Genomic DNA, 230,686 nt, shown 5'->3' with positions numbered 1-230,686 from the left:
CGTATTAAAAAAATAAAAAAATATGTAGATCACATGGCAGTTTTATTTCCTTTCGAAGAAAGATTATATCAACGAGAAAATATTTCCGTCAGTTTAGTTGGACATCCGTTAATCGACATTACAATACCAACTTTGCCGCGTGAAAAAGTGTATCAAAAATTCGATTTATCAACAGAAAAGCCCATTACTGGCTTATTTCCCGGAAGTCGTTCTCAGGAGATTGCCCGCTTGTTGCCCATTATAACTTCTGCTACGCGCCTTATTAAAGAGCGCCTCCCTAATGCTCAATTTGTGTTGCCACTGGCACCTAATTTGTCTTTTCAAGATGTTCGAAATTATTTATTTCCAGACGTTAAAATTATTGAGGACAATACTTATAATGTACTTTCTGTATGTGATGCCGCTATTGCTGTTTCTGGCACAGTTACATTAGAAATTGCTTTACATCAAATTCCTTTTGTTATTCTCTACAAAGTGAGCCCTCTGACCTATTGGTTAGGGAAACGGCTTATTCAAGTCCCATTTATTGGGCTCTCTAATTTAGTGGCTGAAGAACCCATTACACCTGAATTTATTCAGCATCAAGCCACTCCTCAGGCTATTGCTAACGAAATTTGTCGCTTATTAGAAGATCACTCTTATCGACAGACTTGTCTAAATAAGTTAAAACGGCTTCGAGCTAAGCTAGGGGATAGTGGAGCCTCCCTCAAAACGGCACAGATCGCCCTAAAACTAATAACTTCTTAATTTATTTAATTTTTTTATTTTAAAAATTTGATCATTTTTTTGAACAACCATATTAATTATGGTATTAGGTAGAAGATTGATAATTATTAGAATTAGGGAAGAGTTATGAAAACGATACTGATATTAGTTCTAACAGTAATGTTAGTAAGTGTCTTTTCTTGTAAAAAAGCAAATGATCGCACACAAACACAAGGGAGTACAAGAGTTCTACAGACACCACAGTAAAGGGATAAAGGGTTCAATGACAATGCTTATAACCGTTTTATCGTCATACATGGAGCTTAGTATGCAAATGAAGATTTATAAAAATATGGAAGGGCCCGGTCGTAGTTTGGGCTTGCCTGCCCTGCCGTTCCTATTTTTCTTACTAAACCAATTATCGATATTATGAAAGACAATACGTTGTTAGTAATTTATTATTCTAATAATAACTTATAATAACTTAATAACTGGTTTTTAAAATCAAAATTTTTCCATTGTAAAATAATTTTTCTAACCAATCTTCAGAAAATAACCAAGCTTCAGAAAACAATAATGAAATGATAATGTAAACTAAGCCTATAAATCAAAAGGAATTACGCGGCGATATTATTTACGCCGATCTTAATAATGAGGCCACTCAAAGTATATAAATATATATTTAATTTTCTAATTTCTTGTTTGTAGGTTTTTCTATCTACTATTTCTGGCCTTCGCAACCGATCCGTCCAGCGTTATTCATTCCGTTCCCTTTACAAAAGCCCAACGTTAAAGCCCAACGTTATTTAATACACAGTTTGAGGCCATGCATCATTATCAAGCTCTTTCTTTCTATCAGGCGAAATTAATAATAAGCTTCCCTTCTTTCATACAATCTGGACAATTTCTAATAGATTATGTACCTGTTGGCCACGTAAGATATTTTTTATTCTATAGTTTTATTTAGTCTCATCATAATCCTAGTTGCTAGATTGGCCTCTGGGTGGCATTTCTTAATTGGTATTTTAGCATGAGGTTACCTAAAGGAGTCCTAAAAAGAACTGAAAAAATCAGATTAAGCAAGATTATCCGTGTGTTGAAAGTTGCTCATTATTTTTATAACGTGCAAATCCACGAGTGGAGCTATTAATCATCAACAACAATTGATTAATCTCTGGTGTTTCCATGGCTAATTTTTCAAGCTCAATTCGGATATCTTCTAATTTAATATTAGTACGGTAAATTAGCCGATATGCCAATTTCAATGACTGCATCGTCTTAGAATTAAAACCATGGCGCCGCAACCCGACTAAATTCAACGCTGTGGGAATACCGGGATTTCCAGTAACAAGCATGTAAGGCAAAATATCTTGATAAACCTTTGCCGCACGCCCTAGAAAACAATAAGCACCAATCCGACAAAACTGGTGAACCCCCGAAAAAGCACCTAAATTTGCATGATCGCCTACTTCAACATGCCCCGCAATTGAAGCAGTATTAGCAAAAATAACATGACTTCCTACTCGACAGTCATGGGCCACATGAGAATAGGCCATCAAATAATTATTATGACCAATAGAGGTCACACCATGGCCTTCGTAGGTACCGCGATTAATAGTCACAAATTCACGAATGATGTTCCTATTTCCAATCTCTAGCCGAGTTTCTTGACCTTTATACCCGATGTGTTGAGGATCAGAACCAATAGAGGCATACGGATAAATTTTATTATTTTTTCCTATCGCGGTATTTTTTCCAATCATGACATGAGCGTCGATTTGGGTATCATCCCCAATTACGGCATTTTTACCAATGAAAGTCCAGGGACCGATAGTTACATCGGAACCAATTTTTGCGCTAGGGTGAATAAGTACTCGTTCGTCAATCACTTTTTTTGTCTCTTATTGTCATAAATTCGGCTTTACAGGCAAGCTGTCCTTCAACCTTTGCCTCTCCCTCAAATTTCCACAAACGTCTAGATTTAAGTACTTTAACTTCTAAAATTAATTGGTCACCCGGTTCGACGACGCGCTTAAATCGTGCATTATCCACACCAGCGAAAAAATAAATATCCTCGTGGTATTCAGGTAAATCAAGGGATTTAACAATTAAAATCCCCGCTGCTTGTGCTAAAGACTCAATAATCAAAACGCCTGGCATTACCGGACGAACAGGAAAATGTCCCATAAAAAAAGGTTCATTGGCCGTGATATTTTTAATTGCCACTAAGGACTTGTGTTTTTCCATGGCTATCACCCGGTCAACCAACAAAAAGGGATATCGATGGGGGATATATTTTTTAATCTCGCTGGTTTCCATCACGCTCATCGCACAACCTCTCTAATCGTTTTAATCTTTTTGCGAGTTCGTCGAGTTGCCAAAACCTAATGACACTTTTGTGCCATTCACGACTAGGTTGCATTCCTGTCCCCGACGAATACACCCCTGGCTTGGTAATTGATTTTTGGATCATGCCCATACCCGTAATAACGACGTTGTCACAAATATCGATATGACCATTAAGACCTGCACCCGCACCAATCATGCAATGGCGTCCAATAGTGGTGCTTCCAGCGACACCAGCACAGCCAGCAATCGCTGTATGATCGCCTATGCGAACGTTATGGCCAATCATAATTAAATTATCCAATTTAACGCCATTTCCGATTACCGTATCTTCAAGTGCTCCTCGATCAATTGTGGTATTAGCTCCAATTTCTACATCGTCTCCAATGACCACTCGTCCCACTTGAGGAATCTTAATCCATCGACGTTGTTCATCTTGAGCTAAACCAAATCCATCTGCACCAATAACCACACCACTGTGAAGAATATTTCGATCACCCACAATGGTGTGATGGTATAAAGTTACCCGATTATACAAACAACAATCTGCGCCCAGTTGACTGCCGCGGCCAATACTCGTTCCTGCTCCGATAATGGTTCGAGAACCAATCACTACTTCATCTTCTATAACAACATAAGACCCAACGTGTACGGTGGGATCGATTTGACAATTCTTTCCGATAACAGCAGTGGGATGAATACCTGGCTTTGGTCTCACTTCAGGTAGTAATAAAGCTAATAATTTGATAAATCCTAGCTTAGGGTCCGGCATAATAAGGGCGTTTATAGGACAGTTTTTTGCTAACTTTTTATCTAATAATAATGCCGAAGCTTTTGTTTGTGTTAAATATTTTTGATACTTACGATCTGCAAGGAAACTTATTTCTCCGGGCTGAGCGTTCACAATTGAAGCGATATTATGAATTTTGCAATCGCCATGGCCCTTCACCGTGGCACCGATGGCGTTTGCTAATTCGTTGAGTGTATAAGTTAATTTCAAATTTGATCACAAAATTAAAGGCTATTTCAATTCGGAAATCACGTCTGAAGTGATATCTTTACTATCTCTCGCATAGAGTACGGTGTCCTTTGGTAAAACCAAATCTACTTTCTCTTTTTCAGAAATAGCTTTTACAGCGCCTGAAATTTTTGTCATAAATTCACCCATGGCTTTATTCTGTGCATTATATAATCCTTGCTGAAATTCGACTTGTGCTTGTTGAAGTTCCTTTTGTTTTTCATCAATTTTATTTTTTAGATATTGCTTTTCTTTTTCACTCATCACTGCTTCATTGCGTTGAAATTTTTTAGTATCCTCTTGCAAGGATTTACCTAAATTAATAATTCTTTCACGTTGTGGTGAAAATTCTTTTTCAAGCCGGGTATTAATGTTCTTAACCTGCAGTGATGCTTGAAAAATTTGCCGCATATCTACCGTCCCCACAGTTTGCCCAATAGAAGCCACTGCCCAACTCATTGCCACCGATAAATAGGTAGCCGCAAATAAGCGTTTCATCATGACCTTCTCCTTAAAGTAAGGTAGTACCCATTATAGTTCAGCTTCTTATGTAAACCAAGCTCCAGTCAACTCTTCTTCCCCTTACAAGCTCACCCCAAAAGAAAATTGAAATGCTTGGAAATTATCCCCTGCTCGACGATTCAGCGGGAAGGCTAAAGTGAAATCGATTGGCGCAAAAGGCGTGTACCATTCTGCAAAAAGACCCAACGAGGGGCGTAAATTTTTAAGAGAAAATTTATCGTCTTGGATGATCTGTGGCCGGATATTCGCCTCAGGATCAGAAGCACCACCCCGTGCTGGAATTGCGATATCTCCTGGAAATCGAGGTACTTGAAAAACATTTCCTGCATCAAACACAATAGCAGTACGAACCTTTTGACTAAATTGCGGCAAAATTAAATGCACTCCAAAAATAGTTTCTAAATTACCACCAATAGCGCTAAAATCACTACCGAGTGGATAACGATTCTTTGGACCTAATGAATTTGGAGCGAAAGCAGGAACAGAGCCAATTCCTCCGGCAAAAAAGTTTTTGAAAAAGGGCAACCGATCATGACCGAATTTGTCTCCATAACCGAGGGTTACTAATAAATTTAAAATAAACCCATGGCCCAATGGTTGATAATATTTTGCTGCGTACGTTGCTAAATAACAATCTAAACTGGATTTAAAAAGAGGAACACCTACTTCCAAGCTTAATCCCGTATAAGGACCTTTAGTTGGAAAAATTGTGCGATCAAGCCCATTATAAACCCACCCTGCTGTCAATTTAACTTGGTTATAGTTGGCACTGATATTTTGCACCTCGTTAGTGGTGTCCCAAAAAGCCAGTACACTCGGTGCAGCGTTAGCGATATCGACATGACTGATAGTGATATCTTTCAACCCGTAACCAAACATAATTGAATTACGTTCCGAAACAGGATAGCCGTAGGTGACATCGGCTCCATAACCATCTTCTAAATAAGAGGCAAGGTTAAATTTTGCATCCGGTTTAATACGAGAATAATAAATTGAGAAGCCTCGCTGCAAGCCCCATGTCGTGTAATAAGGATTGTTATAATTGATGGAATAATTTTGTTGGTATTGACTATTTTGAAATCCAATCGAGACATACTTCCCCGTTCCCATAAAATTGGGTTCTGATATACTAGCACCATACAAAAACCCATAGACATCTGAATAACCACCTTGAATGCTGGCTCTCCCTACTGAAACTTCTTTCACGTGATAATATAAATCCACTTGGTCACGAGAGTTGGGTATCGGTTGCGGTGTGTAAGTAACGTCAGACAAATAACCCAGTAATTCTAAGCGTCGTTTGGATTCTTCAATTTTTGATAAAGAGTATGTGCTTCCTTCATATTGACGCATTTCTCGACGCAATACTTCTTGATCCGTGCGTTGATTGCCGAGGAAATTAATCCGACGTACATAAACCCGTTCACCAGGCACTATGGTGAAATTTATATGGACCAAATGTTGTTGATCATCAATTGTTGGAATGATTGTCACTCTCGCGAATACATAGCCCCGATCTGCTAGGAAATTACCAATTTTTGTGTTGGTATCAATTATGGCTTGGCGAGAAAATACATCACCGGGTTTTAATGTAATTAATCTATAAAGTCGCTCTTTAAAACCGTAAGTCTCACCACTTATCTCATAACCCTTAATTCGGTATACCGGTCCTTCATTGACGTAAACCGTGATATAAACACTTTGTTTATCTCGCGACCATCGAACGTCGTGGGAAACAACTAGAAAACGCAAATAACCATGATTTAAATAAAATGTAATAAGTCTTTCTAAATCCTTTTCTAATTTAATTTGTGAATAACGATCGGCGTGGCTAATACATGTAAATAAACCAGAAGTTGTTAATTTAAACTGGCTGCGTAAAGTGCGCGCACTAAATGCGCGATTTCCAACAAATTGAATGGAGAGGACTTTCGCAATCCCGTCCTCATTAATATTGATATAGAGCGCTACGCGATTGCGAGACTCTCTAATGACGTTAGTCGATATATGGGCTGCGTGGTATCCCATCGCACCATATTGCTGTTCCAACCCCTGCTCGATTTCCTTTAATTTAGTAGGATCGAAGGTCTGTCCCTCCATAATTCCCAATTTGTTCAAAATGGGCCGCAATTTTTTGCTAGTAATAGCTTTATTACCGCTAAGACGAATCAAACTTATTGTAGGGCGTTCTTTTACGGTAATAATAAGAGCCTCCCCACGGCGGCTCAGTTGAACATTGTCAAAAAATCCCGTTTCATAAAGTGCTTCAATAATGACTTGGCCACGCTGGGAAAAATATTCTTGCCCTTCATGGATCGGAAGATAACTGCGAACTGTGCTTTTCGAAATCCCTTGCAAGCCTTGGATTTGAATAGAACGGATAACAAAAGCATAGACTGATAAACTAAAAGGAAGATAGAAAACAATTATTGGAATCGTGAATAAGAAGCGTTTATGAATTCTCATGATAATAAGGCACCTTTTCCTAATTATTCCTTATCCTTGATTATATCTGTCAACAATTCGCTATATTTGACTGCGTCACAAATCCTTCGTGCTAAAAAGACCAAATAAAGGGAAACATTATAACACCTGATTTACGATTATCCATAGTCGAGAAATAAACACTAATGGTTTTTGCGAGTATCACTTACAAACTTTTATCCCCTAGATTGAATTCTGTGCTTAACGATAACCAATCTTGCTTTAACCAGTCTTGCTTCTAATTTCTTTCTTTAGGGAAAAAGTTCTTTAGGGGAAAAAGTAGGTTAGAAGAAAGAGCGGGGAATATTCATCGAAAAATCAAGAAACCAGGTACAATAGAAGTACGTGAAAAAATCTAGGAAAGACAACGGATGGCGCCGATGGACCCTTTAGAAATCTCTGGCTATCTACTAAAGCCTTTGACTCCCAACAACCCTGTCCTCATCAAACTCACTCTTCTCACGACCGCCGATCACAAGCCCAATGAAGGATTTTCCCAGTACGATCAGTACAGAATTCTTAAGTGCTGAAGTGCTCGAGATGCGATTTAAATACACCTTCTCAGAATTTCTTTGAATTTCTGCTTCTTATATTTAAAACCATTGACACTCTTTCTTGATGATTGGCAATGGACTTTTCCGTTACTGCTATTCAATTGTTCTCAAAGACAATACCCGGTCAGTTCGTTCGTTGAACTTAATTTAAAACCTCTAACACTTCAGAATCTACAACATTGGCTCAGTGATAGTTTCTATCGATCGGTCGATGATGTGGAAGAATTAGCGATAATCTGCCAAGAGAAAACAGAAGGAAATCCTTTTTATTTTATTCAATTCGTAACTACGCTTTGTGAGAAAGAGCTCATTTAGCAAATCTGCTAATTGTGCAAGCGATTTTTAAAACCCGGTGATAGGCGGGGCGAGAGTCGATAGGTCCAATTGAAGGATTATGTTTTGAAAAATTTTTTCATCTTCCTTCAACAGTTGAAAATGCTCGGCGAGCTCACTAATTTGAGTTAACCTTGCATTCGACTTACTACTCCGTTGAAGTTTCCACGCTTGAGCCACGCATACACACTGGGCAAGGACGGAAAGACTCGGCTCACATTCACTTCAGAGAAGAGGAAAATAACGAGAAGAGGAAAATAACCATTCCGGTGGCAACGGTGGGATTTCCACATGCAAATCAATGCCATCTAACAAGGGAAGTGAAAGACGCGATTGGTACTTCTGTACTTGCTGGCTGGTACACCGACCTCGTCCTTTCGGATCTCCGAAGTAGCCACAAGGACAGGGGGTTCATTGCCGCTACTAATTGAAAGTTAGATCGAGAAAATTCGAGTAGAGTTAAATTGGTGTGGAGCGCGGAAGGGTCGCTGCCACCAACACCTAAAATCAAAACCCTTTTTGTTCAAAGAATAAACCGTAGCAATTTCCAGATCCTCCATCCACGGTCAAACTGAACTTTGCGCCTCTTCTTGCCAAGTAAGAAGAGGGGGACAAACCTGATTTTCTTTTCGTAAATGCGCACAAACGTCAAGTAAGTGATGGGCAATGAAAATTTTACCTGCGGCACTTAACGACACTTCATCGGCATTCATGTTGGAATTATCGGCAGCTATTTTTTTACAAGCTGAAGTTTTTTTTACAAGCTGAAGTAATTATTAAACTTCGGCCAACTTTTACCGTGGAGATAGCAAAAGACAAGCCCCGCGAATAGTACGAAGTTCGCCGGATAAAACCAATTCGCCTGAAAATTCGTAAAAATTCATAATCATTTAACTGATCTTGAGGGATTTGATTGGAAGCGGCTAAAATTCTCAATGCGATGGCTAAGTCAAATCTCCCACCCTCTCTAGGTAGATCCGCAGGCACAAGGTTTACGGCAATCCGCTGAATGGAAAAAATTCTAATCGGCTATTGATAATTGCACTACGAACGCGATGGCGGCTTTCTTTGACAGCCGTTTCCTGGGGTATAATCCGGAAATGGAAAATCTCGGCATTCCATTTAGATAAGTGAACTTGGACAGTCACCGGAGGAGCATCAACGCCGGTGCTAGCTCGGGCTATGCACTATGGCAAAAGACAAATACTATCTTTGGTGTCTTTCCAGCTTGTTTAGCTTTTCTTCAAGAGCCTGTAATTTTGCCCGGGTCCGAGTTAACACCTTCATTTGTATATCAAATTCTTCCCGAGTTACCAAATCAAGTTTACTAAACGATTGTTGTAAAATGCTTTTAAGATTTCTCTCTAAATCTTTAGGCAAGTTTTTAACTCCAGGCGGTATCGATCCTAAGAGATAGGTAACGATATCATTAATGTTTTTTGGATCAAACATAAGCGATTCCTTTTTATTTTAATACTATATCATCCCATTAAAATCTCGTGAGTGCCCCCACAGAATAATCTGGATTACTATGATCGAAATATAATGGAGTAAATTTACTTAGCTTACTCACTAGTAACTCCCAATTAAGTTATACTCCGTTTCTATAATTATCTATGCCATACTCCAAGCAGGTAAAACTCCTATCGTTCACCTTCAACGTATTGGTAAAGCTTTCTCCTGCGAACTTTATGAACTTTATGGTAAATGCGAATTCTTAAATCCCGGTGGGTGGTCCGTCAAAGACCGTATCGGTATTGCAATGATTGAACAACCTGAAAAATAAGGAAAAATTAAACCGAATACCTTAATTGAACCGACGTCCGACAATACCGGAATTGGTATCGCACTGGCCGGAATCGTGAAAGGTTATAAAGTTATAATTACGATACCAGAAAAAATGAGCCACGAAAAGCAAATCGCTTTAGAAGTCTTAGGGGCTAAAATATATCGCGCACGGCCCACAGAAGCGGCTTTTGATAATTCTGAAAGTCATATTTCACTGGCCAAACGATTAAACCAAGAAATTCCTCATTCTTTTATTAATGAATATTAGAATAATATTAGAATAAATGATAAAGATTCTTTCTTAATCGCCCGACGCTTAATTCGTGAAGAAGGATTGCTAGTTGTCGGGTTCTTCAGGCTCTACCATATGGGCCGGCCCTTCAAGTGGCGCAACGTTTCAAAGAAGGCAATCGTTGCCTGGTTCTTTTACCCGATTTCATCTGTAATTATTTAACTAAATTTTTTAATGATACCTGGATGAAAGCACAAGGATTTTTGTAGTCAAAAATTATCTCTATTAATAAAATAATAAAAATCCGATATTGCTACGCGGGTTATTCATGCTGGTCAAAAGCCCCATCCTACTACCGGCAACGGTAATGATGTCCGTCTATCTGACTGACATCGACTTATGCCCAAAAACGTTTTCTTGCCTTCATAAAAATGAGTTAACTTTAGGAGGGCTAACCTAATTCAAGCGTAGTCAATCCACAGATCTGCTGCATCGGCAACTTTGTCGGCATTTGTAAATACATTCGAACTGTTTCAAAAACGAAATTCATATTATGGCGCTTTACCAACGCCATGGCATCCAAATTTAATTCAGTTATATCCAAATAAATATCCTGGCCAATGGCGTAATTGGCTAAATAATTAAATAAAGATTCCGCAATTATTTCTTCATTTGCAAATAAAAACCCTATTTTATATCCTTGCTGGCAACGCTGAATAACATCCCTAACCCTTCAATAGATTATCGCTTACATAACACAGCTAGTCCATCCGCTTAATTAATCTAAGCTAACAAAAATGTGGGACGCATTATCGGAAAATGCAAGCTATCATAATGAAATACCTGTGCAAAGGCAGGCGAGTTAAAAAAATAGTTTTTTGCGGGCTTAAAATTTTTTAATTTTTTCACCCATACCATTGAAATCGCAGATTACGATGCGGATATTTAAATCCGTTCTTAGCGTGTAGGCTACCTGCATTTCCACCACTCTGTCCAATCCAGCATTGCGCGAACCAACATAATCTAATCTCTGTTTAGTCATGGCTAAACCGCAACCGCAATCACGAAATTTCTTTTTAACAATTAACAACTTAAAAAGCAAAATTTTCGTCATAAATAACACTAGAAGTCACCGCTACTGGTTCGTCATTACACTTTCCAATAAATAATCTTTCTGGATTAGCTCTATAAAAAATCTCCGCATCGTGAATTTTCTGGGATTCCAGCCCTCAGCCATTAGCCCACTCAGTAGCAATGTAAGCTTCAGAAGACATCATGGGACAAATCTGAAAATTATTTTTCATACGGATGTTGCTCACACCAATATTTTGCAATTTCATGACGGGTAGTAACCCAAATATCTTTAAACGAAGCCAAATAATATAAAAATTTCCTAATCGCTTGTACTCGACTCGGGTCAGCCTGAAATGCAAGCATGTAAGGCAACTGTCATCAATTTTGGTTTTTTTTTCGTTCTTGATATAAATAATGAAAAGTGTTTTTTAAGTAACATATGTAGTTTTTTATTAACTAGCAACCAAAAAAACTAGCAACCAAAAAGGCAAATCGTCACTATAACTCTGTCAGAATCATATAAAAGTACTTTTTCAACAGTAACTCTCGTGTTGTATGCGCTCTCCATCTCTCCACGTATACCAACCATTTACTTTCTCTGTCCCGTTAAATTTTCGATAATTTGAATCGTATTATGAATGTGTGTTTGTTCGGTCAATTTATCGACTTGATTGTAATCAATCCAGCGGTAACCACCATGTCCCGCAAATCTCATGACCTTCAGCAGAAAAAGCTTTTATAACATCTGGATTGTTTTACAGGCCATTCCAACAAGCCCACAGAATAACGGGAATTTTATAATCATTGAACAAACGAAATAATCGCCAAATCCCACAGCGAGACCCGTATTCGAAAATTGATTTGCTGAAAGGATGCCGATCCGCCTTTCAAATTTCCAAGTTGTCAATTTTAAGTTGTCAATTTTTCAGACTGAGGATCACTATTGAGGATATTTAATTCAGCTCTTTCTTCACAATTGATAATAAAATTAATGGCCATTCGCACCTGATTAGGCCAATGCGCGCTGGGCGGTTTTTCCCGTAGCCAATATAATTTAAGTGTGGATAGGTCATTGCTCCCTTCGAGCTCTTCGGAATATAGCATGGCTCTGAAAGAATGTTCAAATTGGCAGCCTCACTGTTAAGCTAAGACTCTCCCCGCACTCCAATAAAATCAGTGCAATTTTCTTAAAATTTTATTACCATGACCACTTCACATGACCACTTCATTTGAATTAGGGATTTTAGCATGACGCACACAACCTTATTTACTTCAGAATCTGTCTCGGAAGGTCATCCAGACAAAATAGCCGACCAAATTTCTGACGCTGTTTTAGATGCACTCATTGGTCAAGATCCCCGTTCTCGCGTAGCCTGTGAAGCCGTAGTGAAATCCGGCATGGTTTTTGTCGCAGGAGAAATCACTACCAGTGCTTGGGCTGATATAGAACAAATTGCTCGTAATACCGTCTTACAGATCGGTTACAATGACCCTCATATTGGTTTCGATGGAGAGACTTGCGCCGTGCTTTCGGCCATTGGCAAACAATCACCCGATATCGTAATGGGTGTTGATGGACGCAAAGACCAAGAATTAGGGGCTGGTGATCAAGGTTTAATGTTTGGATATGCTTCGAGAGAAACCGAAGTACTTATGCCTGCCCCAATTACCTATGCTCATCGCCTCGTTCGTCGACAAGCAGAGTTGCGTAAAGAAGGTATTTTTTCCTGGTTACGTCCGGATGCTAAATCGCAAGTTACGCTCCGTTACGAAAATGGCCTTCCTGTAGCAGTAGATTGCATTGTGCTTTCCACGCAACACAGTCCGCATATTCTTCAAAAAGATTTACGAGAAGCTGTCATTGAGGAAATCATTAAACCTGTTATTCCTCGGGCTTGGATTACAAAAGAAACTCGATTTTTAGTAAATCCCACTGGACGCTTCGTTATTGGTGGACCGCTTGGTGATTGTGGATTAACGGGACGAAAAATCATTGTTGACACCTATGGAGGAATGGCTCGTCACGGGGGGGCTGTTTTTCAGGAAAAGATCCTTCTAAAGTAGACCGTTCGGCTGCTTATGCCGCTCGTTACGTTGCTAAGAACGTAGTAGCTGCCGGAGTGGCGGATCGCTGTGAAATCCAAGTTTCTTATGCCATAGGTATTGCTGAGCCTACTTCAATTAACGTTGAAACCTTCGGAACCGCCAAGATTGATGAGGCGCGTATTCAACAACTAATTATGGAATTTTTTGATCTTCGTCCGGGACGAATTATCGAAGATCTTCGATTGCTCCGACCTATATACAAAGCTACTGCTACCTATGGCCATTTTGGTCGGGAAGAGCCAGAATTTACGTGGGAGCGAACTGATAAAGCGGAAGTACTTCGCGAGACTGCGGGTTTACTTTCAACCTCCACCCCATATCCTTAAAATAAAATAGCGAAATATCGAGTATTAAAAATGGAAATGACAATGAATCAAGATTTTCGAATTGCTGACAGTAAATTGGCAGATTGGGGTCGAAAGGAAATCGACATTGCTGAAACGGAAATGCCTGGATTGATGGCCTTACGCCAAAAATATAAAAAGAGTCAGCCATTGAAAGGCGCTCGCATTTCGGGCTGTATCCATATGACGATCCAAACAGCTGTTTTAATCGAAACTTTAATTGAGCTTGGTGCTGAAGTTCGATGGTCTTCCTGCAATATTTTTTCCACCCAAGATCATGCAGCTGCCGCGATTGCAGAAAGAGGTATTCCGGTTTTTGCTTGGAAGGGAGAAACTGAGGAAGAATACTGGGAATGCATCGCTTCTACTTTGGAAGGTCCTAACGGCTGGCAGCCTAATATGCTATTGGATGATGGTGGAGACTTAACCGCTTATGTTCTGGAAAGAAATCCGAAATTAGGGGAAGATATTCGCGGCGTATCCGAAGAAACGACCATCGGAGCTCATCGTCTTTATAGAATGCTAAAAGATGGAACTTTAAGATTCTCCGCTATCAATGTAAACGATTCAGTAACGAAATCAAAATTTGACAACCTTTATGGATGTCGCGAATCGCTCATCGATTCTATTAAGCGGGCAACGGATGTGATGATTGCAGGAAAACGTGTCGTCGTCTGCGGATATGGGGATGTAGGTAAAGGTTGTGCACAGTCCCTTCGTGCCTACGGCGCTACGGTATATATTACCGAAATTGACCCTATTTGCGCTCTACAGGCCTCCATGGAAGGTTATCGAGTTATAACCATGGAAAAAATAGCTCCGATCGCTGATATTTTTGTTACTGCAACAGGCAATACTGACATTATCACCCACGAACACATGACTCAAATGAAAAATCAGACCATTGTTTGCAATATTGGCCATTTTGATAAAGAAATTGACGTCGATTCTTTAAAAAAATACCAATGGGTCAACATTAAACCCCAAGTCGATCAAGTTATTTTCCCTAATGGAAAACGACTGACGGTTCTGGCAAAAGGCCGTTTAGTTAATCTTGGCTGTGCGACAGGCCACCCCAGCTTTGTTATGTCGACTTCCTTCACCAATCAAGTATTGGCGCAGATAGAATTATGGCAATATCCAGAAAAATATCCCCTTGGCGTATACGTATTACCTAAATACCTGGATGAAGAAGTGGCACGTCTTCATTTACAACAAGTGGGCGCCAAATTAACGGAATTAACGGAGAAACAAGCCACCTATATCGGAGTTGATCGCAAAGGACCGTTTAAGTTGGATCACTATCGATATTAATCTCGCATCGTTTCTACACAACAACACAAATTAAAACAATTATTTTCACAAATTAGCGATTAATAGTCTCTCCTTACAGTATTTATACAGTAATCGAAAAAATCATGCGAGAGGTGAAAAAATTTTTTACCCTACCAATTGGAGCTTGTTTTGTTATGATCCCATGGCTAATGAACTCTTCTTTTTTTATCCAATAGGACTGGAATAAAAACCTCATTTGAGAAATACGGCTAAAAAGAGGGAAGGCATTGCTGGGGTACTCGTGGCAAAGACAAGAAAACCTCTCTTTATTCAAGACTGTCAAAATGATCCGCGTTTCATACAAACAACAAAACTCGCTCGCTTATTGCGGTCCATATTAAATACAAAGATATGTTTATTTGGTGTATTGGAATTGGTTAATTTAGAAAAAATTCTTCTTCTAGTGAAGAATAATCAGCCGACTACTATACCCCCCGGAAAGGATAGCAGCCAGGGGACTAGCATAGGGCTATCATTTTGGTGTGAAGGCAGCGTTGTAACAGAAACCCCGTCGATTAAGCTCGTCCTCAGGATATTCTTTCAACTCTTTGTCTTCAAAGGGAATAATTTACTCTTTGTAAGAAGACAGTAAAAAAGGCGTAGCATGGAAAGGAATTCATTATTTTAAAATGAATTTCGTGAAAGACCGCTAAACTTGTAGCACGATTATTTTGGTATTGTTCGCGAATTATGGAAACTTCTCACCCAATGGGGCACACCCAGTCACATTATGGCTTAGATTACTATTACCTAGTTTTTTCATTAACTTTCTCTCGCTTGCATTTCCCTTAATTTTCATTCAAGTCTATGATCGAATTATTCCTCATCATTCGACCTTCACACTCGCATTTTTGATCATCTGCCGAATCACTGCCATTGTCATGCTCCTTTTTTGTATTGCAGAGTATTTCTGTTAATTGGATTAGTATACGTTTTGAATATTTCACCAATCATGATATTTTCCATCGCCTTTTTGAATTGTAAGCTCAACAAATTTTAAAAAGAAGGCAAGCGGACATTATTTAAAAGATATTTTTTGAGATTCTTTATATTATTCTTTATATTAAATATTATTAGCTCAATCAAGTATTAACAACTTTATTCGTTTACCTTTTATGCTTTTATTTTTTGGACTGATTAGCTATATTAGCGGCTATTTAACCTTCATTACAATAGCAATGATTGCATTTTTATTTTTTACTTCAGGGCACTTAAAGGATTTAGAAACTCATTTTGAAATTAAAAATACCGAAGATAGTGGGCTCTGGAGTTTTTTAACTAACATTTTCTCAGGCGCTAAAACATTAAAATCCATGGTGTCAGAATCTCTGATATTACGGCGATACGAACAACTTCTTAATAAAATTTAAAAGAAAGTCGATCAATTCATAAAGCTTCCACTTGAATTCAAGCAACCGCACACTCCATCCAATATGGCACATCAAGACTGGTCATTTTAGTTGGCGGTGGAATACTTTTGGAAGGCAATTTAAGTCTAGGTGCTCTAGCAGCCACTGTTTTATTGACCGAACGAGCCATCCAACCGGTTTAACGAATATTAGTTTTATCGCAACAATATCAATCAATTCTAGTGGCGAAGAAATCAATAGAATCTTTGCAATCATTCCCATCAGAAAAATTGAAAGAAATCTCTGATTCTCAGCTGTTAGAAATAAAAGGAGATATCTTTTTAAAGATATTCCCTTTCAATATGAAAAAGATAAATAAATTTTAAAAAATATTAATTTTCATCTGGCACCAGGTGAAATCATGGACATCACTGGATCGAATTTTATTGGCAAAACGGCATTACTTGAACTCATTCAAGAACTTTATAAACCAACCAAAAGTAAAATTCTCATCGACGGGAGAAATATAAAGAATTATAATAAAATAAAATTAAGAGAAAAAATTGCCTTCTTACCAGATCAAGGGAAACCATTTCATGGAACGATTCTAGAAAGTATTACATTATTCCGCTGCGAAAAAATAGAAGAGGCTAGAAAATTATCTGACCATTTCGGGTTATTTGAGCTTATTTGACCCCTCCCGGAAGGCTTCGAAGCTATCGTAGGGGAGGCAGATTTAGCGAAGTTTCATCTCAAGGCATTATCCAATTCATTTCCACAATCCGCGCACTAATTGAAAAACCCAAAATTATCTTATCTAACGAAGCCAATGCCTAATTGGGCTATCTCACTAATAAACTTTTTCTAAAAATTCTTAAAGAAATGGAAAAAACCTACTCTATAATTATAATTTCTCATCGATCATCTGTATTAAAATTAGCCTGTCGACAATACGAAATAATTAATGGTCAACCTCAATTTAAAACAATAGATTCCAATAAAAAATTATAAAATCAGTCGAGAATCTCTATAAAAATTATTTCAAAGAATTTAATCCCCTTTTATTCTACTTTATTACTTTTCTAAAAGCTTTGCATTTCGAAGGAAATATTTGAAATATCGTCTAAGCATTTCCTTATTTTTTTGCACGTCTTGAACTTAATAATTTTCTTTAAATAATGGAAATGTTTGGTTTTAGATACAAAGAATTTCAAACTTCCTTACCCAATTTAAATTAATAATTTCTTCCTTGTCTATTTATCACTTCAGATCAAATTCTCCATATTTTATTAAAAAATGAAGATAACTACTATGTTACTTTTTCAGAGAAAAACGGATAGAAGATAATCCTCCTTTTACCAAAAAATAGACTATTTTTATTTTCGTCATCTTACGAAGTAAAAATATGAAATCGAACAACGATAACAACTTACTTCTTGGCTATTTGATTTTATTAAAAGATTTAAATTAAAATTAACAAAATTACTTATCATTAGCTCGTCAAGCAGAATTTTGACCTTAGCCATCTCACTTTATATCCTGGTTGTCTATAATCGCATAGTTCGTGCTTTATCTACCCAAATGCTATCGGGCTTTGATGGAGGTATTCTCATTCATTGCTCTTTTTGGAATTATATTGAAAAGGCTTCGAGTTAGTCTTTTAACCTATATTAGCAAACAATTAGATGTAACCATAGGAAGAGAAATATTAGAAAAAATTTTATTTTTACCACTTTCCTATTTTGAAAAAAATTTGATTGATTCTCAGATTGCGCAAGTTAAAGATTATGATTCCTTACGAAATATAATTACAGGAAAATTGATAAATATTATTTTTGATATACCTGTTGCTATTTTATTCTCAATAATCATGGGATTTCTAGCTGAAATACTCGATTTAATTCTAATCATTATCGTAATACTGTTTTTATTATTTACTCTATTGTTTTATAAATCGATTGCTCAATATATTAAGATGATCTTATATTAATTTAGAAAAAATAATTTCCTGCTCGAATCAGTAGAAAAATAAATGTTCTAAAACATACCAACACGAATTCCATTTGGGAAATTTGTTATCAAAATACATTATCAGAGATAGTGTTTTTAGCTTATCGATTAGAAATTTTTTTCGTGACATAATTACTGCACTATCGGAATTTACTGTGTTCACGTCTGGATTCTTAGTTATCAGTTTTGGTATAATAAAATTTTTCTCTGACATCCTAATAATAGGTGTATTAATTACAGTAATGATATTAACTTAGAAAATTTTAGATCGTTTTCTTACTACATTTATCTCTATTACTCGAATTACAAAAAACGGTTTAGCATCAATCAGTTTTCCGTACTCATTAAAATACCTAATGAAACTCAACTTTATCATTGAGAACCTTTGATTAGGAATATTCTTGGCCAGATTCGTTTCTCTAATATCACTTTCCGTTATTTATCTCAAGCAAAAACAGCCATTTTTAATCTCTCTTTCAACTTTCCTGAGCGAACAATCACCCCGCCGTTACAGGCCCTTCTAGATCCGGCAAATCAAGCTTGATAGAATTGATATTGGTCTCTATGGGCCCTAAGCAGGAATATTTAAATCGACAGTAAGAATGTAATCCAACCTAATTTATTAGAACTCCGGCAACAAATCTTCTACATTGCAGAAGACAATAAATTCTTTTGTGGCATAATAAAATAGAATCTACGTTTAGAAAATCCCCCTTAGCTACAGATAGTAAAATTCGCAGTGTACTAGAAATAGTAAATTTCACTAAAGAAATAAATGCCATACCTTACAGGTTGAAAACAATAATCCGTGATAAATACCAAAATATTATTAGTTCCAGCGTGCAAAATTGACTTTCCCTAACACGAGCATTATTGTAAAATTGAGTTATTCTTCTTTTAGACTAATCCAGTGCCACACCTGATAAGCGAAATGATAAAATATTTATGATACTCCTGAAAAAATATTATCGGAAGAAGACAATTACCCTAGTAACAGATAGCCCCTCCCATATGCAGCTGACAGATTAGATTATTATTCTTGAAAAAGATAAAATTTTCCCGAGTAGAAAATCTTCGGAAATTGTTCCGAAAATAATGATGGAAGTGAAATAAAGGAACTGCAACTGTGATATTTACCTAAAAAACTTAGATTGAATCCATTCAATTACGATAATTAACTTTTTCACTCGTTACTATCATCTGTAGATTTCTTGTAGCTCTTCTTATTTGGACATTATTTGTATAACTTTAAGAATTATCTTTGAAAGTAGGAAAAATCACCTCTGTGGATCGAATTAGTGTTGTTGAACACCTTGAAAGGTGGTATTTTTTCAAACTATTATTCGACGAAGGCGCTCAGGTAAATGAAGGTCAACCTTCTGAAAAAATCAACGAAAGGCTAGCAAAATTAGAATTGTAACAATTAGAAGTGAAACAGTTCAATTTATTAGCTGATATAGATCGTGAAAAATCTTTTATTGAAGGAAAGAAATACCAGTTAATATTACCAAAAACTTCAGTACATAAAAATGAAACTTATATTTCAATTGATGAAATATAAAAAAGACAACATCAAAATTATCAAATGCAATCTTAAGCATTAAATCCGCAAGAGGCTGTTATCGTACAACAGATTTTGCAACAAGAAAAAGAACTTTTAAAATTTAGTGCAGAGCTAAAAACGGCTAAGAAAAAACTTGCCCTTTATCAACAATAAGTTGACATATTTAAGCATTTGATAGAATCCGGTTATATATCTAAAGCAGATCTCATTCGTGCCAAAATGGCTTTGCATTCTGTGTCTGGGACTGCTTCGCAGCTTACTAAAGAAATTTCAGTAAACCAAAAATCCTTAAAAGAAGCAGAAAATCGTTTGATTCAATTAACTCAGACTGAAAAACACGACTCAGATAATCGTTTAGAAAAATTTTAAAAAGAGTTATTTACGACCTAATTCGAGATACAAAGAGTAAAATACCGCTTTAATAATACTGTTATCTGATCACAGATTACTGGAATAATCGTAAATGTTAAAATCATCGAGGTCAAATACTAGCTTCTGTAGGTTTTGCGATGAATATTGTGCCTGTCAACGCTACTTTACAAGCTGAAATTCGTATTCGCCCTTCAGATATAGAGTTTATTATCGTTAATAATCTTACTTTCGTTAAAGTAACTACCTATTATTTTACTAAATTTTAAGGAATTCAATGAACTTTAAGTCATTTATCTTTTACGGTTTTTTCTTTACGAAAACCACACTCTCTATTTAGGCTGGGTTTCTTTAAATCAGAATTATATAGGATTAGAATCAAATAAAATTTTTTCCTGCATAATTTTTAAAGCTGATATCATCACTGGGGAAAATTCTTTGTTGACCTATATTTTAAAACCAGTTAAAATTTTGCCTCCCGATATTTTTATAACAAATAACAATAATAAATTGATGGTAAAAGAAATTCTGGAAATCTAGCTTATTCAGACTTAGACAAAAATCAATTTCATCTCGCAATTTCATCTCGTTTGTCAATCTCAATACGATTTGATTAGTCAAAAAATTAGAGAAATGGAAATGCTTTTAAGATAGCACCATCCTGAACTCGGTGAATTACTTCCAGAAGCATTTATATCAATCGCCAAACGATCTGGTCTAATCACTTCCATTGGAGAGTGGGTCATTCGTGAAGCCTGTCGTCAATATCAAGAATGGCAAGCATTAATTTCGATGAAAGATTTCAATTAGCTATTAATATTTTACCTACTCAATTAACGAAAAAGCTTGCGACCACTGTAATCGATATTGTTAACGACACAAATATATTTCCTAGCATCCTTGAATTTGATATTATAGAAAATTCATTAATAACTCATTTAGAAAAATATAAGACGTGCTAACAGAATTAAAAAAGCGTGAATTTTCTATATCGTTTAATGATTTTGGTACTGTCCATTCATAATTAGTTTATCTAAAAAATTTACTTATCATCAACATTAAAATTGAAAAATTATTTATAAATGAAATACTAACTAATCATTGCGATACTATTATCATAAAATTTATCATCTATTTGGCTAACCTTCCCTCCACATTTTTCAAAAATAGCAAAATGATTTGAAAAGAAAGAACAAATTGAATTTTTAAAAGAGAATGGTTATCATTTTATTCAAGTCAATTATTTTTCTAAACCACTAAAATCTGATGCGATATTTAAATTATTAGTAGAGAATTTAAAAAATTAATTTTTATTCATTAGTCTCATTAACTTCACTCGTGTTTTTTATCTACTAAATAGGCAGCCTAAATTCGTATTTTATATTAAAAAATTAAGGCGAAATGGTCTTTTTTTCAATTTACAATTCGCCCCACAAAATCCTAAATGGGAAATAATTGTTTTCATAGGTTCGCTTTGATTCAAAGTATAAAATGTAGTCCTGGAACCCAATAATTGATTAAATCTTCACAAAGTCTAGTAACTACTTTATCCCGTATCTTTGAAGTGCTTCTTTGTCATTCTTATAAGTTTCTAACTGCTTATAAATCTATCGGGATATTTCTGTTCATAAATTTTAGAAAATCTCATTAATCTTTTAAAATCACTAATTGGCATAATTCCTAGAATAATCGGAGCATTTATATTTTAGTTTCTGACAACTTTCTACAAAATAAAAATAGGCGTCACAACTATAGAAATATTGAGTAATCACCATATTAGCTCCAGCTGCAATTTTTTCTGAAAATTTTTAAGCGCATTCATTACATTTTCTGATTCAGGATACAATCCTGGATAAATAGCTACCTCAATACAGAAATAGTCGTCCATTAAGTTTGCAAATGTATGCCACGATTTCATTGACATGCTTAAAATCTTCACGGATTAATGTCGCTCCTTCAAACAAATCACCTCATAACACTACCAACTGTTTAATGCCTAATTTTTTATAATGATATAGTAGTTCTCTAACAACAGTTTTAGAGAGTCCAACACAAATTAAATGAGGGATAATATCAATAACTTCTTCAAATAAAGCTTTAACGACATTCTTTGTTTTATCTTAGCTTCCTCTATCCACACCAAATGTCAACAAAAAATAATCCAGCGCAAAAATCCGATCAAGTCTTCCATGGCCATGTTTACCAAATTTTATCGAATCTCTACACCACATTAGGAGGAAACAGCTCAAAACTTACAGAGAAATGTCGAACTTTCATACTATTATATCTACTTGCTTCCCCTTATTTACTGACTGAAAGCAACTCCCCCGAGGATAAAGAATCTTTTTCTGTAGTAAAAGGCTCTCGCAAGTGAATGGCTGCTTGGACCAATATTGATGAAGTACTTTCTTAATTTCCTCCCAACCCCCGCGTTTTCAATCCACAATTTGGATTAATCCATAAGCGTTCTATAGTAATGTATTGAAGCGTACGAGTTATCAAATCTTTAATTTCAGCAATGCGTATACTACGCGGAGAGTGAATATCATAAATACCTGGCCCAATATCGTTAGGATAAGCAAATTTTTCAAACGATTTTACTTTCTATTTGGGATCGAGAACTTTCAATAGTAATAATATCTGTATACAAGTCTGATATCGCTTCAATAATATCATTGAATTCACCGTAACACATGTAAGTATAAATGTAAGTATATCTGTGTTTAGTCTTTTACACCACATGAGGCTAGCCGAAAATATTTTACTGCCCAATTAAAATAGTCCTGCCAATCTGCTTTTCGTAACGGCAAGCATTCCTAAAAAGCAGACTTATCAATTTGAATGAAATTGATACTTACGCACCCGCACCTACGGCCTTTAAATCGTGTACTTCATCACGCAAAGCTAAAGCAATTTGTTTGGCTGTCTGTGAACGTGGGTTGACATCACGAACGAATGACCAAGCAAGAATGATAAGAGGGCTGTCAGTATACCTTTAACGGGTTTAGTGGTGAAGTTGACTGGAAATATTCAATCCAATGCACAGTCATGAGACGATCACGATTAACATCACCATATATAATCGAGGGTTTAACACAACACGAACCGTAACTCTGAATACAACCATTGGAAGTAATGCTATTCCTTCCAAAAATTCTCCGAAATATTCCACCATGTCATTCCGTTCTGCTTTACCATGCACTAGCATATCTAATCCTAAGTCAACCTGGACACCGATTACTTCAACAATATGTTGACGAATATTTTCTTCGTAGGTCACTTCATCTAAAATCCCTTGCTTATAATTTCGTCGCAAACAACGAACCGCTGGGGTTTTTAAAAACGAACCAATGGTAATACTAGGAAATAAAGGCAAGTTTAGATACTTTTTTTGTACTTCTTTACGTATAGCGTACTCGTTTTGACGCCGCATCCATCGTTCATTAATAGTAGTTAATCGTTTTTGTACATTTGCATTGTGAATTCGCCCAGAAGTTTTTCGAGATAAAATGAACTGATTATTTTCCGATAGCGCAATACAGCAATAGCAATACTTTCTCGACTTTCCTACAAACCACGCGCGCTAATAACGTTACTTCTTCAACCTTTTGTTTGGCAAATGATCATCATGATCTCAATTCAATACCCAATTTATTTTCCTGATCCAAATCAATGGATACATGTAATAACGAACAAGAAGACGCCATCCATAATCTGTTACCTAAAGAAATTTAAGCTTTCTCTAAAAAAATTACTCTAAAAAAATTAATGAACGATGTAAATTGTTACGCCAAAAATATTACGCCCATCCACAATGCCTAGCGACAATACTTTTTCTTTTTGAAATTGAGTCAACAGAGAATTAAACTGCTCTGGTGCTCGACAGCAATCGATATGCAAACCATCTATTGGTAACTGGAAGACGATGGATAAATTACCTTCGAAGAAACCAAAATAAGTAGCCAATAAACTTTTAAAATTAGAAAAATCGATCTTTTGATAGCTTTGCAATGGGTAAATCTAAAATTAGAATTAGTTCGTCAATTTGAACTCATTCCACTCCTAGATAAGCTAATTGATTAAAAATTTCATTGTAAACGGGAATCAATTTTTCCATTAAGGATAATTTATCAAAAGGTTTCCCTTTTACTTTCCCTAACCACAAAAATGATAGAGGACCTAAAATAACAGGCTTTGCTCGGTAACCTTTTTCCAGAGCCAATTTTGTATATTCGAATAATTCTTTCGTCTGAAAATTCTAAGGTTTGATCCACGGTAAATTCAGGAACAATATAGTAATAATTCGTATCAAACTACTTAGTCATTTCACAAGCCGATGTTTTAATCCCATTAGGGGCTTGCTTGACCCCGAGCCGTGCAAAACATTGTGTCAAAATTGGATTTAAATTTAATTCCCGAAAACTTGAAGGAATTGCTCAACCATTAACGCGGTATCCAAAACATGGTCATACCAACAAAATCACCTACAGAGATAAAATCAAGACCGGCACTCATTTGAATCTTCACAATGAGAAGGCTGTAATTGAAAGGCTTGTTGATGCAATTGCTTTTATGAAATTTCTCCTCGCTAACAAGCTTCTATGGTTTTTTTCATCTCACGTTTATAATTCTAATGAAACGAAAACTTAAATTATGTTCGTAAACCACGTAGTATCTCCTTATATCATTGATATAAAGATTACCGTAATGATTGCGCAAGCAATTTGGCAGGAACTCAATAATGGTTCAACCGCTTTAGCTATTTAGTGCCCGCAAGCTGATGATCAAATCGGCATTTCAGTTATGTTAACGACTTTTTAGAAAACGTCAAGAATTTTGCTCTTAAATCCAACTTATTTCACTTTTCAAAGAAATTCTATGCACAGAAATTTTATCCATTTAGCGCCTTGTTAAGTAGGTTAAAAATAATTCTGCCGGGTTACTTCCTTTACAAGGCGTAATGTTTCGTCCGCAATATCATTAACCTGATCGGTACCATTCTGCAAAATCTTATATACGTGCGTATGATTCGTTTCGTATTCAGCACGACGTCTCTGCAGAGGCGCCAAAAATTCTAATAATACGTCTACTAAGCGCTTTTTACATTCTACATCACCAATTTTACCTTCACGATAATGCTGCTTCGCTTGTTCTACCCATTTTTTGTCAGGGTTAAAGATGTCGTGAAAAATCCATAGGGGATTATTTTCAACCGTTCCTGGATCCGTCATACGTAAACGATTTGGATCCGTATACATATTCATAATTTTTTTCGCACAACATCCGGCGGATCACTTAAAAAAATGGCGTTATTTAGCGATTTACTCATTTTCAATAATTGGCCATTTTTGCTAGGCCCCCCAGTTCCAACTAATCGCCGGACACGCCCAACCTTAGCTTCCGGTATTGGAAATAAACCACCGGCCTTTAAATAATCTTTATCTTCACTATGCGGGTCTACTCCGCAATACAATTCATTAAAACGCCTCGCCACCTCACGAGTTAATTCTAGGTGGGGAACTTGATCTTCACCTACAGGGACGATTTTAGAACGAACCGACAAAATATCAGCTACTTGCATAACCGGATATAATAAAAACCCCATCGAATAATTGTCCCCCAATTCTTTATCTCGAATTTCATTTTTAATAGTGGGATTTCGCATTAAACGGGGAAACGGAATGAGCATACTAAAAAAAGCCGTTAACTCCAAAATAGCTGGGACATCCGATTCAATAAAGATTATACTTTTTTCGGGATTAATACCCACCGCTAAATAATCGAGAGCGATGTCTAATGTACTTTGGCGAATCTCCTCAGGTTTTTCAACCCGAGTAGTAAACGCATGAGTATTGGCGAGCAAAAAATAACATTCATATTCATCCTGGAGGGAAACCCGATCTTCAACTGAACCTACCCAGTGTCCCAGGTGGAGACGCCCTGTTGGCGTATCGCCACTGAGCAATCGCGGTTTCTGTTCAAATTTAGGCATGGAGCCATATCATCGCTAGTTCATAGGCTTCTGTCAACCTCGGCACAGTTCGGGTACAATAGCCGACATGGAAAATTTGGCTCTTTTACAATCATTAAATCCTCGACAAAAAGAGGTAGTTACCTCCTTATCTCCCTACGTACGTGTTCTAGCCGGCGCAGGCAGTGGTAAAACGCGTGTATTAACTCATCGCATTGCTTGGCTTATCCAACAACAGGGTGTGTCTCCTTATAGCATCCTAGCAGTGACTTTTACGAACAAAGCCGCGTACGAAATGCGAGGACGAATTGAAGTGATTCTGGGTATTCCCATTACGGCAATGTGGGTGGGGACCTTTCATGGTTTGGCTCATCGTTTACTCCGAGCACATTGGAAAGAAGCCGATCTACCCCAATCGTTTCAGATTCTTGATTCCGACGATCAATACCGTTTAATTCGTCGTGTTCAACGAAGCCTCAATTTAGAAGAAACTCAATGGCTCCCTAAACAAACCCAATGGTTTATCAATAAGCAAAAGGAAGAAGGTCGGCGACCTCATCAAGTGGCTAATAGCGATGACAGCTATTTCACAGAAGTTCTAGTCAAACTATATAAAGCCTACGAAGAAGTTTGTCGCCGAAGTGGGCTCGTTGATTTCTCGGAATTATTATTGCGCTCGCTTGAATTACTCCGCGATGTGCCATCGATTCGCCATCACTATCAACAACGCTTTCATCACATTTTAGTGGACGAGTTTCAAGATACCAACACTATCCAATACGCCTGGCTGTGTGCTTTGATGGGGAACAATACGGGAATGATGGCGGTGGGAGACGACGATCAATCTATTTATAGTTGGCGCGGCGCGAAGATAGAAAACATTCATCGTTTCTCTCGGGATTTTACTGATGTTCAAACGATTCGTTTAGAACAAAATTACCGATCAACACAAACCATACTCCACGCTGCCAATGCCGTTATTGAAAATAATAAGAACCGTCTCGGAAAAAAATTATGGACCGCGAGCAATACAGGCGAGCGAATTAATCTATACACGGCTTTCAATGAACGTGATGAAGCTTTTTACATCATCTCATGCATTGAATCGTGGATACAACAAGAACGAAAATACAGCGATATCGCAATTCTTTATCGTTCTAACGCTCAATCTCGTTTATTAGAAGAACATCTTATCGATCGACAAATCCCCTATCGCATTTATGGGGGCCTAAAGTTCTTCGAACGGACAGAAATTAAAGATGCACTTGCCTATTTGCGCTTATTAGCCAACCGCCACGATGATGCTGCTTTTGAGCGCGTTATCAATACCCCCACCCGTGGTATTGGTAATACCACACTGATAACGTTGCGTGCTGCCGCTCGTGACCAAGGCATTTTTTTATGGCAAGCTGCAATGCATTTAATTAATAATCAGGGTTTGAGTGCTCGTGCCCTTAATGCCTTACAACAATTTTTAAATTTAATCGAAGCACTCAGTGCGCAAACAAAAAACCTTTCTTTAGCTGAACAAACGGAAAAAATGCTAAATCAAAGTGGTTTGCTTGCTCTCTATAAAAAAGATAAAAGCGAAAAAGGACTTTCCCGCGTCGAAAATTTAGAAGAATTAGTCAGCGCCACCTCGCAATTTATCCCAGAACTGATGACGGACGAAACTATTTTATTATCACCCCTAGATGCTTTTCTTTCTCACGTCGCTTTAGAAATTGGTGAAGAGCAAGCAAGTTCACACAGTGATTCCGTAAATTTGATGACTTTACACTCTGCTAAAGGACTAGAATTTCCTTTAGTTATTATAAGTGGATTAGAAGAAAACTTGTTTCCTCATCACATGTCTACAGATAGTGAAAATGGATTAGAAGAAGAGCGGCGATTATGTTATGTGGGAATGACTCGTGCTAAAGAAAAATTAATTTTAACTTACGCCGAATATCGACATTTACACGGCCTAGAAAAATTTAATCAGCCTTCACGATTTTTGAATGAAATTCCACCAGCATTAATCAATGCGGTCCGATCCACACTTAAAATATCTCGACCAGTTTCTATTACCTCTACGCAACGACCTCAAGCGAGTGAGACCGAATTTTATGTAGGACAGCGTGTTAATCATCCAAAATTTGGTAGTGGTATCATTATTAATTACGAATGCCAAGGTGAACACACTTGTCTACAAGTCAAATTTGACAACCATGGAGAAAAATGGCTGGTATCCAGTTATGCGAAATTGGAAGCATTGTCATAAATACTTCCTGGGTATTAGTGCCTAGGATATAACCATCCCTTGTCGCCATTAATGCTAATCGGAGCGATTTTAAGCTTCTTAAAATCTACTCCAGCCTTAACGAAGCGTAGTCCAACACTTTGCAGTAGGAGTCGTTTTCGCTGCAGTTGCTGTAGAATTACCCTGTATTAATTTATCACGAAATCCGCTGGATTATCGCCCTTGGATTTTCTGCAGGCGTTGCTGTGATGCTTTTCACAAAATGGCTTGTCCATAAACTTTCTGTATTTATCCAAGCTTTAAAAAACTACCCTTATCGCTCATCATTTTTGTAGTAATCGATATTTTTATTGATGGTATCTTAGTAGGGGTTTGCTTTTGGAAAGTCAAAGTAGCGGAATTACTATGGCCTTAGGATTGCTCTAGAAACTCTTTTTCTCAGTATGGAAACTACTTTATAAACATAGCCAAAAGTACATGGCCAAAAGTAAATGTTAAAAAACTGAGTGGTATTATTGTTATTTTTCTCATTTCGCTTTGTATTTTATTGGGGACCTTGTTGGACTTTGGTGTCGTTTCTGCTTTATTTTACAGTATTCAAATAGCAATTATTTATTTTGAAGTTCCTGCCTTACTTTACCTGATAGACGAAGAATTATTAATAGAAACTTTATAAGGTGCCAGAGAAACACACCTTGCAACAATTACTTTTTTGGTAGGATTTTTAATCGTATTATTTCCCCATTAATATTTTTTCTGTTGGAAAGAATTTTAGCACTCGCTTTTCACGCTTAAAAAGAATTAGAAATTTTCAAGAATTTTATTCCATAAATAACTGTAGGGACTCTCTGAAAAAGTGGTAACCACTTGGAATATCATTACTAAATGCGGTTGTTTTTATTAATCGATTTTGGCTGAGATAATGAAAGTCGACCATCTTGGTGCCCACAACCATCAAGGTAAAGTTTTGTTACGTCGGCAAATAAAATTTCAAAAATTGTTTATGCTTCTGACAATAAAACCGCTCTAAGTGAAGTAGAGGAGGACAATCAGAGAAATGTTTCAAGAATGTTATTAATTATTTCTTGCGGAAATTTAAATGTGGCATATTCTCAATGATCGCTAACGATCACGCTATTATGATAGATCAATTAATACAAAAGGAATACTATATTTAAGTAAAGGAATACTATATTTAAGTGAAAAATAAATTTCAGAAATGAGAGGTTTTAACGGGATTAATTTAACATATTTTGGAGGAATCTCCAATGGAAAATTGAGACGCCTAATTTCTTCGTATATCTTTATCTCAAATACCGGCGGTAATATTGCCGTGACCAAATTCGATAACGTTCGCACCATAATCATCACTGTCTTTCGTTCCAATTATAAGATGCTCTTGCTCCATTACATAACACATTCGTTCCAAGCAATTTTTTATGTCTTTTGCTTTAGTCATTTTATATGCTTTTGAAAAATCGTTATAAAGTTCTCCTGCACAATCCGTATCAAAAAATCAATAATTAAAAGGTATTTGGAATGTATTTAGTAAATTTTTTAATGTTTCTCGAAGGCAGTATTTACTTCTAGCATAGAAAAGCTCGAATTTAACGTCTGTCCAATATTAAGGAATCTATGAAATGGAGCATCCTTCTGATCAATGATCGTATCTTTTTGATAAAGGGCTTGATTATTTTTAAATAAAGCAGTAAGTATTTTTAGCGCACTTTTTAGTTGAATTGTAGGAATCGTAAAGAGCTACTAGATAGCCATTTTTTACAGCTTCTTTGATAACATTTCGATGCAGAATCCCTAGCGAACGATCATTAAACCTAAGCCGCCGCGTGATAAAGGCCGATAGATTGCAATTGTGACAACGTCCAAAAAAACTCTATTTCTCCATTCAGAAACTTTATTAATTGCACTGATAAAAATTAGTTGAATTAGATTTTTATTAAATTCAATTTGCTCCGCTTGTTGTTAACCGATTTTTTCCTTTCTTTAATAGGGAAGCAGCTTCAGAATTTAACCATACGGAAACGAATCTAGATCTCTTATAAAGAGATTCATTTTTTACTAAATGCATCATCAATTGTTCAAACTCATATTTATCTCAATTAGAAATCCAAGGTTGATCTGCTAATGTCTGCAAAACAATATTCTGATATTTAGTTTTTCCTAAATATACAAGATATTTGACGATATTTGCAGACGGAGCATGCAATTCTTCTAAAAGAATACTTTATAATTTCTTCCAATATAATTTCTTCCAATTCACGTTCGAAGCCCCAATGAGCTCACCCCTCCATAAATAAACATAGGAGCTCCATAGAGCTTTTGGATGTTTGGAGCTACTTCCTCTTTCTAAGCTAGGGTAACAAACTGATTATGTCATTTTTTATTGGCGAGATAAGTTTTTTCAATAGAAACAATAGTCGGCTTTGCAATAAAAATACGATAAGAAAAATGTTGATTGATATTCAAAGTATTAATTTTTTGAAAAAAAGACTAATAAATTATTCCCCGACTTATTAAACCAATATTGGTTGTCATAAATATTGTCAACAATAAAAGTAGCTAAAAAATCTAAATACAGCGCGCCTAGAAATTGTATGGATAATCCAGAAGTGGCCTCTCGGTTTTATTCTGAACACCCCCCATATTGTTTGTTAAATAATTCACACAGGTCGGATTAGTCACGGATATCCGCTTTTTCCTATCCCATAATGGGTAAAAACCAGAGTTTTTGCTTCTCCTCCTACAATACAATAGAAAAGATAATGACAGCCATATTTTTGGCAGTAAAATCTACCAAAAGACTCTCATCAGTCCACAAAGACAAACAAATATTTAGATCACCTCTCTGGAAGCTTATTTTCTTATCGGTTTTTAGCAGGTGCTGTACGAGTGTCGAATCAGCAGGTTGACCTTCGGAAATTATAGTGTTGTTATAACGAATACTCAGGCTCTGAGGCGAAACATAAACACAATATTTATTGTCTTATCATAGAGCTATTTCTTTATAGGAAAGATAATTTTTAACAAAAAAGATAGTTTTATTCATTGACATGAGCCCTTCTTTATAATCAATATTGAAAAGTAATAAATTTATTGCTTCTCAAACTATCAAACTATATTAATATTTAATAAAAAATAGAAAAATGGTATAAGCTATTTTTAAACGGTTTATTGATAAGCGATTGGCTGCTTAACTCCCAGAGGCAAAAAAATTACGATAGTAGGTAGAACGCAGATAAAAGCCAGAATATTCACAAACCCCAGCGAATAAGGGGCCGCCCCCGCAACAGTGGGTTCCTATCCCACTGATAATAACTCCGATGTCCCTATACAATTGGTCCTATACAATTAATAAAAATACTAGTAGTTGATCCAAACGCGATGGATTTTTTTAAAGGATAATTATAAAACTTACAAAGAGACACACTAAAAGTTCCCCCACCCATTTCTAACAAAACTAAAAATCTATCGATTAATATTCCTGCTATACGCATTCCCACAACCCCTGAGGTTAGCCCAACTTTGCATCACTTTTTTCTTTTTTTCAAAAAAAAATATAGAAAGACAGCATATAAACAAATAGAAAAAAATTTTTAAATACGTATTGGGAATAAATTTCATTATGGAAACTCCCATAATAGCTCCCACAATCACAAAAGGCACCCATTGTTTCAATAATGGAAAATAAAAGTTACCCATTTTGTACTGATGCTGCGCAGCGAGAAAAGCATTGGGAACGACCAAAGCGAGAGAAGTTCCGACCGCAGTATGCATAACAGCTCTATGGGCCACATAGAAAAAGGGTGAAATTGTTAATAATACAGGAACTAGAACAACTACCACCCCATCAACACCAAATAAACTACCTAAAAAACTGCCTACGGGGCTTCTACTATTAATAAGATTAATGCGAAATAAAAGTCTTTCTATTCTATGCCAGTCGGCATTCTAATTTTCCTTTATTAATTGCGAGAACGACAATAAGTTTCTCGTAAACAAAGAGCAGCACCTAGAGCGATTAAAAATCCGATAGGTAAAATCAACATAGCCCAGTGAAAATCTGAAGCCACGTAAACACCCATTGAATGATGAAAATAAATCGTATGTAAATCCATGAGACGGCCAAATAAGGGTTGGAAGATCGCCTGTCCACCCATAGTAGTAATACTAACAACGCTGACTGACATAGCTGTTATTACGGATATACTGTTTTCAGCGACTGTAGGATATCCGATAATTTGACTACTAGTGGTTAAACCCATTGCCAAAAATAGTATAAGCAAAGAAAAGAATGATAAATGGGGTATTTCTATAATTGCTAACACTAAGGCTAACGATAAAACAGCACCTACTAACATCGGCAATCTTCGTAAACGAATTTTATCAGATAAAAACCCTACTAGAGGTCCACCCACGACAGTTCCCATAAATAACATACTCGTAATATAGGTAGCCTCAATTTTGGGAACGTGATGCGCATCACTTAAATATAATATGCCCCAAATTCCTCCCAACAAGCATAAAGGCAAATTCATTAAACAAGTATATACTCCACCTAGCCAATTTTGTAATTTTAAAAAAGCTAACCCCATACTCTTCCAATAACCAATATCATTAATTTGCTGACGTTCCACACGATGATGTTCGAGATAATAATGAGGGAAATCCTTCACAACACTCGCAATAATCAAAAAAATTAAGCAGCCAAAAGCCGCATCTATTAATAAAACCTTTCGCCAATTTAATGCCTCTGCTAATAAGGTAAGAGGTGTTTGCGCTGCCATTCCTCCTAGCATTGCCATAGTCACAATGACGCCTGTAACCAGAGCCAATCGTGTGGAAGAAAACCAACGTGTAGCTAAGCGTATGACACTTAAAAAGCAAAACGCACTTCCAATACCCATCAAAAAGCGAAAAATGCAAGCGGAAAATAATGAAGTGGTTAGCGCAAAAGCGGTAATGCCTAAAATACAAACGCTGAGTGAGAACAAAATTATTTTCCGGGTGGAATATCGGTCGAGTAACATGCCTGCTGGAAAAAGGAAAATAACATTTGAGATAAAATAAAAAGAAGATAATTGCCCTAATTGAGTTGCTTGGATATGGAAAGCCCGCATTAGTGGAAGGCTAATTGCATCAAACATATTCATCTGAATAAATTCATAAAAGAAAAAAAGAGATGCCGACAAACATACCACCCAAGCTTGCCAAAGATTGGTATGTGGAACTGACTCTGATAGCTTAAGAGAATTATCAAAATTAATTAGAGATTCTTTCATCTTTGTATTTGTCTTTCTTTATAAGAGATGCAATAGGTTTCCCTAGATAAATACGCCATGACTAATCCTAATATAAAAGCCAGCAGCATAATCGCCAGCGCGAATTGGTAATCGCTGGATAAAAATAAAAGCACATGGTTAACAATCTGATGTGGCCCATTGCCATTCCATTTAGTCGTGCAAATAGATGTTGCGTAACCCCCCACATAATCAAGACGGAAGCCCATGCCCTCCGCAGTGCCAGTTAGAGCCAAGGGATTACTTTCAGCGATCAAAGGATAACTAACAATCTGTGTACTAGTAATAAATCCGAGTCCCAAAAAAATAATTAATAAGGCTAGCAATGATAAATTCGGTAAATACATCAATAATAAAATTAGAAGTAACGCAATAACAGCGCCCACCATCATAGGTGTTCGCCGACATTTGATTCTATCTGACAACCATCCCACTACTGGAGCACCAAAATAATAGTGCCTCTAAACAGCATAGAGGTTACAAAAAAAGCATCAACTCGCGTGTCCAACCCTCGAATTTGAACTAAATTAAAGGCTTCCACACATAGCACCTAGCAAAAAATCGGCAAATTCATTAACGAAGTATACAGACCACCTAACCAATTTTAGCTGTTTTTTACAGTTCGCCACAATACTCCGCGCCAAAAACCTAGGCCGTGCAAATGCATTTGATACTCTCGAAAAAGACTGTCCTAACCCCCGAGGGAAATCTTTCATTAATAAGACAATCAACAAGAGCATAACGTCGATGAGTAGGGTCATTCGCCACCCCAGGGCATCCGTCAGCAAGGTAAAAAAGGGGGGTTGTGCAACCATTCCTCCGATCATAGCCAGAGTCACGATCAAGCCGATAACTAAAGCCATCTGACGAGGCTCGAACCATCGGAAGCTAAGCAAACATTGCTTAATAAGCAGAAAGGATCCCGCAATTCCGGTAACAAAACGACATGGGTCACCTGCCAAATCGATGTGGAAACTGCGAAGCCAAACGTACAAACTATGCTAGCTGCCATAGCTAAAATGATTACTTTTCGCGTCGATACTCGATTGAATAGAGCATCCCAGCAGGAAACAGAAAAACGAACATTGGCATAAAAATAATTTGCTGATAGATGGCCTAAACAGGTAGCCCTAATATGAAAATCACGCATTAAATCAGGACCTAACACATTAAACATATTAAGCTGCACGCATTCGAAGAAGAAAAAGAGTGAAGCAGTGAAATAAACATCCCAAGGCTGCACGGGATAATCGTAAGTAATGCTTTTTGAATTCATCATCGACACAGTCAATGCCGGTTCCACCATAAAGTGCTCTCCGACTAAATTAAGAGAGCATTATATAGAAAAAGTATTTAGAAGAATAGCTGTGAAGAACTGTAAAAATATGTGGCAACTATTTCGTATTACTTGATCCCTTTCCTCTGTTGAGGTACAGTTAATCTCTAGATATTGAGAAAGAATGCTGTGACCCCCCGAGCGAAAATTAAAGCAAGCAGGCGGGGGTCCCCTACCAAGAAGCAAAAAACTCAACTCAGAATTGAGTCCAAAATGATTCCTCGTCCTAAATACCAAGATCCTGATTACCAAGGCAGTGATAAACTTCTCAACAAAGTAGCTATCTATATATCACTGGAGGTGATGGACTGGAGGTGATAGCGGCATCGGCCGCTCCCGTTGCCGTCGCTTTTGATATTGAAGGTGCGGATATAGTAATTACACCTACCTCAATGAACATAAGGATTCCGCTGCCACTCAGAAAGCAGTTGAATCAAAAGGACGAAAATGCCTTCTTTTGTCCGGAAATATAGCTGACCCTGCTTTTTGCCAATTAGTGGTAAAAGATACCACTTAAAAGTTTAAAAAAATTGATATCTTGGTGAATAATTCAGCCAATCCAAGAATTTGCTAGCAGCGTTCCCACAACAGGTCGGGCAGTGGGAACCCAAGGAGGTTGCTGTTACATTTTTTTGGTCTCAGCTGATTCTATCTCTATATATGTCCGGTCAAGTCTTACATCCCCAATTGGGAAGTTATCGTTAACGGATAACTGTAACTAAATGAGAGACAATTTAAGGAGGTCTTTATGAATCAGGAAAAAAGAGAAGGTTATATTAAAACTTATTGGGATTGTCGCCATATATGCCAAAATATTATACAACCATTGTATTCAGGAAGGTGGTAAGCACACTGAACCAAGCCAAAGCCACCTACGTATGATGATGGACTGTATTCAAATCTGTCAAACAAGTGCTGACTTTATGACGTGCAATTCTAAATTTTAAAAATCCATCTGCCAAACTTGCGCCGAATTTTGTGAAGCTTGTGCCCAATCCTGCGAAACTATCGGGGATGATAAAATGAAGAAATGTGCACAGGCTTGTCGCGATTGCGCTTTCTTGGGAACTTTAACTCCCTTTTTTACGCACTTTCGACAAGTAGATGGTGATTGCTTGTTTTCGACTTTTTACTTTTTCGTGTTTAGGACTACTATGAGCCTTTCCCCGTTTGTAACGAGGCATTTCTTTTTTAACTTCTTTTTGTAAAGTCCTTTATGTAGTTATTTATACTTCAATTATAGTAGACCAGAAAATTTTCAGCTGAGGCAATTATAGAGGCTTGTCCTAACCAAAAAAGCGTTCATTACCGCCAATTTCGACTGCTTTCCCTCTCAACGAACAGTATTCCCTTCATCATCAATACGTAAATTCATTTGTAGCCTTGCGACCACAGACAGTAGCAAATAGTTTTTATTTCGATTAAAAGATCTGCCCATACCAGAAGATAAAGGCTGCCCTTAAAGGATTCGCCTTGAAAATCGGCGCGAATCCCATAAGCTAAAATGGGAACATTTAATTCATCGGCCACTAAAGCTAATTCTTTCAACTGTAATTTTTTTAAAAATTGAGCTTCATCGACTAAAATACAACGAATATTTGGATTTGTTTTTAATTTAGCAGAAATAATTGCAAATAAGTTCCTCTCTGTCTGAAATGTGTAAACTTCGGCCTTTAAACCAACTCACGTACTGATTTTACTTTCTCCATCACGATTACCCAATCGCAGGAAGAAATAAGAGCGTGCGCTTAGATCTCTTTCGATAGGTTGTCTGTCCGTACCCGTTGTATAATATTCTTTATAGAATTGAACTAATGGATTGGTTCGCTCCAACTTTTCCATTCCGTTAATTAATAAACAGTGCGTACACTGAAGTTGGTATTTTTCGTTAAAACTATATAAAATTTGCCAATGTTGATCGGCAGAAGAAATATTTTTATTAATAGGCAAATTTTTATTAATAGGCAAATAATAAGTATGAAAATTAACTACATAAAACTGCTGACATCGTATTGAAAATACTTTAAATACAAAATTATTGCCAAATCTCGGACTTATTGCAGGAATGTAGCTATCAAAAATTTCTTTAAAATTTCTTCATTTAAATTATTTCTTACTAGAGAAAACCCGTCCATATGAAGATGAGATCTGAAGATGCCATTAATCACGGAACTATATTCAGATATAAAAGAGAGAAATTGTCGTAGATCATCAGGTTGACATAAAGACGTTGTCTTTCCCGAATTCAACGTTTTATAAACACCAATTCCAAAGGGAATATGAAAATACCAACCAAACCCGGATGATGTTGGAGAACTGCTTGGGAAAGTATTTGTTGCAGCCATTTTAACTCCTCCTGAGCGGGGCAGCCGCAACACCGGGGGCTCTGAGCTAAGCTTTTGCCGAAAAAAACACGGAACTTAATACTAAAATTCTATTATTTAGGAGATCCGGGGCGTAATTTTATAATAACCCGTATAGGGAAGGGTTTGAAAAGAAAACTCGCCTGATCCACGCCGCGCGCTCATCAAAAAAATCGACTAGAGGTTAGCCATATCACTATAAAAATCTCCTTCCGATTCGGAATAATAGTCTTCCCCATAAGAATTATTATTACCTATAGCAAAATAAATGGGCATTTTTTGAAAGGTAGTGTGGAACTCATTTGTTAAAAACTGCGTCGTTTTCTGCACAAAAAATTGATATCCTTTAAAGGAGGAATCCCCTGAATAGGGTGTATATTTCTCTTTGTAATCATGCGCCAGATAGTCGCTTATCAGGAGAGCACAAAAGAAGGCTAATTTTGTGCTCCTAGGATTTTCTATCCATTGAGTATCGACTTTAAAAGAGGTTAATCTGTATCTTGATCTGTATCTTGGACCATAGGTAGATAACGTTTTAGCTCATATTGTTCAAAAATGACAGTCCATTGATCTACAGGGGCTGTTTTTAAATTAATAATGAAAGGAAAAATACTCTTTTTGCTTTCACATGTATCAAATGGATCAAAATGAATATCTGTTATACTAAAAAATTAGCTATCTTCGAGGAAAATAGATGGGAGAAGAGGAGTTAAAAACTAACAAGAGTATAATCGTAAAAATCTCACGAGGACAGCATAAATAAAACCCCGAGGAACTTCAATGTTTTCTCATTTTTTAGGAGTTCCCGCTTCAATCCTGGAGCATATAGATTTATAATACATAAACAAAAATTAAACTGAGTATTTTGTCGTGAAATTACTATCTGCTATCCTTTATATCGTTGGTTTTTCTGTCTTTTCCCAAATAGTGCTGGCTTCCCCATCAAATAGTAGTCCCGCAAATAGTAGTAGTAGTCCCGCAAATAGTAGTCCCGCAAACCCAGAATTCCGAACACCTACCAATGGATTGCCCTCTGGTTATCTCAGTTGCCCCAAAATAAGCGATCTTCAAAAAGATTCTCCGAAAATGGTTTGGTTTGCGAAAAACGGTTGGCTAAGTTATGCGGCTTCCTTTGCCACTCATATAGATAAATTTTTATGGACCCAATGGCAGGAGGTAAACCTACGAAATATCACTTGCCTTTATGCTTATGCTTCTAACGAAAAAATGACATTCCCCATCACCTTGGAATACAATCTGCTTGTATATCAACCTACTGGCAGGAAGTGGAGTAAAAATTTAGGTGGTTACGCCAATTGTAAGGCATCTAATCAATACCAATGTATTTTCAAACCTCAAGCTCAACTAAAAGTCGGCGATGTTTATCAACAAGCCAGCCAGCCAATTAAAGAACAGCGCTACTCAAGAAGAAATGGGGTTTTAAGAATAAGGATGATTTAGCAAATGCGGCGTTTCTTTAATTTTCCGTTAGGAGCTTTTCTTATTTTTCTCTATATCATTCCTTCTTTTATCTTAGGAGTACTTGCGCTTATTTTTGGTCTTCTAGCTCGACTCATGCCGATTAAATCTTGGTATCGGGCGGTAATGAAAATTGCTTTATTCTTTCCTACTCTCTGGGCCATTAATTCTAGTAAATTTCTAAGTGTGCGCCGTCATCGCTGGAAAATTGAAGGCGAAGGCAATCTTTCTCCTAATAAATGGTATCTCTTAATTAGCAATCATCAAACCTGGCTTGATATATTAGTGCTTGGACGCGCATTCGGTCATAAAATTTCCGTCATTAAATTTTTTATGAAACGAAAGCTGCTATGGAGCTTGCCTATACTCGGTCTGAGTTGCTGGTCTTTAGGTTATCCTTTCGTTCGCCGGTATTCCCCCCAGGCAATTCGCAAACAACCAGAATTGAAAGGACAAGATATCGAAACCACAAAAAAAGCATGTGAAAAATTTAAAGAATTCCCAACCACAGTAATGAATTTTGTAGAAGGTACTCGTTTTACAATTGCTAAGCAGCAACGCCAATCTTCTCCTTATATGCATTTGTTAAAGCCGAAATCGGGTGGGATTGCGATTGTTATAAAAGAATTGCAAAAGGAATTGAGTGGAATTTTAAATGTGACCATCCATTATTCTCAACCACTCACCTTATGGAAATATTTTCGCGGTGACCATTCTACTATTACCGTTCATTATGAATTGTTACCTTTAGCTGCTGATCTTATCGGTGATTATTATGAAGATCGTGATTTTCGTCGTTATTTCCAGCAATGGCTAAATTTGCTTTGGGAACGCAAAGATTTATTGTTAGATAAACTAAGTCGTACAAACGATTGATGATCAGTAGAAGAAAAATCACCATTACCAGCCGGAAAAGTCCATTGGCACTGCGGCAAGCAGAAATTGTAAAACAACAACTTCAAAAAAATAATCTTAGCATTCATTTCACTATCATCGGGTGGAACCACGGAAGACGACCCCCCTAACAAAAGGTCATTAGCCCAAAGTGGCGGGAAAGATCTCTTCGTTAAAGGAAGATACCCAAATTCATGACTTATTGAAACCCCTCGATGATAAAAAACACGGAAATTTGTAATTTCAGAACAAGCTGTTAACTACAAACTCGGCGGCGATTGCTTCACCCCCATTGCAGCGTATGGAATCTTTCAATAACGAAGATTTTTCTCTCTCTGCTATGATAGGAAATCCATAGGGTTCTTTGGTTCTCTATACTAACGGTTAAGGGCACAAATCCGAAGAGGCGCAAACTCTTTGCAGTCTGCTCAAGAACTCTTAAAGCAAGGCGCTAATTCGATATTGACGGAATTAAAACAAAAATGTTGAGCAACTTAAAAATCTGTGTCTCAGTAATTGGGCTAACTTTCGAATCGTTTTTATTGCAACTCGAGAAAGCTCAAAATCTGACTGATTTTATAGAGCTTCGTGTGGACTTCATTCAAGATATAAATCCAGAAATGTTAGATGTTATTGCTACACACACCAATAAAAAATCTATCCTATGCTGCCGCGCTAAAAAGGATGGCGGAAAATTTGAAGGCACCTTGGAAGAGCAAAATAAAATTCTACAAGTGGGAAATAATCTCGGATTTAATTATTTGGACATTGATCTTTACCTTGCAAATAAAATTACTATTCAAAACAAAAAAGCTAAATTTATTCTCTCTTATCATAATTTCAAAAAACTCCGGAGTTCAAAGAACTCAAAACTATCGCAGCGCATATGTGGGATTTTAAGCCCGATGTTCTAAAATTTGCAGTTATGACGAATAGCCAAACTGATGTTAAAACTTTATTTCAATTACTACTCAATAAAAAAGAAAACGAAAATATGATTGTTCTTGGCATGGGCGATCAGGGAAAAACGACCCGATTATTGTCACCACTATTAGGGGGTATTTAACCTTCGCCTCTCTGGAAGAAGCAAAATCAGCACCAGGACAAATTACTTATGAAGCAATGGAAAATTTCTACTATAAGTTCCAAGAAACTTTAGATCACTAATACTATTCCGCTCCCATTAATCTAATTATATAATACAAAACACTTTATTCGCGCGAGGAATTTACCATGTACAAGTTCACTTTCTATGTTCCTGAAGAACACTTAGACGAGGTTAAAAATGCTTTATTTGCAAAAGGGGCCGGGCGAGTCGGCGATTACGATTGCTGTGCATGGCAGACCTTAGGAGTGGGACAATATCGTCCTCTAAAAGGCAGTCACCCCTATGTAGGCAGCCAGGACCAGATTGAAACTTTTAAAGAATATTTAGTAGAGATGGTTTGCGAAGATGGGCATTTACATGCTGTAATCGAAGAATTAATGCGCGTCCACCCTTACGAAACACCTGCTTATGCAGCATGGAAAATAGAGCTTTATGCGAAACAATCGATTAAAAGATAAGACTATAGTCATTACTCGTCCCAAAGATCAAGAGAAAAAAACTGAAAAATGACATCGAAAAAATAGGTGGGAAAGTCATTTTATTTCCTACGCTGATTATAAAACCGCTAAAGGTAGACCCAAAACAATCCAGAAAATCTTTTTTCCAGCGACTTTATGTTATTTTTAAGCGCTAACGCTGTAAGATATGCTCCCAATCTAAGCTTTCAAAAGCCAATCAAAAAATAATAGTAGCTATTGGGGCCGGGAATAGCTAACGCATTGCGTCAACGAGGAATTTCCGTAAATGCGCTTCCGAAGAAATATAGTAGCGAAGGCCTTCTGGAATTATATCTATTCTAATATCTATTCTAAAAGATATTCACGGAAAAACTATAACTTTCTTTTGTGGAAAAAACCTCGACCTTAAAACACCCGACTTTATTTAAAGGATAAATTAAGAGAACGTGAAGCAAAGACGTTTCTAATTTTTTGCTACCGACAGAAAAGCCTTTATGTAGGTCCCCAAATAATCGAAACTTTAACTAAGATATCCATTCATGCTATGGTATCTATGAGTGTGGAAAGTCTGCAGCACTTAAAGGTTTTATTTTCTTCACACTGGAAATGGCTACAAAGCATTCCATTACTGGTCATCAGTGAACGGATGTGTGATATTGCCATTTCTTATAGCTTTAATTACGTAATGATGGCAGGGGAATCCTACGGAAACAGCCATTATCGAAACATTGCAAAAACAGATACCTTAATTTAAGGTAATTCAAATTACTTTTTCAATAAGGAAAAGCTGTGCCTGAGACGTCTACTTCAAACGACTTGCCTAAAAAGCTGAAACCGCGCCCTCCACGGAACACTGGTTTATTGCTCAGTATAACTGCGCTTATTTTGGCTTTGGCATGTATTGGCTCAAATATCGCTATTTGGCGCCACCTCAGCACCCATCAATTTGAACGTGAACTAGCTGAACTGAGAATCAATTTGCAACAATCACAAGCACGAATGCAAGCAACACTTAACGCTAATCAGGCAGACATTGCTCAACTTTCTCAAAAATTTACTAAGGCTACTTCTGAAAAAAATATTGCTGAAGCCTCTTACTTAATCCGTTTAGCCAATATGCACTTGGTGGTCGAAAAGGATTTTGCGGTCGCTCTTCAATTACTGAAAATGGCACGACAACAATTAGAATCCTCCTCCCAAGAGAGCCTCGTTCTATTAAAGGAGGCAATCGATCAAGATATTACCAATCTTTCTGCCAGTGCGCTCACTAAAGTAACGAAGCTCTCTGACCAATTAGATCAATTAAAAATCGACATAGGTAATTTATCACCGCTTCCCTCTAAGGAATTCTCTGAAATAACATCGGCGAAAACTGAACCTACCCCAGAAGAAAAAAATTGGTGGGAAAAACTCAAATATAATCTGGGTGGCTTAAAGAAACTCTTTGTCATTCGGCGAATCGATTATCCTACTTTACCTTTATTGGAACCTCAGCAAACTTTATTTTTAAAAGAAAACATCCAATTAAAATTAACTCAAGCCCAATGGGCCCTAATCAATCGAAATTATTCGCTCTATCAAAAAAGTTTGAGTACCGCCATTCAATGGTTGGCTGAGTATGACTCTAATCAAACCGAAACAGCTGCGCTTATTAAGAGAATACAAACTTTAGCTGCAGTTGATATTGAACCTACTCTTCCCTCTTTAAAGTCCTTACAGGCACTTGCTAATACTTCAGTTTCGGATAAAAAAACATGAAATTTTTAATTTTATTATTCCTTCTTCTTTTATTGTCGCTTTGGCTAGGGCTGGAAATGGCTCAAGATACCGGATACGTATTAATCATTTACCATCATTGGAGTATTGAGACAACCTTGTGGGTAGCTCTCATTTCTTTGATTGTTCTCTTTCTTTTTCTTTATTTTATATTTCGCCTACTCAGGCGCGCCATCCATCTTTCAAAGAATATGCAACGATGGCGGAAAATGCGGCTTTATCGACGCGGACGTCATCTCACTAATACTGGCTTGTTTGAGCTTGCCAAAGGACGCTGGCAGCGCGCCGAACAGACTTTGACAAAGTCGGCCAAAATGATTCGAAGTCCTCTTATTAATTATTTGTCCGCGGCTCAGGCCGCCAATGCCCAGCAGGCTTATGAACGTCGAGATAATTATCTACGCTTGGCTCATGCGACTACTAAGGGGTCTGCTATTGCTGTGGGTCTTACTCAAGCACAATTACAAATTTGTAACCACCAGTGGGAACAAGCACTTGCTACCTTGCAGCATTTAGATCAAAAAGACTCTCATCATGAATATACATTAAAATTATTAAAACAAGTCTATTTAAAACTTCAAGATTGGCAAAATTTGCGCCTTTTATTTCCCGGTTTACGAAAATTTAAAGTGGAACCTCCGGAGACTTTATCTGCTTTAGAAAAAGAAACTTATATTAATTTGCTCGCTGAAGCTTACCAAAAAGGTAAGCAGCCTTTAATTAAGGCCTGGGAGTCGTTGCCTCGTCATTTTCAACAAGACGTTGATTTAATTGAACCTTATACACGCTATTTAATAACTCTTAATGAAGCAGATAGGGCTATTCCATTAATTGAACACACACTCAAAAAAATGGAATCCAGCTCTGGTTACGACTTATGGTTTAGCGCGCCCTATTAAAGAATTTAAACAATTACCAACGGCTGAATTATGGCTTAAAAAATATCCGAAGGAACCAGAATTATTTCTTTGCTTAGGAAGATTAAGCCTCCGAGAAAAACTCTTAGGCAAAGCTCGTTATTATCTTAAAAGCAGTATTAAATTAGCACCTACACCAGCCGCTTACCAAGAATTAGGGAGAATTTACGAGGCACAAGGCCAAAAAAATACTGCTTTAGATTGTTATCGAAAAGCATTAGCCTTTGGAAATATCTAGAAATTAATTATGAATTCATTTCGCTTTTTCAGTATAGTTATCTTTTTGTGTGTCGGCTGGGTTCTCCCACCCCTGTGCAAATTCCAAAATTTATTGGAAATATTTAACTGCAGATATTGAATACACAGCTGTTAATCCTTCCTATTCTCAGTCTATGGAAAAATATATGCTTTTAAAATTGATTTAACTTGCTATATTTTTCAAATAATAACAGCAAAGGATTTAAAACAAACTGCTCTTTTTGCCAATCAACGGGACACAACCTCATAAAGTTTTTATTACCATAAATGGTGGATTCTTTACGCCTACTTTACACAACCCCCCTTGAACTAAAAATTAATAATCGAGCCCAGATTGTCAGTCCGCAAAATTATTTTCCTTCTCCACAAATTAATTTTGCTATTCAGGCTGGTCCCTCGACTAATTATTAACGGTTAGATCCCAAAACTTCGAGAGCGATTAGTTCAACGAACTTCACTTTACATTATAAAAATTGGGAAAAGTAATTATCGCTATTACTAATCTTAATTTATTATTAACGCCCACCCAATTAGCCCATCTTGTTAAAAAATTGAATTGCTACAATGCTCTCAATTTAGATGGAGGGACTTCTTCTCAATTATTTGCTCGAATCAATAATTTTTCACTAAACGTACCAAGCTTCGACCAGTAGCCGATCTTATTCTAGTGAGCCAGTAAATTATTCTCGCTTAAAAACAACCAAATAATTGATATTTCACGCCGAGAATGACGTAGCAGACAGATATTTTAGAGATAAAATTAGCTTGTATGGTTTTCCCCAAAACAGTGCTTTCACACGTTTTTTACAGTTTGGCCGGAACGGTAAATGCTTTCTTTAACCTGAGGACAAATTAAAAGCAATCTTTCAGGTTGGGCTAAAACCCTTTCAGTGATCAGTAAGGAAAAAAGTCATATCTTTTTCTTCATAGTTTCGAATATAGCACAGATTGCTTCATAAATTACAGTATTTCTTTCTAAGACTCTTTTGATGATACTTCCTCTTTTTTGAAGAGGGGGGATGTCGTGATAATTATAAATAAACGTACCTTTTAATCTGGGGAGGGATTCTTTCTATTTGATTACTGTGGCATTTTCTAATCCAATTCTTAATAGAGAAATCCGAGCGATAAACAATTTCTTTGTATAATACTTCTTTTGTATTACAAAGTGTAAAAGCGGTAGAAGTTAGGGGGCGTAGTGTCGATACCGGACAACAAGTCGCAGTTTCCCAACAGGACGCTACAGAATTTTATTTTTCCACACCCAATAACTCAATTAAATGATCATCTTTGTATTATATGTTCTTTCTCATTAGCAGCTACCCCTCCTATCATCAGAATCGTTTTACAAGCTTGGGGGAAGCAAAAATTTTCTTCCATCAATCACCACCAGTAAAAGAGAATGAAGGCAAATAAGTAGAAAAAATACCCTAAAATAGACTTCCCTAGACTTCCCGGAGTGCGAATTATAAAATTTTTGCTCACTCTGCTTTTGAACTACTTTGCAACCAACTACAAACCTAGAGGAGGAGAGTTGCTAAAAGAAGTATTAGCCTTTCATTGAGTCAAAGAAATCATTATTTGTTTTTGTTAGCTTTAAGCGATCAATTAAAAATTCGCTTGCTGCCACTTCGTCCATAGGCTGTAAAATTTTACGAAGAATCCAAACTTTTTGTAAAACATCCTGCTTCATCATCAATTCTTCACGCCGCGTACCCGATCGATTGATATTAATAGCGGGAAATATTCGTTTCTCAGCAATTCGACGATCCAAATGAATTTCCATATTACCCGTGCCTTTAAATTCCTCATAAATCACATCATCCATTTTAGACCCAGTCTCGATTAAAGCAGTTGCAATAATCGTCAAACTACCACCCTCTTCGATGTTACGTGCAGCTCCAAAGAAGCGTTTTGGACGTTGAAGCGCATTCGCATCCACACCTCCCGTTAAAACTTTCCCTGAGGCTGGAATTACAGTGTTGTAAGCTCGTGCTAATCGAGTCATAGAATCAAGCAAAATTACTACGTCTTTTTTGTGCTCAACGAGTCGCTTTGCTTTTTCAATAACCATTTCTGCTACTTGGACGTGACGGACGGCAGGCTCGTCAAAGGTGCTGGCCACCACTTCTCCTTTTACAGAGCGATCCATTTCCGTGACTTCTTCCGGCCGCTCATCAATTAACAGCACAATTACTACACACTCGGGGTGATTACTGGTAATCGAATGGGCAATATTTTGTAGCATTATCGTTTTACCAGCTTTAGGCGGTGATACGATTAAACCTCGTTGGCCTTTTCCAATAGGCGCTACCAAATCAATAATTCGAGCGGTAATATCTTCCGTACTGCCATTTCCCATTTCCATTTGGATTTGTTCATCTGGAAAAAGTGCCGTTAGGTTTTCAAAAAGAATTTTGCCCTTAGAAGCTTCGGGTTTCTCTAAATTAATTTCATTAACTTGTAATAAGGCAAAGTAGCGTTCTCCCTCTTTAGGAGGACGAATTTTGCCTGAAATAGTATCACCAGTACGTAAATTAAACCTTCGGATCTGGCTGGGAGAAACGTAAATATCATCAGGACCAGCTAAGTAAGAACTGTCAGCGGAACGTAAAAATCCAAAACCGTCTTGGAGAATTTCCAAAACTCCATCGCCAAAGATGTCTTCCCCCTTTTTAGCATGGGATTTTAAAACCGCAAAAATAATGTCTTGCTTTCGGGAGCGTGAAACGTACTCCAAATTCATTTCTTGGGCAATTTCCATTAACTCTGGAACTGATTTCTGTTTAAGCTCAGTTAAGTTCATAACTTATGATAAAACCTCTTCGTTGTTTAAATAAATCGATTTAGGACTTGCCCGTTATTTCGAACAAGCATCCTCTTCCAAAGGTGCATCCCGATTGGTATTCATAGTTAGTAATTAAACCTAAAAGCGATGGGATTATAACCGGTAGGCCACCGTGATATGGGGATTCTAGTGACTTATCATGAAGAATGCAAGTTCTCGTCCAAAAAGGCGACTAACTGCGATTTGCTCAATGCACCTACCTTAGTAGAAATCACATCCCCTTCACGAAAGATCAAAAGACTGGGTATTCCTCTTATTCCATATTTAGCCGGCGTCTCCGTATTATCATCTACATTCATCTTGAACACTTTAACACGACCAGAATATTCTTTGGCTATTTCATCTACGATCGGACTAATCATTTTACAAGGTTGACACCATTCAGCCCAGAAATCTACCAGTACCGGCTTGTCTGCTTTAAGGACGTCTTTGTCAAAATTATCATCCGATGTGGAATGTACATATTCGCTCATAAATTATACCCCCTTGACAACATCGTAATAGAATCCAAGTGCTGGAGCAACTATTTCCTATAACGCCCACCGAGTTCCTATTTCTATTAGAAGGATATTAGGATTAAAAACAATTATTGAAATTAATTGCAACAAAACCAATAAGAAAAGATGCGAAACATCAAATCCAGCCACTATTGGAATAAGTCGATGTACCGAACGCATTAAAGGCTCCATAATTAAAGATATTATTTCTGCAACCGAACTGCGCTGTAAAGAAGGTAACCAACTCATGATTACTCGGATGATTATGGCGTAAAAATATAGAGTCATAAATTTGTTACCCAACGAACCAATTGCTATCAAAAATAATCCTAGACAATGAGGTATTATCTAAAACCGCAATCCAAGTATAAGCAAGGGCCTGGATAGGCCCAAAAACTGTCAGCAGTAGAACGGTAGCGAAATCAAATCTTCTGAAACCAGGAATAATACGATGCAAAGGGCGAACAAAAATATTATTAAGCAAATTACCAATTGCGAAACAGAGTTATAACAGCTAGCGCCCATTTTTTGTATGTTCAAACGAACCATAACCATATCAAACGAAGCATGAGGATAAGTATTAAGTATTAGGATAGATATAAAGTAAAGATCAAAAATAAGACCTATTAAAGATATACCAGCATTTGTAAATACAATCACATCTCTGCTAAGGGTGTGAATATTTTTCTAGATATCCAAATTTTCATCCCTGTTAGTGTTCCTATATAGACGTCTAATTATTATAGACGTCTATTAGTAGGTTTCCCTAATACATGAGAAGTTGACTATTTCAACTAACTAGAGCATCCAAAATATTCAGCTCTTAACTCAAAAGGGTAATCTGCTAACGGCTGGCCTGCCTGTCGAGACTGCGCAGTTAAACTAAAAAATCCTTGTCTCCCTGTGAACAAATTTACTATAGGCACGAGATCTCTGCGGAGCAGAAGTTCAATAGGAGATCGGTCTCGCCGCGTTTTGCCTTCGTAAAAATCTTTCATCCTGTAATCGCATTACGACAACTTCCTCTAACCACGATTCAACGTCAGGAAGATGATATCGAATAGGTTTGCTATCTACTTCAAACTATCATCCCCCCTGTCGATTTTTAGATCTTTCGGGGGCTAGCTCTATCCCATAGAGGATGAATATTTTAACAAATAGAGCTTCTACCTACCTGGGTAGAATTAGAATTAATCACAGTTGATAAATCTCTCTCTTTAAGACGGAGGAGTTTATTTTTGTCTAGAGAAAATTTCCCACATTTTTTCAAAATATGTTCTATCAAAAAAAGCTGAATTCGGATCAGTTTAAATTTATTCCCAGATTGCAGCGATAGGGTCTTCAATACAGTCATTATCCAATTATAAGCTTCTTCTATATCGATGAAAGGAACTAAGTCTTCCGCTTTAATAAATGATCTCAGCTCTTTTCCAAAAAAATCGCTATATTTATAGTAATTAACTCATTTATTCTTCTTGGTGTCTTTCTCACTTTCTAACTCCAGCTTGCTAAAAATTAATGATTGAATGTCGTCGCTTGTCCAATTTCTCTTAAATTCCTTAAATAAGAAGATTATAAAAATACTTGAAGAATTTCTGAAGATCCTTCAATAATTCTAATGAAGGTTAGTTAGTCCAGATACGATCAATACTACCTTCCTGACGATAGATTAGCCAGTTCACCTGCTCCATAATCATTCTCATGAAAAATTCAAGCACGACCGACCCTTCACCTCACAATTTAATAGACTTGCCGAAACTGTCCCCTCTCTTCCTTTATTCCTAGAATATCAAATAAGAGTAATAAAATATATTGAATTAGGATAGGGGCAATTACGTAACTTATCGAGCGCCTTCATCAAAGTTCAAAAGCCCACCACTTTTTTTAAATACCTGTAGAAAATCCGCCAGTAACTTTCTATAATATTTGAATATTTGTAAACATAGAGATTTAGCTTGTTGGTTAAAATCAAATAATCCACTGCGATTTTTAAATCGACTTCTCTAATTCAACGGAGAATTCTTTAGCACGCTGAACAGCCGCCTTCAATACGTTAGTAAATAATTCGGGCAAATTGCCCGATTTTAATACTTTAATCGCTTGTTCCGTTATGCCACCTGGCGATGTAACAAATCGACGCAATTCGACCACATCTTGTTCCGCTTCCAACGACATCCGCGCAGCACCCCATACCGTTTGAGCCGTCAGTAATTGAACCGTTTCTTTTGGTAGTCCTAAAACCTCTCCTGCTTTCTGTAAAGCTTCCATCACGAAAAAAATATAAGCGGGACCAGAACCAGAAAGAGCGGCTACCTTATCAATTTGATCTTCCAAAGATAACCAAACCACAAGCCCAACGGCGCGAAGAATGGATTCCGCCAAATTTCTTTGCTCCTTAGTCGCCTTCTCATTAGCAAATAAGGCTGTTGCACCAGTTCCCACGGAAGCCGGAGTGTTCGGCATGGCTCTTACAATGACTGACTCGCTTTGTAGCCATTGCTGAAGCAATTTAACCGGGACACCAACAGCTATAGAGATAATAAGAGGATGAAACGTATTAATGATGTCTTTCAATTCTTCACATACTCCTTTAACCTCATTAGGTTTCACAGCCAGGATGATAACATCCGCATTCGTTGCGCCCTCGCAGTTATTCTGGGTCGTGCGAACTTTGCATTTTTCTCGAAAAAAGTGAGCTTATCGGAAGTAGGGTTCGTGACACAAATACGATTAGGATCATATCCATTAGCAATCAGGCCGACCACAATATTGCACGCCATATTACCACCACCAACAAAAGTAATGTTAGCTATGCTCATGCGTCAATCTCCCACATAATTGCTTTTTAAAAACTAAATTGTGCTTTGATCTCGCGGACCAAAAATACCGGTACCTATTCGTACCATCGTGCTTCCCGCCGCGATAGCTGCCTGAAAATCATGGGTCATCCCCATCGATAACGTATCCAATAAAAAACCTTCTTCTATTAATTGTTGTTGAGCATTTTTTATTTTTTCAAAATCGTGTTTTTGCGCCTTAAAATCTTTTTTAAAAGCTGGAATTGTCATTAATCCGCGCAATCGCAACCGCTTAAATTGATTTATTTCAACAACGAATTTTGGCAAATCAACAAGACTGATTCCGCTTTTATTTTTCTCCTCACTGATATTGATCTGAATACAAATGTTTAAGGGAGATTGTTCCGAGATTCGATATTGGTTCAACTGCTCCGCAATTTTTAATCGCGAAATGCTGTGCACCCACTCAAAATGAGTCGCGATAAGACGCGTTTTGTTAACTTGAATAGCTCCAATAAAATGCCATTCCAAATAAGGATTCTGTAAAGCGGCCATTTTAGTAAGGGCTTCCTTCACATAATTCTCCCCAAACCGAGTTTGTCCCCCAGCAATTGCTGCCTTCAATTTATCGATATCTTGTGATTTGCTAACAGCTAATAGAATAATGGAATGAGGTTTCCGCCCATATTTTTTTCTGTTTCATGAATTTTCTGCTCAATATTTCTAATATTTGTTGCTATGGACATTTTTCTATAGCAAATTTAAAAAGAAATTATTCAATTACCGGGCCTGCTTTTTTAATAGCATCTGTTACCTGAAACTTTACGAAGTTTTCTTGAAATTTTTCTATCAACGTGAGGGCTTTAATATCGTACGCTCTAACATCTGTCCAAGCCTGGCGAGGATTTAAGACTTTATCCTCTACACCGGTAGCCGATTTAGGAATTGCCAAATTAAATCCTTTCAAATTTTCTGTAGGTTGATTTCTCAATTTCCGAGTAAGTATAGCATCAATGATGTTGCGGGTTGTAGGAATGGAAAACCGCATACCTCCTTCTCCATAAGCACCGCCTGTCCAACCCGTATTGACGAGATAGACTTGACATTGTGTTTCTTCAATTCGCTTCATGAGCAATTCTGCATATACCGTGGGAGGACGAGGGAAAAATGGCGCTCCAAAACAAGCGCTGAAGGTGGGCGTAACACCTTTGACACTTCCCACTTCTGTGCTGCCTACTAAGGCGGTATAACCACTCAAAAAATAATAAGCAGCCTGCTCTTTCGTGAGCAAAGCAACGGGAGGTAATACGCCGTACAGATCACACGTCAAAAAAATGACTGCATCTGGGGGTCTTCCACGATTGTCCTTGACACGCAAGGCAATATGTTCTCTGGGATAAGCAGCACGGGTATTCTGGGTTAAGCTCGCGTCCCTATAATCGGGTTGACCATCCGCTTGTAAAACCACATTTTCGATAATGGCACCATGATGAATGGCTTCCCAGATCATGGGCTCACGTTCTGAAGATAAATCTATACACTTGGCGTAGCAACCCCCTTCAAAATTAAAAACTCGTGTACGGCTCCACCCATGTTCATCGTCACCAATCAAAAATCGATTAGGGTCTGCAGACAATGTTGTTTTGCCAGTCCCCGATAAGCCAAAAAATAAGGCAACATCGCCCGATTTACCAGCATTTGCAGCACAATGCATAGGTAAGACGTCGTGAGGAGGCAAGAGATAATTCAATACCGTAAACATTGCCTTTTTCATCTCCCCTGCATAAGCCATGCCTACCAAAAGAACACGATGTTGCGAGAGATTAATTATGACAGCACCGTCACTATTTACTTTATCCCGTTCAGGATCCGTTTTTAACCCGGGCACACTTAAAATAATCCACTCAGGATTCCCTTTGGGATAATTGCCATCAGGTCGAATAAAAAGGTCACAAGCAAACAAATTATGCCAGGCCAATTCAGTAATTACTTGTACCGGAAGAAAATAATTCTCATCTGCCCCCACTTGCAAGTGAGACACATACATAGGGCACTTGGAAAGATAGACATTTGCTCGATTCCACAACTGATCGAATACAGCTTGCACGATAGGTTGATTAACATTCCCCCATTGAACTTGATCAGCCGTTTCAGCATCTTTGACAATAAATCGATCTTTAGGAGAACGTCCTGTCCGCTTACCGGTTGTAACAGCCAAAGCACCTGTCGAGCTCAATTTACCCTCACCCTTTTTAAGGGCATGCTGAATGAGTTCATCACCGGAAAGATCGGTGTAAACAATTCGTGAAGCGATTTGGTTCATATGCTTTCCCTCAGCCATGCTAAAATGAAATCATTATGGCAAATTATTGATGTATTGAAAAGGGAGTTGCGGCCTAGGAAATATCGCCGCATACTTGCGCTGGTATGTTAAAAACAAATTTTTTATCAAATTATTTTTTAGTGGCCATGCCCCAATTAAATGATTTTAATTTCACCCAATCTGTTGTGTATATTTCTGAATATGACGATAAAGGAGCGCTAGGAATAATTATTAACAAGCCTCTGCAACAAGTGACTTTGAGTAACGTGCTAGAACATTTGAATATTAAACTCACGGTCTCCAATATTGGGGAACTTCCTGTCTTAATGGGAGGACCAATCAGCCAAGAAAATGGTTTTATTATTTATGAAAACCAGGATAAAAACAAAAAAGTCCAACTTTCTGTATCTGCTTCTAAAGAGAAGCTAGAAGATATTGCTAATAATAAAGGTCCTGATAATTTTCTAGTTGCATTAGGTTACGCTGGTTGGGAAGCCGGTCAGTTAGAACAAGAAATTTCTCGCAATGATTGGCTTATTGTGCCCTATAATCGAATTATTTTGTTTGAAACGCCTTTAAAACAGCGATGGCAAAAAGCAGCATCTCTAATTGGCATTGATATCAACCGGCTTTCTGATCAAGTAGGTCATGCTTAAGAATGGATATACCTCGTACCCCAATAGGTATGAACGCCGTTAAATTTTCCCATTTTACAGCATTGGGATTTGATTTTGGTCTGAAGAGTATTGGTATAGCAGTAGGTCAAGCATTAACACAATCAGCAAATCCGGTCGCTATTTTAAAAGCTGAAAATGGCGTTCCGGATTGGGAAAAAGTAAAAGAACTTATTGAAATATGGAAGGTTGATGTCCTTGTCGTTGGAATTCCTTACAACATGGATGGCTCAGAACAGCCTCTTACTCATACTGCGCGTAAATTTGCAAACAAATTGAAATTAAAATTGGGCCTTCCGGTTTACACTGTAGATGAACGTCTCACCACTATTGAAGCCAAAAGATTGTGGTTTAACCAGAAGTTTCAAAAAAATGTTAAGCTTCCTCAACGATTTGATGGTTATGCCGCCAAGCTCATATTGGAGCAGTGGTTACAAGAAAAAGTAGGTCGAATCGACAATGGTTAAGAAAGATTTTCCTTATCACCTACTGGGTATGCAATCGCTCACCCGTAATGAAATTGATCTGATTTTGCAACGAGCGAACGATTTTCTTGGTAATGTCAAAGAAAATCGAGTGTTTGACATATTAAAGGGGCAAGTGGTTGCTAATTTATTTTTTGAAACCAGTACCCGTACGCGTAATTCTTTTGAAATTGCAGCAAAACGATTAGGAGCTATCGTCTTAAGTCCTGATCTTAAAGTCTCTGCTTTAAATAAAGGCGAATCGCTCTTAGACATGGCTCGAAATTTACAGGCTATGGGAACGCGTTTTTTTGTTATTCGTCATACTGAAAACAATCAGCCAAGGATGTTAGCAGAACATTTAGAACAGGGTATCGTTATTAATGCTGGTGATGGGAATCATCAACATCCCACGCAAGGACTCATCGATTTAATGACCATCCAACAACACAAACCCGATTGGACAAAATTATGCGTCACCATTATTGGTGATATTTATCATTCTCGAGTAGCAAACTCCTTAGTGTATGGATTATTAATAATGGGAGTTCCTGAAATTCGAATCACGGGTCCTTCCCAATTACTACCAGAAACGGTTAAGAATCCCCGAATTAAAAAATTTCCTGAATTGGAAGCAAGCTTAATTAATAGCGATGTGGTTATTACTCTTCGTCTGCAGAAAGAACGGCATAGCAATCTCATGGAATTAAATACTTTCCGTCAGCTATTTGGTTTGTCAGCCGAAAAATTTGCACTAGCGAAATCTGACGCAATTGTTATGCATCCAGGTCCTATCAATCGAGAAATTGAAATGACTTCCGAAGTGGCTGATGGAAAGCAATCGGTCATTCTGCAACAAGTACAAAATGGAGTGGCTATTCGCATGGCGGTCTTAGAGTTACTATTTCTTGCCACCCAAGATCGAACCTAACACACCATCAATAATTTGTGACGACCTACTTGACTGCCCAAAGTTCTTGCCGTGGACTTCAATAAGGTTTCTGCAAAACTTTGACACTGGGGGGCCGGATAGGTTTCACAGGCGGGAGGGGAAACCTCAACCTGTTGTGTTTGTGTCTCCTGTTTTTATTCGATTCTTTTCGAATGACTTCATAGGCTGATTCGCGATCAATTTTTTTGATCATAGACCCCTTTCAAAAGAGGGCTCGCTATAAATGCGAAACGTTCTTGATCGGTCAACGTTCCCACTCGGGAACTGGGGAACCAGAATCTTTACTTTCTCAACCATTTCCGGCGTTCCTGATTTATCCAAGAAAGAAACTAATGGCCTTTCTGACGGCTAATTCCTTAATTATCTTTTCAGTTACTGAGTTGGGATTTTGTCGGAAAGTTTGCGCCACCGTTTTTACGGGTTTCTGATCTTTGGGTGTAAAGGCGCGTAGTGCGTGTTGTATACCCGATTGCCTAATTGTCCTAAAACAAATTCCGGCACATCGAGCAGGCTTTGCGTTACGAAATAAACACCTACTCCTTTTGGACGCACTCCTTTTGGACAAATTAATTTTACCATTTGTTCTATTTTTCCTAATAATAATTTATTGGTTTGGGAGTGAGTGTCGCCAACTTCAGGCAATTATTCAAATAATTCAGATAAAAGCTACAAAAGAAAAGTCGTATAGATCCAGCATCATTAATAATCGATGTAGCATCTAGAATACTAATTACTTCTTTGCCAGAACAATCTACCCGCATTAAATCTTCTAATTTAACTGTGGTTCTGGTTCTGCAAAAAAATTGATGGCCCCCAGGCTTCGCTGAGACCTAATAAACTGCGTTGTAAGGAACCGATAGAACTCGTAGAAATATTTCCGTATTGTATTCTTAATGAAGAAGCATCATTCTCTCCATCCAAATTAAGTAAGAGTAAGTCACGCAAATCTTTATAAATCCAGCAATAATTAAATCCAGCAATAATTAAATCCAGTAATAATAATCCTTGTTTCCTTGTTCATCTGCAATATTAAAAGCGACATCAATGACACCAGCTTGAATATCATTCGCACCTAAAAACCGTCCCATCAATAACGGCCATACTGAGCTAACCGTGGTTCACAACGGATGTCCTCGGCGTCCATAAAGATCCCAAAATATGACAGGACAACCGTTTAGGAATCGGCGGCTCGGCAATACCAGTCAAACCCCCTTAACGTCCATTGCAAAAACCGGCATCCCCGCTTCGAAAAATTGCTCAGCCATACCCTATGCAACGTGATAGTTTTATCCGTACCCGTTGTGCCTGCGATTAAAGCGTGTCGATTTGTATCAATAAATCTAAATATTCAAACTCATCGTCCACTTTTCTTAGCAATAAGAACTTGTTCCATAGCTTTTTTCTATTCTCAGCCTTCTTTTTAGTATAATAAATTGTATCGCAAATAAAAATTTTAAAAAAACTAATTTTAAAAAAACTTTAACTAGCTTACTTTCTTAATTTGGCTATGGATAACTTATCCATAGCAAGTTACAATAAACTCCTTACAAAATTCTAACATTAAATTTTTAAACATACCCTATGTCAGTGCCAATATCTTTATGGGACAAGTGTCTTAATTATTTGCGTGACGAAATTCCGCCGCAACAATATAAAACTTGGATTCGACCTTTACACGCTGTAGAATCTAAACAAAACGGTTTATTATTGCTGGCGCCCAACCGGTTCGTGCTTGATTGGATTAATGAGCGATTTTTAACTCGAATTCGAGAAGTTCTCGACGAATTAACTGAAACACCTCCCAAAATAGAGCTACAAATTGGGAGTAAATTTTCCACAGAAGATGATCCAAAAAACGAGATTAACACGCCGCCTATCCATAAGACAATTGTTGGAACCCCGATTGTTCATTCACACACCAATATCAACAGTAATTTCACTTTTAAAACATTTGTAGAAGGTAAATCTAATCAGCTTGCCCGAGCAGCCGCTACCCAAGTAGCGGAAAACCCGGGTCAGGCCTACAACCCGTTATTTATTTATGGAGGTGTGGGTTTAGGGAAAACCCATTTAATGCATGCTGTTGGTAACGCCATTTTACAAAAAAATCCTGAAATGAAAGTCCTGTACCTACACTCAGAACGCTTTGTTGCCGATATGATTAAAGCCCTCCAGCACAATGCGATGAATGACTTCAAACGTTTTTATCGTTCGGTAAATGCGTTACTGATCGACGATATTCAATTTTTTGCTGGGAAGGATCGATCACAGGAAGAATTTTTCCATACTTTTAACGCTCTTCTCGATGGTCAGCAGCAAATTATATTAACTTGTGACCGTTATCCTAAAGAAATCAATGGGTTGGAAGAAAGGCTGCAATCGCGATTTGGATGGGGATTGACCGTAGCCATCGAAACACCGGAATTAGAAACCCGGGTGGCCATTTTGATGACAAAAGCGGAACAATTAAAAATGCATCTTCCTTATGAAGTAGCGTTCTTTATAGCGAAGCACATCCAGTCTAACGTACGAGAGCTGGAAGGTGCCTTAAAAAGGGTTATTGCTAACGCCCACTTCACAGGGCAACCAATAACGGTTGAATTTACTCGAGATGCACTTAAAGATTTGCTTACACTTCAAGCCCGCCTGATTACTATCGAAAATATTCAAAGGACCGTAGCTGAGTATTACAAGATCAAAGTAGCTGATTTATTAGCCAAACGGCGAAGCCGCTCTATTGCTCGACCTCGTCAAATGGCAATGGGTCTCGCTAAAGAACTTACGAACCATAGTCTTCCAGAAATTGGCGATGCATTTGGTGGTAGAGATCATACAACTGTATTACATGCTTGTCGTAAAGTGAGAGAACTACTTGCGACATCGCTGGATATTTTAGAAGATTATAAAAATCTGATGCGAATTTTATCCGGTTAATTTGGATGATTAATATTAATATTAAGGAACGCCCATGAAACTGAACTTAATTCGTGAAACGCTCTTGAAACCTTTACAACAAGTCATTGGAGTCGTGGAACGCAAACAAACGTTACCAATTCTCTCTAATGTGTTGCTGTCCACCGAAAACAATCAGCTTTCCATTACGGGCACAGATCTGGAGGTTGAATTAATAGGACAAACGAAATTGGGCGATGAAAATTTAGAGGCTTCCCGCTTAACCTTACCAGGCCGCAAATTGATCGATATCTGTCGTGCTCTGCCTGAAAACGCGCCAATTGAGTTACATCGCGATAAAGAAAAAATTATATTGCGTTCAGGCCAAAGTCGCTTCATGTTATCGACCTTACCGGCCGATGATTTTCCGATGGTAGAGAAGCTTGAATGTCATCTCAAATTGACCCTACCCCAATATCAACTTCATCGCTTGTTGCAGCGAACTTATTTCGCCATGGCCCAGCAAGATGTTCGATATTATTTAAACGGTTTACTTCTCGAAACGCATCCGACTAAATTGCGTGCTGTTGCCACCGACGGTCATCGCCTTACCTCCCACGTCTTAGGAATTGAAACCGCTATTGAGCATGGGTTGCAAATTATTATTCCTCGAAAAGGAGTTATTGAATTATTACGACTTCTAGCTGACAACGAAAATTCTGTTACGTTAATGATTGGGAACAATCATGTGTGTATTTCTACTATGGATTTTACCTTTACTTCTAAATTAATCGAAGGCCGTTTCCCCGATTATGAACGAGTCATTCCTAAAGGGGGTGATAAACAAATTACTATTGATCGAGATCTGTTAAAGCAAGCGCTTAGTCGAACCGCTATTTTATGTAATGAAAAATTTAAGGGAATCCGTTTTGAGCTTCGCCGCGGATTATTACGTATCTTGTCCAGTAATCCAGAGCAAGAAGCAGCTGAAGAAGAAATTAAAATTGATTACACTAAAGAAGAATTAGATATTGGATTTAACGTTAATTATTTGCTGGACATTTTAAATGTCGTTGAGCAGGGGATGTGGTATTAACCTTCTCTGATTCAAACAGCAGTGCATTATTAGTTACTGAGGCAAAAAATCAAATAGACAGTGCCTTCGTCGTCATGCCTATGCGGCTTTAATTGGATGCCAATAATTGCATCATTAAAAATCAATCAATTTAGAAACTTAAAAGAGGTGGCTATTTCGCCCACTTCGGGGTTCAATTTTGTCTTTGGCCCCAATGGAGCTGGAAAAACAAGTTTACTCGAATCGATTTATTTTTTGGGAGTCGGACGATCCTTCCGAACCCATCTTACTCAACGACTTATCCAACATGCGGCTGATCATTTCTCCGTATTCGTTACTATTAAGGAAAAGGAATACCTTACCCCTCTCGGAGTTGAACGGTATCAATCGGGGGATCGACGTTTAAAATTTGATGGTGAACCAGTTTCTAATTGGGCTTTATCGGCAAAGCAATTGCCTCTTTGTTTATTAAGTGCCATGAGTCACCGCTTTTTGCTGGACAGTCCCAAAATTCGTCGGCAATTTTTAGATTGGCTATTGTTTCACGTGGAACCTACTTTTTTCCTGCATGGCAACGCATTCAACGCTCATTGAAACAACGTAATACGGCCCTGAAATCACAACTTCCGCTCGATGAAATTACTCATTGGGACCAATTCCTTACTGAAGACGCTGAGTCTGTTGATCTATTACGGCAGAACATTGTCTCTGAGTTCAAGATTCTCTTTAATCAGGTGCTGCAACATTTTTTGCCTGATCAAAACATTCTGCCTCATTATTATCGAGGTTGGCCTGAAAAAAATCTCTGTTGGATCAGCTCCAATCTAATCTCAGGCAAGATTTACAGCGCGGTTATACCCAAAGTGGACCTCAACGCGCCGACTTTCGACTTTTGATTCGTGATCTCCCGGCTCAAGATATTCTATCTCAAGGACAACAAAAGCTCGTTACTTACGCACTCCATCTTGCTCAAGGACTCTTTCTCAAAGAGAAAACTCAAACCACACCGATTTACTTAATCGATGACCTAGCAGCTGAATTGGATACTGAGAAGCGTCACCGAGTAATCGATTTTTTAATTCAACTGCAATCCCAAGCGTTTATCACGGGAACAAATGCCGAAGAAATTGAAATTCCCAGAGATAGCACCGTGTTTCACGTGGAACATGGAGCTGTTAATTTTCTTTCTAGGAAAAAAGTGAATACTAACTTTACTTGGCTTCAAAGGCCGAATTTATATGGATTTCCTCTTCTAGAGAATTAAATATCCATTTAACTTACAATTCACTAGCCCAAAGAGAGTCTCTCACAAATTATAATGCCACAACTCATTGCGATAGTTTATAAATCCAACATGAATCATCAGATAAAAAAAGTACTCTACAATGGGTACGATAATATATATTCCACTGTTGGGGATCAATCCTAAGTTGGAGATCCTATTCTTTTTCAAAAAGTCCGTTCGAGATAATTCACTGACTTCATCAAACTCGGTACCGAAAGCCCATGCTTGTCCTGAATGACTACTATGACCGATAGCAAAATCAACTGCTCTCTCAGAATTATGTGGAGAAATAGCAAACCGACTGGAATCATTAGGATACGCCGCATATTTTCTGGCTTCTTGTTTAATATTTTCCTTTATCCAATCAGGATGCTCTTTTCTTACTGTTTCACACATAAAATCAAATATATCCGCCTGCGTTTCTAGAAAATGATAGGTATCGAAAAGAAGCAGCTATAATGCGGTGCCCAGCTGTTTCACTACAATTTGCGACCGCTCCAAAACAGAGCGAAGTGTTAATATATAATCTTGTGTCCCTTTTCTAACTTCCTTTCGATAACTATTCAAGGGAATAAGGTGTTTTTCTCTTGAGATCATACAGCATTTAAAACCTTGACAAATAACTTCAATCTCTTCCAAAGAGGGTAATTGATACTGAAAGCTAATGGGTTTATACAATCTTTCTAATAACAAAGAATTTAATTTTATCTCCATGGAGGTATCCTTCTAAGTGTCCTATAAACTTAAAAAGTTATCTCCAGTAGCCATCTCGAGAAACGAAATTCCAACTAATGAGCTATTATGTTTCACGTGAAATATAGATTGAAATATAGATTGTTCATTTCCTTTCTCTTCAAAAGTTTAACTGAGATAACCATACTCCACAATAAACGCAACAGCTATCCTCTTTTATGATACAATTAACTCGTTATTTAGAAGAACAGAAAGGGTAGAAGAGCAGAAAGGGATCTATTTCAACTTGGTACAGAGTGTAAATGAACGTGAGTGTCTCACAAAAGTACGATTCTTCAACAATTAAAGTTCTTAAAGGCCTGGATGCCGTCCGCAAGCGACCCGGCATGTATATCGGCGATACGGATGACGGCTCTGGCCTTCACCATATGGTATTCGAAGTTGTCGATAACTCCATTGACGAAGCACTTGCTGGTTTTTGTACTCATATCTGGGTAATTATTCACGCCGATGGGTCTGTTACCGTCCGGGACAATGGACGGGGAATTCCTACAGGAATTCATCCAGAAGAAGGTCGCTCAGCAGCAGAAATTATTATGACCGTGCTTCATGCGGGTGGAAAATTTGACAAAAACGTCTACAAAGTGTCTGGCGGTCTTCATGGTGTAGGGGTTTCAGTAGTCAATGCCCTTTCGGAAGAGCTTCATATGACCATCCGCCAAAATGGAAATGTTCATTATCAACTCTACAAAATGGGAGTTCCTCAAGCCCCTTTAACAGTAAGAGAAAAAAGTAATAAAACCGGAACGGAAATTCGCTTTAAACCCAGTGCTAATATTTTTAGCGACACCGAATTTCATTATGATATTTTAGCCAAACGACTCCGTGAACTTTCCTTTTTAAATTCGGGAGTGCGCATCGAGCTCCTCGATGAACGGAATGGAAAAGGAGATATCTTCGAATACGAAGGAGGGATCAAAGCGTTCGTTGAGCATCTCAATAAGAAAAACCCCCCTTCATCCGGATGTTTTTCATTTTGCTACCGAAGAGAAAGACATTGTCGTAGAAGTGTCAATGCAATGGAATGATGGATTTCAAGAAACCATCTTTTGCTTCACTAACAATATCCCCCAAAGTGACGGCGGAACACATTTAGCTGGATTCCGAGCTGCATTGACTCGGACGATTAACAATTATATTGAAAATGAAGGGCTTACTAAAAAAGTAAGATCGCTATAAGCGGTGATGACACTCGTGAAGGATTAACAGCCGTTCTTTCCGCCAAAGTACCTGACCCCAAATTTTCATCGCAAACAAAAGACAAATTGGTCTCCTCAGAAGTTAAGCCCGTAGTTGAAAGTGCAGTGGCTGAAAAATTTCGCGACTACCTATTAGAGAATCCCAAACAAGCACGCGCTATTGCCCTAAAAATCGTCGATGCTGCTCGAGCACGAGAAGCGGCACGCAAAGCGCGCGATATGACGCGACGGAAAAACGTACTTGATCTCGGTGGGTTGCCTGGAAAACTGGCCGATTGCCAAGAAAAAGATCCAGCCCTATGTGAACTATTTTTGGTTGAGGGGGATTCGGCTGGCGGCTCAGCCAAACAAGCTCGTGATCGCCGCTATCAGGCTATCTTACCTTTAAAAGGTAAGATTCTTAATGTAGAAAAATCCCGATTTGACAAAATGCTCTCTTCTGCCGAAGTTGGTACGTTAATCACTACCCTCGGTTGTGGAATTGGTCGCGAAAAATATAATCCTGATAAATTACGTTATCATCGAATCATAATGATGACCGATGCGGATGTCGATGGTTCCCATATTCGCACGCTTTTGCTCACTTTTTTCTATCGGCAAATGCCAGAACTGATCGAACGGGGTCATATTTACATTGCCCAACCGCCACTGTATAAAGTAAAAAAAACAATCAAGAACAATATGTTAAAGATGATCCAGCACTCGACGCCTTGCTGCTCCAATTGGCTTTGGAGGGTGCCGAACTTTACGTGAACCCTCATGCCCTCGCCATTAGCGGATTAGCGCTCGAACGTTTGGCTTCTCATTATCAGACCACTGTGAGAATCCTCAAGCGTTTAAGTAAACGTTACCCACCTACTATTTTAGAACAGTTACTGGAAATTACTCCGTTAACGGTCGAACAGCTTAATGATGAGTCACAAGTAAGCGCTTGGATAAAAGAATTAGAAAACAAACTTTCAGGGCAAAAAATAGATACTGGTACTCGATACCATCTTTCTCTGAAAAAAGACGAGGAACGGGAACTGTATTTTCCTGTTGTTTCAATTACTAGTCACGGAATCACTCAAAAGTACCTTTTTAATCAAGACTTTTTTGGCTGTGCCGATTATCGCCATATTATTAATTTATATAGAGAAATATCGGGATTAATTGAGGCTGGAGCCTACATGAAACGTAATAATAAACAACGAGGAGTGAGTTCTTTTGGAGAGGCATTAAACTGGTTTATTGAAGAAGGGAAAAAGGGATTAACAATACAACGCTATAAAGGTTTAGGTGAAATGAACCCTGAACAATTATGGGAAACCACAATGGATCCGGAAACTCGCCGCCTCTTATCCGTCGGCATCGAAGATGTTGTAATGGCAGACGAAATTTTTACTACTTTAATGGGTGACCAGGTTGAACCTCGCCGCATCTTCATCGAACAAAATGCATTAGCTGTTGAGAATCTAGACGTTTAAATAGACTATCCACCGAGTGTCCTATACTTAATTATTTTTACACTCTATGGTTTCGGTATCTCATAACGAGTTATGAAATTAGCCCGTCTGCAGTGGTCTATAATAATTAAAGAATTAACGTTCAAGGAAGAGGTAAATGGCAGTACGTCCCCTTTGGAAAGGTCAAATTTCATTCAGTTTAGTTAATGTTCCTATTTCTCTGTATCCAGCAGTGGGTGGGGCAGAAGTTCATTTTCATCTATTATTAGAGATAGTCAGTCGCAATATGGCTCGCGTTCGTTATGAACGCGTGAAGGAAGAGATAGCCAAGAAATACCTTGGAATGAAATTATAAAGGCTTATGAATACGATGGCGGAGATTATGTCGTTGTTGAAAAAAAGATCTTAAAAAAAGGATATGTCATGTTACGAGAGGTATTAAGAAAAATCTGATACCGTGGGCGTTTCAAAAATTGTGATCCGTTCTAATCAGTATTTAGCCGCTGTATTTCCTTATAAAAATGGACTCCTCGTTAATCTGCTACTTTTTGCAAAGAATTCAAAAAATTAGAAGATTTAAATTTACTCTCTCAAAAAATCAAACAATATAAAATTACGAGTAAAGAATCAGCAGTGGTCAAACGGTTAGTTAATGCCATGCCATCCAAATGGGAACCTGAAAAATACCATGACCAATTTCGCGAAAAAATTATGAAATATATCAAAACCAAAATCAAAATAGGCAAAACAATTAGCTTCGAAGAAGAAGGAATTCCAATTAGTTCTAACGTAGTCGATTTTATAAAATTGCTTAAGAAAAGCATTCAAGAAAAAGAAAAAAACAAAGAACCTCAGCAAAAAGAAAAACGATCACTCAAAAAACAAGTGCAAACAATAGGTAATTTTTGTTTTGAGTGTAAAAAAATACCGTCAAAAATTCGATTTCTCGCAAACTTCTGAGCCAGATGGCGAAATCATCTCGATATTAGATCAACCTATTTTTGTAGTTCAGAAACGTAATGCCTCTCCTCTCTACTACGATATTCGATTAGCATTACAAAATGTTTTAAAAAGTTAGGCCATTCCCAAAGGTCCTGTATTAAATACAGATATAAAACGACTTACTATCCAACTGGAAGTTGATACCATGGAATATGCAGATTTTTGGAATATGCAGATTTTGAAGGCAATATCACTAAAGGACATTATGAAGTCGGCGGCGTTATCGTATGGGATCGTGAAACATGGAAACCCGAAAAAATTCTTGTGAAAGTTTAAAAGCCGGAAAGCTCGTTTTCACTCTTAATGGGGAGAAATTAAAAGAAAAGTAGTAGTCTTTAAAACCACAACTCGCTAAATTAATTACCTTGATATCTGTTTCCTCTGAATAGATTCATGAAATTAAATTCGATGGTTATCAAATTATCTGTATTCTAAAAAAAAATAGAAAAATAAAATTTTTTACTTGTAAAAAACAAGATTGGGCTTCAAAATTAGAACTCCTCGTTAATAAGCTAAAAATAATTCCTGTTAATAATACAATTTTAGATGGAAAAGTAGTTATTTTAGATAAGGTAGACCGATCGCATTTTCAAATTTTAAAAAATTCCTTAAGAACTAAAAGTAAAAATGAAATAAATATTATATCTTTAATATTCCTTTTTACGAAAACTTCGATCTTTCGAAAACACCTTTATTAAAACGCAAAGAGCTGTTAAAAAAATATTTTCTCGTTGGATTGAAAAAAATTCTAATATACTTGATTCGAACCATATAAAAGAAAATGGAAAAAGTATATTTAACAACGCCTGAGAATCGGATCTCGAGAGTATTATTTTTAAAAAAGTAATTCCTCTTATGAAAAAAAAAAGAACGAGTATCTGGTTAAAAATTAAATTCAAAAATCAGCAGAAATTTTTCATTGGAAGTTATACGGATCTAGCGACGAACAATCTTATTTTAGCGCTTTACTTTTTGACTATTTTCAATGAAAAAAACTTATTTATTGTGGTAGAACAGAAACTAGATTTAATTAGAGTTATAGTTAAAATAAGTATATCAAAAATTGATGGATAGAAAATAAACCAAATCCCCTTTTAGGGGAGGTTCCTGATTTTAAAAAAACTTCATACATTGGGTAAAACCCAATCTGATTGCTGAAATCGAATTTTTTAATGGACAGAAGATAAACGATTGAGACAGCCGGTCTAAAGAGTTGCGCGAAAATAAAAAAGTTCAACAAACCTATCAAAAAGTAAAATTTCGACGAATAAAAATTCAATTTCTCGGGAAAAACTGACAAATGCAGAAAAAATATTGTATCCCAAAAATAGGATTACCAAGCACCAATTGACTGAATTTTATTTAAAAATTTATGACTAGTTGTTACCGCACATCATTCATCATCCCTTAGTGCTACTACGCTATCCTGATGAATATGACAAAGAGTGTTTTTTTCAAAAACGTTTGGATATAAATACGGAGCCTTTCATTTATGGTATAGATCTTCAAGAAAAGAGTAAAAAAATTTATGTAATTATCCGAAATTAAAAAAAGGTTTTATTAGGCTAATTTAAATAAAAGTTTTGGAAATTCATCTTTAGGACAGCCCGCGACAACCATGTCGAAAATCTAGATCGCCTAATCTTTGACCTCGATCTTCACTATACAGTCAATTGGAAAATTATAATTGAATGCGCACAAAATGTTAAAAAAGTTTTAAATTTTTTAGGGCTTAAAAGCTTTGTAAAAAATCTATCGGAAAGGGATTAGATTTATATGTTCCCATTCGTCTTCATTCTAATTAAGATGAATTTTATGATTTCGCTCATCAATTGGGAAAATTAATTTTAAAAATTAATCCTCGGCTTTACAAGGCTAGGCTTATTAAATCAAGGCTTGGCATTAAATCTAAGCAGATTAACAAAATATTTATAGATTATATTCGCAACAATTGAGGAGCTACTTGTGTCTCTATTTATAGCACTAAAGCAAAAAAAATACGTTTCCATCTCTACGCCCGTTCTCTGGAAAGAATTATCTTCAATCAAATCTGCTCATCAATATAATATGGAAAATATACTTCATTGCCTGAAGCGTTAAAAAAGATTCATGAGAAGATTTCTTTACTATTCAGAAAAAATCACCAAAAAAATGGGAAACATTTTCAATAATAAATAGAAAATTTAATCGCCAGTCGTTAAAAGGTTTTTAAGCACTGTAAAATTAGGAACCATAATTTGCTTACAATCTTTCTGTAAAATTTTATATCGAAGATGAATGTCAATAACTTTTCCCACTATATTACTGACTGTAATACGGTTTTTTATACGGAAAGGCTCATAAAATAAAATCAAAAAACCAGTAAGCACATTAAAAAGCATGTCCTTTAGGACAAATCTCACTGTAAACCCAGTTAATTCGAAGCTAGTCACCAAAACAAGTTACGTTAATGCCCATCGTTCCAAAAGCAGTAATGTTTCCAAAACTACTAACACCATTACATAACCAATCTGACCTAATAATTGCAACAAATAGCGGCATCCTGAGCCCGATTAGGATAAAAAAATAGCGAATTAAATAACGAACAATTAGAGCGATAAACCAAACAGCCAAAAAAAATGAGTACCTCCACCCCACTGAAATTTTAGGAAGCGCACCCATAATTTTGGACTAAATAATAGTCATCTCCGCTTCAATTGGTTTTAAATTATCTATGGTTAATCTCCTTTTTTAAAGCGCAAAAATAACCTATAAACTATGCTGGTTGTTCTCTTTTCGCGATAAATTTCCCAATTACTGGGAAGAATAAATGATATATTCTTTTCAGCTTCAACGTAAATATAAGCTTCTGGGGCAAGAATTTTTGTTTTCTCTAACCAAAGAATAGCTTGATTGATAAGCTCTTGATAAAAGGGTGGATCAAGAAAAACAATATTAAAAGGAGAATTTTTTAGCTCTGGAATTACTGAAGGAAATTCTTCACAAACAAATTCAGTATTTGTGGCATTTAAAATTTCTGCATTTTTCTGTAGGATTTCAATAACGCTCTTTGAGTGATCAAGAAATGTAACGTGAGCACATCCTCGGGATAAAGCTTCAAAACCTAAGGCTCCACTACCTGCAAACAAATCTAAACAATAAGCATCTTCGATATAAGGAAATAACCAATTAAAGAGGGTTTCCCGAATACGATCCGCGGTGGGTCGCAATTCTGGTAAGGAAGGAAAAGCAATTTTCCTTCCTCGCCATTTTCCACCAATGATTCGCAATTTTCCTGATAAATACCTAACCATAAAAACCTATCACCTGGATTTTTTTGGTATGCGCAATAAGTCTTTTTCCTAACATTTATCCTGCCTTCTTTTTCGTGTGGAATACTGTCTTTAGTGCTTTCGTCTACTCTCCCTTCGCTTCTTTGTCCAAAGACAAAGACGAATAATTTAATGCCCTTTTTGCACCCACCACAATAAGTGTCATTTCTTTAGAATGAATAAATGTTGCAAACTCAGCTTTTACTTGCTCCGAGAGGTTACCACTTGTATTTTTTGTGATACGTATCAAGATAATTTAAAGGCAAATGATAAAATACAATATTTGTCACGTTGACTAATAAATTCGCATTCGTAGATAATTCCAGAGAGAAACCACCGACAATATTTTCTTTGCAGCTTCTAAATTGGGATATATTCGGACCTTCTTTAACAAAGCGCCGAAACGCCGTTTGCGCCACTCCTAAAGGCTCATGCGCTTTGATCATTCGCGTTTGCAGTCCTATATAAAAAGTACCTCCATAGCAAATCCTCGTTCATTTTTTACATAATTAAACAAAATCGAGGATAAAGACAATCCTCCTAATATTCGATTTCCAACCACTAGGTGGAAAATAATAAGGATTAGTTAGGCCTATTCTAATTTGGCCTATTAAAATAGTGTTCTGTTCTAATAGAACAATTATATATTGATACTTGGCGACGATATTAGCTTGATCTGGAACCAATGGTTCAGTAGATTGTCCTATGAGCAATGAACCTATTATTTCTTGTGAAATGCTTTCGGCTTGCTTTCGCGTCACATCACCCACAATTACCCCGCTGCATTTTTTACTACATAATACCATTGATAAAATTCTTTTACCTCTAATTCATTAAGATCCTTGACTGTTTTTGAAGTTTCTTCCGGAGAATATGGCCATAGGAGTGATTCTGATAAAGAATATGATAAAAAGCATTGGTGAAAACCGCCGTCCGTAATTTCTCGTTATATTCGATATCTGAAAGCAATTCCTTTTTAACTCGCGTAAAGGGGCCAAAGATGGAAAACTGGGCGCCGTTAAAACTTCACTTGATTGCATCAAGGCAGGTTTAAATATTCCGGCTTCACTAAGCTACGTAAACTAACAATTGCCATATCACGACTGACTTCGTTGTTATATTGAGCTCTTGGAATTTCTGGCGCGATCACAAAATAAAAATCTACCCTGTTTTTTATTTACCAATCCTGAATCTTGGCTATAAACATCCCATTACGGGACTAAATGGAAAAAGACATTAATAGATCAATGAAAACGATTAATACTCACATTGATGTAATCCCGAGAATAAGGATTGAAAATTAGTTTTCTCTGACGGTTTGCCTGTCAGTTGTAACAGAGCAATCATTAATCGTTGTGGTGTTAAATATAATTGAGTGACTTTTTGAATTTGTTTTGCCGTTATCGATTCAATTTACTTCACCTTATTTTGAGAAATATGCTAAAATAGATTAATGGCTTCTAGGTACAGCTTCTAGGTACACATAATATAGTACACCAATATATAATATACATTTATATAATATATATTACTTGATTCATCAATGAATCTTGATCATAAATCTTCTGAGCAATAACTTACCTTTTTACTCGATTTAATTCTGGTTGACTTATCAAATTTGTTTGCAACTTCTTTATTTCTTCAATAAAGGCTTTTTTTAACTCAGCAAGACTATGATCTTGAGTAGGGATCCCCACATTATTGTGAATTGGTTACTGTGCAATTGGTAGGGTCGTAACTCGCTTTGGCCCCATATTGGCGATTTGATTTTCTCGAACTAAATCACGAGAAAATCGAGAACTATCAATACCACCCAACAAAGTGGCTAAAACATTCAAGGCATAAGCCTGCCATTGCTCTTTAGTTGTCGTTAAGGAGGAGGTATGATATCCCTATCATCACCATCAGTAGTTTAGCGAAGAGCTGAACATAAATTAATTTCGTGCCCAACGAAGAAATTTCCGTTTCTGGTTTTAAATTGGGAACAGGAAGCGACCTAATTGAGCCAAAATATTCTTTGGCTAACGCCAATACATTTTCTGGTTTAACATCCCGTACTATAAGGATCCAATAAGTTAAGACGACAGGGTTGTCATTAAAACGCATCCGCCGTTCTTCCATCGCCGTTCTTCTATAACCACTTGAATTTCTTTATTAAATCAGCTAAACTAAGTAACAAATTTCTCATTGCGATCGGCTTCTAGATTAAATGCAATAAATAGCGGATCGGCACTCAAACATCCAAAATAAATAGTAAAATCGTCTCAAGTGGATCGCTTTAGCATTCTATCATCCGAAACCGTTCAATGTTACGATACAATTTACATTGTATCTGTTTTCAACAGGAATGCCATCTATGATATTTCGCTTTTCAAAATCAAAACGTCACACACAAGAAGCTAAAGAAGAAGAGCTCCCTTCACTGCCAAAGAAGAAATGGATCGGCCGGCTTAATGAAAGTTTAAAACGTACCCGTCATCGATTTAGCGATGGGTTGGGAAATCTAATTCTCGGAAAAAAACAATCGATGCTACCCTTCTAGAAGAATTAAAAACGATTCTCCTCTCAGCGGATGTAGGTGTGGAAGCTAGCCAAACTATCCTCGGTAATCTCTTTCAACAAATTGCTCGGAAGTCATTAGCCGATTCAACGGCACTAATTAATGCGCTCAAAAATGAATTGCTTTCAATTCTTGAACCTTGTCAAAAACCTCTGGAAATTACTCAATCGCCTTTTGTTATTTTAATGGTGGGAGTCAACGGCGTAGGAAAAACAACTACCATCGCTAAGCTTGCTTATTTCTACCAGTCTCAAGGAAAGCGAATTATGCTAGCGGCAGGTGATACTTTCAGAGCAGCTGCTATCGAGCAACTTCAAACATGGGGGGAACATAATAATATGCCTGTGATTGCTCAACATCCAGGCGCAGATAGCGCTTCCGTTATCTACGACGCACTAGAAGCAACGAGTGCAAGAAATTATAATATATTAATCGCTGACACCGCCGGTCGCTTGCATACTCAATTACATCTTATGGATGAGTTGAAAAAAATTAAGCGCGTTATAAAAAAGGTCAATCCTGAAGCGCCTCACGAAACTCTGCTTGTTATTGATGCAGGAACTGGACAAAATGCACTCAATCAAACAAACCAATTTAATGAACATATTGGACTGACAGGCATCATCCTCACTAAATTAGATGGAACAGCAAAAGGGGGATAATCTTCGCCATCGCTCAGAAAATGCGTTTACCTATCCGTTTCATTGGTATTGGCGAGCAAATTGATGAACTAAGACCTTTTAATGCTAAAGAATTTATCGACGCATTATTTTAAGAAGTCGTTTGTGATTCATTTTACCAAGGTTACTAAAAACTATTCGAACGGACATTAAGCCCTTAATAATATTTCTTTTAATTTGAAATAAAGCGAAATGGCTTTTTTTAAATAGGCATTCGGGAGCCGGAAAAACTACATGAAAAAACTACATTATTAAAACTGATGGTGATGGTAGAACGTATTGCTCGACGGAAAACGTATTACTCGACAGAAAATTTATATAAATAATCGAAATTTATCCCGCCTTCTCAAAAGACAAATACCCTATTTACGCCGCCATATAGGGATGATTTTCAGAATCCCCAGTTGCTTTACGATCGCACTGTCTTTACGATCGCACTGTTTTTAATAATGTTGCTATTTCCTTAGTTATTTCAGGCTATCGATATCAAGAAATTAATCAGCATTTTCGTGCAGCATTGGATAAAATCAAATTATTGAAAAAAAGAAAATTTATATCCTTCTGCTCTATCGAGTGGTGAACACCAACGTATCGGGATTGCACGCGATATTGTTAACAAACCAATGATTGTTTTATCTGACGAATCTACCGGAAATTTGGACCCTGAGTTGTCTTTTGAAATTATGCGGCTGTTTAAAGCCTTTAACGCTATAGGTTTTACTATTCTTGTTGCTACTCACGATTTAACTCTCATTACTCCTTTAAATAATCAAATCATCACATTAAAGGAAGAACGTTTATTTGGGAGAAAATTCAGATGAGTAGAATCGCTCTTCTCGCGATCGAAAAAAGTATTTTAATCCTTTCATTTTATAGGTCGTGAATCACCTTCGTGCTTGTATGTATGTATGGTTTAGGTGAACTTACACCCGAACCGCCTTTAGCGAGTTTAATGACGGTCGTTATTATGGGTGTGGCAACCGCCGCCCCCTATCCGCCGCCAGCCTTTTATTTATTTTTACAAAATTTCCAAGCGCTACAATCGCTAAATAAACGCTGGAATGGACAGGGAACTATTTCGCTTATCCAAAACTAAAACTCCAAAATTCCAAATAAAAACATTCATTGCTCAGCTCAAAAATCGCAACGATATTTCCCATATTCAATATATTTCTCCTTCCTTTGGGCTTAATGAATTAAAAAAATTGATGGCTCTCGAAAATATAATTGATACCTTACAATCCAATCCATTGCCTCCAGTAATCGTTGTTTCTCTCAAAAATAATAATTTACATAATTTTTAAGGTTTAATAATGAACCTTAAGTCCTTTGCTTTAGTAGATACCGCGCACAATTCGATTTGACGTGGGTAAAACGCTTCCATTATTTTGTCGTTCTTGGACAACGCATTACGATACCTTGGCCATTTTATTTGGGATCGAAATAATTTTAATTATCTGAAATACCATTCGATTAACGACAGAGAACCATCGCCAAGAAATTATTATTCTCAAATTAGTGGGAGTTACGACTGGCTTCATTTCTGGTGGTTTTCTCGCATGGCTTATTATTAATTTAATGTTGTTGGCAGAGTTGCCCAGTTGAACATTTGGCAGCTACTTACAATAACCATTTTTTAAATAAGCAGCGACGAGCGTCCAAGTGGGCTTGGAAATACTCTTTTTTCAATTTTTATATTTCAATTTTTATAGGTCTCTTCGGATCCTGCTCGCCTGAAAATTTTTCACATTTGGATGTAAGAGCTTTTTTTTCAAATTCGCCATCAGGCTAACTTATTCCCAAACGTTCTTCGCACTTACTTCGCACTTAGCTAAAAAGCCCATTCCATAGTTCTTCACGTGCTTCTCGATCATCCTCTTTCTCGTCTTCAATAAGGGTCTCTAAAGAGCATCTTAAAACGCAGCATTTCTGTTCGATACAGACTAACGAGTTCCTGCAAAGGTTTAGGGGGCGATTGCCTTCTGCTATAGCCTGAATAACTTTCTCTTTGATATATTTCATTCCCCCTCATCTCTATCTTCTTGAGAAAAAGTAAACTGGTCTAAGTAACTGATAACATCTTGTTCATCATAGTGCGCAATAAGTTCTTCTATTGGCTTTAGCCCGTGCCCATCCACTATTGTGGAAATCACTTGCCTCATTAGATATAAGATGGCTTCAGGACTACACCCTCTGCTTGAGAAAATTCATAATCTTGTGCCCAGCCCGTCGTATCCCCAAAAGAATCTTCTTTAATAGTAATACCATTCCGCGCACAGTTACGCTTCAGCGGGGAATCACAATAACGAGACCAATCGTGTTTTTTCTTATCCCCTCTCAGACCTTCACTATTTACATAATATCGCCAGCAAGTTCTTTTATAGCCTAACACCATACTTAGTAAAGTATCGTTTATCAAAATCTGATTTGAAGTTGCAAATAATTCATATAAACTTTGCGTTAATCTCATTATTTCCTCCATTCGCTATCATTCTCATTATGTCAATAAAACATAAGATTATGACAATAACTCTCTGAGATTACGAGAGATCCATAGCACTAAGCCAGAAACGATGTTAAAATAAGCGCTCTCAAAAAATGTCAACTTATCAAATATTGAATAAAATACACCATGAATCAATTTCTAACGCAAGTAGAAGAACGGTCACTATCGATTGGAAGTTTAGGTAGCTATATTAGCTGGGTTAATCGTATTCCCATGCTAAGCGCTAAGGAAGAACACGAATTCGCTACCCAATTTCGGCAAAATAATGATCTTGAAACAGCCAGAAGGCTCGTCCTTTCTCACCTACGATTTGTTGTTCGGATTGCACGAGGGTATTCGGGTTATGGATTGTCTCAAGCAGACTTAATTCAAGAAGGGAACATCGGCTTGATGAAGGCCGTTAAACGATTTGACCCTAAAATAGGTGTTCGCTTGGTCTCCTTCGCTATTCATTGGATCCGCGCTGAAATACATGAATTTATTCTTAAAAATTGGCGTATTGTTAAAATTGCCACCACCAAAGCACAGCGAAAACTCTTTTTTAATCTGCGCAAACATGTAAAAAAACGAGGCTGGTTTAGTAACCACGAGGTAGCCGCTTTAGCCGAAGAGCTTAACCTAAATGCCAAAGATGTGCGACAAATGGAGGAAAGGTTAAACAGCCACGATGAAGCTTTTGACGGTATTGATGATGAGGGCGATGGAAGAAATGCAGTCTGGGCTGTATCACCACCAGCCCATTACCTGGAAGATAAACGTTATAATCCCGCTATACAATTAGAACGAAGTGACTGGTCAGAAGATCAAGAACACCGCCTTCATAAAGCACTTCAGATCTTAGATGAACGCAGTCGAGATATTCTCCATCAACGTTGGCTGAATGAAGAAAAGCTCACTCTGAATGAATTAGCAGAAAAATATGCGGTTTCGGCAGAACGCATTCGTCAACTCGAAAAAAACGCTATGCAGAAAATTCGCGAGGCAATGACTGCTTAATCTTCAATTTTATAAAGAGAGATATCGTGAAAAAAATGTCTTACTTGGTCCACTGTGTTTTTGGTTGGAATGCTGAGCGGCTAATTTGAGCATAGCTGCTCCCTTAAATGCTGTTCCCTTAAATCCACCCGATGCGCCTCAACCTCTCCCGCCGTCATAGCACCAACAGAAACCGCAACGTCCACACACGAACAAAAACGAGAAATAGAAAAAATTATTTGCGAGTATTTGATTAAAAACCTCGAAGTATTAGCAGAGGAGGCTTCCCCAGGGATTACAAAAGGAAGAAGAAGAAGAAGAAGCTTGACAACAACAAGAAACTTAGGTGGTGGTGATTAAAAAGAATGCACAAAAGCTCTTTTTCAAGATACAGCTTCACCCGTAGCAGGCAATCCAAATAGGAACGGAATTACGTTAATAGAATTTTGATTATTAATGTAGGTCACTGTAAGGAAATGAATCCACTGATTCAAAACTTAGTAAAACAAAATAAAAAACCTTCGTCTCGTTTTCAAAGAACCTCCCATTTTTGGAGGTCAATCCCAATTTGCTGCTAAAGCTTCTTTGGCATCCCTAAAACAAGGCAAATATTATGCTTTTCATGATACCTTCCTTAGCGTCGATAAGCCATTAACCAATAAAATTGAAATTGTTTTTCAAACGGAAAAAACAGACCTAAATGTGGACCAGTTAAAAAAGGATATGGAAGACCATTCTATCCAACAACAACTTAAAGACAAGTTCCAATTAGCACAGGCTTTACAACTGGTCGGTACTCCAACTTTCGTTGTCGGTAATAAGTTGCTAGATCAATTTCATTTTATTCCTGGAGGGACTTCACAGAAAAATATACAAAATGCGATTGACCAAGTGGCGAGGCCAATACGAAGAATAAATAAAAGCTACTATTTAACTTTTATTTTCCATCTTCAACCACAGAAGAAGGAAAAATAGAGTTTTTATTGGGATTTTATTTGAATAAGTTTCCGGGTACTTATCTGGCTTTCCATTCCAGATCGTGATAAAAGTCTGCAAATGAAATCATCACAACGGATCAATTTTCAGCAAACCATCCTCACCTTGCACGAATACTGGGACCAGCAAGGTTGTGTTTTGCTCCAACCTCTAGACATTGAAGTAGGAGCGGGCACCTTTCATCCGGCTACTTTTTTACGGACAATCGGTCCTGAACCTTGGCGAGCTGCTTATGTTCAACCTTCTCGACGACCTACAGATGGTCGATATGGAGATAACCCCAATCGCACCCAACATTATTATCAATATCAAGTCGTCTTAAAACCCTCCCCGGATAATATCCAGGAACTCTATCTCGGTTCATTAAAAGCATTGGGCATCGATCCTTTAACCCATGATATCCGCTTCGTAGAAGACAATTGGGAAGCTCCGACATTAGGTTCCTGGGGGTGGGATGGGAAGTTTGGCAAGATGGAATGGAAATTACTCAGTTTACTTATTTTCAACAAGTCGGCGGCCTTTCATGCGAACCTGTGACTGGGGAAATTACTTATGGTTTAGAACGATTAGCCATGTTTCTCCAAGGTGTAGACAATATGTTTGATTTGATCTGGACAAAACGGTCTGATGGACCTATCACCTATGGTCAAATTTTCCATCAAAACGAAGTTGAAATGTCAGCTTATAATTTTGAACAAGCCAATGTGGATTCTCTCTTCAATCATTTTGATTTTTACGAAAAAGAGGCCGAACGATTAATTGAAGCTAAAATTCCTCTTGCAGCTTATGAAATGGTATTAAAAGCTTCCCATACGTTTAATCTTTTAGATGCCCGAAAAGCTATTTCGGTTACGGAACGGCAGCGTTATATCTTGCGCGTTAGAAAATTAGCCTATGCAGTAGCAAAAGCGTACTACTCAGCGAGGGAAGAACTTGGTTTTCCAATGTTAAAGGCAGCGAGAGTGTAATGGTTACCCAAGATTTTTTGTTGGAAATTGGTTGCGAAGAATTACCTCCACGCACCTTGGATAAATTATCGTGTACCTTGTCTCAAAATATCAAAAGAGAACTCGAAAAAGCTGAGCTGTCTTTCGAATCTATTCACCGTTATGCAACCCCTCGCCGATTAGCGGTATTAATAAAAAGTTTAACATCGGAACAGCCACAGCGTACTTTAGAACGTCAAGGTCCTAGCGTGAAAGCAGCCTTTGCTAAAGATGGCACCCCCACAATAGCCTGTTTAGGATTTGCTCGTTCCTGCGGTATTCTAACGGATCAGCTTCAAATAAAAGAAACAGAAAAAGGAGCATTTATTTATTGTCGAATTGAACAGCCGGGCCAACCTACCTGCAAATTACTTCCTAAAATTATTCAATCTGCCATCAAAAACCTGTCTATTCCTAAAGCAATGCGCTGGGGAAATTATCCTGAATCTTTTGTGCGTCCGGTTCATTGGGTAACAATGTTATTTGATAAAGAGGTCGTACCAACAACCCTTTTAGGCCATGTAGCGGATCGTAAAACGTTTGGGAATCGTTTCCATCACCCAAAGGGTATTGCCATCACCAAACCTAGAGACTACCAGCAATTACTGCTAAACCATGGAATGGTTATCGCTGATTTTGATAAGCGACGCGAAAAAATCCGCGAGTTAATTAAAAAAACTGCGGCCTCAAAAGGAGAAGTAATAATTGATGAGGAGCTACTAAAAGAAGTAACCGGGATGGTCGAATGGCCCGTAGCGCTATTGGGCCATTTTAAACCGGAGTTTCTAAAGCTCCCCCTGAAGTATTAATCACCACCATGAAAGTTCACCAACGCTGCTTTCCTGTAAAAAATAATCAGGGTGATCTCTTATCTTATTTTATTCTCATCAGCAATATTGCAAGCAAAGATCCCAAATGCGTTATTGAAGGAAATGAGCGAGTCATAAATGCGAGATTAGCAGATGCTTCCTTTTTCTATCACAACGACCTTAAAGTATCACTCGAAAGTCGACTCCGTAAACTATCAGGAATTATTTTTCAGAAAAAATTGGGAACCCTAGCGGATAAAACCACACGCATATCCAAATTTACTGATTTCATTGCCAAGCAAATTAAAGTCGATGAAAAGCTAACAAAGAGAGCGACCTTATTAGCCAAATGTGATTTGGTCAGCGAAATGGTTTATGAATTTCCCAGCTTACAAGGGACAATGGGTTATTATTATGCTTTGCATGATAAAGAATCTGACATCATCGCCCAAGGAATTAAAGATCATTATTTACCGAGGTTTTCAGGAGATGAGCTTCCACGAAATTTAGAAGGGGTCTGCGTGGCTTTAGCAGATCGCTTAGACACACTTATCGGTATTATCGGTATCAATAAATCCCCTACAGGCGATAAAGATCCATTTGCCTTACGCCGAGCCGCTCTCGGAATTTTACGCCTTTTAATTGAAAAAGAACTCCCACTTGATTTATTAACGTTATTAAAAGAAGCAGAAAAAAATTATATCCACAAATTACCCAACCAGAATGTGGTTAATCAATCCTTCGATTTCATTATCGAACGGCTTCGCGCTTGGTATCTTAAAAAAAATGTACCTCCTGCAGTTTTTATGGCAGTCCTTGCTTCTCATCCTACAGAACCACTTGATTTTGATCGGCGTATTAAGGCCGTCCAATATTTTCAAACCTTGCCTGAAGCTAACGCCCTAACGGCTTCCCACAAGCGGGTAAACAATATTTTAAAAAAACAATCGTCCGAAATGGTAGCTGATCGTATCGATACTTCTCTATTCGATTCGGATACGGAACGGGACCTGGCCGAAGCACTTAAAATTCATGCAAAATCAGTCAACAATCTGTACAAAAAAGCGGATTATACGAAAGCATTAAGTGAATTGGCGATATTAAAAAATCCTATTGATACGTTCTTCGATAAAGTCATGGTAATGGTCGACGACAAAAAAAGCGTGACAATCGATTAGCACTCTTAACGTCGCTACGACAGTTATTTACAAAAATTGCTGATATTTCTTTGTTAACATGAATGTCCGAACAAAAGCAGCGCTTATTTTAAGCGAAGTAATTCAAAAAAAACGATCGCTGACGACTCTTTTACCTTATCAAAGAAATAATAAAGAGCAATCGCTTTTACAAGAACTTTGTTATGGAGTTTTACGCTGGTACTTTAAATTAAAAATCATTACTGAAGCGTTGCTGCATTCACCCTTAAAAAATAAAGATCACGATATATTTTGTTTACTTTTAGTAGGATTTTATCAATTAAATTATCTAAAAATTCCTCCCCACGTAATTGTTTCTCAAACTGTTGAAGCTGCTCAAAATCTTAAAAAACCTTGGGCCAAGGGTTTAATTAACAAATTGTTGCGCCGTTTTATCAGCGAAAAAGAAAAATGGATTGCAATCTCAGAAAAAACACTAGAAGGAAAATACGCACATCCGGAATGGTTTATTCAAGAAATAAAATCGGCTTGGCCTGATCTTTGGGAAGACATTTTAGAAGCCGATAATCATCGGCCACCATTAACATTGAGAGTTAATTTAACTAAAATAAGTCGAGATAATTATCTTAAATTACTAAAGGAAAATAGAATTTCTGCACAAAAATCGGATCCTTCTCCCCCGCCTACTGCCATTTATCTCAAAGAACCTTGTCCTGTTTACCAATTGCCCGGATTTGATAAAGGTTATTGTTCTGTACAAGACATATCAGGACAATATGCTGCTTATCTTTTAAACCTAGAGAATGATCAAACTGTTTTAGACGCGTGTGCTGCACCGGGTAGTAAAACCACTCACATTCTCGAACTTAACTACCCATTGCGACAATTGATTGCAATAGATAAAATCGAACAACGATTGACAAGGATTAAAGAAAATATAATTCGTTTAGATCTATCACAAAAATCCTTACGACTTATAGTGGCTGATGCAGCCCAGCCAAATCAATGGGCAGAGAGAAAAATCACCTTCGACCGAATTCTACTCGACGCCCCCTGTTCTGCTTCTGGCGTCATCAGACGTCATCCGGATATCAAATTACTCCGCCAGCCTTCAGATATAACCCAATACTATGAAGAACAATTGCGTCTTCTAAGCAGTCTATGGCCGCTACTCAACCCTGGAGGTGCCTTACTTTACTCGACGTGTTCTGTCTTGCCTGATGAAAATGAAAAAGTCATTAATGCTTTTTTAACGACGCAACAAACTGCCGCCCAAACATTCGCCCTAAAAGTTCCAGGGGCTATTTCATTAATTCACGGAATTCAACTTCTTCCCGGTCAAAATGGAGGCGATGGATTTTACTATGCGCTATTAAAAAAAATTATTCCTTAAGGTTGTTGTAGTACACAGCTAACACATCACATTTTGCACCATGTAAGGCAGGGTTGGCTGTTGAGCCTAGAAGCGATTGGATACCGTGCCGAGCCGTGACTGCCCACCAGAATCAAATCAACTCCAATAAGAAATTATAAGAAATTTCACTATCTGGTGGTCTGAAGGAACATTCAAATTTAAGGAAATATCTTTTATATGGTTATATGGATATGGATTTCTTAACTTTCTCAAGTAACATATCCTCTATATCCACGCCTGCAGAAATGCCATAAGCAGCACCCTAGCTACCCATATGTTCCACCGCATGAACTAAATACAATTCGGTCCCTTCTGCCACCATTAACTCTTTAGCTCTTTTAATAATCAGTTGATTAGTCGTTAAGTCTAATCAAAGCAAGAAGAATTTTCTTATAGCCCATAACCCCTTCCTTTTCAGAAAGGAACTATATTATAGATTATAGCGATTATAGATTATAGCGCTGTTAAACATAATCCTTCAAAGATCAAAACTGTGTATAACTTGTCATTAGAGGATCGATAGTTTGGATCGACCCAACTTATCCACAAATGTCCACAGGATGTTCTAATTTAATTCTTGCAGAGATGCACAGTGGACTACACTAACAACTCATTAATTTTTAAAAGCTATTAGCTTTATAAACAGTATCAACAGGTTTAGATACAACTATCAAATGAATTCTAAATTATTTAGTAATTATTTAGTTATTAGTGTTTAAAAATCTTAATAGAGACAAAATTACTGAAAGCAGTTAGCAGCCTCTGGTTAGCCGTGAATCTGAGCCAGTAATTCTTAGAAAGCAATTCGTTGTTTGACACGCCGATGCACCCTGATTTATGATTATGAATCTTCTAATTACCTTGATTAGGTGAACGGTTATGAAACGAACCTATCAGCCCAGCAAACTGAAGCGAAATCGCACACATGGCTTTCGGACGCGCATGGCTACTAAAAATGGTCGTCAAGTAATAAATCGGCGCCGAGCAAAAGGCAGAAAACATTTAGTAGTTTGATGAATCATAACTTCTCTACGAGTTGGCGAATCCGTACCACAGCTGAATTTCACCACGTTTACTTGGGACGTCAACGTTTGTTAGGACGCTACTATTTGCTCTATTTTCAAAATAATAATTTAAGTTACCCTCGTTTAGGTGTCGTAGCCAGCCGAAAAAGCTTAAAAAAAGCCGTAATGCGAAATCGTGCAAAACGAATAGTGAAAGAAGATTTTCGTCTGCAAAAGCATCGTCTGCCCTCAATAGACATTGTTTTTATAGCAAAATCTCGATCAGAGGAGGCAAGCAAAAAAGAGTTGCATGAATGTGTAAACCGATTATTCAATCAATTGATCATGTAATCCGAAGTATCTTCCTCAGAATGATTACAATTTATCAATACCTTATAAGTCCTTATATAGGAAGCGCTTGTCGATTTTATCCGAGTTGTTCTTGTTATGCTAAAACCGCTTTTAGCCGATTCAATGTAGTAAAAGCGATTTATTTGACCCTTTCCCGGCTTTTGAAATGTCACCCTTTCAATTCGGGGGGCATAGATCAGGTCCCTAAAAACCACGAAAAATTGATGTAATGATGGATATTAAAAAAGCGATTTTATATATCATTGTGGCCCTTTTAGCTATTACGCTTTTTAACGCTTGGATGCGTGATTATCCGCCTGATCTGGAGCAAAACCCTAAATCGGTGGGTACGGAAGTGAATGAAAAAACATCCACAGACTATACTCCACCCATGTTCACGCCGGATACGGCAGAAAAAACCAGAATCGAAGCGGCGACGGCCTCTACTCTGAATCAAGAAAAAGCTTTCGGAAGGCGGTTAGTTACCGTTAAAACCGATGTTTTAGAACTGGCTATCGATACTCACGGAGGGAATATTGTCTCAGCTAGGTTGCCTAAATATCCGATCTCCTTAGAAGAAAAGCAAACCCGTATTCAAATTTTGAGTAACGATACGGACCGTCTTTACATCGCTCAAAGCGGCCTAACTAACTTGAATGGGGAAGTTCCTATTCATTACACAGCACAAAAAAAACAATATGAATTAGCGAATAATCAAAATAAACTTATTGTTCAATTAATGGCTCAGACTCCTAATGGCTTGCGCATAAGCAAAACCTATACTTTTCATCGTAATGATTATGCTATGCAGATTGCATACCAAGTGCATAATGCCACAACCAAGCCCTGGGAAGGCAACCTCTATACTCAAATTACGCGGCGCGAGCCTACCGCTGAACACAAACATTTTTATCTACGCAGTTATAACGGTGCGGCCATTTCTAGTCCACAAATACCTTATGAAAAAATAACTTATGAAGCAATGGATAAGCAAAATATTAATCGCACTTCCAAAGATGGCTGGATTGCCATGCAACAGCATTATTTTTTAAGCGCTTGGATTTCCGGCAATCCAGATCTTACGTATCATTATTATAGCCATGTTATTCCTTCTGAAAGCGGCCCTAATCTTTACGTTATTGGTTTTGTCAGTCCTCAAATGAGTGTGGCCTCTGGGGAAACAGCTACAAGCTGTGCAACATTTTATGTTGGTCCCGAGGTGGCAAAACGCTTAAAAACATTAGCACCGGGACTAGATCGTACTATTGATTATGGCTGGTTGTGGCCAATTTCGACTTTGTTATTTTGGATCATGAACGCCATCCACGCGGTGGTTAAAAATTGGGGATGGACTATCATCCTGACGACGATTCTCATTAAAATCATTTTTTATTGGTTTTCTGCAAAAAGCTTCCGATCGATGGCTCGAATGCGTGAAATTCAGCCCCGTTTGCAAGCTCTAAAAGAGCGCTATGGTGATGATCGACAAGCATTAAACCGCGCTACAATGGGACTCTATCATAAAGAAAAAATTAATCCATTAGGTGGTTGTTTACCCATGCTAATCCAGATTCCGGTATTTATTTCATTTTATTACGTAATTATTGAAAGTGTGGAATTGCGCCAAGCGCCATTTATTCTTTGGATTCACGATTTATCTGTTAAAGATCCCTATTATATTCTGCCTATCTTAATGGGGCTGAGTATGTTAGCTCAGCAATCGCTATCACCAACCTCTCCCGATCCCGCCCAACAAAAAGTGATGTGGATTTTACCAGTTGTCTTTACGGTATTTTTCATCAATTTTCCTGCCGGTCTTGTATTGTATTGGTTAACTAACAATATGGTACAAACTTTACAGCAATGGTATGTCAATAAAACCTACGAAAGTCATAAAGCTAAATTAAAAATTCGACCGGAAAGAAAGAAAAAATAAAAATTCTACAAAAGTAGAATACGTCGTCTTGTTCAATAAAAAATTCTTTTAATTAAGGGCCGGGGCCCCCTCGCAGTCCGGGTTTTCGGTCCTTGAGAATCTTATTATTCTCTTCTGTTAGCCTTTTCATCTTTTTATCTGTTTTAGCTTTTTATCTGCTTTAGAAAGACTATTGGCTTCTTGTGATTGAGTCTTTCCTATACGAGATTGTCCTCCAGCACCTCGGCCAGCAGTTTTATTCCACCTGATAGGCCCTTGCCATAACAAGCTCCTAAATGTCACTTAGCAAATAAAAAAAATCACCTTTTATCCTTTCTATGCGGCTTTCCATTCCATTTACTACTTATTTCAGATGGTAATGAGTAGCCACGGCTGGTTGAAGGCCCGAGAGTGGTAAGATTATGTTATAATTTACCTTTTTTTGTATTAAGGTCAGTATCCAATGAAATCATTGCCTGAAACCATTGCCGCGCTAGCCACTCCAGCAGGTCGAGGAGGAATAGGTATTATTCGCGTTTCGGGTCCGAGTACGTTCCATATTGCGAAAAGAATCATAGGATTTATTCCAAAACCGCGGTATGCCACCTTGAGTGTATTTAAAGATTCTGAGGGTGCCTTCCTCGATGAAGGAGTTGCCTTGTATTTTCCAAAGCCTCATTCTTTTACGGGTGAGGACGTATTAGAATTACAGGGGCATGGTGGGCCGGTAATTATGGATAGGCTTTTAAAAAATATTATCCAACTAGGAGCTCGATTAGCCCGGCCTGGAGAATTTTCCGAAATGGCTTTTTTAAATAATAAAATTGATTTAGTTCAAGCGGAGGCCATTGCGGATTTAATTAACGCTACTTCGGAACAAGCAGCACGTTCAGCGATTCGTTCGCTTCAAGGTGAATTTTCTAAGCGAATTAATGAATTGGTTAAAGGCCTAGTTGAGTTGCGTACCTATATTGAAGCAGCTATCGATTTTCCCGAAGAAGAAATTGATTTTTTAGTAGATAGAATCCTCCAAGAAAAGCTCAAAAAATTGTTAAAAAAAGTCGAAGAAATTGAAACAACAGCAAAACAAGGAGCTCTATTGCGGGATGGTGTCACTGTTGTTATTGCAGGTGAACCCAATGTAGGAAAATCCAGTCTATTGAACTTTTTAAGCGGGCAAGAAACAGCAATCGTTACCGATATTGCAGGTACTACTCGTGATATTTTGCGAGAATCGATTCATATTGATGGGATGCTGATTCACCTATTGGATACGGCGGGATTACGAATTACTGAGGATATCGTAGAAAAAGAAGGTGTTCGGCGAACTAAAAAAGCTCTTGAGCAAGCCGATCTTATTTTACTAATGGTAGATGCTTCTCAAGCTTCATCAAGAATGATCGAAAAAACTTTAGCCGATCTTTTCTCTGAAAAAGAAAGTCGAGTCCCAGTTATTGTTATTGAAAATAAAATTGATCTGACGGGAGAAAAACCATCCAAGGAAAAGAACAATTACCTACGGATTAAACTTTCCGCTAAAACGGGAGCCGGTATTAAAATTTTAAAAGAACATTTAAAAGAAATCGTGGGATTAAAAACGACGAATGAAAGTAATTTTATCGCTAGGGGTCGTCATTGTGATGCTATTAGAAGAAGCAGAACGTTTCTTCAAAGTGCTTACAAGCAATTGACTCACCAAAGAGCGGGTGAACTCGCAGCAGAAGATCTTCTTCATGCTCAACAAGCCCTATCAGAAATTACCGGTGAATTTACCTCTGACGATTTGTTGGGAAAAATATTCTCCGAATTTTGCATTGGAAAATGATCAAAATAAGAAGTAACCGCTTTATAAAACAATGAATTATGCTAAAATTTACCACATGAAAAGTACCACTCAACAATTCGACGTTATTGTAGTTGGAGGAGGCCACGCTGGAACCGAAGCGGCCCTAGCATCTGCGCGGATGGGTGCTCGAACTTTATTACTTACCCATAACATCGAAACACTCGGCCAAATGTCTTGTAATCCTGCAATTGGTGGAATTGGTAAAACCCAGTTAGTTAAAGAAATAGATGCCTTGGGGGGCATCATGGCTTATGCGACTGATCAATCTGGCATTCACTTTCGCACGCTTAATTCACGGAAGGGCCCAGCAGTTCGTGCGATCCGTGCCCAATCTGATCGCACTCTCTACAAAGCATCCATCCGCCGAGCATTGGAAAATCAGCCAAACCTCTGGTTATTTCAACAAACAGTGATTGATGTAATCCAAGAGCATAATCGAGTGAAAGGTGTCGTCACCCAAATAGGTCTTTGCTTTCATGCTCTTGCTGTCATATTGACCGTAGGAACTTTTTTGAGGGGCAAAATTCACATTGGTATGAAAAATTACAATGGTGGTCGTATGGGGGATCCTCCCACCCTCGCCCTCGCTGAGCAATTACGAACTATGCCCTTTCGGGTAGAACGGTTAAAAACTGGGACACCTCCGAGGATTGATGGGCGGACCATTGATTATTCTCAACTGGAAGAACAACTGGGTGACCAACCCCTACCTGTGATGTCCTATTGGGGAAAGGTAAGCGAACATCCGAAGCAAATTTCCTGTTTTATTACTCATACTAACAAAAAAACCCATGACATTATTCGATCGGGATTGAAAACCTCGCCACTCTTTTCCGGCGTTATTGAAGGTATAGGACCCCGCTATTGTCCTTCTATCGAAGATAAAGTGGTTCGGTTTCAAGATCGTCATTCACATCAAATCTTTTTAGAGCCAGAAGGATTAAATACCCATGAAGTTTATCCCAATGGCGTTTCTACGAGTTTAGATTTTGATGTCCAAGTAGATTTTATTCATAGCATAAAAGGGTTAGAGAATTGCCACATTACCCGTCCGGGCTACGCTATTGAATATGATTATTTTGATCCGCGCGACTTAAAATCTTCTTTAGAAACGAAGTATCTACCAGGACTTTATTTCGCAGGCCAAATTAACGGCACCACGGGTTATGAAGAGGCAGCAGCGCAAGGCCTTATTGCTGGAATTAATGCTGCTTTGCAAATTCAAGAGCGTGAGCCTTGGACGCCCGGGCGCGATGAAGCGTACATTGGGGTTTTAATTGATGATCTCATTACCCGAGGTACTAAAGAACCCTATCGCATGTTCACGAGTCGTTCGGAATATCGGTTATTATTGCGCCAAGACAATGCAGATTTACGACTGACCCAAAAAGGACGGAAATTGGGATGTGTGGACAATGTTCGGTGGGAATCTTTTATCCGTAAAAAGGGAATGATTGAGAAAGAACAACAGCGATTAAAAAAATATTGGATTAGACCCAATACAATTGTGGCGCAAGCTATTGAAACACGGTTTCAACAAATGTTAGAACGAGAATATTCTTTATTAGATCTTTTGCGTCGGCCAGAAATTACTTATTCCCAATTGATGGATATTGAAAAGTTAGGGCCAGCGGTTTTAGATGCGGTTGTGGCTGAACAAATCGAAATTCAAGCAAAATATGAAGGCTATTTAGCCCACCAACGGGGGAAATTTCCCGTCAGAAAAAATATGAAAGCGCACCAATTCCTCCAACAATGAATTATGAAGAAATTTCTGGTTTATCCAATGAGGTCCGCGAAAAATTACTGGAAATTAAACCTACTACCGTGGGTCAGGCGGGTCGCATTCCCGGAGTTACTCCCGCAGCAATTTCCTTATTGCTTGTTCATTTGAAAAAAAGAGAAATTTTCTGAGCATCTCACTTTTTTTCTACAGAAAACGATGAGGGAAGAATTAATTAAAGAAAAATATCGAGGTTCTGAAAATTAATATCTCGGAAGGAGCGCAGCAAACGATACTTGATTTTATTATTTTCTTCAAAAATGGAATCAAGCTTCTAATCTCACTGGAATTACGGATTTCGATACTATAGTGACTTATCATCTCTTGGATAGCTTATTAATTCTTCCTTAATTTAAAAGGACAAACTATTTTAGATATTATAAGTGAGGGGCGGCGGGGGTTTTCCCAGGGCTGCCTTTAGCATTGGACTGTCTAGATAAACATTTTACTCTGCTCGATAGCCAAATCCAAGAAAATTGCTTTTTTACGCCAGACGGTGGCTCATTTTTAGTTAACTAACGTAAGCATGGTAAAATCCCGGGTAGAAAATCTTATCAGCCCAAAGGATACTTTGAAGCAATCACGGCTCGCGCTTTTGGTCCTATCAAGTTTTGTGGATCAGAGCCAACATTTTCTTTGCTCCAACGGACGATGGTTTATAATGAAAGGCACCTATCCAACGGAGGAATTGCAAGCAATCGAACAATTGATTTGGGTAACATCGCTTGCTCGTGCCAGGTTTAATATATCGGAGCGTCATCTTGTCGAGATTAAGAACAGCAGTAATTGCCATAGCCAACCAAAAGGGAGGAGTCGGTAAGACCACGTCAGCGGTCAACCTCGCAGCTTCGTTAGCGGCAGCGAAACTCCGTATTTTGTTAATTGATATGGATCCGCAAGGTAGTGCTACGATGGGCTCAGGAGTGGACAAACAAACCATCACTTCTTCAACTAACGATATCCTTTTGGGAAATGCTACTGCACAACAGGCTATGATCTCTACAGGTTGGAAATACGATTTACTCCCTGCTAATAGTGGTCTTACCGTGGCTGAAGTCCGCTTATTGAAAGCAGGCCAGAAGGAACATTGTTTAGAAGAAGCGTTAAAGCCTATTAAGAATGCTTATGATTTTATTTTGATCGATTGCCCTCCTTCTTTAAATATGTTGACGGTGAATGCGTTAGTCGCGGCAGACAGTGTTTTAATTCCCATCCAATGTGAATATTATGCTTTAGAAGGTTTAACTAGTTTGCTGTCGAGTATCGAGTGGATCCAAAAAGCGGCCAACCCTGCGCTGAAAATCGAGGGATTATTACGAACAATGTACGATGGGCGCAATCGGCTAACTGTGGAAGTTTCTGAACAGTTACTCGCCCATTTTGATGAGAAAGTTTATAAAACAGTTATTCCCCGAAATGTTCGTTTAGCAGAAGCACCCAGCTATGGTTTGCCCGCGATGAAATATGATAAAAGTTCTCAAGGGGCAATTGCCTATTTAGCTTTAGCTGGAGAAATAATGCGTTATCATGAGGTACTACAATGACAGAAAAGCGGGGTCTTGGACGAGGGTTAAGTGAGTTGGGATTAAATGAATTACTGGCTGACATTAACTGCTCAAGCTCGTCATTTTCCGAAGACAGCGAATTAAAAAAATTATCAATCGAGAAGCTCCAGCCGAGTCATTATCAGCCGCGGCGGCACATAAATAAAGAAGCCTTAGAAGAATTAGCCAGTTCAATTCGTTCACAGGGAATCATTCAACCTATTGTTGTTCGATCTCTTGGCACTTATTACGAAATAATTGCCGGTGAGCGTCGTTGGCGAGCAGCACAGTTAGCTGGACTGAAGGAAATTCCTGTTGTTATTCGCTCAATTTCTAATGAAGCCGCCATGGCAATCTCGCTTATTGAGAATATTCAGCGACAAAATTTAAATGTCATAGAAGAAGGGATTGCTTTGCAACGATTATTAAATAAATTTGCCATGACTCATGAGGAAGTGGCTGAAGCTGTCGGTAAATCCCGTGCGAACGTTACTAATCTATTGCGACTCTTAAAATTGAATGCTGATGTCCGTCAATTGGTCGAAGAAGGTCATTTAAATATGGGCCATGCTCGGGCTTTATTGGCGGTGGAAGGGGTGTGCCAAAGCAACATAGCTAAAGACATTGCAAATAAAGGTTTGTCTGTGCGCGAAACGGAAAAAATAATTCGCCAGTTACAAGAGAGTGGAAAAAGTGAAATACTTCGTACTTTTGTAGATCCAGACATTGCTCGCTTACAAAAGGATTTATCAGATAAATTAGGTGCTACAGTGGCCATTCGGCATAATCCAAAAGGTAAAGGCAAACTTGTTATTCATTATAATAGCACGGATGAATTAGAAGGAATTTTAGAACGAATACGATAACAGATGATTTATTTTTTATGGACAAACCGCAAGCAAGTGCAAATTGAATCCAAACTCATTGTCATTACTCATCAATTTTTATTGGATTCAGGAGATGATATCACGCCGCCCGATTTCTTACTCTTAAAGCTCATTTAGACTGTGATTTAGGAATTGGAATCCTAGAAAAAGCCGAATTATTTAATCGTATTGAGAAATCTTTGGACGTTGAAGAATTGGCTGAATCCTTAATAACGGAAGAGCAGCGATTAAAAGACTTGTTCGAAATAATAAAAGAAGCACAACTTCGATACAGCGGAAAAAGCGAGAACTTATTTCAAAGCTTCCTCCCACTCATACAAACCCTTCTGTAGCAAAAAAATTTAATCGAAGTTGTAACTCTTTATGCAAAAAATGATCAAATGGCCACATATTATTTACATAATGAACGAGGGGATGAAAATATTATCGGCTACGAAGAACTTTTTAGTAAAGTAAAAACCTTAACTAACAGATTAATTCATAAAGGGCTTAACGTCCGGGAAAACTGTTGCTATTATGCTTTTTACCTCATATGAATTTTTTTATGCCTTTTTAGGAACTCTACTTTCCGGTGGGTATCCCTGTTCATCTTTATCCTCCATTTCGTATGGATCATCTTGAAAAGTATGCAAATTTTTGGCTGTGCTACAGGTTTAAGTAAATTATTACAAACCTTTATTTTTCTACCTCGAATGCCTTATAAGAAAGCAGTACGGGTTGGGTTTGAAACAATTGTGTAAACGCTTCGCCGATTGCCCAAGTACAAAGAAGTCTTTAAATTTTTAATCGTGCGCATGATATATATCGATGGCTTGAATAGCATCTTTGTTTTCGGACGAATTTATGCGGCAGAAACATTTGGTATGAGTTTTATTATAAGTTTTACATAAGTGCTTGGTTCAGTTTGGGATCGCTTTAAATATCGTGGCCGGTTTAGGTGCTATAGCTTTTGCATGGTTAGATGATTTTTGAGGCCAAAATCTACGATCTTAATTTCCTTTTTGGGTTTTTGGAATGGTGTTTAGCTTAACGGTGGGTCGTCCTGTCCAGAGGCCCCGCTAGTCGATCATTAATAATTAAGCTAACACCGCCTCTCATAATAACCAAGATGTTTGGCTTTTATGTATTTTCGGGGAAAGCCACAGACTTTATTGGGCCCTTGGTTTATTGGCTTCTTTACAGTTCTTTTCAATAGCCAAGAGGTTGGGGAATGAGTGAGGGTTTATTTTATTTTTTGTGAATGTCCTCAAAAGAGACTTATTTTTTTTAACCATTGAATTTATTTTCCCAACTTCCGTATATTTTGACTTAATCTTGAAACCAGCCTATCATTTAAAGAACGCTCAACAATTAGGAGCGTGTATGCATTATTATATTTTTTGTGATTGCTCTGATTGCCGCCATATTTGGATTTATGGGTATATCTGCAGCTTCAGCTGGGATTGTGAAAGTTCTCTTTTTTTAATTCTTATTACTGTTTATATTACTGTTTGTAATTTCGCTTATCGTGTGACCCTTGTTCGAGGTAGAAGATCCCCCCTCTTCCTTATGTCATCCCTAAAACAACTCTCATTAGCAGCTCTTCTTCTTAAGGAGTAAGGCTGTCTAGTAAAATATAAGGAAATTAATTATGCTGATTTGAGTACTAATATTTCTTGTTATTGCGCTTTATCACAGCGCTTTTTGGCTTTACTGGTATTACGCGTGTGTCTTCGGGCATCGCTAAGATTATCTTCTTCATATTTTTAGTTCTTTTTATTATCTTATTGACACTTTATACAATATATTCGATATATTCGAAGACACGAAAGAAGGATGCCGCCAGAGATTCCGATGTATCAACCAACTGCAATTAATGTCCGCTGGGGAATCCCATTCCTAACAGGAGATTCGGAGTGTTAACCTTGTTGCCACCCCTGCCAAAAATCTATATACTCGCGAAATTCTAACCGTTTTTCGGTGGCAGGGGGTGTTAATGTGTCAAAAGTCTCCTTCAAATAAAGTAACACAATCAGCTCGCGTGATTGCTTACCGGATAGTCGGACTGCAAGCAATGATCGTAGTTGTCATTGCCTTGGGATGGTGGATAAAGGGGGCGATAGAGAATCTTTCTGTGCTTCTAGGAGGCATGGCCTGTTTGTTACCGAGCCTCTATTTTGCTCGCCGTTTATTTGCTACCACAAGCCCTCGAGTGGTCAAACAAAGTATGGTCAACTTCTATTTAGGAGAAGTGATCAAATTGGCACTGAGCGCTGGGCTGGTGATTGTAATTATCTTATATATCCCAGTTTCTATTGTGCCGTTTATTATGGGATTTGTGGGAGCCCAATTTGGATTTTGGCTCGCACCATTAGTTATTAAATTAGATAGGGTGTAAATGAGCACACAGGCCAACTTAACATCAGCCGAATATGTTCAGAATCATATGGTCCATTGGAAGCTGAACCTGCATAATTTTACATTTACGGATGGCGGCTTTTGGACACTTAATCTCGATACCCTTGTTACTTCTGTAGTGCTCGGTCTCTTATTTTTTACTCTCTTTTATGTGATTGCACGGTGTGCAACAGCCAATACTCCCGGAAAAGGACAAAATTTTATAGAAATGGTTGTGGAAGCAATCGACAACACTGTTAAAGATTCTTTTCATGGCGATCGAAGTTTGGTGGCGCCGCTAGCGCTGACCATTTTCATTTGGGTATTTTTAATGAATTGTATGGATCTTGTGCCAGTTGATTTAATACCCCGCTTATTTGATTTTGCTGATGTGGACCATTTCAAAGCAGTTCCTACCGCAGACCCCACCTTGACTTTTGCTATGTCGATTACCGTTTTTATTTTGGTTATTTTTTATAACTTCAAAATGAAAGGCGCTATTGGCTTAGGGAAGGAAGTTTTAAGTCGACCGTTTGGCTGGTATCTCATCCCTATTAATGTAATTTTTCGTTTGATTGATGAAGGGGTTAAACCGATTTCCTTGGCGTTGCGACTTTTTGGAAATCTTTTTGCAGGAGAATTAATTTTCATATTAATTGCGTTGTTACCTTGGTGGAGTCAATTTACATTAGGCATAGTTTGGACTGTATTCCATTTGTTGGTGATCACAGTTCAGGCATTTATTTTTATGATGCTGACGGTTGTATATATCAGCCTCTCAGCGGAATCACATTAATATTAAAGAGGAGAAGTTGATGAATATTGCTCAGTTAATTGCAAGTGTGCAAGGGCTTTCAGCAATTGCGGCAGGCTTATTTATTGGGCTTGCAGCTATGGGAACAGCGATTGGCTTTGGGATACTCGGGGGAAGTTTTTGGAAGGTGTGGCTCGGCAGCCTGAATTGTCCACCATGTTGATGATTCGTATGTTTTTAATGGCAGGATTAGTGGATGCATTTGCGGCCATCTCACTAGTGATGGGTTTAATTTTGATTTTTGCTCGCAATCCATTTTTGAATGCCGTAGTAAAAGCTGTAGGCAGAGCCGCCGCTGGTCAATAAAACTAAGCTTGGTTCGTTGTTCGTGTGCGTCGACGAGTAGAAGTGCGCAGTGAAAAGAGGTAATGAGAAAAGAGGTAATTAGAGTGGATATTAATGCGTCGTTGATTGTGCAAACGCTAGTTTTCATAGTCTTTATTGGACTAACGATGAAGTTTATATGGCCGTCGATGATAAACGTGCTGGAAACTCGTCGTAAAAATATCGCGGATGGATTAGCTGCTGCGGAAAATGGCCATAAGGAACTTGAACTAGCAGAAATTAAAGCGAAAGAAGCATTAGTAGAGGCGAAAGCACAAGCGGTTCAAATAATTGAACAAGCAAACCAACGCGCGAATCACATAATTGAAGCTGCTAAAAATAAAGCGCGCGAAGAAGGGGCACAACTTTTGCAGTTAGCAAAAGATGATATTAAACAGGAATACAGTGCAGCAAAAACGGAATTGCTTAAGCAGGTATCTGACATCGCTGTGGCAGGCGCGCAAAAAATTTTGCAACGTGAAGTGGATAAAGCCAGCAATGATTATTTAGTTGATGAATTGGTTAGTGAGATTTAAGGATGGCCTTACATTTAACACTTGCAAGACCGTACGCCAAAGCACTCTTTACGGAAGCTAAAGAGACAGATCAATTAGCCTCTTGGTGGACAGCATTAAATGCACTTGCAAAAATTATTAAAAATAAATCAATAATTCCAATAATTAATAATCCCAATATTTCGCATGAAGAAGCAAAAGATTTGTTGCTTGAGATACTTTCTGAAATTGATCCAGAAATTACTGATATCCCAAAAGAAAGATTGGAAAATTTTCTTCAATTAATGATGGATGAAAAAAGATTAATTGCTTTACCCGATATCGCTTTGCTCTACTACAAGCTTTTAAATGACTATCAAGGTGTAACAAAGGCTGAGATTATATCTGCTTTTTCTTTAAGCAATCACCAGCGGAAGCAATTTAAAAAGAAGCTGGAAAAACGATTTCATGCCGAAGTGAAATTAAAAGTCACAATCGATGAATCTTTGATAGGAGGCGCCATTATTCGCGCCGATAATTGGGTCATGGATGGTTCTATTAGAGGAAAGCTAATCCGATTGGCGGAAAATTTAAAGGGGTAACGTTTTATGACGAGGCAATTACGAGCAGCCGAAATTAGCGACATTATTAAATCGCGCATTGAAAAGTTTGGTATTAAAGCTGAAGAGCGTACGGAAGGCACTATCGTTAATCTCAAAGATGGTATTGTTCGAGTTTATGGGCTGCACGATGTTATGTTCGGGGAAATGATCGAATTTCCAGAAAATACCTTTGGTTTAGCGTTTAATCTCGAGCGTGATTCAGTCGGGGTCGTCGTAATGGGCCCGTATGAACATTTAGAAGAAGGAATGACGGCCAGCTGTACTGGACAAATTTTGGAAGTTCCAGTGGGCGAAGCTTTGTTAGGACGAGTAGTGAATGCTTTGGGCGAGCCTATCGACGGCAAGGGTCCTATTGAAACTACACTCACCTCCCCTATTGAAAAAGTTGCACCCGGCGTAATTACTCGAAAATCTGTAGATACACCTTTGCAAACTGGAATTAAATCAATCGATGCAATGGTTCCGATTGGTCGTGGTCAACGGGAATTGATTATCGGCGATCGTCAAACAGGAAAAACTGCTATTGCTATTGATACGATCATTAATCAAAAGAATACCGATGTAAAATGTATTTACGTTGCCATTGGACAAAAACAGTCCTCCGTTGCAGCTGTGGTGCGCAAATTAGAAGAACACGGAGCGATGGGGCACACCATTGTTGTGAATGCAGGTGCTTCAGAAGCAGCTGCTTTACAGTATTTAGCTCCCTATGCGGGATGCTCAATTGGAGAATATTTTAGAGATCGTGGGCAAGACGCATTAATTATTTATGATGATTTAACTAAACAGGCCTGGGCGTACCGTCAAATATCCCTTTTATTACGTCGCCCACCGGGACGTGAAGCCTACCCGGGTGATGTCTTTTATTTACATTCCCGATTATTGGAAAGAGCAGCCCATGTTAATGAACACTATGTAGAACAATTTATCGAGGGCAAAGTAAAAGGTAAAACCGGTTCGCTTACGGCATTACCCATTATTGAAACTCAAGCGGGTGATGTCTCGGCATTCATTCCGACCAATGTGATATCAATTACGGACGGACAAATTTATTTGGATGTTAATTTATTTAATGCCGGTATTCGTCCTGCTATTAATGCTGGTTTATCTGTTTCGCGAGTGGGTGGGGCAGCGCAAACTAAAATTATTAAAAAATTAATTGGCGATTTGCGAATTGCTTTGGCGCAATACCGTGAGTTGGAAGCTTTTGCTCAATTTGCATCCGATTTGGATGAAACTACTCGCAAACAATTAGACCATGGACAGCGAGTAATGGAAGTGCTGAAACAACCTCAATACCAGCCCTTAAGCGTCGCAGAAATGGCCATTTTGTGGTACGTCGTGAATAATAATTATTTGGAAGATGTAGAGTTGAAAAAAGTAGTAGATTTCGAAAAATCCTTAATAAGTTTCCTTCACGATCAGCATCAAGATTTATTAGACGAGATTAATAAGAATCCGGATTATTCCGAGCGGATGATTGAAAAAATTAAATCCATTATAGAGGAATTTAAGAAAACACAGGATTATTAATTCTGGATATTGATTTAATTATAAGATTTATGTCTTAAGATTATGTCTAAAGCACGAGAAATACGAACAAAAATTACCAGCATTAAAAATACGCAAAAAATTACGCGGGCAATGGAGCTTGTGGCAGCAAGTAAAATGCGAAAAGCTCAGGATCGCATGGCGATGTCTCGACCATATGCTGATAAAATTCGAAAAGTCATCAGCCATGTAGCTGCAAGCCATGCTGAATACGCTCATCCTTATTTGGAACAGCGCGAAGTAACGGATCGCGTAGGTTATATCATAGTGAGTACGGATCGAGGCTTGTGTGGTGGGTTAAATATTAATTTATTTCGCGCTGCTGTGACAGAAATGAAACAATGGAATGAAGAAAATATTGGAATTGATTTATGTGTTATTGGTCGAAAAGGTGAAGCCTTTTTCAGGTGTTATGGAGGCAATGTTATAGCTGTGGCAAATCATTTAGGAGATGAACCCGAAGTGCAAAATATTATCGGCTTGGTGAAAGTGATTCTGGATCGCTTTAACGAAAAGAAAATTGATGCCATTTATATTGCTACCAATGAATTTGTAAATACCATAATTCAAAAACCGGTTATTTGCCAATTACTCCCTTTGGTAGCTGATAAAAAAGAAGTTAAAGAAGGTTTTTGGGATTATATTTATGAGCCTGATGCCTCTAAAGAGTTATTAGAAATGTTGTTAGTTCGGTATATTGAATCGCAGGTATACCAAGCTGTCATTGAGAACATCGCTTGTGAACAAAGTGCGCGTAGGGTAGCTATGAAAAATGCGACAGAAAATGCTGGGCAATTAATTGATGAGTTGCAGCTCATTTATAATAAAGCGCGCCAGTCTGGGATAACCGAGGAAATTGCGGAGATTGTCGCAGGTGCTGCTGCAGCAGTAGAATAAATTGAAAAAAATGAGGTAACGCGAATGACAACGACTGGTACTATTACCGAAATCATTGGCGCTGTGGTTGATGTGGAATTTCCACGCAAGGCTATTCCTAAAGTCTATGATGCTCTTCAGATTAGTGATAACCAGTTGACATTGGAAGTCCAGCAGCAACTTGGCGATGGAGTAGTCCGCACCATTGCTATGGGGACCACCGAGGGATTAAAACGAGGTATTGCTGTAGTAAATACCGGAAGGCCAATTGAGGTTCCGGTCGGGGAAAAAACGTTGGGGCGCATTATGAATGTTCTCGGGGACCCGATTGATGAAGCTGGTCCTATCAATGCGAAAAAACGGCTGCCCATCCATCGTGCAGCTCCTTCTTTCATTGAACAATCGGGAACCACCGAATTATTAGAAACCGGCATTAAAGTAATTGATTTACTATGTCCCTTCGCTAAAGGAGGTAAGGTAGGGCTCTTTGGTGGTGCAGGCGTGGGCAAGACCGTGAATATGATGGAATTAATTCGCAATATTGCTATTGAACACAGTGGTTATTCCGTTTTTGCTGGCGTAGGGGAACGGACTCGTGAAGGAAATGATTTCTATCACGAAATGAAAGAATCCCAAGTCTTGGATAAAGTAGCCTTGGTATATGGCCAAATGAACGAGCCTCCAGGAAATAGGCTCCGCGTTGGTTTGACAGGACTTACCTTGGCGGAAGCCTTTCGGGACGAAGGTCGTGATGTGTTGTTATTTATCGATAACATTTTCCGCTACACATTAGCGGGTGTAGAAGTGTCCGCTCTTTTGGGTAGGATGCCCTCCGCAGTAGGTTACCAGCCTACTTTGGCCGAAGAGATGGGTGCGCTCCAAGAGCGAATCACATCTACTAAAACCGGTTCTATTACCTCTATCCAAGCAGTATATGTACCTGCCGATGATTTAACGGATCCTTCTCCGGCCACAACTTTTGTTCACTTAGATGCTACCGTGGTTCTTTCTCGTCAGATAGCCGAACGAGGTATTTATCCCGCAATTGATCCTCTTGATTCCACGAGTCGCCAACTTGACCCATTGATCATTAGGGAAGAGCATTATCTAGTTGCTCGTAGTGTTCAAGAAACACTCCAAAGGTACGAAGAATTAAAGGACATTATAGCTATTTTAGGAATGGATGAGCTTTCCGAAGAAGACAAGCTTTCTGTCCGTCGGGCGCGTAAGATCCAGCGATTTTTGTCTCAACCTTTCTTTGTCGCCGAGGTATTTACAGGAGGGGCTCCGGGTAAATACGTTTCGTTGCAGGATACCATTCGTGGGTTCAAAAGCATTATCAATGGAGAATATGATGAACTCCCTGAGCAAGCCTTTTATATGGTTGGAACCATCGAAGAGGCGATTGAAAAGGCGAAGTCTTTATAATTATTTTCAAAGGGGATTTTTGAGAAACCACCTTCCGTAGGAAGAAAAATTCCTGAGATCAGGTGTTCATGAAGAAAAGTCATGAAATATTGATTGTTGAAAACTATGACTAAAACAATGCAATTAGAAATCGTTTCAGCTGAGGCTGGTATATTTAGCGGCAAAGTTGAGAAAATTATTGTCACGGGAAGTATGGGTGAGCTCGGTATCTACCCAGGGCATCGTCAGCTCTTAACTTCTTTGAAGCCAGGGCAAATCAGTGCCGTTTTAGAAAACGGCAAAGAAGAAGTATTTTATATGTCGGGTGGAATGCTAGAAGTCCAGCCAGAGATCGTTACAGTTTTGGCAGATACGGCTTTACGCTCTGCTGATTTGGATGAAGCTGCTGTGATCGCCGCTAAAGAAGAAGCAGAGCGCCGATTAAGTGAACAAAAGGCAGGAATTGAATATTCACGCGCAATGACGGAGCTTGCAGAAGCTACCGCTCAGTTGCGTGCCATCCAGATGATTCGTAAACGCGCAAAAGGTTAGAGGATTTATAATGAGAGATTTTGAATGGGGTTAAGCGTTGTAATTTTAGCAGCCGGCAAAGGAAAGCGAATGACTTCTAATATTCCAAAGGTCTTACATTCCTTGGGTGGTGTCCCCCTTTTAGAACGGGTAGTAAAGACGGCGCAAACTTTAAATGCTGATACAATTCATGTGGTCTATGGCAATGGAGGAAAGCAGGTCCGAGAAAAATTGGGTTATTTACCAGTTAATTGGGTCGAACAAGAAAAACAATTGGGCACAGGTCATGCTCTGCTGCAAGCCATCCCCTTTTGTCATGATGACGATCAAATTCTTGTTCTGTATGGAGACGTTCCACTTATTTCTTCTGAAACTCTCACGGGTTTATTACAAAATACACCCCCTAACGGACTAGGATTAGTTGTTTCTGAATTACCGGATCCTCGTAGGTTTGGACGAATTATTCGTGATGAATGCGGCAATATCATTAGCATTGTCGAGTATAGAGATTCGAATGACCAACAACGAAAAATATGTGAAATTAATACCGGTATTCTGACTGCTTCGGCGAAGAATTTAAAAAACTGGTTGGCTCGCCTAACTAACAACAATTGCCAACAAGAATACTATCTCACCGATACGGTGGCTTTAGCAGTCGCTGCAGGATGTCCCGTGAAAAGTGTTAAGCCCTCTTTTTGTGAAGAAGCACAAGGTGTTAATGATCGTTGGGAATTAATTTATTTGGAGCGTTATTATCAGCACTTAATAGTCAAGAAATTAGCCTTGAGTGGGGTGACGATTGCTGATCCGGACCGAATAGATATTCGAGGTGAAAAGATTCAGGTTAGTCACGATGTTTTTATTGACGTTAATGTAGTTTTGGAAGGAGAAATTCAATTGGGAGCCAATGTGAGAATCGGCCCCAACGTCATTTTAAAGAACGTTATCATTGGTAATGATACGGAAATTTACGCAAATAGTATCATCGAAGGTGCCAGAATTGCAGCCCATTGCAGCGTCGGCCCATTTGCTCGCATTCGATCTGACAGCGTTTTGGAAAAAGGGGCTAAAGTAGGAAATTTTGTAGAAATTAAAAAAACAATTTTGGGACCCAATAGCAAAGCTAACCATTTAACCTATCTCGGCGATGCCTCCATCGGAAAAAATGTCAATATTGGTGCCGGTACAATCACTTGTAATTACGATGGAGTTAATAAATGGGAAACTAAAATTGAAGATGGTGCTTTCATCGGCTCAAATACCTCTCTTGTTGCACCCCTAATTGTAGGAAAAGAAGCCACCATTGGAGCCGGTTCCACAATCACCCAAAACGTCCCTCCTCATCAACTGACCCTAGCTCGCAAACGCCAGAGCACCATTAAAGATTGGCGCCGTGCGAAAGAATCCCCAGAGAATACTTCAGAAGATCATTCTCCCGAATAAAGATTTACTCTAATAAATAGAGCATGGTACATTTTTCTGGATTGGCAGGAAGAAATAGTTTTTTATTAAATTAATTTACAGCTTTATATTTTTATATATTTTTAAAATATGTTTAAATTAACGTGCGTGTCGTGAGGCAAACATCAATTCCATAACTTTTTTAAGAATGGGTTAAGGTTAGAGATAATTTATCTTTTCTAAAAAGATAAAGGATAAAAAATCATGTCTCGATTTTTCTCCGAGAAAATTTTTATCGCTCCGACCATAAAGAATCCAGATAATGCCACTCCCAGTAATACAATTTTAAATCAATTATTTCGCTATACTCAAGAACATCCATATTTGGATAATCTTAAAGAAGATGTTGGGCGAGTAGTTAATTGTTTAAAATATATAAAAATCAATCTTGATTTCATTGCTTTTTTCTCTGCCATTACCAAGATGATCCTGGCACGATCCTTTTATTCGTTATTTTTATGATGGTGGAACGCCCCTTTAAAAATTCCTGAACGTGACCGAAAAAATGGGGTGATTTGTGATTTTTTTGGGACAAGAGTATTGTATTTTAATTTCTATAGCAACTCTTTGGAAGCTTGAGAAGCACTTGCGCTTCATGCCCAAGAATTTGGGGATGACGTTCTATTTATGAAAAATAAAGGGATACCCTGATTCGGTTTGGTGTATCGAAGCACGGACGAGTGGAGTGATGGCTATCACAACAGCCATTCGCAAAAGCGGTTTAACTTTAGATATTCTTTTTGAAAGTTTCTTTTTGAAAGTTTTTCGCATACAGGGGTGTTTAATAATCCCACCATTTCCGATTCTCTAAAAAGAAAGAAGGCACAACAATTTATTGCGCCTTATCTTTTCAAAAATACCCAAATGCCTATTGCTCTTAGTCACTCCACCGCGCAAGAGTACTAAGTTTTTTGACGGATGTACAAACAATTGAACTTACCGAAGAGTACATTCCGAAGAGCACATTGATCGTTATCTTAGAGAAATATTAGCGCTTGATGATAATCATCAAAAATCGCAATTATCGGCAGAAGATATAAGCCGTCTTTATAAAAATCATTGAAATCAATGTTTCTACCTATCTTTAAATAAGGCTAAAACTGGCATAAAATATTATTTTTTGCTGAAAAATCTACACAGGATTTTGTTGCCTTTATAAAAAGTCTCTCAATTCTACATTCTTTTGGTGTTGAAGAAGCGCGTATCACAAAAATTAAGAGGGCGGATCTGATTGTCTTTGCTGTTGGACTAAGTGTTAAATAAACAATTTGAGACACTTACTCAAAAAGCTCTGAAGATTTTTTTAATTCTTTACATAATAAGCACTTTCGTGAGCTTATTGAACATTCCTGTGCGTGTAAGTCAGCTGGTTTTTATTTTTGATTGGTAAATATGAACGTGATCTGGAACGTATCTTCACATGGCCAGATAATATTAGTGAAAATTGTCAATTATTCCATTTGGTTACTAAATTTCAACCGCCGAAAATCTTGTTAACATATTAATAAAGAAAGTCAGTATTAAAGTAACTCCTTTTGTAAGCAGTAGCTGAAAATCAACCGGCGAAAGCATTTTTTGGCGCTGTTAAGCAAAGTAAGTTCGTCCATAGTGGATGTTGCGTTAAATATTAGCCGATGTAGATGGTAAGAATCTACTTAGTTACGTTGTTCGCTATCAACCGGCGGAGTCTCCTGTTAAGTGGGGGCTTTAATGGCTAAAGTCTCTTCATTAGGAGGGCTTTAGATAGAGTCTTAAAATCGCCAAAAAGCCCTGTTTAGGGTTTTTTAAGTGAAGTGTGTAGCATTCCATAAATAAAATCAGCACAGTTCACTAGATGCAGCCTTAGTTCTGCAGGGGCCAATGATGGAAGAACTTCCTTCCTTAATGACAGCTGCTATCTCTCAATCGGAGACTGGGTTTATGGTATTGATTGATAAAGCAAGTGCTTCAGCAATTAATAAAACGCTGCAGCTATTGCTCGACAATGGATGGACCCTTTTATAGGTTAACATGCTAATAATGCATTAACGCGAGCCGTTTCTCAGGAGAATACGATATATATTTTAAAAGTCTTATTTACTATATTTCACGAGGTATTTCAGTTGAACTCTTTCCCGCCGCATTACGGGAAAAAATTATTACGGCTATGACACCATTTAAAAAACAATTGCAAATTAAAGATTTATTTGTTAGGCTAAACCCTTCAATTTAGATAGCGGTTTGTCCAGAGTACTTCTACCCGACCAAGAAAAAATCCCGCTGATAGTTTAGAAATATTCATGTTACGATTTCTGTTAAGCTATGAGCCATTACCCCAAATTACCCACATGGAATGCTTTGCTTCTTAAGAAGATCGAGAAATTTATATCAGCAGTTTAACTCGTTTTCGTCGTTATAATTTTTATTCGTCACAAACTATTCGCAGTGTGTTATTAGCAAATGGTCATGGGGCAGGGGGCACACATCCTTATCCAGAAGAGGAAGACAACCACGAGGCGATGTATGAGTTGTGCCAAGTATTTGGAAAAATTGGAAAAAAGGTTTTGCTTCATGGATGGAATATCGATCGTTACTCGCTCAAGCTCAAAACCCTCAGTTAAAGGGGTTATTATTCTTGATGGATAAAATAGGGATTGTATTAAGAGGATCTACAATTGCCTATTCTGAAAATTTCTTAAAAAGAATAGATAATCTAGCTGCTGTTGCAGCAACAAGTAATCTTTTAATTAAAATTGTCAAAGAAAAAAAGAAAAAATAGTTCACAGTTTTTAAAACAATTAAAAATCAGTTATTGTTATCGGCCTAATTTGAGAATCGAACCTCCAAAGGATGCCACGCATAAGTATCACCATTTGACAGGTGGTTTAGAACCTCCACCGGTTCTGTAATCTTATAAGTTCTGTCTATGACATGGATTTCCCGAAACTTACAAATTCCTCTTTATGTATGGAGAGCAATGGAAAGCAAGCGTGTGTTATTAAGGCTATGTTGTTTTCGGATAAGAGAACTTATTTATCAAGATTGGATGGAAGAATACAATAGGGTGAAGTGCTATTCCGATTAGAATTATGATTATGGGATATTGCATATACAGCTGAAAAATTATATCAGAAAAGATACACTATTTCTCAAGAAGATTTGCGACCGTATTTTCCAGAGGCACAAGTGGTTCAAGGGCTATTTAATGTAGTAAATCGTCTATTTTAGATCTCTATAAGGCTGATGGTCGATATCGATATTTGGTATCCAGATACGCGCTGCTACGCGGTGTATGATGTGCAAGATCAATTTGCGCGGTTATTTTTATGTTGATCTTTATGCTCGTGAAAATAAGTGAGGTGGTGCATGGATGGATGATCCTCGTTTAAGACGCCGATTGTCCAATAGAGAAGTGCAACTTCCCGTAGCTTTTGTTACTTATAATTTTAATCCGCTGGTAGGTAATCCCTGCTCTCTTTAGTCATGACGAAGTGGTGATATTATTTCATGAATTTAACTACGTGATTGAGCATATGCTCACTAAAATCAATTACGCAGAGGTTTCAAGAATTCATGGAATTCCCTGGGATGCTAAAGTAATGGCTGCCGATGCATTTTCGCTTTTCAAAGAGAAAGGAATATTTAACTCCCATAGCGCACAACAGTTTTTGACTTATATCTTAGAGTAGGAGCACAAATCGAATGCTAATGCTTTTTATTATTTAAAAAATGGAAAAGTATCTCAAATATTGATAGTTGGTGTGAAGGTTATTCACCCTATATTTGGTTGGGTTTCGATACGATGCGAGTTTTGGGAAAGGATTTAATAAAATCCCAGAAAAAACTTCGCGACCAATGAGTGCTTCGGTCACTGGTTTTGTGGTTTCTATCGGACTGGCATTCTGATGCTGGAAACCCTAGAGAACGTCTAAAACCGAGGTGTCAAAATTTATGCTTGAAATTTTAAGCGTGTAAATAGCGAGGGTCAACGTCAAAGGGGTTCGATAACTGTGCCTAATCCCATCGGCGTGCAGCTTTGCATTCAAGGAGCCTTTGAAGGAAGTAGCAATTTCTCCTTCGCAAATTGATACTATTAATGGACATTTGATGGGAACGATGGCAGAAAAATTAGAACTTAAAATTGGTGGGCGTCGGCTTTAAATTGCAAGCCACAACACAAATTAGCTTAGGTAAATTCTACTAAATCGCTAATTGAACACGCATTAGGTGGTTCTGGAGAGATAGAGTCTATCGCTTCAGTTTTTCAATTACACAAAGAATTTATTCATGGACCGTTAAATTGCGAAGATATCCATCCCGAATTAGAAGTGTTTCAAGATAGAATCATTCAGCAGACTCAAGAAAAATCCATTAATATTTTAGCTAAATCAATTTTCGGTTTTGGTGATGTGAATATTGGTCATGAAAATCCCAGAGTAAACACTCAGGAGCCCCTTCGTTAATACCAATTGCCATAATTGATACATGCGAGAACGAAAAGTACGGGCCAATGCATATAAAAAAATAATCCCACATGCGGTAAAACTTCATGGTATTTCTAAATTTCCTATCTCAAGCCATTAAAGTTTTATCATAATAGGAACCAAAATTATGACAATCTTTCATAACGAATAAATTCTCAAGCGCTTTGCTAATCTGAGCAATAGACCGTATTTGTCCGTTTGGAAAAATGTATTTATCAAATTACGTGTTACCGCTTTTAATAGATATATTTTCCAATGGTCTGGAGTACAAAAATTCCATCATTTTTTAAATAATTACAAACGGATTTAAAAAAAAGTTCGATAATTTTTGTAACAGATATATTCAAACATACCTAAGCAAATAATGCGGTCAAATTTTTTGTTCAGATTAATTTCACGATAATCTTTTAACTCAACTATAAATAACTGTCAATCATAACTGTCAATCCTTGTAATGCTCTTTCGCATATTCGCTTTGTTCCTTCTGATAATAAGCAGATCTATAAGTCATGTAAAAATCAAGCATTCGAATATAAAGTTTGTTGCCTACATCGTAATGGGTTTTGGAAACGATATAAGACCGTTTTTTTGATTCAAAATTCATGAAATAATGCATGGGCCAAACGAAAGAGAAATTTTTATTCTAATTAACTTTTTGGTTTAAATTAGTGTACATAATTCACGATATAAATTGACTAATATTCTCACAATCCTACCAGTCATCCATATAGGATTTGCCGAGCCCCAACGGGCCTTCGAGTAATGCTCGATCATAAGTTTTTTTGTTGTGAACTTTAACATCGAAAGGTCTGGATCCGTTGATTTGGATTCCAGCTAAAGCCAGAAATTCTTGAGAGAGTTTTTTTAGATTTTTGAATTTTGGATTGATTAATCATTCAATAACTCGTTGTTTTAGGTAAAAACCAAATTTATTAGAGGAAGTCAATTTTTCTTCTCCTTTAAGAGGAGTTAAAGCGACAATCAATATATCCAAATATCCAAGCAGCGAGAGAGTATGTTGGTATTTTCCCCGAAATTAAATTGGACGGTATTTATACTTAAATTGATCAACAATGCTTGTTTGATTTGAAAACCTTGGTAATAATATGTCTTTTATTAGAGAGGATAGGAATATGGGTAAAAACTAAAATATTCAAAAAAAATTAAAGAGAAAGTTAAAGAGATCGTAATACCTTTTAGTAAAGCGCCGAATGCCGTAGCTCATGCAACCTCTCTTCTTGATTTACGGAAGATCTACAAATTTCAGCGCGTTTGATTGATATCATTCTGGCATTTGAGGATGCGTTTGATATTGAAATTTCCGATCAACAAGCCGATGAAATTTTAACAATTGAGGATGCTATCAACTTAATCAGTAGTCAGCTGGAATCTACTGTTGACTATTATTTATTTAGGAAATGATATCGTCGATTTGGGCGATCTTGGGACGCATAAAAAATTTCTCGATGTTCGTTTTTTGAAGAGAGTTTTTCCCCTTTGGAACATGAAGCGATTTTAGCATCAGCAAATCCAATAAAGAGGCTGCTTACAAATCATGTAGTAAAGATACTCTCGAGCTTTTTTCCGTTAAATTATTCGTTTTTTCGGAGTCGGATTTAATTAAAGTCCAACGATAGGAAAATTTTTTTCTGTTTTTATAGTTCAATTTTGGTGAAATGAATCACTCCTTAAATTTAAAATAAAAAATATAGTCAAAGAAGTTATTCATGCAGTTGCTTTGATAGGAGAGCCAGCGACATCTTTTAGCTTTCGTCCAGTAGTAATTTGCTTTCAACGTTTGAGGGGCAGAACAATTTCTACTAAAAAAGAGTCAGCCGCCGTAAGAACACTCGTAAAGGATTAGGCTAGGTGGTCCACCGGGTTGGGGAATCATATCAGAGTGGAGCGATCAAAAATTAAAGGAAAAACGTCTGGGTCCACCATGTCTTTATTCAACGAACAATGATTTATCTTCCTTTCAACTTAGCCTGGCTCACGATGGTAGATGGGTTGGATTTACACTGCTGTCAGAGGGGATTATCTGATAAATCAAGGAGAGAAAATTTCTTTTGGATTTGACGAAATAACCTTTAAAAAAAGACGAGAATCGATAAAAGCGCAAGGATTGAATTGGCAACTTTGTGCCACAGAGCTTAGTAGCTTCTTGCGAGGATTAATTGAAAATCACATCGGACAAGTTTCTATTCCGCTAGGATTATCTGGGCCGTGTATTGTAAAAGGCACTTATGTGTAAGGAACTTATTATATTCCTATTGCAACGTTGGAGGGGACATTAACTCTATCCATGTCGCGGGGATTTAATGCAGTGGCCAATGTGGAGGGATTCAAACGCAACATGTCCAACAAATTTTATCGCGGAGTCCATTATTTCTTTTACCGATCCAGAAACGATACCTATATTTTCACAGTGGATTGACGATAATTTTCTAAATTTAAAAGAAGTTGTAGAAAAAAACACAGAACATAGTAAGCTTTTAAGAATTGAGCAATATCAAATTCGTCATTAGTTTATACTTGATTTTATTTATGCGACGGCAGAAGCAGCAGGCTAAAATATAACAACCTTTTGCACGCATGAGGCCTGTCATTTTATTCAAGCTAGGTTAGGACAAGAATTTGCTTTTTCCTACTTCTTAAAATCAAATTTTAATTCCGATAAAAATCCTTCTGCAAAAACCCTTCTTACTGGTTGAGGACACAAAGTAATTGCTTCATGTACGTTGCGGCTGAAGTTTGTAAAAACTTTTTAGGGTCTTCTCCAGAAGACTTAAGGACGAGATGCGGATGGCGGGTTATGGAAGCGGAATGGCAAGAAGTATAGTCGGCGTCAATTTGCATGTGGCAAACGAATTGACCACTATTTATTTATCTCGCCACAGGTCAAGATTATGCTTGTGTAGCTGAAAGAGCATTTAAAATTAATGGATTTTCTAGGAGAAAATTCGTCAAAACGATTTGCGGAGCTTGTGGGCGCGAGTGTTTTAGCTTTAGAAATATCCTTAGGATCGGATATGATAGCTCAGACTCATCTGCTATTTCTTCCAAGAAGAGAAAGATACAAATCTATGCAAAAAGTTAGAGATTATTTCTATAAACTGGGATTTAAATGGTTTTGTTTAATAGTTTTTAATTGGTACTGTCGTTTTTATGTATATGATCGTCAACATTTTCTCGAAGTTCTTACATTTTATACAGTAATCACCCCCAGCCATATGGATACACCCGCTTTGATGTTAGCTGCGGGACGTCCATTTAAAGAATTTAGTATGTTAGCGGCGAAAGACTATTTTTTTAATCACCAAGGAATGACGTCTTTTTCTTCGAAATTAATTAATTTAATTTCGGTCGATAGAAAAAATCCTATAACAACACTAAGAGATATTCAACGATATTGAAAAGGCTTTAAAGAGAATAATCATAAATTGATTATTTACCCTGAAGGAACACGCTCAAAAACAGGCGAATTTTTGCCTTTCAAAAAAGTACTGCCTTTATTGAACTTGCATTCCAATTACTACCCATCGTTCTATCTGCATTGAAGGGGACTAGTCAAGCTTTTTCTAAAGGAGTGTGGAATGGTTAAGCCGCGAGGCATAAAGATTTATATTGATGAGCCGATTTATCCTCAAACGTTTATAGCGAGTTTTTCTAAACTTTCGCATTTTGAATGTTGTGCTTGTTATGACCCAAGCAATTTATACAGCTATTACGCAACTGAGAAAATTGACATTATTAAAAAATAACTATCAGACAGTTAGGGAGTAAACTCATATGATTATGAAATGGTGGAGTTGGGGAGCAGAAAATAAACAGGCTAATTTGGTCAAGATTCCAAAATTTTTGCCTTATGTAGAACGCATTAGTAGAACGACTATTCTCGTTTGGCTATTATTCAAGAGGGCGCATTGGGAACTGAATTAGAGGTGCAATTGAATGTTAAAGGTTTTTCTTTAGGTCATTTAATTCGAGTGTAGCATGATTAGGAAGGAGTTCAACTAGATGGGAAGCTGTTTCATGTTCGGAAAAAATGCTATCTTCTATTCAAGTAGGATGCTTTTTCTTCCCACTAACGCTTTTTCAATTTCGGTTTCTCTATTCATATAGGCAAGAACTTTGCTTTATTTTAAATAGGAAACAAGTGGAGATAAGCCTTACATAGATTAAAAATGCACCGGTGGTTTAAAAATTTATTCGCTATTTTGGTTATAACCTTTTATATTTTAATTTCAGAATTTTTAGCGCTGCCGATTATCATTTTAGCTGGTTTTTACTTTTTTCTCCCCGTTAAATCTCGGCGTCAAACTCTTCGAAGGTTCCCTTTAAGTATTCTCCTGTTATGGACAGGTTTTTCTAACTGGATATTCCGTCTGCGTCCCGGCCACTATTGGAGAATTGAAGGAGACGCTGACTTAGATCCCAAGTCCTGGTATATATTAAGCGGAAACAGTCATTGTGCTAAAAGCGAAGGCAACGAAGTGGTGTAGGTGAGGTTATGCTGCGGTCTTCGCTGACCCAAGGCGGCGCTTGATGCCGTGCCCCCTCCATTGCCTTGGAATTTACCGCCTGCGTTATTCGTTGTAACCTACTCCAACCCGGAGTAACAAGACACACCAGCATTGCGTTTAATTCCTGGAAGTAATAGCATGAAGGTAGTTGCAAAAATGAAAAACCCCTTTAAGCGACTTACCCAATCAGAAGATGTAGCCAACATGATAGCATTCATTATTAGTGATGCCAGAATCTGCGTGGATTAATGGAACCATTATTCGCGTGGAGGGTAGTGAAAAAATCGGAAATTTATAATTAATTAGAAATGAGAAAGAATGTCAAAAGATAATCTTAAAGAAACGGCAGCGCTGGAGGCTATTCAATATATCAAAAATATTGACATTATTGGCGTTGGCACTGGATCCACTGTGAATTATTTTATCGATGCGCTCGCTGAGATGAAACATCAAATCGAGGGAGCAGTGGCTAGTTCTTGTGTTACGGAAAGATACTTAAAAGAAAAAGGGATTACCTTAATGGATCTTAATTCAGTTTCAAATTTGGAAGTGTATGTAGATAGCGCAGATGAATTTAATAAACATTTTTATCTTATCAAGGGTGGGGGGCGCACTGACAAGCGAGAAAATTATTGCTGCTGCCTCTAAGCATTTCATTTGTGTGGCAGATGAAAACAAACAAGTCGACGTTTTGGGTAAATTTCCTTTGCCCGTCGAAGTTGTTCCAATGGCCCGAAGTTTCGTCGCGCGTGAAATTGTAAAATTAAAAGGCGATCCTGTTTATCGTCAAGGGTACATTACCGATAACGGCAATGTTATTTTGGATGTTCGTAATTTAAATATCCTTGATCCATTGGAACTTGAAAGAACACTGAATAATATCCCTGGTGTTGTCAGTAACGGACTTTTTGCTCATCGCCCTGCAGATACTTTACTCGTGGGAACTTCTGCTGGTGTTAAACTTTACAGAAGATCACAAATATAAATCAGGAGTTTCGAATATAAAATTGACCACTTGCACTTCTCGCTATCATGGGTATAATGGCTCGCTCTAAAGCTTATCTACGGGCACGCTTTGATCGAATCTCGTGAGATTCCAATGGAGACTATGAAAAGGAGGTTCTGCGTGAAACTGTCGCCGCTTTGGCAAGTTGGCAAGGTGGCTTTAAGATAAAGGAAGTTTATCATGTTAGTCCTAACAAGAACACTTGGTCAGCGTTTAATTATCGGCAACGATGAGAAAGTCAAAACCGAAACAACCGAAACCTCAGCACATTCAACTACCCTACGGCGGGGAGATTTATCCAACGAAAAGATTGTCATAACAGTCTTGGAAGTTCGAGGTAATCAAGTGCGAATTGGTATCGAGGCGCCGAAACATATTCCAGTTCATCGAGAAGAAATTTATCAGCGCATTCAGAACGAAGAAAAGACAAAGGTACCTGAAACAGAAAAAATTGAGTAAGAATAACTTCCTTTAAATCTCTGATAGTGGAGTCTCCATACCCGCACACAAAAGGGGGTTAATTAATTTTTAACCGCCCTCTCTGCCCTCATCGACCATTTCGTCATATGCGCCCTGTCCAATTAAAAAAATATTTATAGAACAATTAGTTATGATCAATCGGGACAATGAATGTCAGTGTTTTTCATTTTGTTGCGTCAAGACCAGAAATAAGAAGAAGCTTCAGTTAATACCGTTTTAAAATAAGGAAATCTTTCTCAAAAAGAGGTATAATCTGTCTATCTGAAGTTACAATGGGAGTATCTGATGACAAGAATGCAAAGGGTTTTAGATCCTCAACAGATAAAATTGTACAGTAACCTTTGTACCCTCGAAAAAAAAGAAAAACAGACCTATGAGGCGTTAGCCGCCTTAGTCACTTACTTAGATAACAAACGCCAAGGATGGGAACTCTCCGATTTTAATAAATTTAAAAAAGAAGTTTTAAAGAGCGCTGGTGAATTGGCCCTTTGTGAGAAGGCTAAAGGAGCTTGGCATGAACCCAAATTCAACGTGAAACATTACGAACGAGCGATTTTATGTACCTCGGATTCCACCTACCGGGACATGGCGATCCAGGCAGCTAACAAAGATTTGAATGAAGAGGCCATAGGTGAACTCATCACTGCCCTTTCTCGAGATTGCCGGCGGATTTCACGGGAGTTGAAAGAAATCACCGCTGAATGGCGAAAATCCCGAGCCCTTTTTTCCGACTACCATCCCTTATGGCAGAGTACAGAGTATGGTTGAGCCCATATTTGAAGAAAGCACGGAGCGTCTTCACAGTTATAAGATGCTCTATTATTCTGTTGATCTGCTTGGCGAAAAAAATCGTATATTTAGCTAAACACTCGTCTTATGATTTTGAAGGTGACAATCATACTCATTTAAAAGAAATGAACGGTGTCTCTCCTATACAGCTAGCTCCTTTTACGGAGCTCGGTTGGTGCTATCTTTTATCGTCTAAAGTATTTTGATTTTTGCGCGAATTGTTAAAAGCATCGAGGATGCGTGACCCAGAGGGCAGGTCTTGATACTATCAAAAACAGCTCTCATATATCTCCACGGAGACTTTTCTAGTAAGCTCATATTTTCAGTGCAAAAGACGATAACTTGACCATCTGTGATCCTTATATCCGAGTAAATCTCTTTGAGTTCATTAACAGAAGAAATATTTTTACGTAATTTACTTTATATCTATCATGGAAGAGAAAAAAACTCCACGTTGATTTCCGTTAATATTTCTCGGGCGTCTCTATTTCTCTAAAAGGATTCCTGATGGATCCCGATTACTCTCAATGTGAATTCGATTTCATTATTCAAACAACCTATTTTCTTAGTAATTTCGGGTTCAATTTTTTCTCATAAAAAACGTTAAGAGAATAACTTAATTGCCGCCGAGCATCACAAATTTTATTTTCAAAATCGGTTTTGAAAGCATTGAAAGATTCAGATTCCGAAATTGCCTCATTCCAAGCTTCAAGTTTCTTGGTTAAAGATTCAAATCTTTCTAGTTCTTTGAGTGTAGAAATTTTGTTGCCATTTGTTTTTGTAGAAAAATTCTCTAATTGAGACCTAAATTCTGAAATTAACCTATTGGTTATTAATCGTATTGATGCTTCTAAATGGGTTCAAAATTGTTGGAGAGTTTCTTTCCATCTGCTAAGAACACGAGCGCTTGCGTTATTAGGCACCTTGCTAGCTAGCGGTGGGTTCTATTAAAAGTGTGTTATCTCTGGAAAAAATATTTCAGATTCTATGTCAGAGTAGGTTATATCTTGATATTTCTCAGAAGCAGCCTTTAGTTCCAAATATTTTTTCTTGGAGATCTTCAGTAGCTTTATTACACTGATTATTAACTTCTAATTGTACAATTGAAAGATTGTATTCATGAATAAGGGTTTCTTTAAATCGAATTTCTTTTAATATTTTTTGTTCTTGCGTATCCAATCCAAACTCTTCTTTTTTCCTTTTCAGAAAGGAATGGTCTTATTAATTCATCCGTTATACTAAAAAAGCGCTTAAAGGAATAACAAGATTCAATCCAGTCAGAAAGATTGGTCGAATTCTTTTTCAAAAAATCTTGCATCGATTTTAGTAGCTTAATTTTACTGTCGAGTATTTTAAAAATGTGAGTTTGTGCTGAAGAGGGTCTGTTGCCAAATTAATAACGACCCACGATTCTTCCACCATGATAACTATATAAACTATATAAAAAATTGGGGTCCGCCTCTGTTTCTGATTGAAATTGTTTCTAAGAATCTAAACTTTTAATTTTTTAGTCAAAGTGTGATTTTGAGGGTCTGTCTGATAATTTTTGAGACCTTATTTAACGCTGGAAAAGGTTAGTTTATTGATAGATAAGAAGGGAAATTTAATTTTATCTAAGGAAGGATGGAATTTCAAAGTGCTTCGCTACGATGCTAACAGGTTCGGGGGCTGAGTAGACTTTAAAAAAAATCCTCATAGTTTAAATGAGAAAGTTTTTGGGAACGTCTTCTTCCGTGAAGTTAGTCTCTTGATTTTGAATGAGATTTTTTACATATTCTAATCCTTTTTGCAAGACTTTCTTTCTTTTTAAAAAGAATTGTTCGATGGTAGTGGATCTATTTTAGAGAATTTAGAATTCTATAAGACAGCTTTCATTTTTAATGAGGCATATAATTCTTCCAAATCTCTATAAGTTCGCTCCCCAAAGAGAGTAGCAATTTTGCAATTCGTTTCCTTCACTAAATTTACTAAATTTAAGAATCGTACTTTTAATAATTCGCGAATCTCTTTTGCTGTTTTTTAAAAGCTATTGTTATCAACAGTTGATCATTTACACGATGATAGAGTGCATCGGGAAAATCATTAATGAAAATCTTTAATAAATTCATAAATAAATTAATATTAAATAAATTAATATAAAGATAAAAACTTTTTATTAATATCGGAAAGCGACGGATTACTATTTTAAATACTGTCAATTCCCAATCTAATTCCAATCTAACTAAAAATTTTATTTGATCAGATGATAACTTCACGGAGAAATTGTTCTAAAAAATTATTTAATCTAAAGCTGAAATAAGAAAATTCTTTAGTAAGTGTTTCTCTTAAAGAAGATAATTTTGGTTTTATAACAACTCCTACTAATGGCGATGAATTTTATTTTAATGCTTCCAACGTTGTTCATCCCAACTTTGATAAGTTGGAAGTAGGCATGATCGTCCAATTTATCGAATTTATAGGAGACGATGGTTCTTAGGCTCATCTAGTGAGTGCAATAATATTAGCTATTTTAAATCTAGAGTTAAAATCTCATTTAATAAGCGACTCGTCCCAAAACGCACAGTATTTGGGGAAATCCATTCTTTGCCCATATTTTTTTCCACTAATCGAAAATAAGCCAGCGCTTGTTCAATGGTGCGAACTCCACCAGATATTTTTAAACCAATTTTTTCTCCGGATAATTTTTTATGGCCTCTAAAATTAATTCAACAGCTTCGGGAGTAGCGCCGGTAGTTATTTTTCCTGTAGAAGTTTTAATAAAATCGGCTCCTGTCTGAATAGCCAAATTAGTAGCGCTGAAGATAACGTCATGATTAATTAAGGCTCCTGTTTCGATGATAACTTTTAATACAGTATGGGGTGCACAAATACCGCAGCAAACTTGTAGAAATTCTTTAACGCTGTCTGTATTTCCTTCCAAATAGGTGGTGTAGGGCATAACTACATCGATTTCATCCGCCCCATCGGCGATTGATTGTTTAATGTTTTCGATACAATCAGTTATTAATTGATTCCCGTTAGGAAAATTGGCGACTGTTGCCACTTTTACGGGCGTTTTCATTAATAATTTATACGCGAGCTTAACAAATTGAGGATAAATACAAACGGCTGCTACAAAACCATAAGGTGTCTTTACTTTATGGTATAATTTCTCAATAGTTTGTGGGGTATCCTGGTCATCTAAGATAGTTAAATCAATCAAAGGGATCAGCTTTTTAGCAGTATTTTCAGCTTTCATGATAGATATTGTTCGATAAAGGTTAAGATTAATCGGGTCAAATTTTCTGTAGCCAATTTTACCCCACGTAATGTTTGTTCATGAGTAACTTTTTCTTCCGTCATTCCAGCAGCGAAATTACTGACGACGGAAATTACTACAACGTGCATCCCACAATGTCGAGCGATGATTACCTCGGGAATAGTAGACATACCCACAACATCTGCGCCTAGAAGTCGATAGGCCTTAATTTCAGCGGGTGTTTCAAAAGCTGGCCCCAAGACACCAATATAAACCCCTTCTGGCAAATCGATAGATAAGTGATCTGAAATTTTTGAAAATTTAGTACGAAGAATTGGATCGTAAGCGTCCTCCATGCTAACAAAGCGAGATCCGAAATCATCTTCGTTGGGACCTACGAGAGCGTTATTAAATTGAAAATTTATGTGGTCTTTAACTAAAACCAAACTGCCCGGTTTAAGATTTTCTCGTAAGGAACCTGCAGCGTTCGTAGCTAACCAAGTTTCACATCCCAGTAGTTTTAAAGTGCGAACCATAGTTTTGATGGAATTATTATCAACTCCTTCATAATGATGAGCGCGTCCTCGTAGGCAAGCTACCGGAATGCCTTTGATTTTACCTAAATAGAGCTTACCAGCATGGCCTTCAATGTTAGGTTTATGGAAAGCCGGTAATTGATGATAAGAAATAATGATTGGCTCTTCAATTTGCTCGGTTAACTCGCCTAAACCTGAGCCTAGAACGATAGCCAATCGGGGTTGAAAATCGGGAGCATAATGTCGAATTTCTTTTAAAGCATTGTAAGAAGCGAATGTCATTATTTAATCTGCCGTTAATAATTGTAAATGATTGTCAGTCTGTTGAGCGTGATCAGTCAAAAAGCTAATTTGTTCTATTATTTTATATAAAAAAATAACGTTTACGGGTGCTAGAATATTTTCAGTTTGAAAAAGCGATTGTCGTATTTTAATTTTTAATTGGTCGATCTTATATTCTGTATTGTTAAGTTGATCGATTAGTTTATCCACATAATCCGTTTGTTTATAATCCGTTTTTTTTCTCCGAAAACCTGAGGCTAATAATTCGTCAAGCTTATTGATCGCCTTTTGTGCTTGCTCTGAGGCTTTTACGCAATGATTTAAAAAATTTTTAAATTCGGTTACGAGAGGTAAAGGAATTTCCATTCGACGTCCGATGATAATTCCTGCAATATCCTTAGCTGTGTTAGCTATTTTATCCTGCTTGGCCAGCAAGGCCAGAAAATCACCACGAGGTATCGGTAGCAGCAAACTTTTGCGTAAATGACGACGAAAATCGTGTTTTAGTTCATCTGCTTCGTTTTCAAATTGAATAATAGTTTGATGCACGCTCGAAGCTTTTTTCCAATCTTGCGCGATAAGCACCTCAAAAAAAGAAGGAAGTAATTCTACACAATTGTGTATTTTTTTCATGTGATGCTGTAGCAGTCGAATGGGAGAATGACTGAACATATCTAAGATTGAAATTTTTGGCAACATAAAATTAGTATATCAACTTCTCGAGTCCGGCCTCAATCATCTTTTCGATAGCTTTTTGGAGCTCTTTACTTATTTCATCCGTAATCCGATGGAACAGCATTCATGATTTAATAGGTTACTTAATTCATAAGTGGTCGCTGTCTCCATTTCGAAATTAGTAATAACATGCTGGCTCACTTTAAAGCTTTGTGCCATTTCAAGAAAATCCAAGTCAACCAAAGGTGCGCGCAATTGAGGATATTTATGGCCATAAAATCCGATTAAATCCGCTTAATAAAATGGTCAGTCCTTGATATTCATCTCTAGAAAATAAATTTAGCAACGAAAGTATAGCTTCGGGTAGCGTAAAAATTATCAATAACAGTAAGTGAATAAAAATGATTTTTTAGATTCTGGGTTAAGTTATCGTCAGTATTGGAATTAGTGTAAAAATTGATTAATCCATCGAAAGCGATCGCGCGTTCTGAAACGACGTAACTGTCGACTGATATTTCAGGTTGCAATGCTTGGGCCATTCTGAATCAAATAAATCACAATCTGATTAATGTTGATTTTATTTTAAGCTCTTTAAAATCGACGTTAAATAAGGTGTTCTTCATTGATAACTATGTCAGTATTATCAGACCTTATACCAATTCCAATAATGGATAACCGATGATTGCTAATCATTCCAGTGTGAATGATGAATTCTCGTTTCGATTTTTTTATTTCAATGCAATCAAAATAACGCGAGCCTAATTCGGACCTAGTTCGGCGGCGTATAGGGTTCCAACTAAAATAATAGTTTGAGCGAGTTCACCAGGAAATAAATCCAGGTGATAAATGCTGCCCTTTGGGTTGAAAAATAACGCGGTTTTTGGTATTGGCATAATTACTTTTATTAGCTCCTTAGCTAAGAAAAGGATTGTTGGGTAAGTTATACTAAGAAAATTAACAGAAAGCCACTCAATGAGAACGGTGTAATTAAATCCCTTGCCCCATTTTTCATCTCTTGCTATGGTACCATTTTTTAGTAGCTCAATCTTCATGGAAGATAGCCAACTGTATCTGGTTTTAGAAATTATTTTTAGTTTTTTTATGGATTGTGGCGTTGGAGCAAACGATGTCGCTAATGTTATGGGCACTTCTATTGGTTTGAAAGCAATTACAATTACCCAGGCTTATTCTAATTACTGCTATTTTCGAAGCAGTGGAATCGCTATTGGCGGGAGGCCAAGTAACCGAAACCATCCGCGGTGAGATTATCAATGCCAATTTGTTTGTTCAAACACCATAGTTATTAATCTTTGGAATGTTAGGTTTGTTATTAGCAGTAGCAAGAAGCTTGTTGATTATCGCCACATCTTTTGGGTTGTCCTATTTCAACGATTCATAATATTATGGGGGCTGCTATTGGCTTTAGTTTAATGGTTCTGGGCATTCAGGCCATTTATTGGCATCAAGTCGCAGCAAAGTCAATATCATTATAAATTGGACCGTCACCCCTTTAATCGCGAGCCTTATAGCTTAATTTTTTATTTCGTAGTGTGCAACGCTTATTTTTGAGAGCAAGAAGCCCTCATCCACAATACAAAACTCTATCTACCTTAATATATTTTTTAGTCATTTTAATAATTAGTTTAGTAACGTTTTTGAATGGCTTAAAATATTGTCTGAAAATTCCCAGAACTTTAGGTGTCGTGATTTCTATGGTGATTTCTATTTTTATTAGTCTTTTATTAGTCTTATAGGCTATCTATATCTATTCTTTTATAGGCTATCTATTGTTGCGGCGGATCCCCATTAGCTCAAATCATAGAGCCCATATTAATTTTTCAAAGATGGAAAAATATTTGGTGTTCTCATGATTTTTACTGCTTGCGCGCTATAGCTTTTGCTCATGGGTCTAACGATGTAGCCAATACCATTGAACTTTTGGCAGATGTTGTCGGAATTGTCAAAGGAGGAGCAGTACTGGCAGAAGCTCGAATACCCTTTTGGATTTTGCTCTTAGGTGGCCGCAGGAATTGTGAGTGGTCTTGCCATGTATATGGGCTATAGGGTAATTGCAACTATCGGCACGGATATTACTCAATTAACCCCAAGCTGTGGTTTTGCTGCTCAGCTGTCTGCCGCTGCTACAGTGGTTGTCACCTCTGCTTCGGGGGAGGTTGCCTATTTCGACCACCCAAACTTTAGTGGGTGTGCGGTATTGGTGGTGGGATTTGCATGAGCTATTGGAGCTTTGAATCTTTCTATTATTAGGAATATATCTTTATGTCCTGGATTATTACGGCTCCCTGTTGGTGCTTTATTCGCAGTTGTTTATTTTCTACCTTATTCGCAGTTGTTTATTTTCTACCTTTTGAAACTGGTTCTTTCGCACAGTTTATAGATTGGTTCCTTCGGACAAGCCGCGGGACAACGCCGATATATCTTGAAGATTAACTTAATAAAAGTTAAGTAGTCTACCTACTAAGGAATGATGAGGAATGTTTATGGTATCAAATAACCATCTAAGTCCAGAAGTTATACCCCACCTGCTTGAAAAATTAAATTATGCCTATGGATATTGGTTAAGAGCTCAGGACCAACGATTGTAGGAACAGCGTGAACAGGAAATGCTCTATTTTTTATTGCGAGAGGATCGTGATCGTAGCAATAAAAGGAATTTAATCGCCTCTACTTTGCCAACTCAAGAAAGAATTCCATACGTGAGTGAATTCCTTCGATTTGGTAAAACATGGTTCAAAGCTTTCGAAGCAATTCTTAATTGCCTTCAAGAAGAATTACTAAAAGCACTGGATAATGTAGAGTATCTGAAGGAAAATTAGATTTATAAACTGCTGAACGAGTAAAAACATCTTTTCAAAATATTCAATCTTCTGCTGTTATTAGCCAAACGCATTATTTTAATCAATTGGTTCATGATCTCTTTGCTGCCATTGTGAGAAAGAAGAAGGTTTTAACCAAATATCGATAGAGTTTCGCCAACAAAAGCAAGAATTATGACAAATCTCGAGAGTGGATTCGCTGGAAAGGGTTGTGACAAGCTTAGCCATTTTTTCAAAAATTATACGCAAGCACTTAGCCCGAAACCTCAGGCATTTATCCAGGAAAATACGAATCAATACATTATTCAGTGTCTCGATTTTTTAAAAGATTATTTGCTTCCTCCAAATAATTAAATATTTTTTTATTATTTATCAGGAGCTAGAGACATCTAGCAAATTGTGAAATTAACTTATTGTTTATTGAAAGATATCTCACAAGACGTACTAAGTCCCTTAAGAATAGGCGATGTATCTGGGTAAATCCCGAACCACAAATAAAAAAGTGCAGCATTATGTTCTATTAACATGCCCAGGCCATCAAAACATTTATTAGCGCCCTGACGTTTAGCCCATTGTAAAAATGGCAGAGCGATTTTTCCATAAGAAAGATCATAACAACAAGTCTCAGGTCCTATGATCGCTGCTGGCAAAGAGGGAAGCTTGCCTTGGTGACCTAAGCTAGTAGCATGAATGATAATGTCATAAGGTATAGGTTTTAAATGATCATAACCGATGCTCTGAAGTTCTCCCCGTAAATGGAAATGCGAAGCTAATTCGCGCGATTTGGATACAGTTCGATTAACTATGACAATTTGTGTTGGCGCGGTATTCATTAATGGGCCTAAAATCCCTTGAGTGGCCCCACCTGCTCCTAAAATTAGGATGGATTTTTGAGCGAGAGTGATATTGTGGTTGCGCGTTAAATCTTGTACGAGTCCTAAGCCATCATAATTAACTCCATAAATAGTACCATCGTGGAGAAATTGCAAAGCGCTCGCAGCCTGAGCTTCTTTTGCTTCACGACTCTGTTTATTCGACAGTTTGTGGGCTTCATATTTGAAAGGCAAAGTGATATTGGCTCCTTTACCCCCTTCTTTTTGGAATTCTTTTAATACCTTAGGAAAATCATTAAATGGAGCTTTTATTTTTAGATAACGAAACGTTCGTCGGGTTTGTTCTCCAAAAGCTTGAAAAATAATAGGTGATAAACTGTGATCGACAGGATTACCAATAATTGCATATTTATCCATGTTTATTTTTTCCCCAAGGGATGTATGAGATATTCGCATATACGATCTGCGAGGTATGGTGGGTATAGGGATGATTTTTCCTACGAAACCATTAATAATCATAATGAATGATAACATCCTGTTATTTTGTGTTTCTAGATACCTGCTAAAGCAGAAACCCCGCCCCCGCCATAGAGCCCGTCTTGGCATGGCGCTCAGAATTAGTTAACGATGACATACGCCAAGACAGCGTACCATCTTTGCCGCCTATAGCCAGAGCTTTTTAATAAAGGATCTCGAATTCGCTGATGATTATAAGTAAAAATAAGAAATTTAGATAGTTGGTCAGGACTAACCAGATTATATTATAACTTGAAAGCCTCACACCATCGTTAATTAAATTGTCTTTAAATTTATACCAGTGGAAGCTAATATCTTTTTTAAGAGTACGGAGCCGCCCATTCTGCCAAGAATCGGCTTCTCGGTAAAAGATTTCTCCCATCTTCTTGAGAAGAGAATCTGTTGTTAGATTATCAGAATTCTTCAACATTTCTTTTAACATCGTGCTCAAAGGTGGAGACTCATGTATTAATTAGGGCTTGTCGCAAAAGGATTGTTGCATAACGCATTGGATTGCGTATAGCTAAAGTTCAGTGCTGGCGACCACCCAAGTCCGATTTATATATCCCGCTAATCGATAATTATTGTAATTGTCACTATAAATAGTAACTATAAATAGTAAGCGGACAATCTTTTTCATGTGTTGCGGTGGTTTTTATATAATTGGAAAATTGAGCTACTTCCCTAAGTAAAATGGTCTCCAACTTAGGTTGAGCATTAATTTTTTCTCACAAAATATATAATAAAAGTTTATTACGATCAATAATGATCGCATTTACAGGAGCCGTATAACCGTAACTTAAGTCATCCCACATCCATCCTGGTGGGTAGGGAACATCGTTATAATCGGCGTTATCAATTAAGAAACGTCCATTAATACGGCGAATGCCTAACTCTTGTAATTTTTCAATTAATTGATTTAAGTCCTCAGTGGTTAATTCGGGATCGCCAGAAAATTTAAGAATTAAATCCCCCTGCAAGATATTTCCTTTTACGGTGCCGCTAGTCAATAATGCAGTTACAAATTGATAATCATCGCCTAAATAATATAAAGCAGCCACTGCGGTAAATAATTTCTGAGTGCTGGCCGGTGTGTATAATAAGTATTCCGCGCGTTTGTTGAAAAGAACGCGTCCCGGTTGTTGCATTGCTTACGACTAAACCAACGTTAATATTAGATTTTACATGGCGCAAAATTTCTTGGAATCCGGACTGTAAATTTGAGCTTAGAGAAGATTTGAGTAGTTTTTGAGCGGTTATGGAGGTGCAAATTAGGCTAAGTTCAACGGACAATAATAATCAGATTATTATAATTAAACTTCATTTTCCGGTTTTTTATGATTTCGCGTCATAATGAAAAAAACAATAGGAGTAACCAGTGAAATAATGGTGATTATAATTAACCAGAAGTAGGTTTCCACCAAAATTATACTCGTAGCTAAAATGCCAAATGTGAATATCCAATGAGTATAAAAATAATACCTGTGTAGAGATGCCCAGTCAAATATAAATCCAATGCTAAAATAATCAGGATAAACAACTCAACCTCGCGATTATTGACGATGCCTCGGCTAACGAAAACAGAGATTAAATAAATGGCAGCGATTAAACCGGTCCAATGAAGAACCATATGCCAAGCATTAGTAGGAAAAATCTTATCATGATACCGCAGGTGTACCACACAAGCCACACACAAAGTATTGCGTAGAATCCCCCGCCATTACGCACATAAACATCCAATATGCATTGTATTGAATTTCCATTACGACCAGACTGGCAAAAACAAAAATCAGCATAGCTAAACTAACAATTAACCCTGATTTCGATCGCTGTCCTGATTTGGATGGGAGTTTTGAAGGGGCTCCTTTTCAACAGCGGGCTTTGTATCTGAGCATCTCATTAAAAAGTACGCTACTTGATCGCCAGATTGTTGTCAATTAGCTATCACCTTTTGAAAATCTACACTGCCCAAAATCACTAAACTTCAGAGGTCCTAAGAATCACGGTCTCACGTATAGAGGTGACAAAATTAGTAAATTATGATATAAGGATCGGTTTCCGTATTAAATTGTCTTCATTTGGTTTGGTGTTGTTATGGCGTTTGTCAGTAAGCGGTTGCAGTTATTATCTCAACTCTCCTTCCGATGGTATTTTGTGAGCTGCCTTTTAGCAACTTTTGGTTCGGGCTTAAGCTACGTTACATTGAGTTGGCTGATTTTACAAGCCGATAATTCGGTTGCAGCAGTTTCGATTTTGATGCTCTGCTTTTGGGTACCCACTATATTATTGGGGCCTTTTTTAGGAGTTATCGCCGATCGCTATTCGCGTAAATGGCTAATGGTAGGTGGTAATGCCATTCGCGGAATTGTGTTAATTTTTTTAGTAGCCATTTTAGTCACTATGTCTCTGCCTATGTAATTTATTTTCTTACAATACTATTGGGAATAGGCTTCAGTGTTTATTTGCCTGCGGCAATCGCGCTAATTCGTGAAATAGTTATTTCAGATGATTTGCTTTATGCTAACTTCACCATTGATATTGCTTATGAAATTGGGAATGTGGTAGGAATGGGTTTGGCAGGTTTTTTTGTCGCTTGGTTATCTCCAGCACCAACGATATTAGTGACGGGAATTATTTTTATTCTTTCAACATTCATGTTGATGCGCGTTAAGCCGACGTTACAAAAAATCAAGAAAACAAAAATTTCTTATCATTTTATTGTTGATGATTTCAAATTAGGACTCGTTTACTTACGTAATCATCTAAAATTAATTGTGATTTATTCCGTGCAGTTGCTTATCTTAGTGTCCTTTATGACAACTCCTGTTTTACTAGCGCCTTTTGTCAAGAATGTATTACAGGGTAGCGTTTCTCAATTTGGGCAAATCGATGCCGCTTTGTCCGTTGGGGTCGTCGTGGGAGGAATTTTTATGCCTTGGATAGCTGATCGATGGGGGCTTACAAAAACTTTAATGCTATTGTGTTTTTTGTTAGCTATTTTCTTTGGTTGGTTTGGAGCGAATCGCACCATCGTTGGGGCTGAAATATTGTATTTTTTCATTGGCCTCTGTTTAGCCGTATGGCCATTGATGGTAACAAAAGCGCAGCACTTGACAAAGTTTCGCTTTCAAGCTCGGATGCAGTCTATATTCAATAGCTTAAGTGGCATCCTGATTTTATTGATCTACTTATTTGTAGACATCGGAAGTTATTACATCTCCGTCCAGTGTATGTATGCGTTTGAAGTGCTTCTTGTTTTTAGTGCTTTTTGCTTATTGTGGCGTTATCGGAGTGTGTTGATGAAGGACAAAGTTGCCTAAGCGATATAAACTGTTACAAATGCAGGGGAAATGCAGGGGATGGGATAATATTAATTTAATCTTTGTCAGGTAGTCTTTTTCGAGATTTGGTAACAATATTTAAATTTAATGATGAGCCGACCTCAGTCTGGAGGAAGATACAAGAAATTTATATGATTTTAGCTAGGACTTTAAAAATTTTTTGAAAGTCGTGCGGAATTAAAGAAAATACTTAAAATTCAAAAAAATCCAGAACAATTAGCAATTATTAAATAATTTGCTTATTATTACGAATTATTACGAAACCTTATTCTCTTATTCCCTAGACTGCTACAAAAACGACGACCGTCCTCGTGATTGTATAGAGCAATTAAGACAATTGGTTAAAGGCATGGACAGCCGAGTTAGAATCCTTATTGAAATTCTCAAGGGAAAGGATGATCAATTAAACCCCGAAAAAGAAAACCCATTGGAACATACGTTATCAGAGCTTGCTCTCGTTAGAAAACGACAAAGGAGAGTTGAAAAGTTCAGCAGGTATATTTCCAATAATAGTTGAGAAGTATAATAGTTGAGAAGTATTTAAATAAAAAGTTGAATGATAAGCGGCTTAATGATGATAAAAAAATAAAGCAATTGTCGGTCCTTTTAGAAGAAGAACGACAAAAAACTTTAGAGAATCATTGATCTTCTAATTGGTGGTTTATTCGAATGTGGAAGAAATATATTACAACCAATAGCTTATGGAGTTGCTATGAAGACGTGCTTAAATAAGGTTGATGCTTACCTTACTTCTAAGGTGTCCTTTCTTTCATTACGACTCTAATAAACTCTAATAATTAGGTACTTTTTGACTTTCTGAAAGAATTTGCTCAGCCATTTAAATAGGATTCATCGCATTACTGATCATATGGGTTGCTACTATTCGAGGGTAATGATGTTTGTGTGATACCAGAGTACCAAAAAAATTAGAGCTAACAGCAGGAAATAGATATATTTAACCCAATTTTGCCGCTATAAAGGCTGTGTTACAGGTTGGTAAGATAATTCGTTGAACTCTTCTTCAATGTTCATAAAGAAATTCTTTCATCATTTTTAACTAGATTATACCAGTTTTTTTATTTAAACTAGTAAAAAATAATTTTAAGGTATCGTCATTAATCTGATCCGAGATAAATGCACCCCCAATCTGTTCCAATAACACGAGGCGTAGCTGGTCATTCATTACTTTTTTATCCCTATGCATAGCAGATAATAAGGAATCTTGAGCAATCTCTTTAGGTAATTGAGTAGGTAAGGGAATTTGTTGGAGCAGCTCTCGAACGCGATTCACTTCGTTAGAACGAATACGCCCTAGGTACGAGGATAATTCAGCCGCTAATATTAAGCCCACTGCTACTGCTTCGCCATGGAGCCAATATCCATAACCTAAAAGCTGCTCGATAGCATGGCCAAAGGTATGTCCCAAGTTCAAGAGAGTACGTTGACTAGTTTTCTCTTTTTCATCTACACTGACAATATCTCGCTTGATTTCGCAGGCTCGTTTAATAGCAGTTTGGAGATAATCTAAATCTCGTCGTAATAAAGAGGTAATATTTGTTTCGAGATCAATATAAAATTCCTCATCGTAGATCAGCGCGGCTTTAATAATTTCAGCAATTCCTGCATTAAATTCGCGTGGACGTAAGGTGTGAAGAGTGTTGAGATCAATAATTACCGCTTTAGGCTGATGAAATGCGCCGATAAGATTTTTACCTGACGGATGATTTACAGCAGTTTTGCCACCAATAGAGGCATCAACTTGAGCCAGGAGAGTTGTTGGAAATTGGATGAAATCCACTCCTCGTTTATAACACGCCGCGGCAAAACCTGTGAGATCTCCTACGACGCCCCCTCCTAAAGCAATTAAAGTGGTGTTTCGATGATGATTAACTGCAATTAGTTTATTTAGGATTTTCTGCCACTGTTTAATATCTTTGAACTGTTCTCCATCGGGCAAGAGAAATTGATCACACTGAATATCGTGAAAAATAGTTTTTAACGGTGCAAGATAGAATGGCGCAATCGTGTCGTTAGTCACAATCATTGTCTGAGGGCCTTCAATATATTGGTAAAGAAGTTTTTTGTCGTTTAAGAGATCTGCACCAATATAAATGGGATAACTAGATTCTTTGACATTAACAAAAATACAAGCAGTATTCATAAGCTCACTTTATAAATTTTTTAACATCCGTCAAAATTCGAATTGATAATTGACGAGGTTTTAAATTATCCATTCGATAAGTGAAATCAGCAATAGCTTGATACAAAGGCTCGCGTTCTTCATTAATTTCCTGAAGTTTTTTTTGGAATTATGTTTGATAAAGAGAGGGCGAGCCTTCCCTTTACAAGTGATCCGTTTTAATTGTGTTTCTACTGACACCGTTAAATAGACCACGATACCGTTTTCAGATAAAAAACGGCGGTTAGTTTCATTTAATACGACTCCCCCTCCCGTGGATAAAACAATATTATTAAATTTACACAATGAAGAAATCATGTCGGCTTCGCGTTTACGAAAACCTTCTTCTCCTTCCCGCTCGAAAATCGATGGGATGTCTGCACCGGTGCGTTTTTCAATTTCAATATCCGAATCATAAAAACGATTTCCGGTTAAGTTAGCGAGCTGTTTACCCACACTCGTTTTCCCGGAACCCATGGGTCCGATAAGATAGATGTTTCTGAGTTTTTTATCGTTGTGCATGTATCATAATCATTTGAGGTGTTACAAAAATTAATAATTGTTTGTGCTTGTTAATGCACTGATGGTAACAAAATGTCTCTCTAAAAGAGAAATCCTACGCAAACTCGGGATTCCAGTTTTTTCCTATTGGTTATCCTGTTCATAGATTTCGCCTAAGGCTACTGTTCCTTGATTGTCAACCATTATATCAGTGGTTAATTATATATCAGTGGTTAATTATTGAGTCTGAATAGCCGGTACGCCATTTGCTAAAAAATAAATTATTTTATGATAATTTACAGCAATTTATGATAATTTACAGCAAGTTGTAAAAGGATGCATCTGCTAGGTAAGACAATATATGTGACTTTAAGAGGGAGGGTTGCTTTTTTAAATGTCACACTAGTATTCCCTTCTCCAATTTTTTCTTGGTAGGGAATCTCTTTCCCGGATTCGATTACTGCTGTTTGATGATTGTTAGTCATAAGTTCAGGGCTTGAGATAAGCTCTGCGTCTCCCTCTTGTTCGAGCCCCGAAAGTGCCATATCTAACAATTGACCATTTTTTAATTTGATTATAGGGATATATCCTCGCAATATCAAATTGGATAGTAAGGTCAGAATTGTCACGCATAAGTCCGTCAGCAGGTTCGCTGCTATTCTGCTTAGTTCCAAATAGAATACTAGAGAGCGCAAATTGTGGTTATCGATACTTACAATTCGTGTTTTAATTAATATTTGATCAATTGGGATATCTAAGCATTTAATAAAAGATTGAATGGACCGAATATGGGATTTCTTATCTCGAATCCAAAGCTGATTTCTACAGTTATCAGCCAGTGCATAACCGTTAAATTTAGCTTTGGCATAATGAATTGAAAGAAAAATTATTTTCATCAGAGATAAGGGTTGATCTAATGTGGGAAAAGAAAAAGGATGGCGTTCCCTTATCGCGCAAAAAACGGCATTGACTAAACTTAAAAGAATAATTATCCATAAAATAGTTTTAATCATAATAAATATTGACGTTGCAATGTAAAACGATATGGTTATTTAAAGGTTGCATTTGTAATTGCAATATGACAAACAAATTCGGAAAATATAAGAAAATTTCAAGAAAGGCACTCAAATTTGAAAATTCACCTTCCGCGAGCAAATCTAATTAAACAAGAGAAAATGATTTACTCTTTTCTGCTTTTTCAGGTTCAATACGAATTAATCGCAAATATTTTTGTTGAGCTGCTGTGGTAAGAAGGACAATAAGCTGGTTGGGTGTCCACTGGATGTTTTAGTGCTCTTAATACATTCAGATAACTAAATTGGCTGAAAGTTAAATTTTTAATGTGAGTGAGTCGTAATTCTTTCTCATGAAGCGCTTCATCGAGATATTGATAGTGATGAAATTGCAATCGAAGCAAGAAGGAGTATCCTGTTATTAAGATGGCCAGATGGATAAGCAAAAATACAGCTATTTTTAGAGGGCCTTAGGTGACTGAATGACAAAAAACATGGTGATCTTCATTCATATGGGTAAAAAAATAGATGAAAATATAAATGAAAATCCAGGAATTTTTTTAAGGTGCTGGATGAAAGTTAGGACAGAGTCGGTTTTAAACGACATTCCTTGGATTTTCCAGTAGTTATTTTCGAATGTTAACCGAGTCAAAATACACTGAGTAAGTAGCGCCTAAGTAATTTTCTTTAAAGAAGAAATATTATTAGTTCTTTGAGAATTTTTTTCAGTAAAGGGAAGGGTCTTAGTGATATTTACAATAGGTAAACTTTCTAATTCCTTATTCAGTAGAGTAATATGGTTTTTCTTCATAGTGATATTTTTCGATAAACTGAAATGTAGACCTAATAAAATAGTTATTAAAGAAATTAGAATACTAACCATCCATAAACTATGGTGTAGAAAATAACGCCGCCGTTGCAATACCTGTCTCCAGGAGGGGGGAAGATTGATTCATTTTTGGCAACCCCCAGATTTCTGAAGCAAATGCTAGCCAAAAGCGATTGTCGAAGTTGTTTGCTGAGAAGATTTTTGGATTAAATTGTGGAGATTCAATGTTGGACGATTTAATCTTTTTAGTATCTAAATTATCGAGTAAAAATAATTTTTTTACTCGATATTGGAATTCTAATTGATAATAAAATTGCAAAGCTCGGCGAATACCTGTATCAAGGTCGGAACATGCTACCTGATCGATATATAGTAATCGTTTATTATCGAATACGCATAAGCGGATACTTTTATCTTGGAACAAAATAAATCCAACCGGCGTGACGAGCTGGTTTATTATGTTTAAGAGCCATGTGCATGACAGAGTATTTACATCAATAGCAAGCGCATTTGCACAAACCATTCTAATTTCATCGACGACCGATCTTTTAATGGCAATAATATGATGGAAAGAATTTTGTATGGGATAATAATCGTAGTAGATTTCTGCGGTGTTCAAGCCAAATAATAAGAGAAATTTTTCTTTTAGATGATATTGTTTTCACTATCAGTAGGTGTTGGATTAAAACGTATACGTTTGGTTTAACGTTTTATTATATTTTATTATAATTGATCGTCAAAATGGTTTTTTGCGCCTCTATATCCCAAATTTATGGCCTAATTTAATTAGTGCTTGCGTAAGTTTTGGAAACTCTGCACGTGATACACAATAGACTGAGAAAGAATCTCCCAGAATCCTTTTTAAGCAGTGTACCCTTAATCCCTCGAATTTTGTGAATTTCTACTCTCGATGCCTACTTGAAAATTGAAGTTCTGAGAAACAGCATCGGTAGAGTCTAATCTTCTGCATAAACAGCACAATACAGGGATTGGATACAGAGATTGGGATGTGTGATAAAATTTTCCGCATGGATAAAGTCCGTCATTTTGCCGCCCACACGGTGTGGGCTTTGTTTAATTTTGCTTTTACCGCTGTTTTAATTATTGCGGTCTTTTATATATACATGGAATGGCAATTGCCGGATGTGACAACCTTGCGTGATGTGCATTTGCAAGTCCCTTTATTCATTTATACGGCTGACGGCAAGTTAATCTCCCAATTTGGGGCTAAAAGGCGAATTCCGATCACTTTAGATCAAGTGCCCAAGCCATTAATTAATGCCATATTGGCCACTGAGGATGCGCGTTTTTATGAACATTCCGGTATTGATTTAATTGGAATGATTCGTGCAGCAAAATCGGTAATCACAACAGGCAAGCGCTCGCAAGGTGCCAGCACCATTACAATGCAAGTCGCACGTAATTTCTTTTTAACCCGCAAGAAAACCTATTCCCGAAAAATTAACGAAATTCTGTTGGCCTTGAAAATTGATAAGGAACTTAGCAAAGATAAAATCCTCGAATTGTATTTAAATAAGATTTATTTTGGCAATCGTGCTTATGGAGTGGCAGCTGCAGCCGAGGTTTATTATGGCAAATCGCTCAATCAATTAACATTACCACAAATGGCAATGATTGCAGGGTTACCTCAAGCCCCTTCGCGAAACAATCCCCTGAAAAATCCTGAATTAGCTCTCCGGAGACGCAATCATGTACTAAGCCGTATGTATGAAGTAGGCTTTATTAATAATCAGCAGTATTTAGAAGCCACTAAAGCACCGATTACGGAAAAATATCATGCAGCTACTACTCAGGTGCAAGCGCCTTATGTGGCTGAAATGGTCCGGGAAGCGGTGATAGATAAGTATGGTGAAGAGGCTTACAATCGGGGATTAATGATCTATACAACCCTCTCTTCAAAACTCCAAGAGGAAGCAAATCGTTCTTTGCGGGATGGGTTGATTGCTTACGAAGAACGACACGGATATCGCAAATCTCAAGAAAATTTGGGTGCTTTTGATCGCGCAACGTGGATCCAAGTATTACAGAAGAAACCTATCATCGATGGTATTTTTCCAGCAGCAGTCCTAGTAGTAGGGACTAATAATATCCAGGTGCTCCTAGCCAGTGGTCAGACAGTCACCCTCCCCTGGAATGGTTTGTCCTGGCCCAGACCGGCTTTAGAGGAAGGCTATGTCGGCTCGGCGCCTGTACAAGCGAGCGATATTGTACGGGAAGGGGATGTTATCGAGGTTATGCAAACGCAAAGTGATCAATGGCGATTGACACAAATTCCTCAAGTGGAAGGAGCTTTAGTAGCTTTGAATCCGGAAAATGGGGCTCTATTAGCGCTGGTGGGGGATTTGATTATGGGCACAGTAGTTTTAATCGCGTCACTCAAGCGGAGCGCCAACCCGGTTCGAATTTTAAACCTTTTCTTTATTCGGCTGCTCTAGCTAAAGGATATACGTTGGCTACTATGATTAATGATGCACCTGTTGTTATGTCTGACTCGGGTGAAAATAGTCTGTGGAGACCCATGAATGACACAAAAAAGTTTTATGGCCCTACCTCGATGCGAATTGGCCTAATCAAGTCTCGGAATTTGGTGTCCATACGGTTGTTGCAGCAAATCGGGATTCCTTACGCGATTCATTATCTGAAACGCTTTGGTTTCGATCCTAATGTATTGCCCCACTCTCTTTCATTGGCTTTGGGTACGGCAAGCCTCTCACCTCTGCAGATCGCACGGGGTTATGCGCTTTTTGCCAATGGCGGCTTTCGTGTTAATCCCTATTTTATCGCTCGAATCGAAGATCAATCTCATCATATTTTATATCAAGCTCAGCCATTGCAAGCATGTAGTACTTGCGTTACGCAAACATCATTCCCACTCCCGGTCGAGCAATTACCAAAAAATCCCATGGCACCTCAAGTAATCACTCCTCAAAACGCGTATTTAATTACTCAAGCTTTGCATGATGTTATTCGTTACGGGACAGGCCGTGGTGCAAAAGTGCTCAATCGCAGCGATTTAGCCGGAAAAACGGGGACAACAAACGACAAAGTTGACGCTTGGTTTTCTGGGTTCAACGCCCATTTAGAGACAACCGTTTGGGTGGGATATGACAATATGCGACCCTTGCACGAATATGGTGCCCAAGCCGCCTTACCCATTTGGGTACAATTCATGCGTGCGGCTCTCCAAGGTCAACCCGAAGCCACTTTGCCACAACCGCCTGGCATGGTAATGGTTCACATAGACCCCCATACCGGCCTTTTGGCCTTGCCGAATCAGTCCGATGCGATATTTGAAATATTTCGCCAACGTTACGCGCCTACGCAATTTTCCTCCGCGCCATCATTAGTTCCTTTGGGGACCTCAGTAGATACGGATGGTTCTAAAGACGATGAACATTTATTTTAGTTTGGACTTAAATCCTTGAGGGCTGTCTCCCCAAAGTCGAATTGGGACGAAGGTAAATTCTCAATTTCTTTGTGTTGAAAAGAAGTTATGGTGTGGTCATTCACCCATTCCCATGGGCTTGTATAAAGGCATAACAGATCGTAATGCCTACAAATTAAATCCCCGTTTTTTAAATCTTTTGATATCACATCGGAAATCGCAGAGGTAGGTGGGGAACTTGTTTGGAAGTTTGCCAGTGATTTTGAACCAGGTGCTCGCTTATAAAATGCCAAATATAATCTGAGAAATTTCCCCACTCTTCCGTCACTTGCAAAAATGCTTGGGAATTAGTAATAACTGCCTGGATTTTTAATTTATTACAAATAATTCCTGAATCTTTAAGCAGTCGATTTATTTTCGAGTGATTATAGTGGGAAATAATCTTTACATCAAAATTATCAAATGTGGTACGATAATTGTCGCGTTTTTTTAAAATAGTTAACCAGTTTTAATCCTGCCTGCATCCCTTTCAGAATTAAAAATTTGAATAACTGTCAGTCATTATATAAAGGCACTCCCTATTCAATATCATGATTTATTTACCCAGGCGCATCGAGATAGGGTGGAGACGTATATTAATTCACTCCAATTAATCAAAATAATTCAAAGCCCTTTCGACTGATCTTAACGTTTGCTCGATGTGATTATCAGTATGAGCTGAAAAGGCAAATCCTGACTCAAATGCTGAAGGCGCCAAATAAATGCCGTTATTAAACATCACATCGAAAAATTGCTGAAAATGCTTTTTGTTGCAAGCCAATACTTGGTCGTAGCGGGTTATCTGTTCCTGGGTTATAAAAAATAAACCAAAAATACCGCAACAAAAATTGGTTAAAAATTGGCAGTTAATAGAATTTTTTTAGCATTAGCGAGTGTTAAAATATCGAGGATTAAGCGTTCTATTTTTTCTTTCAAAACAGAATAAAAATTCTCTTTCTCAAGTTCTTTTAAAGCGGCTAAACCGGCAAGCTATAGTGATAGGGTTGCCGGATAAAGTTCCTGCCTGGTATACAGGTCCTTTGGGTGACAAAGGATCCATGATGTCGCTCCGTCCACCATAAAGTACCGACAAGGAAATCCCTCATCTAATGATTTTACCTAGTGCAGTCAGATCCAGTTTGATCTTATATAGACTTTGGATACCACTCTTTGGTTGGGTACCACCCTTCGCTACGCGGAACCCTGTAAATTACTTCATCAAAAATTAACAAGCTGCCATATAGTGGCTACGAAGAAGCTTCAGTAGTCCTTTTTAAGTGTTCCAGGAACTAAATTTATATTACCTGCAATCTGGTTTCTACGATGACAGCGGCAATTTCATGAGGGAATGTTTCAAAAAGCGAAATCACAGATGAAATCACAGAGTTTAAGTCATCAAAGGTTTCCGTCAAATTATCTTGAGTAGTACCCATTGGCAACCCCCGTGGGGGCCGGGAGCTCCAAAAGTGAGGGCGCCGGATCCCACTTTTACGAGCAGACAATCGGCATGGCCTTAGTAAAACAACCCCCTTAAATTTGATAATTTTATCTTGCCTAGTAAAACCTCGGGCTAGTCGTAGTGAGGCTCATAGTGGCTTCGGTACCAGAAGTTTCACCATGCGCACCTTTTTAATGGAGGGTATAAACTCATGGATAGCAGCAGCTAACTTCACTTCATTTTCACAAGAGGCACCAAAACTTATAGCTCATTTTTAACGGCTTCGTAGACTACTTGGATAATCGCCGGATGGGAAATATGGCCAAGGATCTTTGCCCCCAAAGAGCCCACGTAATTAATGAAATGGTTATTATCCGCAATATCAAAAAATGGTAGGGGGCCTCGCTGCGTACGCCTTCTTGATAAATCGGGGGTGCTTCCCCCTCCCCCTCCCTACAACGTGGAAGGCCCGCACTGGTGAATTGGCGCCACTTGGCATATAATTTTGGGATTTCTCAAAGAGAACAGTAGAGAGTGGTCGGTCATTCGTCCTCCCTATAATTTAAGGCGCTTTATTATGCCATATAAAAAATACATGTGCTTATTATGTGGTTTCATCTACGAAGAAGAAAAAGGCTGGCCCGAAGACGGGATTGCTCCAGGCACCCGCTGGGACGATGTGTCCGAAGAGTGGCTTTGCCCCGAGTGTGGTGCGATGAAATCGGATTTTGAAATGATTAAAATGTAAAGCTATAATGTAAAGCTATTTTTAGAGTTTAATAATAGCTAATATCACGATTAACATTAATAGCACCGTCGGAATTTCGTTAAACCAGCAGTAAAATTGGTGCGAATGTGGATTGCGGTCGTGTTAAAATCCAGTAAATACTTCGTACAAATGAAATGAAAAACCCATAAAAGTGCTACTGATCCTATTTTGATATACATCCATAGGGCATGGGCAATAGTAGGGCCAATTCCAGGGAAGTAACCATAAACTAAACACAGTTTGCTAAAATACCACCACCGGGTGTCATTTATTCCAAAAAACATTTTTCGCTCCATAATCTTAAATCGTTCATTAATAATTTAATCTTCCGTTTGAGCGTGATACACGAAAAGTCACGTTAGGTAAAAGGCCGTAAACCAGTAAGCAACAAAGATAAAATGGAAATCGAGAATCCAGCGTATATTCCGTATTGTACAAGGGCCCGGTAGCCTAAAGAATAGAAAATCCTTGGATGAGTTCGATCTAAAAAATCTCTAAGCGTAGAGTAGCTTACAAATGTGAAAAAATAAGCTAGTTGACGCTGATGTCTAATAATTGGATAATCCATTCCTATGGTAGATTTAGCACGAAAACTTCCTCCCCAGCTTACCCTAATCTTTACTGACGCTGCAGCCTGTAAAGTGAAGGGACTCATTGATGAGGAAAATAATCCTCATCTGAATTTGCGCGTCTTTATCACTGGTGGTGGTTGTTCAGGATTTCAATATGGATTTACCTTCGATGAAACCATAAACCCCGATGATTTGGTTATTGAGAAAGCCTTAGAGACAAAGGAAGAAGAGAATGAATATGGTGGGAGTGGCCAAGTAGGATTGGTAAGGTTATTAGTTGATCCTTTAAGTCTCCAATACCTCCAAGGTGCTGAAATCGATTACCGCGAGGATATAAGTGGCGCTCAATTTGTGATTCGTAACCCTAATGCAAAAACTACCTGCGGTTGTGGCTCTTCTTTTGCAGCGTGATGATTGCTTTAAGTCAGATAGATATCGAATCGGCTGCTTTTGACTTCGTAAAATATGGTGGGATTAGAATCCGTTAATTTAAGTGCTAATCTCGGGTATTTAACAACGACGCCATATTTTGCTTTCTTTAAAAGCGATCTCTAAGAGTTGGGGTGTGTATCTTCGTCTTTACCCACTTACATGATCTAATATCCGAATTTCTTTTTTTTACGAGCGCAGATTTTTTTCACAGGATAGAGATGCATCGGGTCCGTATAAATAACATCGTAAAAAGTTTTAAGTTTTAAAAGATAACTTTGCGCTTCTGTTTTGATTAATTTTAATTCTAAGAACTTAAACCACTCAGCTGTTTGTGAGCGCGAGCTAAACCCTCTTTCAATAGTACAGTGATGATGAGATTATGCGTTCTAGCATAGTTACGCGTTACATCCGAGAGTAGCGAGAATAAAAGCACTCGGCCTCTAAGCCTGCTAAATCTAAAACAGTAGGGTGAGAGATTAGGTTTTAATCCAACAGCGAGAGCGCGATTAATTGCCCCCCGTCGTGGGATGGGCCACTTCCTCTAAATAAGTTTCGATGAGCCAGTGCTCCTTATTAAGGAAATCTATATACACAGAATCGGGCGCTTTTGGATCAGTCAAACGCAGTTCAATACGAGAAGGCGTGACAGTCAATAAAATAGGATAATTTTTAGTAGAAGGGGGTAACCGAAGCTAATTTTAATTCAGTTGCAAGTTTTTCTGCATATTATTGACGTGATTCGTCCAAGCAAGTAACGGCGATAGTATCAGTCATCGCTAACTCTCAGTAAGTTTACCGCGTATGTTTAAATTGTTTTTCTAGAAAATCGACGAATTAATCCGCGATATTGATTTTAAATTGAGTTTCTAATTCTTGAGTTTCTAATTCTCCGAATCCCTGGGGAGTGGCCCTATTTGTTGAAATATCCATCGATCGCGATCAGTCAGTTCTTCTTGTCCTACTCCTGTATAGCACCTTCCACTAAATTTCCACGAAAATTGCCTTTCGCGGGAATTCGCGCTAAAGGGTAAGGAACGGGTTCACCATTAATTAAAATGATTCGCTTATTGCCATATCTTTAATAGCTGGAATAAATAGCTGGAATAAATTGCTGTGCCATGACGAGTCGTTTTCCTCGTTTTCCTCGTTTTCCGTTGACTGTCATTGTGTTAATAACGACAAAGACATTGGGGATCCTGAGTAGTTAATCGAAAAAATTGATTTACCTGGCCATTGCTCCGAGCGGTTTAATCACAATTTCTTTTTGTTCCTGGAGAAAGAGTTGTAATAACTCTTTACGCGAGATAACCAAAATTTTTTGGTTCGGTGTGCATTGAGGAAACCAATTGGCGAACAATTTTTCATTAGCATCGCGTAAACTCTCCGGTTTGTTTACCACAAACAATCTGTCTTTTTCAGCAAGTTCTAGCAAATACAAATAAATATAAGACATATTAAAGGGTAGATTCTTTTCGCATAAGAAAAATATCGAGCTCATTTAAGAGTTGGATATAGGTGTCGCTTAATTCAAACCATGAAAATGAAGTTCATAATTTCTCGCTTAAAGCGCCAGTAACAGAGTAAAACTTGTGTCTTTATAGACACGAATGTTAGAAATAGGGTCCCATGAGGATGCCAATTTTCATTACAATCTACTCTTTATTAAATATTAAACAATACCAATTCACGAGCTGCCGCTAATGCGGCAAGACGTACGATTGCGCCATAAACATAAAATCGGTTCACAGACTTTATTAGTTTCACAGGGTGCACTACAAGGGGGTAGGTGTCAAATTTCATAGGAATAAAATCATCCCCCGAGGTATTTAAATTTTCGTTGGGCCAGCGACCTTTTATGAATACGGTAGAAACTACCGATTACATGACGACCGAATAAATAGACGACAGGTCCAGCTACAGCATTTTCTTCTCCGCTGTTTCAAAAGAATATACTCGTTCTTTGACAGTCGCTTTAGTCACGGGGACGCTGCCTTTTCGAAGTAGACATTCGTGTGCGTCTTTTACGATTCCAGATAAGCGCAGGGCTTCGGGGTTCTTGAATATCATCATCATCGCGCCCATTCTATAGGTTCCAACATCTGTTTTAATAACCAGAAAGGGCTCTTCAGTAATATTGTATTATAAGCACATATTTTTTAACAGCGCACAGGATGATACCTTCAGTGCGGTTGACGAGGCATTCCCTCGCCTTCTTTTTAAGAAAATCAACTTCCGGACATTGATCGAAAAGAGTGCCAATCAACCACAGATAAAGGTTGATGAGGGAAGCGAATTCTTCAGAAGCAGAGCTCCATAAGCTGTGAAGTGTACCCTGACTTCAGGGGAGTTGTCCAGCCAAGCTGAGGAGCTGGGCTGGTATGATTTGTTGGTTCAAGTTTTGAAAAATATCAGAGACGTGGCCGGATAAGTCATTATTTAATATGACACAACAGGGGAAAAAATCCCTCACTCCTACTTGGTCTCCTTTGCGTTTCAAAGGTTCAGTCCGTAGTTTGCGGCCTGAAGGTAATTCATGAATTTGAAACTCGGGTAATCAAGAGTCCAGCGAACCAATGCACACCTCAAATCCTGCATTTTTCAAAATTTCCTGGAGCATAGCTAAACTTTTAAAATAATAGATGTTGCGGAAATAACTCTCGGGGGATGAGAAGCAGGCGTGTGACATCGAGGCAAATCTCCGCTATAGTGGCTGCACAGCTTGGTGGGATATAAAGGGGTATATAATCCGTATTTATAAATTGTTGAAAGCCGGCGGGAAAGAGATTGGTATCTACCGGTGCCAATTTAAATCCTGAGTTGCGCAGGTCTACGGATGTATAAAAGGTGGCGGTGTTTTTTTAACTATTGTTTGCAAAATCACGTTTTAATATTTATTCGATGTTCGAGAAAGCGTTTTTCCAATTGGCGCAAGGGGCCAGAAAAAAGAGGTAAATTGCAGTGCGGTTGGGTTAGGAAGCATACGTTAATTTCCTATGTGATTGATTTTAAAATAGAATCATCAGATAAAGCTCTGAACTTAGCGATTCTATCGGTTCGCGTGTTAATTAACTCCATTCTCATCTTTAACGCTAGTCTTTCCAGTATCGCTGATCTTGGGAAGGACTTCCTAGGGTCGTTCGATTTTAACGCAATTAATTGTGTGACAAGATAATGAAAATTGGACTGGCAAAATCATTGGGATGCTTTTAGGATTTTTTTGGCTGGTCCAGTTGGGCTTATTACCGGTTTAATTTTTGGTCATATTATTTTCGATTAAGGTTGGTTTCATCAATGGTTGCCAATCGGCTTCTTCCTATCGCTCCTCGCAAACTAAAAGTGCAGGAAGTATTTTTTAATACCACTTTCCGCGTAAATGGGTTTTGTAGCTAAATCAGATGGTCAAGTTTCTAAAAATGAAATTCGTCAAGCTCGTCATGTAATGCAACAGATGGGCTTGGACGATAACATGAAATGAGAACATCCGTTTATTTACTGAGGGCAAACAATCCCATTTCAACTTCAGTGTGTTATTCTCAATCAATTGCGGCATACATGCTAACCCACTTTATTGCGAATATTTTTAGAAATCTAGATTCAAATGGCTTATGCGGATGTGGGATAGATTAGTCAATATAAGCGACAAGTATTGCAATATATTTGCGAATGCCTGGAGATAAATGGTTTCCAATATCATCAATTTGAACAACGCTTCTAAGTTGAACAAAACTATCAACGCTACCACCAAAAGTTTCCATCCAGTCCCTATTCTCATTTAAACGATGCTTATAAAATATTAGGACTAACCATGAACGCTACTACTGATTCTGAAATTAAAAAAACTTATCGACGCTTGATGAGTCAACATCACCCTGATAAATTGATGGCGAAAAGATTACTGCCCGAAATGATAAAACTGGCTATTTAGAAGACTCAACAAATTAAAAATGCTTACGAACAAATTTGAAAAACCAACGGAATGGGATGAAAATAAAAAATGATCCCATTTCTGGATCAGTTGGATTGGGATAGCATGAGCAGAGAGTTTTTACAAAAAAAATTATTTCCGCATCAATTTTATCAGCTGATTTCGCTCGCTTAGGAGAAGAAGTAAAGCAAGCTGTAGAAGCCGGCGTTGACTATATTCATTTTGATGTGATGGATCATCATTTTGTGCCTAATTTAAGTTTTGGTCCTCTAGTATGCGAAGCGTTGCGTAAAGCCGGAATTGCTGTTCCCATTGATGTTCATCTGATGGTGGAAAAGCCGAACGATTTTATAAAAGCGTTTACGAATGCCGGCGCTAATTTGATTACCTTTCATCCTGAAACATCAAAAAATATGGAGAAAACACTAGCATTAATTGATCAAGCGGGGATGCAAAAGGGACTTGCTTTTGATCCAGAGCAATCAGTGTTGTTACCATCTGCTATTTTAAAAGAAGTTGATTTAATTTTACTTATGTCGGTTAATCCAGGTTTCGCAGGCCAATCTTTTATAACAAAAAGTTTGGAAAAAATCACGATCACAAGACAATTGCTAGAAGAATTGAAGAGCAATGCGATGCTCGGGATCGATGGTGGAATAAAATTAAATAATATTGCAGCGGTTTCTCAAGCTGGAGCTGATTTCTTTGTAGTAGGTTCTGGATTATTTCATGCTTCAAACTATCAAAAAGAAATTCAAGCCATTCGACAACAATTGATTTTAGGATTAGGAAGAGGAAAAACTTAGGAATTAAATCCAATAGGCCAGAGTCGTCATAACTTTGGCATGGAGGCTCATTAATTTTTTTATGGTATAAGGCAATTCCTTTGCCCCTGCCGATTTTGCTTTTTGGCCATGTGAGACTTCATCTTTTTGCATTTGTTCCACAATTTTCCAGCTTTTAACATCAACAGAGGAAAGTTTGTGTAAATGATTTTCTAAATGTGTCTCGACTTGTTTTTCTGTTTCTTCAACAAAACCAAGGCTCCACCGATCCCCGGCTGCACCTACTAATAGTCCTATGAGAAAGGCGTTGATGTACCAAAAAATATTTAAATAACTGGTGTATGCCCCCAATTCCTCTATACGATCTCTGCACCATGCTAAATGATCAGTTTCTTCCTCGGCCGCTGTTGCTAACAGCGATTGGACCGCTGAATTTTGAGATAAAATCATTTGTCCGCGATAAAGGGCTTGAGCACACACTTCTCCGCTATGGTTCACTCGCATACACCGAATACTGTTTTGTTTTTCGGAATGGGTAAGAACTGGTTCGGGAAACTCCTTCGCTGGGTTTTGCCGGCTGGCTCTGGATTGATTAAATACGGTTTCTACAAAATTATGACATTGTAGAATGACTTCATCGAGGACCGAATAATGGCGGAGATTATTGCGCATATTTACTCTGCGGGATTAATTTAAGTACTTTTATTTGGTAAAACTCTTTTCCATCTGCCGAAAAGTCATAATCTACACGCGCTTTGCCCGCTAATGCACAAGCATTGCAACCATCTTTTAATTGTTGTGCGGAAACCAGTCGATAAAGATGATACAGTAATTTTACTGCATAGGGGAAATCTAAAATACCTACTACATGCGGATAATGGTTTGTAATGTCTTGGTACCCCGGCGCCGATTTTAATTCTTTCTTAGAAATTAAGACTAGCAAAGTAATCAATTGCCCCGTTGGTATTACCAGAAAATAACCTGTTCCTTGATCCGCGATGTAAACATAATCTACATGAATAACGTCAAGAGTATTATAGCGACGAATTGCTTTAAAAATGCCCCCATCCGTTAATTTAAAGAAAGTTAAAGACTGTTGGCAGACGGGCTGCTTAACCAAGAGGTTTTGGACGCAAATTTTATAATCAGCGAAGAGTTCTTTTAATTTGAATTTCGACTTACTTAATGGCTTTAATACAGCTAGCAGCCTTTTCATGATCAATATTACCCTTAAAATCGGGTGTGTTCTTGATTCCTGCGAAGGCAGGAAAGGTAAAAACACTGAAGAGAACTATTCTTGTTAACCGCAGAGCGTTCATTGAGGGATCTCTACTATTTTATCTAGATTATTTTAATCATATGTCAAAACTGTTTTTATGACAAGCATTGTGAAAGAAAGAAAGGAACGCCTGGCGTTAAAACTGACAAATATCTAGAAATCTCATATACTCCTATCATTTAAAAAATTGATATGTTTCTTTATGGCAGATAAGAATATACGCGTCATTATCGAGCAGCAACCTTTAGCAGAATTCACTGAAAAAGCCTATCTCGATTATTCCATGTCAGTAATATTGGATCGCGCGTTTCCCCATATTGCTGATGGGCTAAAGCCAGTTCAGCGGCGTATCATCTATGCCATGTCAGAATTAGGTTTAAAATCAACCGCTAAGTATAAAAAGTCCGCGCGAACGGTGGGAGACGTTCTCGGTAAATTTCATCCTCACGGAGATACCGCTTGTTATGAAGCAATGGTGCTAATGGCGCAACCATTTTCGTGTCGCTATCCTTTTGTGGACGGACAAGGGAACTTGGGGAGCCTTGACGATCCTAAATCCTTCGCAGCGATGCGTTATACAGAAGTCCGACTTTCTTCGTATGCTCAGCTTTTATTGGTTGAACTCGAAAAGGGGACTGTGGATTGGGTCTCTAATTTTGATGGCACGTTACAAGAACCGGTCCTTTTACCGGCTCGCTTACCCAATGTGTTATTAAATGGGGCATCAGGGATTGCAGTAGGTATGGTAACAGATATCCCTCCCCATAACCTTGCTGAGGTAGCAGATGCCTGTGTGCATTTATTGGATAACCCCGAGGCCACTTTGAAAGAAGTGATGAAATTTATCCAAGGGCCTGACTATCCAACGTCTGCCGAAATTATCACTCCTGTTAGTGAAATTCGAACCATCTATCGAACAGGCCAAGGAAGCTTACGTATGCGCGCAACGTATCGGCAAGAAAATGGGGAAGTTGTAATTTCCGCTTTACCGCATCAAGTTTCAGGTAATCGAATTTTAGAGCAGATTGCAGCGCAGATGCTTGCTAAAAAGTTACCTACTGTGAGTGATATTCGCGATGAGTCAGATCATGAAAATCCCACGCGACTTGTTATTTTGCCTCGGTCTAATCGGGTGGACATTGATGAACTTATGGCGCATTTGTTTGCTACAACAGATTTAGAGCACAGTTATCGGGTTAATTTAAACGTTATAGGAATCGACGAACGGCCGCAGGTTAAAGACTTGCTGTCTCTTTTGAAAGAATGGCTGGACTATCGAATGCAGACCGTTCGGAAACGATTACAATATCGATTAGAGATCATTATTGAACGATTGAACATCCTGGATGGATTGATTATTGCCTTTTTAAATTTAGACGAAATTATTGCGATTATTCGCCAAGAAGATAAGCTGAAACCTGATTTAATGAAACAATTTAAACTAAGCGAAAAGCAAGCTGATGCCATTTTCGAAATTAAATTACGTCAATTGGCTAAACTCGAAGAGAAGAAAATTCGTGAAGAACAGATGCGATTAGCTCAAGAACATGATGAGATCAAAAAAACCTTAGCATCAAAAACAAAATTAAAAAAATTGATTCGATCCGAATTAATTGCCGATAAAAAAAATTATGATAATGGGCGTCGATCCCCTTTAATTGAAAGACCTATTTCGAAAGCTATTCGCGAAGAAGAAATGATTCCATCGGAGCCCGTTACCGTGATTTTATCAAAAAAAGGTTGGGTTCGCGCGGCAAAAGGACACGATATTGATGGCCGTGGGCTGAATTATCGTTCGGGAGATGAATTTTTAATGCAAGCCCAAGGCCGCACCAATGAGCTGGTTATTTTTTAGATTCGGCTGGGAAAAGCTATTCATTACCAGTACACACATTGCCGTCCGCGCGTGGGCTAGGTGAACCCTTAACAGCTCGATTGAAACCCGAAGTTGGCGCTCAATTTGTGGGAGTTTTAATGGGTAAAAATGAAGATCTTTGCTTGTTAACTTCTGACGCCGGTTATGGATTTTTAACGACTCTGACTAATTTATATGTAAAAAGCCGAAGTGGGAAAAGCATAATTAAAGTCCCCAAAGGAGCACAAGTGATGGAACCTCTGTGGGTGACAGATAAAGAATCGCAATATCTGGCAGCTATTACTTCGGAAGGACGATTGCTAGTGTTCCCCGTCGCTGAATTACCCGAATTACCAAAAGGAAAAGGGAATAAAATCATTCAGATTCCTCTCGCACGTTTGGCGAACCGTCAAGAATATTGTGTAGCATTAGCATTATTGAATGAGAATAGCGCCTTGATTCTTTATTCAGGAAAACGACAACTAACTCTGAAAACCAGTGATTTAACCAATTTTCAAGGTGAACGAGGATGCCGAGGTAACAAACTGCCTCAAGGCTTTCACAAGGTGGATAGTGTGAGTGTGTTTAAAATGTGAAAAAAATTTTTTGGAGAATGATTAATACCCTGCTTGCTACATAAAAGAGACATTACTAAAAGATAAAAAATTAGTTTATTTTACTGGGCCTCATGGAATTATTTATGCCCCAGGAGTTTCGGCTCTGATAGTTGCTTTTTTATTTTATGTGTACGGTCCTTCTTATTTTCTCTTTCGTTCTAATCTTTGGGAAGGTATGCCTTATATGAAAATATGAAATTTGTAGTTTTATTGCATTAATAATAGGAATTTATTGGTTGATTTTAGCTTATATTTCCTATCGGACTTCGGAATACGGAATAACGGACAAGCGGGTCATTATGAAAAAAAGCTGGATCTGCGGCAATTCGTTGGAGGTTTTCTTGCGTCGTTTAGAAGGAGGTCGATCTTAATCAAACCATTAAGGACGTATTTTTGAATTACGGAACTTTGGTTATTACGGGAATAGGTGGCACTCATAATTTTTATACTAATGTTCCAAAGCCACTTGAATTCCGATGTTGTATCCAACGTCAAGTCGACTTGCTGATTGATAAAAAAGAGACTGGTGGAAAGCAATCTTAGAAAGTGCAATCTTAGAGAGTCGTAACAACAGGTATTTTTGCTGGAGCATCTGCAATTTCTTGTACTAATTTAGGAACGAGATAACCTGGAAGGCTTTTTATCATTTCTGTAATTAAATACTGTGCTTGCACTTCGCTCACTTCAAAGTGAGCAGCTCCTTGCACCCGATCAAGGAGATGTAAATAATAAGGTAAAACCCCAGCTTTAAATAAATTTTTACTTAAACGAATTAGAGTTTCTGCTTGGTCATTGATATTTTTTAATAAAACGGATTGATTTAGTAAGGTCGTTCTTGTCCTCTGTAAAGAACGGAGGGTTGTCGCAACAGATTTATCGATTTCGTTGGGATGGTTACAATGGATAACAATTGTAGGTAATAATCGTGTATGATCTAACAAATGGATAAATTCATTGGTAATTCTTTCAGGAATGACAATTGGCAAACGTGTATGAATGCGTAAGCGTTTGAGGTGGGTTATTTTTTCGAGATAAGAAACGAATTCGACTAGCATGTTGTCTTTCACTGTTAAAGGATCACCCCCGCTTAAAATAATTTCGGTGATGGAGATATCCGATTTTAAATAATCAAAAATTCTGTTCCATCCTTTTTTCCCAGGCGTATTTTCATCGTAAGGAAAATGACGACGAAAACAATAGCGACAATGAATTGCGCAAGCGCCGCTTAGTGTAAGCAGCACTCGACCATCATATTTATGCAAGAGACCTGGGACCCGATTCGATTTCTTTTCATTGAGAGGGTCTAGGCAGTAACCTGGAGAGTCGATTAGCTCCCTTGCTTGAGGGAGCACTTGCAATAATAGAGGATCTTCTGGGTTGCCCTTTTCCATGCGCGCGATAAATCCCCTCGGGACTCGTAAGGGGAAATGAGCAGTCGCTTCCGAAATTTGAGGAAACATTTTTGGATCGAGTGCTAATTCGCGGCATAATTCAGATGGATCGGTAACAGCTCTTTTTAACGATAATTGCCAATTACACATGAACTTCTCATAGAGTAAAGAGGAGCTATTTTAACCTTTTCTGAGTGTAAGCGCAGCAAAAGCGATTACATGTGGCTTACGACCATCCCTGGCGGGGGTTAGTCGCTCCAAAATACTAAACCTCTGATCACCTTAGCGAAATCTCGTGAGAGAGGCTCCTTTCAAAGCAACTCTTCGTTTATTATTATGGAATTACCTTCACAATGGCCCAGATCTTGGGAGGTGCTTAGGAGAAGAATGGTTTGGATAGACGGAATAAAGCAGTGATTTTCATAGTTGCTCTTGGCATTGGGATTTTTGTAGGAAATTCTAAGGCTTCTGTGTGGAATAATCCCTATGGAGGAGCAACGGCGCAAACGTACGTTATGCTGCTATTGCGGAAGCTCCCAAATCGTTAGACCCAGCTCGTGCTTATGCTTCCGACGAAATTGGAATTATTGCGCAAATTTACAAACCTCCCCTACAGTATCATTATCTTAAGCGGCTGTATCAATTGATTCCTTTATTACCCTCTCAATTCAATAAATATTTTTTAAAGACGCTTTAAATATCGAGATTGCTAACAATCGATCCATGTAAAAATTAAAGCGAGCAGGGCTTATTTCTCGAAATGGAAATGAGCCCTATGTTTTTTTGAGTATATTTTATTTAAATGATTAAAAAGCTTCTATTATATTTTTACCAGTATTCTTTAATAAGATTTCTAACTATAGGTGTTATTAGATTAATTATTGATGTTTTATTTCTTTACTTATTGCAACATAAAATTGGATTAATTGCGGCGAAGATTGTCTCTTACATAATTGCTTTCACAGCAACCTGGCTTCTAAGTCGATGGTTCACCTTCCCTTCTCAAGATCGTCGACGTGTGCGAAAATGATTTCGATATGTCTTGATTTATTCAATAACCGGCTGTTTACACAATTAATTTTCTTTACTATTTTGTTTGTCACTAAGAAGTCTTGCATTCCCACCCTATCGGTGCACTTTTTATTACCACTTTTATCATAGCCTTTATCAATTTTGGATTTTCGAAATATTTTGCCTTTAAGCTAACGTAAACTTCTACTTCTTCGGAAATATCAGCCGTTCCTGCTGAATGAATATTAGCTATTTGACTATTGAAATAGTTAGTTTTCTCATCGGTGATGAGAAAGCGAAAATCAGGATTGAACACTCCATCCCCAGCTAAGCAGCAATGGAATGCTGTTTCTTTTGAGAAATTAAAGATCTCCACCATTTCGGATTTTCTAGAAACCATTTTATTGTTTTGCTTAAACCGATTTTAAGTGGAATTGTGAATTTAAATCCGAGCTTATTTCGAATTTTTGTGGAATCAATTGCGTAACGCCGATCATGTTTCGGTCGATCCGTGGTGACATGTTTGAGTAAGGACATGTTTAAGTAAGGTTTTTGAAAATTTTCCCTGATCGGGGGCTTTTGGAAATAGGTCGACATAATGGAGAGTGGTTTTAAATAATTCGTCCACGATTTCGAAAAATTGTCAAAGTAAATGTAAATTTGTAAGCTTGCCATCATAACTACTAATATTATAATACTAATATTATAATACTCTCCTATTTTACCTTGATTTAAAATTGTTTCGATCTCACGATAATGATTATCAATGACGTGCAACCAATCTCAGATTTGTTGACCATCACCATAAATGGGAATCACTTTGCCCTGTAAGATATTTACTAAGCTTAAAGGAATCAATTTTTCGATGTATTGATAAGGACCGTAATTGTTTGAACTATTGCTGATAGTCGTTTTTAATTTATAAGTCACATTAAATGCTCTAACGACATGATCGGCAGCTGCCTTAGAAAACGATTATTTTGAGTAAAAGGAAGTTCTTCATTTTTTAAGGTTCCAAAAACTTCGTCTGTTGAAATATGATTAAAACGATGAGCAGAAAGATTCCATTCCTCTAGCTACTATCTTTAGCGACAGTTAATAAGGAATGTGTACCTATTATCTTAGTTTCTATAAAGACATTCGAACTTGTGATGGATCGATCAACATGAGATTCGGTAGAAAAATTAAAAATAGTTTCAATTTTACGTTGTAAAAAATTTCATTTAATAGGTGGATATCGTTGATCTCTCCTTTAATAAAAGCGAAACGCGAAGAAAGAGAAAGAGAGTTATGCTGAGAAAGACTCTGTAGCGGAATCCGCTAAATTCACTAAATTACTTGCATAGGTGAATTTGTTTAAAATGATAAGGGCGTCGTTGGGACGGTGTTCTCTTCAATAATGAACAAAATTGAAGCTAATAAATCCCACACCGCTAGTAATTAAAATTTTGCGCATTAATTTCTCATGAAAAAATTTTAGCTTCTTTAAGTTTCACGCCGTTGCTATCTTCAGTCGATAACAATGGAAGCAAATTCCTTAATAACGGCCAATCAATTGATAAATCAGGGTCATTCCAAATAATGGTATGTTCATCTTCAAGATGGTAGTATTCTGTGTATTTATACATAACTTCCGTATCGTCACATAAGATATAAAATCCATGTGCGAAACCAGGAAGTACCCATAACAAATACTTATTTTGTGGGGAAAGATGAAAGCCTTACCGCTTACCAAAAATAGGAGAGTTTTGGCGTAAATCTATAATGACATCATAAACAATCCCTACCGTAACCCTAACTAATTTTCCTTGCAGATAATACATAGGTGATAATGAAGTCCTCGTAAAATATTCTGAGCTGATTTGGTATGATTGTCTTGGATAAAATTAAGTGGTTTGCCATTCAACAATACGTCGTCGAATTTTTTCTGGTGAAAGGATTTTAAAAAATCTGTGTTCATGGGTTTAATTAACTTAGCGTCTTGCAATTGTGGATAAGCATTCCATATTATTTTTTCACGAGGCCGGTAGATATTATATTACAATTTTTGTACACATTTGACTAAATAATCGCTGTAGCTGCTTTTTGGTATAGTTTCAGCTAAAATCCTTGTCACTCTTTGATAATTTTCACAAATTAACCGGCTTTTGTTAGCGAATGTGTGTACCAGTATCTAACCAAACTGCCAGAAGGTTTAAGTTGCTTAACAAAATCGATCACTTGATTGTCATAAAAATATAACCTGGTTGCAGCATAATTCGATTTTGGATTTTGAGGTTTTTCTTCTATAGAAATTACAACCCCCCGACCTTCTTTATCAAATTTGACAACCCCATAATCCGAAGGATTGTTCACGTAATAACCAAAAACAGTTACGCCTTGTCATTGCTTTATCATATCACGCAACTTAGATACGAGTTGTGACATATAAAAAATATTTTCCTCAAGAATCAAACATACTTTGTTGTTATTAATAAAATTACGATCGTAAATGCATCTGCTAAGCCGCGTGGCCGGATCCAGCGACATAGGATGAATAAATTCCACATTGGGAGCTGTCTTTCAATAAACTTTGAATTCGGGGTAAAACTTTCGGAAGTTGAGATAACTAGAATGTCACGGATACCCCCGCTAACATTAAAACGGATAGAGGACAGTAGATCATAGGCTTATCATAAACCGGCAATAAATGCTTATTCACCACTTCAGTGAGTGAATATAGTCATGAGCCTGTCCCGCCACAGCCAATATCATCCCTTTCATGAGCAAAATCATATCGGAAACATTTCTCTCTAACAACTTTTGAGTTGCTTTTTGTAGCTTGGGAGAATTCCACTAGTCTTAGTGAGGTAACTTTTTGACTTGCATTTTAAAAAGAATGTTATAATGGACGACTGTTTAGATTATAAAAATAGATAGAAGAACTTAAAAAATGCCTAGCGAATTAAAAAGGCGAGAAAATAAAGGGCAATCGATTTGAGTTAGCCTTATTGGGGTAGGTGCTATGGGATTAGGAATCGATTGGCAGATTGGTAGAACCCCTGGTATGGAACTTGCCTTTATTGCAGGTATTAATGAAGCAGAAAAAGCCCAAAGTGTTTATGGAAAAAAAGAGGCGCCTTTTTGATGACCCTTTAGAAGCTTTAGAGGATTTCACTATTTCCCTTGATGTTCTCGTGGAATCCAGTAATTCCATTAGCCCAGCTCATTTGCTCGCTACTGTTTAAAAGCGATCGAATGTAAAGCGCATGTGGTATTAATGAATTCTGAGGTGGACGTGGAACTTCTTGTGCTCGAGACCCTATTTTCAGCATCAAGCGCGCAAGCAGGGAGTCATTGTGACCAGCGATGCAGGTGATCAACACGGTGGTCTTAATGCGGATGATCGAAGAGATTGAATTCTGATTGCAGAGGAGGCTGATAATGAGAATTTGCTTCTAATCCGATTATTGGATACAGAAAAAGAAGTACCTAAAACTCGAATCAAGCATAAACTTACTTAGGATGAAATAATTCGATGTGGTCGGATATTGAATTACCGGACAATGAGCTGCTTACTCTATACTAAGCTTAAGAAAGCTTGTTGAAAACAGCTGTAATGTAGAAACTGCTTAGTGAATTCGAAACATATTGCTATCCTCGGTGGAGGCCCTTATGTCTGTATGTGGCGAGAATTCTCACTCGCCAGGGGTTTAAAGTAACGGTCATCGACAAAAAGTGAGTGTCCAGGAGGACTTACAACCAGCTTCCAATATGGTGAAAATTGGTATGATATGGGTGGTGGTGCACATGCTCCACGCCTTCGATCAAGAAATTTTCTACGATATTAAAAAAATATGGACGATGAGCGCATTGAAGTTGAACTCAATACTAAAATCCGATGGGCGGGTAGGGGTCTTATTTTTACCCGCTTCAACTTCAAGATATGATTAAAGGCATTCTTTTTCTAAATTGTGTAGGCAAGTGAGTAAATTATTTGGTGCCCAATAAAATCATATCTCACCACGACCACCAAGAAATGTAGAACAAGCCTTACAAAAGCCTTGATCTAATTTTACGGCAAGCCGCTCTATGAATTCTTTTTCGAAGATTTTACTCATCGTTATTGGGAATTACATCCTCGAAATTTATCGGCTACATTTATTACTACTAAAATTCCTAAACTTACAGCGATTGACATAATAAAAAAAAGAGTTTAGAAAAACTTTTCATAAAACAAAATATTAAAACAATAGAAAGTGCTTCAGCTAAGGAAACGCTTCATGATTCTCCCACGGGTGCTTAGGCATGCTGCGACGTTTAGCAAAAACAATTACGGCCTTGGGTGAAAACGATAATTTAAAATGCGGAAGTTAAACATGTTATTGTGGAATATCAGAGAGTAAAAATCGTAATTTATAAGGATAAAGATCGAAAACATAAAATATTTTGCGATAAATGCATATCAACTATCCCAATCAATTCTTTGATTTTAGCAATGCAATCGAGTTGTCCTGAGGAAGTGATGGAGACTGCCGATTAATGGCGTCACAAGACAATTGTAGTTTACAGATTATTAGCAAAAAAATTTTAGATTCTCTCTATGTTTATTATGGTGATCGTATTTTTCATCGCGTGGGAGAGCCTAAAAACACTGGTTTAATTGTAACCCCCAGTAATTATACAATTTTAATTTTGGAAATGACTTGTGAATATGGTAATGCTAAATGGAAAAGTGAAAAATTCATTAAGAAACGACTTTTTTCTGATTTAGCGGTAGAAAATATTTGTAAAAAAAGAAATTGTCGAACTCCATATTTCTCGCAACAGAAAATGGGTATCCTATTTTCACCTTAGGTTTTGAGCAGTATCTAGAAACAGTTAAAAACTATATTCAATCGATTGATAACTTACAATCCAGTGGCCGTCAGGGCGTTTTCACTTATCCTAATATGCACACTGCCATGCGTATGGGTTGTGGAACCGCAGCAGATAATGTTATTGAGCGAAGTCGAAGCCGATATGCTGGATATTTGGTTTTTATGGATTTGAAAATCTTTTTCTATTGAACAGGATAGGTGAGATTATTTTCCATCGTGGATCGGATGATGAAGGCTTTTTACGCATGAACGATTTTAAATGGGAATGCACCGTTTAATCATTATTGATATAGAAGGTGGTGAACAACCTATTTGCAATGAAAAGAATAGCAGTTTGTTATAATGGAGAAATCTATAATTTTATCGAATTAAGAGAAGAACCTAAAAAATTAGGAGATGAATTTCAAATATATTCTGACACGGAGGTAATCGTTCATAAGTATAAACAATGGGAATATTATTGTCTTGATCATTTTGATGGTATGTTGTTCGATTTTGCGCTCTATGATATTTCTAAAAGAGAGTTATTTATAGAGTATGATTGAAATCGACAAAAGCCTCTCTATTACTTCCATTATAACAATCAATTTGTTTTTACTTCCGAAATTAAAGAAATTTTATCTGCTGATTTTGTTTCGTTGGAGCCTAATGTGGAAGCGGAAGCGATTGATTCCTATTTAGCATTGCGGTATGTGCCTGAACTGCGCACTATGTTCAGAAAGATTCGTATATTTCCGATAGTACACTATTTAATTTTAAATAATCAGAATGAAATATCAATTAAGCAATATTGGGATATTGCTCTGGCCAAAAAAGTGATTATTTATTGCCAAAATTAGCTTATAAGAAGCTCGAGGATCAACTTCGTCAATCTGTTAAATGAGTCATGCGCATCGATGTTCCAGTAGGTCCTTATCTTAGTGGATGAATCGATTCTAACTTATTATTCAAATTGATGTATGAATAAAATTCAAAAATTAATACTTATTCTATCGGATTTAATTCACTCATCGATGAAACTCACCAAGCATGGGAAACCGAGTGATTATTAGAAACAAATCATCAAGAAATACATTGTGGTTCGGAAGATATTAATTTGTTATCCCAGGTGATTTATCAAATGGATTGTCCTGTCGGCGATGCTTTAATTATTGCTTTTTATAAGTTGGCTAAATTATCAAGTTGTGACGTGAAGGTTGTTATTAGTGATGAGGGATCTAATAAAATTTTTATCGGATACCAGTTTCATAAGGTAAAAATCTTATTGGAATAGTATTTTAAAATAATTCTAGCCTTCTTTCATGATAAAATATTGATTTCTTTTTTGGCTAATGTCCCCTCCTAGATTTTAAATATTTTTTTAATTTTCCAGCTGCATTGGGTAATGAAGGAAAACAACATTTCATTAATTTCTTGAAAAATTATATATGTTTCTTTAAAAACTTTATAGTTCCTAGATAATCGACGCTAACTTTATTTAGATTCCTACAAAAATTATGCGATTGAGCAATCGGTATCTTCCGTAAGAGATAGATCAGAAAAGTTCTTAGATCGTTTATTAAAGTTACAATGGGATAAATGATTACAAGACTAGGCTATAATTCGACAAAATAAAAATACGATGGCCCACTCATTGGAAGTAAATTGCCTTTTTTAGATCACAATTTAATTGAATTAGGATTTAAAATTCGTCCAAAGTGAAAATAAAATTGGTTTAAGGACAAGATAATTCAGCGTTGCTTAGTACAACGATTATTACAAAAAGCTGTAGTTAATAGACCTAAAAAAATTTTTATTTTCCAATAAGAATTTTTTTAATATCCCCTTAGTTCGATCAACTGGTTAAATTGAAATTAAATAAGGAAAAAATTCAAAAAAGAGATTATTTTTATCCCAATTATATCAAAGGTTTATTAAAAAAAATATGAATTTTTGAACTTATTTATTTGAAAAAGATAGTCTCTCTAGTTATCTTGAAGCTATGGCACATGATTTTCATTGATTAGTAATTAAAAGATGATATTAAATTATATTTCCTGCGAAAGTGAAAGTTTGGAATGACTGTATAGATTTTCCATTCCAGGAAAGATATATCAGAGTAAATAAATGTTAAAAACGGCAGCTTTCAAATACCAATTATAGATTTTGCTAGTAATAGTTTTGGCTAGAATTACAGTTAAATTACTTATTTTTATCTTTTGAAGAATCACTTCTTATGAAAGAAACCTATGATAGAATGTTTGAGAGAACTTAAGGCTATCTCACTTTTCTGGAAATTTTATTTTATTTTTTTTGGCTATCATTTTTTAGCAATCGTTATTACTCAGCTTCTTTTAAGTGCTATTCCGATCGTTTGCGCTTATAAAATATCTTACCCTTTATTCGATGATCAAATTTAGCTCGTTGCAGCTGATTTTCTGGAATTTTCTGGCAATAGATTATCTTTTTTTAATTCTTATTTTATCATAACAGATTTTCTTTATGCAGTGATGATTGGACTTTTATTTTTATTTGGCGTTTTGCTTTTAACAGAAAACTACACTAAGTACAGATACGAAATTTTGATGGATTTATGTATGTCCATTTCGACTCTTATACGTCCCATTAATTATTTTCTTATTTTCCTGATTTTAATTCGTCTAATCTGTTATTCATTTTATATTAAATTACTTCGAAAAAGAATAGAAATAATTACATTGGAGGGGGTTAATTTTACTAAGCATGATTCTAGTTGGTGGGTGGCAAATTAGGAATAAAATAACGATGAGTATATTTCAATACAGCAATATAACGAGTCCTATAGTCGCCAAAGCTTTTTCCCTAAAAACTATGAACTGTATTTCAAAACTTATAATACCAAAAAAATTATTATCTTAAAAATAATATCAAGATTATTTTGGCGCATTATGGATTAGAAATGAAATAAATAGTAAGGGATTTATTAAATTAATGATAGAATCTAATCTGATTATGGTCGACTTTCAGTCGACCTGAATATCTCAATGCTTACTTGAAAATACTTGAAAATATAGCCCCTTTTATTAAAGGGCAAAATTCATCGTGGATAAATCAATTTTTACAGAATTCTCGTAACTTCTTTATTTTTTTCTATAAAGTCAGATTGACGATTCATTAATCTATTTCTCTATTTAACGGGTGCAATCACGTTTATTATATTACGACCTAAACTAAAGATTAGAATTTTACACATCTTTTTCTTATTGGAAGTGCATTGTATTTAATTGCCGTCTGTTCGAATGCAGCTTCTTATGCTCGTTTTCGCTTACTTTTCCATTTGATTATTGATTTTTATGTGGCTTCTAGATGCGTTACTGTATGGAGAGAATTTAAACGGAAAGATCCGAAAGAGATTGATGGCGGTCCTATTTTTCTCTCACCCAGAGAAACAAACAGCTAAGCCTATAGCTCGCGTAAATTATAATTAATAATTCAAAAGGTACGTGAAATTTGGCGTAAAAAATAGCGCTAGAAGAGACACAAATAAAATACAAGATGTATCCTAATAAAAAAGATGAAAGAAATTATTTTTATTCATATCTGTTTTATCCAGAAAGATAATTTCATCTATCACAAAGAAATAAAGCATAACTAGAAAAATTTGGATAGGAAATGAAGTTATCAGCAACATCATGTAATCATGCCAAATGATTTTTAAATAATTTAAAAATTTAAATCTGAATTCAAGTAATTTAATGGTGCTGCTAACTAAATACAGTATAATCGATATACGGATTAAAGAATTGGATCCATGAATTATCTGAGTTCAATATGAGTCGCGAAAAACCAGAAATTATTTGTTCGGTTAAAGCTGTGGGATGTTTTAGTAGAAATGAAATGGCGATATGGTTCATAAAATGACCTTCTTGAGAAGTCGAAGGTGATCCCTGCCTTTTTAATTTAGTAGTCAGAAGATCATTAACTTACTGGTCTGTTAAGTGTTGTTGTTTTTGGATAATATTTTTCATATTTCTAGCAGTAATATTGATGTAAGCACACGTATTGAATAGTAATTTGTTTCTAATTTGCCATCATACTACCAACAGGATAGTAGGTAAAGAAAGCAATATTAGTATAACTATTATTTTTTCTAAGAAAAATCTCGTTTTAGGAAATAATAAGATGTCCCTATGAACAAAGGGAAGATGAGGTAATAACTAATCGGACGAACTAGTGTAGAGATGGCTAAACTAAGCCCTAAGAGAAAAGAAAGCAAGTAAGGTCGGGGGGGTAATTGGAAAACAAATAAGTGCCAATTAAAAATACAAGACTAATAAGGATGGCGAATGGCAAATTAGATAAAATCATGACGATGTAACTAAGAAAAGAAAATTGAGCGTAATCAAAAGAGCTGAAAACAGAGCGGCCGACGGCAAAAATAAGCTGCGAGCGATGTAAAATAGCCTTCAATGATTAACAAACTGCTTAATATAATTTGAACAATGATGATGGCAGAAAGATTTTGTCTAAATAAAGTGAAAATTCCAGACAAGAAAGTGGGATACCATTGGGTTCTTTCAAACATAAACCCATAATTCCCTGTGTAAGAGGTACCTTGGTAGGAGCTAAATAACCTTGTGAATCCGGCTGAGTGATTTGATAGATATTTCCATGATAGAAAATTAAGAAAATGATTAGTTTGAGAAGTAAGGCACCCAAGCTAATACTAGCTAGCGCCCAGCGTTAAAATGCTAGACCCATTTTTTTATCTTCTCGGATATTTGTTTATGGCCTGTATCGCCCATAACAATTAAGTCATAATTAAAGTCTTCAGCTATATCGAGAATGACATTCGCTAGAATTCCAAAAAGAAATTGTTTTTTTATGCTAGCTCCACTGAAATCAAAGTTGATTAGAAACTGATTTAGTTTGTGGACTTGTTGTTCTTCTTTAAATTTTTCTTCTTGTGCTTGGATTTCAGCAACTTCCATCCCAAACGGGTTGAATTGACTGTAAGGTAGGTAGTGTAGAAACTATAGAAAGTGAATCGGAAAAACGACGACAGAGATCAAGAGTGAAATGTAGCATTTTCGTAGAAACAGGAGAACCATAGTCGTGCTCGTTTTATAACGCCCAGGAGGAGTCTGATTTGCCGCCTAGGATAATTAAGTCAGCGTTAATAGATTTTTTACAGTTTGAAGAATTAAATCAGGAGGATTGCCCTGTAATCGACATATAATTTTTGCGGATCTTTTTTATTAATAAGCTCAAGTTGCCATGATTGCAACTGTTGTATCGCTTCTTCCTGGTAGACTCTAGAAGCAAACCAGTCCTTCCAAAAAGAGGGAATCACATGGATTAAGGTAAGATCAATTGGAAAAGTTGCTTTAAAAGCTACAGGACTTTTCTAAAATTTGATGAAAAATCCGTAGCTAATAAAACTTTAAAATAATTTCCATAATTCATCCTTGTATGAACTGGTTTTGCGCAATTGCAACGGCGGGCGAAAAAAAGACATTAGGTTCTCCTTTATAGCTTAAAGTTAGTTTAATATTAAAATTAAGTTAGACTGTGAGGTCTAATTTTCTTTAAAAAGAGCCTCTATTGCAGAACATGTTTTTTAAAAAAATGGTAAGTGCTCCAGCAAGACCACCCCGGCCGACTGACTTAGCGTTTAGAATTAACGTATCTAATTTTTTAGAGCAAGACTATGAAAAAATTGGCATTCTCTCTAATTAGAATGGGCTTAGATTTGGTGGTAAGTAGTCCTCTTTTAGCAAGTGAGGCCTGCACGGATATTACCTTTCTCAGTAACGGATATGATCAAGGAGATTCGATTGTCTTTTAAAATGTCTTTTAAAATTGATTATAACGACAACGTGAAATCCTGTTGGCACGTACATAATAATATGATGCAAAGCCCGGAGAACAATTGCTATACCGAAGGAAGGCGTAACCCTTTCTAAAACATGGGTTAGTACCCATTGTTACGCGATATGTTGCGATAAAATTGAGCTCCCCATGCACTTTTACCTCTGCTGGTGCAAGCTAGACGCACTAGAAAATGGCTATGGGTGGGCTTGAACCACCGACCCCAGCATTATGAATGCTGTGCTCTGACCAACTGAGCTACATAGCCATAGAAAATTTGCGAGAAAAAAATTGCATTCTGGTGATTTGTATAAATTATGTCAAGCCACTACCACTAACCCCTCCGGAAGTATATTATATCACCATCCTGGATGATATAATCCCTGCCTTCGAGACGCCATTTACCTGAGTCTTTAGCCCCCTGTTCCCCCTTAAAGTGAATGTAATCGTCATAGCCAATGACTTCGGCGCGGATAAAATGCTTCTCAAAATCAGTGTGTATTACACCAGCAGCTTGCGGTGCTTTAGCGCCATTTGGACAGGTCCATGCCCGGACTTCTTTAACACCAGCGGTGAAGAAGGTAATTAAACCCAACAAGTCATAACCTGCTTGAATGAGGCGGTTTAATCCCAGTTCTTCGAGATTAAGGCTTTGTAAAAATTCTATTTGTTCCGAAGGAGCAAGTTCTACGATTTCTGATTCAATAGCCGCGCAAACGGGAACCAATTTCGCATTTTCTTTTTCAGCATATTCGAAGACTTGATCTAGAAAAGGATTATTAACGAAACCTTCTTCGGCCACATTCGCGACATATAGCACAGGCTTCGAAGTTAAAAGCTGATAAGGACGGAGTAGTGATTCTTCTTCTTCCGTTAAATTGAGAGTTCGTAAAGGATTCCCTTCGTTCAACCAATTTTTAAATTTTTCGAACAAGAGTTGGGTATCGCGAGCTTTTTTATCTCCACTTTTGGCTTCTTTGGCCAACTTAATGAAAATTTTATCGACCGTTTCCATGTCGGCTAACGCTAATTCTGTATTTATCACCTCAATATCGGAAACGGGATTAATGATTCCAGAAACATGTGTGACGTTTTCATCTTCAAAGCAGCGGACAACGTGAGCAATCTCTTGAGTTTCACGAATATTAGCCAGGAATTGATTTCCTAGCCCTTTGCCTTTAGAAGCGCCAGCAACAAGACCAGCGATGTCGACAAAATTAACGGTAGTTGGAATCATTTGTTTAGGGTTAACAATTTGAGCAATTTTTTCAAGACGCCTGTCAGGGACGTGAACGACTCCTACGTTAGGTTCAATAGTACAAAAAGGATAATTGGACGCTTCGATGCCTGCCTTAGTTAATGCGTTAAATAATGTTGATTTTCCGACGTTAGGCAATCCAACAATGCCGCATTTAAAGCCCATTTTTTTCTTTTCTCACCTTATAGCCAAAAACAGAAGAAATTATATTAACTATGTAAATCGCGCATTGCTTTTTGAAACTCGCCGATTATCAATTCCTCAACAATAGATAATCCTTTTTCAATCGCTGTAAGAATGGCACTTCGATCATTTTTTGAAGGAGGACTTAGTACATAAGGAATACCCCGATCTTTATGTCCTAGATGACCGATACCAATCCGCAAGCGATAAAAATGAGGAGTTCCTAAATGGTGAATGATATTTCGCAATCCATTGTGCCCTCCGTGCCCTCCGTTTTCTTTTAAGCGAATATCTCCCGCTGGAAAATCCAATTCATCATGGGCCACTAAGATTTCTTGTGGGACCAATTTATAAAATTGAGTCACAGCAGCTAGCGCTAAACCACTTTCATTCATGTAAGTAGAAGATTTAAATAACCAACAATGGTTCCATTTACCAATAAATCCATGAAATTTATTTTCTTTATGTAAAGATTGCTGTTTTTGGTTTGTTAGGGCTTCAACGAACCAAGCTCCCACATTATGTCGGGTCCTTGCATATTCGTCACCTGGATTTCCGAGACCGATAATGAGTTTAATCCTGTTCACCAATGGTGATTATTCCTTTTCTTTAGGGCTCGCTTCTTCAGATTCACCACCAGCAGTTATTTCTTTAGATCCCGCCAATTGGTAGATTCTTCCACAGCTTTCGCAGCAGCTAGACTAGCTTCAGCGGCTTCATCCTCAATATCTGCTTTGCTCACTCGTGGCAAATGAACACTCACGATAGGTAAATCATTTTCTTCATCGATAGCAGTAGCCAATTCAACACCGGAAGGCAGCTTGAGATCGGACAAATGGAGCGATTCATCCAAGCCCAGTTTAGAGATATCCATTTCGATATATTCCGGTAAATCGGCAGGAAGGCATCGAATCTCCACATCAGTTTGGAGATGGGAAATGATGCCGCTGGCTTCAACCCCAGGACATTTTTCCTCACCAATGAAATGTAAGGGAACGTGCATAGTTAGTTTTTTAGATGCTTTAATGCGTTGAAAATCAATATGAAGAATTTTTGGCTTAGTGTGGTGACGCTGCATATCTTTAAGGATTACTTTTTGTTTCTTATCACCAATTTTGAGTGTCAAAATCGAAGAAAAAGTGGCCTCATTCTCGAAGGCTTTCAGTACATCTTTTTGCCACAAAGAGATAGATTGAGGAGCCTTCCCTGCCCCGTACACAGTACCCAGTACTTTGTCATCAAATCGGCGCATTCGCCGTGCCGCTTTTTTACCAGTATCTTCACGTAATTCAGCTAAGAATTCAAAACTTTCAATGGCCATATCTTACCCTCCTATTCGCGAATCAGGCATTTTACTGAGGTTTAATCCAAAAAGAAACCCCGTAGATTGAAACTTCGGCGGTTTTCCAAAAGATCTTGGGCTGGTCTGGGGGTTGACCTGGGGTTTTGAACAAAACTTGCTAGCCGTAAGTAACCCAGTTATAGTTTAGTGCTTGGATAAAGATTTGCCTCACACGACTATAGGAAGTAGCTTGATGGAATATAAATGACGTGTCTTTACAGGGGATTATGTTTTATCTTTCGTCGCCTGGCTCCATTTTACCATTATCAATATAGAGCACTCATCACTTCCCACCATACAACGAGAACTTAACGCTACGGTCATTCAACTTCAATGGATGATGAACATTTATTTCCTAGTACTTGCCTGTTTCGATGGTGGCTGATGGAAATCTAGGAGATATATTCGGTCATCGAAAGATTTTTTAGGATGTACTTTTGTGGCTGGTTTTCTTTATCACTCCAAATGTTAATTGCTTCTCGCTTTTTTTAGGCCATAGGTGCAGCGATCATTTTTCCTTTGATGAGCACTTTATTAATTCATATTTTTTTGTTTTTTTAAAATAAAATCCCAAAAGCGTTAGTGCTCTTAGGAACTGTGGGGATATTATTCGGTTGGCGGATTAGTCCCTTATTGGGCCCAGAGGGGGAATCATAACTTCATTCATTAGATTGATTTTATTAGTAATCAGCGTGGGTAGTATTTCTTAGGAGTTCTCAGTGGAGCGGAGCAAGACTGGACATCCAGTGAGACGTATGGCCATTTTAATGTAGGCAGTGTAGGTTTATTGCTATTTATTGTTTTGGAAGTAATGGTAAACAGCCATTGAGTGATGTTTGGTTATTTGAAAAACCTTTATTTTTCATAGTGATAATGATTTGCGCAGCTGGCGGAGCATTAAGCGAGATTACTTTATTTTTTAATCCCTTATTTATATAAGGTACGCGATGTTTCCACGCTTAATACGGGATGGTTAGTTTTTATACAGGATAGTCGATTTTTTTCAATATTTCTGAACAAAATAATTAAAAAAATTGGTACTTTTGGAAGTATTTTTGTAGGATTTTTTTCTGGAATAATTGAGGTTTTATTGTATTTAATTATGAATCTTTCAGTTTCGGTGATCTACATTATTTTACCTTGCATTTTTGTTGGAATTGCGTGTGGGCTATTTACAACATGGTGTCAGGAGTAGCCGTCAGTATGTCCGTATCTAAAGAATAGAGTCGGTGTGGCTATTCGGCAGTGTTTACACATTTTTTAATTTAGCGGGTTCAATATGTTTAGCTATTGCCGTTGTGATTTTTCAAAAAGTTGCATTAAGCTATTTGGCAAATTTCTTAACTCAAAAAATCTTATTTTGACCACTTCTCAAATGGATCAAATATGCATAGTTCTTTTTAATCCCCAAAAAGCGAAAAAGTATAATTTTCATTTAGGAGAAATTGCGAATACGGTATTGGTTGGCTTTAGATATGCCTTTGTGCGAGGCTATTATGCTATGCGGTTATGTTATTTTTGGGTTTTTTCTTATTAAAAGCTATTAAGAAAAAACCCAAAAATAACATAATTAATTGTTACAGTATCGCTTGGCTAAAATATTGGTGTTCTTTTAATCTAAAAACATCGAGCTAACGGACTCTTTTTGGTTAATGCGTAAAATTGTTTCGGCAATAAGGCGGCTCAACGAGATTTGTTTTATTTTGGTACAATCTACGGCTTCTTTTCGTAAAGGGATAGTATCGGTGACGATTAGTTCGTCAATTGCAGATTCTGTGATATTTTCAATGGAATTTCCTGACAAAACTGGATGGGTACAATAGGACGATACTGTTACGGCGCCCTTTTCTTTTAAGGCTTGAGTAGCATGGCATAGCGTTCCAGCTGTATCGACGATATCATCTACAATAACACAATGACGCCCGTCTACATTGCCAATGACATTCATGACTTCAGCTTGATTAGATCCAGGACGACGTTTGTCGATAATAGCCAAATCTGAATCGTTTAGTCGTTTAGCAATAGCGCGAGCACGAACTACACCACCGACATCAGGAGAAACAATCATAGGATTTTCTAATTTTTCGAGTAAGCGATATTCTTCTAACGCAGTGATACTGGCATAAATATTATCTACTGGCATATAAAAGAAACCTTGGATTTGATCTGCGTGAAGATCGACAGTGATCAATCGGGAAAATCCTACATTTTGCATCATATCAGCGATCACTTTCGCGCTAATAGGGACTCGTGAAGAGCGCACCCGGCGATCTTGGCGTGCGTAGCCGAAATAAGGCACAACGGCGGTAATGCTCGCAGCGGATGCTCGACGAAAAGCATCCCCCATCAAAATTAATTCCATTACATTTTCATTGACTGGATGGCCTGTCGAATGAATAAGATAGATATCTCGTCCCCGAACATTTTCTTGTATTTCAATACGAATCTCACCATCACTAAAGCAGGTAACTAACACGTTTCCAATAGTGGTATTTAGTTCTCTCGCTACGTTAACAGCAAGCTCGGGGTTAGCGCTGCCGTGGAAAATGCGAATATCGCGAAGATTAGACACCTAATTTCCTTTATAAATAAAAAATCATGACTGGGGTGCCAGGATTCGAACCTGGGAATGCTGGGATCAAAACCCAGTGCCTTACCGCTTGGCGACACCCCATTAATCAGATCAAAAATGGATAAATGAGCAGCCATATTAGCAGTTTTAGTAGCTCTGTCAAACTTGTATGGATTACGGACAAGCCTCTAATGTTGGTGATTTTTCTACTTCGTAAGTTCCTGATCACTCTCACTCTTCCTTGATGCTGGTTGTTCTAAAATCACCGCAGTTGGAGTCTGTGTGGCTGAAAATTTAACCGACAAAATTATTATGCATAGTATATAAGTACTATTCTCTTCCACCTGTTCTTGCGTAAGATTCCTTTCATTTAAAGGGAATAGCCCAAACAGATTACGTAACCTCCCAGGACTTATCTCTCGATTTCTTTTTTTCCTGAGCCAGGTTTTTCGAAATGATTTTTTTCGCTTTGCGCCTTCTTATTTTTATCTTCTAAGCTTATAGCTCTCACCCTGAGAATTTCCGTCCTTTGGGTTTGTATCTTGACATCTGTCTGACATCTGTTTGAAAGATCTTCGTTATTGTTAATAAAATCTTCGAGATTACGATTCTTCGAGATTACGATAGCCATTTCGATTCGATTGCGAGTGGTTCGTTTTCTTCTCTGATTTTATATCTAAAGCTTTTGGCCATATGAGTGGGATGTAGAGATGTTGCTGGCCGTCAGTGAAAATATAATCTGCCAGGGCGGTCTTTTGTAAAATATCAAGTGCTTCAAAAGCATTCTTTATGACATATTCAGTCAAAGTTCCGGAAAAGACAACATTTTTTTTGCTTTCACTTTCGGCTTTGTTTAAGAATGTGTTAATATCTTGCATATCTCCTTGAGAAAAAATACAATCCCTTTGATAGTTCAGGTTTTTATATTTTTCTCATTAAAGTCGATACCTATAAGATACCTATAAATTTAAATTTATCCGCATATGGAACATTTAATTTAAGAAAATTGCCAGGGGTTCCCACAGCCAGCATCTTAAGATAAAGAAATTCTTATTAGTATCTAAACTTCTTTCTAATTCGCAGATTTTATCAGATATGATTTGGTATAGCCTGATTTGGTATAGCCTAGAGTAATAGTTGCTGATTTTATAATTATAATAGAGTTTTACGGTGTCCTGTTTCCAAGGGATATAAGGCTTTTGATAGTTAGTTAATTGGCGCTGCAATTTTAAAGGCCATTGATTTTCTTGTGCTTGTTGAATGAAGGATCCTCTTCTTTCATAAGGAATAATTTTGGTGTAAAATTTAGAATCAATGACGGCTAACGCCAAGCTAAGACGGCTAGCGTTAGCCATACTGCATACGAGTAAAGGTTTGTATTGCACGTTTCATCTATTCTAAAATAAAATTTATCTTTCTTATTTCCACAGGTTTAACTTTATAATAATAATATAATAATAGAATTTTTCGCTATAAAGAAAGTTTTTATTTGATCGAAAAGAGCAGTTTGTGTAAATGAAGATTGTTTATCCCTAAGGTTTTTTGAGGAGGCCCGCATTTTATTTCCTGGATAGGAGAGCCGTTAAAATAGGTAAATAAACAATTTTATTGATCAAAAAAAGTATATTTTTTAATTTTATAATTGCCAAGATTTGAAATGATTCTGACGGTAAAAGGTCCTTTATTTAATATTAAAGTGTGGGGTCAGTCGATAGAATCAATTGTGGAATATCGAGAAAAACGAATGTTCCAACCCTTTTGTTGTAAGACAGTTAAATGGCCGTAGGAATCAAAGTTGCCATAGTAGACGCCTGGTGCAAGGACGCCCCCCGGACCTAATATAAGGATGCCCCGGATAATAATAAAGGTTTGAAACAAAGATTTAAAACGGGAAATTGTCAATATGATGATTAGTTTACTTTTTGTTGCCATTCATATTCAGCGATGATAGTTCTGCCAGGCTGTTGCATGCTGAATGCACCATCAATATTCTAAAGTAAAAACTGGCTTAAAGCATAATAGCGTTGTTGCCAGGATTGACCTTAGCACTCAGGAGAATTAATCTTAAATAATTTTTTACGGAGAAGCTCCTTCTCTTTTTGATTAAAGCAGATAACCGCTTTTTTTAATAAATATATTTTTTTATGGAAACCATGCAATTATTTTTCCGTGAGGATGCTCGTCCACCCTTGGCGTTAGTTGTTCAAAATTGCTAAACCCAATAGGAGTCAAGACTTCTATAACGCTATAGAAAGGCTCTCCTTTGACATTTCAACGATTTGCTTTAAAGTAACATCATGTTGGTCAAAAAGTTGCCGCCCCCAGACCCCGTTGCCCAGCTTCATAGCGATCGCTTGAAGTTAAAAATTTTAGAAGAAATTGCTCGACAAGGGCCGATTACCTTTGCGCGTTATATGAACTTGGCTCTTTATTCTCCAGGTCTAGGCTATTATAGCGCTGGCGCGCATAAATTTGGAGCAGCGGGCGATTTCGTTACTGCACCTGAAATTTCTCCTCTTTTTCTCAATGTGTAGCGCGCCAATGTTATCAAATATTAAAAGACTTAAACGGCGGTGATATTCTCGAACTTGGTGCAGGAACTGGAATGATGGCAGTCGGTATATTAAAAGAACTTAAGCGTAATCGATGTTTACCTAATTGTTATTTCATTTTAGAAGTCAGTGTGGATCTACAAGACCGTCAAAAAACTTTTCTTCGAAAAGAGCTTCCAGAATTAGTTGACAGTGTTAGGTGGCTAAATCAATTGCCTACAAATTTTGTAGGCATTATTGTCGGAAATGAAGTGATAGACGCCTTGCCAGCCCACAAATTTAAAATTGAAAATAATGCTATTAATGCTATTAAAGAAATTTATGTAGATAGTGAAAGAGAAGAATTTATATGGAAAATGGCTGATCCTTCGTCGCTTGATTTAACTCAGCAAATTGAAAATTTAGGTATTGATTTTCCTACTGATTACGAATCAGAAATTAATTTATTATTGACGCCTTGGATTGCTTCGTTGGCTGATGTTCTAAAGAAAGGATTAATTTTGTTGATTGATTACGGATTCCCACGGCATGAATATTATCATCCAAATCGTAACCGAGGTACCATTGCTTCCCATTACCGACATTATAGTCATTTCGATCCACTTATTTTACCCGGCGTTCAAGATATTACCGTTCATGTCGATTTTACGGCCGTTGCAGAAGCGGCTGCTAGCTATCGATTGAGCGTGCCGGGATTTATTCATCAAGCGGGTTTTTTGTTAAATTGTGGTCTCACTTCATTCACCACTTCCCCAAAAAATGTAGTAGAGCATTATCAAATTGCGCAACAAATTAAGAAACTAACATTGCCTAGTGAAATGGGAGAATTATTTAAAGTAATCGCCTTAACTCGTAATTATAATTCTGCTTTACTTGGCTTTTCGAGCGGAAATCAAATAGGCCGTCTTTCCTTGTGATTATAGGTTCTTTTCCCTCGGAGCGGATGAAATTAAGGGGCGAATGGCTTCCAGTCGTAGCGTTTCCACCGCTTTTGCGAAAGCTTCTCCTTTTAATTGTCTTTCTTGTAAGGGCTTAATGTCGATTGACTTAATAGCTTTAATGGTTTTTCGGATTTTGTCATCATTGTCAGCTGAGTTAGGATAAAGCGAGACACAAATAAAAAGAAATTGTTCAAAACGTTTGTTCCTACGCAACGCATCGGTTTTAAGGATAAAATTCAGCAACTCTTTTTCATTCATTTGGTCGATATCTTTATATAATTCTTTAAATCGTGAAACCATAGTCGCTAAATCGGAATATTCATTGGGAACTCGATATTGTAAAGTTAGTTGTTGAATGGCTCCGAAGGAAAGATTGCTGAATAGAGCAGTAAAGCGAAGAATAGGGGATAAAGTTTTACTTGCGATTTGAGATAAAGCGTTCATGTTTTTGTCTTGATGATGGAGAGTGGGGAATAAAATAGCTAAAGCGCTACAATCGTCTAATACTGTGAAAAATCGAGTGGGTGTTTCGTTAGTGAGTGCACTTACTAGCTCTTGCCAAACACGTTCAGGTACTAATGCATTCACCTCTCCTGCACTCGTCATTTTTTTCATCAGGTCTAATGTCTCAGGATGAATAGAAAATTCAGAAAATTTGGTCGTCAAGCGAGCTAAGCGTAAAATCCGTACAGGATCTTCTTGGAAGGCGGGGGAAACATGACGTAAGACTTTATTTTTTAGATCTTGTTGACCGCCGTAAGGATCAATGAGCTTGCCCTCGGGTGATTTAGCTATAGCGTTGATAGTTAAATCGCGGCGCTTTAAATCCTCTTCGAGAGCTACATTGGGTTCCGCATAGAAGCTAAATCCTTTATATCCTTTGGCTATTTTGCGCTCCGTACGGGCGAGTGCGTATTCCTCATGAGTTTTAGGATGTAAAAACACGGGGAATTCTTTCCCAACAGGTTTAAAACCATGAGCAATCATTTCTTCGGGCGTAGCGCCTACCACGACCCAATCTTTTTCTTTTACTGGCAGCCCTAATAATTCATCCCGCACAGCTCCACCTACTAAATAAATTTTCAATTGTGTTATCCTCTCTTCTTCACCTTCGATCCTAGCATAAATGAAGATGTGGTCCCTGATAATATTTACTAGGATTCCTAAAATTTAAAATATTATTATTATGAGTAAATTACCCAAATATCTGCTCCAACACACTCTATCCAGAATAGTGGGTTGGCTCGCTGACCGACGATGGGGTTCAATTACCCGGGCGATAATTCGGCTATTTATCCGTTGCTATGGGGTTAACATGCAAGAAGCAAAAAATACCGATATCCAATCGTACAGCTCTTTTAACGCCTTTTTTACTCGACATTTGAATCTTACATTACGACTAATAACGACTGATTCCAAAGCTGTCGCTTCTCCCGTAGATGGAATTATTAGCGAAATAGGACAATTAAAAGGTGAAACCATTCTCCAGGCGAAAAAACATAGCTATACAGTAACTGACTTATTGGGTGGCAATACGGAACAAGCGAAACTTTTTCAGGGTGGGGCTTATTTTACGGCGTATTTAGCTCCAAAAGATTATCATCGAATTCACATGCCCATCGATGGTCATTTGTTAGAGATGGTGCATATCCCTGGTCGCCTTTTTTCTGTTAATCCATTTTCGGTTCAAACCATTCCTAGGCTATTTGCTCGCAATGAGCGAGTAGTATGTTTATTCGAAACGCGAGCGGGACTTATGTCTGTCGTGATTGTAGGTGCTATCTTGGTAAGTAGCATAAATACCGTTTGGTATGGCACCGTAACCCCCCTACCCAGCGCGCTATTTCGGTATGGGATTATCGAGAAAACAATATTAATCTAGCGCGAGGGGATGAATTAGGTTATTTTAAAATGGGTTCTACTGTGATTTTATTATTCCCTTTTAAGGGAGTGAAATGGGAGTCTCATTGGCAAACTAATAGTCGTATTTTTTTTGGTGAAAAAATTGGAACACTACTTGCTTAGAGAATGCTTAGATAATTTATCTCAGTTTAATCTCACTCCTATTCGCTTTACAAAATTTTAGCAATTCTAATTTTGGTTTCTACAGAGATATGTCATTCCTACGAAAATGCGAATCCTGAAGAGAGAATGGCTTATGCTAGCCTGGATTCCCGCTTCTGCAGGAGCAGGAATGAAGAATTCAAAATTAGAACTGCTGACAAAGTTTGAATTTGTATCGAAGGCTGTTATAATCTTTTAAATAGATAAGGAAAACAAGGAATTACTATGCGATTAAGCACTTCTCTCCTTATGCTTGCTTTTTCTGGATCTGTAGCAGTCGCTTACGCGAAAACAGTAAGCGTAAATTTAAACCGCATTGCAAAAACGAATCAAGAGTCATCGGTGGGCTCCGTTCTTTTAACTGTTGAAAAAAATGGTACAGCAAAATTGCCGATTTTGGCTTTGCGTTTGAAAGTTCAAGAAGTAATGGATCATTCTTTGATCATTCATGTGGATGGTGATAATTATTCTGATTATCCTGAAAAATTAGGCGACGGCAGTGCCCGAATTGCCTGCGAGGTAAAATCCGTAATAGTGTTGTGGAAAAGTGCATTTGCTAAGCGATATCCGCTGGGAAGGTGATCACCTCCTTAATTTGTTGGGCTTTTGTTTTAATCATGAGTAATCGATCTAAGCCTAAAGCAACCCCTGCACAAGGAGGTAACCCAGTTTCTAGCGAGGCAAGAAAGCGGTGATCGATCTCAATTTCGAAAAGTCCTTTCTTTTGGCGTTTTAAAATATCCTGTTCAAAACGGTAACGTTGTTCTTGAGCATCGGTTAATTCTTCAAATCCATTCGCGCATTCTACCCCCTCAATGTACAATTCGAATCGTAAAGCGACATTTAAGTTTTGTGGGTGGATTTTAGCTAAGGCTGCTTGGGAGGCCGGAAAATCATAAACAAATAAGGGTTGACCAAATCCAATTTTCGGTTCGAGAGCATGAGTGAATAGAAACTGCAATAAAGTGTCCTGATCATTATAATCATTTACATTTTCAAGCCAAAATTGTCGAGCTAGAGACTGCAATTCCTTTAATGAAACTCGAAATGGGTTAATTGATAGATGTTCTGAGAATAATTCGGAATAAGTTTTTCGGACGGCTTTTTTTGTATGGATCGTAAATTGCAATAATTCATCCATTTCGTTCATTAAATCGTGATGACTAAAATTGGGTCTATACCATTCCAATAAAGTAAACTCAGGATTATGTTGACAGCCCCTCTCACCATTACGAAAAGCTTTACATATTTGATAAATCGCTCCACTCCCATTGGCGAGAAGCCGCTTCATGGCATATTCCGGAGAGGTTTGTAGATAATAATGGCGTTTTTCTTTATGGTTGTAATAAGCTGTTTGGAAGCTTTCAATATGAATATCAGTTACTGTATGTTGGGATAAGAGTGGAGTTTCAACTTCTAGAACGTCTCGCTTGGCAAAAAACTGCCGAATATCGAAGTACAATTTTGCGCGGAGTCGTTGATTTATAAGGGAAGCAGTTGGTCGCCAGTTTAAATCGAACATTAATTTTATTTAATAATCAGCTGGAAAAGATTTATTTTTTTGCCTTTTTAATTTGGTCGAATGATGCCGAAGGTTTGGATTATTTCGCCCGGGAAACATATTCTCCACGACGGGTATCGACTTTAATTACTTCGCCTTCATTTAAAAACAATGGAACGCGTACCACAGCGCCACTTTCAAGTTTCGCACGTTTTGTACCACCAGTGGCTGTATCGCCACGAACTCCAGGTTCTGTTTCAACGATTTTTAATTTCACGAAATTGGGGGGTCAACTGATAAAGGGGAGCTGTTCCACATAGTTATGGTGCATAGTGTTTCTTCTTTGAGCCATTGTTTCGTATCCCCTACGATTTCAGACGAAGCAGCGTATTGTTCATAAGTTTCCGGTACCATGAAATGCCAAAACTCTCCATCGTTGTATAAATATTGCATTTCTACTTCGACCACGTTGGCAGCGGGCAGAGTTTCACCAGACTTAAAAGTGCGTTCCAATACCTGGCCAGTCTTCAAGTTACGGAATTTAACCCGATTAAAAGCCTGACCTTTGCCGGGTTTAACGAATTCATTCTCAATGATACTGTAAGGATCTCCATCGACCATGACTTTTAATCCGCCACGGAACTCATTTGCGCTATAGGTTGCCATAATGGTCTCTTGTGGTTAGCATCTCGAGCGTTATCATATGTCCATGTCAATGATCTTGCAAGTTGCTGTACCAACGCCGTTATATCAGTGTTTTGATTATTTAGCACCTACCTCGTTTAAGAGTGCAAAATTACAGCCGGGCATTCGTTTAAAAATTCCTTTTGGTCGGCAAGACTGCGTAGGGGTGTTAATGGGAGTAAAACCTTATTCTTCTTTTTCCTCTTCCTCTGTGCGTCTTAAGCTTATCCAGGCAATCCTCGACGATGAACCGCTTATTCCATCGCCTTTACTTAAATTATTTCAATGGGCGAGTGAATATTATTATTATCCGATTGGTGAAGTTATCCTGGGTGCCCTACCGCGGATTTTTCGCCAAGGGAAACGGGTTACTGAAATTAGCGAGGACGGAAGTTCGTATATTCCACATTCTCCGTTAGATTTAAATTCCTATCAGAAAAATGCAGTTACAGCAATTGTTAGTAACCAAAATTTTCAGACCTTTTTGCTTTCAGGAATTACTGGAAGCGGCAAAACTGAAGTTTATTTACATTCCATTGAATCATTAATTAAGCAAGGAAAACAAGCACTGGTACTGGTTCCAGAAATTGGATTAACGCCCCAAACTGTAAAGCAATTTCGTGAACGATTTAATGTGCCCATCGCTGTTTTGCATTCTAATTTATCAGATAAAAAACGTGCGCAGGCGTGGCTTATGGCTAAGAAAGGTGTAGCTAAAATTATTATTGGTACTCGCTCAGCTATTTTTACCCCCTTCTTAACCTCGGCATTATTATTTTAGACGAAGAGCACGACACTTCTTTTAAACAACAATCGGGTTTTCGTTATTCTGCACGTGATTTAGCCGTAATACGTGGCCAGTTTGAAAATATTCCCGTTGTGTTTGGTTCTGCAACTCCTTCGTTAGAAAGTTTTTATAACGTTAAACGCGAACGTTATAAATTATTGCGGTTACCCCACCGGGCGGGAAAGGCTTCTTTGCCTCGTGTGACGATAACCGATTTACGTCAAAAGCAATTAATAGCCGGAATGAGCGATGAATTATTAATTGCCATCGAAAACCATATTAAAAGTAACGGACAAGTTTTATTATTTTTAAATCGCCGTGGTTACGCGCCCACTTTGATATGTTATGGTTGCGGTTGGATAATGCATTGTAATCGTTGTGATGCGCGATTAACTTTCCACTACCAACCTCTGCGACTTTACTGTCACCACTGTGGTTCTAATAAAAAAATTCCCCCCGTTTGTCCGCAATGTAAGTATCAAGAATTAATCAATGTTGGTTTAGGTACAGAACAATTAGAAGCGGTTTTACAAAAACGGTTTCCTAATTATGATATCGTGCGTATGGATCGCGATAGTACGCGCACTAAAAATAGCATGGAAGAAAAATTGAATTTAATTCACAACCGAAAAGCACCAATTTTAATTGGTACACAAATGATCGCTAAAGGTCATCATTTTCCTTATTTGACTTTGGTGGCAATTGTGGATGCCGACAGTGGTTTGTACAGTGCTGATTTTCGTTCTGCGGAACGGATGGGACAGTTGTTAATTCAAGTAGCAGGCCGTGCGGGTCGTGCAGAACAGCAGGGGGAGGTGTTTATTCAAACTCATCATCCTGCAAATCCTCTGTTTACTCTTTTATTAAAAGAAGGGTACGCTACATTTGCAGAAGCCTTATTAAAAGAACGCGAAGCTGCTCAACTGCCTCCTTTTTCTTATTTAAGTATATTACGTGCTGAATCCCCAAAACCTGGGCCTCCTTCCGAATTTTTATCAGAAATAAAACAAAAAATTCTGGTTAACAGCGGCGTGGATATTTTAGGGCCCGTTCCCGCCAGTATGGAGCGCAAAGCAGGACGTTACCGCTATCAATTACTTTTTCAATCTAAACATCGCATTAGCTTGCGTACAGTATTAAATCAATTGATCGCCTTGCTTTCCAGTCAGCGTGCAAAAGTCCGGTGGTCTTTGGATGTGGATCCACAAGAGACAATCTAAGAGGGCACTCTAAAAATGTTACCCTCAAACTTTTTTAATGAGTCAGATTGTAGCCTATTTCTATCATAAATAAGTCTGAATGCGGCGAATGCGGCGAAGGTAATTTATGGAAAAGCCATTTAAGGGTCTGCGACAATAGCCGTTAAAGTGAAGATATTGAAGATTCACGGGGATCCAACTCCAATTGAAATAATATTGCAATCCGACGGCAAATAAAGGCGTCCAAAAATCACCGATGAGAGGGTAATTGGCTAGCGGGAGTGAAATTAAATTTGGTTCGAATATCAACTCCTATCGCGCTGAATTTACTAAAGGGATAAAAAAATTATGGTAAATAGGAATTATAAACTTGAGAGCAATATAAGCATTCCATGAAATTTCTTTAATAATTCCTCCGGGGTGAGACTTGGCAATCCAGGGAAAACGAAATAACGCATTTTGGTAAATGATTCTAACTAATTTCAGCGACAATAAAACGGTTCCATTGATATCTAAGAGTAACTCCTGCTGTAAATCTACCTTTGTCATTTTTAAAATCGCCGAAGGGCGGAGAGAGCCTCCTTGAATAATTCCTACAAAAATTTGGTACGTAAATTTTTTCTCAGTCCCGGGCATATCCAGATTGCCCTTGAAAATAAAAACTGGAAAAACAGGGGGTATCGGAAAATATTCTACTTCTTCATAGCTTCCAACCGTGGCGATTTTATTAAAAATTAGCAAAAAAGAAAATAGAAGAAAGAAACAGAAAATAAAGCAGATCATAAGAAAATCCTTTTACGCTCGAGTAAGGTCCCAAAAATTAAGTATTTTATGAGTACTTTTTGTATTGCCTATGCTAAAAATGTTATTCCTACTCCAAGAATTATTGTAAATAAACCTACTCCAAGAATTATTGTAAATAAAATAACCGTCTTTTAAGTGACACAAAAAATTCAATGAATCAAGAAATTGTTGTTTGATCTGAGAAATTTTTATAGAATCAAACTGTTATTAACTTTTAGAAAAAGGATAGGCTGATGGATTTAAACTATTTTTTAAGGAGAATTTCTTTCCTTGCTGTAGTGGCATTAACGACCCTACTGCCTTTGTCTCTAACGTATGCTAGTGGGACCCCCGATGTCGTGGTTTTACTATCTTTGGATGGTAACTAAATGTATCAAGCGATTTTTTGAAGTAATCCGAATTTTCGGATTAATACCGATGGCGTGGCAGGTCATGTTGATCATATTCCAGTGCAGCCGGGGGTTTTGCTCAGATTTAAGCACAGTATTATGAAAAAACTTTCTTAGCTTTTGATTACTTTACCTGCTCCTAACTGGAATAGGAATCAGTTATGCAGCGAATCCGACTTCAAATCAATATGTGGTGGAGGAAACCCGGATTCAAGAATTGCAGTTTCTGCATCCCAGCAGGGTCCTCGAGGCCCCTCAAGGATTACAAGGACCTCAGGCTCAGGGGGAGAAACTGAGGTTACAGGCCCGAGGGTGTGACGCCCCAGGCAGAACAGCTCTGGCCAAATGTTGGTAAAAGCTAGTAATATTAATTTTTAATAGTAATTTTGATATGCAATGGGTGGATCATGGGTGGATCCTCCCACCCACTTATACAGTGGGACAGCAGGCTTTGGGTGGCGTAGTTTTTTCGGGTTAGAGGAGATTCTTACGGACAGCATGGACTTGTTGCTGCGCACGCTGTGATAGACCCCCGGGAAGGAGATATTAGATCGGAGGAAAAAACTCTATTAACTCTGGCTGATGAGAGTGGGAGGCAGGGGCTGGTGAGATGAATACAATACCTCCTTAGCAGAGTTGGCTTGCCAAGCTGCTGCGAATGATTCGGCTGATTCAGCTGTCCTCTTTTGCTCCAGCTTTTGCGGTACAGGGGAATGGCACCACTCCCCTTGTACTCCTTCAGGGAAAAGTCATCCTGCTACGGAGAGATATTTGCTTTTGCTATGGAGACTGGTATTTACCTTAGATATGGGAGCTTTCACAATTGTATCAGCCACGAGTACTGAATATTGGAGTTCCACCAAAACTTCAGCGACGACTGTTTACGACATCTTTTTCTTTGATGGGAGCATAAGCTGCCACAACAGGAAAAGGGGAAATTGATGCCGTCCCCTCCCCTGTATTAGTGCTTTCTAAGCATTGAGTTTGGCATTTTCGAGGAGGCCGCTTCTTGGTTTGCGGTCTCTTCTTTTTAATCAAAAGAAAATCCCCATTGTTGAAGAAATTTTTTAGTTTTGGATCCGGTGAGGGAGTTAATTGGATAGTGGAAAATTCGGGACGCAACGAATAACGACGGCGTAAGTTTTCAAACCGATCTTGATTATTTATCAATAACTCGCGCATAGTTTGAGTTTCTCTACTGGGATCGTAGATTTTTAACAGAACATCTTCGACGGTACGACATTCCCGAATATCAACCGTAGTTTTTTCTGGTAATTGTTTCAGCTCTTTAAAGCGATGGATATCTATTAGCTGAAAATGTTGTAGAAAGGCTTCATAAATCATCAGTGATGCGCGCAATTTTGCTTCTTTACTGTAACCCGCAATATGCGGCGTAGCGATAGCCACTTTTTCCAATAAAGCTAAATTAACATCAGGTTCGTTTTCCCATACATCCAAACAGGCTACGATATGCTTCTGTTTTAATAAAGCTTCATTGTCTACCACTGCGCCGCGTCCCGCATTTAATAAAACGCAGCTGGGTTTTAATCTTTTTAACAAGGCATCATGGATTAAATGATAGGTAGGAAATTCGCCAGCGTTGGTTAGAGGTGTATGTAAACAAATAAGGTCCATTTCCGTAAGTGATTCTAATGGAATAGAGATGAATTCTTTTTCAGAAATAGCACGGGGTGGATCATTATGGAAAACAGAAAAGCCTATTTTTTCTAAACGATTGGAAACGATTTTACCCAGATGTCCGATTCCAACGACAGCGGCCTTTATCGACACTTGAGGCAATAAACCTTTTTTGCGCAAAAAAGCGATGCAGTGGAGTACGTATTCTGCGACCGCCACTGCATTAGCTCCAGGAGCATAAGACCACGAGATAAGTTGTTTTGCTAACCATTCGCGATCAATATGATCAAATCCTGCGGTTGTGCTGCCTACAAACTCAATGGGGGTTCCTTTTAATAAAGCAGCATTGACCTGAGTTATCGACCGCGTCAATAAAACGTTGACTTTGCTTAAATCACTTTTTTGGATATTACTGCCCGGCCTTAAAAGCAATTTTCCATAGCCTCCAAATAATTCAGTAACAAAGGGGATACGGTCGTCAGCGAGAATGGTGATCATCTTCCAAGACTATCAAAGAAGATTCCTTGAATTCAACCATAAGATCACATATGGGTTAGCTATATTTCTTTTCAATGAGTTAGAATGTATAGCTGTTGTAATCAGGCATAGTTAGATGTTCTGATGAAAAAAGCCTTTTCTATAGGACTTTTTATAATGTTCCTAGTAATAGGAATTAGCAGCTACGCCAACTTTCCTTTACGTTCCTCTGAAGTCACTATGATAGAAGGAAGCGGAGAAGTTCTTCCTAATACAGCGGCGAGAGCCATTTTCTTTTCCTCTGCCTTTTCCTCGAGTGTGTTACTCGCGCCCAATCTAAGCATTTAAGCTTAAAAGAAGCGATTTTATTCGCTCTTCGCAACAATACCGATGTCATTAGTAGCGAAAAACAGTGGGCAGTAGACAAATTTGCTCTTGAAGTTGCGTGAAATGAATTTGAACCTCAATAAAATTTATTAGTTTGGTACTAATCGGTATGAAGCATGAAAGGGAATTAATTTTTCCATCGAAAGGGAAAGAACTGGTTAGAATTGTAGGGTCATCCATCATCGGCCTCGAGAAAAACTACCACGATGAATATTTTAGGGTTGTTGGATCGTCCTACGACGGGAGAATATTATTTAAATGCAAAAAATGTATCTGAATTGAGCGATAATCAACGATCAGATTTTCAGAATAGAAGCATTGGCTTTGTTTTTCAGTTATTTTTTTGTTACTTCGCTTGAATGCGCTCAGTAATGTAAGTTTGCGCTTTTAACTTATCGTAATATCAATCGACGTGAAATTGGAAAACGCGTCCTGACTGCTTTAAAAAAGTGGGTATGGCTCAATTTTATCATCATAAATTTAGTGAATTATCTGGAGGTCAACAGCAACGGGTAGCGATTGCGCGAGCATTAGTAGGAGAACCTGATATTATTTTGGAAGATGATGGAATCGACTGGCTCTCTTGATTCGAAAACAAATCAAAACATGTTGGATTTACTAGCTCAATTAAATCGTGAAGAGGGGTCTGTACAGTAATTATCGTTACTCACGATATGAATATTGTCGCACAATATTGTCGCACAATGTCCTCAGATAATTCAAATACATGATGGTGTGATCGTACCAGAGAGTCAATCATGAAAATCAGCCGATATGTTAAACAGGCCCCCCTATTCCAATTTAATTTCATCTAAGCTCCGGTCATTTTTGGCTATTTTAGGAATTTTAGACCGATGGAACTTCTCAGGTTAAGATTGATACAATACCTGAAATCCAGAAAGCCTCCAATCAAATCGCCCGTGATTTCCCCCTACACCCTTTCTTTCTATAACTTCTATTATCGGAAATCAAACAGAGGGTCAGGTTTTAGGGGCCACAATAATTTGAATTTGGTAGAGGTGGTAAAAATTGAAGTTGATAAAGGCCGTTTCATTTCCTATTTAGATCGTCATGGTTTTTTTGTGTTATTGGAAGTGATGTGGCTAAAGATTTTCTTGATAAAGACATTTCAAAAACCCTATTAGGGATCAAATTTTGATTGGAAGTTTTGTTTTTATAATTATTGACGTAATGAAACTTTGGCAGCCACACTGGTTTTTGTCCGCGAAGATTAATAAAGGAGTGATTATTCCCTTAGAAGTTTCTTATTTTTTAGGTAAGGATACCATACCTAAATCAATAATATCTTATTTCGCTTCATCTACAAACCGGATATTAATGAAGTGCAAGAGGCTTTAACCACGAAAATGAATAAATTATATTCTCAACTAAAAGTTACTTTTAGAAGCCAATCAAATTATTGGCATTATGCAAAAGCAACAAGAGACATTCACTTAGGTTGTTAGGGTCCCCATTGACAGTATTGCTTTATGGTAGATGGTATCGGTGTAATCAATATTATGATGTACGTTTCTGTTATTGAGCGACATCGCGAAATTGGCATTCGTATGGCTATCGGTGCTCGACGCGCTAATATACGGTGGAATGTTTTTGATTGAATCGATTATTTTAACTATTTTTGGTTGGTATTCTAGGAATTATAATCGGTATTTTTATTGCTACCGCTCTTGCATTGGAAAGAGGTTGGGCTATCCCTCATTCTAATTTTTCCTCCGATAGGCTTTTTAGTATCAGTTGTTGGTAGGTGTCGTTGCTCGTTAAGGGAATCTTTAGTTCTTGATTAATCTTCTTTTTTAAGTCATTGTACCTGTACCGTTGGTAACGATGTTTAGTAATTATATCTCCCCCTTCTATCGCAGCACCGGTTAACGAGCATGGTGATTCAGCTACCTAATTCGAATTTCGATATATTAACGTAATCAAAAGTATGGATACGCAAACGATTAGTGCTAGTAGTGCTATAACCATTGGGAAAAACCAAAGTCTTTCATATTTTCGATGCCGTATCCAATATACAGAAAGTCCCAGTAAAGAAGAGATACTAAACGTTAAAAAAACATTCGTGCTGTATAACACGACTAAAAATTCTACCTAAGCCCCATCCTCCCCCGTTGCCACTAAAATTAGTAAAGCACAGCCAAACCAAAAATATCAGTCCATTTGTGGTAACTAGTCGACTTGATAAACATACTAAAGCGGTGAGGCACCCACGAATCAATCCTAATATTGTCTAAAACAGCGTGGGTCCACCTAAAAATCCCGTATTAACTGCCACAATTAAAAGTCCTGCTTCTAACACTATTATTAACTTCTAACGCCATTAAAATAATAAGAAAAGTATTCGGATAGGGGCCAACTTTGTAAAATCGATCGAAAAATAACGGCATTCAGTGTTTGTCCAGACACACAGGGTGGTGGGCAAAGCAATTCCCATTCTATACAAAATAAAGCAAAATAGTCCTGTCCGCAACTATGTTTAAAGAAATTGACATATAAAACATTATAAGCGAGCCCGTTTTTAGGCGAGGTTCGGTAAGGATATTGACGTTATTTGAAACAGCTTCGGGATAGGTGTCCGGGCGCTTCCTAGCGAGTACACGCGGATTAATGCAGATTATTAATGCAGATTAATAAAAGCTAATACGAAAAATAAACCATAGTTTTGGATATGGTTGTAGGTTTCTATGAAGGAATTTTGAATGACGGCTTTTTTCCGTAATCATTCAAAACGATACCTGTAGTAATTACAATCAAATGGGTTTTATAAAGAATCTGAGAAAAATTACCATCAATATTCAATATTTTTATTGATTCTTTCGAACCACATAAATTTAATATTAAAAGCAATAAAAGAAGCTCTGCAATATATAGCATTGATAATGGATAGATAATAAACTAGAAATCGCCTCAATTCCTACCGCGATAGAAATAGCAATTGTCAAAATGTAATCCATAACTAGAGCTGCGCCGGATACTAGCCCCGAATAAGGACCTACATAACTGAGTTGCTACTTTATAACCTCTTCTCTTTCTTCATAGGATCCGGGGCCCGCGGGGCCGGCCTCCACGCGCGGCTTTTCCAAAAATTAATTCGTGTAGACGACGTATGAGGTGATTCTACTATAGACTGAGATGTAAGTTAAACCCCTTCTCTTTAAGACTAATCTCCTATAGCTCTGCGCACAGAAAAAGGGGAAAATAGTACCCCTCTGCTTTGGAAAATCGTTTCTTTGCAATAAATTATTTTTTATTTTTTCGGATTGGAATGATGAACTCTTGCTAAAGAAAGGCGCATTTGACGTCTCATTTTTGCTTCTTCGAAACGTCGTTGTTCGATTTCATTATGAATTGTTAATGGTTTTATTTCTATGGGTTTTAAATTTTTATTGACAGCGATCATTGTGACATAACAAGAATTCGTGTGGCGCTTTTCGCCGGTGGCGAGATTTTCGGCGACAATTTTAATGCCGACTTCCATTGAAGAACGGCCTACATAATTGACGTTTGCATAACATGTTACCAATTCACCGACGTAAATGGGTTGTTTAAAAAGCACCCCATCAACGGATAGCGTTACAACATAATGTCCGCTATAGCGTGCTGCGCAAGCATAAGCCGTTTGATCAATTAATTTAAGAATGTAGCCCCCGTGAATATTACCAGCAAAATTTATCTTTTCAGGGGTCATGATCTCAGTGATGGTCAATGAACGCGCGTTCTCATGTTCCACTTGGTTCTCTCTCCCGTAGGTGCTGATCGAATTCGGGATCTTGAAGAAAACGTTGAGTGAGTTCAGAAGGCAATTTAAATTTTATTGCCAGCCACAGAGTGAAAATACAAAATACACCAATGACAACAAAATCCCATCCGAAAGTAATAATCCCCTTCCCTCCACCAAAATTGCCGAGATAGGAAATCAAAGCGACTCCTAGAAAATAAGGCCATACCCATATAGACGCTCTCCAATGGAAAGCAAATCGCTTATCGGGCTCGATGAAATAACGGTGAAGAATCAGCACAGCAAGTCCAATGAGCAAAACAAGGCCGAGCTTAGAAATAATCATCCATCCACTCCAGTAAGTAAGGAGGGTACAAATGTAAAATGCCCCTGTAGTCCATAATGTGACAGCAGGTAATTTAAATGGTCGGGAACGATGAGGCAGTTGTTGGCGTAAGGCTAGCAAGCAAATAGGAGCAACGCCATAGGTTAATGCCATTAGCGAGGTGAGGAAGGCTATCATACGATCCCATCCTGGCAGTGGTGCAAAGAGGCACATTCCTAAAACAAAATTAGCAATGATAGCAATTGAAGGGTTTCCTTGAGTAGTTAGGTGTTGAAATAAAAGAGGAATGTGGCGGTTTTTGCTCATGCCATACAACGCGCGTGCTCCACTACTAGTGTACATTAATGCGGCAGCTAATGGGCCAATGATTGCTCCTAGGTACAATAGAGGAAGCAGAACATCTAAATGTCCTTGATGCACAATCGCAGTAATAGGGCTTGTGCCGCCTTGCAGGTTTAGGTGCGCCCAGCCATGGACTAAATTAATGGGTAGAAGCGAGGATAGAAAAGCAAATTGCAGCAAAAGATAAATAATCAAACAAATCACTACAGACCCAATAATGGCAAAAGGTAAAGCACGGGAAGGATTTTTGGCCTCCCCAGCCATTTCACAGGCTTGTTTAAATCCATTGAAAGCAAAAACGATGCCGCCCGTAGTGACTGCCGCAAATATGCCATGCGTCCCGTAAGGCATAAAAGCGGTATGAGCAGGGTGAATAAGCCGAGAAGGAGCGAAATATAACGCTAAAATAACTACGGCCACCACCGTAGGGATGGCAATTTTTAAAATGGTTAAAGCGCTGTTAAACCGCAATAACCAACGTAAGGAAAAAATATTAATTGCTGAAATCGTTATCATTAACACTGAAGCTAAAAAATAACCATAAATGGTTAAACCACCATCGCTGTGAACTAAAGAAGGAAAGAAATAGTTTAAATATTGCAGGACCGCCTGAACTTCCGTGGAGGCTAATGAGGCGTAGGACAGCCAGATTATCCAAGAAAAAGAAAACTTACGAGCGTGCCATGTGTGTAGTGGGGAATACGAATACTGGCCCCGGTAATTGGTAACATGGCGCAAAGCTCAGCAAAAACAAAAGCAATAAGGATGGCGGACAGGCCACCAATAAGCCAAGCAAAGATCGCAGAAGGACCTGCCAGTTCCGAAATGTAATAAGTAGCAAATAACCATCCTGAACCCAAAATTGCACTTACGGACGTGAGTAACAAAGCAAAAGGCGATATAGATCTTTTTAGCATAGCCTCAATAGTCAATGTGATTACGGCTATATTATCAGTTTTAGAGCCTTCTTAACAGTTTTTAAACAAGCATTGCAGTGAGTTTTTATAGCCTAGTCTTTTATTTAGGCTATTCCAAAGGTTGGTATTTCGACAAATGTTCAATGATAAATTCGATAGCTTTCGAATCGGCTGGGTAAGAGAGTGCCTCGTTATTTTCTCTAATCTGACACAACTTCATTAATGCATTGCGTTAATCGGCATTCCGTGGGAACGACCTCTCTTGCCAAAAGCATCGTACCTAAACCATAATACAGCCCTTTACTATCACCGATTTTTGCTCCTTTCTGAAAAAGTTTTCGTGCTTCCTTCCAATCCTGCGTTCCAGTCATCCTACTTATTAAAGCATAAAAGTCAAATTAACGATTGCTCTGGAAAAACCGCTCTTAACAAGATTTTTGCATCAAGCAGCGGTCTTTAAAGTGAATACCCAAATTTGGCATTTGAACAACCGGATAAAGCAGCGTCCTTTAAATAGGCTATCGCTTCTTTGGGATAAGTTTTTTCTTAGCTTTCCCTTTTCTGAGGAGACCATGCCAAATTATTTTTAGCTGATAGATTATTTACCCTCTTCAGCGACTTCCTTATAAAGCTTTTTAGCGAGTTTGGTATCTTTTATAACACCCTCTCCGAACTCATATAGCATTATCCCCGTTTTGACTGAAGTACGTCCTTCTCTAGCAGTCGCTTCATAGCAATCAATAGCCCTCTCCTAAATTGAGTGGAATCTCCGCGTGCAAGCTATTTCTAATTAAATAAAAATATAAAAATTGGGAATCGGGTGTAGGGGACAAGCACTTGGATAAATGCAAAAAATTCCCTTTGTTGATCCATGGGTTTATAGGATTGCAGATGCGGTAGTTCGACAAAATTAAACTTTGCTTTTATGTATCTTCTGTTGCTGCGAGTAGGTCTTGCTTAACTTAACCAAATTTTTAGAATGAGATTTATCAAAAGCTTTAATATCAATAATAGTTCCTATTTAGTAGTTCCTATTGTTTGTCATCACGCATGAGTAAAAAAATTTAATTTTTTCGATAAAAACTCATAATATCAGAATAAAATTAAGAAATTATGAGGTAATTTTTCTGGCCACTCGGTTCTCTTGGCCACTTTTTATTTGTCGTGTGTACTGAGCACTTTTTTTCCACAAAAAATATTCTCTTCCTATCGATAGAATTCCTATCGATAGAATCTTTGTTCTCCCTTTTGAATAAGGTTGCCTTTTATGGCAAGCCGATTATGATGTGGGTCTTATGATCAATAAGACTACTAAACCATTCATCCTGGTGGACGGTTCCTCTTATCTCTTTCGAGCCTACTATGCATTACCACCATTGACCACCGCCAAGGGGTATCCAACGGGGGCGATGTATGGAGTCATCAATATGTTGCGAAAATTAATGACGGAGTATCAACCCGAGTATATCGCCGTCATATTTGATCCTAAAGGAAAAACATTTCGCAATGAGCTCTATAGCGACTATAAAGCGAATCGGCAAGAAATGCCAGATGAACTTTCTCAGCAAATAAAACCATTGTTTAAAATTATCAAATCGCTTGGGTTTCCGCTGATAGTTAAAGCCGGTTATGAGGCTGATGACGTTATTGCTACTTTAGCTAAAAAAGCTAAAGAAGAGGGATTACCGGTTTTAGTTTCTACGGGCGATAAAGATTTAGCGCAAATCGTCAATGATCACGTTACTTTAGTTAACACGATGACAGACCATCTTTTAAATCCTGCTGGCGTGGTAGAAAAATTCGGTGTTCCTCCTGAAAAAATTATTGATTATTTAAGTTTAACTGGCGATAACACCGACAATATTCCTGGCATTCCCAAAGTAGGTCCTAAAACTGCTGCTAAATTGCTGAATGAATATGGCTCGCTTGAAAATATTCAAAAACAGGCTCATGAAATAAAAGGTGAAGTGGGCGAAAATCTTCGCGCTCATTTACATGAATTACCATTAATGCGTCAATTGGTTACAGTGATTTCCGATTTACCTTTGAAAGAAAAACCAACAGATTTGAAATTAGGATCCAAAAACCCCGAAAAATTAATTGAATTATTTACTACCTACGAATTTAAATCCTGGCTCGCAGAAATTTCAGCGCAAGAAATGATTAGATCTTCTGCTGACACCAATTATATTACTATCTCTGACAAAAAAACTTTTGAAAAATGGGCAAAGAAATTAATAAACGCTGAAGAATTTGCTTTTGATACACAGACTACTACTAACTCTTCTGCTTTAGAAGCAAGTTTAGTCGGAGTTTCATTTGCCATTCAACCTAATGAAGCGGCTTATGTTCCTATGGGCCATAATTATGCTAACGCCCCGATTCAACTCGAAAAAACTTGGATCTTGCAACAATTAAAACCTATTGTTGGAGATTCAAAAAAAACAATTATTGGGCAGAATTTAAAATATGACAGTCAAGTGCTAGCCAAAGAAGGATTAAGTATCAAAGCAAAAATGTATGATACTCAACTGGAATCTTACATTTTAAATAGCAACAGTAGTCGACATGATTTGGATACTTTGGCTTTTCGTTATCTCGGGCATTCAACAATCAAATTTGAAGATGTTGCGCGGAAAGGGGCCAAACAAATTACATTTAATTTAGTTTCCATTGATAAAATAGAGGCTTATGCAGCTGAAGATGCGGATGTAATCTTACAATTGCATCATAGATTAATGCCACTGATCGAAAAAGAAAAAAATTAAAGAAAGTTTTTGACGTAATTGAAATGCCACTCATGCCTATTTTAATGCAAATGGAAATGCACGGCGTATTAATTGACGCCCAAATGTTGCGTTCACAAAGCGATGGATTGAAACAGCACATTAACCAGCTCGAACAAGAAGCTTACAAATTAGCGGGACGAGAATTTAATCTGGGTTCACCTAAACAATTAAAAAACGTTTTGTATGAAGAATTAAAACTACCAATATTTAAAAAAACTCCCGGACGTCATCCTTCGACGGCAGAAAATGTATTGCAAGATTTAGCGCTCGATTATCCCTTGCCGAAAATCATTTTGGAGCACCGAAGCCTTAGTAAATTAAAATCGACTTATACCGATCGTCTACCTGAGCAGGTGAATTCATTAACCGGTCGAGTGCACACGTCGTACAATCAGACTGTTACTTCAACAGGCCGTTTATCTTCAAATAACCCTAATTTGCAAAATATCCCTATTCGTACTGACGAAGGCCGAAAAATCAGACGTGCTTTTATTGCACCCTCGGGCGCTCGTATCGTGGCGGCAGATTATTCACAAGTGGAATTGCGTATTATTGCTCATATTTCACAAGACCCTGGGTTAATTAAGGCATTCGAAAAAGAATGGGATATTCATAGTGCTACTGCCTCTGAAGTTTTTGGAGTGCCATTGGAACAGATCACCTCGGAGCAACGCTGCCGTGCCAAGGCAATTAATTTTGGATTGTTGTATGGCATGTCAAGTTTTGGTTTAGGGCGCCAACTGGGTATTGAGCGCGAGCCGGCCCAAGGATACATCGATATTTACTTTAAACGCTATCCTAAAGTCCACGAATATATGCAGAAAATTCGTACTATCGCTGCCGAACAAGGTTATGTAGAAACCTTGTTTGGGCGACGTGTGTACCTTTCTGACATTAATGCTTCTAATCTTCAACGCCGTCGGGCTGCTGAACGTGCTGCGATTAATGCGCCTATACAAGGCACGGCGGCGGATATCATCAAAATCGCCATGATCAAAGTTAATGATTGGCTCAAACATAATACAGATGATGCCCATTTGATCATGCAGGTGCACGATGAGCTCGTCTTTGAGGTCGCTGAAAAAGATCTTGATCGTGTAGTTCCGCAAATCAAAAAAGCCATGGAAGAAGCTGCCTCCCTTTCGGTACCGCTGGTGGTTAATATTGGAGTCGGCAGCAATTGGGATGAGGCGCATTAGAGTTTATATGGCGTTAACTCTTATTGATATTCAACGCTATGCTTGTCTATTTGCCATTGATTGGTAAGGAGTGGCCAAGCTCGACTCTTTAATGCGCGTATTCTCTGTGTGTGAGTGCTGGGGGATTAGGTTCTTCTGTATTACAATATTATTTAGCAGAAGCAGGTATTGGGCACTTTGGGCATTATTGATGGCGATTAAGTGGAAATATCGAACCTTCAACGACAAGTCATTTCTATATACCCAATGATGTTGGCAAGCATAAAAAAGCGATTCAAAAAAAATATTTCCTTGAACGATTTAATCCTTAATTGCAAACAATTACTTATGAAACTTTCATAAGCGAAGATAATACAGAAAAAACAGTGCACGATTTTGAAAATATTATCGATTGCACGGATAATTATCCCTCCCGTTATTTAGGGACAATGTAGCTTCTTTAATTATCAAGATGGCCCATTTTACCGTTGTTTATATGAAACATCTTCAGAAGAACTTACTGCTAATTGTGAGTTAGGGGGGTGTTCTAGGCATATTGCCTGGAATTTTAGGTGGTATTCAAGCCACCGAGGCTATAAAAATTTTACTAAGCAAAGAAAAAGTACTATCGGGGCGACTGCTAGCCATCGATGCTTTATCGATGAGGATAAAAGAATTTATTATACCCAAAAATTATACCCAAACATCCTTGATGCCCGTGTTGTATTGAGGGCAAATCAGTCATTAAGCTTTTCCCAAAAGACAAGGGTCGGGGGACAAATTCAGGAAATAGAAGTTACAAAGCTCTCTCTCAGTGGTTAGAAAAATCAAACTCAGACATTTTTATTAATTGATGTGCGTGAACTCTATAAAAGAGATATCTGTCATATTGGCGGCCTACATACTCTGTTACAGGAACTTAACACGTTTCTAACGACGTTACCGAAAGACAAACTTATCGTTTTCTATTGCAGATCTGGTCAGCGCAGCCCGTTTTTGCTGCACAATTACTAAAAGATAGTGGGTTTACCCAAGTTTCAAACTTACAAGGAGGCCATACTTGCCTGGATCGATTTCATTCTACCCTTCGCTAGTGAGCTACTAATGTCTGAACCCCCGTCGATACAATTCGTAAGCTTTCATATATTAAAACCCTATTAAAGCCTAATAAAGAAAGCCTAATAAAGCCTATAACTATATTAAGTAAATATATAAAGTAGATTTGGCTTCTGATCCCATGAAGGGGTTTCAATTTGGGAACTGTTACCGGCCAATAAGTTGGCTAATTTATGAATAGGTAGTACGGTGGCCATACTCCTAGTTTCCAGATTTAATGGGGAAAATTTTAATGTACTAACTTCAAAGTTTAAAAAATAACTCGAGTTAGGGCCTTTTTAGCTGTCTCAAGTATGGCTTTGTTGCTTCAACAAACTGCTTTGGCAGATTGTACGCGTTATATAAAGAACATTTCTAAATCTTCTTGGGTTGTTGTTTCTTACTCACCTAATCCCCCCAATATCAGAGGAATGTGAGATTTGACAATGGTTGTCCTGAAAACGGGCCTTGTACTATCCTCTCCCCGGACGGCCAAACGGTGGCAATTTTTATTACAACACCTTATGGGAATGCCGATGGCCTTGTTAAGATTGAGGACAAAAATCGAGTAAGTCGCACTTACGAACATGATAATGGAGCTACAGGTCAGTGTCCTTGAATTATCCACGACCCACCCCTACCCCTGCTGCTGCTGCAGTGAATAACGCTCATACATAATAACGATATTTATATTTTTCCTAATTTTTACTAACTAACAAGATCTAATGATTGATATAATGAAGAAGTCAAGGAACGGCTTTTTTATTTGTAATAATTTGATTAATAGATTAAATTTACCCTGATTAGGCATTTTGTCTTGTCTTTCCAATTTGTTAAACACTCATTCAAGCTTTTGGACTGCTCTGAACATAGAGTCTTTTATGTCCCCCTTGTTCTTAGTGCTTTTTATCGATGAGATGGTCTTAAGTCTTCTTTTTCGCGTTTTAAATGCCATCATCATTGAGACGCATTCTGATTTTTTATCGGCAGCGACTTCGCGTTAGCCACCCGGGATTTTTTATGGGTTGACCGTGGATATTTTTATGCTGTGCTGGATTTAGGAGATTTGTCTGATACGATAGGTCAGAAAAAAGCATTCATTATTAATTTGCTTAATGGGATCATTTCTCGATTATTTATTGTGTCGGCATTTCCAGTAGTTATCCATATTTTGGTCTTTTTAATCTTGAGACGAGTGATTGTCGGCTTTACAGCACGTATAGACAGCCCATTGCGCAAGCTGCGATTGTAGATGTCAGTTTTAAGGAACATAAAGCGCGAAATATTGGATTGATCTTATTTTATTATCAATCTTATTAGGCTTTATCATTGGCCCGATTATTGGAGTCGTTCTGTCAGATAGTCGTTTTGTAAGTTGGTTTGGATTTTCGACACCGCTTTATTTTGCTTCTTTAATTTCATTGTTCAATGCATTTTTATTATAGTGTCTGTTTAAAGAAACCTTCAAAAAAACATGGAAAGCACGTATTTGATTTCATTATGCGGTAAATATTTTTATTTCGACTCAAGTATGAAAAAATTCGAAAATTATCCGTTTTTTATTGGTGATGATGTATAGCTGGAGTAATTTCTTTTCCTTCATTTCGTCGATTTTTGTTTTACACCGCTACAGATATACCACTTTAAAGGTTTCCTTACTGCTCGCTGATATGGGAATCGGTTTTAGCATCGGTTGTGGTTATTTAGTCGATTACTTTGTAAAGCAATTTCAATTGAAAGCGGTTATAACCATCAGTTTTTTGACTGCTTTATTTATAGCCTTAATTGTCCCTAACCCACGAGGTTATTTATTTTTAGATTTATTGTGTTCGTAGGGATTTCCATCGCTGTCAGCTATTCAGCAATTATTACCTTGTTTTCTCCTTGTTTTTTAATTCAAGTGAGTGAAAGCGAAACAAGGATTGGTGATGGGCATCCACCGGCGACATTATGGCATTGTGTTTTGGCCTCACTTCCTTTTTAACCGCTTATTTGGCGAGTTATGGTGTGAATATTCCTATGATTTGGCTGTAAGCTGGCATGGTTATGAGTAGTCTTTTAATGGCGCTCATTAATCGTCAAGAAATCGAGTAAGGTTACTTAGCCGAGAATTACTGGTGAGCTTGGTATCCGTTTAAAGTTCTGTAATATTAATCAATAATCGATCAACATTACAGGTACTTTGAGATGCATCATCGGAAACGGCATATTAAAAGGATTCTTCTAAAAAGCGCTAAGATATTTCCCGTATTGGGAGTTTTAGGTCCTCGACAGGTAGGCAAAAGCACCTTCTTAATGAAAGAAATGAAAGAGTGGTCCGCCGTCCTCAGGGCTACCTATCTCACTTTTGATAAACAAGAAATCGCTCTAAAAGCGAATCGCGCTCCAGAACAATTTCTATTAAACGAAAGTAGTCATTAATCCACCCCACGCTCATCATCGATGAAGCCCAGAAGGTACCTCACATATTCGATTCTATAGATGAAGAACGGCTGGCTAGGTATTTTTACCCTTTCGGGTTCAGTAGAATTTTCCTCTAAAGTAGGGGTTCGAGAATCTTTAGCTGGTAGAATGGGTATCACGCGTCTGTATCCTATGATGATGCGGGAAATAAATAGTCAAGCGTTTATGGATCCCTGGGGTAAAGTTCAAATTTAATGACGCAAATCAGCTAAAATCTAAAAGCGTTGAAACGTGGCTTGAGCGAGGTGTGGAATGCCTATTTTCTCTGGTTTAAGCAATTCTGAGGAACGAATAAGTGTTATCAATAGTTGGTTAGAGGCGATCTGTTATAGAGATTTAAAACAGCTGGAAGACGGTGACTACGATAGTGAATTAGCTGCTAATTTACTAAATATCACTGCTGTAGTGCCTCTTATCTCTTTGTCTAAGTTGGCTCATGAATTGGGTACCAAACGGCATTTGTTAAAAAACATTTATTAGCTTTATTAGCTTTAGAATCGTTATTTTTAATATACGAATTGCTATCTTTTGAAAACCCGAAGGCGCACTCTCAATATAGAATATTTGACTCTGGGGTTTTAAACGCTTTGCTTGGCGGAAAACAAACCTTCATTGCGCATCACAAATGAAATTTATGAGCAATACGAATATACAAGGAAATTCAAGCCGAGTCTCTATTATTATCGGACTCGGGGCGGTGTTGAGATTGATTTAATTTTAAAAACTAAAGAAAAGCTTATCGGAATTGAATGTGTAACAACTATTGATAATATCTCTCTATCAACAAAGAGGGATGAAAAGTTTCTTCAAAAAATATCTCGATGCTACAGGATATTTTATTGCTCCTATCCAAAAGTCCTATCAATTGGATAAAAATATCTAGGCGATTTCTTGGAACCATATTGGGTGACTTTCTTGCTTTAAATCAGGGAAATTTTTCCACCACTATTAACAAGCCCGTTAATCAATGAATATTAAAATAGTTTGGAAAGGACAAAACGCTTTAGGCGAAGGATCAATATCGCATTCCTTTGAAAATGTTTTGTATTGGATTGATATTGCGAAGCCTTCTTTACATCGATTAAATTCCGTCAGCGATAATTAATTAGTCCTGGGAAATGCGAGATTTTATTGGTGTACAGTTGTGCCACGTAAAAAAGTGGTGTTGTGATTACTCTCAGCAATGCAATTTTTGCAGTGGAAATTCTTTCTTTGAAAATGACTAAGTTTTCGGCAATCGAACCCTGGAGCAATGAATTGCGTATGAATGATGAAAAATGCGATCGAGGGGGCGATTTTGGATCGGAATGGCGAACCTTGATGTTGAAAATTCTAAAGGAAGTTTATATTGTGCTTAGATCCTGATAGGAATCTGACTAAAATGGAAAAAGGGATTACTATTTCAAATGGATTTGGTTTTAGTCCGGATGATCAAATTTTTTATTATACAGACGGTTTCAAATATCCGATTTATCAATACGATTTTGATATTAATCACGAAGTTGGTGTCAAAGGCTTGACAGAACCTAGTTTTGCGGGATGAGATTCCTTCTATCATTGCCCACAAGTATAGTCATCTACAGTCATTCTCGGGAATGAGGGAATCTAAAGGCTAACCTAAGATATTCTTTTCTCTGAATCCCCTTTTTCGCGGGAATGAGACGAACTTTATTAGGTTAACTTTAGGTTTTTTAGCCCGTCACTACTGGTGTGGAATGATATGATCCCTAGAATATATTTTAAAAATATTTTGATTCTCGTAGGCGCTGAGTAGTAATTTTGAAGTGTTTGTTGTTATATACACTTCATATACCAATCCTGCTTCTCATTAGGCATTACAAGGCATATTCTTATTGGCATAATAGCCAAAAAAATATATAGCTACCTCTGTTCTCGCTAGAGGTTGGATTTGTGGGGGTGTGGGGTCTTCTAGCGAGAAAGAATTCCAATGCTATTCCACTGTGACCGATTTTGCTAAATTGCGCGGTTGGTCGACATCTGTTCCCTTTAAGACAGCCACATAATAGGCCAATAATTGTAGAGGCACAGTATAGGCGATCGGAGCGATAATATCAGCCATAGTGGGCATTCGGATAGCCGAGCTATTATCCATTTTGGATTCCCAGGGAATTTGTTCATCCATGAAAATATATAACTCGCCTCCCCGCGCTTGCACCTCTTGCATATTGGATTCTAATTTTTCAATCAAGTGATCATTAGGTGCAACGACGATTACCGGCATGCCTTTGTCGACTAAAGCTAAAGGACCATGTTTTAATTCGCCTGCAGGATAAGCTTCTGCGTGCATATAAGAAATTTCTTTTAATTTTAAAGCGCCTTCTAAGGCAATTGGGAAAAGTGCACCACGTCCCAGGAATAAAGCATGTTTTTTATCTACAAAACGTTTGGATAATCGCTTGATAGAAGCATCTAAATCTAAGGTTTTTTGTAAAAGGTCTGGCAAATTTCGTAAATGGTTAATAATAATTTCGTGATTGCCGTTATTTCCTCGGTGGAACAATGCTGCCAATAATAATAAAGAAACTAATTGAGTCGTAAATGTTTTAGTGGCGGCAACGCCGATTTCGATTCCTGCGCGAGTAAGAAAAACTAGATCAGCTTCACGGGCTACTGAACTAGTTGGGACATTGCAAATACCTAAGGTTGCTGCATATCCTAATTTTTTCGCTTGGCGTAGAGCTGCTAATGTATCAGCTGTTTGACCGGATTGGGACATTGCGATAAATAAAGTATTAGGTTCCACTACAGCTTTGCGATATCGATTTTCGCTGGCAATCTCTACTTGGCAGGGAATGCCGGCTAAGGCTTCCAACCAATAGCGACCCACTAAAGCAGCGTGAAAACTTGTACCGCAAGCAACAATTTGAAGGCGTTTTATTTTTCTAAAAATGAATTCTGCTTTATGTCCGAAACTCTGTGGAGTCACTGTATTATTAATCAAATGTTCAGAAATCGTATCGAGCACGCCTTGGGGCTGCTCGAAAATTTCTTTTTGCATAAAATGACGGAATTTTCCTTTTGTCACCGTATCGTAATCAATTTTTAAAGTATAGGAAGGCCGTTCAATTAATTTTCCAGCTTGATCGTAGATAGAAACAGTATCAATTCCAATTTTAGCGACATCTCCTTCTTCTAAATAAATAAATTGCTGAGTTACGGGAAGCAAAGCGCTGAAGTCTGAAGCAATAAAATTCTCCCCAATTCCTAATCCAATGACAAGAGAGCTGCCGCAGCGAACGACGTATAATGCTTCGGGTTTTATAGTTGAAATAATGCCTAATGCATAGGCTCCTCTCAATTCTTGAATGGCTTGTTGGATGGCTGGTAATAATTCTTGTTTCTTTTTACTGTGGTAATGAATCAAATGTGCAATTACTTCGGTATCAGTTTCCGTCTCAAATACATAGCCTGATTTTGTAAGTTTTTGTCGAAGTGATTTGTGATTTTCAATGATGCCATTGTGAACGATGGAAATGTCATTCTTTGAGCAGTGGGGATGTGCATTTTTTTCTGTTGGTTTTCCATGCGTTGCCCAGCGAGTATGGGCAATGCCCGTATAACCCCGTAGAGGTTTTTTTCCAGCCTTTCCGCGAGCGCTTGCACTTTACCTTTGACGCGAACTCGTTGAATTTTAGTCGTTTTTGGATGGAGAATGGCAATCCCGGCTGAATCATATCCACGGTATTCCAAACGATTCAGACCTTCCAATAAAATGTTCGCCACATGACGTTGAGCAATGGCTCCTACAATGCCACACATGTTTTGGTTCCTTTATCAAAAAATTTAAGAAATACATTATACTTTTATTTTTATTATATACTTCTATTTGAGAATAATGAGATAAAGATAGGAGAAGAGATGCGCAAATTTGCACTAAAATTAGCTCTTGCACTAAAATTAGCTCTTTTAATCATATTTTCAATGAGTTATTAGGTTATGCTGGTTCCTTGCGATTAGTAGGCCCCTGCTGTACTGTTCCTACTTCTTTTAGCCAGTGGAATTTAATTTCAAGTTAACCACTGTTGTAGAATTGAATGGAGTAATTGGTGGTTCATCCATGCCGGAACAAGGGAGCCCCTATATTTATTCTTTAAAAGCGATGGGGGAAATAAAAGAACCTCAGATGTTTAAATTTTTTAATGCTGAAAAAGTTAGAGGGGGTCTACAATAAAGCTAACAACATTTCTAACCCTAGGAGGATGATACTCCAGACCCTGGTATAGTCCAGCACATTGCCCCTAACGCTGAGTTAAGTTCCAATTCTCGATGAAGGACGTCTACGAATTAATATGAATCTCCAAATTGCGTGACTCCTCGAGACACGTTATCATTTGCGCTTTGATTTAGAGCCATTGAAGGAAAGCCAATGCCATCACGCCGAGAGTGTGCCAATGCGATTCGTGCGTTGGCAATGGATGCAGTAGAAAAAGCTAATTCAGGTCATCCCGGAATGCCGATGGGAATGGCGGATATTGCGGAAGTATTGTGGTGCGATTTTCTAAAATTCAATCCCGCTAATCCCCGTTGGGAAAATCGTGATCGATTTATTTTATCGAACGGTCACGGTGCTATGTTGCAATATGCGCTGTTACATTTGACCGGTTTTGATTTATCAATTGAGGAATTAAAAAATTTTCGACAGTTCCATTCAGGCACACCAGGCCATCCTGAATTTAGACATACCCCGGGTGTGGAAACGACCACTGGACCACTTGGACAAGGACTAGCTAATGGTGTGGGAATGGCGATCGCCGAACAGATTCTGGCTAAGATTTTTAACCACGAGGCATTTCCCATTGTGGACCATCATACCTACGTTTTTGTTGGGGATGGCGACCTCATGGAAGGTATTTCTCATGAAGCTTGTTCTTTAGCAGGAACCTTGGGCTTGGGGAAATTAATTGTTTTTTATGACGATAACGGAATTTCCATCGATGGGGATGTGCGAGGATGGTTTACCGATAATACGCCAAAGCGCTTCGAAGCCTATGGATGGCAGGCCATTCCCTATGTTGATGGGCATGATCCCAAGGCCATTTCCAAAGCGATTATCGCGGCAAAAAATGAAATCACCAAACCCACCATTATTTGCTGCAAAACGATAATTGGATACGGAGCACCTATTTTGGCGGGCCAGGCGGTGACACACGGGGCTCCCTTAGGAGAAGAAGAAGTGGCCGGTGCCCGTAAAATTTTAAATTGGCCTTATCCTCCGTTTGAAATTCCGGAAGAGATTTATGCTGCATGGGATGCAAAAGAAAAAGGGAAGAAATTTGAAACTCAGTGGAATCAACTGTTTACAAATTATGAGAAACATCATCCGAAATTGGCAAAAGAGTTTTTGCGACGACAAAAAAATTGTTATCCGCAGACTACACCAAAAAAATAGAAGAGTTTATTTTAAATAGCGAAAAATTCAAAGAAGACAATGCTACGCGTAAATTATCCCTACAATGTTTAAATGCTATTGTATCTTCATTACCTGAAATAATTGGCGGCTCGGCCGATTTATCAGAATCCAATTGCACGAAATGGTTTGGGGCTAGCATTTTGAGTCAAGAAAACCGCCAGGGAAATTATATTGAATATGGTGTGCGTGAATTTGCAATGACAGCTATTGTGAATGGCATTGCGTTACATGGCGGCTTTATCCCCTTCGCCGGTACCTTTTTAACTTTCTCGGATTATGCGCGAAATGCTGTGCGTCTGGCAGCGCTCACCAAAGCGCATTCCATTTTTGTTTATTCTCATGATTCGATTGGTTTGGGAGAAGATGGGCCTACGCATCAACCGATTGAGCAATTGCCTTCCTTGCGAATGATTCCTGGTTTGCAGGTGTGGCGCCCTTGTGACGGTACCGAAGCAGCTGTTGCTTGGCGAGAGATCATTGAACATCATGGACCTAGTTGTCTTTTGTTAACTCGTCAAAAAGTTACGCATCAAAATCGAGATTCCCAGCAAGTGGGACTAATTGCAAGAGGAGGGTATGTATTGTGGGAAGCAACAGAACCCGCCCAAATTATTCTCATCGCGACAGGTTCTGAAGTGATGATTGCTGTTGAAGCAGCGAAAGCTTTGGAAAAAAATATCCCGGCGCGAGTGGTTTCCATGCCCTGTTGTGAAATTTTTAAAAATCAAGACATTGAATATCAAAAATTGGTTTTACCTTCACATATAACTAAGCGCATTGCTATTGAGGCGGCTCATCCGGATTATTGGTATCAATTTGTTGGGCGCGAAGGTAAAGTAATTGGAATTGATCAATTTGGTGCTTCAGCACCCTATCAAATGATGTACCGTGAATATGGTTTCACTCCAGAGCGAATTGTTGAAACGGTCAAAGAATTTTTCCACAAATTTTAAATTAAGGAGAAGTAGCATGACATATAAAATTGCCATTAATGGTTATGGCCGCATTGGTCGAAATATTTTACGAGCTTTTTATGAATCAAAAAAGCATCACGATTTTAAAATTGTTGCTATCAATGATTTAGGAGATATCAACACTAATGCTCATTTAACTAAATATGACTCAGTGCATGGACGATTTCTTGCTGATGTAAGTGTAGATAAAGAGGGATTAATGATCGATGGTGATAAAATTAAAGTATGTATAGTAAGGAATCCAGAGCAATTGCCTTGGAGGGAACTTGATATCGATTTAGTCCTTGAATGCACGGGGTTATTTACAAGTAAAGAAAAATCCGAAGCACATTTAAAAGCAGGGGCAAAAAAAGTTTTAATTTCTGCGCCGGCTGGTAAGGACGTTAAAACAATTGTGTTTGGTGTTAATGAAAATATTCTTACCAAGGAAGATAAAATTATCTCTAATGCCTCTTGTACAACAAACTGTTTGGCACCCCTAATGAAAGTATTGAATGATGAAATTGGTGTTGAATGTGGATTAATGGTAACCGTTCACTCCTACACGAACGATCAAAATATTACCGATAGTTATCACAAAGATTTACATCGAGCGCGTGCAGCTACACAATCGATGATCCCTACCAAAACCGGAGCGGTTGCTGCTGTGGGTTTGGTATTACCGGAACTCGATAGAAAATTAGATGGGTATGCTATTCGGGTGCCTACCATTAATGTTTCGGTCATTGACTTTACTTTCGATGCCAAAAAATCCGTGAGCGTTTGGGAAGTTAATGCTGTGATGAAAAGAGCTGCTGAGGGTAAAATGAAAGGTGTGCTTGGTTATAATGAAGAGCCGCTTGTTTCCATCGATTTTAATCATGACCCACATTCATTGGTTTTCGATGCGGGGCAAACGCGACTAATCGATAAATTAGTAAAGGTAGTCGCTTGGTATGATAATGAGTGGGGATTTTCTAATCGTATGTTGGATGTTGCGGGTGCTTTTTTAGACCCTAGATCTTAAAATAACCTTCAGTAAACGAAATGGTACCTAGGGTCTAGGAAACACCATACCAGTATGGTACTGAAGAAAGTAATAATATGCTAAAAAATAAAAAAATATCCTTGTTTAAATCCTTATCAATGTCTGACATTGATCTCGATAACAAACGTGTTCTCATCCGTGAAGATCTCAACGTGCCAATGGAAAATGGCAAAATTAACAATGACGAAAGAATTATTCGAGTATTACCGACCATTGAAAAAGCACTGAAGGCGAATGGACGGGTAATAATTCTATCTCATTTAGGGAGACCACAAGAAGGAAAATTTGATCCAGACTTTTCGCTAGCTCCTATAGCAAAAGCATTAAGTAAAAAATTAAATCGCAAGATACCACTTGTTAAAAATTGGCTCGATGGAGTTACCGTTGAATCGGGAACTGTTGTGTTATGTGAAAATGTTCGATTTAACGTGGGCGAAAATGATAACGATTCCGCCTTAGCTCAGCGTATGGCGAAATTGTGCGATGTTTTTGTTATGGATGCCTTTGCAACGGCGCATCGCGCGCAAGCTTCCACGGTGGGGATTGCAGAATACGCTCCAATAGTTTGCGCAGGGCCTCTCCTTATTTCTGAAATTGAAGCTTTATCGTGGGCATTACATAATCCAAAAAAATTTGTGGTGGCTATTGTAGGCGGTGCTAAAGTCTCTTCGAAAATCCATTTGTTAGAGAATTTATTAGATAAAGTCGATCAATTAATTGTAGGAGGCGGAATCGCAAATACCTTTTTGAAGGCAAAAGGCTATTCAATTGGGAAATCTTTATGCGAGAACGACTGGTTGGATCATGCGCGTCAATTTTGGGAAAAAGCAACAAAAAAAATATTTCTATCCCCCTTCCAGTTGAAGTTATTGTTGCGTCTCAACTTTCTAAAGACGCAAAATCAACAGTAAAAACTGTGGATGCAATTGCAGATAACGAATCTATTTTTGATGTAGGACCAAAAACATCAGCAAGCTATGCTCGTCTTATGGCTCAGGCCAGTACCATAGTTTGGAACGGTCCTGTTGGTGTTTTTGAAATCGAGGCTTTTAGTCAAGGCACGTGCGCATTAGCACAGGCAATTGCTGATAGTGATGCTTATTCTATTGCGGGAGGTGGAGACACCTTAGCTGCTTTAGATCGATTTGGTTTAACAAATCAGTTTTCTTATATTAGCACCGGCGGTGGAGCCTTTTTAGAATTTTTAGAAGGGAAAACACTTCCTGCAATTGAAATTTTAATCCAACGAGCAAAATTTTATGAGCAAAAATAATCAACACATGTTGCGTCGTACGAAAATTATCGCGACTTTAGGTCCTGCGACAGATGACCCCTCAATTTTAGAAGAAATTATTAACGAAGGCGTGGACGTTGTTCGCTTGAATTTTTCTCACGACTCCCATGAGCGTCATAAAAAACGAATTGAGATGGTGCGTGAGGCTGCCAAAAAACAAGAACGAGTAATTGGGATTTTGGCAGACTTGCAAGGACCCAAAATTCGAATATCGAGTTTTAAGCTAGGAAAAATAAAATTAAAGAAAGGAAACCAGTTTATTTTAGACGCGGATTTACCTCCTGTTGAAGGAACCGAAGGAAAAGTGGGGATTGATTATAAAAACTTGCCGCAAGATGTAAAAGCTAACGATGTGTTATTGCTAGACGATGGGCGTCTCAAATTGATCGTTCAAGGTGTTGATGGAAATAAAATTATTTGTCGGGTAGTAGTGGGTGGCGAATTGTCCAACCACAAAGGAATTAATCGTTTGGGGGATGGTCTCTCGGCGGAGTCGATGACGGAAAAAGATATCGAAGATTTAAAGTTTGTTGTCAATCTCAATGTGGACTATATAGCGATTTCATTTCCCCGGGATGCAGAAGATGTTCTTAAGGCGAAACGTTTGATTCAAGGTTATAAAGGGAAAGCGGGCGTTATTGCTAAAATTGAACGTGCTGAAGCTGTGAAAAATATTGATACCATTATCGAAGCCAGCGACGGTGTTATGGTTGCTCGCGGCGACTTAGCTGTTGAGATTGGCGATGCTCAAGTGCCCTTAGTTCAAAAAGATATTATCCATCGAGTCCGTTCTCTTGATAAGCCCGTCATTATTGCCACTCAAATGATGGAGTCGATGATCCACGCTTTTATGCCTACTCGAGCAGAAGTATCTGATGTAGCTAACGCTGTTTTGGATAATACCGATGCGGTTATGCTTTCGGCCGAAACGGCAGTGGGTGACTATCCGGTGTTAGCAGTTGGAGCCATGGTTCGAACCTGTATGGCTTCCGAATTGCAACCCCGTTCGCATACTTCGCGTCATCGTGTAGAGTGCTGTTTTAAACGCATTGATGAAGCTATTGCAATGGCAACAATGTATACAGCCAATCATTTGGACATTAAAGCAATTGTGGCCTTAACAGAATCAGGAATGACTCCTCTGTGGATGTCACGAATTCGAACAGCAATTCCTATTTATGGTTTAAGTCGTTTTGATAAATCCTTGGGGAGAATGACTCTCTATCGTGGGGTTTATCCGATTAAATTCGATCCCACTCAATACAGCCAGAAAGAGGTCAATATTGTCAATATTAAGGCTATTGAAGTTATGGAAAAACAGGACTTATTGAAGAAAGGAGATTTGGTAATATTGACTAAAGGTGATCATATGGGTGTTGGAGGTGGTTCAAACGCTATGAAGATTTTAACCGTGGGGAAAATAGTTTAATACACTAAGGAGGTTCTATGGCCCTAATTACGTTGCGACAATTGTTAGATCATGCAGCTGAGCATGGGTATGGTGTTCCTGCTTTTAATGTTAACAACTTAGAGCAAGTACGTGCCATTATGGAAGCAGCTGATGAGACTCGAAGCCCTGTCATCGTTCAGGCCTCAGCAGGGGCGCGTCAATATGCTGGCCCCCACTTTATTCGGGCGCTCATTCTCGCGGCAACCGAAGAATGGCCCCATATTCCGATTTGTATGCATCAAGATCACGGGGCTTCCCCAGCAGTGTGCCAACGGTCTATTCAAATGGGATTCACCTCAGTGATGATGGATGGTTCTCTCCTTGAAGACCAAAAAACCCCGGCGGACTATGAATACAATGTCTCTGTAACAGAATTAACCACGCAGATGGCTCATGCTTGTGGCGTTTCAGTGGAAGGTGAGCTTGGTTGCTTAGGTTCGCTAGAAACCTTGAGAGCGGGTGAGAAGGATGGCGGCTCAGGTGATGAAGGAGAATTATCACGTGACCAGATGTTGACCGATCCAGAACAAGCTGTTGATTTTGTCAGAAAAACAAAAGTAGACGCGCTGGCTATTGCTATTGGTACCAGTCATGGCGCTTATAAATTTTTACAACCTCCGACGGGAGAAGTACTCGTAATTGATAGAATTAAAGCTATTCACGAACGACTTCCAGATACGCATTTGGTAATGCATGGTTCTTCGTCGGTGCCCCAAGAATGGCTTAAAATAATTAATGAATATGGTGGTAAGATTCCTCAAACTTATGGTGTACCTGTCGAAGAAATCCAAGAAGGTATTCGCTATGGTGTTCGAAAAGTCAACATCGATACCGATTTGAGGTTAGCTTCTACAGGTTCCATTCGTCGTTATCTTGCTCAAAATCCTTCTGAATTCGATCTAAGAAAATACTTAGGTGAAGCACTTAAAGCAATGAAAGCCATATGCAAAATGCGTTACGAAGTCTTTGGTGCTGTGGGACAAGCTGAAAAAATCAAAGTGATTTCGCTTGAAAATATCGCCGGACGCTATAAAAATGGAGAGTTGGAGCCGCGAATTCAGGAAAAACAATCTGTTTCCTAGTGTATTCCTGGCGCTAATTGCTCCAAAAGCTCTTGATTCAAGAGTCGATTGCTCTTGACCGGGGGTAATCATAACAATTAATTATATAAATTTTGATATGAATAACGTCTTTCTCATTTAGTGGCAGCGTTATTTTCGATTAAGGAAAAAGCCATTCTAAAGAATTACTAAAGAAATTACTAAAGAATTATATACGTTGATATATTTTAATTTCCGAGGAAGAGGACGAGATGATTTTAATGAAATAGTTATTTTTAATTGGATTTTTTTAATACCAACGTTTACTTTTTCAGTATCATTGCATATTAAAAAATCGATTCATTCCCCAAAAACTACTGTTAACCATCCCTGCTCTTCACGATGAGCTTGTCTAAAAACATAAAAAATCCTTGCAAATGTGGAATTTGCAAGGGGCTGACCTTCATGCTGTTATCCAAATAATTTCCCAATTAACAGGGAAAAATTTTATTGTTGATCTTAGAGTTCAGGAAAAAGTGACGATTATTTCCAGTAAAACCATGTAGGTAGACGAAATTTATCAAGTCTTTCTCTCTATGCTACAAGTACTTAATTATACGGCTTATCCCTATGGGAAGTATTATAAAAATTGTTCCTGCTATGCAGGCAAAGAATATGGTGGAATATTATAGTTATAGTCCCAGCCAAATGCTGAATCCGGTGATCAAATTGTCGTTCGAGTCGTTTCTGTCGCTAATATTTCAGCCTCTCAATTAATATACCTCTCTTTCGATCCTTAATTCAGGAGTGGGGACCTTAATGCAGGAGTGGGGAAGTATATTAACGTATTACAATCCCACGAATATTTTAATCCTGGCGGGCTCAGCAGCCAATATCAATCGTTTAGTGAACATTATCCGAGAAATGGATGAAAAAATGATACAGCTATTCAAGCTGTACGTTTGAAATATTTGAGTGCGAGAAAATTAGTGGAAGTTTTACAGGCTCTACAAATAGATTAGCGGATCGCGTCTAAGGAAAGATTAATACGATATCGCTTGTGGCAGATGAAAAAATAACGCTATTTTAATTAGCGGCAATGAAGAAGAACCGCTCTAAAGTACGTAAATTAATATTATCCTTGGATACTTCTCAGATAAATGGCAGCACGAACAGAGTTGTTATTCATTTAAATTATTTAAATGCAAAAAAGTTAGCGTCCATTCTTACTAAAATTGTGCATGGTAAATTAGAGGAATAAAAATTACATAAAGGAGAGACTACTAATCAATTTGGGATTGGCAATGATGAGAACGGTCACAACAATGGCATTTCCATTCAACCAGAACAAAACAATAATGCGATTATTATTATTAATTAGCCAATGGACAATCATCCAAATGTTGAAAAAATAATTCATCAGTTGGATATTCGTCCCGATCAAGTATTAGTGCAAGCAATTATTATTGTTCGCGTTGATGAAAGTTTATTAAGACGGTTAGGTATTCAATGGGGGAGAGACTACCCTACCGGGAAGTGATTCCATTAGTGTAGCCAATCCTGCGGGCATTGGTTTTATTCCAAAAGGGGATCTGCGAGTGCTGATTCAGGCATTGGAAACATAACAACCTACACTGATATTTTAGCCACTCCATCAATTGGAGTATTAAATAATAAATCTGCAATAAATCTGCTATCATTAGCGATGGTAAAAATATGGCGATTATTAATCGTCAATATGAAGGAATTGGCGCACCAGTTTCTGATAATTCTACGTTGCCTTTTAATACTTTTGAACGTAAAGATGTTACCTTACAATTAAAAATAACTCTGCAAATTACCCCTGATAATACGGTAAATTTAGAAATTGAGCAGCAAGACAATTCTTTGAAACCCAATGCTGATTCCAGTCCTGATAATCCCACTATCGATACTAGAAAAATTAAAACTAGTGTATTGTTAAGCATAAGCAGCAGTGACATCCTCGTGCTCGGTAGATTAATGGGAAATAAAAATAAACAAAGTGAAAACAAGATTCTTATTCTGGGAGATATTCCTATTTTATTTTAGGAAATTTATTCCGCTATAAAAATCACACCATTGAAAAAAAATCTAATGGTTTTTATTCGTCCCGTTATTTTGCATAATCGATTGGATGGGCGTAAGGAGACTTTAAAACGATATCATTATATCCGATATCAGGAGTTTCGCAAAAAAGGCAGGATTGCCTCCAGATAGATAAACTGATATTACTACCAATCAATAAGGATTGGGTAGCTGATCCATCTCCATTTTAAAAATGACGATGACGCTTGTTAAAAATAGATCTACCACAGCCAATGAAAAATTGGTGAAAAAACGCTTGCCTTTTAACTACGACGACAAAGGCCCGGGGTATTCGTTCAATTTTTTACGGAAGAGCAGATGATTGTGGCTCTGCCGCTATTTACTCCAGAAATCGTCCTCGAATTACAGCGCTGCGCTATTGTAATCGCCTATTGAATTTCAGGCAAGTATCTCAACAGAAATTTGAAACTTTATTAGCACGTGCTTACGAAATCGGAACAGAAACGGCCATGGCGGCGTTTCATCGAATGGACGTTGATTTAAGCCAATTGATCACGGAACTTCTCCAGCACACGAAGATTTATTGGAAAGTAAAACGATGCTTCAATTATTCGTCTTTTGAATGCCATTCTGACTCAAGCCATTAAACAAATGGCATCGGATATTCATTTTGAAACTTTTGAAGACAAATTAGTCGTTCGTTTTCGCTGTGAAGACGTTTTTCGCGAAATTTTACAGATTCCTCGGGTGTATCGCTACTCATTGTTTCACGAATTAAAGTAATGGTAAATTGGATATCGCTGCAAAACGCTTTCCTCAAGATGGACATATTTCTCTGCGAATTGCTGGCCGGGAGCCCCGTTGATGTTCGAGTATCTACAAATCTCTACACACTGTTGGTGAGCGTGTCGTTCTGCGTTTGTTAGATAAAAACAGAGCCGTGCCCCATTGGATTTGCAAAACTGGGTATTATGGGGACACCGATACCTTGAGTTTAATGAAGCAATTAATTTTAAAACCCCATAGTATTATTTTAGTGACACAAGCCCTACCTACGCTACAGATTCTGAAAAAACAACCACTTTATATGCAGCATTAACAAAATTGAACAGCGCAATGCGAAATATTTTAAGGCTTAAAGATCCCATTGAATATTATTTACCTGAGGTAAGGACAGATTCAAGTAAATAATAAAATCGGCATGACGTTTGCTCGCGGATTGAGAGCCATTTTTCGACAAGATCCTGACCCATATTGTCAGGGTAAAGGAAATCCGTGATCTAGAGACTGCCGAAATGGCGGTACAAGCACAAGTTTGACGGGTCATTTGTGTTAATCTACCTTACATACCAACAGTGCTGCGGGGAGAGGCCGATCGCCCATTTGTGAAATACGCCCATTTGTGAAATATGGGAATTGAACGTTTTTTATTATCTTCTACTTTGATTGGTGTGGTAGCTCAACGGGTTAGTCCCGGTATTGTGCGCACAATGCAAACAATCGAAATTAACGACCTCCAGTGAACTCCGGCTCTTAGTTCTTAGAGAAAGCGAATTAGTCGCTTTCTCTATGAACTCGTAGGTTGTCATCATTATAACTGCACGGGTTATCGGGAACGAACGGCTATTTATGAATTAGTAGCGGTTATCTGTCAAATGCGAGATGAGATTCATGAGAATGCCAGTGAGATACTCATCGAAATTAATATTCGTAAAAATCACCCTAGTATGCAGAAAGATGGTTTTCGATCCGTTTTGAACGGGGAGAACACATTGGAGGAAGTGTTGTGTGTGTCAGGTGAATTTTAATGGAAGCTTATAGTTATTCAGCGCTAGACTCTAAAGGAAAACGTTAAAAAAGGCATACTTAAAGCCAATACGGCGCCTGCCAAGTCCGCCAACGATTGCGTGATCATGGATTTGGTGCTTGAAGTTAATGAAATATCACAGCGTCGTGCTCCTCATCAAATAGAGAAAAATTTTTCTGGAAGCGTTTCTTAACGAAACGAATGAGCGCGGCAGATTTGGCATTAGCCATATGGCAAATGGCCCACCTTACTGGGGAGCTGGTATTCCCTTGAACGAAGTGTTAACCTCCGTAGCCAACTAATCAGAAAAATCGCAGGTCAAAAGCTTATTACTAGGCGTACGAAGTAAAGTTTTAGAAGGGTACTCACTTAGAAGCTGGGATGGATGATTTTTCTTCGGCTTTTCCAAAATTGTATCGCACGACGTTGCTTCCGAGAAAAAGTCAGGTAAACTCGATCAAGTATTAATAAAATTAGCAGAATATACCGAAAAGCAACAGGCTATTCGACGAAAAATTCAACAAGCATTACTTCATCCGAGTTTAATGACACTGGTTTCAATTGGAATTGTAATATTTTTATTAATTTACTAGTTCCTAAAATCGTTTCTGTTTTTAATCAAACGCAACAATCTTTGCCTGTGGCAACTCTTGTTTTGATTGCTACTTGTTTTGATTGCTATTAGGTAATTTATAAAACTTTATGGATTGTATTTTTTAGCTCTATTTATTTTAGGGGGCTATACTTTTTTCAACGGTTGTTAAAAAAAGAACGATTCAGAATTTAGTGCGATTGTTTTTATTAAAATTACCTCTACCGGGAAAATGTATTCGTACTACCAATAGTGCCCCTTTTGGAAGAACGTTTGGAAATGCAGCTACAGTTTCTATGTTAGAAGTTATGCAGGCGGAATCCCAATTAATTACCGTGCTTCCGATGTGCTATACTGTAAAATTTGCTATCGAAAAAGTCCAAGAAGGCATTAATATCTATCGTATCTTGCAAGAAACTGTTTATTTTTTAACCATTTTATTCATTTAGTGGCAAGTGGCGAATCTAGTAGATAATTGGAAGTAATGTTACAAAAAGCGGTAACTATTCAAGCAGATATCGCCGTGTTAATTGACGGGTCATTAAAACTTTTTGAATCCGTAATGATTTTATTAATGGGCAGTGTCGTGCTCTTTATCGTGCTAGCGATTATGTTGCCTATTTTTGATTTGGATCAGATGAGTGGAGGATAAAATGAAAAAAATTAAAATTAAACTATCAATAAACGGGTGGCTTCACATTGATTGAAGGAATGGTCGTTGACTGAAGTAATGGTCGTGGTTGTTATCTTAGCAATTTTGGTAGCAATTGTTATCCCCGAATAATGTATCGTCTGATGAAGCTAAGATTGTTAAAGCAAGACAAGATGTATTATCTATTGAAAATACAATAGATCTTTCTATCTATAAATTAGATAACGGTTTTTATCCCGAGACTGAACAAAGAATTGAAGCACTTGTTAAAAAACCTAAAACTGACCCCGTGCTACAAGATTGGGGAATCGGCCGCTATTGAAAACGGTTTCCTGTTGATCGAAGAGGGACATCCTTATCATTACTTAAATCCAGGTAAACATGGTGATATTCATATTTTCACTTATGCTTCCAATAACGAACCCGATGGTGAGGGCATTAATGTGACGATGAGAAATTGGAATATTATAACCAAAAATAATAAAAACCAAGAAGGATTTACCCTGTTTGAGGTCGTCGTCGTAATGACTATTATCGCCATTATAACGACCATTGCCTTCTTATCGCTTCATCGTTTTGATCGTGGTCGACAAGTTATGCTTTTGCCAATCAATTAACTGAATTCATGAAATTAGTACAAAAAGAAGCTTTATTAAAACCTATTATTTTAGAGGTAAAATTTTCACAAAACGATTGTCATTTTGATTAATTTCAAAAAGATTTTCATTCACTGAAACAGAAATGGCAATTATTTAAGAGTCGTCCATTCTTAAGCTCACCTCAATTTTAAGATATTCAAATCAAAATATTAAAACGAAGGAAGAATATATTTTGCGATATTGTTTTTTTACTTAATGGAGATTTGTCTCTTTTTAATCTATTGATTTCTAATCAGAGGGGCAATCGCGTTTATCGTTTTTAACGTGATTCTAGTGGGAATATTCAATTACAAGAAATTAAATAGCCAACAAGGATTTACTTTAATTGAAGTTCTTGTGGCTTTAATTATTCTCGCGATGGTACTAACAGTTGTTATTTTAATCATACTTAATAGTGTTTCACAGCACTGCGCATGTAAAAAATAAAATAGCAGTTTATTAGATTCCCATCAATCTAATTGCGAGTATGCAAGTTGGTTTATTATCACTGCCTACTAATGAATCAGCGCAAAAAAGTAAAAGCACCGTACTTTATGAGCAATTTAAATGGGAAGCTAGCTCTGATCAAATAGGGGAAAACTATTATCGACGTATTTATATTGATGTATGGCAGGAGGGGTCCAGGATTAAGATCAAATATTTAATCAGATTCGTGAAATGAACTACTAAAAAAGTATTTCAAAGCGAATTACGCTTATTGAAGTTATAATTGCTTTATTTATTTGCCATTGTTGCTACAATGGCTACATTGGGTTTGTAATTTATTTTACGTACTTAGAAACATTTATGAGCAACTGATGCTCGAATATAAGAAATTCAAACAGTTTTAACTTTAATTCAATATGATTTTAACCAAATTATTCCACGCCCCATTACTAGAGAAAGTGGAGAGAAGTTACCACTCCTTTTCATAAATAAAACAGACAGCTTGGAATTTATACGTGGAGGATAACACTAATCCAGCAAGTGAATTTAAACGAAGCACGTTGCAACGCGTAGCTTATGAAAAAGTAGAGACTGATTTAAATTCGTTTGTCATGGGCCGTGCTGGATCGTCCTCCGCATATTATCCCAGAGAAACGTGTCCTATTGCATTAAGTGACTGAAATGAGTATTCATTATGTTAATAATGAAGGTCAAATTGAAAATACTTCGGTTCCTAACGTGAATAAAAATAATTCAGTTAAAACAACTCGTTTACTTAGAGCCATCAATTGTAACTTTGACTCTGAAAGGAATCGGTTCTGTTAAACGAATTTTTCCTCTAGTTGGACGAGTTTATGTGGAACAGTAAAAATCAAAATGACAGTGCACTTTTGAGTGCTTTATTAATTATGGCTATAATTATGGCTATTGGAGCAACAATTGCTACCACGCTTATTGTTTCACAGCGTTGGCTTTTCTATCAATCAAATCTTATTACAAATAGGAACCAATTGTATCTTAATCTCCAGTGTCTTCAAGATTGGGCAGAAATAATCCTTTTTAAAATTCCGACTTAAAAAAATTCAGATTTTAAGCAGTCGTTTTATGGAGTAGAAGTGATTAGAACGCTTTTTACCCAGAAAGGATTGTTTAATACCAACTGTCTAGCGCAAACGAAAAATTAATCCTCTTTTATTCTTTTAATACCATATCTCATTCCGGAGATGACATCAAAAAAGCTTTTGATTTAGATCAAGTTGTGAGTGATTAGTTATTGCCAGAAGGTATGGGTGGTGACATTTACTTGCAAGCAAAACCTCCTTATCGCGCAGCTCATAGGGGCATGGTTTCTCTGAGTGAATTTGCGTGCGGTATCGGGAGTTAACCCCATATTTTATGAAAAATTAGTTTCCTATTTAACTAACTGCTTTACCAGAAGATCAATGTCAAAAATGTCAAATCGATATTAATTATGCTTCCCTACAGAGTTTTTTTAACACTTAATAGTGTAAAATAACACCGGAACGTGCAAAAGAGCTCTATACCTGCCCGCAAGAACATAGACTTTTTTCGAGCGTGAATGATTTTATTAAATTATGTCGAGCGGATGGATTAGTTGAAATTAATGCAATTTCTGTAACAGATAACTTCTACTTATTACGAGCAGTAGCAATGTGCGATTAGCAGTAATTGAGATTGACCAGTTTGTTAATGCGATATAAAGATAAAGATAAGCAAGATAAAGTTAAAATTGTATGGCAACAGTCAAACATAGAATAACTCCGATACTCAGACTTAATAACGATGAGACCTTTACCTAGTTGGAGTGTGACGATTCAGGCACGGTCTTCTCACAAAAAATATTAGACCATTTAGCAGAGGCATCTTGGCTATACTTAAAGAGTGTTTATTTGTCGTGATTCCTAGTTAATATGTGCTAATGTCCACACGGTTATTATGCCAAAACTAAATCGGCACGAATTGGATAAAGCAATTTCTTTTGCTTTCGAAGAGTAGCTTACTAATGATATTAATAATTATCATTGTAGAGGTCATTGATAAGATATTATTTTAGAAAATTACCTAAAGCAATTAAAGCAATATAATCTCTTTCCTTTTTACGCTTATTTCTGATTTTTTTACTACCCCTCTTTTGGAAGGACAATGGTCCGTATTGATTGAGAAGAGAAGAGCTTTAGTGCGGATGAGTCATTAAAGAGGATTTTTGAAACTTCTAAATACCTCTCTTTATTCTTACAACTTACGCTCGAGAAATAGGAGGAGATAAATCTACTCAGATCACTGTTTACCAACGTAAAAAAATTTCTACCAACGATTTTCAGATTTAGGCTACAAAATTTCTTTACAATATTCTGTTATGCCTCGAACTAGTAATTATACGAAATTAATTAAAGAGACTCTTTTCAATTTTTTTGATAGGAAAATATCGATCAAAACAAAAATCTCCCTATCAACAAAAATATTGGAGAATCGACAGCATTGCTTTTGTAGTTTTGTTTTTTATTATTAGGTACGGAATCTGATGAATGGACAATTTTAAAAATGCATTCGGATCATTTATAAAAAGAGACTATGAATACGCTCTAGAAACTATTTCCTTACTTAAAAAGTATTACCTATTTTTGAGAACAAATTTCTCGAGAATTACATTTATTAACAAAGTCGAATCAGAGGGAGGATTAACTATATTCATTTATTAAACCGAGTGGGAGAGATTCTCCACCAATATTCCCAAAATACACCTAAAATTGCTAAGCTATCAAAACAGCCAATTGGTTTTACAAGTTACCACTGATCAACTATCCACTGTAGGAGATTTAGTCTACGCGCTTAACCAAGCTAAATTACATGTGAAACGGCAAACGCATAATCAGATTAAAAAGATAATTGCAGAGTTGACAATCCAATGATTGAAAAATGGTAGCAATTATTAAAAGATAAAAGAGCGCGAGCGTCGTCTGATAAGTGTGGGCGGTTTCTTAATTATGAGTTTGTTAGTTTACTTGTTAATTCTTAGTCCTTTCTTCATGGCGATCGTTAATTTGCAAACCCATATTGCCTTGCAGCGATCTTTTACTGTTTGGACAAGCATGCTGGTCAACAAATCCATAAGTTGAGACAAGAAGAGTTTGGGACAAAGCAACCAACTCAACGTTTATTCGTAATTGCTGAGCGGATATTAACCGAACAAAAATTAAGTGCTTATTTTCAGCAGGTGCAGCAACTCGAAATCAATAAAGTGACATTAACTTTCCACCAGGTGTCTTTTGATGATTGGATGGGTTGGGTGCAATTGCTCTCTAAACAATACGAAATCAATGTGGAGCAATTGAAGGCACAAAAAATAAACCCCGTGGACACCGTTGATACGATTATCGTTTTGTCGAAATAAGGTAGCTTGTCATTCTGAGCAAAGCGAAGAATCTCATTATTGATTAAAAATGAGATCCCTGGTTTCACTCAGGATGGGACGTATGTTACAATCCCCCGGAGGAGCAGTCTGTTGAATTGATTGGAGCGCATTAATGGCATTTACATTGCCGAATTGGCGGCTTCTTTAAACCATTTTACTGCCTACACGGGGAATTGCGGTGAACGCCGATACCGTAGTAGAACATGTAGCTATGGCATATTGAGCTTGAATGTTTCCTCTTTTAGCAGAAGCATACAGAGCCTATTAAAGCAGTATGGAAGTCTTGTTGATGATAAGGTGCTTGCCCTTCTGCGTATAACCGATTGGCTGTCACTGCACAACTGACTAAAAACGTGAGGAAAACAAATAAAAGTAATATAGAAAAAATCTTCTTCCACATAAAAATTATTTACTAATGTTAGCATAATTTGTTTTCGAAATTTTGGGTACCGGTAATAATAAGCTTTCTAAGCGACCATTATCATTAATGGATAACACGATCACGAAAGATATTCCGAATAAATAGCTCCTCCCCTCCAGGAACCGTAGACCCGACTTGATAGATTTTAGTTGGGGGTAGCGCCCCAGGTGCTGAAATTAAAGCACGAGAAGTACCCGAGTCGGATGATAGAGAGAAAGCGGTGCCTTGGAGATTTAATTGCAATGTAGTGGGTGAGGGGGTATTATTATTATCGAGATTTTGACTTTATTGACCGAAAAGGTGAAATTCTGAAATCGATGAAACTTCGGTGGGAAATGAAATAAATAATCATCCCAATTGCCAAAAACGAATGAATAATTAGCAAACCAAACAATGCAGTGATGAGAAGTGGCATCCGTGTGTCTTTGCGTAAAAAGTCCCTAAAAAAATAGCTAGACGTGGCATTCCTTGATTTTACCTTAGAACTCGGCGAACTTCGGTCACGTTTCGCATTCTATCTTAAACAATGTTATACTTCACCTCTATATCTATTTAGGTTAAACATTTAAGCTTATGACCGAATCTGTGTCCCCTGTCTATCAAGAGGCAAAATACCTCATCAGCGCAGCTGAATTTAGCGACTTACCGCCGGACGAGGGAGCTGAAGTTTCTTTCATTGGGCGGTCCAATGCCGGCAAATCCAGCGCATTAAATGTAATCACAGGTATTAAAGGATTGGCGCGTACCAGCAAAACGCCCGGTCGAACGCAAATGATAAATTTTTTCGCCTTAAATGAGAGGCAACGTTTGGTAGACTTACCCGGCTATGGATACGCTAAAGTTCCTCGTATGGTTCAAGAGCGTTGGGAAGAGTTAGTGGATAGTTATTTAAAAAAACGGTGCTGTCTGAAAGGATTAGTAGTGGTCATGGATGTACGACATCCTTTAAAAGAAAGGGATGAAGATGTGATTGAATGGGCAGTGAAGTACGATATTCCCCTTCATATACTTCTCACGAAATCGGATAAGCTGAGCCAAAGCGCAGCGAAAAAAGTTTTTAGCGACGTACAAGCACAGCTGACCACATACAGCAATAAAATATCCGTTCAATTATTTTCTTCTCATGATCGAACTGGTCTGGATGAAATAAAATCAGTATTAAATGACTGGTATCGATAAAATTGAAAAAAATGAACCAAAAGGGTTGCCTTTTTAAAAAAACCGCTGTAAAGTCCCAGAATTGTAAATAACCGACCTCTTTAATGGGGGTCTAAAGCCGTGTTACATTACACCTGCCTAAAACCTCCCGGTAGTCCCTTAGTTTAGGATTGATGGCAATTCGCTAAGTCGTTTTGAATTTTTGATTTTCGAGCAAGTGTAGAAAGTCAATGAACAATGGCTAGGACATTAGAAATGTCATGTCTTAATTTGTTTGGGCGTGGTATCACTAACTTCAGTTGATGCCACTGAAATTTCTCCATCACAAAAATGGAGCATGATATGTTGTCGTTTCCAAAAAAAACATATGCAAAAAATGAAGTCGTTTCATGGCCAATCCCAAATTATTGGGATATAGTCGCTCTCTTATTGGTTTTAGCCGTTCTCATTTTATTGGACTATGGTGCCAACACAATGATGGCGAGGTTTGATGTGGGGGAACCCCTCCCTATTTCATTGGATCCAGTCATGTTGCCCTATTACGCGTTACGCACAGTGTTGCGGATGCTAATTGCGATGTTTTTTTCATTATTATTTACCTTTACTTGTGGTACTTGGGCTGCCAAAAGCCGACATGCGGAACGCATTATTATCCCTATAATCGATGTTTTGCAGTCAGTACCTGTGCTAGGGTTTTTAACGATCACAGTGACAGCTTTTGTCGCCCTATTTCGCGGTGGTTTGTTAGGACCGGAATGTGCAGCATTATTTGCAATCTTTACGGCACAGGCATGGAATATGGCTTTGAGCTTTTATCAAAGCCTTCGAACTGTGCCAAATGATTTGCAAGAAGCGGCCACAATGTTGCAATTATCCGCATGGCAACGATTTTGGCGAGTGGAAGTTCCGTTTGCCATGCCTGGTTTACTATGGAATACCATGATGTCGATGTCGGGCAGTTGGATTTTTTTAGTGGCTTCAGAAGCTATTACTGTGGCAGGACACAATATCCTGTTACCAGGTATTGGTTCTTACATCAGGATGGCCATCGAGCACGCGGACAAAATGGCCGTCGTTTATTTAATTATTACGATGATTATCGTAATCGCATTATATGATCAATTGTTGTTTCGTCCACTGGTTGCTTGGGCAGAAAAATTCAGCGCAGAAGTAAGTGTGGGAGAAAGCGAAGCACAATCGTGGGTATTGAATTTATTTCAGCGAACGCGATTTTTACGTTTTATTGGCGAATATTTTTCCTTATTAGGAAATTCAATCGTTAATTGTCGGCTCTTTCGTTATCGTCCTCCACGAAAAGCAGCCGAATATCGATATTTATTGCGTCGATTTTTCACTGTGAGTTGGAATGCGTTTTTAATTTTAGCCATTCTGGTCTCTTTTTTCTTGTTAATGCGTTTCATTTTAGCGGAAGTGAGCTGGACTGAGGTATTTCATGTCTTTTATTTGGGTTTTTTAACAGGATTACGTGTTACCATTTTTCTTATTCTCAGTTCGCTCATTTGGGTTCCCATCGGCGTTTGGGTTGGCTTACGACCCAATGTTTCTCGGATAGTTCAACCTCTCGCGCAATTTTTAGCAGCATTTCCTGCTAATTTATTATTTCCCATTGTGGTGATCCTAATCATTCGATTTGCTTTAAATATAAATGTTTGGACTTCGCCGCTGATGCTTTTAGGGGCGCAATGGTACATTTTGTTCAACGTCATTGCTGGAGCGATGGCCTTGCCTAAAAACTTACACCATGTTGTCGGTACGTTGAATGTTAAAGGATGGCTTTGGTGGAAACGATTTATGTTGCCGGGAATATTTCCTTATTACATTACAGGTGCCATTACGGCAGCAGGTGGTGCTTGGAATACGAGTATTATTGCTGAAGTAGTGAGCTGGGGAAATACGCATTTGCAGGCAACCGGGTTGGGTGCTTATATCGCATCGATTTCCCAACAGGGTGATTTTCCTCGTCTCGCTTTAGCGATTATGGTGATGTCTTTGTATGTGTTGGTGTTTAATCATGGCTTGTGGCGACCGCTCTATCGACTGGCGGAAGAACGTTTTCAGGTTAAATAAACAGGCAGAGGTTAGCGATCGTGAAAAAAATAATTTTCCCATTATCGAAGTTAAAAGTGTGAGCAAATTATTTAAAAAACAAGGATTACAAGATTTATTAGTGTTAGACCGTATAAATTTTAATTTAAACGAAGGAGAAATCATTGCAATTTTAGGAAAATCTGGATCTGGAAAATCTACCCTATTGCGGATAATTGCAGGTTTAATTAAACCGTCATCGGGAGTGGTGCTTTATCACCATGAACCCATTATTGCACCTGTTCCTGGATTAAGTATGGTGTTCCAACATTTTGCCTTGATGCCATGGCTCACCGTGTTAGAAAACGTTGAGTTAGGCTTAGAGGCGAGGGGTGTTCCACGTGAAGAATGTCGCACTCGTGCTCTTGAAGCTATTGACATCGTTGGCCTTGATGGCTTTGAATCAGCTTATCCGAAAGAATTATCCGGTGGCATGTCACAGCGAGTGGGATTAGCGCGAGCATTAGTGGTAGATCCCGAAGTATTATTGATGGATGAACCATTTTCAGCATTGGATGTACTGACCGCTGAAAATTTACGGAGTGATTTAATTGATATATGGCGTTCTGGAAAAACCAACATTAAAAATGTCATTATTGTAACCCATAATATTGAAGAAGCTGCATTTTTAGCAGATCTTATTTTGGTATTCTCAATTAATCCTGGAACCATTCGTGCTGAAGTGAACGTGGATTTACCGCATCCGCGGAACGATCAAGATCCAAAATTTCGTCAAATTGTGGACAATATTTATGGATTAATGACCAAACCTGCAGTGGAAACTGTTCCGGAAGCGATTAAATTTAAGACGATCAATGTGGGTTATTGGTTACCGCAAGTACCTATTTCAGAAATGATGGGCTTTATAGAAAATTTGGCCTCTTACGATCAGAAAAAAGTAGATTTACCTGAATTAACTGAAGAGTTGCATTATGAAATTGATGAGTTGTTTCCGATTATAGAAGCGCTCGAAATACTGCATTTTGCGCATGTCTCCGGAGGAGACGTTGAATTAACAGCGGCAGGACGTCAGCTAGCAGAAGCGAATATTTTAGAACGCAAAAAAATATTTGCGAAGCACTTAACTGAATATGTCCCCCTAGCAAGTCAAATTCGTCAAGAATTAAATGAACATCCTAATCACGAGATTTCGGAAGAACATTTTCTGGATAATCTTGAGAATTATCTCAGTGAACAAGCAGCGGACGAAGTTTTAACTACTGTCATCGACTGGGGTCGCTATGCAGAAATTTTCGCTTACGATTATAATTCGGGTATTCTAAGTTTAGAGAATCCTTAAATGAAATTCTTTTCGGAAAAGACTGAAACATTTTTGTTGAATGGGCTTGCAGGCAAGCTTGAGGTAATGACTACGCCAGCCACCGATTCAGAAAGAGCTGTTATGGGTGTCATCTGTCACCCTCACCCGCTATACGGTGGGACAATGCATAATAAGGTTGTGACAACAGTATCCAAAGCGTTTGAGCAATTGGGAGCAAAAACGGTGCGGTTTAATTTCCGCGGTGTAGGGAAAAGCGAAGGGCATTATGATGATTCTTTGGGTGAAACTGATGATTTAAGAGCAATTCTGGGATGGGTTAAAAGAGTTTGTCCGAATGACGAAATTTGGTTAGCCGGATTTTCTTTCGGCTCTTATGTGGCTGCCACAGCGGCCAACACAGACCCTGATATCGCACGACTTATCACTATTGCGCCGACGGTGAACAATTATAATTACCACGCGTTCACAAGCATTACTTGTCCTTGGTTAGTGGTGCTTGGTGCTGAGGACGAATTGGTTCCTCTGGAGCAAGTTAAAGCCTTTGTGGAACAACCCCCGGTTCCTATCCGTTTTGTAGTGATCCAGAAAGCCAGCCATTTTTTTCATGGCAAACTGATTGGGTTGCGAGAAGCATTGGTACGTGAATTGGTTTAAGCTCAGCTAATCTATCAGTGATTGACAGGCTGTCAGGCCTTCGCTAAACTAATTGCCTTCGCTAAATTCTAAACTAATTAAAAACTAATATAAAATCTGATGTTATATTAGTGGGATAGTGGAAAGTTTTTTAAGGAAGCAAGCAGGCGCTTTTGAATGTTGCCATTAACCAGCCCTCGCTATGTGGGAAAGACGATCTTGATTAAACATATCTTGAACATATTGAGAAAAAAGATTGGTCTTATGTAAGTTTTGATAATTTAAATAGTCGAATTTCTGCTGAATAGGATCCTCTGCAAAGTTTTATTAAACGTTTATAGTTTTCTCTACTCATAGAGGAAGTGTGCAATATACAACTTCCATTTTGCCTTTTATCATTTTGCCTTTTATCATTTTGCCTTAGTTAAAATAGCGATTGAAAACACTGGGTTATTTTGGCTAACGAGTTCTCAACAATTTGAGGTGATGAAAAATATTTCTAAATCGCTTGGCGGGGGTGGGGTGTGTTGCTGTTCTTAAGTTAGAAGGTCTTTTCCTTGCAGAAGGGTAGGCCATATCAATTGTGAACTATTTTTACCTGATCTTAGGACCAAAAATCACGGTAAAAAATAGTAAAGCCATTAAGTTTATTGGAAATTTATCATTAAAATCTGGTGAGATTCCTATCCGGGTATAGTATTGAGTAAAGGCGAGCATTGGGAAGGCTTTTATGATTCTTACGTAACCCCTTATATTCAGAGAGAAGTTCGTAACTATTTGTAAATAAATGATCAAATGGCTTTTCATAAATTCACGCAAATAATAGCCAGCAAGAACGGGTCAATTAATCAATTATAGAGACATCAGGAGACATCAGGAGCTTTATTTTTACCGCGATAAAGAAAAACGAGAAATTGATCTATTAATCGAAAAAAATGGTGTGCTCTATCCCATCGAAATAAAAAACCGCTTTTTAAAAATATGAGTTTTCAAAATTTTGAAGTTTTGTAAAATCTGAAAGTCCCTGTTGGACATGATTGTTTGTTGTATTGTGTTTTGTTAATGCTCCTTTATTAATCTCCAAAGAAGTTGACACAATTCCGAGTTGGATGCATCTAAAATTTAAGCTTTTAACTTCTACAGTTACGAAAGGTTAGCGTTATTAAGTTCGTCCAAAAACTAGAGTTCCACTAGCATTCTAGCTTAGAAAAGACGAGCCGCCTAGCTAACCATTTCTGAGAGAAGTGAAGGTGCTCTTAAATTTTAACGAGAATTATTCTCATTTATTCTTGACATCTTTCTAAGGATAGGGGGATAATAGCAAATCTCTAATTGCATCTCATTCTCATTTAGGAGTGGCAGCATTGACCCTTTCCGATTTAAATCCTGGTGATTTTGGTAGAATTTGTGGATTTCATCCCGGCAATAAGTCTTATCGGCGAAAATTACTAGCTATGGGCCTCACGCCAAATACTCAGTTTCAAGTGATCCGGCGGGCGCCACTCGGAGACCCAATCCAAATACAGGTACGAGATTTTTATCTCACTCTCCGGCAAGGTGAAGTCATCCAATTAAAGATTGAGCGAGTGGTAAGTGAGTAAGAATTTCACTGTTGCTTTAGTCGGAAACCCTAATTGCGGGAAAACTGCCGTATTTAATGGCCTGACAGGTAGCTGTCATCGTGTAGGAAATTGGCCAGGAGTAACTGTCGATAAAAAATCTGGTTTTTTTCAGCATCAAGGTTATCGAGTGCAAGTGGTGGATTTACCTGGGGTCTATTCGACAAGTGTAACATCGGATGCGGTCGATGAAAAAATTGCTTGCCAATATTTGTTATTGAATGAAGTGGATATGGTCATAAATGTTATTGACGGCAGCAACCTTGAGCGCAACCTGTATCTTACTTTACAATTATTAGAAATGAATATTCCAGTAATTTTAGCTGTAAATATGATTGATATTGCGAAACAGCGTGGTTTAAAACTGGATCTCAAACAGCTCAGTAAATTGTTAGATTCCCCAGTCATTAGTCTGGTAGCCCGTCAAAATCAAGGTATTAACTTATTAAGAGATGCTATTTTAAAATTAAAAAAAATCCCCGCACTTCTAAAGTTTGCTTATCATTGCCCGTTGAAATTAATAAAGCGACATATTTACTTACACAAGTTGTGTCTTTTAACGACAGCCCTTTGACAGGATGGTTAGTATTACGTTTGTTGGAGGATGATTATTTAGCCAAACAAATGGTGGATGAGTCGGTTTTAAAATTCGCTAAACAGCAAATTGATTTAATTAAAATTAAGCTTAATGAGGAGCCAGATATTTTAATTGCCGACGCGCGTTACGTATTTGTTAATCAGATAGCTGAGCAGGTAACACAACTTACCAAAACGCCTCGACAATCGGTAACGCAATCGATCGATCGTATTGTATTAAATCGATTTTTAGGTATACCGATATTTTTTGGGATTATGTATTTAATGTTTTTATTCGCCATTAATATCGGCGGTGCTTTTCAAAGTTTCTTTGACATTAGTACCACCACTATTTTTGTTGATGGTTTAACACATTTGCTAATGTCTTGGCATTTCTCTGTCTGGACAACTGCACTCTTAACCAGCGGCGTTGGAAAAGGCATAAATACCACCATTACGTTTGCACCTATTATTGGAGGGATGTTTTTATTTCTCGCTTTCTTAGAAGATTCGGGTTATATGGTGCGAGCTGCATTTGTGATGGACCGTTTCATGCAAGCATTAGGATTGCCAGGAAAATCGTTTGTTCCAATGATTGTTGGTTTTGGTTGTAATGTACCAGCAGTAATGGGAGCACGGACGTTAGAAAATCGGCGCGATCGGGTGCTGACAGTTATGATGATGCCCTTTATGTCTTGTGGGGCACGGTTAGCCATTTTTGCTCTGTTTGCTGGTGCTTTTTTTCCAAAAGGAGGTGCTACAATTATTTTTATTTCATATTTAATAGGTATTTTAATTGCTGTCCTTTCCGGTTTAGTTTTGCAGAAAACGATCCTTCCAGGAAAATCTGCACCTTTGGTAATGGAATTGCCGCCTTATCATGTACCCCGATTAAATTCTTTGTGTCGCCATATGTGGCAGCGATTAAAAAACTTTTTGTTTCGAGCTGGCCGGTACATCATTCCCATTTGTATAATTATTGGCGTTTTAAATTCCGTCACGGTGACTGGGAAACTAGTGCAAGACACAACACAACAGTCATTGTTATCAGCTATCGGCCGAATGGTTACCCCTGTATTCGCTCCGCTGGGGGTGAAAACCGATAATTGGCCAGCCACAGTAGGTTTAACCACGGGTATTTTAGCGAAAGAAATGGTTGTGGGTACACTAAATACTTTGTATAGCGAACAGGGTCATCTAAGCGAGCAGTCTGTATCAAAATTTAATTTTCTGAGGAGGGTGCGTGACGCAGTTATATCCGTTCCACAAAATTTAAGTCAACTTGGAGATGCCTTTAAAAATCCTATTTCAGCTAATGAGGGACCGCATGAAATGAATAGAACGGCATACGGAATTATGTACAAGCAGTTTGGTGGTAAGGCCGCTGCTTTTGCTTATCTTTTATTTGTTTTATTATATTTTCCGTGTGTTTCTACAATGGCAACGATGCGACACGAAGTCGGCAAACGGTGGGCTTTATTTTCAATGCTGTGGAGCACAGGTTTAGCTTATGCGCTAGCCGTGATTTGTTATCAAGTATTGACTGTGTTTGATCATCCTTGGGCCACATTGGCCTGGAGCGGTAGTTTACTAATTGCTTTAGCAACGGTTGTCATCGGATTACGACAATACGCTTCGCACGAAAATAATAACGATTCACTCTTCTCGTTAGAAGAGTGTGAAGCGAGGGAGGCATAACGTGCTTTTATCCTTAAAAGCCTTTTTAAAAGAACGAAAGATAGCTAATTTGCAAGAACTGTCTTTACATTTTTGTAAAGAACCTCAAATAATGCGCTGTATGTTAGAACACTGGATACGGAAAGGAAAAATATGCCGTCTAGGAAAACTCGCCGGTTGTGGAACGAAATGTCAACTTTGCCAGCCGCAGTTTGCTGAAATCTATCAATGGATAGAAAAGCAGTTTTAGTTGATTGGTGGATTACGCGCCCCGGTCGCGCTAATCTACCCTACGTTATATTAGCGCCGCAGAGGTGTAATCCAAGTAAAAAACGCGGATGATCTCATCATTTCATCCACCATCATTTTCTTGTACAATAAATAACCCAGTTAAATCAGAGAAGGCGCAGAGAAGGCGATGGCAGATAACGAAAAGCATAAAGAAAAGCAGGAACTTTCCGATGAGGTTCGGTAGACTCTTAAAAAGCTCCATTTAGAAAATGGAGATTGGGAACGGCCTTTAACGTTCCAAGGAATCCTCTACCTAAGTAAACCGCTGTCCTTTTCTGCAGATATTAAAGTACGAGTGAAGTAGAACCTTTTCGAGAGCCTGAATTTATTACCGCTAAATCTGGCTGGACCATCCATCATTAATGGTTCTTCTGGCTCAAAATCGGGGATAGCGTGGCGTTCAGAATGGGCGATGTGAATGGGGCTCTCGGGCGGCGCGGGCCTTCGATGATGAATTCCCTCTAGAAGGGTGTGAACATGACGAGAAAGCACGCAAAAAGCGCGAACGCGTTAAACGATCGAAAGAGTACAAGGCAAGATCAGTTACAACACAACATCCAGCCACGACGTGGGGCCGTAATCGCTTGTTATTTTCAGTGACTCTCGGAGATGATCACGAGCATGAATGCAAGTGATTTTTTAAATTTTCCCTGTATCTTATCTAGAAAAAGACAGACTAACTTCTGGCTACTGGATCAAGGATTTTAACCCAAACTTAGCTAAAGCAGCTTCATAGATTTTTCTTGTGGTATCGGTATCGGGAATTACACCACTTAATCTAATTTCATTTTCGTTTCTTAATTTGAGTTCTCTACTAGCTATTTATGCAAGAAATTCACATCGTTTTTGAAAATCATTGGGGGGCTTAACCCCCTTAAGTTTAAGATCCACTTTCGTATCTTCTATTTGTCGGGTTAATGTACCTCCTTCATTGGGAAGTTCTACTTGGTAATTGCCATATTTACCTGGCGTCGAATCTTTAACCTGAAGTGATTTCTGGTCTGTTTTAGAAACGGTTGCAACTATTTCCTGAAATTCATTTTTAAGAAGTGTGACACTGTCAAATTTAATGGAACTCTCATCAAGACTGGTAGGAAAAAAAGAGCTTTGCGTTTTTAGCCTGATAAAGATGCCATTGCTGAGTCTTCATTGAATTTAAATCGCAATATTTTGTTGTTATTTGTTCTTTTAATTTGAGTGCATGCTCATTTGAAATTAGAAGCTTATCCTCATCAAGAAGCGCATCAACAAAATGAATACTACCAAAATGACTGCGGTAATTATGAAGAGCTTCGCGAATGGATCAGTTGCATTAGCGATTTCGCGCAATGCCTCTCCTTGATTGTTCTCTAAATTCTTCATCGAATGGATCGAAAACGTCGGATTAATTCTAAAGCAGCGAATTGCTTTATAGTTTGAGTTGCTTTATAGTTTGAGCGTGATCATCGGTTAGTATATGTAAATCTTCCAAATGGCCTGAAAAATCAATATTTCCCAGTAAGGAATTTTTTTATTCAGAGCGTCTTTTATTGCTTGAGTATCTTCGGGCCTGTGCTAGCATTTTAAGAGCTTGTTTTTGTGGATCTAAGAAACCCTTAAGGGAAGAAATAGAGAGACTAAATAAACGAAGCGCAGCAAAAGTCCTTATTCTGTCCGCAGCATCATTGGTGATTATAACTTCGTCCGTATAATGATTGCCGGTTTTAAAATCTATTTCTCTTAACAAATCATATTTGTTGAGAGCCTCTTTTATTTTTTGAGGAGAAGGCGTTCTGACAAGATCTTGTAATAACGCTCTGTGTGTTTTCTCATTAAGAATATTTATTGAAGCAAGACAATAGTCTCTAATGTATTTTTCGGCGGCAAAGTTTCGGAGCTCCTTACCCAAGAGGTCGGTTAGTTGAGGCGGGTGGGTTTTCTGACACAGCCTCGCTATTAAAAGAAAGGATATTAGCAAGCACATCTATGTTTTTGGCGATGTAGTTAATTCGTCAATGTTATCCATGTATATTTTACTTGGTCTCGGATAATAGATTCTTCCCGAGAACCCAAATTATTATTCTCTAATTGTTCTGTGAGTGGTGATACTTTTTTTGATAAATCCGCAATGATTTCTTCGTTCTTAAGCAGAAGTTCTTTTTCTTCTTTTAGGATGGAAAGCTTTAGCTCTAGGCAAGACATTTTTTTCTTGACATTGTTCCTTTTTTTATCCTTTCTTTAAAAAGTTCGTGTGTTAAGAGTTCGTCGCGCTCGAATTCCAGTTTCTTAATTGATTGATCTAATTTATCAATGCAGTTAGGTAGGCACCTCCATTTCCATCAACCAATTCTTGCATCGAGTTTCTCTTGCTCCTATTTCTTTGAGAAATAAAAGAGGGGTCCTGCTTGAGCTACTAAATGGCTAAAACGATCAATAAAGGAATCAGGAATTCTGGTTGCCTCATGGGAACAATATGATATCAATTTTAAGACATCAAGCTTAATTTAATTAAATGTTTAAAGTGGACCAAAGCTTTATTGAATCCAGTGAATGAACCGCGGGCAACGAAGACGACATTTTATTTTGTCATATAAAAAGAGGCTTAGCCTGGTTATTGTGGAATACGGATACCCCTCTCATTGGGTAAAGAGAGGTAAACGAAACTTACTTAACTATTTCTTTCAATCGTTTCAAAGGACGGAGTTTGATGACGTCGTGGGCAGGTTTTTGGCTTTGAAAGTCAAAAGTCATTTCTTTACTGGTGAAAGGATTGAGACCGCGGGTGGGCTTTAGTGGCGTGTTTGTGTTTTACTACACATTTTACCAAGAGCCTAGAAGAGTAAATTCACCGGCATACCACCTTTGCGAAGATGTCGATGCATAACATTGGCAAGTTCCTCTAAGACAGCACTTACATCCTTTCTACTTAGCAGGGTTACTTCTGCTAAGTGAGACATTAATTGGGATTCATTAATTGGGATTTATTATAGGATGTGCGAATTGCTGAGGCTGGGCTGGAGATTTGCTTTTTTGCTGTGCCGGGACGCGATGTTTTTCTTTGTTTAGAGGCGCGGGATCGGGGCCTGCAGAATCGAGCAGGCGTTTTTAATGTCCTAGTGCTTCCTTCTGGTTCGTCGTTTATCAGATTTTGCTTTTTCTTACTGGCATAAGAATTCCCTCTTTTTTTATTGTTGTTGTCCATGTTATGTGTCAGTAAAAAACCACCTGAAAAAATAACATAGTTTCGCTGAAAAGCATATGTTTTTAGAAAGTTTTTGCTTTTGCTCAGTTTACGGCGAGTATTTTTGCGTTCCCGCTCCAAAATCACGAAACCCCAAGCGTTCGCTGGGGTTATAGGGGCAGAGAGCTTGCATATCAACAAAACGTACCGTATCATATTATCCTTTTCTTGGAGTTGGGGATTCTAAATCTATGGCGACTTATATGGCAAACGCAAAAACCGTTAGCCCGCAGTGGTTGTTAGTGGATGCGAAGGGTAAAACGTTGGGGCGCTTGGCAAGCCAAATTGCTATGCGCTTACGAGGTAAGCATAAACCAGAATACACTCCTAATGTTGACACAGGTGATTTTATTGTTGTTATCAACGTCGATAAGCTTCGTGTAACTGGCAAGAAACTAGAAAACAAGCAATATCATCATCATTCTGGCTATCCCGGCGGGATAAAAACCATTAATTTTGCTGACTTACAGGCAAAGCATCCGGAACGTGTATTTGAATTAGCGGTCAAAGGGATGCTACCTAAAGGGTCTTTAGGGCGTGAAATGTACCGTAAGTTAAAAATTTATGTGGGAGATCAGCATTTCCATCAAGCGCAGCAACCTGAATTGATTGACTTATAATAGAGGTCTTTTAAGATTATGGCACGAGCGGTAAAAAAGCAAAATTTAGGCACGGGCCGTCGTAAAACGGCTTCTGCGCGGATTTTTTGAGAAGAGGTTCTGGAAAAATCACGGTGAATGGAAGAGAGTTAGATGAATACTTTGGTCGAGAAACCGCTCGCATGGTGGTTCGTCAACCTTTAGTGAGCCTTGATGTTCAGTCTCAATTTGATATCTATGCCACCGTTGAAGGTGGTGGCGATAGCGGCCAATCAGGTGCGATTCGCCATGGGATTACCCGAGCTTTAATAGACTATGACGAAGAAGGTGGAAAGGGTGGTTCATGGCGCAGCAGCGTATTGCGAAAAGCAGGATTTGTCACTCGAGATCCTCGCATGGTTGAGCGTAAAAAAGTGGGCCGTCATAAGGCACGTAAAGGTACCCAATATTCCAAACGATAATCCTGGGATAACAGGTAAACAATGATCATGTTAAAGCGTTCCATTATGACGCTCTATTCAGGCCCTACCGACATTTATAGCCACCAAGTACGGATTGTGTTGGCCGAAAAAGGTGTCAGTGTTGACATTATCAACGTTGACGCTAATCACCCAAGCGAAGACTTGACTGAACTTAATCCCTATGGTACTTTGTCCACTCTGGTAGATCGCGATTTAGTCTTGTTTAATTCGCACATCATCATGGAATATTTGGATGAACGCTTTCCCCATCCTCCTTTGCTGCCTGTTTATCCAGTAGCTCGAGCAAAATGTCGCTTATTAATGTATCGCATTGAGCGGGATTTATACCAGCGAGTAAAGTCTATTGAAGAAGGTTCTCCTAAACAGGCGCAAGCTGAAGGTGAGGCACTCAAAAAAGATTTAGTACTGATGGAACCGATTTTTGCAGAAAAACCTTATTTTATGAATGATGAATTCACATTAGTGGATTGTGTGTTGTCGCCATTATTATGGCGATTAAGCTATTTAGGCATTCAATTACCCCGTTCGGCAAAAGCTATCGCTAACTATGAAAATCGATTGTTTGATCGAGAATCCTTTCAAGCCAGTTTGAATGAAGCCGAACGCGAATATAGAGAGCTAAATGATTTCTAGCCCTTCCGTGAAAATGACCTCTAGCCGCCCTTATTTATTACGGGCTATTTATGAGTGGCTTATTGATAATCAATTGACTCCCTACATTATGGTTGATGCCGTGATGCCGAATGTGGAAGTTCCGGAACGGTTTGTAGAAGATGGAAAAATAATTTTGAATATTGAGCCTCAAGCAGTGGGCCGATTACGAATGAGTAACGACGCGGTTGAATTTGATGCTCGTTTTTCCGGAATTGCTCATCATATTTTTATTCCTATTTCAGCAATAAAAGCGATTTATGCCTTTGAAAATGGCCGGGGAATGGTATTCAACGAAGAAGAAGATGGCGGCAGTGGTGATGGAAACTCTCCCCTTCAAGCCAAAAATCGCCAGTGAAAAGAGGAAGGCCAAATCTGAAAATTGTTAAATAGTTTTTCACACTCTCTGGTATACTAGCCTTATGAATTATAGCGATATCATCCATCTCATCGCAGTTATTATTTTACCTTTATTGTTTGCAATTACTTTGCATGAAGCAGCTCATGGCTGGGTAGCTAGCAAGTTAGGCGATAAGACCGCTCTTATGATGGGACGGGTTACCCTTAATCCTGTGAAACACATTGACCATTTGGGAACTCTTATTTTGCCTATTTTAATGCTCATTTTGAGTAAATTTACCTTTACTTTTGGCTGGGCGAAACCGGTTCCTGTTACTTGGCAGAATTTAAGAAAACCCCGCCGAGATATGGCTCTTGTAGCGTTTGGAGGGCCCCTCGTTAATTTACTTATGGCCTTATTATGGGCAGCTATTGCGAAGGCGAGTCTCACTTTAGGAAGTGGAGCAGAAGAGTCAATCTTAAGAAATGCCACGGTTTTTTTCTATAACGCTGGTATTTTTGGAATATTAATTAACGTGTTATTGATGATTCTTAATTTAATTCCACTTCCCCCTTTAGATGGAAGTCGCATCGTTTCTGCAATCTTGCCTCCTAAAGCAGCTTATAGCTATTCAAAAATAGAGCCTTATGGAATTTGGATTTTGTTGGGCCTGTTGGTGTTTGGATTACTTGGTCGAATACTTTTACCCCCCGTTATCCACCTTTCTCAATTTATTCGTTCTCTTTTTGGATTGTAATAACCTCAACATAATTATTCATATTCAAAGACCTTGACTACTTTTTCCACTCCTGAAATTCGACGTGCAACATCCGCTGCCATAGCCGCTTGTTTGGGACTGACCATACCCATCAAATAGACCACTTTATTCTCAGCAACCACTTTTAGATTAGAAGAGTGTAAACCGGACTTGCCTAACATAGCCGTTCGGATTTTAGTAGTGATCCACGAATCGACAGCTTGTTGTACCGGAGAAAGGGGGTTCCAATAGTAATTTCGTTATAAATTCGTCGGATGTGTGAAGCTTTTTCTACAATTTGATAAGCGCGATTGCGAATTTTGGATGTTTTAGCTTGTCCTACGAGCAGCGCCATATTATTGAATACCGAAATGGTAATATGAGACTGTCCTTTTAAGAGAGGATCATTTAAGAGAGGATCATTATCTAAGCGGTATTGGATGATCGATCGGGCATTATGATCCTGGTTGATCGTTCGATAAGTTCGCTGATCATAGATCACGGCCCCAGCGAGCGTAGCACTAGCAACACCTGCTACTAACGCAGCAGGAACGCAGCCTACAAGAAGAAAAACAAGTGTTAATAAAATTATTATTTTTTTCATCGTTAATAACTCCTCAAAATCATGCGAAGCAGAGATTTTTTATTCGCCCGATTCAAATAGTTGGTGGTCGATAATGTCACAAAGACAGTGAATAATCAGTAAATGAGTTTCTTGAATACGAGCTGTAGATTCTACAGGAACTCGGATCTCGATGTCATTGGCAGTTAACAAAGTGGCAATTTCTCCTCCTCCATCCCGTCCCGTCAATGCAATGACCTTCATTTCACGCTGATGAGCAGCATCTATAGCATTAAGAATATTTTTTGAACGGCCGCTAGTGCTAATGGCTAATAAAATATCGCCGTTTGCTCCAAGCCCTTTAATTTGTCGAGAGAAGATTTCGTCGTAGCTGTAATCGTTTGCGATTGATGTGACGGTAGAGGCGTCGGTAGTAAGTGCAATAGCTGGAAGACTCGGGCGTTCTGCTTCAAACCGATTTAGCATTTCCGATGAAAAATGTTGTGCATCCGCTGCAGATCCACCATTGCCACAACTTAGAATTTTATGATTCGAAAGCAAACACTGAACCATTAACTCCCCTGCTTGAGCAATGGGATCGACTAATATTTCAGCGGATGTTATTTTAGTTTGAACGCTTTCATTGAAATTGTGTTTAATACGTTGAAACAAGTCCATATTAACACTCTCAAAGGAAAATCAGTATTCTACCTCAAGGAAAATCAGTATTCTACCTCAATTGCATTTTTTATCCACGTAATTTGGGTAGTTCTTAACAATGCCGATGACATCAAAGCGACAAGCTCTCTTATCAGTAAACCGATGTTTTGTAGATAATACAAAGAAGTTTTAATAAGTCGGTGCCGTTTGTAGCAAGAAATAGTAGTTACAAAGGATCCACATAAAATGGGATGCATAATGGTAGCGAACTTCTACAAAAACTAAACTAAAGTTGATTGGTGAGGCATAATTAAATCAATTTCTCCAATTTTATGTCTAAAATTTTTTCCAATGAGAATTAAGCCTTGTTTTTTTAAGAAAGTGACAAGCTATTTTCTCATCATTAAAACCAATTTTTGAGTTAAGTAAAACATAGCTCTAAAAATTATCAGGAGTAAAACGAGCAGATAACCGAGTTTTTTAATTATTATTTGATTAAGCACGGTTGGCCATTAATTATTTTTGCCCATAAGAGCTGGCGATAAATTTGCTGATTAGGCAGTAAATATAAGACGCCGGTGGCGCCATTGGTATGGTATTGAGAAATTAAAGTCATTTTACGTAGCTTAGGCAAAATTTGATAGGCATCAACTCCCAATGCATAGAGGCGAGAGTTTTGATTATAGGAATTTGGCCAGAGTGTACGTATTCGTTCCTGAGTTTGTTGAAGGGATAAGGGCAATTGTTCAGGACCTAAAACCCAAGGCATATCGTCAAATATCACTCCATCCAAATCGTGGTCGATAATTACGCTGGGAGAGTAAATGGCCGAAGTTGCATAGATAGGAACATCACCTGCATAATAAAAGCGAAGCAACGGAATAATTTGTCTTACCTGACTAGGGTTGGAAACCAGAAAAATAGCGTCAAAATCTTCTCGCCGACGCGGAATAAAGCGTATTTTTTCATACAGTACGTGCTTAAGATGTCGTTCCCGAAGTTCCGATTTGTCGATATTCAATAATTGACGAATTTCATTGTTTAAATTCGCGTTAACTTTATAAATTAATTGTGCACTTATTTTGTCGCCCAGAGATTCCCATTGTGTTTGAAAGGCTTGAGCAACTTCATTTCCCCAACTTCCCTGCGGTATGATCATAAGAATATGCGTATGCTGGTCATTCCACATTCGTAGCGCCGCTTGAGTGGCTTCATCCAGTGGGGACAATCCAAATTGGAATAAATAAGGATTCCTCACGTTAGCTAAAGTATTTAAAGCTAATGTGGGGACCGATAGCGTGTGAGAATTGACAAGTACAACGATATTCTTTTTAGTAAGTGGGCCTACAATAATATTGGCCCCTTTTTGGAGAGCATTTTGGTAAACAGCGTTAATATTTTTATAACCTGTATTGAACACCAAAATCGTTGGCATTGGCTCTAAGGTTTGCTTTGCTTGATAATAGGCGGCGAAAAACCCATTACGAATCGCATTTGCTTGTTCAGCAAGAGGGCCCTCTAGTGGTAAGAGTAAAGCAATTTTAAGAGAGGGATGCGAATTATTTACCCACGCCGTAAATACCCGCTTATTGATATCTGTAACGGACCGTTTTGTACAACCAGCGAACAGGGAGCGCAGCTAAGAATTAGGAAAACGCAGGCAGTTGAAAATTTTTGCCACATGGGCAAAGTCTATCGTAGACTGAAAGACTGTCAAGGAGCACTTCTTTGTCTGGTTGTTTATACATTGTGGCCACTCCCATTGGTAATCGGAAAGATATTACCTTAAGAGCGATCGAGACGCTGAGAGCGGTTGACTTAATTGCAGCGGAGGATACTCGGCACAGCAAAGGCTTATTGCAATACCATGGAATAAATACTACTTCGCTGTCTTTACACGAACATAATGAGGTCGCTCGGACTGCTTTACTGTGTGAGAAATTAACGCAAGGATACGATATCGCCCTTATTTCTGATGCCGGCAGTCCCCTTATTAGCGATCCAGGTTATCGATTAATCAGTGCGGTGCGAAAAGCGAGGATCCGAGTGGTTCCTATTCCTGGGGCCTGCGCAGGAATCGTTGCTTTAGTTGCCTCTGGCTTGTCCACCGAACGATTTGTTTTTGAGGGATTTCTTCCTTCCAACGGAGAAATTCGCCGAAAAAAATTAGAAGCATTAAAAACAGAGCCGCGTACCCTTATTTTTTATGAATCCGTGCATCGGATTGAGAATTTGATTAGTTTATTAAACGAAATTTTCAGTTCGGCACGTATGGCCACGATAGCCCGTGAATTAACGAAAAAATTCGAAACTATTTATACTACATCCTTATCGGAATTAAAAAAATGGCTAAGCGAAAACTCAGAGCAACAAAAGGGCGAATTTGTGGTTCTTGTTGAGGGAGATCATCCGGAAAAGACAAAAGAAATAAACAAGGAAAATCACCGTTTATTAACGGTGTTGCTCCAAGAGCTACCGCTTAAACAGGCGGTAGCTTTAGCGACGAAAATCAGTGGTATTTCGCGAAAACAACTTTATCCGTTAGCGTTAACTATTCAACAACACCATCAGCATCCATCATATTAATTTCAGTGATTTGATACCGATGTCGATTGTTATTAACACGGTCCCGTAAATCTTTGCCGGGTTTGAAATGCGGTGTGTATTTGGCTTCAGTGTAAACTCGTTCGCCTGTTTTTGGGTTATGTGCTTTGCGCGGAGGACGATAATGCAAAGAAAAACTACCAAATCCTCGGATTTCAATGCGCTTTCCATGGCCTAAAGTGATACTCATTTGCTCTAAAATATCGTTAACACTGAGTTCGACATCTTTTAATGAGAGGGTTTTTTGTTGTGCTGCTATATGATTGATAAGTTCGGACTTAACCATGCCTGTTTACCTATGTGACTGATTGTTATGAATAGTAATTATACACTAGGGCCTATTGACAATTCTACTCTGCTGGCCTTTTTTAAGAGTTTTCCGACCAAAATCTTGTTTAGTGATTTAATCGCACAAGGCAAAGGTTATTCGAGAAGAAAAGCATCCGTCACTTTAAGCTCTTTTCCAGTTTTATGTAACATTTCATTGTCCACAGGACCTTGTCCCTTTTCAGAGTTAGGCGGGTCGGATAGCTGCCATCTACGAAAGAACTTGGGGATAGAGAATATGCTCAAGGGCGTGAACTCGTGCACGCAAACTTTCCAAAGTATCGTCGGGTGAGGCCGAAAGCTTAGCGTGGCAAATAATGAATCCCCCCGTCTACCCGTTTCGTTGCGTAATGAACACTGACGCCATGTTCGCTATCACCTGCCGCCGAGCACGCGTGCATGGGTATCAAGGCCCGGGATATTTGGGAAGGAGGGATGGATCGATATTGACCATCTGTCCTTTCATAATAATTTACAAAATTCCTGCTCAGTTTTCTCATGAACTCCGTTAATACAATTAATTTGAGTTGATATTTATCAATAGCCTTCCGGAGAGTCTGATCAAAACTGCTACACTTGGCAAAGTCGCTATGAGGAATAACCTCTGTAGGAAACCTCTATGGGAATATGATATTTTTTAGGGCGTTCCAGCCCGTACGCATCCGCATGGTTACTAATAATGCCTCGTATTTCCACTGCTAAACCGTGTTTTATATTGCATCAATAATGGATTGCAAGTTGCTACCATTTCCCGATTTGTTCCTATGCCATCTGCCTTGAAACGAGGACGGGAGGGACGCTCTCATAACCCACTCAATAATTTGAATAAGCCGCCAAATCTCCATATGCCGCTTAAAACACCTGGCTGATGAGTGCGTTTAACAATAGGTTTGTCGAATTTACAAATAAGTTCGTTTTTTTGATATACACACCGGTATCGGAGTAAGACAAGGATTTTTTAGATTCTGACATTGGGAAAAGGATAGCAAAAGAATGCAGACAAATAGAAGGGAGAAATCGTATAATTTTCTTTTGGAAAAATTTTTTCTTTTGGAAAAATTTTAAATCACAAGATTACTACAAGATTACTATATGATAGCTATTCGGAAAACAAAGATTGTACTTGTTCTACTTGTAGTACTCTTATTTACAGATAAGGGGATGGCCATTGAGGTTCGTGATATCAGCATTGCAACGATTGCCGTTAGTGATCAATCCCACCAAACGTTCCAGAAAAGTTTGCCGCAAGCTCTTGAACAAGTGCTGGTTCGAATGAGTGGTAATGTGGGGATAATGACTTTACCGGTCATTCAAGATGTATTGCCTAAAATCAATAACTATGTTGAAAAATATAGCTATCTGACTAAAGCCGACGAAAAGGGTGGGCAGCAGCTACTATTGCGGGTTGTGTTCGATAAACGGGCCATGAAGCATTTTCTGGAGAATGCGAACCAAGCGATTTGGAGCGCTCGCCGACCTTTGACAATAGTCTGGGTTTCCGTTCCCAATGGTTCTCAATCCGAAACACTTGCCAGTGAGAGCCAGAATCCAACGATTCGCACGATAAAGCAGGTCGCATTTTTGCGGGGTCTTCCTATTATTTTTCCGGCAATGGATCTGGAAGACCAGACCAGTGTGGCCCAATCTACCTCTACTTTGCTTTCCAATCCTCAATTACAAATAATTTCGCAGCGCTACGGTGTCAATTCTATTCTAGCAGGTGCAGTGGTTGTAGACGCTAATGGCCAGCTTCAAGGAGAATGGCAGTTATTTTTAAACGGTACCCCTTACGAATGGCAAACAACAGGCACCGATGTTACTCAAGTTATCACGAATGGTATCGACCGTGCGGCAGATATGATGGCGAATCAATTTGCTACTTTTGTTGATGGTAAGGGCATGGAGAATCTGATTACTATGGAAGTGACCGGCGTTCAAACTCTGAATGATTATGTTCACGTGGTATCGCTTTTAAAGCATTTATCACCCGTAATGAAAGTATCGGTCAGCGACATGAATGCCGATATGCTTTTACTCAAAATTAAAACGTCGGGCAATTTAGAGGATTTAGTGAAAGCTCTAAAATCCACTTCTCATCTTATCGCAGAAGGTGCTTCCTCTCAACCAGGTTTAGAGGCGGCTAATTTATTTTATCGATGGAAAGCAAGTCAGCCGGTTTCCGACTCTTGGACGATAATAAACTTTTCTCCTTTTCATTAGCAATGTTAGATCAATTACCCTTACGAATTAATTTACGAGAAGAAACTACTTTCGCTAATTTTTATCCGGGTAAAAACGAAACGGTCCTACATGCACTAAACGAATTATTGGAA

Annotated in this window: 226 protein-coding genes, 2 tRNA genes and 43 pseudogenes (2 of these 271 only partly in view); 157 read left to right on the top strand and 114 right to left on the bottom strand. The window is 38.0% G+C overall.

Translation table 11 applies throughout. The features are described from left to right. Nucleotides 1-747, top strand: the 3' portion of a protein-coding gene (lpxB, locus tag MRH55_RS01500; protein WP_304985734.1) for a lipid-A-disaccharide synthase. It extends 390 nt beyond the left edge of the window; the window shows 747 of its 1,137 coding nt (coding positions 391-1,137); its start codon lies off the left edge, out of view; the stop codon is at nt 745-747. 1,043 nt (nt 748-1,790) lie between these two features. On the opposite strand, the gene lpxA is transcribed toward lpxB, so the two are convergent. The 9 genes and pseudogenes from lpxA to MRH55_RS01465 form a co-directional block, all read right to left on the bottom strand. Then, the gene (lpxA, locus tag MRH55_RS01495) at nt 1,791-2,594 is read right to left on the bottom strand and encodes an acyl-ACP--UDP-N-acetylglucosamine O-acyltransferase (RefSeq protein ID WP_304985733.1); all 804 of its coding nucleotides are present in this window, start codon (nt 2,592-2,594) and stop codon (nt 1,791-1,793) included. Continuing rightward, nucleotides 2,587-3,024 (bottom strand): 3-hydroxyacyl-ACP dehydratase FabZ, encoded by a 438-nt coding sequence (gene fabZ, locus MRH55_RS01490; protein ID WP_439647904.1) that lies wholly within the window; start codon nt 3,022-3,024, stop codon nt 2,587-2,589. Before fabZ ends, lpxA begins: the two co-directional genes overlap by 8 nt. Beyond that, nucleotides 3,005-4,051 (bottom strand): UDP-3-O-(3-hydroxymyristoyl)glucosamine N-acyltransferase, encoded by a 1,047-nt coding sequence (gene lpxD, locus MRH55_RS01485; RefSeq protein WP_304985731.1) that lies wholly within the window; start codon nt 4,049-4,051, stop codon nt 3,005-3,007. The genes fabZ and lpxD overlap by 20 nt, the downstream gene beginning before the upstream one ends. Nucleotides 4,052-4,072: 21 nt before the next feature. Further along, the gene (locus tag MRH55_RS01480; protein WP_304985730.1) at nt 4,073-4,570 is read right to left on the bottom strand and encodes an OmpH/Skp family outer membrane protein; all 498 of its coding nucleotides are present in this window, start codon (nt 4,568-4,570) and stop codon (nt 4,073-4,075) included. 81 nt (nt 4,571-4,651) lie between these two features. Then, a complete protein-coding gene (bamA, locus tag MRH55_RS01475) occupies nt 4,652-7,057 on the bottom strand; it encodes an outer membrane protein assembly factor BamA (RefSeq protein ID WP_304985729.1) in 2,406 nt (801 codons plus the stop codon). 1,130 nt (nt 7,058-8,187) lie between these two features. Next, nucleotides 8,188-8,310: pseudogene (locus MRH55_RS07560) on the bottom strand (hypothetical protein); the annotation flags it as partial. A gap of 218 nt (nt 8,311-8,528) precedes the next feature. Beyond that, the gene (locus MRH55_RS01470; protein WP_304985728.1) at nt 8,529-8,675 is read right to left on the bottom strand and encodes a hypothetical protein; all 147 of its coding nucleotides are present in this window, start codon (nt 8,673-8,675) and stop codon (nt 8,529-8,531) included. Nucleotides 8,676-8,700: 25 nt separating this feature from the next. Beyond that, entirely contained in the window at nt 8,701-8,949 is a 249-nt protein-coding gene (locus tag MRH55_RS07555; protein ID WP_369421300.1) for a magnesium chelatase domain-containing protein, read from the bottom strand. A gap of 219 nt (nt 8,950-9,168) precedes the next feature. Beyond that, nucleotides 9,169-9,414: an accessory factor UbiK family protein gene (locus MRH55_RS01465; protein ID WP_304985727.1), complete on the bottom strand. Its 246-nt coding sequence runs from the start codon at nt 9,412-9,414 to the stop codon at nt 9,169-9,171. Between the two features lie 154 nt (nt 9,415-9,568). On the opposite strand from MRH55_RS01465, the pseudogene MRH55_RS01460 reads away from it, so the two are divergent. Further along, a pseudogene (locus tag MRH55_RS01460) lies at nt 9,569-10,251 on the top strand (pyridoxal-phosphate dependent enzyme). 182 nt (nt 10,252-10,433) lie between these two features. On the opposite strand, the gene MRH55_RS01455 reads toward MRH55_RS01460, so the two are convergent. The 4 genes from MRH55_RS01455 to MRH55_RS01440 form a co-directional block, all read right to left on the bottom strand. Continuing rightward, the gene (locus MRH55_RS01455) at nt 10,434-10,643 is read right to left on the bottom strand and encodes a GNAT family N-acetyltransferase (protein ID WP_304986202.1); all 210 of its coding nucleotides are present in this window, start codon (nt 10,641-10,643) and stop codon (nt 10,434-10,436) included. A gap of 225 nt (nt 10,644-10,868) precedes the next feature. Next, the gene (locus tag MRH55_RS01450; protein WP_304985726.1) at nt 10,869-11,096 is read right to left on the bottom strand and encodes a hypothetical protein; all 228 of its coding nucleotides are present in this window, start codon (nt 11,094-11,096) and stop codon (nt 10,869-10,871) included. A 549-nt stretch (nt 11,097-11,645) separates the two neighbouring features. Beyond that, entirely contained in the window at nt 11,646-11,771 is a 126-nt protein-coding gene (locus MRH55_RS01445; protein WP_304985725.1) for a hypothetical protein, read from the bottom strand. Between the two features lie 194 nt (nt 11,772-11,965). After that, nucleotides 11,966-12,160 (bottom strand): hypothetical protein, encoded by a 195-nt coding sequence (locus tag MRH55_RS01440; protein ID WP_304985724.1) that lies wholly within the window; start codon nt 12,158-12,160, stop codon nt 11,966-11,968. 144 nt (nt 12,161-12,304) lie between these two features. Here MRH55_RS01440 and metK point away from each other — a divergent pair. From metK to MRH55_RS07550, 8 genes and pseudogenes are all read left to right on the top strand, one after another. Next, nucleotides 12,305-13,488 (top strand): annotated as a pseudogene (gene metK / locus MRH55_RS01435) (methionine adenosyltransferase). Between the two features lie 30 nt (nt 13,489-13,518). After that, on the top strand, nt 13,519-14,820 hold the full coding sequence (ahcY, locus tag MRH55_RS01430; RefSeq protein WP_304985723.1) for an adenosylhomocysteinase: 1,302 nt from the start codon (nt 13,519-13,521) through the stop codon (nt 14,818-14,820). Between the two features lie 1,791 nt (nt 14,821-16,611). Further along, a complete protein-coding gene (locus tag MRH55_RS01425; RefSeq protein ID WP_304985722.1) occupies nt 16,612-16,884 on the top strand; it encodes an ATP-binding cassette domain-containing protein in 273 nt (90 codons plus the stop codon). A gap of 903 nt (nt 16,885-17,787) precedes the next feature. Then, nucleotides 17,788-18,180, top strand: a complete 393-nt coding sequence (locus MRH55_RS01420; protein ID WP_304985721.1) for an ABC transporter transmembrane domain-containing protein — start codon at nt 17,788-17,790, stop codon at nt 18,178-18,180. A 1,281-nt stretch (nt 18,181-19,461) separates the two neighbouring features. Beyond that, nucleotides 19,462-19,620, top strand: a complete 159-nt coding sequence (locus tag MRH55_RS01415) for a hypothetical protein (RefSeq protein ID WP_304985720.1) — start codon at nt 19,462-19,464, stop codon at nt 19,618-19,620. A gap of 315 nt (nt 19,621-19,935) precedes the next feature. Next, nucleotides 19,936-20,133 (top strand): hypothetical protein, encoded by a 198-nt coding sequence (locus MRH55_RS01410; RefSeq protein ID WP_304985719.1) that lies wholly within the window; start codon nt 19,936-19,938, stop codon nt 20,131-20,133. 140 nt (nt 20,134-20,273) lie between these two features. Continuing rightward, complete coding sequence (locus MRH55_RS01405) at nt 20,274-20,402, top strand: hypothetical protein (protein WP_304985718.1); 129 nt, start codon at nt 20,274-20,276, stop codon at nt 20,400-20,402. Between the two features lie 424 nt (nt 20,403-20,826). Continuing rightward, on the top strand, nt 20,827-20,943 hold the full coding sequence (locus tag MRH55_RS07550) for a hypothetical protein (RefSeq protein ID WP_369421613.1): 117 nt from the start codon (nt 20,827-20,829) through the stop codon (nt 20,941-20,943). An 854-nt stretch (nt 20,944-21,797) separates the two neighbouring features. Here MRH55_RS07550 and MRH55_RS07545 read toward each other — a convergent pair. The 3 genes and pseudogenes from MRH55_RS07545 to trpS all read right to left on the bottom strand — a co-directional run bounded on the left by MRH55_RS07545 (nt 21,798) and on the right by trpS (nt 26,125). Beyond that, nucleotides 21,798-21,908: a hypothetical protein gene (locus tag MRH55_RS07545; RefSeq protein ID WP_369421294.1), complete on the bottom strand. Its 111-nt coding sequence runs from the start codon at nt 21,906-21,908 to the stop codon at nt 21,798-21,800. Nucleotides 21,909-22,434: 526 nt separating this feature from the next. Continuing rightward, nucleotides 22,435-24,801 (bottom strand): annotated as a pseudogene (gene metE, locus MRH55_RS01395) (5-methyltetrahydropteroyltriglutamate--homocysteine S-methyltransferase). A gap of 251 nt (nt 24,802-25,052) precedes the next feature. After that, a pseudogene (gene trpS, locus MRH55_RS01390) lies at nt 25,053-26,125 on the bottom strand (tryptophan--tRNA ligase). Between the two features lie 58 nt (nt 26,126-26,183). Here trpS and uvrD point away from each other — a divergent pair. After that, nucleotides 26,184-28,367: a DNA helicase II gene (uvrD, locus tag MRH55_RS01385; protein ID WP_304986201.1), complete on the top strand. Its 2,184-nt coding sequence runs from the start codon at nt 26,184-26,186 to the stop codon at nt 28,365-28,367. Nucleotides 28,368-29,655: 1,288 nt separating this feature from the next. On the opposite strand, the gene MRH55_RS01380 is transcribed toward uvrD, so the two are convergent. From MRH55_RS01380 to MRH55_RS01355, 7 genes are all read right to left on the bottom strand, one after another. Continuing rightward, the gene (locus MRH55_RS01380; RefSeq protein ID WP_304985717.1) at nt 29,656-29,805 is read right to left on the bottom strand and encodes a glycoside hydrolase; all 150 of its coding nucleotides are present in this window, start codon (nt 29,803-29,805) and stop codon (nt 29,656-29,658) included. A 237-nt stretch (nt 29,806-30,042) separates the two neighbouring features. After that, nucleotides 30,043-30,138, bottom strand: a complete 96-nt coding sequence (locus tag MRH55_RS07540) for a hypothetical protein (RefSeq protein WP_369421611.1) — start codon at nt 30,136-30,138, stop codon at nt 30,043-30,045. 1,691 nt (nt 30,139-31,829) lie between these two features. Further along, nucleotides 31,830-32,207 (bottom strand): sulfite exporter TauE/SafE family protein, encoded by a 378-nt coding sequence (locus MRH55_RS01375; protein ID WP_304985716.1) that lies wholly within the window; start codon nt 32,205-32,207, stop codon nt 31,830-31,832. A gap of 119 nt (nt 32,208-32,326) precedes the next feature. Continuing rightward, nucleotides 32,327-33,643: an MFS transporter gene (locus MRH55_RS01370; protein WP_369421291.1), complete on the bottom strand. Its 1,317-nt coding sequence runs from the start codon at nt 33,641-33,643 to the stop codon at nt 32,327-32,329. Further along, nucleotides 33,640-34,053 carry a hypothetical protein gene (locus MRH55_RS01365; RefSeq protein ID WP_304985714.1) on the bottom strand — a complete coding sequence of 138 codons (414 nt, stop codon included), beginning with the start codon at nt 34,051-34,053 and terminating at the stop codon, nt 33,640-33,642. The genes MRH55_RS01370 and MRH55_RS01365 overlap by 4 nt, the downstream gene beginning before the upstream one ends. Before the next feature lie 135 nt (nt 34,054-34,188). Next, on the bottom strand, nt 34,189-34,557 hold the full coding sequence (locus MRH55_RS01360; protein WP_304985713.1) for a hypothetical protein: 369 nt from the start codon (nt 34,555-34,557) through the stop codon (nt 34,189-34,191). After that, nucleotides 34,515-34,967: an MFS transporter gene (locus tag MRH55_RS01355; protein WP_304985712.1), complete on the bottom strand. Its 453-nt coding sequence runs from the start codon at nt 34,965-34,967 to the stop codon at nt 34,515-34,517. The genes MRH55_RS01360 and MRH55_RS01355 overlap by 43 nt, the downstream gene beginning before the upstream one ends. 983 nt (nt 34,968-35,950) lie before the next feature. Here MRH55_RS01355 and MRH55_RS08145 point away from each other — a divergent pair. Next, nucleotides 35,951-36,004, top strand: a pseudogene (locus MRH55_RS08145) (hypothetical protein); the annotation flags it as partial. A 63-nt stretch (nt 36,005-36,067) separates the two neighbouring features. Here MRH55_RS08145 and MRH55_RS01350 read toward each other — a convergent pair. Both MRH55_RS01350 and MRH55_RS01345 read right to left on the bottom strand, forming a co-directional pair. Continuing rightward, nucleotides 36,068-36,181, bottom strand: a complete 114-nt coding sequence (locus tag MRH55_RS01350) for a DUF6496 domain-containing protein (RefSeq protein ID WP_439647882.1) — start codon at nt 36,179-36,181, stop codon at nt 36,068-36,070. 187 nt (nt 36,182-36,368) lie between these two features. Next, nucleotides 36,369-36,584 carry a thymidine kinase gene (locus MRH55_RS01345; protein ID WP_304986200.1) on the bottom strand — a complete coding sequence of 72 codons (216 nt, stop codon included), beginning with the start codon at nt 36,582-36,584 and terminating at the stop codon, nt 36,369-36,371. A gap of 1,646 nt (nt 36,585-38,230) precedes the next feature. Between MRH55_RS01345 and eirA the strand changes: the two genes are divergently transcribed. The 11 genes and pseudogenes from eirA to MRH55_RS01280 all read left to right on the top strand — a co-directional run bounded on the left by eirA (nt 38,231) and on the right by MRH55_RS01280 (nt 45,534). Continuing rightward, nucleotides 38,231-38,821, top strand: a complete 591-nt coding sequence (gene eirA / locus MRH55_RS01340; RefSeq protein ID WP_304985711.1) for a T4SS-associated protein EirA — start codon at nt 38,231-38,233, stop codon at nt 38,819-38,821. 3 nt (nt 38,822-38,824) lie between these two features. Further along, nucleotides 38,825-39,715 (top strand): 1-acylglycerol-3-phosphate O-acyltransferase, YihG family, encoded by an 891-nt coding sequence (yihG, locus tag MRH55_RS01335; RefSeq protein ID WP_304985710.1) that lies wholly within the window; start codon nt 38,825-38,827, stop codon nt 39,713-39,715. Then, nucleotides 39,715-39,864: a hypothetical protein gene (locus tag MRH55_RS01330; protein WP_304985709.1), complete on the top strand. Its 150-nt coding sequence runs from the start codon at nt 39,715-39,717 to the stop codon at nt 39,862-39,864. Before yihG ends, MRH55_RS01330 begins: the two co-directional genes overlap by 1 nt. A 351-nt stretch (nt 39,865-40,215) precedes the next feature. Next, nucleotides 40,216-40,822: pseudogene (locus MRH55_RS07535) on the top strand (type I 3-dehydroquinate dehydratase); the annotation flags it as partial. Between the two features lie 144 nt (nt 40,823-40,966). Continuing rightward, on the top strand, nt 40,967-41,299 hold the full coding sequence (locus MRH55_RS01310; RefSeq protein ID WP_304985706.1) for a YqfO family protein: 333 nt from the start codon (nt 40,967-40,969) through the stop codon (nt 41,297-41,299). A 553-nt stretch (nt 41,300-41,852) separates the two neighbouring features. Then, nucleotides 41,853-42,053 carry a hypothetical protein gene (locus tag MRH55_RS01305; protein ID WP_304985705.1) on the top strand — a complete coding sequence of 67 codons (201 nt, stop codon included), beginning with the start codon at nt 41,853-41,855 and terminating at the stop codon, nt 42,051-42,053. Nucleotides 42,054-42,088: 35 nt separating this feature from the next. After that, nucleotides 42,089-43,057 (top strand): uroporphyrinogen-III C-methyltransferase, encoded by a 969-nt coding sequence (locus MRH55_RS01300; protein ID WP_304985703.1) that lies wholly within the window; start codon nt 42,089-42,091, stop codon nt 43,055-43,057. Next, a complete protein-coding gene (locus MRH55_RS01295; protein WP_304985702.1) occupies nt 43,054-43,974 on the top strand; it encodes a heme biosynthesis HemY N-terminal domain-containing protein in 921 nt (306 codons plus the stop codon). The genes MRH55_RS01300 and MRH55_RS01295 overlap by 4 nt, the downstream gene beginning before the upstream one ends. Beyond that, entirely contained in the window at nt 43,907-44,230 is a 324-nt protein-coding gene (locus MRH55_RS01290; RefSeq protein ID WP_304985701.1) for a heme biosynthesis protein HemY, read from the top strand. Before MRH55_RS01295 ends, MRH55_RS01290 begins: the two co-directional genes overlap by 68 nt. A 493-nt stretch (nt 44,231-44,723) precedes the next feature. Continuing rightward, nucleotides 44,724-44,903 (top strand): phosphodiester glycosidase family protein, encoded by a 180-nt coding sequence (locus MRH55_RS01285; RefSeq protein WP_304985700.1) that lies wholly within the window; start codon nt 44,724-44,726, stop codon nt 44,901-44,903. Between the two features lie 487 nt (nt 44,904-45,390). Then, nucleotides 45,391-45,534, top strand: a complete 144-nt coding sequence (locus MRH55_RS01280) for a hypothetical protein (protein WP_304985699.1) — start codon at nt 45,391-45,393, stop codon at nt 45,532-45,534. A gap of 265 nt (nt 45,535-45,799) precedes the next feature. Here the strand turns inward: MRH55_RS01280 and rho are convergent, their stop codons facing one another. From rho to MRH55_RS01250, 6 genes and pseudogenes are all read right to left on the bottom strand, one after another. After that, entirely contained in the window at nt 45,800-47,056 is a 1,257-nt protein-coding gene (gene rho, locus MRH55_RS01275; RefSeq protein ID WP_304985698.1) for a transcription termination factor Rho, read from the bottom strand. Nucleotides 47,057-47,235: 179 nt separating this feature from the next. After that, nucleotides 47,236-47,571 carry a thioredoxin TrxA gene (gene trxA / locus MRH55_RS01270; RefSeq protein ID WP_304985697.1) on the bottom strand — a complete coding sequence of 112 codons (336 nt, stop codon included), beginning with the start codon at nt 47,569-47,571 and terminating at the stop codon, nt 47,236-47,238. A 57-nt stretch (nt 47,572-47,628) separates the two neighbouring features. After that, nucleotides 47,629-47,883 carry a YggT family protein gene (locus MRH55_RS01265; protein WP_500784513.1) on the bottom strand — a complete coding sequence of 85 codons (255 nt, stop codon included), beginning with the start codon at nt 47,881-47,883 and terminating at the stop codon, nt 47,629-47,631. 1,701 nt (nt 47,884-49,584) lie between these two features. Continuing rightward, nucleotides 49,585-50,375: pseudogene (gene proC / locus MRH55_RS01260) on the bottom strand (pyrroline-5-carboxylate reductase). A gap of 72 nt (nt 50,376-50,447) precedes the next feature. Further along, a complete protein-coding gene (locus tag MRH55_RS01255; RefSeq protein WP_304986198.1) occupies nt 50,448-51,026 on the bottom strand; it encodes a YggS family pyridoxal phosphate-dependent enzyme in 579 nt (192 codons plus the stop codon). A 139-nt stretch (nt 51,027-51,165) separates the two neighbouring features. Then, nucleotides 51,166-52,716 carry a phosphoenolpyruvate carboxykinase gene (locus tag MRH55_RS01250; RefSeq protein WP_304986197.1) on the bottom strand — a complete coding sequence of 517 codons (1,551 nt, stop codon included), beginning with the start codon at nt 52,714-52,716 and terminating at the stop codon, nt 51,166-51,168. 104 nt (nt 52,717-52,820) lie between these two features. On the opposite strand from MRH55_RS01250, the gene MRH55_RS01245 reads away from it, so the two are divergent. Genes MRH55_RS01245 through MRH55_RS01235 form a run of 3 tightly spaced genes read left to right on the top strand, consistent with a single transcriptional unit; the run spans nt 52,821 to nt 54,785 of the window. Further along, nucleotides 52,821-53,372, top strand: coding sequence for a YqgE/AlgH family protein (locus MRH55_RS01245; RefSeq protein ID WP_304985695.1), 552 nt, complete (start codon nt 52,821-52,823; stop codon nt 53,370-53,372). A gap of 29 nt (nt 53,373-53,401) precedes the next feature. Then, nucleotides 53,402-53,857, top strand: a complete 456-nt coding sequence (gene ruvX, locus MRH55_RS01240) for a Holliday junction resolvase RuvX (protein WP_304985694.1) — start codon at nt 53,402-53,404, stop codon at nt 53,855-53,857. After that, nucleotides 53,850-54,785 (top strand): aspartate carbamoyltransferase catalytic subunit, encoded by a 936-nt coding sequence (locus MRH55_RS01235; RefSeq protein ID WP_304985693.1) that lies wholly within the window; start codon nt 53,850-53,852, stop codon nt 54,783-54,785. Before ruvX ends, MRH55_RS01235 begins: the two co-directional genes overlap by 8 nt. Before the next feature lie 334 nt (nt 54,786-55,119). On the opposite strand, the gene MRH55_RS01230 is transcribed toward MRH55_RS01235, so the two are convergent. The 4 genes from MRH55_RS01230 to MRH55_RS01210 all read right to left on the bottom strand — a co-directional run bounded on the left by MRH55_RS01230 (nt 55,120) and on the right by MRH55_RS01210 (nt 56,088). Beyond that, nucleotides 55,120-55,215 (bottom strand): hypothetical protein, encoded by a 96-nt coding sequence (locus MRH55_RS01230; protein ID WP_304985692.1) that lies wholly within the window; start codon nt 55,213-55,215, stop codon nt 55,120-55,122. Nucleotides 55,216-55,220: 5 nt separating this feature from the next. Then, complete coding sequence (locus MRH55_RS01225) at nt 55,221-55,448, bottom strand: helicase HerA-like domain-containing protein (RefSeq protein WP_304985691.1); 228 nt, start codon at nt 55,446-55,448, stop codon at nt 55,221-55,223. 341 nt (nt 55,449-55,789) lie between these two features. After that, nucleotides 55,790-55,894 (bottom strand): hypothetical protein, encoded by a 105-nt coding sequence (locus tag MRH55_RS01215; protein ID WP_304985690.1) that lies wholly within the window; start codon nt 55,892-55,894, stop codon nt 55,790-55,792. Nucleotides 55,895-55,980: 86 nt separating this feature from the next. Beyond that, nucleotides 55,981-56,088, bottom strand: a complete 108-nt coding sequence (locus tag MRH55_RS01210) for a hypothetical protein (protein ID WP_439647903.1) — start codon at nt 56,086-56,088, stop codon at nt 55,981-55,983. A gap of 299 nt (nt 56,089-56,387) precedes the next feature. Here MRH55_RS01210 and dnaA point away from each other — a divergent pair, with 299 nt between their 5' ends. The 3 genes and pseudogenes from dnaA to recF all read left to right on the top strand — a co-directional run. Further along, nucleotides 56,388-57,740, top strand: coding sequence for a chromosomal replication initiator protein DnaA (gene dnaA / locus MRH55_RS01205; protein WP_304985689.1), 1,353 nt, complete (start codon nt 56,388-56,390; stop codon nt 57,738-57,740). A gap of 34 nt (nt 57,741-57,774) precedes the next feature. Then, nucleotides 57,775-58,886 (top strand): annotated as a pseudogene (dnaN, locus tag MRH55_RS01200) (DNA polymerase III subunit beta). Nucleotides 58,887-58,890: 4 nt separating this feature from the next. Then, nucleotides 58,891-59,950 (top strand): annotated as a pseudogene (gene recF, locus MRH55_RS01195) (DNA replication/repair protein RecF); the annotation flags it as partial. A gap of 129 nt (nt 59,951-60,079) precedes the next feature. On the opposite strand, the gene MRH55_RS01190 reads toward recF, so the two are convergent. Both MRH55_RS01190 and MRH55_RS01185 read right to left on the bottom strand, forming a co-directional pair. Continuing rightward, nucleotides 60,080-60,454 carry a M15 family metallopeptidase domain-containing protein gene (locus MRH55_RS01190; RefSeq protein WP_304985688.1) on the bottom strand — a complete coding sequence of 125 codons (375 nt, stop codon included), beginning with the start codon at nt 60,452-60,454 and terminating at the stop codon, nt 60,080-60,082. 57 nt (nt 60,455-60,511) lie between these two features. Then, nucleotides 60,512-60,772: a hypothetical protein gene (locus tag MRH55_RS01185; protein WP_304985687.1), complete on the bottom strand. Its 261-nt coding sequence runs from the start codon at nt 60,770-60,772 to the stop codon at nt 60,512-60,514. A gap of 281 nt (nt 60,773-61,053) precedes the next feature. On the opposite strand from MRH55_RS01185, the pseudogene gyrB reads away from it, so the two are divergent. The 6 genes and pseudogenes from gyrB (at nt 61,054) to ligD (ending at nt 66,227) form a co-directional block, all read left to right on the top strand. Further along, nucleotides 61,054-63,476 (top strand): annotated as a pseudogene (gene gyrB / locus MRH55_RS01180) (DNA topoisomerase (ATP-hydrolyzing) subunit B). A 136-nt stretch (nt 63,477-63,612) separates the two neighbouring features. After that, entirely contained in the window at nt 63,613-63,810 is a 198-nt protein-coding gene (locus MRH55_RS01175) for a Ku family protein (protein WP_304985686.1), read from the top strand. Between the two features lie 278 nt (nt 63,811-64,088). Further along, nucleotides 64,089-64,415: a Ku family protein gene (locus MRH55_RS01170; protein ID WP_304985685.1), complete on the top strand. Its 327-nt coding sequence runs from the start codon at nt 64,089-64,091 to the stop codon at nt 64,413-64,415. 204 nt (nt 64,416-64,619) lie between these two features. Next, nucleotides 64,620-64,733, top strand: coding sequence for a DNA polymerase ligase N-terminal domain-containing protein (locus tag MRH55_RS07975; RefSeq protein ID WP_439647881.1), 114 nt, complete (start codon nt 64,620-64,622; stop codon nt 64,731-64,733). A gap of 113 nt (nt 64,734-64,846) precedes the next feature. After that, complete coding sequence (locus MRH55_RS01165) at nt 64,847-65,155, top strand: ATP-dependent DNA ligase (protein ID WP_369421608.1); 309 nt, start codon at nt 64,847-64,849, stop codon at nt 65,153-65,155. A 712-nt stretch (nt 65,156-65,867) separates the two neighbouring features. After that, nucleotides 65,868-66,227 (top strand): annotated as a pseudogene (gene ligD / locus MRH55_RS07530) (non-homologous end-joining DNA ligase LigD). Between the two features lie 413 nt (nt 66,228-66,640). Here ligD and MRH55_RS01160 read toward each other — a convergent pair. From MRH55_RS01160 to MRH55_RS01135, 6 genes are all read right to left on the bottom strand, one after another. Beyond that, entirely contained in the window at nt 66,641-66,838 is a 198-nt protein-coding gene (locus MRH55_RS01160) for a mechanosensitive ion channel domain-containing protein (RefSeq protein WP_304986193.1), read from the bottom strand. Nucleotides 66,839-67,174: 336 nt separating this feature from the next. After that, nucleotides 67,175-67,750: a 16S rRNA (guanine(966)-N(2))-methyltransferase RsmD gene (gene rsmD, locus MRH55_RS01155; RefSeq protein ID WP_304985684.1), complete on the bottom strand. Its 576-nt coding sequence runs from the start codon at nt 67,748-67,750 to the stop codon at nt 67,175-67,177. A 236-nt stretch (nt 67,751-67,986) separates the two neighbouring features. After that, nucleotides 67,987-68,214, bottom strand: coding sequence for a hypothetical protein (locus MRH55_RS01150; RefSeq protein WP_304985683.1), 228 nt, complete (start codon nt 68,212-68,214; stop codon nt 67,987-67,989). A gap of 63 nt (nt 68,215-68,277) precedes the next feature. Then, the gene (locus MRH55_RS01145) at nt 68,278-68,538 is read right to left on the bottom strand and encodes a hypothetical protein (protein ID WP_304985682.1); all 261 of its coding nucleotides are present in this window, start codon (nt 68,536-68,538) and stop codon (nt 68,278-68,280) included. Between the two features lie 942 nt (nt 68,539-69,480). Further along, a complete protein-coding gene (locus MRH55_RS01140; RefSeq protein ID WP_304985681.1) occupies nt 69,481-69,606 on the bottom strand; it encodes a hypothetical protein in 126 nt (41 codons plus the stop codon). Between the two features lie 22 nt (nt 69,607-69,628). After that, nucleotides 69,629-69,889: a hypothetical protein gene (locus tag MRH55_RS01135; protein ID WP_304985680.1), complete on the bottom strand. Its 261-nt coding sequence runs from the start codon at nt 69,887-69,889 to the stop codon at nt 69,629-69,631. Nucleotides 69,890-70,127: 238 nt separating this feature from the next. Here MRH55_RS01135 and ftsY point away from each other — a divergent pair. From ftsY to MRH55_RS01115, 4 genes and pseudogenes are all read left to right on the top strand, one after another. Then, nucleotides 70,128-71,103 (top strand): annotated as a pseudogene (gene ftsY / locus MRH55_RS01130) (signal recognition particle-docking protein FtsY). A 588-nt stretch (nt 71,104-71,691) separates the two neighbouring features. Beyond that, nucleotides 71,692-71,829, top strand: a complete 138-nt coding sequence (locus MRH55_RS01125; protein WP_304985679.1) for a hypothetical protein — start codon at nt 71,692-71,694, stop codon at nt 71,827-71,829. An 83-nt stretch (nt 71,830-71,912) separates the two neighbouring features. Next, nucleotides 71,913-72,104, top strand: a complete 192-nt coding sequence (locus MRH55_RS01120) for a hypothetical protein (protein ID WP_304985678.1) — start codon at nt 71,913-71,915, stop codon at nt 72,102-72,104. Then, a complete protein-coding gene (locus MRH55_RS01115) occupies nt 72,070-72,312 on the top strand; it encodes a permease-like cell division protein FtsX (RefSeq protein WP_304985677.1) in 243 nt (80 codons plus the stop codon). Before MRH55_RS01120 ends, MRH55_RS01115 begins: the two co-directional genes overlap by 35 nt. 714 nt (nt 72,313-73,026) lie before the next feature. Here MRH55_RS01115 and MRH55_RS01110 read toward each other — a convergent pair. Both MRH55_RS01110 and MRH55_RS01105 read right to left on the bottom strand, forming a co-directional pair. After that, nucleotides 73,027-73,170 (bottom strand): hypothetical protein, encoded by a 144-nt coding sequence (locus tag MRH55_RS01110; RefSeq protein WP_304985676.1) that lies wholly within the window; start codon nt 73,168-73,170, stop codon nt 73,027-73,029. Then, nucleotides 73,170-73,490 carry a hypothetical protein gene (locus MRH55_RS01105; RefSeq protein WP_304985675.1) on the bottom strand — a complete coding sequence of 107 codons (321 nt, stop codon included), beginning with the start codon at nt 73,488-73,490 and terminating at the stop codon, nt 73,170-73,172. The genes MRH55_RS01110 and MRH55_RS01105 overlap by 1 nt, the downstream gene beginning before the upstream one ends. A gap of 150 nt (nt 73,491-73,640) precedes the next feature. Between MRH55_RS01105 and rpoH the strand changes: the two genes are divergently transcribed. The 5 genes and pseudogenes from rpoH (at nt 73,641) to rsmB (ending at nt 79,830) form a co-directional block, all read left to right on the top strand. Then, the gene (gene rpoH / locus MRH55_RS01100; RefSeq protein WP_304985674.1) at nt 73,641-74,510 is read left to right on the top strand and encodes an RNA polymerase sigma factor RpoH; all 870 of its coding nucleotides are present in this window, start codon (nt 73,641-73,643) and stop codon (nt 74,508-74,510) included. A gap of 489 nt (nt 74,511-74,999) precedes the next feature. Beyond that, complete coding sequence (locus tag MRH55_RS01095) at nt 75,000-75,464, top strand: DsbA family protein (protein WP_369421605.1); 465 nt, start codon at nt 75,000-75,002, stop codon at nt 75,462-75,464. 81 nt (nt 75,465-75,545) lie between these two features. Then, nucleotides 75,546-76,453 (top strand): annotated as a pseudogene (glyQ, locus tag MRH55_RS01090) (glycine--tRNA ligase subunit alpha). Next, a pseudogene (glyS, locus tag MRH55_RS07525) lies at nt 76,453-78,458 on the top strand (glycine--tRNA ligase subunit beta). The pseudogenes glyQ and glyS overlap by 1 nt, the downstream one beginning before the upstream one ends. A 58-nt stretch (nt 78,459-78,516) precedes the next feature. Further along, nucleotides 78,517-79,830, top strand: a complete 1,314-nt coding sequence (gene rsmB, locus MRH55_RS01075; protein ID WP_304985671.1) for a 16S rRNA (cytosine(967)-C(5))-methyltransferase RsmB — start codon at nt 78,517-78,519, stop codon at nt 79,828-79,830. On the opposite strand, the pseudogene MRH55_RS01070 reads toward rsmB, so the two are convergent. Continuing rightward, a pseudogene (locus tag MRH55_RS01070) lies at nt 79,820-80,252 on the bottom strand (universal stress protein). The gene rsmB and the pseudogene MRH55_RS01070 sit on opposite strands and share 11 nt — an antisense overlap. Nucleotides 80,253-80,730: 478 nt before the next feature. Here MRH55_RS01070 and rpmH point away from each other — a divergent pair. The 29 genes and pseudogenes from rpmH to MRH55_RS00935 all read left to right on the top strand — a co-directional run bounded on the left by rpmH (nt 80,731) and on the right by MRH55_RS00935 (nt 104,080). After that, nucleotides 80,731-80,865 carry a 50S ribosomal protein L34 gene (rpmH, locus tag MRH55_RS01065; RefSeq protein WP_304985670.1) on the top strand — a complete coding sequence of 45 codons (135 nt, stop codon included), beginning with the start codon at nt 80,731-80,733 and terminating at the stop codon, nt 80,863-80,865. Beyond that, nucleotides 80,865-81,206 carry a ribonuclease P protein component gene (gene rnpA, locus MRH55_RS01060; RefSeq protein ID WP_304985669.1) on the top strand — a complete coding sequence of 114 codons (342 nt, stop codon included), beginning with the start codon at nt 80,865-80,867 and terminating at the stop codon, nt 81,204-81,206. Before rpmH ends, rnpA begins: the two co-directional genes overlap by 1 nt. Beyond that, entirely contained in the window at nt 81,170-81,436 is a 267-nt protein-coding gene (gene yidD, locus MRH55_RS01055; RefSeq protein ID WP_304985668.1) for a membrane protein insertion efficiency factor YidD, read from the top strand. The genes rnpA and yidD overlap by 37 nt, the downstream gene beginning before the upstream one ends. Nucleotides 81,437-81,438: 2 nt before the next feature. After that, entirely contained in the window at nt 81,439-83,142 is a 1,704-nt protein-coding gene (yidC, locus tag MRH55_RS01050) for a membrane protein insertase YidC (RefSeq protein WP_304986191.1), read from the top strand. A gap of 442 nt (nt 83,143-83,584) precedes the next feature. Beyond that, nucleotides 83,585-84,946 carry a tRNA uridine-5-carboxymethylaminomethyl(34) synthesis GTPase MnmE gene (mnmE, locus tag MRH55_RS01045; RefSeq protein WP_304985667.1) on the top strand — a complete coding sequence of 454 codons (1,362 nt, stop codon included), beginning with the start codon at nt 83,585-83,587 and terminating at the stop codon, nt 84,944-84,946. A gap of 55 nt (nt 84,947-85,001) precedes the next feature. Beyond that, a pseudogene (gene mnmG, locus MRH55_RS01040) lies at nt 85,002-86,881 on the top strand (tRNA uridine-5-carboxymethylaminomethyl(34) synthesis enzyme MnmG). Between the two features lie 157 nt (nt 86,882-87,038). After that, nucleotides 87,039-87,101 carry a hypothetical protein gene (locus MRH55_RS07520; RefSeq protein ID WP_369421603.1) on the top strand — a complete coding sequence of 21 codons (63 nt, stop codon included), beginning with the start codon at nt 87,039-87,041 and terminating at the stop codon, nt 87,099-87,101. A 175-nt stretch (nt 87,102-87,276) separates the two neighbouring features. After that, entirely contained in the window at nt 87,277-87,570 is a 294-nt protein-coding gene (locus MRH55_RS07515; RefSeq protein WP_369421274.1) for a 16S rRNA (guanine(527)-N(7))-methyltransferase RsmG, read from the top strand. Next, a complete protein-coding gene (locus MRH55_RS01035; protein WP_304985666.1) occupies nt 87,512-88,294 on the top strand; it encodes a ParA family protein in 783 nt (260 codons plus the stop codon). Before MRH55_RS07515 ends, MRH55_RS01035 begins: the two co-directional genes overlap by 59 nt. Continuing rightward, complete coding sequence (locus MRH55_RS01030) at nt 88,291-89,160, top strand: ParB/RepB/Spo0J family partition protein (RefSeq protein WP_304985665.1); 870 nt, start codon at nt 88,291-88,293, stop codon at nt 89,158-89,160. Before MRH55_RS01035 ends, MRH55_RS01030 begins: the two co-directional genes overlap by 4 nt. 3 nt (nt 89,161-89,163) lie before the next feature. Further along, nucleotides 89,164-89,298 (top strand): hypothetical protein, encoded by a 135-nt coding sequence (locus tag MRH55_RS01025; RefSeq protein WP_304985664.1) that lies wholly within the window; start codon nt 89,164-89,166, stop codon nt 89,296-89,298. 1,264 nt (nt 89,299-90,562) lie between these two features. Beyond that, nucleotides 90,563-90,646 carry a DUF1328 family protein gene (locus MRH55_RS01020; RefSeq protein WP_439647902.1) on the top strand — a complete coding sequence of 28 codons (84 nt, stop codon included), beginning with the start codon at nt 90,563-90,565 and terminating at the stop codon, nt 90,644-90,646. A 190-nt stretch (nt 90,647-90,836) separates the two neighbouring features. Beyond that, nucleotides 90,837-90,950: pseudogene (locus tag MRH55_RS07970) on the top strand (DUF1328 domain-containing protein); the annotation flags it as partial. A gap of 206 nt (nt 90,951-91,156) precedes the next feature. Further along, a complete protein-coding gene (locus tag MRH55_RS01010; RefSeq protein ID WP_304985663.1) occupies nt 91,157-91,558 on the top strand; it encodes an ATP synthase subunit I in 402 nt (133 codons plus the stop codon). Next, nucleotides 91,559-92,353, top strand: coding sequence for a F0F1 ATP synthase subunit A (atpB, locus tag MRH55_RS01005; RefSeq protein ID WP_304985662.1), 795 nt, complete (start codon nt 91,559-91,561; stop codon nt 92,351-92,353). 19 nt (nt 92,354-92,372) lie between these two features. Continuing rightward, a pseudogene (gene atpE / locus MRH55_RS01000) lies at nt 92,373-92,677 on the top strand (F0F1 ATP synthase subunit C). Between the two features lie 83 nt (nt 92,678-92,760). Further along, entirely contained in the window at nt 92,761-93,231 is a 471-nt protein-coding gene (locus MRH55_RS00995) for a F0F1 ATP synthase subunit B (RefSeq protein WP_304986190.1), read from the top strand. Nucleotides 93,232-93,233: 2 nt separating this feature from the next. After that, nucleotides 93,234-93,791 carry a F0F1 ATP synthase subunit delta gene (locus MRH55_RS00990; RefSeq protein WP_304985661.1) on the top strand — a complete coding sequence of 186 codons (558 nt, stop codon included), beginning with the start codon at nt 93,234-93,236 and terminating at the stop codon, nt 93,789-93,791. A gap of 6 nt (nt 93,792-93,797) precedes the next feature. Beyond that, complete coding sequence (atpA, locus tag MRH55_RS00985) at nt 93,798-95,345, top strand: F0F1 ATP synthase subunit alpha (protein ID WP_304985660.1); 1,548 nt, start codon at nt 93,798-93,800, stop codon at nt 95,343-95,345. Between the two features lie 42 nt (nt 95,346-95,387). Continuing rightward, nucleotides 95,388-96,260, top strand: coding sequence for a F0F1 ATP synthase subunit gamma (gene atpG / locus MRH55_RS00980; protein WP_304985659.1), 873 nt, complete (start codon nt 95,388-95,390; stop codon nt 96,258-96,260). Between the two features lie 24 nt (nt 96,261-96,284). Continuing rightward, on the top strand, nt 96,285-97,667 hold the full coding sequence (gene atpD / locus MRH55_RS00975) for a F0F1 ATP synthase subunit beta (protein WP_304985658.1): 1,383 nt from the start codon (nt 96,285-96,287) through the stop codon (nt 97,665-97,667). 105 nt (nt 97,668-97,772) lie between these two features. Next, a complete protein-coding gene (locus MRH55_RS00970) occupies nt 97,773-98,198 on the top strand; it encodes a F0F1 ATP synthase subunit epsilon (RefSeq protein WP_304985657.1) in 426 nt (141 codons plus the stop codon). Between the two features lie 24 nt (nt 98,199-98,222). After that, nucleotides 98,223-99,620 carry a bifunctional UDP-N-acetylglucosamine diphosphorylase/glucosamine-1-phosphate N-acetyltransferase GlmU gene (gene glmU, locus MRH55_RS00965; protein ID WP_304985656.1) on the top strand — a complete coding sequence of 466 codons (1,398 nt, stop codon included), beginning with the start codon at nt 98,223-98,225 and terminating at the stop codon, nt 99,618-99,620. Between the two features lie 222 nt (nt 99,621-99,842). After that, nucleotides 99,843-100,100, top strand: a complete 258-nt coding sequence (locus MRH55_RS00960; protein WP_304985655.1) for a hypothetical protein — start codon at nt 99,843-99,845, stop codon at nt 100,098-100,100. A gap of 1,398 nt (nt 100,101-101,498) precedes the next feature. After that, a complete protein-coding gene (locus MRH55_RS00955; RefSeq protein WP_304985654.1) occupies nt 101,499-101,642 on the top strand; it encodes a hypothetical protein in 144 nt (47 codons plus the stop codon). Nucleotides 101,643-102,147: 505 nt separating this feature from the next. Beyond that, complete coding sequence (locus MRH55_RS00950) at nt 102,148-102,396, top strand: hypothetical protein (protein WP_304985653.1); 249 nt, start codon at nt 102,148-102,150, stop codon at nt 102,394-102,396. A gap of 323 nt (nt 102,397-102,719) precedes the next feature. Then, complete coding sequence (locus MRH55_RS00945; RefSeq protein WP_369421600.1) at nt 102,720-102,845, top strand: M3 family metallopeptidase; 126 nt, start codon at nt 102,720-102,722, stop codon at nt 102,843-102,845. 263 nt (nt 102,846-103,108) lie between these two features. Next, entirely contained in the window at nt 103,109-103,306 is a 198-nt protein-coding gene (locus MRH55_RS00940) for a hypothetical protein (protein ID WP_369421267.1), read from the top strand. Nucleotides 103,307-103,828: 522 nt separating this feature from the next. Then, on the top strand, nt 103,829-104,080 hold the full coding sequence (locus MRH55_RS00935) for a hypothetical protein (RefSeq protein ID WP_369421598.1): 252 nt from the start codon (nt 103,829-103,831) through the stop codon (nt 104,078-104,080). A gap of 327 nt (nt 104,081-104,407) precedes the next feature. Here MRH55_RS00935 and MRH55_RS07510 read toward each other — a convergent pair whose 3' ends face one another. Together MRH55_RS07510 and MRH55_RS07505 are read right to left on the bottom strand one after the other, a co-directional pair. Further along, nucleotides 104,408-104,488: a hypothetical protein gene (locus MRH55_RS07510; RefSeq protein ID WP_369421596.1), complete on the bottom strand. Its 81-nt coding sequence runs from the start codon at nt 104,486-104,488 to the stop codon at nt 104,408-104,410. Between the two features lie 55 nt (nt 104,489-104,543). Further along, entirely contained in the window at nt 104,544-104,705 is a 162-nt protein-coding gene (locus MRH55_RS07505) for a class I SAM-dependent methyltransferase (protein ID WP_369421265.1), read from the bottom strand. Between the two features lie 668 nt (nt 104,706-105,373). Here MRH55_RS07505 and MRH55_RS00930 point away from each other — a divergent pair. From MRH55_RS00930 to MRH55_RS00895, 9 genes and pseudogenes are all read left to right on the top strand, one after another. Then, nucleotides 105,374-105,523 carry an acyl carrier protein gene (locus tag MRH55_RS00930; protein ID WP_304985651.1) on the top strand — a complete coding sequence of 50 codons (150 nt, stop codon included), beginning with the start codon at nt 105,374-105,376 and terminating at the stop codon, nt 105,521-105,523. A gap of 583 nt (nt 105,524-106,106) precedes the next feature. Further along, nucleotides 106,107-106,355 (top strand): hypothetical protein, encoded by a 249-nt coding sequence (locus tag MRH55_RS00925; RefSeq protein WP_304985650.1) that lies wholly within the window; start codon nt 106,107-106,109, stop codon nt 106,353-106,355. A gap of 51 nt (nt 106,356-106,406) precedes the next feature. After that, on the top strand, nt 106,407-106,538 hold the full coding sequence (locus tag MRH55_RS07500; protein WP_369421594.1) for a hypothetical protein: 132 nt from the start codon (nt 106,407-106,409) through the stop codon (nt 106,536-106,538). A 505-nt stretch (nt 106,539-107,043) separates the two neighbouring features. Next, nucleotides 107,044-107,517: a lysophospholipid acyltransferase family protein gene (locus MRH55_RS00920; RefSeq protein ID WP_304985649.1), complete on the top strand. Its 474-nt coding sequence runs from the start codon at nt 107,044-107,046 to the stop codon at nt 107,515-107,517. 27 nt (nt 107,518-107,544) lie between these two features. Next, nucleotides 107,545-107,661, top strand: coding sequence for a hypothetical protein (locus MRH55_RS00915; protein WP_304985648.1), 117 nt, complete (start codon nt 107,545-107,547; stop codon nt 107,659-107,661). 627 nt (nt 107,662-108,288) lie between these two features. Beyond that, nucleotides 108,289-108,606: an acyltransferase gene (locus MRH55_RS00910; RefSeq protein ID WP_304985647.1), complete on the top strand. Its 318-nt coding sequence runs from the start codon at nt 108,289-108,291 to the stop codon at nt 108,604-108,606. Nucleotides 108,607-108,945: 339 nt separating this feature from the next. Then, nucleotides 108,946-109,612: pseudogene (gene rpiA / locus MRH55_RS00905) on the top strand (ribose-5-phosphate isomerase RpiA). Nucleotides 109,613-109,813: 201 nt separating this feature from the next. Further along, nucleotides 109,814-110,092, top strand: a complete 279-nt coding sequence (locus MRH55_RS07965; RefSeq protein WP_304985646.1) for a carbon storage regulator — start codon at nt 109,814-109,816, stop codon at nt 110,090-110,092. Nucleotides 110,093-110,398: 306 nt separating this feature from the next. Further along, nucleotides 110,399-110,881, top strand: a complete 483-nt coding sequence (locus MRH55_RS00895) for a hypothetical protein (protein WP_304985645.1) — start codon at nt 110,399-110,401, stop codon at nt 110,879-110,881. Nucleotides 110,882-111,919: 1,038 nt separating this feature from the next. Here MRH55_RS00895 and MRH55_RS00890 read toward each other — a convergent pair. The 7 genes from MRH55_RS00890 to MRH55_RS00855 all read right to left on the bottom strand — a co-directional run bounded on the left by MRH55_RS00890 (nt 111,920) and on the right by MRH55_RS00855 (nt 116,685). After that, nucleotides 111,920-112,081: a hypothetical protein gene (locus tag MRH55_RS00890; protein ID WP_304985644.1), complete on the bottom strand. Its 162-nt coding sequence runs from the start codon at nt 112,079-112,081 to the stop codon at nt 111,920-111,922. A 1,477-nt stretch (nt 112,082-113,558) separates the two neighbouring features. Beyond that, nucleotides 113,559-114,140 carry a deoxyribose-phosphate aldolase gene (gene deoC / locus MRH55_RS00880; RefSeq protein ID WP_304985643.1) on the bottom strand — a complete coding sequence of 194 codons (582 nt, stop codon included), beginning with the start codon at nt 114,138-114,140 and terminating at the stop codon, nt 113,559-113,561. After that, complete coding sequence (locus MRH55_RS00875) at nt 114,137-114,958, bottom strand: purine-nucleoside phosphorylase (RefSeq protein WP_304985642.1); 822 nt, start codon at nt 114,956-114,958, stop codon at nt 114,137-114,139. The genes deoC and MRH55_RS00875 overlap by 4 nt, the downstream gene beginning before the upstream one ends. Before the next feature lie 3 nt (nt 114,959-114,961). Next, nucleotides 114,962-115,591, bottom strand: coding sequence for a TIGR00153 family protein (locus tag MRH55_RS00870; RefSeq protein ID WP_304985641.1), 630 nt, complete (start codon nt 115,589-115,591; stop codon nt 114,962-114,964). Nucleotides 115,592-115,726: 135 nt separating this feature from the next. Next, the gene (locus MRH55_RS00865) at nt 115,727-115,888 is read right to left on the bottom strand and encodes a hypothetical protein (protein WP_304985640.1); all 162 of its coding nucleotides are present in this window, start codon (nt 115,886-115,888) and stop codon (nt 115,727-115,729) included. Between the two features lie 71 nt (nt 115,889-115,959). Next, nucleotides 115,960-116,172, bottom strand: a complete 213-nt coding sequence (locus MRH55_RS00860; protein ID WP_304985639.1) for a nucleoside phosphorylase-I family protein — start codon at nt 116,170-116,172, stop codon at nt 115,960-115,962. Between the two features lie 219 nt (nt 116,173-116,391). Beyond that, complete coding sequence (locus tag MRH55_RS00855; RefSeq protein WP_304985638.1) at nt 116,392-116,685, bottom strand: hypothetical protein; 294 nt, start codon at nt 116,683-116,685, stop codon at nt 116,392-116,394. Between MRH55_RS00855 and MRH55_RS00850 the strand changes: the two genes are divergently transcribed. The 3 genes from MRH55_RS00850 (at nt 116,684) to MRH55_RS00840 (ending at nt 117,869) form a co-directional block, all read left to right on the top strand. Beyond that, the gene (locus tag MRH55_RS00850) at nt 116,684-116,896 is read left to right on the top strand and encodes a hypothetical protein (RefSeq protein WP_304985637.1); all 213 of its coding nucleotides are present in this window, start codon (nt 116,684-116,686) and stop codon (nt 116,894-116,896) included. The two genes, MRH55_RS00855 and MRH55_RS00850, sit on opposite strands and share 2 nt — an antisense overlap. Before the next feature lie 618 nt (nt 116,897-117,514). Then, nucleotides 117,515-117,697 (top strand): hypothetical protein, encoded by a 183-nt coding sequence (locus MRH55_RS00845; protein ID WP_304985636.1) that lies wholly within the window; start codon nt 117,515-117,517, stop codon nt 117,695-117,697. Further along, nucleotides 117,681-117,869 carry an inorganic phosphate transporter gene (locus tag MRH55_RS00840; RefSeq protein ID WP_304985635.1) on the top strand — a complete coding sequence of 63 codons (189 nt, stop codon included), beginning with the start codon at nt 117,681-117,683 and terminating at the stop codon, nt 117,867-117,869. The genes MRH55_RS00845 and MRH55_RS00840 overlap by 17 nt, the downstream gene beginning before the upstream one ends. Before the next feature lie 1,011 nt (nt 117,870-118,880). Here the strand turns inward: MRH55_RS00840 and aroE are convergent. From aroE to MRH55_RS00820, 4 genes are all read right to left on the bottom strand, one after another. After that, a complete protein-coding gene (aroE, locus tag MRH55_RS00835; protein ID WP_304985634.1) occupies nt 118,881-119,720 on the bottom strand; it encodes a shikimate dehydrogenase in 840 nt (279 codons plus the stop codon). A 262-nt stretch (nt 119,721-119,982) separates the two neighbouring features. After that, on the bottom strand, nt 119,983-120,249 hold the full coding sequence (locus MRH55_RS00830; protein WP_304986186.1) for a hypothetical protein: 267 nt from the start codon (nt 120,247-120,249) through the stop codon (nt 119,983-119,985). A gap of 298 nt (nt 120,250-120,547) precedes the next feature. Continuing rightward, nucleotides 120,548-120,967, bottom strand: coding sequence for a D-alanyl-D-alanine carboxypeptidase/D-alanyl-D-alanine endopeptidase (dacB, locus tag MRH55_RS00825; protein ID WP_304985633.1), 420 nt, complete (start codon nt 120,965-120,967; stop codon nt 120,548-120,550). A 290-nt stretch (nt 120,968-121,257) separates the two neighbouring features. Continuing rightward, a complete protein-coding gene (locus MRH55_RS00820; RefSeq protein ID WP_304985632.1) occupies nt 121,258-121,515 on the bottom strand; it encodes a hypothetical protein in 258 nt (85 codons plus the stop codon). 398 nt (nt 121,516-121,913) lie between these two features. Between MRH55_RS00820 and MRH55_RS00815 the strand changes: the two are divergent. Further along, nucleotides 121,914-123,139 (top strand): annotated as a pseudogene (locus MRH55_RS00815) (MFS transporter). A 1,078-nt stretch (nt 123,140-124,217) separates the two neighbouring features. Here the strand turns inward: MRH55_RS00815 and aroB are convergent. The 4 genes and pseudogenes from aroB to MRH55_RS00795 all read right to left on the bottom strand — a co-directional run bounded on the left by aroB (nt 124,218) and on the right by MRH55_RS00795 (nt 128,301). Continuing rightward, a complete protein-coding gene (gene aroB, locus MRH55_RS00810; RefSeq protein ID WP_304985631.1) occupies nt 124,218-125,321 on the bottom strand; it encodes a 3-dehydroquinate synthase in 1,104 nt (367 codons plus the stop codon). Between the two features lie 4 nt (nt 125,322-125,325). Further along, a pseudogene (locus MRH55_RS00805) lies at nt 125,326-125,861 on the bottom strand (shikimate kinase). A gap of 275 nt (nt 125,862-126,136) precedes the next feature. Further along, a complete protein-coding gene (locus MRH55_RS00800) occupies nt 126,137-126,853 on the bottom strand; it encodes a secretin GspD/PilQ domain-containing protein (RefSeq protein WP_304985630.1) in 717 nt (238 codons plus the stop codon). 890 nt (nt 126,854-127,743) lie between these two features. After that, on the bottom strand, nt 127,744-128,301 hold the full coding sequence (locus MRH55_RS00795) for a type IV pilus biogenesis protein PilM (protein ID WP_304985629.1): 558 nt from the start codon (nt 128,299-128,301) through the stop codon (nt 127,744-127,746). Between the two features lie 409 nt (nt 128,302-128,710). Between MRH55_RS00795 and MRH55_RS00790 the strand changes: the two are divergent. After that, nucleotides 128,711-131,109: pseudogene (locus MRH55_RS00790) on the top strand (penicillin-binding protein 1A). A 184-nt stretch (nt 131,110-131,293) separates the two neighbouring features. On the opposite strand, the gene MRH55_RS00785 reads toward MRH55_RS00790, so the two are convergent. Both MRH55_RS00785 and MRH55_RS07490 read right to left on the bottom strand, forming a co-directional pair. Further along, complete coding sequence (locus tag MRH55_RS00785; RefSeq protein ID WP_304986185.1) at nt 131,294-131,584, bottom strand: DNA-3-methyladenine glycosylase I; 291 nt, start codon at nt 131,582-131,584, stop codon at nt 131,294-131,296. A gap of 153 nt (nt 131,585-131,737) precedes the next feature. Next, nucleotides 131,738-133,111, bottom strand: a pseudogene (locus tag MRH55_RS07490) (glutamate-1-semialdehyde 2,1-aminomutase). A 31-nt stretch (nt 133,112-133,142) separates the two neighbouring features. On the opposite strand from MRH55_RS07490, the gene MRH55_RS00775 reads away from it, so the two are divergent. Together MRH55_RS00775 and erpA are read left to right on the top strand one after the other, a co-directional pair. Continuing rightward, a complete protein-coding gene (locus MRH55_RS00775; RefSeq protein ID WP_304985627.1) occupies nt 133,143-133,313 on the top strand; it encodes a rubredoxin in 171 nt (56 codons plus the stop codon). Between the two features lie 593 nt (nt 133,314-133,906). After that, nucleotides 133,907-134,317, top strand: coding sequence for an iron-sulfur cluster insertion protein ErpA (erpA, locus tag MRH55_RS00770; RefSeq protein ID WP_304985626.1), 411 nt, complete (start codon nt 133,907-133,909; stop codon nt 134,315-134,317). An 8-nt stretch (nt 134,318-134,325) separates the two neighbouring features. On the opposite strand, the pseudogene MRH55_RS07485 reads toward erpA, so the two are convergent. The 7 genes and pseudogenes from MRH55_RS07485 to MRH55_RS00745 form a co-directional block, all read right to left on the bottom strand. Continuing rightward, nucleotides 134,326-134,631 (bottom strand): annotated as a pseudogene (locus tag MRH55_RS07485) (class I SAM-dependent methyltransferase). Nucleotides 134,632-135,234: 603 nt separating this feature from the next. After that, a pseudogene (locus tag MRH55_RS00765) lies at nt 135,235-135,984 on the bottom strand (ATP-grasp domain-containing protein); the annotation flags it as partial. A 16-nt stretch (nt 135,985-136,000) separates the two neighbouring features. Continuing rightward, nucleotides 136,001-136,138, bottom strand: a complete 138-nt coding sequence (locus tag MRH55_RS00760) for a hypothetical protein (protein ID WP_304985625.1) — start codon at nt 136,136-136,138, stop codon at nt 136,001-136,003. 10 nt (nt 136,139-136,148) lie between these two features. Continuing rightward, nucleotides 136,149-136,232, bottom strand: a pseudogene (locus tag MRH55_RS00755) (hypothetical protein); the annotation flags it as partial. Nucleotides 136,233-136,252: 20 nt separating this feature from the next. Beyond that, nucleotides 136,253-136,420 carry a hypothetical protein gene (locus tag MRH55_RS07480; RefSeq protein WP_369421254.1) on the bottom strand — a complete coding sequence of 56 codons (168 nt, stop codon included), beginning with the start codon at nt 136,418-136,420 and terminating at the stop codon, nt 136,253-136,255. Nucleotides 136,421-136,463: 43 nt separating this feature from the next. Continuing rightward, a pseudogene (locus MRH55_RS00750) lies at nt 136,464-136,955 on the bottom strand (glutamate--cysteine ligase). Between the two features lie 10 nt (nt 136,956-136,965). Continuing rightward, nucleotides 136,966-137,142: a glutamate--cysteine ligase gene (locus MRH55_RS00745; RefSeq protein ID WP_304985624.1), complete on the bottom strand. Its 177-nt coding sequence runs from the start codon at nt 137,140-137,142 to the stop codon at nt 136,966-136,968. Between the two features lie 396 nt (nt 137,143-137,538). On the opposite strand from MRH55_RS00745, the pseudogene djlA reads away from it, so the two are divergent. Further along, nucleotides 137,539-138,263: pseudogene (gene djlA, locus MRH55_RS07960) on the top strand (co-chaperone DjlA). 131 nt (nt 138,264-138,394) lie between these two features. Further along, nucleotides 138,395-139,069 carry a ribulose-phosphate 3-epimerase gene (gene rpe, locus MRH55_RS00735; protein ID WP_304986184.1) on the top strand — a complete coding sequence of 225 codons (675 nt, stop codon included), beginning with the start codon at nt 138,395-138,397 and terminating at the stop codon, nt 139,067-139,069. A 3-nt stretch (nt 139,070-139,072) separates the two neighbouring features. Here the strand turns inward: rpe and coq7 are convergent, their stop codons facing one another. Together coq7 and MRH55_RS00725 are read right to left on the bottom strand one after the other, a co-directional pair. Continuing rightward, nucleotides 139,073-139,720 carry a 2-polyprenyl-3-methyl-6-methoxy-1,4-benzoquinone monooxygenase gene (gene coq7 / locus MRH55_RS00730; protein ID WP_304985622.1) on the bottom strand — a complete coding sequence of 216 codons (648 nt, stop codon included), beginning with the start codon at nt 139,718-139,720 and terminating at the stop codon, nt 139,073-139,075. Continuing rightward, on the bottom strand, nt 139,710-140,168 hold the full coding sequence (locus MRH55_RS00725; RefSeq protein WP_304985621.1) for a hypothetical protein: 459 nt from the start codon (nt 140,166-140,168) through the stop codon (nt 139,710-139,712). The genes coq7 and MRH55_RS00725 overlap by 11 nt, the downstream gene beginning before the upstream one ends. 361 nt (nt 140,169-140,529) lie before the next feature. Between MRH55_RS00725 and parC the strand changes: the two are divergent. Further along, nucleotides 140,530-142,778 (top strand): annotated as a pseudogene (parC, locus tag MRH55_RS00720) (DNA topoisomerase IV subunit A). Between the two features lie 257 nt (nt 142,779-143,035). Further along, the gene (locus MRH55_RS08140; protein ID WP_500784510.1) at nt 143,036-143,170 is read left to right on the top strand and encodes a PH domain-containing protein; all 135 of its coding nucleotides are present in this window, start codon (nt 143,036-143,038) and stop codon (nt 143,168-143,170) included. A 183-nt stretch (nt 143,171-143,353) separates the two neighbouring features. Here the strand turns inward: MRH55_RS08140 and epmB are convergent, their stop codons facing one another. Continuing rightward, entirely contained in the window at nt 143,354-144,340 is a 987-nt protein-coding gene (gene epmB, locus MRH55_RS00715; RefSeq protein ID WP_304985620.1) for an EF-P beta-lysylation protein EpmB, read from the bottom strand. Nucleotides 144,341-144,582: 242 nt separating this feature from the next. On the opposite strand from epmB, the gene MRH55_RS00710 reads away from it, so the two are divergent. Both MRH55_RS00710 and MRH55_RS00705 read left to right on the top strand, forming a co-directional pair. Next, nucleotides 144,583-144,738, top strand: a complete 156-nt coding sequence (locus MRH55_RS00710; protein ID WP_304985619.1) for a hypothetical protein — start codon at nt 144,583-144,585, stop codon at nt 144,736-144,738. A gap of 356 nt (nt 144,739-145,094) precedes the next feature. Further along, nucleotides 145,095-145,220: a GtrA domain-containing protein gene (locus MRH55_RS00705; RefSeq protein ID WP_304985618.1), complete on the top strand. Its 126-nt coding sequence runs from the start codon at nt 145,095-145,097 to the stop codon at nt 145,218-145,220. Nucleotides 145,221-145,292: 72 nt separating this feature from the next. On the opposite strand, the gene MRH55_RS00700 is transcribed toward MRH55_RS00705, so the two are convergent. The 7 genes and pseudogenes from MRH55_RS00700 to MRH55_RS07465 all read right to left on the bottom strand — a co-directional run bounded on the left by MRH55_RS00700 (nt 145,293) and on the right by MRH55_RS07465 (nt 147,902). Then, nucleotides 145,293-145,580 carry a hypothetical protein gene (locus MRH55_RS00700; protein ID WP_304985617.1) on the bottom strand — a complete coding sequence of 96 codons (288 nt, stop codon included), beginning with the start codon at nt 145,578-145,580 and terminating at the stop codon, nt 145,293-145,295. A gap of 404 nt (nt 145,581-145,984) precedes the next feature. Then, nucleotides 145,985-146,131: an NAD-dependent epimerase/dehydratase family protein gene (locus MRH55_RS00695; protein WP_304985616.1), complete on the bottom strand. Its 147-nt coding sequence runs from the start codon at nt 146,129-146,131 to the stop codon at nt 145,985-145,987. A 142-nt stretch (nt 146,132-146,273) separates the two neighbouring features. After that, nucleotides 146,274-146,354, bottom strand: a complete 81-nt coding sequence (locus MRH55_RS07475; protein WP_369421589.1) for a hypothetical protein — start codon at nt 146,352-146,354, stop codon at nt 146,274-146,276. Nucleotides 146,355-146,664: 310 nt separating this feature from the next. After that, nucleotides 146,665-147,024: pseudogene (rfbC, locus tag MRH55_RS00690) on the bottom strand (dTDP-4-dehydrorhamnose 3,5-epimerase). Further along, nucleotides 147,000-147,161, bottom strand: coding sequence for a dTDP-4-dehydrorhamnose 3,5-epimerase family protein (locus MRH55_RS07470; protein ID WP_369421248.1), 162 nt, complete (start codon nt 147,159-147,161; stop codon nt 147,000-147,002). The pseudogene rfbC and the gene MRH55_RS07470 overlap by 25 nt, the downstream one beginning before the upstream one ends. Nucleotides 147,162-147,337: 176 nt before the next feature. After that, the gene (locus tag MRH55_RS00685) at nt 147,338-147,556 is read right to left on the bottom strand and encodes a sugar phosphate nucleotidyltransferase (RefSeq protein WP_304985615.1); all 219 of its coding nucleotides are present in this window, start codon (nt 147,554-147,556) and stop codon (nt 147,338-147,340) included. 253 nt (nt 147,557-147,809) lie between these two features. Next, on the bottom strand, nt 147,810-147,902 hold the full coding sequence (locus MRH55_RS07465; RefSeq protein ID WP_369421246.1) for a hypothetical protein: 93 nt from the start codon (nt 147,900-147,902) through the stop codon (nt 147,810-147,812). Between the two features lie 303 nt (nt 147,903-148,205). Here MRH55_RS07465 and MRH55_RS00680 point away from each other — a divergent pair, with 303 nt between their 5' ends. The 5 genes from MRH55_RS00680 to MRH55_RS00670 all read left to right on the top strand — a co-directional run bounded on the left by MRH55_RS00680 (nt 148,206) and on the right by MRH55_RS00670 (nt 151,333). Then, nucleotides 148,206-148,328 carry a hypothetical protein gene (locus MRH55_RS00680; RefSeq protein ID WP_304985614.1) on the top strand — a complete coding sequence of 41 codons (123 nt, stop codon included), beginning with the start codon at nt 148,206-148,208 and terminating at the stop codon, nt 148,326-148,328. Nucleotides 148,329-149,722: 1,394 nt separating this feature from the next. After that, nucleotides 149,723-150,037 carry a hypothetical protein gene (locus tag MRH55_RS00675; protein WP_304985613.1) on the top strand — a complete coding sequence of 105 codons (315 nt, stop codon included), beginning with the start codon at nt 149,723-149,725 and terminating at the stop codon, nt 150,035-150,037. Between the two features lie 340 nt (nt 150,038-150,377). Beyond that, nucleotides 150,378-150,605 carry a class II glutamine amidotransferase domain-containing protein gene (locus MRH55_RS07460; RefSeq protein ID WP_369421587.1) on the top strand — a complete coding sequence of 76 codons (228 nt, stop codon included), beginning with the start codon at nt 150,378-150,380 and terminating at the stop codon, nt 150,603-150,605. A 60-nt stretch (nt 150,606-150,665) separates the two neighbouring features. Next, on the top strand, nt 150,666-150,899 hold the full coding sequence (locus MRH55_RS08135; RefSeq protein ID WP_500784524.1) for a hypothetical protein: 234 nt from the start codon (nt 150,666-150,668) through the stop codon (nt 150,897-150,899). Nucleotides 150,900-151,156: 257 nt separating this feature from the next. Further along, nucleotides 151,157-151,333: an asparagine synthase-related protein gene (locus MRH55_RS00670; RefSeq protein ID WP_304985612.1), complete on the top strand. Its 177-nt coding sequence runs from the start codon at nt 151,157-151,159 to the stop codon at nt 151,331-151,333. A 3,436-nt stretch (nt 151,334-154,769) separates the two neighbouring features. Here MRH55_RS00670 and MRH55_RS00665 read toward each other — a convergent pair. From MRH55_RS00665 to MRH55_RS07955, 10 genes and pseudogenes are all read right to left on the bottom strand, one after another. Next, the gene (locus MRH55_RS00665) at nt 154,770-155,009 is read right to left on the bottom strand and encodes a universal stress protein (RefSeq protein ID WP_304985611.1); all 240 of its coding nucleotides are present in this window, start codon (nt 155,007-155,009) and stop codon (nt 154,770-154,772) included. Between the two features lie 1,074 nt (nt 155,010-156,083). Beyond that, nucleotides 156,084-156,157: transfer RNA gene (locus MRH55_RS00660), tRNA-Met, on the bottom strand. Between the two features lie 66 nt (nt 156,158-156,223). Continuing rightward, nucleotides 156,224-157,312, bottom strand: a complete 1,089-nt coding sequence (gene ychF, locus MRH55_RS00655; protein ID WP_304985610.1) for a redox-regulated ATPase YchF — start codon at nt 157,310-157,312, stop codon at nt 156,224-156,226. 44 nt (nt 157,313-157,356) lie between these two features. Then, nucleotides 157,357-157,917 (bottom strand): aminoacyl-tRNA hydrolase, encoded by a 561-nt coding sequence (gene pth / locus MRH55_RS00650; protein ID WP_439647880.1) that lies wholly within the window; start codon nt 157,915-157,917, stop codon nt 157,357-157,359. Nucleotides 157,918-157,926: 9 nt separating this feature from the next. Next, a pseudogene (locus MRH55_RS00645) lies at nt 157,927-158,651 on the bottom strand (50S ribosomal protein L25/general stress protein Ctc). Nucleotides 158,652-160,284: 1,633 nt separating this feature from the next. Then, complete coding sequence (locus tag MRH55_RS00640; protein ID WP_304985608.1) at nt 160,285-161,244, bottom strand: ribose-phosphate pyrophosphokinase; 960 nt, start codon at nt 161,242-161,244, stop codon at nt 160,285-160,287. A gap of 30 nt (nt 161,245-161,274) precedes the next feature. Continuing rightward, nucleotides 161,275-161,346, bottom strand: a tRNA-Gln gene (locus tag MRH55_RS00635). Between the two features lie 500 nt (nt 161,347-161,846). Further along, nucleotides 161,847-162,122, bottom strand: coding sequence for a hypothetical protein (locus MRH55_RS00630; protein WP_304985607.1), 276 nt, complete (start codon nt 162,120-162,122; stop codon nt 161,847-161,849). Nucleotides 162,123-162,236: 114 nt separating this feature from the next. After that, entirely contained in the window at nt 162,237-162,599 is a 363-nt protein-coding gene (locus MRH55_RS00625; protein WP_304985606.1) for a hypothetical protein, read from the bottom strand. A gap of 564 nt (nt 162,600-163,163) precedes the next feature. Next, nucleotides 163,164-163,283 (bottom strand): annotated as a pseudogene (locus tag MRH55_RS07955) (lipoprotein insertase outer membrane protein LolB); the annotation flags it as partial. A 258-nt stretch (nt 163,284-163,541) separates the two neighbouring features. Between MRH55_RS07955 and MRH55_RS00620 the strand changes: the two are divergent. After that, nucleotides 163,542-163,778 carry a hypothetical protein gene (locus MRH55_RS00620; RefSeq protein ID WP_304985605.1) on the top strand — a complete coding sequence of 79 codons (237 nt, stop codon included), beginning with the start codon at nt 163,542-163,544 and terminating at the stop codon, nt 163,776-163,778. A gap of 17 nt (nt 163,779-163,795) precedes the next feature. Next, on the top strand, nt 163,796-164,713 hold the full coding sequence (locus MRH55_RS00615) for a class I SAM-dependent methyltransferase (RefSeq protein WP_369421585.1): 918 nt from the start codon (nt 163,796-163,798) through the stop codon (nt 164,711-164,713). Here MRH55_RS00615 and MRH55_RS00610 read toward each other — a convergent pair whose 3' ends face one another. Next, nucleotides 164,714-165,832, bottom strand: a complete 1,119-nt coding sequence (locus MRH55_RS00610) for a tRNA nucleotidyltransferase/poly(A) polymerase-related protein (protein WP_369421583.1) — start codon at nt 165,830-165,832, stop codon at nt 164,714-164,716. Between the two features lie 91 nt (nt 165,833-165,923). On the opposite strand from MRH55_RS00610, the pseudogene asd reads away from it, so the two are divergent. Together asd and MRH55_RS00600 are read left to right on the top strand one after the other, a co-directional pair. Beyond that, nucleotides 165,924-166,762 (top strand): annotated as a pseudogene (gene asd / locus MRH55_RS00605) (archaetidylserine decarboxylase). 264 nt (nt 166,763-167,026) lie between these two features. Then, nucleotides 167,027-167,383, top strand: coding sequence for a superoxide dismutase family protein (locus MRH55_RS00600; protein WP_304985603.1), 357 nt, complete (start codon nt 167,027-167,029; stop codon nt 167,381-167,383). Here MRH55_RS00600 and epmA read toward each other — a convergent pair. Together epmA and efp are read right to left on the bottom strand one after the other, a co-directional pair. Next, nucleotides 167,358-168,323, bottom strand: coding sequence for an elongation factor P--(R)-beta-lysine ligase (gene epmA / locus MRH55_RS00595; RefSeq protein ID WP_304985602.1), 966 nt, complete (start codon nt 168,321-168,323; stop codon nt 167,358-167,360). The two genes, MRH55_RS00600 and epmA, sit on opposite strands and share 26 nt — an antisense overlap. A 79-nt stretch (nt 168,324-168,402) precedes the next feature. Then, nucleotides 168,403-168,968 (bottom strand): annotated as a pseudogene (gene efp, locus MRH55_RS00590) (elongation factor P). Between the two features lie 43 nt (nt 168,969-169,011). Between efp and MRH55_RS00585 the strand changes: the two are divergent. Together MRH55_RS00585 and priA are read left to right on the top strand one after the other, a co-directional pair. Then, the gene (locus MRH55_RS00585) at nt 169,012-169,767 is read left to right on the top strand and encodes a primosomal protein N' family DNA-binding protein (protein ID WP_304985601.1); all 756 of its coding nucleotides are present in this window, start codon (nt 169,012-169,014) and stop codon (nt 169,765-169,767) included. After that, complete coding sequence (priA, locus tag MRH55_RS00580) at nt 169,755-170,993, top strand: replication restart helicase PriA (RefSeq protein ID WP_369421581.1); 1,239 nt, start codon at nt 169,755-169,757, stop codon at nt 170,991-170,993. Before MRH55_RS00585 ends, priA begins: the two co-directional genes overlap by 13 nt. A gap of 291 nt (nt 170,994-171,284) precedes the next feature. Here priA and MRH55_RS00575 read toward each other — a convergent pair whose 3' ends face one another. The 3 genes from MRH55_RS00575 to MRH55_RS00565 form a co-directional block, all read right to left on the bottom strand. Continuing rightward, the gene (locus tag MRH55_RS00575; protein ID WP_304985600.1) at nt 171,285-171,713 is read right to left on the bottom strand and encodes a hypothetical protein; all 429 of its coding nucleotides are present in this window, start codon (nt 171,711-171,713) and stop codon (nt 171,285-171,287) included. 1,319 nt (nt 171,714-173,032) lie between these two features. Further along, the gene (locus tag MRH55_RS00570) at nt 173,033-174,301 is read right to left on the bottom strand and encodes a 4-phosphoerythronate dehydrogenase (RefSeq protein WP_304985599.1); all 1,269 of its coding nucleotides are present in this window, start codon (nt 174,299-174,301) and stop codon (nt 173,033-173,035) included. 182 nt (nt 174,302-174,483) lie between these two features. Next, entirely contained in the window at nt 174,484-174,624 is a 141-nt protein-coding gene (locus MRH55_RS00565) for a hypothetical protein (RefSeq protein WP_304985598.1), read from the bottom strand. A gap of 498 nt (nt 174,625-175,122) precedes the next feature. Between MRH55_RS00565 and MRH55_RS00560 the strand changes: the two genes are divergently transcribed. Together MRH55_RS00560 and MRH55_RS00555 are read left to right on the top strand one after the other, a co-directional pair. Then, entirely contained in the window at nt 175,123-175,254 is a 132-nt protein-coding gene (locus MRH55_RS00560; RefSeq protein WP_304985597.1) for an ATP-binding cassette domain-containing protein, read from the top strand. Nucleotides 175,255-176,157: 903 nt separating this feature from the next. After that, on the top strand, nt 176,158-176,286 hold the full coding sequence (locus tag MRH55_RS00555) for an FtsX-like permease family protein (RefSeq protein ID WP_304985596.1): 129 nt from the start codon (nt 176,158-176,160) through the stop codon (nt 176,284-176,286). A gap of 1,649 nt (nt 176,287-177,935) precedes the next feature. On the opposite strand, the gene MRH55_RS00550 is transcribed toward MRH55_RS00555, so the two are convergent. The 4 genes from MRH55_RS00550 to MRH55_RS00535 all read right to left on the bottom strand — a co-directional run bounded on the left by MRH55_RS00550 (nt 177,936) and on the right by MRH55_RS00535 (nt 180,382). After that, entirely contained in the window at nt 177,936-178,376 is a 441-nt protein-coding gene (locus MRH55_RS00550; RefSeq protein ID WP_304986181.1) for an acyl-CoA thioesterase, read from the bottom strand. A 31-nt stretch (nt 178,377-178,407) separates the two neighbouring features. After that, on the bottom strand, nt 178,408-179,832 hold the full coding sequence (locus MRH55_RS00545) for an APC family permease (RefSeq protein ID WP_304985595.1): 1,425 nt from the start codon (nt 179,830-179,832) through the stop codon (nt 178,408-178,410). After that, nucleotides 179,745-180,026: an APC family permease gene (locus tag MRH55_RS00540; RefSeq protein ID WP_304985594.1), complete on the bottom strand. Its 282-nt coding sequence runs from the start codon at nt 180,024-180,026 to the stop codon at nt 179,745-179,747. Before MRH55_RS00540 ends, MRH55_RS00545 begins: the two co-directional genes overlap by 88 nt. Before the next feature lie 185 nt (nt 180,027-180,211). Then, the gene (locus MRH55_RS00535) at nt 180,212-180,382 is read right to left on the bottom strand and encodes a hypothetical protein (protein WP_304985593.1); all 171 of its coding nucleotides are present in this window, start codon (nt 180,380-180,382) and stop codon (nt 180,212-180,214) included. A 924-nt stretch (nt 180,383-181,306) separates the two neighbouring features. Here MRH55_RS00535 and polA point away from each other — a divergent pair. The 10 genes and pseudogenes from polA to MRH55_RS00495 all read left to right on the top strand — a co-directional run bounded on the left by polA (nt 181,307) and on the right by MRH55_RS00495 (nt 189,079). Continuing rightward, nucleotides 181,307-183,999: pseudogene (gene polA / locus MRH55_RS00530) on the top strand (DNA polymerase I). Between the two features lie 535 nt (nt 184,000-184,534). Next, the gene (locus MRH55_RS00525) at nt 184,535-184,708 is read left to right on the top strand and encodes a hypothetical protein (RefSeq protein WP_304985592.1); all 174 of its coding nucleotides are present in this window, start codon (nt 184,535-184,537) and stop codon (nt 184,706-184,708) included. A gap of 125 nt (nt 184,709-184,833) precedes the next feature. Continuing rightward, a complete protein-coding gene (locus MRH55_RS07455; RefSeq protein ID WP_369421235.1) occupies nt 184,834-184,992 on the top strand; it encodes a rhodanese-like domain-containing protein in 159 nt (52 codons plus the stop codon). Between the two features lie 514 nt (nt 184,993-185,506). Then, nucleotides 185,507-185,692, top strand: coding sequence for a hypothetical protein (locus MRH55_RS00520; protein WP_304985591.1), 186 nt, complete (start codon nt 185,507-185,509; stop codon nt 185,690-185,692). Between the two features lie 1,051 nt (nt 185,693-186,743). Then, a complete protein-coding gene (locus MRH55_RS00515; protein ID WP_304985590.1) occupies nt 186,744-186,908 on the top strand; it encodes a hypothetical protein in 165 nt (54 codons plus the stop codon). A 352-nt stretch (nt 186,909-187,260) separates the two neighbouring features. Further along, nucleotides 187,261-187,494, top strand: coding sequence for an AAA family ATPase (locus MRH55_RS00510; protein ID WP_304985589.1), 234 nt, complete (start codon nt 187,261-187,263; stop codon nt 187,492-187,494). Between the two features lie 60 nt (nt 187,495-187,554). Then, on the top strand, nt 187,555-187,731 hold the full coding sequence (locus tag MRH55_RS00505) for a P-loop NTPase family protein (protein ID WP_304985588.1): 177 nt from the start codon (nt 187,555-187,557) through the stop codon (nt 187,729-187,731). A gap of 57 nt (nt 187,732-187,788) precedes the next feature. Further along, a complete protein-coding gene (locus MRH55_RS00500; RefSeq protein ID WP_304985587.1) occupies nt 187,789-188,016 on the top strand; it encodes a hypothetical protein in 228 nt (75 codons plus the stop codon). 111 nt (nt 188,017-188,127) lie between these two features. Beyond that, nucleotides 188,128-188,409, top strand: coding sequence for a DUF4143 domain-containing protein (locus MRH55_RS07450; RefSeq protein WP_369421231.1), 282 nt, complete (start codon nt 188,128-188,130; stop codon nt 188,407-188,409). 508 nt (nt 188,410-188,917) lie between these two features. Continuing rightward, entirely contained in the window at nt 188,918-189,079 is a 162-nt protein-coding gene (locus MRH55_RS00495; RefSeq protein WP_304985586.1) for an SMP-30/gluconolactonase/LRE family protein, read from the top strand. 408 nt (nt 189,080-189,487) lie between these two features. Here MRH55_RS00495 and glmS read toward each other — a convergent pair. Next, nucleotides 189,488-191,316, bottom strand: a pseudogene (gene glmS, locus MRH55_RS00490) (glutamine--fructose-6-phosphate transaminase (isomerizing)). A gap of 235 nt (nt 191,317-191,551) precedes the next feature. On the opposite strand from glmS, the gene MRH55_RS00485 reads away from it, so the two are divergent. From MRH55_RS00485 to gspM, 22 genes and pseudogenes are all read left to right on the top strand, one after another. Beyond that, complete coding sequence (locus tag MRH55_RS00485) at nt 191,552-191,728, top strand: hypothetical protein (RefSeq protein ID WP_304985585.1); 177 nt, start codon at nt 191,552-191,554, stop codon at nt 191,726-191,728. Between the two features lie 195 nt (nt 191,729-191,923). Next, nucleotides 191,924-193,920, top strand: a pseudogene (gene tkt, locus MRH55_RS00480) (transketolase). 16 nt (nt 193,921-193,936) lie between these two features. After that, complete coding sequence (gap, locus tag MRH55_RS00475; RefSeq protein WP_304985584.1) at nt 193,937-194,947, top strand: type I glyceraldehyde-3-phosphate dehydrogenase; 1,011 nt, start codon at nt 193,937-193,939, stop codon at nt 194,945-194,947. Between the two features lie 77 nt (nt 194,948-195,024). Continuing rightward, a pseudogene (locus MRH55_RS00470) lies at nt 195,025-196,241 on the top strand (phosphoglycerate kinase). Continuing rightward, nucleotides 196,228-197,691 (top strand): pyruvate kinase, encoded by a 1,464-nt coding sequence (pyk, locus tag MRH55_RS00465; protein WP_304985583.1) that lies wholly within the window; start codon nt 196,228-196,230, stop codon nt 197,689-197,691. Before MRH55_RS00470 ends, pyk begins: the two are co-directional and overlap by 14 nt. 17 nt (nt 197,692-197,708) lie before the next feature. Then, entirely contained in the window at nt 197,709-198,794 is a 1,086-nt protein-coding gene (gene fba, locus MRH55_RS00460) for a class II fructose-bisphosphate aldolase (protein WP_304985582.1), read from the top strand. 395 nt (nt 198,795-199,189) lie between these two features. Further along, nucleotides 199,190-199,318 carry a hypothetical protein gene (locus tag MRH55_RS00455; protein WP_369421578.1) on the top strand — a complete coding sequence of 43 codons (129 nt, stop codon included), beginning with the start codon at nt 199,190-199,192 and terminating at the stop codon, nt 199,316-199,318. An 818-nt stretch (nt 199,319-200,136) separates the two neighbouring features. After that, a complete protein-coding gene (locus tag MRH55_RS00450) occupies nt 200,137-200,292 on the top strand; it encodes a hypothetical protein (protein ID WP_304985580.1) in 156 nt (51 codons plus the stop codon). Between the two features lie 176 nt (nt 200,293-200,468). After that, nucleotides 200,469-200,822, top strand: a complete 354-nt coding sequence (locus tag MRH55_RS00445) for a secretin GspD/PilQ domain-containing protein (protein WP_304985579.1) — start codon at nt 200,469-200,471, stop codon at nt 200,820-200,822. 648 nt (nt 200,823-201,470) lie between these two features. After that, nucleotides 201,471-201,602 carry an ATPase, T2SS/T4P/T4SS family gene (locus MRH55_RS07445; RefSeq protein WP_369421576.1) on the top strand — a complete coding sequence of 44 codons (132 nt, stop codon included), beginning with the start codon at nt 201,471-201,473 and terminating at the stop codon, nt 201,600-201,602. Nucleotides 201,603-201,738: 136 nt separating this feature from the next. Beyond that, nucleotides 201,739-201,918, top strand: a complete 180-nt coding sequence (locus tag MRH55_RS00440; protein ID WP_304985578.1) for a hypothetical protein — start codon at nt 201,739-201,741, stop codon at nt 201,916-201,918. A 5-nt stretch (nt 201,919-201,923) separates the two neighbouring features. Next, entirely contained in the window at nt 201,924-202,010 is an 87-nt protein-coding gene (locus MRH55_RS07440) for a hypothetical protein (RefSeq protein ID WP_369421574.1), read from the top strand. A gap of 10 nt (nt 202,011-202,020) precedes the next feature. Next, nucleotides 202,021-202,098, top strand: a complete 78-nt coding sequence (locus MRH55_RS07435) for a hypothetical protein (protein WP_369421572.1) — start codon at nt 202,021-202,023, stop codon at nt 202,096-202,098. Nucleotides 202,099-202,372: 274 nt separating this feature from the next. After that, complete coding sequence (locus MRH55_RS07950; protein ID WP_439647901.1) at nt 202,373-202,627, top strand: ATPase, T2SS/T4P/T4SS family; 255 nt, start codon at nt 202,373-202,375, stop codon at nt 202,625-202,627. 409 nt (nt 202,628-203,036) lie between these two features. Next, entirely contained in the window at nt 203,037-203,219 is a 183-nt protein-coding gene (locus tag MRH55_RS07430) for a type II secretion system F family protein (protein WP_369421570.1), read from the top strand. Nucleotides 203,220-203,412: 193 nt separating this feature from the next. Beyond that, complete coding sequence (locus MRH55_RS00435; RefSeq protein ID WP_304985577.1) at nt 203,413-203,667, top strand: hypothetical protein; 255 nt, start codon at nt 203,413-203,415, stop codon at nt 203,665-203,667. A 26-nt stretch (nt 203,668-203,693) separates the two neighbouring features. After that, nucleotides 203,694-203,870, top strand: a complete 177-nt coding sequence (locus MRH55_RS00430) for a hypothetical protein (protein ID WP_304985576.1) — start codon at nt 203,694-203,696, stop codon at nt 203,868-203,870. 115 nt (nt 203,871-203,985) lie between these two features. Continuing rightward, nucleotides 203,986-204,192: a type II secretion system protein GspG gene (locus MRH55_RS00425; protein WP_304985575.1), complete on the top strand. Its 207-nt coding sequence runs from the start codon at nt 203,986-203,988 to the stop codon at nt 204,190-204,192. 13 nt (nt 204,193-204,205) lie between these two features. Then, on the top strand, nt 204,206-204,487 hold the full coding sequence (locus tag MRH55_RS00420; RefSeq protein ID WP_304985574.1) for a prepilin-type N-terminal cleavage/methylation domain-containing protein: 282 nt from the start codon (nt 204,206-204,208) through the stop codon (nt 204,485-204,487). A 306-nt stretch (nt 204,488-204,793) separates the two neighbouring features. After that, on the top strand, nt 204,794-204,955 hold the full coding sequence (locus MRH55_RS07425) for a type II secretion system protein (protein WP_369421225.1): 162 nt from the start codon (nt 204,794-204,796) through the stop codon (nt 204,953-204,955). Nucleotides 204,956-205,470: 515 nt separating this feature from the next. Further along, nucleotides 205,471-205,635 (top strand): hypothetical protein, encoded by a 165-nt coding sequence (locus MRH55_RS00415; protein WP_304985573.1) that lies wholly within the window; start codon nt 205,471-205,473, stop codon nt 205,633-205,635. A 2,420-nt stretch (nt 205,636-208,055) separates the two neighbouring features. Next, nucleotides 208,056-208,367 (top strand): type II secretion system protein GspM, encoded by a 312-nt coding sequence (gene gspM, locus MRH55_RS00410; protein ID WP_304985572.1) that lies wholly within the window; start codon nt 208,056-208,058, stop codon nt 208,365-208,367. Between the two features lie 505 nt (nt 208,368-208,872). On the opposite strand, the gene MRH55_RS07415 is transcribed toward gspM, so the two are convergent. Continuing rightward, nucleotides 208,873-209,052 carry a hypothetical protein gene (locus MRH55_RS07415; protein WP_369421221.1) on the bottom strand — a complete coding sequence of 60 codons (180 nt, stop codon included), beginning with the start codon at nt 209,050-209,052 and terminating at the stop codon, nt 208,873-208,875. A 330-nt stretch (nt 209,053-209,382) separates the two neighbouring features. Between MRH55_RS07415 and yihA the strand changes: the two genes are divergently transcribed. From yihA to MRH55_RS00370, 9 genes and pseudogenes are all read left to right on the top strand, one after another. Further along, complete coding sequence (gene yihA / locus MRH55_RS00405; RefSeq protein ID WP_304985571.1) at nt 209,383-209,988, top strand: ribosome biogenesis GTP-binding protein YihA/YsxC; 606 nt, start codon at nt 209,383-209,385, stop codon at nt 209,986-209,988. Nucleotides 209,989-210,309: 321 nt separating this feature from the next. Next, nucleotides 210,310-212,055, top strand: a complete 1,746-nt coding sequence (locus MRH55_RS00400; RefSeq protein ID WP_304986179.1) for an ABC transporter permease — start codon at nt 210,310-210,312, stop codon at nt 212,053-212,055. Then, nucleotides 211,982-213,373 (top strand): ABC transporter ATP-binding protein, encoded by a 1,392-nt coding sequence (locus MRH55_RS00395; protein ID WP_304985570.1) that lies wholly within the window; start codon nt 211,982-211,984, stop codon nt 213,371-213,373. The genes MRH55_RS00400 and MRH55_RS00395 overlap by 74 nt, the downstream gene beginning before the upstream one ends. Beyond that, nucleotides 213,374-214,009 (top strand): alpha/beta hydrolase, encoded by a 636-nt coding sequence (locus MRH55_RS00390; RefSeq protein WP_304985569.1) that lies wholly within the window; start codon nt 213,374-213,376, stop codon nt 214,007-214,009. It abuts the gene before it with no gap. A gap of 859 nt (nt 214,010-214,868) precedes the next feature. Then, nucleotides 214,869-214,952 (top strand): annotated as a pseudogene (locus tag MRH55_RS07945) (DUF4143 domain-containing protein); the annotation flags it as partial. Nucleotides 214,953-215,319: 367 nt separating this feature from the next. Beyond that, complete coding sequence (locus MRH55_RS00385) at nt 215,320-215,589, top strand: FeoA family protein (protein ID WP_439647900.1); 270 nt, start codon at nt 215,320-215,322, stop codon at nt 215,587-215,589. Next, nucleotides 215,582-217,845 (top strand): annotated as a pseudogene (feoB, locus tag MRH55_RS00380) (Fe(2+) transporter permease subunit FeoB); the annotation flags it as partial. The gene MRH55_RS00385 and the pseudogene feoB, both read left to right, overlap by 8 nt. Nucleotides 217,846-217,882: 37 nt before the next feature. Continuing rightward, a complete protein-coding gene (locus MRH55_RS00375; protein ID WP_304985567.1) occupies nt 217,883-218,110 on the top strand; it encodes a FeoC-like transcriptional regulator in 228 nt (75 codons plus the stop codon). 1,238 nt (nt 218,111-219,348) lie between these two features. Next, a complete protein-coding gene (locus MRH55_RS00370; RefSeq protein WP_304985566.1) occupies nt 219,349-219,504 on the top strand; it encodes a hypothetical protein in 156 nt (51 codons plus the stop codon). A 157-nt stretch (nt 219,505-219,661) separates the two neighbouring features. Here MRH55_RS00370 and MRH55_RS00365 read toward each other — a convergent pair whose 3' ends face one another. The 3 genes from MRH55_RS00365 to MRH55_RS00355 all read right to left on the bottom strand — a co-directional run bounded on the left by MRH55_RS00365 (nt 219,662) and on the right by MRH55_RS00355 (nt 221,087). Then, nucleotides 219,662-220,039 carry a hypothetical protein gene (locus MRH55_RS00365; protein WP_304985565.1) on the bottom strand — a complete coding sequence of 126 codons (378 nt, stop codon included), beginning with the start codon at nt 220,037-220,039 and terminating at the stop codon, nt 219,662-219,664. Between the two features lie 95 nt (nt 220,040-220,134). Then, the gene (locus tag MRH55_RS00360; protein WP_304985564.1) at nt 220,135-220,332 is read right to left on the bottom strand and encodes a hypothetical protein; all 198 of its coding nucleotides are present in this window, start codon (nt 220,330-220,332) and stop codon (nt 220,135-220,137) included. Nucleotides 220,333-220,961: 629 nt separating this feature from the next. Further along, complete coding sequence (locus tag MRH55_RS00355; RefSeq protein WP_304985563.1) at nt 220,962-221,087, bottom strand: HU family DNA-binding protein; 126 nt, start codon at nt 221,085-221,087, stop codon at nt 220,962-220,964. Nucleotides 221,088-221,562: 475 nt separating this feature from the next. On the opposite strand from MRH55_RS00355, the gene rplM reads away from it, so the two are divergent. The 5 genes and pseudogenes from rplM (at nt 221,563) to MRH55_RS00330 (ending at nt 224,200) form a co-directional block, all read left to right on the top strand. Continuing rightward, nucleotides 221,563-221,991 (top strand): 50S ribosomal protein L13, encoded by a 429-nt coding sequence (gene rplM / locus MRH55_RS00350; protein WP_304985562.1) that lies wholly within the window; start codon nt 221,563-221,565, stop codon nt 221,989-221,991. Between the two features lie 18 nt (nt 221,992-222,009). Continuing rightward, nucleotides 222,010-222,431, top strand: a pseudogene (rpsI, locus tag MRH55_RS00345) (30S ribosomal protein S9). Between the two features lie 27 nt (nt 222,432-222,458). Then, nucleotides 222,459-223,085, top strand: coding sequence for a glutathione S-transferase N-terminal domain-containing protein (locus MRH55_RS00340; RefSeq protein ID WP_304986178.1), 627 nt, complete (start codon nt 222,459-222,461; stop codon nt 223,083-223,085). A 13-nt stretch (nt 223,086-223,098) separates the two neighbouring features. After that, a pseudogene (locus MRH55_RS00335) lies at nt 223,099-223,496 on the top strand (ClpXP protease specificity-enhancing factor). Between the two features lie 29 nt (nt 223,497-223,525). After that, entirely contained in the window at nt 223,526-224,200 is a 675-nt protein-coding gene (locus tag MRH55_RS00330; protein WP_304985561.1) for a site-2 protease family protein, read from the top strand. A gap of 14 nt (nt 224,201-224,214) precedes the next feature. Here MRH55_RS00330 and MRH55_RS00325 read toward each other — a convergent pair whose 3' ends face one another. The 5 genes from MRH55_RS00325 to MRH55_RS00305 all read right to left on the bottom strand — a co-directional run bounded on the left by MRH55_RS00325 (nt 224,215) and on the right by MRH55_RS00305 (nt 226,911). Next, nucleotides 224,215-224,382, bottom strand: a complete 168-nt coding sequence (locus MRH55_RS00325) for a BON domain-containing protein (protein WP_304985560.1) — start codon at nt 224,380-224,382, stop codon at nt 224,215-224,217. Beyond that, a complete protein-coding gene (locus tag MRH55_RS00320; RefSeq protein WP_304985559.1) occupies nt 224,376-224,804 on the bottom strand; it encodes a BON domain-containing protein in 429 nt (142 codons plus the stop codon). The genes MRH55_RS00325 and MRH55_RS00320 overlap by 7 nt, the downstream gene beginning before the upstream one ends. Before the next feature lie 39 nt (nt 224,805-224,843). Continuing rightward, on the bottom strand, nt 224,844-225,440 hold the full coding sequence (locus MRH55_RS00315; RefSeq protein WP_304985558.1) for a phosphoheptose isomerase: 597 nt from the start codon (nt 225,438-225,440) through the stop codon (nt 224,844-224,846). 263 nt (nt 225,441-225,703) lie between these two features. Further along, nucleotides 225,704-225,775 (bottom strand): hypothetical protein, encoded by a 72-nt coding sequence (locus MRH55_RS00310; protein ID WP_304986177.1) that lies wholly within the window; start codon nt 225,773-225,775, stop codon nt 225,704-225,706. 134 nt (nt 225,776-225,909) lie between these two features. Beyond that, nucleotides 225,910-226,911: a penicillin-binding protein activator gene (locus MRH55_RS00305; RefSeq protein ID WP_304986176.1), complete on the bottom strand. Its 1,002-nt coding sequence runs from the start codon at nt 226,909-226,911 to the stop codon at nt 225,910-225,912. Nucleotides 226,912-227,150: 239 nt separating this feature from the next. Between MRH55_RS00305 and rsmI the strand changes: the two genes are divergently transcribed. Next, entirely contained in the window at nt 227,151-228,008 is an 858-nt protein-coding gene (rsmI, locus tag MRH55_RS00300) for a 16S rRNA (cytidine(1402)-2'-O)-methyltransferase (RefSeq protein WP_304985557.1), read from the top strand. Here rsmI and MRH55_RS00295 read toward each other — a convergent pair. Together MRH55_RS00295 and MRH55_RS00290 are read right to left on the bottom strand one after the other, a co-directional pair. Continuing rightward, complete coding sequence (locus MRH55_RS00295; RefSeq protein WP_304985556.1) at nt 227,974-228,312, bottom strand: integration host factor subunit beta; 339 nt, start codon at nt 228,310-228,312, stop codon at nt 227,974-227,976. The two genes, rsmI and MRH55_RS00295, sit on opposite strands and share 35 nt — an antisense overlap. 343 nt (nt 228,313-228,655) lie before the next feature. Then, entirely contained in the window at nt 228,656-228,952 is a 297-nt protein-coding gene (locus MRH55_RS00290; protein ID WP_304986175.1) for a formyltransferase family protein, read from the bottom strand. 562 nt (nt 228,953-229,514) lie between these two features. On the opposite strand from MRH55_RS00290, the gene MRH55_RS00285 reads away from it, so the two are divergent. Together MRH55_RS00285 and hda are read left to right on the top strand one after the other, a co-directional pair. Next, a complete protein-coding gene (locus tag MRH55_RS00285) occupies nt 229,515-230,573 on the top strand; it encodes a DUF2066 domain-containing protein (RefSeq protein WP_304985555.1) in 1,059 nt (352 codons plus the stop codon). Between the two features lie 2 nt (nt 230,574-230,575). Beyond that, nucleotides 230,576-230,686: the beginning of a DnaA regulatory inactivator Hda gene (gene hda / locus MRH55_RS00280; RefSeq protein ID WP_304985554.1), read on the top strand. Its footprint extends 615 nt past the window's final position; only the first 111 of its 726 coding nucleotides appear in the window; its start codon is at nt 230,576-230,578; its stop codon lies off the right edge, out of view.

Origin of the sequence: Coxiella-like endosymbiont (assembly GCF_030643785.1) — a bacterium.
Lineage (GTDB): Bacteria > Pseudomonadota > Gammaproteobacteria > Coxiellales > Coxiellaceae > Coxiella.
This window is presented reverse-complemented; position numbering and strand designations above follow the sequence as displayed.

Coding starts and splice junctions, on each gene's coding strand:
- fabZ (WP_439647904.1), bottom strand. CDS start 3,024: ATGGAAACCAGCGAGATTAAAAAATATATCCCCCATCGATATCCCTTT.
- MRH55_RS01480 (WP_304985730.1), bottom strand. CDS start 4,570: ATGATGAAACGCTTATTTGCGGCTACCTATTTATCGGTGGCAATGAGT.
- bamA (WP_304985729.1), bottom strand. CDS start 7,057: ATGAGAATTCATAAACGCTTCTTATTCACGATTCCAATAATTGTTTTC.
- MRH55_RS01470 (WP_304985728.1), bottom strand. CDS start 8,675: ATGAATGCCGATGAAGTGTCGTTAAGTGCCGCAGGTAAAATTTTCATT.
- MRH55_RS01465 (WP_304985727.1), bottom strand. CDS start 9,414: ATGTTTGATCCAAAAAACATTAATGATATCGTTACCTATCTCTTAGGA.
- MRH55_RS01450 (WP_304985726.1), bottom strand. CDS start 11,096: ATGACGAAAATTTTGCTTTTTAAGTTGTTAATTGTTAAAAAGAAATTT.
- MRH55_RS01445 (WP_304985725.1), bottom strand. CDS start 11,771: ATGAGATTTGCGGGACATGGTGGTTACCGCTGGATTGATTACAATCAA.
- MRH55_RS01440 (WP_304985724.1), bottom strand. CDS start 12,160: ATGCTATATTCCGAAGAGCTCGAAGGGAGCAATGACCTATCCACACTT.
- ahcY (WP_304985723.1), top strand. CDS start 13,519: ATGGAAATGACAATGAATCAAGATTTTCGAATTGCTGACAGTAAATTG.
- MRH55_RS01425 (WP_304985722.1), top strand. CDS start 16,612: ATGGACATCACTGGATCGAATTTTATTGGCAAAACGGCATTACTTGAA.
- MRH55_RS01420 (WP_304985721.1), top strand. CDS start 17,788: ATGGAGGTATTCTCATTCATTGCTCTTTTTGGAATTATATTGAAAAGG.
- MRH55_RS01405 (WP_304985718.1), top strand. CDS start 20,274: ATGAATATTGTGCCTGTCAACGCTACTTTACAAGCTGAAATTCGTATT.
- MRH55_RS07545 (WP_369421294.1), bottom strand. CDS start 21,908: ATGGTGATTACTCAATATTTCTATAGTTGTGACGCCTATTTTTATTTT.
- MRH55_RS01380 (WP_304985717.1), bottom strand. CDS start 29,805: ATGACTAAAGCAAAAGACATAAAAAATTGCTTGGAACGAATGTGTTAT.
- MRH55_RS01370 (WP_369421291.1), bottom strand. CDS start 33,643: ATGAAAGAATCTCTAATTAATTTTGATAATTCTCTTAAGCTATCAGAG.
- MRH55_RS01365 (WP_304985714.1), bottom strand. CDS start 34,053: ATGATGGTGGGCGCTGTTATTGCGTTACTTCTAATTTTATTATTGATG.
- MRH55_RS01355 (WP_304985712.1), bottom strand. CDS start 34,967: ATGGTGGAACCGGCATTGACTGTGTCGATGATGAATTCAAAAAGCATT.
- MRH55_RS01350 (WP_439647882.1), bottom strand. CDS start 36,181: ATGCCTCGTTACAAACGGGGAAAGGCTCATAGTAGTCCTAAACACGAA.
- yihG (WP_304985710.1), top strand. CDS start 38,825: ATGCGGCGTTTCTTTAATTTTCCGTTAGGAGCTTTTCTTATTTTTCTC.
- MRH55_RS01330 (WP_304985709.1), top strand. CDS start 39,715: ATGATCAGTAGAAGAAAAATCACCATTACCAGCCGGAAAAGTCCATTG.
- MRH55_RS01310 (WP_304985706.1), top strand. CDS start 40,967: ATGTACAAGTTCACTTTCTATGTTCCTGAAGAACACTTAGACGAGGTT.
- MRH55_RS01305 (WP_304985705.1), top strand. CDS start 41,853: ATGAGTGTGGAAAGTCTGCAGCACTTAAAGGTTTTATTTTCTTCACAC.
- MRH55_RS01295 (WP_304985702.1), top strand. CDS start 43,054: ATGAAATTTTTAATTTTATTATTCCTTCTTCTTTTATTGTCGCTTTGG.
- rho (WP_304985698.1), bottom strand. CDS start 47,056: ATGAACTTAACTGAGCTTAAACAGAAATCAGTTCCAGAGTTAATGGAA.
- trxA (WP_304985697.1), bottom strand. CDS start 47,571: ATGAGCGAATATGTACATTCCACATCGGATGATAATTTTGACAAAGAC.
- MRH55_RS01265 (WP_500784513.1), bottom strand. CDS start 47,883: ATGACTCTATATTTTTACGCCATAATCATCCGAGTAATCATGAGTTGG.
- MRH55_RS01250 (WP_304986197.1), bottom strand. CDS start 52,716: ATGAACCAAATCGCTTCACGAATTGTTTACACCGATCTTTCCGGTGAT.
- MRH55_RS01245 (WP_304985695.1), top strand. CDS start 52,821: ATGTTAAAAACAAATTTTTTATCAAATTATTTTTTAGTGGCCATGCCC.
- ruvX (WP_304985694.1), top strand. CDS start 53,402: ATGAACGCCGTTAAATTTTCCCATTTTACAGCATTGGGATTTGATTTT.
- MRH55_RS01235 (WP_304985693.1), top strand. CDS start 53,850: ATGGTTAAGAAAGATTTTCCTTATCACCTACTGGGTATGCAATCGCTC.
- MRH55_RS01215 (WP_304985690.1), bottom strand. CDS start 55,894: ATGGGACGGTTTTTAGGTGCGAATGATATTCAAGCTGGTGTCATTGAT.
- dnaA (WP_304985689.1), top strand. CDS start 56,388: ATGTCAGTGCCAATATCTTTATGGGACAAGTGTCTTAATTATTTGCGT.
- MRH55_RS01190 (WP_304985688.1), bottom strand. CDS start 60,454: ATGTGTGAAACAGTAAGAAAAGAGCATCCTGATTGGATAAAGGAAAAT.
- MRH55_RS01185 (WP_304985687.1), bottom strand. CDS start 60,772: ATGGAGATAAAATTAAATTCTTTGTTATTAGAAAGATTGTATAAACCC.
- MRH55_RS01175 (WP_304985686.1), top strand. CDS start 63,613: ATGGCAGTACGTCCCCTTTGGAAAGGTCAAATTTCATTCAGTTTAGTT.
- MRH55_RS01160 (WP_304986193.1), bottom strand. CDS start 66,838: ATGCTTTTTAATGTGCTTACTGGTTTTTTGATTTTATTTTATGAGCCT.
- rsmD (WP_304985684.1), bottom strand. CDS start 67,750: ATGGTTAGGTATTTATCAGGAAAATTGCGAATCATTGGTGGAAAATGG.
- MRH55_RS01150 (WP_304985683.1), bottom strand. CDS start 68,214: ATGATCAAAGCGCATGAGCCTTTAGGAGTGGCGCAAACGGCGTTTCGG.
- MRH55_RS01135 (WP_304985680.1), bottom strand. CDS start 69,889: ATGGAAGAACGGCGGATGCGTTTTAATGACAACCCTGTCGTCTTAACT.
- MRH55_RS01125 (WP_304985679.1), top strand. CDS start 71,692: ATGCGGCTGTTTAAAGCCTTTAACGCTATAGGTTTTACTATTCTTGTT.
- MRH55_RS01120 (WP_304985678.1), top strand. CDS start 71,913: ATGTATGGTTTAGGTGAACTTACACCCGAACCGCCTTTAGCGAGTTTA.
- MRH55_RS01115 (WP_304985677.1), top strand. CDS start 72,070: ATGGACAGGGAACTATTTCGCTTATCCAAAACTAAAACTCCAAAATTC.
- MRH55_RS01110 (WP_304985676.1), bottom strand. CDS start 73,170: ATGAGGCAAGTGATTTCCACAATAGTGGATGGGCACGGGCTAAAGCCA.
- MRH55_RS01105 (WP_304985675.1), bottom strand. CDS start 73,490: ATGGAGGAAATAATGAGATTAACGCAAAGTTTATATGAATTATTTGCA.
- rpoH (WP_304985674.1), top strand. CDS start 73,641: ATGAATCAATTTCTAACGCAAGTAGAAGAACGGTCACTATCGATTGGA.
- rsmB (WP_304985671.1), top strand. CDS start 78,517: ATGAATGTCCGAACAAAAGCAGCGCTTATTTTAAGCGAAGTAATTCAA.
- rpmH (WP_304985670.1), top strand. CDS start 80,731: ATGAAACGAACCTATCAGCCCAGCAAACTGAAGCGAAATCGCACACAT.
- rnpA (WP_304985669.1), top strand. CDS start 80,865: ATGAATCATAACTTCTCTACGAGTTGGCGAATCCGTACCACAGCTGAA.
- yidD (WP_304985668.1), top strand. CDS start 81,170: ATGTGTAAACCGATTATTCAATCAATTGATCATGTAATCCGAAGTATC.
- yidC (WP_304986191.1), top strand. CDS start 81,439: ATGGATATTAAAAAAGCGATTTTATATATCATTGTGGCCCTTTTAGCT.
- mnmE (WP_304985667.1), top strand. CDS start 83,585: ATGAAATCATTGCCTGAAACCATTGCCGCGCTAGCCACTCCAGCAGGT.
- MRH55_RS07515 (WP_369421274.1), top strand. CDS start 87,277: ATGGTAAAATCCCGGGTAGAAAATCTTATCAGCCCAAAGGATACTTTG.
- MRH55_RS01030 (WP_304985665.1), top strand. CDS start 88,291: ATGACAGAAAAGCGGGGTCTTGGACGAGGGTTAAGTGAGTTGGGATTA.
- MRH55_RS01025 (WP_304985664.1), top strand. CDS start 89,164: ATGATTTATTTTTTATGGACAAACCGCAAGCAAGTGCAAATTGAATCC.
- MRH55_RS01010 (WP_304985663.1), top strand. CDS start 91,157: ATGTGTCAAAAGTCTCCTTCAAATAAAGTAACACAATCAGCTCGCGTG.
- atpB (WP_304985662.1), top strand. CDS start 91,559: ATGAGCACACAGGCCAACTTAACATCAGCCGAATATGTTCAGAATCAT.
- MRH55_RS00990 (WP_304985661.1), top strand. CDS start 93,234: ATGGCCTTACATTTAACACTTGCAAGACCGTACGCCAAAGCACTCTTT.
- atpA (WP_304985660.1), top strand. CDS start 93,798: ATGACGAGGCAATTACGAGCAGCCGAAATTAGCGACATTATTAAATCG.
- atpG (WP_304985659.1), top strand. CDS start 95,388: ATGTCTAAAGCACGAGAAATACGAACAAAAATTACCAGCATTAAAAAT.
- atpD (WP_304985658.1), top strand. CDS start 96,285: ATGACAACGACTGGTACTATTACCGAAATCATTGGCGCTGTGGTTGAT.
- MRH55_RS00970 (WP_304985657.1), top strand. CDS start 97,773: ATGACTAAAACAATGCAATTAGAAATCGTTTCAGCTGAGGCTGGTATA.
- glmU (WP_304985656.1), top strand. CDS start 98,223: ATGGGGTTAAGCGTTGTAATTTTAGCAGCCGGCAAAGGAAAGCGAATG.
- MRH55_RS00960 (WP_304985655.1), top strand. CDS start 99,843: ATGTCTCGATTTTTCTCCGAGAAAATTTTTATCGCTCCGACCATAAAG.
- MRH55_RS00955 (WP_304985654.1), top strand. CDS start 101,499: ATGATGGAAGAACTTCCTTCCTTAATGACAGCTGCTATCTCTCAATCG.
- MRH55_RS07505 (WP_369421265.1), bottom strand. CDS start 104,705: ATGAATTTTGAATCAAAAAAACGGTCTTATATCGTTTCCAAAACCCAT.
- MRH55_RS00925 (WP_304985650.1), top strand. CDS start 106,107: ATGGGTTGGATTTACACTGCTGTCAGAGGGGATTATCTGATAAATCAA.
- MRH55_RS07500 (WP_369421594.1), top strand. CDS start 106,407: ATGTCGCGGGGATTTAATGCAGTGGCCAATGTGGAGGGATTCAAACGC.
- MRH55_RS00920 (WP_304985649.1), top strand. CDS start 107,044: ATGGATTTTCTAGGAGAAAATTCGTCAAAACGATTTGCGGAGCTTGTG.
- MRH55_RS00910 (WP_304985647.1), top strand. CDS start 108,289: ATGCACCGGTGGTTTAAAAATTTATTCGCTATTTTGGTTATAACCTTT.
- MRH55_RS07965 (WP_304985646.1), top strand. CDS start 109,814: ATGTTAGTCCTAACAAGAACACTTGGTCAGCGTTTAATTATCGGCAAC.
- MRH55_RS00895 (WP_304985645.1), top strand. CDS start 110,399: ATGACAAGAATGCAAAGGGTTTTAGATCCTCAACAGATAAAATTGTAC.
- deoC (WP_304985643.1), bottom strand. CDS start 114,140: ATGAAAGCTGAAAATACTGCTAAAAAGCTGATCCCTTTGATTGATTTA.
- MRH55_RS00875 (WP_304985642.1), bottom strand. CDS start 114,958: ATGACATTCGCTTCTTACAATGCTTTAAAAGAAATTCGACATTATGCT.
- MRH55_RS00870 (WP_304985641.1), bottom strand. CDS start 115,591: ATGAAAAAAATACACAATTGTGTAGAATTACTTCCTTCTTTTTTTGAG.
- MRH55_RS00860 (WP_304985639.1), bottom strand. CDS start 116,172: ATGGCCCAAGCATTGCAACCTGAAATATCAGTCGACAGTTACGTCGTT.
- MRH55_RS00850 (WP_304985637.1), top strand. CDS start 116,684: ATGGAAGATAGCCAACTGTATCTGGTTTTAGAAATTATTTTTAGTTTT.
- MRH55_RS00855 (WP_304985638.1), bottom strand. CDS start 116,685: ATGAAGATTGAGCTACTAAAAAATGGTACCATAGCAAGAGATGAAAAA.
- MRH55_RS00840 (WP_304985635.1), top strand. CDS start 117,681: ATGTATATGGGCTATAGGGTAATTGCAACTATCGGCACGGATATTACT.
- aroE (WP_304985634.1), bottom strand. CDS start 119,720: ATGGATAAATATGCAATTATTGGTAATCCTGTCGATCACAGTTTATCA.
- MRH55_RS00830 (WP_304986186.1), bottom strand. CDS start 120,249: ATGTTGAAGAATTCTGATAATCTAACAACAGATTCTCTTCTCAAGAAG.
- dacB (WP_304985633.1), bottom strand. CDS start 120,967: ATGCAACAACCGGGACGCGTTCTTTTCAACAAACGCGCGGAATACTTA.
- aroB (WP_304985631.1), bottom strand. CDS start 125,321: ATGAATACTGCTTGTATTTTTGTTAATGTCAAAGAATCTAGTTATCCC.
- MRH55_RS00800 (WP_304985630.1), bottom strand. CDS start 126,853: ATGATTAAAACTATTTTATGGATAATTATTCTTTTAAGTTTAGTCAAT.
- MRH55_RS00775 (WP_304985627.1), top strand. CDS start 133,143: ATGCCATATAAAAAATACATGTGCTTATTATGTGGTTTCATCTACGAA.
- erpA (WP_304985626.1), top strand. CDS start 133,907: ATGGTAGATTTAGCACGAAAACTTCCTCCCCAGCTTACCCTAATCTTT.
- MRH55_RS00760 (WP_304985625.1), bottom strand. CDS start 136,138: ATGAAATTTGACACCTACCCCCTTGTAGTGCACCCTGTGAAACTAATA.
- MRH55_RS07480 (WP_369421254.1), bottom strand. CDS start 136,420: ATGGGCGCGATGATGATGATATTCAAGAACCCCGAAGCCCTGCGCTTA.
- coq7 (WP_304985622.1), bottom strand. CDS start 139,720: ATGCGCAATAATCTCCGCCATTATTCGGTCCTCGATGAAGTCATTCTA.
- epmB (WP_304985620.1), bottom strand. CDS start 144,340: ATGTGTAATTGGCAATTATCGTTAAAAAGAGCTGTTACCGATCCATCT.
- MRH55_RS00700 (WP_304985617.1), bottom strand. CDS start 145,580: ATGGTGGAGATCTTTAATTTCTCAAAAGAAACAGCATTCCATTGCTGC.
- MRH55_RS07470 (WP_369421248.1), bottom strand. CDS start 147,161: ATGAACACAGATTTTTTAAAATCCTTTCACCAGAAAAAATTCGACGAC.
- MRH55_RS00680 (WP_304985614.1), top strand. CDS start 148,206: ATGGGATTAGGAATCGATTGGCAGATTGGTAGAACCCCTGGTATGGAA.
- MRH55_RS00675 (WP_304985613.1), top strand. CDS start 149,723: ATGGCGTCACAAGACAATTGTAGTTTACAGATTATTAGCAAAAAAATT.
- MRH55_RS07460 (WP_369421587.1), top strand. CDS start 150,378: ATGAAAAGAATAGCAGTTTGTTATAATGGAGAAATCTATAATTTTATC.
- MRH55_RS00665 (WP_304985611.1), bottom strand. CDS start 155,009: ATGGAAGTTGCTGAAATCCAAGCACAAGAAGAAAAATTTAAAGAAGAA.
- ychF (WP_304985610.1), bottom strand. CDS start 157,312: ATGGGCTTTAAATGCGGCATTGTTGGATTGCCTAACGTCGGAAAATCA.
- MRH55_RS00630 (WP_304985607.1), bottom strand. CDS start 162,122: ATGCAAGATATTAACACATTCTTAAACAAAGCCGAAAGTGAAAGCAAA.
- MRH55_RS00625 (WP_304985606.1), bottom strand. CDS start 162,599: ATGGCTAACGCTAGCCGTCTTAGCTTGGCGTTAGCCGTCATTGATTCT.
- MRH55_RS00620 (WP_304985605.1), top strand. CDS start 163,542: ATGTTGGTCAAAAAGTTGCCGCCCCCAGACCCCGTTGCCCAGCTTCAT.
- MRH55_RS00600 (WP_304985603.1), top strand. CDS start 167,027: ATGCGATTAAGCACTTCTCTCCTTATGCTTGCTTTTTCTGGATCTGTA.
- epmA (WP_304985602.1), bottom strand. CDS start 168,323: ATGTTCGATTTAAACTGGCGACCAACTGCTTCCCTTATAAATCAACGA.
- MRH55_RS00585 (WP_304985601.1), top strand. CDS start 169,012: ATGTCAATGATCTTGCAAGTTGCTGTACCAACGCCGTTATATCAGTGT.
- MRH55_RS00570 (WP_304985599.1), bottom strand. CDS start 174,301: ATGATCACCATTCTCGCTGACGACCGTATCCCCTTTGTTACTGAATTA.
- MRH55_RS00565 (WP_304985598.1), bottom strand. CDS start 174,624: ATGCTTAGATTGGGCGCGAGTAACACACTCGAGGAAAAGGCAGAGGAA.
- MRH55_RS00560 (WP_304985597.1), top strand. CDS start 175,123: ATGGCTCAATTTTATCATCATAAATTTAGTGAATTATCTGGAGGTCAA.
- MRH55_RS00555 (WP_304985596.1), top strand. CDS start 176,158: ATGGTAGATGGTATCGGTGTAATCAATATTATGATGTACGTTTCTGTT.
- MRH55_RS00550 (WP_304986181.1), bottom strand. CDS start 178,376: ATGACCCCTGAAAAGATAAATTTTGCTGGTAATATTCACGGGGGCTAC.
- MRH55_RS00535 (WP_304985593.1), bottom strand. CDS start 180,382: ATGACTGGAACGCAGGATTGGAAGGAAGCACGAAAACTTTTTCAGAAA.
- MRH55_RS00515 (WP_304985590.1), top strand. CDS start 186,744: ATGGGAATCGGTTTTAGCATCGGTTGTGGTTATTTAGTCGATTACTTT.
- MRH55_RS00510 (WP_304985589.1), top strand. CDS start 187,261: ATGCATCATCGGAAACGGCATATTAAAAGGATTCTTCTAAAAAGCGCT.
- MRH55_RS00505 (WP_304985588.1), top strand. CDS start 187,555: ATGAAGAACGGCTGGCTAGGTATTTTTACCCTTTCGGGTTCAGTAGAA.
- MRH55_RS00500 (WP_304985587.1), top strand. CDS start 187,789: ATGCCTATTTTCTCTGGTTTAAGCAATTCTGAGGAACGAATAAGTGTT.
- MRH55_RS00495 (WP_304985586.1), top strand. CDS start 188,918: ATGGAAAAAGGGATTACTATTTCAAATGGATTTGGTTTTAGTCCGGAT.
- gap (WP_304985584.1), top strand. CDS start 193,937: ATGACATATAAAATTGCCATTAATGGTTATGGCCGCATTGGTCGAAAT.
- pyk (WP_304985583.1), top strand. CDS start 196,228: ATGAGCAAAAATAATCAACACATGTTGCGTCGTACGAAAATTATCGCG.
- fba (WP_304985582.1), top strand. CDS start 197,709: ATGGCCCTAATTACGTTGCGACAATTGTTAGATCATGCAGCTGAGCAT.
- MRH55_RS00455 (WP_369421578.1), top strand. CDS start 199,190: ATGTGGAATTTGCAAGGGGCTGACCTTCATGCTGTTATCCAAATAATT.
- MRH55_RS00450 (WP_304985580.1), top strand. CDS start 200,137: ATGGACAATCATCCAAATGTTGAAAAAATAATTCATCAGTTGGATATT.
- MRH55_RS00445 (WP_304985579.1), top strand. CDS start 200,469: ATGGCGATTATTAATCGTCAATATGAAGGAATTGGCGCACCAGTTTCT.
- MRH55_RS07445 (WP_369421576.1), top strand. CDS start 201,471: ATGGCATCGGATATTCATTTTGAAACTTTTGAAGACAAATTAGTCGTT.
- MRH55_RS07435 (WP_369421572.1), top strand. CDS start 202,021: ATGACGTTTGCTCGCGGATTGAGAGCCATTTTTCGACAAGATCCTGAC.
- yihA (WP_304985571.1), top strand. CDS start 209,383: ATGACCGAATCTGTGTCCCCTGTCTATCAAGAGGCAAAATACCTCATC.
- MRH55_RS00400 (WP_304986179.1), top strand. CDS start 210,310: ATGTTGTCGTTTCCAAAAAAAACATATGCAAAAAATGAAGTCGTTTCA.
- MRH55_RS00395 (WP_304985570.1), top strand. CDS start 211,982: ATGTGTTGGTGTTTAATCATGGCTTGTGGCGACCGCTCTATCGACTGG.
- MRH55_RS00390 (WP_304985569.1), top strand. CDS start 213,374: ATGAAATTCTTTTCGGAAAAGACTGAAACATTTTTGTTGAATGGGCTT.
- MRH55_RS00360 (WP_304985564.1), bottom strand. CDS start 220,332: ATGTCTTGCCTAGAGCTAAAGCTTTCCATCCTAAAAGAAGAAAAAGAA.
- MRH55_RS00355 (WP_304985563.1), bottom strand. CDS start 221,087: ATGTCTCACTTAGCAGAAGTAACCCTGCTAAGTAGAAAGGATGTAAGT.
- rplM (WP_304985562.1), top strand. CDS start 221,563: ATGGCGACTTATATGGCAAACGCAAAAACCGTTAGCCCGCAGTGGTTG.
- MRH55_RS00340 (WP_304986178.1), top strand. CDS start 222,459: ATGTTAAAGCGTTCCATTATGACGCTCTATTCAGGCCCTACCGACATT.
- MRH55_RS00330 (WP_304985561.1), top strand. CDS start 223,526: ATGAATTATAGCGATATCATCCATCTCATCGCAGTTATTATTTTACCT.
- MRH55_RS00325 (WP_304985560.1), bottom strand. CDS start 224,382: ATGTTAGGCAAGTCCGGTTTACACTCTTCTAATCTAAAAGTGGTTGCT.
- MRH55_RS00320 (WP_304985559.1), bottom strand. CDS start 224,804: ATGAAAAAAATAATAATTTTATTAACACTTGTTTTTCTTCTTGTAGGC.
- MRH55_RS00315 (WP_304985558.1), bottom strand. CDS start 225,440: ATGGACTTGTTTCAACGTATTAAACACAATTTCAATGAAAGCGTTCAA.
- MRH55_RS00295 (WP_304985556.1), bottom strand. CDS start 228,312: ATGGTTAAGTCCGAACTTATCAATCATATAGCAGCACAACAAAAAACC.
- MRH55_RS00285 (WP_304985555.1), top strand. CDS start 229,515: ATGGCCATTGAGGTTCGTGATATCAGCATTGCAACGATTGCCGTTAGT.